Origin of the sequence: Pantoea phosphatilytica, assembly GCF_051025615.1 — a bacterium.
In the GTDB taxonomy this organism is placed as follows: Bacteria; Pseudomonadota; Gammaproteobacteria; order Enterobacterales; family Enterobacteriaceae; genus Pantoea.
This window is the reverse complement of the sequence record NZ_JBPFDF010000005.1, coordinates 56815-248086: the sequence shown is the minus strand read 5'-3', so window position 1 is coordinate 248086 and position 191272 is coordinate 56815. Positions and strand designations below refer to the sequence as shown.

General features: G+C 58.2%; 153 protein-coding genes, 1 tRNA gene and 2 pseudogenes (1 of these 156 cut by a window edge). 105 read left to right on the top strand and 51 right to left on the bottom strand.

Annotated features, from left to right (window positions below; all coding sequences use genetic code 11):
- The first annotated feature begins 326 nt into the window (after nucleotides 1-326).
- Nucleotides 327-1727 (top strand): multidrug transporter subunit MdtD, encoded by a 1401-nt coding sequence (mdtD, locus tag ACR6AS_RS17900; RefSeq protein ID WP_111140931.1) that lies wholly within the window; start codon nucleotides 327-329, stop codon nucleotides 1725-1727.
- Here the strand turns inward: mdtD and rbsR are convergent.
- The 7 genes from rbsR to ACR6AS_RS17865 form a co-directional block, all read right to left on the bottom strand.
- Nucleotides 1724-2707 (bottom strand): ribose operon transcriptional repressor RbsR, encoded by a 984-nt coding sequence (rbsR, locus tag ACR6AS_RS17895; RefSeq protein ID WP_111140932.1) that lies wholly within the window; start codon nucleotides 2705-2707, stop codon nucleotides 1724-1726. The genes mdtD and rbsR overlap by 4 nt on opposite strands.
- A gap of 13 nt (nucleotides 2708-2720) precedes the next feature.
- Nucleotides 2721-3650, bottom strand: a complete 930-nt coding sequence (rbsK, locus tag ACR6AS_RS17890; RefSeq protein WP_111140933.1) for a ribokinase — start codon at nucleotides 3648-3650, stop codon at nucleotides 2721-2723.
- Nucleotides 3651-3711: 61 nt separating this feature from the next.
- Nucleotides 3712-4587: a ribose ABC transporter substrate-binding protein RbsB gene (rbsB, locus tag ACR6AS_RS17885; protein WP_111140934.1), complete on the bottom strand. Its 876-nt coding sequence runs from the start codon at nucleotides 4585-4587 to the stop codon at nucleotides 3712-3714.
- 25 nt (nucleotides 4588-4612) lie between these two features.
- Nucleotides 4613-5584 (bottom strand): ribose ABC transporter permease, encoded by a 972-nt coding sequence (gene rbsC, locus ACR6AS_RS17880; RefSeq protein WP_111140935.1) that lies wholly within the window; start codon nucleotides 5582-5584, stop codon nucleotides 4613-4615.
- Entirely contained in the window at nucleotides 5581-7089 is a 1509-nt protein-coding gene (rbsA, locus tag ACR6AS_RS17875) for a ribose ABC transporter ATP-binding protein RbsA (RefSeq protein ID WP_111140936.1), read from the bottom strand. The genes rbsC and rbsA overlap by 4 nt, the downstream gene beginning before the upstream one ends.
- Before the next feature lie 7 nt (nucleotides 7090-7096).
- The gene (rbsD, locus tag ACR6AS_RS17870) at nucleotides 7097-7516 is read right to left on the bottom strand and encodes a D-ribose pyranase (RefSeq protein WP_111140937.1); all 420 of its coding nucleotides are present in this window, start codon (nucleotides 7514-7516) and stop codon (nucleotides 7097-7099) included.
- Nucleotides 7517-7742: 226 nt separating this feature from the next.
- Nucleotides 7743-8150, bottom strand: a complete 408-nt coding sequence (locus ACR6AS_RS17865; RefSeq protein ID WP_434163341.1) for a YgiW/YdeI family stress tolerance OB fold protein — start codon at nucleotides 8148-8150, stop codon at nucleotides 7743-7745.
- A 164-nt stretch (nucleotides 8151-8314) separates the two neighbouring features.
- Here ACR6AS_RS17865 and qseB point away from each other — a divergent pair, with 164 nt between their 5' ends.
- Together qseB and qseC are read left to right on the top strand one after the other, a co-directional pair.
- A complete protein-coding gene (gene qseB / locus ACR6AS_RS17860; RefSeq protein WP_434163338.1) occupies nucleotides 8315-8986 on the top strand; it encodes a quorum sensing response regulator transcription factor QseB in 672 nt (223 codons plus the stop codon).
- Complete coding sequence (qseC, locus tag ACR6AS_RS17855; RefSeq protein ID WP_434163335.1) at nucleotides 8974-10329, top strand: quorum sensing histidine kinase QseC; 1356 nt, start codon at nucleotides 8974-8976, stop codon at nucleotides 10327-10329. Before qseB ends, qseC begins: the two co-directional genes overlap by 13 nt.
- Nucleotides 10330-10344: 15 nt before the next feature.
- Here qseC and kup read toward each other — a convergent pair whose 3' ends face one another.
- Nucleotides 10345-12213, bottom strand: a complete 1869-nt coding sequence (gene kup / locus ACR6AS_RS17850; protein WP_434163332.1) for a low affinity potassium transporter Kup — start codon at nucleotides 12211-12213, stop codon at nucleotides 10345-10347.
- Between the two features lie 289 nt (nucleotides 12214-12502).
- On the opposite strand from kup, the gene ravA reads away from it, so the two are divergent.
- From ravA to ACR6AS_RS17730, 24 genes are all read left to right on the top strand, one after another.
- The gene (ravA, locus tag ACR6AS_RS17845) at nucleotides 12503-13999 is read left to right on the top strand and encodes an ATPase RavA (protein WP_111140952.1); all 1497 of its coding nucleotides are present in this window, start codon (nucleotides 12503-12505) and stop codon (nucleotides 13997-13999) included.
- Nucleotides 13996-15456: an ATPase RavA stimulator ViaA gene (viaA, locus tag ACR6AS_RS17840; RefSeq protein WP_434163330.1), complete on the top strand. Its 1461-nt coding sequence runs from the start codon at nucleotides 13996-13998 to the stop codon at nucleotides 15454-15456. Before ravA ends, viaA begins: the two co-directional genes overlap by 4 nt.
- Nucleotides 15457-15527: 71 nt before the next feature.
- Nucleotides 15528-17666: a 5-histidylcysteine sulfoxide synthase gene (gene ovoA, locus ACR6AS_RS17835; protein WP_434163327.1), complete on the top strand. Its 2139-nt coding sequence runs from the start codon at nucleotides 15528-15530 to the stop codon at nucleotides 17664-17666.
- A 102-nt stretch (nucleotides 17667-17768) separates the two neighbouring features.
- Nucleotides 17769-18230: a transcriptional regulator AsnC gene (gene asnC / locus ACR6AS_RS17830; RefSeq protein ID WP_111140944.1), complete on the top strand. Its 462-nt coding sequence runs from the start codon at nucleotides 17769-17771 to the stop codon at nucleotides 18228-18230.
- Between the two features lie 153 nt (nucleotides 18231-18383).
- Nucleotides 18384-18824, top strand: coding sequence for an FMN-binding protein MioC (gene mioC, locus ACR6AS_RS17825; protein WP_111140945.1), 441 nt, complete (start codon nucleotides 18384-18386; stop codon nucleotides 18822-18824).
- A 432-nt stretch (nucleotides 18825-19256) separates the two neighbouring features.
- Nucleotides 19257-21146, top strand: a complete 1890-nt coding sequence (gene mnmG, locus ACR6AS_RS17820) for a tRNA uridine-5-carboxymethylaminomethyl(34) synthesis enzyme MnmG (RefSeq protein WP_434163324.1) — start codon at nucleotides 19257-19259, stop codon at nucleotides 21144-21146.
- A gap of 47 nt (nucleotides 21147-21193) precedes the next feature.
- A complete protein-coding gene (gene rsmG, locus ACR6AS_RS17815; protein ID WP_434163322.1) occupies nucleotides 21194-21811 on the top strand; it encodes a 16S rRNA (guanine(527)-N(7))-methyltransferase RsmG in 618 nt (205 codons plus the stop codon).
- Nucleotides 21812-22520: 709 nt separating this feature from the next.
- On the top strand, nucleotides 22521-22901 hold the full coding sequence (gene atpI / locus ACR6AS_RS17810) for a F0F1 ATP synthase subunit I (RefSeq protein ID WP_111140948.1): 381 nt from the start codon (nucleotides 22521-22523) through the stop codon (nucleotides 22899-22901).
- 8 nt (nucleotides 22902-22909) lie between these two features.
- Nucleotides 22910-23728 carry a F0F1 ATP synthase subunit A gene (gene atpB / locus ACR6AS_RS17805; RefSeq protein ID WP_111140949.1) on the top strand — a complete coding sequence of 273 codons (819 nt, stop codon included), beginning with the start codon at nucleotides 22910-22912 and terminating at the stop codon, nucleotides 23726-23728.
- Between the two features lie 105 nt (nucleotides 23729-23833).
- Nucleotides 23834-24073, top strand: a complete 240-nt coding sequence (gene atpE / locus ACR6AS_RS17800) for a F0F1 ATP synthase subunit C (protein WP_003849523.1) — start codon at nucleotides 23834-23836, stop codon at nucleotides 24071-24073.
- Nucleotides 24074-24181: 108 nt separating this feature from the next.
- A complete protein-coding gene (gene atpF, locus ACR6AS_RS17795; protein ID WP_111140950.1) occupies nucleotides 24182-24652 on the top strand; it encodes a F0F1 ATP synthase subunit B in 471 nt (156 codons plus the stop codon).
- A gap of 14 nt (nucleotides 24653-24666) precedes the next feature.
- Entirely contained in the window at nucleotides 24667-25200 is a 534-nt protein-coding gene (gene atpH / locus ACR6AS_RS17790; protein ID WP_111140951.1) for a F0F1 ATP synthase subunit delta, read from the top strand.
- 14 nt (nucleotides 25201-25214) lie between these two features.
- Nucleotides 25215-26756: a F0F1 ATP synthase subunit alpha gene (atpA, locus tag ACR6AS_RS17785; RefSeq protein WP_003849532.1), complete on the top strand. Its 1542-nt coding sequence runs from the start codon at nucleotides 25215-25217 to the stop codon at nucleotides 26754-26756.
- A 52-nt stretch (nucleotides 26757-26808) separates the two neighbouring features.
- Nucleotides 26809-27675, top strand: coding sequence for a F0F1 ATP synthase subunit gamma (gene atpG / locus ACR6AS_RS17780; protein WP_128084224.1), 867 nt, complete (start codon nucleotides 26809-26811; stop codon nucleotides 27673-27675).
- 30 nt (nucleotides 27676-27705) lie between these two features.
- Complete coding sequence (gene atpD, locus ACR6AS_RS17775; protein ID WP_111141395.1) at nucleotides 27706-29103, top strand: F0F1 ATP synthase subunit beta; 1398 nt, start codon at nucleotides 27706-27708, stop codon at nucleotides 29101-29103.
- A gap of 24 nt (nucleotides 29104-29127) precedes the next feature.
- Nucleotides 29128-29547 (top strand): F0F1 ATP synthase subunit epsilon, encoded by a 420-nt coding sequence (locus tag ACR6AS_RS17770; RefSeq protein ID WP_008926374.1) that lies wholly within the window; start codon nucleotides 29128-29130, stop codon nucleotides 29545-29547.
- 160 nt (nucleotides 29548-29707) lie between these two features.
- On the top strand, nucleotides 29708-31078 hold the full coding sequence (gene glmU / locus ACR6AS_RS17765; protein WP_434163318.1) for a bifunctional UDP-N-acetylglucosamine diphosphorylase/glucosamine-1-phosphate N-acetyltransferase GlmU: 1371 nt from the start codon (nucleotides 29708-29710) through the stop codon (nucleotides 31076-31078).
- A gap of 153 nt (nucleotides 31079-31231) precedes the next feature.
- The gene (gene glmS / locus ACR6AS_RS17760) at nucleotides 31232-33061 is read left to right on the top strand and encodes a glutamine--fructose-6-phosphate transaminase (isomerizing) (protein WP_111141397.1); all 1830 of its coding nucleotides are present in this window, start codon (nucleotides 31232-31234) and stop codon (nucleotides 33059-33061) included.
- 166 nt (nucleotides 33062-33227) lie between these two features.
- A complete protein-coding gene (pstS, locus tag ACR6AS_RS17755) occupies nucleotides 33228-34271 on the top strand; it encodes a phosphate ABC transporter substrate-binding protein PstS (RefSeq protein ID WP_111141398.1) in 1044 nt (347 codons plus the stop codon).
- Between the two features lie 87 nt (nucleotides 34272-34358).
- Nucleotides 34359-35321, top strand: coding sequence for a phosphate ABC transporter permease PstC (gene pstC / locus ACR6AS_RS17750; protein WP_013359566.1), 963 nt, complete (start codon nucleotides 34359-34361; stop codon nucleotides 35319-35321).
- Entirely contained in the window at nucleotides 35318-36208 is an 891-nt protein-coding gene (pstA, locus tag ACR6AS_RS17745; RefSeq protein ID WP_111141399.1) for a phosphate ABC transporter permease PstA, read from the top strand. The genes pstC and pstA overlap by 4 nt, the downstream gene beginning before the upstream one ends.
- 44 nt (nucleotides 36209-36252) lie before the next feature.
- On the top strand, nucleotides 36253-37026 hold the full coding sequence (gene pstB / locus ACR6AS_RS17740; protein WP_111141400.1) for a phosphate ABC transporter ATP-binding protein PstB: 774 nt from the start codon (nucleotides 36253-36255) through the stop codon (nucleotides 37024-37026).
- Between the two features lie 17 nt (nucleotides 37027-37043).
- Complete coding sequence (gene phoU / locus ACR6AS_RS17735; protein WP_009088225.1) at nucleotides 37044-37778, top strand: phosphate signaling complex protein PhoU; 735 nt, start codon at nucleotides 37044-37046, stop codon at nucleotides 37776-37778.
- Nucleotides 37779-37882: 104 nt separating this feature from the next.
- Complete coding sequence (locus ACR6AS_RS17730; protein WP_434163313.1) at nucleotides 37883-39124, top strand: MFS transporter; 1242 nt, start codon at nucleotides 37883-37885, stop codon at nucleotides 39122-39124.
- Between the two features lie 116 nt (nucleotides 39125-39240).
- Here the strand turns inward: ACR6AS_RS17730 and xylB are convergent, their stop codons facing one another.
- Nucleotides 39241-40683, bottom strand: coding sequence for a xylulokinase (xylB, locus tag ACR6AS_RS17725; protein WP_434163311.1), 1443 nt, complete (start codon nucleotides 40681-40683; stop codon nucleotides 39241-39243).
- A 17-nt stretch (nucleotides 40684-40700) separates the two neighbouring features.
- On the bottom strand, nucleotides 40701-42023 hold the full coding sequence (gene xylA / locus ACR6AS_RS17720) for a xylose isomerase (RefSeq protein ID WP_111141403.1): 1323 nt from the start codon (nucleotides 42021-42023) through the stop codon (nucleotides 40701-40703).
- 343 nt (nucleotides 42024-42366) lie between these two features.
- Between xylA and xylF the strand changes: the two genes are divergently transcribed.
- The 4 genes from xylF to xylR all read left to right on the top strand — a co-directional run bounded on the left by xylF (nucleotide 42367) and on the right by xylR (nucleotide 47357).
- Nucleotides 42367-43359, top strand: a complete 993-nt coding sequence (gene xylF / locus ACR6AS_RS17715; RefSeq protein WP_111141404.1) for a D-xylose ABC transporter substrate-binding protein — start codon at nucleotides 42367-42369, stop codon at nucleotides 43357-43359.
- Between the two features lie 28 nt (nucleotides 43360-43387).
- Nucleotides 43388-44908 (top strand): xylose ABC transporter ATP-binding protein, encoded by a 1521-nt coding sequence (locus ACR6AS_RS17710; protein ID WP_418799406.1) that lies wholly within the window; start codon nucleotides 43388-43390, stop codon nucleotides 44906-44908.
- Nucleotides 44901-46085: a xylose ABC transporter permease XylH gene (xylH, locus tag ACR6AS_RS17705; protein ID WP_111141088.1), complete on the top strand. Its 1185-nt coding sequence runs from the start codon at nucleotides 44901-44903 to the stop codon at nucleotides 46083-46085. The genes ACR6AS_RS17710 and xylH overlap by 8 nt, the downstream gene beginning before the upstream one ends.
- A 93-nt stretch (nucleotides 46086-46178) precedes the next feature.
- A complete protein-coding gene (gene xylR, locus ACR6AS_RS17700; RefSeq protein WP_111141086.1) occupies nucleotides 46179-47357 on the top strand; it encodes a D-xylose utilization transcriptional activator XylR in 1179 nt (392 codons plus the stop codon).
- Nucleotides 47358-47409: 52 nt separating this feature from the next.
- Here xylR and ACR6AS_RS17695 read toward each other — a convergent pair whose 3' ends face one another.
- From ACR6AS_RS17695 to ACR6AS_RS17675, 5 genes are all read right to left on the bottom strand, one after another.
- Nucleotides 47410-48543 (bottom strand): ROK family protein, encoded by a 1134-nt coding sequence (locus tag ACR6AS_RS17695; protein ID WP_111141090.1) that lies wholly within the window; start codon nucleotides 48541-48543, stop codon nucleotides 47410-47412.
- A 256-nt stretch (nucleotides 48544-48799) separates the two neighbouring features.
- Complete coding sequence (dnaC, locus tag ACR6AS_RS17690; protein ID WP_111141084.1) at nucleotides 48800-49540, bottom strand: replicative helicase loader DnaC; 741 nt, start codon at nucleotides 49538-49540, stop codon at nucleotides 48800-48802.
- Nucleotides 49540-50076 carry a primosomal protein DnaT gene (gene dnaT / locus ACR6AS_RS17685; RefSeq protein WP_111141082.1) on the bottom strand — a complete coding sequence of 179 codons (537 nt, stop codon included), beginning with the start codon at nucleotides 50074-50076 and terminating at the stop codon, nucleotides 49540-49542. Before dnaT ends, dnaC begins: the two co-directional genes overlap by 1 nt.
- 107 nt (nucleotides 50077-50183) lie before the next feature.
- Nucleotides 50184-50864: a hypothetical protein gene (locus ACR6AS_RS17680; protein ID WP_418803842.1), complete on the bottom strand. Its 681-nt coding sequence runs from the start codon at nucleotides 50862-50864 to the stop codon at nucleotides 50184-50186.
- 75 nt (nucleotides 50865-50939) lie between these two features.
- Complete coding sequence (locus ACR6AS_RS17675) at nucleotides 50940-51626, bottom strand: autotransporter (protein WP_434163306.1); 687 nt, start codon at nucleotides 51624-51626, stop codon at nucleotides 50940-50942.
- A 153-nt stretch (nucleotides 51627-51779) separates the two neighbouring features.
- Between ACR6AS_RS17675 and ACR6AS_RS17670 the strand changes: the two genes are divergently transcribed.
- From ACR6AS_RS17670 to ACR6AS_RS17635, 8 genes are all read left to right on the top strand, one after another.
- Complete coding sequence (locus ACR6AS_RS17670) at nucleotides 51780-52346, top strand: DNA-3-methyladenine glycosylase I (protein ID WP_434163304.1); 567 nt, start codon at nucleotides 51780-51782, stop codon at nucleotides 52344-52346.
- Between the two features lie 110 nt (nucleotides 52347-52456).
- A complete protein-coding gene (locus ACR6AS_RS17665; RefSeq protein WP_111141074.1) occupies nucleotides 52457-53119 on the top strand; it encodes an OmpA family lipoprotein in 663 nt (220 codons plus the stop codon).
- Between the two features lie 361 nt (nucleotides 53120-53480).
- On the top strand, nucleotides 53481-54506 hold the full coding sequence (locus ACR6AS_RS17660) for a LacI family DNA-binding transcriptional regulator (RefSeq protein ID WP_111141072.1): 1026 nt from the start codon (nucleotides 53481-53483) through the stop codon (nucleotides 54504-54506).
- 139 nt (nucleotides 54507-54645) lie between these two features.
- Nucleotides 54646-55395, top strand: a complete 750-nt coding sequence (locus tag ACR6AS_RS17655; protein WP_111141070.1) for a sugar phosphate isomerase/epimerase family protein — start codon at nucleotides 54646-54648, stop codon at nucleotides 55393-55395.
- Nucleotides 55396-55404: 9 nt separating this feature from the next.
- On the top strand, nucleotides 55405-56370 hold the full coding sequence (locus tag ACR6AS_RS17650; protein WP_293773516.1) for a sugar kinase: 966 nt from the start codon (nucleotides 55405-55407) through the stop codon (nucleotides 56368-56370).
- A 33-nt stretch (nucleotides 56371-56403) separates the two neighbouring features.
- Entirely contained in the window at nucleotides 56404-57684 is a 1281-nt protein-coding gene (locus ACR6AS_RS17645; RefSeq protein WP_434163299.1) for an MFS transporter, read from the top strand.
- Between the two features lie 115 nt (nucleotides 57685-57799).
- A complete protein-coding gene (gene ghrB, locus ACR6AS_RS17640) occupies nucleotides 57800-58774 on the top strand; it encodes a glyoxylate/hydroxypyruvate reductase GhrB (protein ID WP_367395948.1) in 975 nt (324 codons plus the stop codon).
- 81 nt (nucleotides 58775-58855) lie between these two features.
- On the top strand, nucleotides 58856-60106 hold the full coding sequence (locus ACR6AS_RS17635) for a valine--pyruvate transaminase (RefSeq protein ID WP_111141062.1): 1251 nt from the start codon (nucleotides 58856-58858) through the stop codon (nucleotides 60104-60106).
- On the opposite strand, the gene ACR6AS_RS17630 is transcribed toward ACR6AS_RS17635, so the two are convergent.
- Nucleotides 60103-61554 carry an aminotransferase-like domain-containing protein gene (locus ACR6AS_RS17630; RefSeq protein ID WP_111141061.1) on the bottom strand — a complete coding sequence of 484 codons (1452 nt, stop codon included), beginning with the start codon at nucleotides 61552-61554 and terminating at the stop codon, nucleotides 60103-60105. The two genes, ACR6AS_RS17635 and ACR6AS_RS17630, sit on opposite strands and share 4 nt — an antisense overlap.
- A 157-nt stretch (nucleotides 61555-61711) precedes the next feature.
- Between ACR6AS_RS17630 and ACR6AS_RS17625 the strand changes: the two genes are divergently transcribed.
- The 6 genes from ACR6AS_RS17625 to ACR6AS_RS17600 are packed head-to-tail and all read left to right on the top strand — an operon-like array spanning nucleotide 61712 to nucleotide 67431.
- Complete coding sequence (locus ACR6AS_RS17625; protein ID WP_434163295.1) at nucleotides 61712-63178, top strand: hypothetical protein; 1467 nt, start codon at nucleotides 61712-61714, stop codon at nucleotides 63176-63178.
- Between the two features lie 17 nt (nucleotides 63179-63195).
- Nucleotides 63196-64470, top strand: coding sequence for an ATP-grasp domain-containing protein (locus ACR6AS_RS17620; RefSeq protein ID WP_293773509.1), 1275 nt, complete (start codon nucleotides 63196-63198; stop codon nucleotides 64468-64470).
- Nucleotides 64458-65165 (top strand): class II glutamine amidotransferase, encoded by a 708-nt coding sequence (locus ACR6AS_RS17615; protein ID WP_418799396.1) that lies wholly within the window; start codon nucleotides 64458-64460, stop codon nucleotides 65163-65165. Before ACR6AS_RS17620 ends, ACR6AS_RS17615 begins: the two co-directional genes overlap by 13 nt.
- Nucleotides 65166-65170: 5 nt before the next feature.
- Complete coding sequence (locus tag ACR6AS_RS17610; RefSeq protein WP_418799394.1) at nucleotides 65171-65971, top strand: 2OG-Fe(II)-dependent halogenase WelO5 family protein; 801 nt, start codon at nucleotides 65171-65173, stop codon at nucleotides 65969-65971.
- Between the two features lie 29 nt (nucleotides 65972-66000).
- The gene (locus ACR6AS_RS17605; protein ID WP_418799392.1) at nucleotides 66001-66501 is read left to right on the top strand and encodes a YbaK/EbsC family protein; all 501 of its coding nucleotides are present in this window, start codon (nucleotides 66001-66003) and stop codon (nucleotides 66499-66501) included.
- A gap of 21 nt (nucleotides 66502-66522) precedes the next feature.
- On the top strand, nucleotides 66523-67431 hold the full coding sequence (locus ACR6AS_RS17600) for an EamA family transporter (protein ID WP_111141051.1): 909 nt from the start codon (nucleotides 66523-66525) through the stop codon (nucleotides 67429-67431).
- A 120-nt stretch (nucleotides 67432-67551) separates the two neighbouring features.
- Here the strand turns inward: ACR6AS_RS17600 and ibpA are convergent, their stop codons facing one another.
- Entirely contained in the window at nucleotides 67552-67968 is a 417-nt protein-coding gene (gene ibpA / locus ACR6AS_RS17595; protein ID WP_009088277.1) for a small heat shock chaperone IbpA, read from the bottom strand.
- Between the two features lie 290 nt (nucleotides 67969-68258).
- Between ibpA and ACR6AS_RS17590 the strand changes: the two genes are divergently transcribed.
- A complete protein-coding gene (locus tag ACR6AS_RS17590) occupies nucleotides 68259-68627 on the top strand; it encodes a YceK/YidQ family lipoprotein (RefSeq protein WP_293773496.1) in 369 nt (122 codons plus the stop codon).
- Here the strand turns inward: ACR6AS_RS17590 and ACR6AS_RS17585 are convergent.
- From ACR6AS_RS17585 to dnaA, 7 genes are all read right to left on the bottom strand, one after another.
- Nucleotides 68602-69861, bottom strand: coding sequence for a YidR family protein (locus ACR6AS_RS17585; RefSeq protein ID WP_111141089.1), 1260 nt, complete (start codon nucleotides 69859-69861; stop codon nucleotides 68602-68604). The two genes, ACR6AS_RS17590 and ACR6AS_RS17585, sit on opposite strands and share 26 nt — an antisense overlap.
- A gap of 116 nt (nucleotides 69862-69977) precedes the next feature.
- A complete protein-coding gene (yidA, locus tag ACR6AS_RS17580; RefSeq protein WP_367395952.1) occupies nucleotides 69978-70787 on the bottom strand; it encodes a sugar-phosphatase in 810 nt (269 codons plus the stop codon).
- Between the two features lie 99 nt (nucleotides 70788-70886).
- Nucleotides 70887-71366 carry a NanQ anomerase/TabA/YiaL family protein gene (locus ACR6AS_RS17575; RefSeq protein WP_128086289.1) on the bottom strand — a complete coding sequence of 160 codons (480 nt, stop codon included), beginning with the start codon at nucleotides 71364-71366 and terminating at the stop codon, nucleotides 70887-70889.
- A gap of 193 nt (nucleotides 71367-71559) precedes the next feature.
- Entirely contained in the window at nucleotides 71560-73968 is a 2409-nt protein-coding gene (gyrB, locus tag ACR6AS_RS17570; protein ID WP_111141690.1) for a DNA topoisomerase (ATP-hydrolyzing) subunit B, read from the bottom strand.
- Nucleotides 73969-73986: 18 nt separating this feature from the next.
- Nucleotides 73987-75072 carry a DNA replication/repair protein RecF gene (gene recF / locus ACR6AS_RS17565; protein WP_434163289.1) on the bottom strand — a complete coding sequence of 362 codons (1086 nt, stop codon included), beginning with the start codon at nucleotides 75070-75072 and terminating at the stop codon, nucleotides 73987-73989.
- A gap of 234 nt (nucleotides 75073-75306) precedes the next feature.
- Nucleotides 75307-76407, bottom strand: coding sequence for a DNA polymerase III subunit beta (gene dnaN / locus ACR6AS_RS17560; protein WP_111141694.1), 1101 nt, complete (start codon nucleotides 76405-76407; stop codon nucleotides 75307-75309).
- A gap of 4 nt (nucleotides 76408-76411) precedes the next feature.
- Nucleotides 76412-77827 (bottom strand): chromosomal replication initiator protein DnaA, encoded by a 1416-nt coding sequence (dnaA, locus tag ACR6AS_RS17555; RefSeq protein ID WP_293773483.1) that lies wholly within the window; start codon nucleotides 77825-77827, stop codon nucleotides 76412-76414.
- A gap of 597 nt (nucleotides 77828-78424) precedes the next feature.
- Here dnaA and rpmH point away from each other — a divergent pair.
- The 6 genes from rpmH (at nucleotide 78425) to ACR6AS_RS17525 (ending at nucleotide 83094) form a co-directional block, all read left to right on the top strand.
- Nucleotides 78425-78565 (top strand): 50S ribosomal protein L34, encoded by a 141-nt coding sequence (rpmH, locus tag ACR6AS_RS17550; RefSeq protein ID WP_003849659.1) that lies wholly within the window; start codon nucleotides 78425-78427, stop codon nucleotides 78563-78565.
- Nucleotides 78566-78579: 14 nt separating this feature from the next.
- Nucleotides 78580-78939 carry a ribonuclease P protein component gene (gene rnpA, locus ACR6AS_RS17545; protein WP_111141698.1) on the top strand — a complete coding sequence of 120 codons (360 nt, stop codon included), beginning with the start codon at nucleotides 78580-78582 and terminating at the stop codon, nucleotides 78937-78939.
- Complete coding sequence (gene yidD / locus ACR6AS_RS17540) at nucleotides 78903-79160, top strand: membrane protein insertion efficiency factor YidD (protein ID WP_008926397.1); 258 nt, start codon at nucleotides 78903-78905, stop codon at nucleotides 79158-79160. Before rnpA ends, yidD begins: the two co-directional genes overlap by 37 nt.
- Before the next feature lie 2 nt (nucleotides 79161-79162).
- Nucleotides 79163-80809, top strand: coding sequence for a membrane protein insertase YidC (yidC, locus tag ACR6AS_RS17535; RefSeq protein WP_111141700.1), 1647 nt, complete (start codon nucleotides 79163-79165; stop codon nucleotides 80807-80809).
- 88 nt (nucleotides 80810-80897) lie between these two features.
- Nucleotides 80898-82262, top strand: coding sequence for a tRNA uridine-5-carboxymethylaminomethyl(34) synthesis GTPase MnmE (gene mnmE / locus ACR6AS_RS17530; RefSeq protein WP_111141702.1), 1365 nt, complete (start codon nucleotides 80898-80900; stop codon nucleotides 82260-82262).
- A 241-nt stretch (nucleotides 82263-82503) separates the two neighbouring features.
- Entirely contained in the window at nucleotides 82504-83094 is a 591-nt protein-coding gene (locus ACR6AS_RS17525) for a malonic semialdehyde reductase (RefSeq protein WP_418799381.1), read from the top strand.
- A 60-nt stretch (nucleotides 83095-83154) separates the two neighbouring features.
- Here ACR6AS_RS17525 and ACR6AS_RS17520 read toward each other — a convergent pair whose 3' ends face one another.
- Complete coding sequence (locus ACR6AS_RS17520) at nucleotides 83155-83622, bottom strand: 2TM domain-containing protein (RefSeq protein WP_418799380.1); 468 nt, start codon at nucleotides 83620-83622, stop codon at nucleotides 83155-83157.
- 310 nt (nucleotides 83623-83932) lie between these two features.
- Here ACR6AS_RS17520 and ACR6AS_RS17515 point away from each other — a divergent pair, with 310 nt between their 5' ends.
- Entirely contained in the window at nucleotides 83933-84682 is a 750-nt protein-coding gene (locus ACR6AS_RS17515; RefSeq protein WP_367395954.1) for a 4'-phosphopantetheinyl transferase family protein, read from the top strand.
- Nucleotides 84683-84719: 37 nt separating this feature from the next.
- Here the strand turns inward: ACR6AS_RS17515 and ACR6AS_RS17510 are convergent, their stop codons facing one another.
- Nucleotides 84720-86033, bottom strand: a complete 1314-nt coding sequence (locus tag ACR6AS_RS17510) for an NCS2 family permease (RefSeq protein WP_434163285.1) — start codon at nucleotides 86031-86033, stop codon at nucleotides 84720-84722.
- Between the two features lie 152 nt (nucleotides 86034-86185).
- Between ACR6AS_RS17510 and yieH the strand changes: the two genes are divergently transcribed.
- A complete protein-coding gene (gene yieH / locus ACR6AS_RS17505; RefSeq protein WP_111141591.1) occupies nucleotides 86186-86863 on the top strand; it encodes a 6-phosphogluconate phosphatase in 678 nt (225 codons plus the stop codon).
- Here yieH and ACR6AS_RS17500 read toward each other — a convergent pair.
- Nucleotides 86856-87851: an acyltransferase gene (locus tag ACR6AS_RS17500; protein ID WP_367395956.1), complete on the bottom strand. Its 996-nt coding sequence runs from the start codon at nucleotides 87849-87851 to the stop codon at nucleotides 86856-86858. The two genes, yieH and ACR6AS_RS17500, sit on opposite strands and share 8 nt — an antisense overlap.
- A gap of 218 nt (nucleotides 87852-88069) precedes the next feature.
- On the opposite strand from ACR6AS_RS17500, the gene glyQ reads away from it, so the two are divergent.
- The 5 genes from glyQ to ACR6AS_RS17475 all read left to right on the top strand — a co-directional run bounded on the left by glyQ (nucleotide 88070) and on the right by ACR6AS_RS17475 (nucleotide 103562).
- Complete coding sequence (gene glyQ / locus ACR6AS_RS17495; RefSeq protein WP_003849680.1) at nucleotides 88070-88981, top strand: glycine--tRNA ligase subunit alpha; 912 nt, start codon at nucleotides 88070-88072, stop codon at nucleotides 88979-88981.
- A 9-nt stretch (nucleotides 88982-88990) separates the two neighbouring features.
- Nucleotides 88991-91060 (top strand): glycine--tRNA ligase subunit beta, encoded by a 2070-nt coding sequence (gene glyS / locus ACR6AS_RS17490; RefSeq protein WP_111141587.1) that lies wholly within the window; start codon nucleotides 88991-88993, stop codon nucleotides 91058-91060.
- 366 nt (nucleotides 91061-91426) lie between these two features.
- Complete coding sequence (locus ACR6AS_RS17485; protein ID WP_434163283.1) at nucleotides 91427-93157, top strand: ShlB/FhaC/HecB family hemolysin secretion/activation protein; 1731 nt, start codon at nucleotides 91427-91429, stop codon at nucleotides 93155-93157.
- Nucleotides 93158-93213: 56 nt separating this feature from the next.
- Nucleotides 93214-103317 (top strand): hemagglutinin repeat-containing protein, encoded by a 10104-nt coding sequence (locus ACR6AS_RS17480; protein ID WP_434163281.1) that lies wholly within the window; start codon nucleotides 93214-93216, stop codon nucleotides 103315-103317.
- The gene (locus ACR6AS_RS17475) at nucleotides 103314-103562 is read left to right on the top strand and encodes a hypothetical protein (protein WP_288477248.1); all 249 of its coding nucleotides are present in this window, start codon (nucleotides 103314-103316) and stop codon (nucleotides 103560-103562) included. Before ACR6AS_RS17480 ends, ACR6AS_RS17475 begins: the two co-directional genes overlap by 4 nt.
- A 59-nt stretch (nucleotides 103563-103621) precedes the next feature.
- Here ACR6AS_RS17475 and ACR6AS_RS17470 read toward each other — a convergent pair.
- The 3 genes and pseudogenes from ACR6AS_RS17470 to ACR6AS_RS17460 form a co-directional block, all read right to left on the bottom strand.
- Nucleotides 103622-103967: pseudogene (locus ACR6AS_RS17470) on the bottom strand (SymE family type I addiction module toxin).
- Entirely contained in the window at nucleotides 103964-104188 is a 225-nt protein-coding gene (locus ACR6AS_RS17465; RefSeq protein WP_293770711.1) for a SymE family type I addiction module toxin, read from the bottom strand. The pseudogene ACR6AS_RS17470 and the gene ACR6AS_RS17465 overlap by 4 nt, the downstream one beginning before the upstream one ends.
- Before the next feature lie 27 nt (nucleotides 104189-104215).
- Nucleotides 104216-104455 carry a hypothetical protein gene (locus tag ACR6AS_RS17460; RefSeq protein WP_293770709.1) on the bottom strand — a complete coding sequence of 80 codons (240 nt, stop codon included), beginning with the start codon at nucleotides 104453-104455 and terminating at the stop codon, nucleotides 104216-104218.
- Between the two features lie 355 nt (nucleotides 104456-104810).
- On the opposite strand from ACR6AS_RS17460, the gene ACR6AS_RS17455 reads away from it, so the two are divergent.
- Nucleotides 104811-106073 carry a glycosyltransferase family 9 protein gene (locus ACR6AS_RS17455; RefSeq protein WP_434163276.1) on the top strand — a complete coding sequence of 421 codons (1263 nt, stop codon included), beginning with the start codon at nucleotides 104811-104813 and terminating at the stop codon, nucleotides 106071-106073.
- A gap of 134 nt (nucleotides 106074-106207) precedes the next feature.
- The gene (locus ACR6AS_RS17450; protein ID WP_375717936.1) at nucleotides 106208-106789 is read left to right on the top strand and encodes a hypothetical protein; all 582 of its coding nucleotides are present in this window, start codon (nucleotides 106208-106210) and stop codon (nucleotides 106787-106789) included.
- 231 nt (nucleotides 106790-107020) lie between these two features.
- Here the strand turns inward: ACR6AS_RS17450 and ACR6AS_RS17445 are convergent, their stop codons facing one another.
- The 5 genes from ACR6AS_RS17445 to fdnG are packed head-to-tail and all read right to left on the bottom strand — an operon-like array spanning nucleotide 107021 to nucleotide 113177.
- A complete protein-coding gene (locus tag ACR6AS_RS17445) occupies nucleotides 107021-107632 on the bottom strand; it encodes a glutathione S-transferase (protein ID WP_434163273.1) in 612 nt (203 codons plus the stop codon).
- Nucleotides 107633-107653: 21 nt separating this feature from the next.
- Entirely contained in the window at nucleotides 107654-108577 is a 924-nt protein-coding gene (gene fdhE, locus ACR6AS_RS17440) for a formate dehydrogenase accessory protein FdhE (RefSeq protein WP_111141320.1), read from the bottom strand.
- Entirely contained in the window at nucleotides 108577-109218 is a 642-nt protein-coding gene (fdoI, locus tag ACR6AS_RS17435; protein ID WP_111141319.1) for a formate dehydrogenase cytochrome b556 subunit, read from the bottom strand. The genes fdhE and fdoI overlap by 1 nt, the downstream gene beginning before the upstream one ends.
- Nucleotides 109218-110114 carry a formate dehydrogenase subunit beta gene (gene fdxH, locus ACR6AS_RS17430; RefSeq protein ID WP_111141318.1) on the bottom strand — a complete coding sequence of 299 codons (897 nt, stop codon included), beginning with the start codon at nucleotides 110112-110114 and terminating at the stop codon, nucleotides 109218-109220. Before fdxH ends, fdoI begins: the two co-directional genes overlap by 1 nt.
- 12 nt (nucleotides 110115-110126) lie before the next feature.
- The gene (fdnG, locus tag ACR6AS_RS17425) at nucleotides 110127-113177 is read right to left on the bottom strand and encodes a formate dehydrogenase-N subunit alpha (RefSeq protein ID WP_434163268.1); all 3051 of its coding nucleotides are present in this window, start codon (nucleotides 113175-113177) and stop codon (nucleotides 110127-110129) included.
- Nucleotides 113178-113615: 438 nt separating this feature from the next.
- Here fdnG and fdhD point away from each other — a divergent pair, with 438 nt between their 5' ends.
- Nucleotides 113616-114383 (top strand): formate dehydrogenase accessory sulfurtransferase FdhD, encoded by a 768-nt coding sequence (fdhD, locus tag ACR6AS_RS17420; protein ID WP_233499006.1) that lies wholly within the window; start codon nucleotides 113616-113618, stop codon nucleotides 114381-114383.
- Here fdhD and ACR6AS_RS17415 read toward each other — a convergent pair.
- Nucleotides 114380-115156, bottom strand: coding sequence for a DeoR/GlpR family DNA-binding transcription regulator (locus ACR6AS_RS17415; RefSeq protein ID WP_434163265.1), 777 nt, complete (start codon nucleotides 115154-115156; stop codon nucleotides 114380-114382). The genes fdhD and ACR6AS_RS17415 overlap by 4 nt on opposite strands.
- A gap of 206 nt (nucleotides 115157-115362) precedes the next feature.
- Between ACR6AS_RS17415 and ACR6AS_RS17410 the strand changes: the two genes are divergently transcribed.
- From ACR6AS_RS17410 to ACR6AS_RS17400, 3 genes are all read left to right on the top strand, one after another.
- Complete coding sequence (locus ACR6AS_RS17410; RefSeq protein WP_111141314.1) at nucleotides 115363-116703, top strand: aspartate aminotransferase family protein; 1341 nt, start codon at nucleotides 115363-115365, stop codon at nucleotides 116701-116703.
- Between the two features lie 261 nt (nucleotides 116704-116964).
- A complete protein-coding gene (sodA, locus tag ACR6AS_RS17405) occupies nucleotides 116965-117582 on the top strand; it encodes a superoxide dismutase [Mn] (protein WP_111141313.1) in 618 nt (205 codons plus the stop codon).
- Between the two features lie 194 nt (nucleotides 117583-117776).
- Entirely contained in the window at nucleotides 117777-118745 is a 969-nt protein-coding gene (locus ACR6AS_RS17400; protein WP_434163262.1) for a VirK/YbjX family protein, read from the top strand.
- A gap of 8 nt (nucleotides 118746-118753) precedes the next feature.
- Here the strand turns inward: ACR6AS_RS17400 and ACR6AS_RS17395 are convergent, their stop codons facing one another.
- The 6 genes from ACR6AS_RS17395 to ACR6AS_RS17370 form a co-directional block, all read right to left on the bottom strand.
- On the bottom strand, nucleotides 118754-119116 hold the full coding sequence (locus ACR6AS_RS17395) for a YibL family ribosome-associated protein (protein WP_111141311.1): 363 nt from the start codon (nucleotides 119114-119116) through the stop codon (nucleotides 118754-118756).
- A 104-nt stretch (nucleotides 119117-119220) separates the two neighbouring features.
- Nucleotides 119221-119766, bottom strand: a complete 546-nt coding sequence (gene mtlR, locus ACR6AS_RS17390; RefSeq protein ID WP_199560031.1) for a mannitol operon repressor MtlR — start codon at nucleotides 119764-119766, stop codon at nucleotides 119221-119223.
- Between the two features lie 64 nt (nucleotides 119767-119830).
- Nucleotides 119831-120979, bottom strand: a complete 1149-nt coding sequence (gene mtlD, locus ACR6AS_RS17385; protein WP_293770690.1) for a mannitol-1-phosphate 5-dehydrogenase — start codon at nucleotides 120977-120979, stop codon at nucleotides 119831-119833.
- A 93-nt stretch (nucleotides 120980-121072) separates the two neighbouring features.
- Entirely contained in the window at nucleotides 121073-123007 is a 1935-nt protein-coding gene (locus ACR6AS_RS17380; RefSeq protein ID WP_111141308.1) for a PTS mannitol transporter subunit IICBA, read from the bottom strand.
- A 430-nt stretch (nucleotides 123008-123437) separates the two neighbouring features.
- Nucleotides 123438-124157, bottom strand: coding sequence for a DUF3053 domain-containing protein (locus ACR6AS_RS17375; RefSeq protein ID WP_111141307.1), 720 nt, complete (start codon nucleotides 124155-124157; stop codon nucleotides 123438-123440).
- A 204-nt stretch (nucleotides 124158-124361) separates the two neighbouring features.
- Complete coding sequence (locus ACR6AS_RS17370) at nucleotides 124362-125960, bottom strand: gamma-glutamyltransferase family protein (RefSeq protein WP_367395964.1); 1599 nt, start codon at nucleotides 125958-125960, stop codon at nucleotides 124362-124364.
- Nucleotides 125961-126690: 730 nt separating this feature from the next.
- Between ACR6AS_RS17370 and ACR6AS_RS17365 the strand changes: the two genes are divergently transcribed.
- Nucleotides 126691-126987 carry an HTH-type transcriptional regulator gene (locus ACR6AS_RS17365; RefSeq protein ID WP_010257438.1) on the top strand — a complete coding sequence of 99 codons (297 nt, stop codon included), beginning with the start codon at nucleotides 126691-126693 and terminating at the stop codon, nucleotides 126985-126987.
- A gap of 47 nt (nucleotides 126988-127034) precedes the next feature.
- On the opposite strand, the gene ACR6AS_RS17360 is transcribed toward ACR6AS_RS17365, so the two are convergent.
- Nucleotides 127035-127622 (bottom strand): HD domain-containing protein, encoded by a 588-nt coding sequence (locus tag ACR6AS_RS17360; RefSeq protein WP_293770683.1) that lies wholly within the window; start codon nucleotides 127620-127622, stop codon nucleotides 127035-127037.
- Between the two features lie 62 nt (nucleotides 127623-127684).
- Between ACR6AS_RS17360 and ACR6AS_RS17355 the strand changes: the two genes are divergently transcribed.
- The 16 genes from ACR6AS_RS17355 to ACR6AS_RS17280 all read left to right on the top strand — a co-directional run bounded on the left by ACR6AS_RS17355 (nucleotide 127685) and on the right by ACR6AS_RS17280 (nucleotide 150155).
- Nucleotides 127685-128149 (top strand): MarR family winged helix-turn-helix transcriptional regulator, encoded by a 465-nt coding sequence (locus tag ACR6AS_RS17355; protein WP_111141304.1) that lies wholly within the window; start codon nucleotides 127685-127687, stop codon nucleotides 128147-128149.
- 95 nt (nucleotides 128150-128244) lie between these two features.
- Nucleotides 128245-128673, top strand: coding sequence for an organic hydroperoxide resistance protein (locus ACR6AS_RS17350; RefSeq protein ID WP_111141303.1), 429 nt, complete (start codon nucleotides 128245-128247; stop codon nucleotides 128671-128673).
- A 298-nt stretch (nucleotides 128674-128971) separates the two neighbouring features.
- Nucleotides 128972-130663 carry a kdo(2)-lipid A phosphoethanolamine 7''-transferase gene (eptB, locus tag ACR6AS_RS17345; RefSeq protein ID WP_434163256.1) on the top strand — a complete coding sequence of 564 codons (1692 nt, stop codon included), beginning with the start codon at nucleotides 128972-128974 and terminating at the stop codon, nucleotides 130661-130663.
- A 125-nt stretch (nucleotides 130664-130788) separates the two neighbouring features.
- Nucleotides 130789-130865: transfer RNA gene (locus tag ACR6AS_RS17340), tRNA-Pro, on the top strand.
- Nucleotides 130866-132126: 1261 nt separating this feature from the next.
- Nucleotides 132127-133737, top strand: a complete 1611-nt coding sequence (gene dppA, locus ACR6AS_RS17335) for a dipeptide ABC transporter periplasmic-binding protein DppA (RefSeq protein ID WP_111141301.1) — start codon at nucleotides 132127-132129, stop codon at nucleotides 133735-133737.
- A gap of 170 nt (nucleotides 133738-133907) precedes the next feature.
- The gene (dppB, locus tag ACR6AS_RS17330; protein WP_111141300.1) at nucleotides 133908-134927 is read left to right on the top strand and encodes a dipeptide ABC transporter permease DppB; all 1020 of its coding nucleotides are present in this window, start codon (nucleotides 133908-133910) and stop codon (nucleotides 134925-134927) included.
- A gap of 9 nt (nucleotides 134928-134936) precedes the next feature.
- Nucleotides 134937-135839, top strand: a complete 903-nt coding sequence (gene dppC, locus ACR6AS_RS17325; RefSeq protein WP_293770676.1) for a dipeptide ABC transporter permease DppC — start codon at nucleotides 134937-134939, stop codon at nucleotides 135837-135839.
- A gap of 12 nt (nucleotides 135840-135851) precedes the next feature.
- Nucleotides 135852-136838: a dipeptide ABC transporter ATP-binding protein gene (gene dppD / locus ACR6AS_RS17320; RefSeq protein WP_111142070.1), complete on the top strand. Its 987-nt coding sequence runs from the start codon at nucleotides 135852-135854 to the stop codon at nucleotides 136836-136838.
- The gene (gene dppF / locus ACR6AS_RS17315) at nucleotides 136828-137850 is read left to right on the top strand and encodes a dipeptide ABC transporter ATP-binding subunit DppF (RefSeq protein WP_111142069.1); all 1023 of its coding nucleotides are present in this window, start codon (nucleotides 136828-136830) and stop codon (nucleotides 137848-137850) included. The genes dppD and dppF overlap by 11 nt, the downstream gene beginning before the upstream one ends.
- Before the next feature lie 573 nt (nucleotides 137851-138423).
- Nucleotides 138424-139032 (top strand): cellulose biosynthesis protein BcsO, encoded by a 609-nt coding sequence (gene bcsO / locus ACR6AS_RS17310; RefSeq protein WP_434163253.1) that lies wholly within the window; start codon nucleotides 138424-138426, stop codon nucleotides 139030-139032.
- Nucleotides 139023-139826 (top strand): cellulose biosynthesis protein BcsQ, encoded by an 804-nt coding sequence (bcsQ, locus tag ACR6AS_RS17305; protein ID WP_111142067.1) that lies wholly within the window; start codon nucleotides 139023-139025, stop codon nucleotides 139824-139826. Before bcsO ends, bcsQ (ACR6AS_RS17305) begins: the two co-directional genes overlap by 10 nt.
- Nucleotides 139827-139875: 49 nt before the next feature.
- Complete coding sequence (gene bcsA, locus ACR6AS_RS17300) at nucleotides 139876-141987, top strand: UDP-forming cellulose synthase catalytic subunit (RefSeq protein WP_434163250.1); 2112 nt, start codon at nucleotides 139876-139878, stop codon at nucleotides 141985-141987.
- Nucleotides 141984-144881 (top strand): cellulose biosynthesis cyclic di-GMP-binding regulatory protein BcsB, encoded by a 2898-nt coding sequence (gene bcsB, locus ACR6AS_RS17295; RefSeq protein ID WP_434163249.1) that lies wholly within the window; start codon nucleotides 141984-141986, stop codon nucleotides 144879-144881. The genes bcsA (ACR6AS_RS17300) and bcsB (ACR6AS_RS17295) overlap by 4 nt, the downstream gene beginning before the upstream one ends.
- An 11-nt stretch (nucleotides 144882-144892) precedes the next feature.
- Nucleotides 144893-148696 carry a cellulose biosynthesis protein BcsC gene (locus tag ACR6AS_RS17290; RefSeq protein ID WP_111139432.1) on the top strand — a complete coding sequence of 1268 codons (3804 nt, stop codon included), beginning with the start codon at nucleotides 144893-144895 and terminating at the stop codon, nucleotides 148694-148696.
- Nucleotides 148696-149139 carry a cellulose biosynthesis protein BcsD gene (bcsD, locus tag ACR6AS_RS17285; RefSeq protein WP_111139433.1) on the top strand — a complete coding sequence of 148 codons (444 nt, stop codon included), beginning with the start codon at nucleotides 148696-148698 and terminating at the stop codon, nucleotides 149137-149139. The genes ACR6AS_RS17290 and bcsD overlap by 1 nt, the downstream gene beginning before the upstream one ends.
- Nucleotides 149140-149147: 8 nt before the next feature.
- Nucleotides 149148-150155 carry a family 8 glycosyl hydrolase gene (locus tag ACR6AS_RS17280; protein WP_111139434.1) on the top strand — a complete coding sequence of 336 codons (1008 nt, stop codon included), beginning with the start codon at nucleotides 149148-149150 and terminating at the stop codon, nucleotides 150153-150155.
- 47 nt (nucleotides 150156-150202) lie between these two features.
- Here ACR6AS_RS17280 and bcsG read toward each other — a convergent pair whose 3' ends face one another.
- The 3 genes from bcsG to bcsE are packed head-to-tail and all read right to left on the bottom strand — an operon-like array spanning nucleotide 150203 to nucleotide 153586.
- Complete coding sequence (gene bcsG, locus ACR6AS_RS17275) at nucleotides 150203-151864, bottom strand: cellulose biosynthesis protein BcsG (protein WP_111139435.1); 1662 nt, start codon at nucleotides 151862-151864, stop codon at nucleotides 150203-150205.
- Nucleotides 151854-152051, bottom strand: a complete 198-nt coding sequence (gene bcsF / locus ACR6AS_RS17270; protein ID WP_111139436.1) for a cellulose biosynthesis protein BcsF — start codon at nucleotides 152049-152051, stop codon at nucleotides 151854-151856. Before bcsF ends, bcsG begins: the two co-directional genes overlap by 11 nt.
- Entirely contained in the window at nucleotides 152048-153586 is a 1539-nt protein-coding gene (gene bcsE, locus ACR6AS_RS17265; RefSeq protein WP_111139437.1) for a cellulose biosynthesis protein BcsE, read from the bottom strand. Before bcsE ends, bcsF begins: the two co-directional genes overlap by 4 nt.
- 192 nt (nucleotides 153587-153778) lie before the next feature.
- Here bcsE and bcsR point away from each other — a divergent pair, with 192 nt between their 5' ends.
- From bcsR to ACR6AS_RS17225, 8 genes are all read left to right on the top strand, one after another.
- On the top strand, nucleotides 153779-153976 hold the full coding sequence (bcsR, locus tag ACR6AS_RS17260; RefSeq protein ID WP_111139438.1) for a cellulose biosynthesis protein BcsR: 198 nt from the start codon (nucleotides 153779-153781) through the stop codon (nucleotides 153974-153976).
- Nucleotides 153976-154695 carry a cellulose biosynthesis protein BcsQ gene (bcsQ, locus tag ACR6AS_RS17255; RefSeq protein ID WP_111139439.1) on the top strand — a complete coding sequence of 240 codons (720 nt, stop codon included), beginning with the start codon at nucleotides 153976-153978 and terminating at the stop codon, nucleotides 154693-154695. Before bcsR ends, bcsQ (ACR6AS_RS17255) begins: the two co-directional genes overlap by 1 nt.
- Nucleotides 154692-157274, top strand: coding sequence for a UDP-forming cellulose synthase catalytic subunit (bcsA, locus tag ACR6AS_RS17250; protein ID WP_111139440.1), 2583 nt, complete (start codon nucleotides 154692-154694; stop codon nucleotides 157272-157274). The genes bcsQ (ACR6AS_RS17255) and bcsA (ACR6AS_RS17250) overlap by 4 nt, the downstream gene beginning before the upstream one ends.
- Before the next feature lie 22 nt (nucleotides 157275-157296).
- Nucleotides 157297-159588, top strand: a complete 2292-nt coding sequence (gene bcsB, locus ACR6AS_RS17245; RefSeq protein ID WP_111139441.1) for a cellulose biosynthesis cyclic di-GMP-binding regulatory protein BcsB — start codon at nucleotides 157297-157299, stop codon at nucleotides 159586-159588.
- The gene (gene bcsC, locus ACR6AS_RS17240) at nucleotides 159581-163048 is read left to right on the top strand and encodes a cellulose synthase complex outer membrane protein BcsC (RefSeq protein ID WP_434163243.1); all 3468 of its coding nucleotides are present in this window, start codon (nucleotides 159581-159583) and stop codon (nucleotides 163046-163048) included. The genes bcsB (ACR6AS_RS17245) and bcsC overlap by 8 nt, the downstream gene beginning before the upstream one ends.
- A gap of 115 nt (nucleotides 163049-163163) precedes the next feature.
- Nucleotides 163164-165170: a biofilm formation regulator HmsP gene (gene hmsP, locus ACR6AS_RS17235; RefSeq protein ID WP_111139443.1), complete on the top strand. Its 2007-nt coding sequence runs from the start codon at nucleotides 163164-163166 to the stop codon at nucleotides 165168-165170.
- A 225-nt stretch (nucleotides 165171-165395) separates the two neighbouring features.
- Entirely contained in the window at nucleotides 165396-166685 is a 1290-nt protein-coding gene (locus ACR6AS_RS17230) for a dicarboxylate/amino acid:cation symporter (protein ID WP_128086317.1), read from the top strand.
- A gap of 245 nt (nucleotides 166686-166930) precedes the next feature.
- Nucleotides 166931-168424, top strand: coding sequence for a M16 family metallopeptidase (locus ACR6AS_RS17225; RefSeq protein ID WP_111139445.1), 1494 nt, complete (start codon nucleotides 166931-166933; stop codon nucleotides 168422-168424).
- Nucleotides 168425-168426: 2 nt separating this feature from the next.
- Here the strand turns inward: ACR6AS_RS17225 and ACR6AS_RS17220 are convergent, their stop codons facing one another.
- A complete protein-coding gene (locus tag ACR6AS_RS17220) occupies nucleotides 168427-169299 on the bottom strand; it encodes an alpha/beta hydrolase (protein WP_111139446.1) in 873 nt (290 codons plus the stop codon).
- A 488-nt stretch (nucleotides 169300-169787) separates the two neighbouring features.
- Here ACR6AS_RS17220 and msbA point away from each other — a divergent pair, with 488 nt between their 5' ends.
- Nucleotides 169788-171548, top strand: coding sequence for a lipid A ABC transporter ATP-binding protein/permease MsbA (msbA, locus tag ACR6AS_RS17215; RefSeq protein WP_434163349.1), 1761 nt, complete (start codon nucleotides 169788-169790; stop codon nucleotides 171546-171548).
- Nucleotides 171549-171671: 123 nt separating this feature from the next.
- On the opposite strand, the gene kdgK is transcribed toward msbA, so the two are convergent.
- Nucleotides 171672-172604, bottom strand: coding sequence for a 2-dehydro-3-deoxygluconokinase (gene kdgK, locus ACR6AS_RS17210; RefSeq protein WP_434163241.1), 933 nt, complete (start codon nucleotides 172602-172604; stop codon nucleotides 171672-171674).
- 280 nt (nucleotides 172605-172884) lie between these two features.
- Here kdgK and pdeH point away from each other — a divergent pair, with 280 nt between their 5' ends.
- Complete coding sequence (pdeH, locus tag ACR6AS_RS17205) at nucleotides 172885-173658, top strand: cyclic-guanylate-specific phosphodiesterase (RefSeq protein ID WP_111139449.1); 774 nt, start codon at nucleotides 172885-172887, stop codon at nucleotides 173656-173658.
- 63 nt (nucleotides 173659-173721) lie between these two features.
- The gene (locus ACR6AS_RS17200) at nucleotides 173722-175782 is read left to right on the top strand and encodes an AsmA family protein (protein WP_434163239.1); all 2061 of its coding nucleotides are present in this window, start codon (nucleotides 173722-173724) and stop codon (nucleotides 175780-175782) included.
- Here the strand turns inward: ACR6AS_RS17200 and ppiC are convergent, their stop codons facing one another.
- A complete protein-coding gene (gene ppiC, locus ACR6AS_RS17195; RefSeq protein ID WP_111139451.1) occupies nucleotides 175783-176064 on the bottom strand; it encodes a peptidylprolyl isomerase PpiC in 282 nt (93 codons plus the stop codon).
- A gap of 75 nt (nucleotides 176065-176139) precedes the next feature.
- Here ppiC and rep point away from each other — a divergent pair, with 75 nt between their 5' ends.
- Nucleotides 176140-178161 (top strand): DNA helicase Rep, encoded by a 2022-nt coding sequence (gene rep, locus ACR6AS_RS17190; protein ID WP_111139452.1) that lies wholly within the window; start codon nucleotides 176140-176142, stop codon nucleotides 178159-178161.
- A gap of 47 nt (nucleotides 178162-178208) precedes the next feature.
- Here the strand turns inward: rep and ppx are convergent, their stop codons facing one another.
- Nucleotides 178209-179693 carry an exopolyphosphatase gene (ppx, locus tag ACR6AS_RS17185; RefSeq protein WP_418799332.1) on the bottom strand — a complete coding sequence of 495 codons (1485 nt, stop codon included), beginning with the start codon at nucleotides 179691-179693 and terminating at the stop codon, nucleotides 178209-178211.
- 6 nt (nucleotides 179694-179699) lie between these two features.
- On the bottom strand, nucleotides 179700-180992 hold the full coding sequence (rhlB, locus tag ACR6AS_RS17180) for an ATP-dependent RNA helicase RhlB (RefSeq protein WP_293770634.1): 1293 nt from the start codon (nucleotides 180990-180992) through the stop codon (nucleotides 179700-179702).
- Between the two features lie 117 nt (nucleotides 180993-181109).
- Between rhlB and trxA the strand changes: the two genes are divergently transcribed.
- The 11 genes and pseudogenes from trxA to wecF form a co-directional block, all read left to right on the top strand.
- On the top strand, nucleotides 181110-181442 hold the full coding sequence (gene trxA / locus ACR6AS_RS17175) for a thioredoxin TrxA (protein WP_003851963.1): 333 nt from the start codon (nucleotides 181110-181112) through the stop codon (nucleotides 181440-181442).
- A 352-nt stretch (nucleotides 181443-181794) separates the two neighbouring features.
- A complete protein-coding gene (gene rho, locus ACR6AS_RS17170; RefSeq protein WP_003851960.1) occupies nucleotides 181795-183054 on the top strand; it encodes a transcription termination factor Rho in 1260 nt (419 codons plus the stop codon).
- Nucleotides 183055-183334: 280 nt separating this feature from the next.
- The gene (gene wecA / locus ACR6AS_RS17165; RefSeq protein ID WP_111139455.1) at nucleotides 183335-184414 is read left to right on the top strand and encodes a UDP-N-acetylglucosamine--undecaprenyl-phosphate N-acetylglucosaminephosphotransferase; all 1080 of its coding nucleotides are present in this window, start codon (nucleotides 183335-183337) and stop codon (nucleotides 184412-184414) included.
- Nucleotides 184415-184443: 29 nt separating this feature from the next.
- A complete protein-coding gene (wzzE, locus tag ACR6AS_RS17160) occupies nucleotides 184444-185493 on the top strand; it encodes an ECA polysaccharide chain length modulation protein (protein ID WP_293770630.1) in 1050 nt (349 codons plus the stop codon).
- 10 nt (nucleotides 185494-185503) lie between these two features.
- Nucleotides 185504-186634: a non-hydrolyzing UDP-N-acetylglucosamine 2-epimerase gene (wecB, locus tag ACR6AS_RS17155; RefSeq protein ID WP_111139463.1), complete on the top strand. Its 1131-nt coding sequence runs from the start codon at nucleotides 185504-185506 to the stop codon at nucleotides 186632-186634.
- A complete protein-coding gene (gene wecC, locus ACR6AS_RS17150) occupies nucleotides 186631-187890 on the top strand; it encodes a UDP-N-acetyl-D-mannosamine dehydrogenase (protein WP_111139456.1) in 1260 nt (419 codons plus the stop codon). The genes wecB and wecC overlap by 4 nt, the downstream gene beginning before the upstream one ends.
- A 102-nt stretch (nucleotides 187891-187992) precedes the next feature.
- Nucleotides 187993-188088: pseudogene (locus tag ACR6AS_RS17145) on the top strand (glucose-1-phosphate thymidylyltransferase 2 RmlA2); the annotation flags it as partial.
- Nucleotides 188057-188764: a dTDP-4-amino-4,6-dideoxy-D-galactose acyltransferase gene (gene rffC / locus ACR6AS_RS17140; protein ID WP_111139457.1), complete on the top strand. Its 708-nt coding sequence runs from the start codon at nucleotides 188057-188059 to the stop codon at nucleotides 188762-188764. The pseudogene ACR6AS_RS17145 and the gene rffC, both read left to right, overlap by 32 nt.
- Nucleotides 188751-189881 carry a dTDP-4-amino-4,6-dideoxygalactose transaminase gene (gene rffA, locus ACR6AS_RS17135; protein ID WP_111139458.1) on the top strand — a complete coding sequence of 377 codons (1131 nt, stop codon included), beginning with the start codon at nucleotides 188751-188753 and terminating at the stop codon, nucleotides 189879-189881. The genes rffC and rffA overlap by 14 nt, the downstream gene beginning before the upstream one ends.
- On the top strand, nucleotides 189881-191131 hold the full coding sequence (gene wzxE, locus ACR6AS_RS17130; RefSeq protein ID WP_111139459.1) for a lipid III flippase WzxE: 1251 nt from the start codon (nucleotides 189881-189883) through the stop codon (nucleotides 191129-191131). The genes rffA and wzxE overlap by 1 nt, the downstream gene beginning before the upstream one ends.
- Nucleotides 191128-191272, top strand: partial view of a TDP-N-acetylfucosamine:lipid II N-acetylfucosaminyltransferase gene (wecF, locus tag ACR6AS_RS17125; protein ID WP_434163232.1) — the start only. 923 nt of this gene lie beyond the right edge of the window; only the first 145 of its 1068 coding nucleotides appear in the window; its start codon is at nucleotides 191128-191130; its stop codon lies off the right edge, out of view. Before wzxE ends, wecF begins: the two co-directional genes overlap by 4 nt.

Genomic DNA, 191272 nt, shown 5'->3' with positions numbered 1-191272 from the left:
ATTACGCTTTCCTCCTTCAGAGTCAACCTCTTTTTTCAGAAGTTTTCTCCGGCGGCGCAGTCTCCTGTGCCTCTCAATCCGTTTCCCGTTGCCGGTGTGCCGTGTTGATGGAGGCGCATTATAGGGAGTTTCGCCGGGCTGACAAGCGTTTCTTCAAATTAATTTACTGAGCGCCTCTTTTTTAAACGAACGGCTTAAAAAGCGACATTTAATGGCCGAATAGCGCACAAATATCGCCATGAAACGTTGTAAAGAGACCTGATGTGGCTGAAGGCTGGTGCTATTATTTTGCTTCTTCTCGCAGGAAACCCCAGGAAGGATACTCAATGATCAGATCTGCGCGCAGCATGGCTGGTTTGCCATGGATAGCGGCGATGGCCTTTTTTATGCAGTCGCTTGATGCCACCATACTGAATACTGCCCTGCCCGCTATCGCCACCAGCCTCGACCGTTCTCCCCTCGCTATGCAATCTGCTGTTATCAGCTACACCCTGACCGTTGCGATGCTGATCCCGGTCAGCGGCTGGCTGGCCGATCGCTTCGGCACCCGCCGGGTGTTTATCATTGCGGTTTCCCTTTTTACCTTCGGATCACTGGCCTGCGCGCTGTCGCCAACGCTCCAGGTGCTGGTCATATCACGCGTCGTGCAGGGCATAGGGGGCGCCATGATGATGCCGGTCGCACGACTCGCGCTGCTGCGCGCCTACCCGCGCAGTGAACTGCTGCCGGTGCTCAACTTTGTGACCATGCCCGGATTAGTCGGTCCGATCCTGGGTCCGCTGCTGGGCGGCGTGCTGGTAACCTATGCGACGTGGCACTGGATCTTCCTGATTAATATTCCGATAGGCATCATGGGCATTGTCTACGCCCGTAAATATATGCCGGACTTCACTACCCCTAAACGCCGCTTCGACTTTTTCGGCTTTCTGCTGTTCGGAGCCGGACTGGTGATGATCTCGATCGGGATTGAGCTGTTTGGCGAACGCGTGGTTTCTGCCTGGCTGGCGGGCGGAATATTATTCAGCGGCATTGTGCTGTTGCTTCTTTATATCGTGCATGCCCGGCGTCACCCTTCGCCGCTGATTAATCTGCCGATGTTTAAAACCCGCACCTTCTCCGTCGGCATCGGCGGCAACATAGCATCCCGTCTCGGAACCGGCTGCGTGCCATTTTTAATGCCGCTCATGTTACAGGTGGGTTTTGGCTACTCTGCGATTATTGCCGGCTGCATGATGGCGCCTGTCGCCATCGGTTCAATACTGGCGAAGTCGACGGTGACCCAGCTGCTGCGCTGGCTGGGCTATCGTCGCCTGCTGGTCGGCATCACAACGATTATTGGTATTCTGATCGCCAGCTTCTCTCTGCAGTCTCCGGCAGAAAGCATCATCGTGCTGCTACTTCCGCTGTTTATTCTCGGCATGGCCATGTCAACGCAGTTCACCGCCATGAATACCATTACGCTGGCCGATCTGGATGACGATAACGCCAGTGGCGGTAACAGCGTGCTGGCCGTGACGCAGCAGCTGGCCATCAGTTTTGGTGTGGCGGTCAGTGCAGCCGTGCTCCGCTTCTATCAGGAGTTTGAAACGAGCACCATTTCCCAGTTTCACGCCACGTTCCTGACGATGGGGGTAGTGACGGTGCTGTCGGCGCTGACCTTTATGCTGCTGAAAAACGGAGATGGACGAAATCTGATTAGCGATCGCGATAAGAAGAAAAAGCGTTAGACGGAGCCTCGCATGACCAGTTCCGGCGTCAGCACCAGCGTCTGCTGGCTGGCGTCGGGATGGCTGAGCCGGTAAAGCAGGGTATCAATCGCCAGTTCACCCAGCGCATCTTTGGGCTGATGAATGGTGCTGAGGGGCGGAGTGAGATAGCGCGCCAGTTCGATATCATCATATCCCATCACCGCCATCTGCTGCGGAACCTGTATGTCAGCCTGATAAAGTGCATGATAGACACCAACCGCCATCGCGTCGTTGCTGGTAAACACCGCCTGCGGCGGCGTTTCCAGCGACAGCAGTTCAACCATGCCGTTGTAGCCGCCCTGAAATTCAAAGTCGCCACTCACCACATAGCCAGGCAAAATCTCCAGGCCACTCTTTGTCATGGCGTTGCGATAGCCCTCCAGCCGCATACGCGCCGGGGTTTTATCCTGCGGCCCGGCGATACAGGCGATGCGGGTATAACCGCTGTCGATAAGGTGCTGCGTCGCCAGCTCGCCACCCAGCAGCGCGTTATCCTGAATGATGTCACTCCGCCCTTCAAAGGGTGCCCAGTCCATCATGACGGCCGGAATGGCGGGATAGCGGTTCAGGATGTCGGCCGACGGCAGATGACTTTCGGTGCACATGATCAGCAGGCCATCCACGCGCTTCTGCATCAGCGTTTCCAGGCTGCGGTTCATCCGCTCCTCGTCGCCCGCCGTGTTGCAGAGGATCAGGCTGTAGCCACGCTGGTAGCAGCTCTCCTCCACGCCCCGCACCACTTCAGCATAAAACGGGTTGCTGCTGGTCGTCAGCAGCATACCGATCGTGTGCGTCTGATTGATTTTCAGACTGCGCGCCAGGGCGGAAGGGGCATAATTGAGATGGCGTATCGCCTGCTCAACCTTCTCCCGTACACCGTCACTCACAAAGCGGTTGTTATTAATAACGTGCGAGACGGTGGAGGTGGAGACGCCCGCCAGCCGGGCGACATCTTTCATGGTGCTCAAGCGCTTAGCCCTGCTGCTGCAAAAATTCATCGATCTCCGCGCGCCACGGCACGGAGGGCTGCGCACCCGGTCGGGTAACGGCGATCGCGGCGGCGGCATGAGCAAATCGCACCGCGTCATACATCGGTTTCTGCTCCAGTCGCGCCGTAATAAAGGCACCGTTAAAGGTATCGCCCGCCGCAATAGTGTCGATGGCCTTTACGCTGAAGCCGGCAATACGCTGGCCCTCTCCCTGCTCGCTCAGCCAGACGCCGCGACGTCCCAGGGTAATCAGGACCGTATGGATGCCTTTGGCATGCAGCACTGCCGCCGCGCGCGCCGCATCGTCGTCGCTGTTGACCGCAATACCGGTCAGACTCTCCGCTTCGGTTTCATTCGGTGTGATGATATCGATTAACGCCAGCAGCTCATCGGAGAGCGGGGTGGCGGGCGCCGGATTCAGGATCACCTGGGTCTGATGCTGTCGGGCGAGTCTGGCAGCAGCCAGTACGCTCTCCAGCGGGGACTCCAGCTGCATTAATAGCGCATCAGCATCGGCGATCACCTGCTGATGACGCGTGACGTACGCGGGTGTCAGCGCCGCATTCGCGCCGGAGTAGATGCCGATATTGTTCTCACCTTCGCCGTTGACGAAGATCATCGCCACGCCTGTCGACTCACCCTCAACGATCCCGACCGGCGTGGTATCAATGTTGTCCTGCGCCAGCTGCTGACGGATACGTTCGCCGATGTCGTCAGCGCCCACACAGGCGATAAAGGCGATATCGGCACCCGCACGTCCGGCTGCGACGGCCTGATTGGCACCTTTACCGCCAAACGCAATCTGATAACCCTGCCCGATCACCGTTTCACCGGGACGAGGGAAGTGCGCCAGATTAAGGATGTGGTCAGCATTAATGCTGCCAAGAACGGCCAGTTTTGCGTTTTTGCTCATAGGGGAGTCCGGAATAAGTGCGCCACCGGAAGGGTGGCGCGGTGCCCTGCTTTTCTTTGAGTTATTGAGTGACCAGCTTCAGGTCGACCGGGTTGATCGCCTTCACCTTTTCACCCTTCAGCACTTTATCAGCGGTATCCACGCCGATCATGCCAATTTTGTCTGGCATCTGTGCCACGGTCGCAGACAGTTTGCCACCTTCGACGGCTTTCACGCCATCCGCGGTGCCGTCAAAACCTACCACGATCACACCGGTTTTACCGGCGGTCTGCAGCGCACGCAGTGCACCCAGCGCCATTTCATCGTTCTGAGCGAAGACAGCCTGCACATCCGGATGGGCCTGCAGCAGGTTCTGCATGACGTTCAGACCCTTGGTGCGGTCGAAATCAGCAGGCTGGCTGGCGAGGATCTGGAATTTGTGTGCATCTGCGGCTTGTTTGAAGCCTTCGCCACGTTCGCGGGCGGCAGACGTTCCGGCAATGCCCTGCAGCTCAATAATTTTGGCGTTTTCGCCCACTTTCTTCGCGATGTAGTCACCCGCCATTTTACCGCCGAAACGGTTATCCGAGGCGACGTGGCTGACAACGGTGCCCTGTGCGGCCACGCGGTCCAGCGTAATCACCGGGATCTTCGCCTGGTTCGCCATCTTCACGGCATTGCCTACAGCATCAGAATCGGTAGGGTTGATCAGCAGCAGTTTGGTGCCGCGCACCGTCAGATCCTGCACGTTCGCCAGCTCTTTCGCCGGGTTGTTCTGAGAGTCCAGCACCACCAGGTTGTAGCCCAGCTTGTCCGCCTCTTTCTGAGCACCCTCTTTCAGCGAAACAAAGAACGGGTTGTTCAGGGTTGAGACCACCAGTGCGATGGTATCTTTTGCCATCGCGCCGGTGCTGAGCGTTGCGCCAAGGATCGCAGCCAGTATGGTTAACTTTTTCATCTTGTTATCCTGTGTAAGGTCAGAGTTATTTACTGCTTTTATTATCCACCAGCACCGCCAGCAGGATGACTACCGCTTTAACGATCATCTGGTAGTACGAAGAAACACCCATCAGGTTCAGGCCGTTATTCAGAAAGCCGAGGATCAGCGCGCCAATCAGGGTGCCGAAAATACGCCCTTTACCGCCCGCCAGGCTGGTTCCGCCCAGCACGACCGCCGCAATCGCATCCAGCTCATAGCCGGTGCCTGCAGTAGGCTGTGCCGAGGAGAGACGTGCCACTTCGATCGTGCCCGCCAGCGCCGCCAGCATGCCACTCAGTGAGTAGACGATGATTTTGACGCGATTGACGTTAATGCCGGAAAGACGCGTTGCCGCCTCATTTCCGCCAAGGGCATAGATGTAGCGGCCCAGACGGGTGTGCTGCAGCATGTACCAGGCGGCGATGAAGACCAGCGCCATCAGCCAGACCGGCGCAGGAACGCCCAGCGGACGACCGATACCAAACCAGCCCAGCAGATCGGCATTGGCGCTGAAACCGGTGTTAATCGGGCTGCCATCGGTGTAGACCATGGTGACACCGCGCAGCAGCAGCATCATAACCAGGGTGGCGATAAATGCCTGTACCTTGCCGCGTGCCACAATCGTGCCGGTCACGCCGCCGATAGCCGCCCCCAGCGCCAGCGATGCCGCCACCGCGACGAGGGCATTCACTTCCATACCGACCAGCGAGGCGCCCACCGCACCGGTCAGGGCCAGCAGCGACCCCACAGAAAGGTCGATACCGGAGGTCAGGATCACCAGCGTCATTCCCACCGCCATAATGGCGTTAACCGAGGTCTGCTGCAGGATGTTGAACAGGTTCGCTACGGTAAAGAAGTTCGGGCTCTGGCTGGCCACCACGGCGATCAGCACCAGCAGCGCAATCAGCGACTTCTGTTCAAGCAGCCAGCTTTTGCTAAACCAGCGACGGCTGGCAGGTAAAGTTTGGGTCGTCATACCACTAAATCCTCGCTGTGTTGCTTGCCTACGGCGGCGGCCATCAGGCTCTCCTGAGTGGCCTCTTCCCGGGTAAATTCGCCGCTGATACGGCCTTCATGCATCACCAGAATCCGGTCGCTCATGCCCAGCACTTCCGGCATCTCCGAGGAGACCAGGATGATGCTCAGCCCTTCGGCTTTAAACTGGTTAATCAGTTGATAGATCTCTTTCTTTGCGCCGACATCCACACCGCGCGTCGGCTCATCCAGAATCAGCACGTCCGGACGGGTCATCAGACCGCGGGCTATCGCCACTTTCTGCTGGTTTCCCCCCGACAGCAGGCCGATCGGCTGCTCCATAGAGGGGGTTTTGACGTTAAACAGCCGGATGAAGTCGCCCACCGCCAGCTGCTCCGCCGCATGTTTCAGGGTGCCGCCACCGTGACTGAAATAGCGAAGCGCCGTCAGCGACATGTTCTCTTTTACTGACATCCCCAGCACCAGACCATCGCGCTTACGATCTTCAGAGATGTAGACGATGCCGTTAGCCAGCCCATCCTGCGGTGAACGCGTGACCACATCCCGGCCATTGAGCCACAGGGATCCGGCCCGACGCGGCAGCGCGCCATAGAGGACTTTCATCAGTTCGGTCCGGCCCGCGCCCATCAGGCCAGAGATGCCCAGAATTTCACCTTTGCGCAGGCTGAAGCTGACATCCTCCACGCCCGGGCCGCTGACGTTCTCCACCCGGAGACGCACCTCGCCGGGTGCCTGGTCGATATGGGGGTATTGATCTTCCAGTTTGCGGCCGACCATCATCTCGATCAGGCTCTCTTCGGTCAGCGCGCTGACCGGACGTTCAGCGATAAACTGACCATCGCGGAACACCGTGACGTCATCGCAGATCTCAAAAATCTCTTTCATACGATGCGAGATATAGACGATGCCGCAGCCCTGCGCTTTCAGCTCGTTGATCACCCGAAAAAGCGACAGCGTTTCGGTATCGGTGAGCGCATCGGTCGGCTCATCCATGATGATCACTTTTGACTCAAAGCTCAGCACCTTGGCGATCTCAACCATTTGCTGATCGCCAATCGACAAATCGCCCACCAGCTTATGGCTGCTGAAGCGCAGATTGAGTCGCTTCAGCAGTGCATCGGCTTCGGCATACATCCGTGACCACTGGATACGGCCAAACGTCGTGACATATTCGCGACCGAGGAAAATATTCTCCGCCACGGTTAACTGCGGGATCAGGTTCAGCTCCTGATGGATAATGCCAATACCCGCTTCCTGCGAGGCCTTTGGCCCACTGAAACGGGTCTCTTTGCCCAGCCAGCGCAGCGTACCGGCATCATACTGATAGATCCCGGTCAGCACTTTCATCATGGTGGACTTGCCTGCGCCGTTTTCGCCCACCAGCGCCATGACGCGTCCGGCCCGGACATTCAGCGACGCGCCTTTCAGGGCTTTTACACCCGGAAAGGATTTTTCAATGCCGTCGAGTTGCAGTAAAGGTTGCATAGCCGCCTCAGAAGGTCACACCGGCGCTGAGGATGACATTCGCAAACGGAGAGCACTCTCCGCTGCGAATGACCGCCTGACTACGCTGCGTTTGTTGTTTGAATGTCTCATGACTGATGTAGCGGATGGTGATGGTATTTCCCTGGTGCTGTTGCAAGGCTTCGAGCACGGCGATCAGCGCGCCATGAAGTGACGGATTGTGCTGCTTAATCTCCTCGGCGATCAGGGCGCCCTCGACCTGCATCTCCAGTGCAACGGCATTCACCACCTGCATAAAATCGGGCGTACCCGGCGTGAGCGCCAGATCGATGCGCTGCGGTCCTGCCGGGATCGGCAAGCCTGCATCGGCAATCGTCAGCGTATCCGTGTGTCCCAGGCGGGCAATCACATGAGAGAGTTCAGCGTTTAACAGGCGACCTTTTTTCATCTTTTCACTCCACAGCGAAACGTTTCGCTTCCGGGAGTGTATGAAAAGCCGTCAACAACTCAATCAGCAGATCAGAAATCTGTGATCGCTATCGAAACGTTTCGCTTACGCGGAGGACAATTTGCGTTAAGGTGGGAAGGAGCCGGAAAAAAGGGGCCGCAGAGGCGGCCCGGCATGAACGGAGACTGTCGGTTGCGGTCGGTGAAATGAACCTGTACCGCGAGGGTTAAGGCAGCTTCTTAACCTGCTTTACATCCAGCTCAACGCTGTTGAAATCTTTATCCAGTTCACCCGTCAGCTCAACGTTGTCCTGCGGCGAAATGGTCTGCCCGTTCCAGTGCTTACGATCGATCTCCACCTCCATCGTCCCGGTCTGGTCACGGAACAGATAATCTTCATGGCCGATCTGCTTTTCCAGCTTGCCACGCACGGTGATCCAGCTGTCATCCTTCATCTCTTCCGCCTGCTTCACGGTCACGACGCTGGTGTGGTCGGCTTTGAATCCGCCCTGACCCTCTGCGGTCTGCGTCTGCGCGGCGGGTGCGCTGGGATCAACAAATCCGCCCTGCTGGGCAGCAAAAACCGGTGCGGAAGCCAGCATTACGACGGCCAGAATTGCAGCGTGCTTTTTCATGGTGTACCCCTTTTTTTAAGTCATGTTGCCGGTGTGAATGAGCCCAGTAGACCACAGGGTTCTTAACAGCTTCTTAAGCGTTAAAAATAAGCGCGCTGCGCCGGAATCCGCTGTACAAGCCGGGAGGGGCTTCGTATAAAACGCTATCAGCAGAGGGAGACGGGATGCGTATTTTACTGATTGAGGACGATCGCCTGATTGGCGACGGCATTAAGGCGGGGCTGAGTAAGCTGGGTTTCAGCGTGGACTGGTTCACGTCGGGTGAGGCGGGCTTTAACGCCCTGGCGGCAGCGCCCTGGGATGCGGTGATCCTGGATCTCTCGCTGCCTGAGCGTGACGGCCTTGATATCCTGCGGCAGTGGCGACAGCAGGGCAACGATGTGCCGGTGCTGATCCTCACCGCCCGCGATGCGCTCGACCAGCGGCTCGAAGGGCTGCAGCAGGGCGCTGACGACTATCTGTGCAAACCCTTCGCCCTGACCGAAGTGGCCGCTCGCTTGCAGGCGCTGATCCGTCGCCGTCACGGCCAGCTGCAGCCTGAACTGCGTCACGGCAATGTGGTGCTGATCCCGGGCAGCCACAGTGTGATGTGCGATGGCGAGCCGGTTGCGCTGAAAAGCCGCGAACTGGCGCTGCTGGAACTCTTTCTGCGCAACCCCGGCCGGGTGCTGACGCGCAGCCAGCTGGAAGAGAAGCTCTACAGCTGGGATGCCGATGTCTCCAGCAACGCCGTGGAAGTGCATATCCATCATCTGCGTAAGAAGCTGGGCAGCCACTTTATCCGAACGCTGCATGGCGTCGGTTACACCCTGGGAGCCACCGGATGCGATCAATGAGCCTGTTTCTGCGGCTCGGCCTCGGTTTTGTGCTGCTGCTGGCGATCTGCTGGGGCAGTGCCAGCCTCAGCGCCTGGCATCAGACCCGCGAAACCCTGGATGAGCTCTTTGATACCCAGCAGATGCTGCTGGCCAAGCGCCTGCTGACGCTGGATTTCGCCTCGCTCGACAACGTTACACTGCCCACCACCAAAGCGATGCTGCGCCACCATCGCGGCGATCAGGATGACGACGCCCTGGCGTTTGCGGTCTTCACGCGCGACGGCAGGCAGGTACTGAACGATGGTGATAATGGGCGCTATCTGCCGTTTGAGGCGGAGTATCAGGGATTTCACGAGGGGCAGCTCACCAACGATGACGATCGCTGGCGATTCGTCTGGCTGACCACCCCCGACAGGCAGTTCCGCGTGGTGGTGGGCCAGGAGGTGGAGTACCGGGATGACATGGCGCAGGATCTGATGCGCGCCAGCGTTCTGCCGTGGCTGCTGGCGCTGCCTTTTATGCTGATGTTGCTGATCGCGCTGGTCTGGTCTGAACTGCGCCCACTGAAGACGCTGGCGCGACAGCTGGCGCAGCGCGCGCCGGATGACGACACGCCGCTGCAGGCTGACCGCGTGCCGAAAGAGGTTCAGCCGCTGATAGTCGCGCTTAACGGGCTGTTCAGCCGCATCAGCGCCATGGTGCAGCGTGAACGGCGCTTTACCTCCGATGCCGCTCATGAACTGCGCAGTCCGCTGGCGGCGCTGCAGGTGCAAAGCGAGGTGATCCAGCTGACGGCAGATGATGAAGTGATGCGCACCCATGCGCTGCAGCAGCTGGATACCGGCATCATCCGTGCGACCCGGCTGGTGGACCAGCTGCTGACGCTCTCCCGGGTGGAAGCGGAGGATGCCCGCAGCGCCTTCGAACCGGTGGCGCTGAAACGCACTGTGCAGGAGACGCTGGCTGCCCAGCTGCCGCTGGCGGATAAAACGGGCGTCACCCTGCGACTGCATGCGGAGGCCGATCCGCAGCTTCAGGGGAATCCGCTGCTGCTGTCACTGCTGGTGCGCAATCTGCTGGATAACGCCATTCGTTATACGCCCGCGGGCAGTGAAGTCGATGTGCGGTTAGCGGCGAACAGCCTGTCGGTTGAGGATAATGGCGAGGGGATGCGTGACGCCGATCGGCAACGGCTCGGTGAGCGTTTCTGGCGACCGCCGGGTCAGGAGAAAAGTGGCAGCGGACTGGGATTATCAATCGTCCGTCAAATCGCGCAGCTGCATGAGATGGAGGTCGCCTTCAGCCAGCGACCCGGCAGCGGACTCTGCGTCACGCTGCGCTGGTCAGCGCCCACCCCGTAAGGCGGGCGCGGCCGATCAGATCTCGACCTGGGTTCCCAGCTCAATCACCCGGTTTGGCGGGATCTCAAACTGGTCTGGCGCACGGAGCGCATTGCGCTGCAGCGCCAGGAAGAGTTTGCCGCGCAGGCGCAGATACCACGGACGCTTGCCGATGATCAGCGACTCGTGCGACATAAAGAAGGAGGTCTCCATCATGCGACAGTTCAGCCCTTCCAGCCCGCATCGATGGAAAATCTCCTCGACGTTAGGCGTTTCGCGCCAGCCGTAGCTCGCCACCACCCGCCAGAAGGTGGGCGACAGCTGCTCAATGGTGACGCGCCGCACGTTGTGAACGTAAGGGGCATCTTCTGTCCGCAACGTCAGCAGCACGACCCGCTCATGCAACACCTTGTTGTGCTTGAGATTGTGCAGCATGGCAAACGGAATCACATTCAGGGCGCGCGACATATAGACCGCCGTGCCAGGCACCCGAACCGGCGGCGACTTCTCCAGTGAGGCGATCATCGCCTCCAGGGAGTTGCCGTGCTCATGCATACGGCGCAGCAGGCGGAAACGTTCGCTTTTCCACGTCGTCATAATGATAAACATCACCATGCCGAGACAGAGCGGCAGCCAGCCACCCGAAAAGATTTTCACCAGGTTCGCCGTAAACAGCGGCACGTCGATACAGAGCATCAGCACCAGGATGACGCCGACCGCCAGCTTATGCCAGTGCCAGTTTTTCACGGCCACGGTGCAGGAGAGGATCGCGGTCAGCACCATCGTGCCGGTTACGGCGATACCATAGGCCGCAGCCAGGTTGCTGGAGTGCTCGAAGCTGATGATCACAATCAGCACCGCAAAATAGAGCACCCAGTTGATGACCGGAATATAGATCTGGCCCGATTCCCGCTCAGAGGTGTGAATGATGCGCATCCCCGGCAGATACCCCAGGCGCACCGCCTGACGGGTCAGTGAGAAGACCCCGGAGATGACCGCCTGTGACGCGATAACCGTCGCCAGCGTTGCCAGAATCAGCATCGGGATCAGCGCCCAGTCCGGCGCCAGCAGAAAGAAGGGGTTCTTAATCGCTTTGGGATCGCTGAGTAACAGCGCACCCTGACCAAAGTAGTTCAGCACCAGCGAAGGCAGCACTACCGAGAACCATGCCAGCCGGATCGGCACTTTACCGAAGTGCCCCATATCGGCATAGAGTGCTTCAACCCCGGTTATCGCCAGCACCACCGCGCCCAGGGCGAAGAAGGAGACCGATTTATAGTGCAGGAAGAACTCCACGGCATACGCGGGATTCAGCGCGTGCAGCACCTCCGGATTCTTCATGATGCCAAGACCGCCAAGCACGGCCAGCACCAGGAACCACAACAGCATCACCGGAGCAAAGAGTTTTCCCACCATGCCGGTGCCATGTTTCTGGATCACGAACAGCAGCGTCAGGACCGCAATCGACATCGGCACAATAAAGGGATCCAGCGACGGTGCGGCAATCTCCAGGCCTTCAATAGCTGACATCACCGAAATAGCCGGCGTGATCACCACCTCGCCATAGAAGAAGCTGCCGCCAATCAGGCCCATGATCACCAGTATCGCCGTGGCGCGCCCCCCGGTATGCCGGCCCGCCAGCGACATCAGTGTCAGAATGCCGCCTTCACCGGCGTTGTCGGCGCGCATCACATAACTGATATATTTCAGTGAGACCACCAGCACCAGCAGCCAGAAAATCAGCGACAGAAAGCCAAATACCGCTTCCCGTTCAACACCGAAGCCAAACTGTCCGGAGAGACATTCACGCAGGGTGTACAGCGGACTGGTGCCGATATCCCCGTAAACAACACCAATCGCGGCCAGCGTTAATCCACGAAGTGACTGCTTATTATCCGAGCTCATAGAGTTATCTTTTGTTGGAGTCTAAGAGGCGCAACACCCCTCGCTCAGGCCATCAAAAAGCGCACAGTATGCACGTATTGCCGAAAATTCCTATACCCGCTTCGCCTCTCAGTCCGGCTCACAGGGCCGTTTCAGGCGGTAAAGTCTCATTTAACGCCACTTTTAACCACGCAAACCTTCTGAAACAAAAAAGCTGACAGCTATCAACGCTTTCGCGCATGATGATCTATAGAGTAAGGCGCTTGCTTAAGCGCGGCGGCCCGACGATCGTAAGGATATTGATGTGATTATGGCTCAACCCCACCTTTTGGCAGAAAGAATTTCTCGCCTCAGCAATGCGTTAGAAAAAGGATTGTATGAGCGTCATCACGCCATTCGCCTCTGCCTGCTGGCGGCGCTGAGCGGTGAGAGCGTATTCCTGCTGGGACCGCCCGGTATCGCCAAGAGTCTGATTGCCCGCCGCCTTAAATATGCCTTTCAGCACGCCCGCGCCTTTGAATATCTGATGACCCGCTTTTCTACGCCGGAAGAGGTGTTTGGCCCGCTCTCCATTCAGGCGCTCAAGGATGAAGGACGCTATCAGCGTCTGACAAAAGGCTATCTGCCCGACGCGGAAATTGTCTTTCTGGATGAGATCTGGAAAGCCGGTCCGGCGATCCTGAATACCCTGCTGACCGCCATTAACGAACGCCGCTTCCGCAATGGTGACAGCGAAGAGAAAATCCCGATGCGGCTGCTGGTTACCGCCTCCAACGAGCTACCGGAAGCCGACAGCGGCCTTGAGGCGCTCTATGACCGGATGCTGATCCGTCTGTGGCTGGATAACGTGCATGAGAAGCAGAACTTCCGCAGCCTGCTGACCCACCAGCAGGATGAGCACGCCAATCCGGTGGCGGAATCGCTGCGCATCAGCGATGAAGAGTATGCGCAGTGGCAGCTTGGCATCAGCCAGGTCTCTCTGCCCGATGCGGTGTTTGAGCTGATTTATCAGCTGCGCCAGCAGCTGGAGAGCCAGCCCGCCGCACCCTACATTTCCGACCGTCGCTGGAAGAAGGCCATTCATTTGCTGCAGGCGAGTGCCTTTTACAGCGGGCGCAACGCCATTGCCCCTGTCGACCTGATCCTGCTGAAGGATTGTCTCTGGCACGACGTCGCCTCCATGCAGCTGCTGGAACGCGAAATCGATCAGCTGATGACGTTACACGCCTGGCAGCAGCAGTCGATGCTGCTTAAACTGCAGCAGATCAACGCGCGCCGCCTGGCGCTGCAGCAACAGCAGAGTATCGCCCAGGCGATCACCCTGGAGAAGCACAGCGGTATGTTCAGCCGCAAACCCCATTACGATATGCCGGAAAATCTCACCGATGAGCAGCTGACGCTGATGCTGCAGAAGCCGCTGACGCTGCACGATATGCAGGTGACGCATCTGGTGATCGCCCGTGACGCCCTGAATCAGTGGCTGCAGAAAGGGGGCGAGGTACGCGGCAAGCTGAACGGCATTGGCTTTGCCCAGAGTCTGGATTTACAGGTGGATGCGCAGCACTGTCTGGCGGTCCGGGATGTCAGCCTGCAGTCGTCGCGTCTCACCCTGCCTGGCGTCAACACCCGCGAGCCGCTGCCGGGTGAGATCAGTGAGGCACTGGATGCGCTGGAGAGCGAGCTGCGTTCCCAGCGCCATCTCTTCAGTCAGCATCAGCGCTGCCTCTTTATCAGCGATGACTGGCTGGCGCGGGTGGAAACCAGCCTGCAGGATGTGGCGGAACAGCTGAAACAGGCGCGTAAATGATCTCCGTGGAGACGCTCAGCACCCTGCTCTCGGTGGGGGAGACTGAACTGATTGAAGAGCTGATTATTGCTCTGCTGGCGTCTCCCCAGCTGGCGCTGTTTTTTGAAAAATTTCCCGGACTGAAAAAAGCGCTGCTGCGCGACGTGCCGCGCTGGCGCGCAGAGATCAATGCAGAACTCAAAGCTACGCCCGTTCCGGCGACGCTGGCGGAGGAGTTTCAGCTGTTTCAGCGGGTACAGCTGTTCAGCGATCGTGAATTCAGCCACCAGCTGGATACCACCCTTCAGGCGCTTGAAAGCCTGCCATCCCCTTTCCTTGATGAAGCACACCGGCTGCTGCAGCACGCGGAGACCCGTCAGCTCAGCAGCGCACAGCATCAGCTTTTTTTGCAGCGCTGGCGACTGAGCCTGACCTTACAGACCCTGACGCTGAATCAGGATTTGCTGGAGCAGCAGCGCGAGCGCCTGATGGCGGAACTGCAGCAGCGCATGGCGCTGAGCGGCCAGCTGGCACCGGTTCTCGGTGACGATGATGAAGCAGCCGCTGGCCGGTTGTGGGACATGAGCAAAGCGTCACTGCAGCCCGGCGACTATCAGCTGATGCTGCAGTATGGCGATTTTCTGGCGCAGCAACCTGAGCTGATGACGCTGGCCCGGCAGCTGGGACGCAGCCGGGAGGCCAAATCGGTGCCGTCACAGGAGGCCCCTCTGGAGGCCTTCCACCAGCTGGTGCAGGAGCCTGACGCCGTGCCGGAGGAGGTCAGCGGCATTCATCAAAGCGATGATGTGCTGCGTCTGCTGCCACCGGAACTCGCGGCGCTGAGCATCAGCGAACTGGAGCTGGAGTTTTACCGGCGGCTGGTTGAGAAACGGCTGCTGACTTACAGGCTGCAGGGTGACGCCTGGCATGAGAAGGTGATGATGCGTCCGGCCAGCCATCAGCAGCATGAAGAGCAGCCGCGCGGTCCTTTTATCGTCTGCGTCGATACCTCCGGTTCGATGGGCGGCTTTAACGAGCGCTGCGCCAAAGCCTTCTGTCTGGCGCTGCTGAAGGTCGCGCTGGCCGATCGTCGTCGCTGCTACATCATGCTGTTCGCGCATGAGGTGATTGGCTATGAGCTGACCGGCGATGACGGGCTGGAACAGGCGATCCGCTTCCTGAGCCAGCGTTTTCGCGGCGGCACCGACCTGGCCGCCTGCCTCTCCTCGGTGGTAACCCGAATGGAGGGCAGCCTGTGGCAGGAAGCGGATGCGGTGATCGTCTCTGATTTTATCGCTCAGCGCCTGCCGGAAGAGGTGATCGGCGCAATTAAAAAACGCCAGCGACATAATCAGCAACGTTTTCACGCCGTGGCGATGTCGGCCCACGGAAAACCCGGCATTCTGCGCATCTTCGACCATATCTGGCGCTTCGATACCGGCATGAAAAGCCGTCTGCTGCGCCACTGGCGCCGTTAAGTCATCTGACCGAAAAGCTTCTTTGCTATAGTAAATTACCGTTTCACTTACTCAGCAATCTGGAGCTTCCTGTGACGCTTGCTCAACCCCACCGCGATTTGCCAGCCCCGACGCGGACGTTATTGCTCTCCGGCCAGAACATTGAACAAAAACGTGCCGAATTGCTGGCCTATTTTCTTCAGACCTGGGAACAGTATGAAAGCCTGTTCACCTGTCTGGCCGATTCAAAGGCCTGGTTCAACAAAGCCATTCCGCTGCGCCATCCGTTAATCTTCTATTTTGGTCATACCGCGACGTTCTACATTAATAAGCTGATGGCCGGACGCCTGATCGACGCCCGCCTGGACGATCGCATCGAAGCGATGATGGCGATCGGCGTGGATGAGATGAGCTGGGACGATCTCAACGACAGCCACTATGACTGGCCGACCATTGACGCCGTGCGCGAATACCGCGGGCGCGTGAAGGCGCTGGTCAGCGATCTGATCCAGACCATGCCTGTTACGCTGCCAATCACCTGGGAAAGCCCGGCCTGGGTGATCCTGATGGGTATCGAGCATGAACGTATTCATCTGGAAACCTCCAGCGTGCTGATACGCCAGTTACCGCTTGAGTGGGTCCGGCCGCAGGCCGCCTGGCCGGTCTGTCCGATGGCGCGCCACCAGCGCGAAACCGTGCCCGCTAACAGCCTGCTGCCGATGCCCGGCGGCACCGTCACCCTGGGAAAAACCGACGATACCTATGGCTGGGATAACGAATATGGCCGTCAGCAGATCACGCTGCAGCCGTTCCAGGCGAGCAGGATGCTGGTCAGCAACGCGGAATATTTTGCGTTCGTCGAGGCTGGCGGCTATCAGGATCGCCGCTGGTGGGATGACGAAGGCTGGGGCTGGTGTCAGTTTGCCGATGCGGTAATGCCGACCTTCTGGGTGGGCACGCCTGAGATGCCCGATCAGCTAAAACTGCGCCTGATGTGCGAAGAAGTCGCCATGCCGTGGGACTGGCCTGCCGAGGTCAATCAGCTGGAGGCGGCCGCGTTCTGTCGCTGGAAAGCGGCGCAGACCGGTATGGCCATTCAGCTGCCCTGCGAAGCCGAATGGGCGCAGCTGCGTGAGCAGGTGGCTGGCGATCAGCCGGACTGGGAGCGGGCGCCGGGCAATATCAATCTGGCGTACTGGGCTTCCTCATCTCCGGTCGATCTGTTCGCGCAGGGCAGTTTCTTCGATATCGTCGGGAACGTCTGGCAGTGGACAACCACGCCGATCAACGGCTTCGAAGGCTTTGAAGTCCATCCGCTTTACGACGATTTCTCTACCCCAACCTTTGATGGCAAACATTCGCTGATCAAAGGCGGCAGCTGGATCTCGACCGGCAACGAAGCACTGAAATCGGCTCGCTATGCGTTCCGTCGCCACTTCTTCCAGCATGCCGGTTTCCGCTATGTCGTCTCCACGCATCAGGAGACCATGGCGCTGAACCCCTATGAGTCGGATGCGATGGTGTCGCAGTATCTCGATTTCCAGTATGGTCCGCGCTATTTCGGTGTCGATAACTACGCCGAAAGCCTGGTCAGGCTGGCGCTGGAGCACACCCACGCGCGCGGCGAGGCGCTGGACATCGGCTGCGCCACCGGCCGCGCCAGCTTCGAACTGGCCCGCCATTTCGACCGGGTGACCGGCATGGACTATTCGGCACGCTTTATCGATGTGGCGCTGCAGCTGGCCAGCGGCGAAGATTTCCGTTATCTGCTGCCCCAGGAGGGCGATCTGGTCGAATATCGCCAGGTTCGCCTGAAAGATTTCGTCCAGGAGAGCGCACTGGCGCAGCGGATCCAGTTTGTGCAGGGTGACGCCTGCAACCTCAAGCCACAGCCCGATCGTTACGATCTGGTGCTCGCCTCTAACCTGATCGACCGTCTGCGACAGCCTGCGCGTTTCCTGCGCGACGTGACGCCGATGCTGCGGCAGGGCGGCATTCTGCTGCTTTCATCGCCCTATACCTGGCTGGAGGCGTTCACGCCGAAGGAGAACTGGCTGGGCGGCGTGCGCGAAAACGGCGAAGCGCTGACGACGCTACAGGCGCTGCAACGTCTGCTGGCGGCCGACTTCGAGCAGGTCGGCGAACCGCAGGATGTGCCCTTTGTGATCCGCGAAACGGCCCGCAAGTTCCAGCACACGCTGGCGCAGGTCACGCTCTGGCGTAAACGTTAAGTGAACCGGCAGCGGCGCCCGTCGCTGCCGGGAGTTGCCTGAATCGCTATTTTGCTGCACATTCACCCCTGTTACTCAAGCAGACCTATAACGAGGATGGCCATGGCCGAACACCTGCAGCTCGATAATCTGGATCGCGGCATTCTGAATGCCCTGCTGGAGAATGCGCGCACCGCTTACGCCGAGCTGGCAAAACAGTTTAACGTCAGCCCCGGCACCATTCATGTGCGCGTAGAGAAGATGAAACAGGCGGGGATTATTCTGGGCACCCGCGTGGATATCGATCCCCGCCAGCTGGGGTTCGATGTCTGCTGCTTTATCGGTATCATCCTGAAAAGCGCCCGCGACTATCCGGCGGCGCTGAGCAAGCTGAACGCGCTGGATGAGGTGGTTGAAGCTTGGTACACCACCGGCCACTACAGCATCTTTATTAAAGTGATGTGCCGCTCGATCGACGCTCTGCAACAGGTGTTGATCAACAAGATCCAGACCATCGATGAAATCCAGTCCACGGAAACCCTGATCTCGCTGCAAAACCCGATCATGCGCACCATCAAACCCTGATCCCTCTCGCCTGTGCATAATCTTATCCCTGACGAATGTGGCGGCTGACAACGGCTGCGTTCGCCTCTCCTGATCTATTAACCCTGTTGTCCACAGGTGGATCACCGCTTGATCACAGCGTACAATGCTCGCCTTAATGTCCGGGAGAGCAAGATGGCCGATATTACCTTAATCAGTGGCAGTACCCTGGGTAGCGCAGAGTACGTGGCTGAACATCTGGAAGAAAAATTACAGGATGCGGGCTTCTCAACGCAGATGCTGCACGGCCCGACGCTGGATGAGCTGCCGGCCAAGGGGATCTGGCTGGTGGTCAGCTCCACCCACGGTGCAGGCGATATTCCCGATAATCTGCTGCCGCTCTTTGAAGCCATTCGTGACACGCAGCCCGACCTCTCTCAGGTGCGGTTCGGTGCCGTCGGACTCGGCAACCATGAATATGATCTCTTTTGTGGTGCGATCCGCCAGATTGAAGCACAGCTGATTGCCCAGGGTGCGCACCGGATCGGCGATCGTCTGGAGATTGACGTGCTGGAGCATGAGATCCCCGAAGATCCGGCGGAGGCCTGGCTGGAAAGCTGGAAAAGCGCGATCTGAAGGCGGTCGGGGATCGCGAAATCGTCACGATCCCCAGTGGAAGATGCTGAATTTATCCTTTTTCACTCTTTTGTTTTGTGGATAACTACCCCTCAATCGTGCGTATAACCGGTAGTTATCCAAAGAACAACCCGAGAACGTTTTTTGAGCTGTGGATAAGCGGGCTTTTTGATCCCAGCTTATACGGATCAGGATCACCGATCATTCACAGCTAACGATCCTCTTTATCCTGTTGTTTCTGCTCCTATTCTGACAGATATCCACAGGGGGACGGGATCCTAATAAGAGATCTAACAGAAAGATCATATACAGATCTAAGATCCTTTCTTTTAAAACCTGACGATCCCGCGACTTTCACCCCAGCCGGAATTTGAGTAGAATCCACGCCCCAGGACGACGATCCTGCACGTTAATTAACCGAGGTACCACTTCATGTTTTATCAGGATCCTTTTGACGTCATCGTAATTGGTGGTGGTCATGCGGGCACCGAAGCCGCAATGGCGGCCGCCCGAATGGGTCAGCAAACCCTGTTACTCACCCATAACATTGATACGCTTGGACAAATGTCCTGTAACCCGGCGATCGGTGGCATTGGCAAAGGACATCTGGTGAAGGAAGTGGATGCCTTAGGGGGTCTGATGGCCCGTGCGATCGACCAGGCGGGTATCCAGTTCAGGATACTAAACGCGAGCAAAGGGCCGGCCGTCCGGGCGACCCGTGCGCAGGCGGATCGCGTGCTCTATCGTCAGGCCGTGCGCACGGCACTGGAGAATCAGCCTAACCTGATGATCTTCCAGCAGGCGGTCGACGATCTTATCGTGGAAAACGATCGCGTCGTGGGCGCGGTCACCCAGATGGGCCTGAAGTTCCGCGCAAAAACCGTAGTTCTGACCGTCGGCACCTTCCTTGATGGCAAAATTCATATCGGTCTGGACAACTACAGTGGTGGTCGCGCTGGCGATCCGCCGTCCATTCCGCTGGCAAAACGCCTGCGTGCGCTGCCGCTGCGGGTGAACCGCCTTAAGACAGGTACGCCGCCGCGCATCGATGCGCGCTCCATCGATTTTTCGGTGCTGACGCCGCAGCACGGTGACAACCCGATGCCGGTCTTCTCCTTCATGGGCAGTGCTGCTGAACATCCGCAGCAGGTGCCGTGCTGGATCACCCATACCAACGAGAAAACCCATGAGGTGATCCGCAGCAACCTGGATCGCAGCCCGATGTACGCCGGGATTATCGAAGGGATCGGCCCGCGCTATTGCCCGTCGATCGAAGATAAGGTGATGCGCTTTGCCGATCGCAACTCGCATCAGATCTTCCTGGAGCCGGAAGGGCTGACCAGCAACGAGATCTATCCGAACGGTATCTCTACCAGCCTGCCGTTTGACGTACAGATTCAGATCGTCCGCTCGATGCTGGGCATGGAGAACGCGAAGATCGTGCGCCCTGGCTATGCCATTGAGTATGACTTCTTCGATCCGCGCGATCTGAAACCGACGCTGGAGAGCAAATTTATTCACGGCCTGTTCTTCGCCGGCCAGATCAACGGCACCACCGGTTATGAAGAGGCGGCTGCGCAGGGGATGCTGGCCGGTCTGAATGCGGCCCGTCAGTCTGCTGACAAAGAGGGCTGGGCGCCGCGTCGTGACCAGGCTTATCTGGGCGTGCTGGTTGATGACCTCTGCACACTCGGCACCAAAGAGCCGTACCGCATGTTTACCTCGCGTGCTGAGTACCGTCTGATGCTGCGCGAAGATAATGCCGATCTGCGCCTGACCGAAACCGGTCGTGAGCTTGGCCTGGTGGATGATGCGCGCTGGGCACGTTTCAATCAGAAGCTGGAAGCGATCGAACAGGAGCGTCAGCGTCTGCGTGATATCTGGGTTCATCCGAAGTCCGATCATGTGACAGATGTGAACAGGGTGCTCAGTGCGCCGCTGACCAAAGAGGCCAGTGGTGAAGATCTGCTGCGCCGCCCGGAAATGACCTATCTGAAGCTGATGACCCTGGAGAGCTATGGTCCGGCACTGGCAGACGAGCAGGCCGCAGAGCAGGTTGAGATCCAGGTCAAATATGAAGGCTATATCGCGCGTCAGCAGGAAGAGATCGATCGCCAGTTGCGTAACGAGAATACGCTGCTGCCGGTGGAGCTCGACTATCGTCAGGTCAGTGGCCTCTCAAACGAGGTGATCGCCAAGCTGAACGATCATAAGCCGACGTCGATTGGTCAGGCGACCCGCATCTCGGGCATTACGCCGGCGGCCATCTCAATTCTGCTGATCTACTTGAAAAAACAGGGTCTGCTGCGCAAAAGCGCCTGATCTGAAACGGGGCGAGGTAACTCGCCCCCGCTGAATGGACTTATGCTGTGATCAACACACTCACATCGCTGCTGAAAGCAGCCGGTATTTCCCTCTCCGATCAACAAAAACAGCAGCTGGTTGCCTATGTCGGCCTGCTGGATAAGTGGAACAAAGCCTATAACCTGACCTCGGTGCGCGACCCGCAGCAGATGCTGGTCCGTCATATCCTCGACAGCATCGTAGTGGCGCCGCATCTCAGCGGGTCACGCTTTATCGATGTCGGTACCGGCCCGGGTCTGCCAGGCATTCCGCTGGCTATCGTGATGCCGGATGCGCACTTCACGCTGCTCGACAGCCTGGGCAAACGGGTCCGCTTCCTGCGCCAGGTTCAGCATGAGTTAGGACTTACTAACATTACTCCGGTTCAGAGCCGGGTTGAAGCGTTCCCCCCTGAGCCCCCTTTTGATGGCGTCATCAGCCGGGCGTTCGCCTCGCTGACCGACATGGTGAACTGGTGTCATCATCTGCCGGGTGGGGAAGGGCGCTTTTTCGCGCTTAAAGGCGTGCGTCCGGATGATGAAATTGCTGAGTTACCGGCGGGCTACGTTACTGATGCGGTTATTAAGCTGCAGGTTCCGCAGCTGGAAGGCGATCGTCATCTGGTGATCCTTCGTCGGCAGTAAGAGCCTGCTGGTCAGGAACTGCACACTTTTCTGCCACTTCCGCGATCGGCTTTGTGGCAAAAAAGGGCAGATGATGCGCCATCAATAAAAGATTTTGATTAAGACGTAACGGTGTGAGGGTTAAAAGGGTGACGGAAATTATCCGAAAAGCTCTGTTACATTTAACGATTAATTCACATTTAGTTATCAGAAATATCACCTGTATAGCGGTGTGACGGAATAGAGGTAGTCACGGATGAAAATATATCGAGGTAATAACTTCGCGTACGTAATATGAATTTCACGTTTATCAGGCAACGTTCGATGTCAATAGCGTATTTTCTGTGAAAATAGTTCCGGAAAGGCTTTTTTAAAATCCTAAGCCAATGATTTAAAAGGGTTAAAACTTTTTGCGGATTGTTCTTAAATAGCGTGAAGATAAAACTCTGGCTGGCACAAGTGCTTATTATGTGATCTAAAGCACGCTTTAAAAGCCCGACAGACGAGAATTTTTGGCCAGATGAGGGTGAATCGCCGCAGGGTAATCTTTGGAAAAATAGCCCTCCGGAAAGAAATTTAAATAATTGTTCACCTTTTCGCTACTTACCGATTGAAATCGCAGGTGCGGCCCGTATAATTTGCACGGCTTTTGCTGCTTGACTCAACTGCGCAAAGGCAGTCTTATACGACACGCGACATACCCCTAACGGGGCAGGAGAGTATCAGCGTCATGTCAGTGTCTCTTTACAGTGTAAAATTCGCCCGAACGGTGCTGATGATTCAGCTGGTGACAATAGTCATCATCGGCGCACTCTTTGCTGTGAAAGATGTCATCTGGGGTGTCTCTGCTCTGGCTGGCGGTGCGGCAGCCTGGCTGCCAAACGTATTGTTTTTGTTTTTAGCCTGGCGCCTGCAGGGGCAACCCCCCGCTTCGGGGCGAGTCGCGTGGAGCTTCGCTTTGGGTGAAATAGCCAAAGTGTTTGCGACCATCATTTTGCTCATTGTGGCGTTGGGTCTATTCGGAGCGGCTTTCTGGCCGGTCGGGATAACCTGGTTATCGGTGCTGGTGGTACAAATGCTGGCACCGGCGGTAATTAACAACAAAGGGTAAGAGGCATCATGGCTGCAGGAGAAATCTCTACTCCGCAAGAGTACATTGGTCACCACCTGACACATCTTCAGTTGGACCTGCGTACCTTCGAGTTAGTGAATCCGCACGACGCTCCCGCGACGTTCTGGGTATTAAATATCGATTCCATGTTTTTCTCTCTGGTGCTGGGAGTTATCTTCCTGGTGTTGTTCCGTAGCGTGGCGAAGTCTGTCACCAGCGGTGTGCCAGGGAAAATGCAGGCGGCTATCGAACTGGTTGTCGGTTTCGTTGATAGTAACGTGCGCGACATGTATCACGGTAAGAGCAAACTTATCGCCCCGCTGGCTCTGACAATTTTTGTCTGGGTCTTCCTGATGAACTTCATGGATCTGCTGCCAATCGACCTGCTGCCATATATTGGTGAGCATCTGTTGGGGTTACCGGCGCTGCGCGTCGTACCGTCTGCAGACGTGAACATCACGCTGTCTATGGCGTTGGGCGTATTTATTTTGATTCTGTTCTACAGCATCAAAATGAAAGGCATTGGCGGCTTCACGAAAGAGCTGACGCTGCAGCCTTTTAACCACCCGATCTTCATCCCGATCAACCTGATTCTGGAAGGTGTGAGCCTGCTGTCTAAGCCTGTGTCACTGGGTTTACGACTGTTCGGTAACATGTATGCGGGTGAACTGATCTTTATCCTTATTGCCGGTCTGTTGCCGTGGTGGTCGCAGTGGGTGCTGAATGTGCCGTGGGCCATTTTCCACATCCTGATCATTTCGCTACAGGCTTTCATTTTCATGGTCCTCACGATTGTCTATCTGTCGATGGCATCTGAAGAACATTGATTTTTTTCTCAACACTACTTTCCCTCTTGATTTCGGGCGGCAGCGCACGTCGCTGAAGCCCGGAAGATGAAGGGAGCATTTAACTGAAACAAACTGGAGACTGTCATGGAAAACCTGAATATGGATCTGCTGTACATGGCTGCCGCTGTGATGATGGGCCTGGCGGCAATCGGTGCTGCGATCGGTATCGGCATCCTCGGAGGAAAATTCCTGGAAGGCGCTGCTCGTCAGCCTGACCTGATTCCTCTGCTGCGTACGCAGTTCTTTGTTGTAATGGGTCTGGTGGATGCAATCCCGATGATCGCTGTTGGTCTGGGTCTGTACGTGATGTTTGCTGTCGCCTAAAGCCCTTGTGTTCACTCAACGCACAATGTGCAGGGGTGAACGGATTCTGCCGCTTATCACAGCGATAACGGCAGAAAAGTTAAATACTCAATCTAGAGGCATTGTGCTGTGAACATTAATGCAACAATCCTCGGCCAGGCTATCGCGTTCATCCTGTTTGTCGCGTTCTGCATGAAGTACGTATGGCCGCCGATTATGGCTGCCATCGAAAAGCGCCAGAAAGAAATTGCTGAAGGCCTTGCTTCTGCTGAACGTGCAAAGAAAGATTTGGATCTCGCGCAGGCTAATGCGACCGACCAGCTGAAAAAAGCCAAAGAAGACGCTCAGGTCATTATCGAGCAAGCGAACAAGCGTCGCGCGCAGATTCTGGACGAAGCCAAAACCGAAGCTGAAAACGAACGTAATCGCATCGTGACACAAGCGCAGGCTGAAATTGACGCCGAACGCAAACGTGCGCGTGAAGAACTGCGTAAGCAGGTTGCGTTGCTGGCTATGGCTGGTGCCGAGAAGATCATCGAACGTTCCGTGGATGAAGCTGCTAACAGCGACATCGTTGATAAACTGGTCGCTGAACTGTAAGGAGGGAGGGGCTGATGTCTGATCTGATTACTGTAGCTCGCCCCTACGCCAAAGCAGCTTTTGACTTTGCTGTTGAGCATCAAAGTATAGAACGCTGGCAACAGATGCTGGCGTTTGCCGCAGAAGTGGCTCGCAATGAACAGATGGCTGATCTTCTTTCCGGTGCATTAGCACCTGAAGCGTTGGCAGCGTCGTTTAACGCAGTATGTGGTGATCAACTGGATGAACCCGCGCAGAACCTGATTAAGGTGATGGCGGAAAACGGACGTTTGACAGCGCTTCCGGCTGTACTGGCTCTTTACATCGAACTGCGTGACGCTCACGAAGCTACCGCTGAAGTCGATGTTATCTCCGCCAGTACGCTGAGTGACGACCAGCTGAATAAAATCAGCGCCGCGATGGAAAAACGTCTGTCACGCAAAGTTAAGCTGAATTGCAAAATTGATAAGTCTGTGATGGCAGGCGTGATCATCCGTGCGGGTGATCTGGTTATTGATGGCAGCGTACGCGGCCGTCTTGACCGTCTGGCTGACGTCTTGCAGTCTTAAGGGGACTGGAGCATATGCAACTGAATTCCACCGAAATCAGCGAACTGATCAAGCAGCGCATTGCTCAGTTCAATGTCGTGAGTGAAGCTCACAACGAAGGTACGATTGTTTCTGTAAGTGACGGTATCATCCGCGTACACGGCCTGGCCGATGTAATGCAGGGTGAGATGATTGCCCTGCCGGGTAACCGTTACGCTATCGCCCTGAACCTCGAGCGTGACTCGGTTGGTGCAGTGGTGATGGGTCCTTACGCTGACCTCGCCGAAGGCATGAAGGTTAAGTGTACTGGCCGAATTCTTGAAGTACCGGTAGGCCGTGGCCTGCTGGGCCGCGTCGTGAACACCCTGGGTGCGCCTATCGACGGTAAAGGCGCCATCGACAACGATGGTTTCTCACCGGTTGAAGTGATCGCGCCAGGCGTTATCGATCGTCAGTCAGTCGACCAGCCGGTTCAGACCGGTTATAAGTCCGTCGATGCGATGATTCCAATCGGCCGTGGCCAGCGTGAGCTGATCATCGGTGACCGTCAGACCGGTAAAACCGCGATGGCAATCGATGCGATCATCAACCAGCGCGATTCAGGCATCAAGTGTGTCTACGTTGCGATTGGTCAGAAAGCCTCAACCATCTCCAACGTGGTTCGTAAGCTGGAAGAGCATGGCGCACTGCAGAACACCATCGTTGTTGTGGCGTCTGCGTCTGAATCTGCTGCGCTGCAGTATCTCTCTCCATACGCCGGCTGTGCGATGGGTGAATACTTCCGTGACCGCGGTGAAGATGCGCTGATCGTTTATGATGACCTCTCCAAGCAGGCTATCGCTTACCGTCAGATCTCGCTGCTGCTGCGTCGTCCACCAGGTCGTGAAGCTTTCCCTGGCGACGTGTTCTATCTCCACTCCCGTCTGCTGGAACGTGCATCACGCGTAAGCGCTGATTATGTAGAACGTTTCACCAATGGCGCTGTGACAGGTAAAACCGGTTCACTGACCGCGCTGCCGATCATCGAAACCCAGGCGGGCGACGTTTCTGCGTTCGTTCCGACCAACGTAATCTCGATTACCGATGGTCAGATCTTCCTGGAATCGAACCTGTTCAACTCCGGTATTCGTCCGGCGGTTAACCCAGGTATTTCGGTATCCCGTGTGGGTGGTGCTGCTCAGACCAAGATCATCAAAAAACTGTCCGGTGGTATCCGTACCGCGCTGGCACAGTATCGTGAACTGGCGGCGTTCTCGCAGTTCGCTTCCGATCTGGATGATGCAACCCGCAAACAGCTGAGCCACGGTCAGAAAGTGACCGAGCTGCTGAAGCAGAAACAGTATGCGCCGATGTCTGTCGCGCAGCAGGGTCTGGTTCTGTTCGCTGCAGAGCGTGGCTACCTGAACGACGTTGAACTGGCAAAAATTGGCAGCTTCGAAGCTGCGCTGCTGGCCTTCGCCGATCGCGACCACGCTGAGCTGATGGCTGAAATCAACCAGTCTGGCAACTTTAACAACGATATCGAAGCGAAGCTGAAAGGCCTCATCGATACGTTTAAAGCAACCCAGTCCTGGTAATGTCTGGCGGCTTGTCTGAAAAGGCAGGCCGCAAGGCTTTGAGGAGAAGCTAATGGCCGGCGCAAAAGAGATACGAAGCAAGATCGGAAGCGTGAAAAACACGCAGAAGATCACCAAAGCGATGGAAATGGTCGCCGCCTCCAAAATGCGTAAAACGCAGGAACGCATGGCGGCCAGCCGTCCGTATGCAGACACCATGCGCAAAGTGATTGGTCACCTTGCGTTGGGTAATCTGGAATACAAGCACCCTTACCTGGAAGAGCGCGACGTGAAGCGCGTCGGCTACCTGGTCGTTTCAACAGACCGCGGGCTTTGTGGTGGTTTGAACATTAACCTGTTCAAAAAATTACTGGCGGATATGAAGTCCTGGTCCGATAAAGGCGTGCAGAGCGATCTGTCGATTATCGGTTCGAAAGGGGCGTCATTCTTCAGTGCTGTCGGTGGCAATATTGTGGCACAGGTCAGCGGCATGGGCGATAAACCTGCCCTGTCAGATCTGATCGGCCCGGTAAAAGTGATGTTGCAGGCCTATGATGAAGGCCGCATCGACAAGCTGATGATCGTCAGTAACAAGTTCAATAACACCATGTCTCAGACTCCGACCATCACCCAACTGCTGCCGTTAGCGCCAGCGGAAGGTGAAGAAGAGATGAAGGCGAAGACCTGGGATTACCTGTACGAACCCGATCCGAAAGCGCTGCTGGATACCCTGCTGCGTCGTTATGTCGAATCGCAGGTTTATCAGGGTGTGGTGGAAAATCTGGCCAGTGAGCAGGCCGCACGTATGGTGGCGATGAAAGCCGCAACCGACAACGGCGGAAATCTGATCAAAGAGCTGCAGTTGATTTACAACAAAGCTCGTCAGGCCAGCATCACCCAGGAACTTACCGAGATCGTCTCGGGGGCCTCCGCGGTTTAACCAGGTTTGGAATTAGGTAGAGGATTCAAGATGGCAACTGGAAAGATTGTCCAGATTATCGGCGCCGTTGTTGACGTCGAATTCCCTCAGGACGCGGTACCGCAAGTGTACAGCGCCCTTGAGGTGATGAATGGTGATGCGCGTCTGGTGCTGGAAGTTCAGCAGCAGCTGGGCGGCGGCGTAGTACGTACCATTGCAATGGGTACGTCTGACGGCCTGAAGCGTGGTCTGAGCGTCAACGACCTGCAGAAACCGATTCAGGTACCCGTCGGTAAAGCGACACTGGGCCGTATCATGAACGTTCTCGGCGAGCCAATCGATATGAAAGGCGACCTGAAAGAAGAAGATGGCAGCGCAGTAGAGATCGCCTCTATTCACCGCGCAGCGCCTTCTTATGAAGAACAGTCTAACTCGCAGGAACTGCTGGAAACCGGCATCAAGGTTATCGACCTGATGTGTCCGTTTGCCAAAGGCGGTAAAGTGGGTCTGTTCGGTGGTGCGGGTGTAGGTAAAACCGTCAACATGATGGAACTGATCCGTAACATCGCGGCTGAGCACTCAGGTTACTCTGTGTTTGCCGGTGTGGGTGAGCGTACTCGTGAGGGTAACGACTTCTACCACGAAATGACCGACTCAAACGTTATCGATAAAGTTGCCCTGGTCTATGGCCAGATGAACGAGCCGCCGGGTAACCGTCTGCGCGTGGCACTGACCGGTCTGACCATGGCGGAAAAATTCCGTGATGAAGGCCGCGACGTTCTGCTGTTCATCGATAACATCTACCGTTACACCCTGGCCGGTACAGAAGTTTCTGCACTGCTGGGTCGTATGCCATCTGCGGTAGGTTACCAGCCAACGCTGGCCGAAGAGATGGGTGTGTTGCAGGAGCGTATTACCTCCACCAAGACCGGTTCAATCACCTCCGTACAGGCCGTTTACGTTCCTGCGGATGACCTGACTGACCCGTCACCAGCGACCACCTTTGCGCACTTAGACTCAACGGTAACGCTGAGCCGTCAGATCGCCTCTCTGGGTATCTACCCGGCCGTTGACCCGCTGGATTCCACCAGCCGTCAGCTGGATCCGCTGGTTGTGGGTCAGGAGCACTATGATGTTGCGCGTGGCGTTCAGTCACTGCTGCAGCGTTATCAGGAGCTGAAAGACATCATCGCCATCCTCGGTATGGATGAGCTGTCTGAAGAAGACAAACTGCTGGTGGCACGCGCGCGTAAGATCCAGCGTTTCCTGTCTCAGCCGTTCTTCGTTGCGGAAGTATTCACCGGTTCACCGGGCAAATACGTTACGCTGAAAGACACTATCCGTGGCTTTAAAGGCATCATGGAAGGTGAGTTTGACCACCTGCCAGAGCAGGCCTTCTACATGGTTGGTGCCATCGAAGAAGCCGTGGAAAAAGCGAAGAAACTGTAATAACGGTTTCCCGGGAGGAAGATTATGGCTATGACTTATCACCTGGATGTGGTCAGCGCAGAAGAACAGCTGTTCTCTGGTCTGGTACAGAAAATTCAGGTGTCAGGTAGCGAAGGTGAACTGGGGATTTTCCCTGGCCATGCGCCGCTGCTGACTGCCATTAAGCCTGGAATGATCCGTATCGTGAAACAGCACGGAGAAGAGGAGTATATCTACCTCTCTGGCGGCGTGCTGGAAGTGCAACCGGGCAGCAGCACCGTCCTGGCCGATACCGCGATTCGCGGTACCGATCTGGATGAAGCGCGTGCTCTGGAAGCAAAACGCAAAGCAGAAGAGCACATGAACAGCAGCCACGGCGACGTGGACTATGCTCAGGCCTCTGCCGAGCTGGCGAAAGCCATTGCTAAACTGCGCGTGATCGAACTGACCAAAAAAGCGATGTAATCCAGCTTTATGCGTCACGAAATGCCAGCCCTCGGGCTGGCATTTTTTTTGTCTGACACGCCCGATCGGCCTGTTCGCCTAATTTCGGCCTGAGAAAAATGTAGTAATCTCAACCCCAAACCGCTTTACTTTCACCCGTAAAAATTCACTCAGGATGGTTATGTCTAACAGTGCGATGAGTGTGGTGATCCTGGCCGCTGGCAAGGGCACCCGTATGTATTCTGATCTGCCTAAAGTGCTGCACAAACTGGCAGGCAAACCGATGGTTCAGCATGTGATTGATGCCGCGAAAGGGCTGGGTGCGCAGCATGTGCATCTGGTTTATGGTCACGGCGGCGACCATCTCAAAGCGACGCTGACCGACAGCACACTTAACTGGGTGCTGCAGGCGGAACAGCTCGGCACCGGCCATGCGATGCAGCAGGCGGCACCCGCGTTTGCCGATGATGAAGATATCATGATGCTCTACGGCGACGTGCCGCTGATCGCTGAGGCCACGCTGCAGCGTCTGCGTGAAGCAAAACCCGAGGGCGGCATCGGCTTACTCACCGTGGTGCTGGATGATCCCACCGGCTACGGCCGCATTGTGCGCGAAAACGACACCATTGTCGGGATTGTGGAACAGAAAGATGCCACTCCGGCACAGCTCCGCATTCATGAGATCAATACCGGCATCCTGATCGCCAACGGCGGCGATTTGAAACGCTGGCTGGCGCAGCTCACCAACAATAATGCGCAGGGCGAATATTACATCACCGACATCATCGCGCTGGCGCATCAGGAGGGGCGGGTGATTAACGCCGTCCATCCGACACGCATCAGCGAAACCGACGGCGTGAATAACCGGCTTCAGCTGGCGACATTAGAGCGCACCTTCCAGGCGGAACAGGCGGAAAAACTGCTGCTGGCGGGCGTGATGCTGCGCGACCCGGCGCGGTTCGATCTGCGCGGCACGCTGACGCATGGCCGGGATGTGGAGATCGATACTAACGTCATTATTGAAGGCCAGGTCACGCTGGGCGCGCGCGTAAAAATCGGCGCGGGCTGCATCATCAGAAACAGCGTGATCGGTGATGACTGCGAAATCAGTCCCTATTCGGTGATCGAGGATGCCAATCTCGCGACCGCCTGTACCGTTGGCCCCTTTGCCCGTCTGCGTCCCGGCAGCGAGCTGGCGGCCGCCGCCCACGTAGGCAACTTCGTTGAAATGAAGAAAGCGCGCCTGGGCAGGGGATCAAAAGCCGGTCACCTCTCCTATCTCGGTGATGCCGAGATTGGCGACAACGTGAACATCGGCGCGGGCACCATTACCTGTAACTATGATGGCGCCAATAAATCGAAAACCGTGATTGGCGATGATGTCTTTGTGGGATCCGACACGCAGCTGGTGGCACCGGTCAGCGTGGCGGCAGGCACCACCATTGCGGCAGGCACCACCATCATGAAGGATGTGACTGAGGCGGGTCTGGTCTATAACCGCAAAGCGCAGAACCACAAAGCGGACTGGCAGCGTCCGGTGAAGAAAAAATAAAATTTTAACGGCCCGCTTTACGCGGGCCGGTGCAGTGCAGTGCCAGAACTATAATCCCCACTCTCTACAAGGCTCGGGGAACCGGCAACGCCGGATATCAGGTCGCATGACAACAGAAGTGGCGAAAAGCCATGTAGTCAGGAAAACATCATTATGTGTGGAATTGTTGGTGCAGTAGCACAGCGCGATATCGCAGAGATTCTGCTGGAAGGTCTGCGTCGTCTTGAGTATCGCGGATATGATTCGGCCGGGCTGGCCGTGGTCGATCGTCAGGGGCACGTGACGCGCCTGCGTCGTTTGGGAAAAGTGCAGAAACTGGCGGAAGCGGCCGAACAGCAGCCGCTGATTGGGGGCACCGGTATCGCGCATACGCGCTGGGCCACCCACGGTGAGCCGTCTGAGGCGAACGCGCATCCGCACGTCTCAGAGCACATCATCATCGTGCATAACGGCATCATTGAGAACCATGAGCCGCTGCGCGCAGAGCTGATCGCACGCGGCTACGTCTTTGCCTCCGAAACCGACACCGAAGTGGTGGCGCATCTGATCCACTGGGAGCAGAAGCAGGGCGGTTCGCTGCGCGAAGTAGTATTGCGTGTGATCCCGCAGCTGCGCGGTGCCTACGGTATGGTGATCATGGACAGCCGCGATCCGTCACTGCTGGTGGCCGCCCGTTCAGGCAGTCCGCTGGTTATCGGCCGTGGCGTTGGCGAAAACTTTATCGCCTCGGATCAGCTGGCCCTGCTGCCGGTCACCCGCCGGTTCATCTATCTGGAAGAGGGCGACATCGCGGAGATCAGCCGTCGTGATGTCACCATCGTCGATCGTGACGGCAGCATCGTGACGCGCGCGGAGATCGAATCGAACCTGCAGTATGACGCCGGTGACAAGGGCATCTACCGTCACTATATGCAGAAAGAGATCTACGAACAGCCGATGGCGCTGAAAAGTACCCTGAGCGGCCGGTTCAGCCACGGGCAGGTTGACCTCAGCGAACTGGGCGCGGGCGCAGAGGCGCTGCTGAGCCAGGTCGAGCATATCCAGATTATCGCCTGCGGCACCTCCTACAACTCCGGCATGGTGTCCCGCTACTGGTTTGAGTCGCTGGCAAACATTCCCTGCGATGTTGAGATCGCCTCGGAGTTCCGCTACCGCAAATCCGCGGTGCGCAGGAACAGCCTGCTGATTACCCTGTCGCAGTCCGGTGAAACGGCCGATACGCTGGCGGCGCTGCGCCTCTCGAAAGAGCTGGGCTACCTGGGGTCGCTGGCGGTCTGCAACGTGGCCGGTTCATCCCTGGTGCGGGAATCGGACCTGGCGCTGATGACCAAAGCGGGCACCGAAATCGGCGTTGCCTCCACCAAAGCCTTTACCACTCAGCTCGCGGTGCTGCTGATGCTGGTGGCCAAACTGGGCCGTCTGAAAGGGATGTCTGCCGACACCGAGCATGAGATCGTGCATGCGCTGCAGGCGTTGCCGAGCCGCATCGAGCAGATGCTGGCGCAGGATAAGCTGATCGAAAATCTGGCCGAAGGCTTCTCCGACAAGCATCATGCGCTGTTCCTGGGCCGTGGCGACCAATATCCGATCGCGATGGAAGGGGCGCTGAAGCTCAAGGAGATCTCCTACATTCATGCGGAAGCCTATGCGGCCGGCGAGCTGAAACATGGCCCGCTGGCGCTGATCGATGCCGATATGCCGGTGATCGTGGTGGCGCCTAACAATGAACTGCTGGAGAAGCTCAAGTCCAACATCGAAGAGGTGCGCGCGCGTGGCGGCCTGCTCTACGTCTTTGCCGACCAGGATGCAGGCTTCAGCGACAGCGACGGAATGAAGATTATCCCGCTGCCGCACGTCGAAGAGGTGATAGCACCGATCTTCTACACCGTGCCGCTGCAGCTGCTCTCCTATCACGTCGCCCTGATCAAAGGCACCGACGTCGATCAGCCACGTAACCTGGCGAAATCCGTTACCGTGGAATAAAAAAAGTGGGCCCCGTCGCGGGCCCGCTTCATTTCAGCGCACTGTCATATAACTGTCACATTTCGTACATTTCACTGTCATCAAACTGTCCTATTTTCCCTCCTGCAGCAATCACTGACTCTTACTAAAACGGCCCCGAGCCTGACTTTTCTCCCCTGGAGGGAACATGACACTGATGCGTAGCACCGTAGCCCGACTCCTCGCCACCACTTTCGCTGTAAGCGCGGTATCTGCTTTTGCGGCAACCGATCTCACCGGCGCAGGCGGGACGTTCCCGGCGCCGGTTTATGCCAAGTGGGCAGCAGAATATCAGCAAGCCACCGGTAGCAAGATTAACTACCAGGGTATCGGTTCATCTGGCGGCGTGAAGCAGATCATCGCCAAAACCGTGGATTTCGGTGCGTCCGATGCGCCGATGAAAGAGGAAGACCTGCAGAAAAACGGCCTGTTCCAGTTCCCGACCGTGATCGGTGGCGTGGTGCTGGCGGTGAACCTGCCAGGGATCAAGTCAGGTCAGCTGACGCTGGATGGCAAAACCGTGGGTGACATCTACCTCGGCACCATCAAAAAGTGGAACGACCCGGCGATCGCTAAACTCAACCCCGGCGTGAAACTGCCGGAAACCAACATCAACGTGGTACGCCGCGCTGACGGTTCAGGCACCTCTTTCGTCTTCACCAGCTATCTGGCGAAAGTGAACGAAGAGTGGAACAGCAAAATTGGTAAAGGCAACACCGTTAACTGGCCGGTGGGTCTGGGTGGTAAGGGCAATGACGGCGTCGCTGCCTTTGTTCAGCGTCTGCCGGGCTCAATCGGCTATGTGGAATACGCCTACGCCAAACAGAACAACCTGACCTACACCAAACTGGTGGATGCCGATGGCAAAGCGGTCGCGCCGAGCGAAACCAGCTTCAGCAATGCGGCGAAAGGCGCAGACTGGAGCAAATCGTTCGCCCAGGATCTGACCTTCCAGAAGGGGGCGGATGCCTGGCCGATCTCCTCAACCACGTTCATCCTGATCTACAAAGACCAGGCGAATGCGGCCAAGGGTGCAGAAGTGCTGAAGTTCTTTGACTGGGCGTTCAAAAGCGGCAGTAAAACGGCCACCGCGCTGGATTACGCTGCGCTGCCGGATAGCGTGACCGAACAGATTCGCGCGGCCTGGAAAGCCAACATCAAAGACAGCTCTGGTAAGGCGCTTTATCAGTAATGGACCGATCCTGACCGGACACTGCGCCGGTCAGACCCAACGGGCGGCGTGATGCCGCCCTGATAACTTCTGAAGACCGAGACTTTTATGGCTGCAACGAAGCCGGCATTCAAAGCCCCAGGCAAACAGGGTGACAGAATTTTTGGCGCGCTGGTCAGGCTGGCGGCGCTGATTGTCCTGTTACTGATGGGCGGCATTATCGTCTCCCTGATCATCTCCTCGTGGCCCAGCATCCAGAAATTTGGTTTCGCCTTTTTGTGGACCAAAACCTGGGATGCGCCCAACGAACAGTTTGGCGCACTGGTACCGATTTACGGCACCCTTGTGACCTCCATTATCGCGCTGATCATCGCCGTGCCGGTGAGCTTTGGCATCGCGCTGTTCCTGACTGAACTCGCGCCAGGCTGGCTACGTCGCCCGCTGGGCACCGCCATCGAACTGCTGGCAGCAATTCCGAGTATTGTTTACGGCATGTGGGGCCTGTTTGTCTTTGCGCCGCTGTTTGCCGAATATTTTCAGACGCCGGTCAACGACGTGATGTCGGGCATTCCGATTGTCGGCGAGCTCTTCTCCGGCCCCGCGTTCGGGATCGGGATCCTGGCGGCGGGCGTGATTCTGGCGATCATGATCATCCCCTACATCGCCTCGGTGATGCGTGACGTTTTCGAGCAGACTCCGGTGATGATGAAAGAGTCTGCCTACGGCATCGGCTGTACCACCTGGGAAGTGATCTGGCGCATCGTGCTGCCGTTTACCAAAAACGGCGTGATTGGCGGTGTGATGCTGGGGCTGGGACGTGCGCTGGGTGAGACGATGGCGGTGACCTTTATTATCGGCAACACCTACCAGCTCGACAGCCCGTCGCTGTTTATGCCGGGCAACAGCATCACCTCGGCGCTGGCTAATGAGTTCGCGGAAGCGGAGTCGGGCGTGCACGTTGCGGCGCTGATGGAGCTGGGTCTGATCCTGTTTGTGATTACCTTTATCGTACTGGCGATTTCAAAACTGATGATTATGCGCCTGGCGAAAAGTGAAGGAGCGCGCTCATGACCACTATTGAAATTCAGGCGCGCGCCGAACTGGAAGCGTCACGCCGCAAAATGCAGGCCTGGCGCAGCACCAAAAATAAAATTGCGCTGACGCTGTCGATGCTGACGATGGCATTCGGGCTGTTCTGGCTGGTGTGGATCCTGTTCACCACCGTCACGCGCGGCGTGGATGGCCTCTCCTGGTCGCTGTTTACCGAATCGACTCCGCCGCCGAACACGGCAGGTGGCGGTCTGGCCAACGCCCTGGCGGGCAGTGGCTTACTGATTTTCTGGTCGACCTTCTTCGGTACGCCGCTGGGCATCATGGCCGGGATCTATCTGGCGGAATATGGGCGTAAATCCGCCCTGTCAGAGGTGATCCGCTTTATTAACGACATTCTGCTGTCGGCGCCTTCGATTGTGGTCGGCCTGTTTGTCTACACCCTCGTAGTGTCGCAGATGCAGCACTTCTCCGGCTGGGCCGGGGTGATTGCGCTGGCGCTGCTGCAGGTGCCGATTGTGATCCGCACTACTGAAAACATGCTGCGTCTGGTGCCGGACAGCATGCGTGAAGCGGCTTATGCGCTCGGCACGCCGAAGTGGAAGATGATCTCGGCCATCACCCTGAAAGCGTCGGTCTCCGGCATTATTACCGGCGTGCTGCTGGCGATCGCCCGCATCGCGGGTGAAACCGCCCCGCTGCTGTTCACGGCGCTGTCGAACCAGTTCTGGAGCACCGACATGATGCAGCCGCTGGCAAACCTGCCCGTCACCATCTTTAAGTTCGCCATGAGCCCCTTCGCCGAATGGCAGAGCCTGGCCTGGGCAGGCGTGCTGATTATTACCTTCTGCGTGCTGCTGCTGAATATTCTGGCGCGGGTCATTTTCGCCAAAGGTAAACACGGTTAATTTCCGGCGCGGCCCTGTGCGGCGCCGTATAAGAGAGATGAATTATGAGTATCGCGACAGCATCAGCCGGTAAGATCCAGGTCCGTAATCTGAACTTCTATTACGGCAGGTTTCATGCGCTGAAGAACATCAACCTGGATATCGCTAAGAATCAGGTAACTGCGTTTATCGGGCCCTCGGGCTGCGGTAAGTCGACCCTGCTGCGTACCTTCAATAAAATGTACTCACTCTATCCGGAGCAGCGGGCAGAAGGGGACATTCTGCTGGATGGCGAAAACATTCTGGCCACCCAGCAGGATATCGCGCTGCTGCGCGCCCGTGTGGGCATGGTCTTCCAGAAACCGACGCCGTTCCCGATGTCGATTTATGACAACATCGCCTTTGGCGTTCGCCTGTTTGAAAAGCTCTCGCGTGCCGATATGGATGAGCGCGTACAGTGGGCGCTGACCAAGGCAGCCCTGTGGAACGAAACCAAAGACAAGCTGCATCAGAGCGGTTACAGTCTCTCCGGCGGCCAGCAGCAGCGTCTCTGTATCGCCCGCGGCATCGCGATTCGGCCGGAAGTGTTGCTGCTGGATGAACCCTGCTCCGCGCTGGACCCCATCTCCACAGGCCGTATCGAGGAGCTGATCACCGAGCTGAAACAGGACTACACCGTGGTGATCGTGACGCACAACATGCAGCAGGCGGCCCGCTGCTCTGACCATACGGCTTTCATGTATCTGGGCGAACTGATTGAGTTCAGCGACACCGACACGCTGTTCACCAAGCCCGCACAGAAGCAAACCGAAGATTACATTACCGGCCGCTACGGCTGATCTGACAGGAGATCAACATGGATAATCTGAATCTGAATAAACACATCTCCGGTCAGTTTAATGCCGAGCTGGAGCATATCCGTACCCAGGTGATGATCATGGGCGGCATGGTTGAGCAGCAGCTGACCGATGCCATTACCGCGATGCATAACCTGGACGGCGAACTGGCGCAGCGGGTGATCGACGGCGACCAGAAGGTCAACATGATGGAGGTGGAGATTGATGAGGCGTGCGTGCGCATCATCGCCAAGCGTCAGCCCACCGCGATCGATTTGCGCCTGGTGATGGCGATCATCAAAACCATCTCCGAGCTGGAGCGCATCGGCGACGTGGCAGAAAAGATCAGCCGCACGGCGCTGGAGAAGTTTGGTCAGCAGCACCTGCCGCTGCTGGTGAGCCTGGAGTCGCTGGGGCGTCACACCGTGCAGATGCTGCATGACGTGCTGGATGCCTTTGCGCGCATGGATCTCAATGAGGCGATCACCATCTACCGCGAAGACAAGAAGGTAGATAAAGAGTACGAAGGGATTGTGCGCCAGCTCATGACCTACATGATGGAAGATCCACGCACCATTCCCAGCGTGCTGACGGCGCTGTTCTGTGCCCGTGCCATTGAGCGCATCGGCGATCGCTGCCAGAACATCTGTGAAATTATCTTCTATTTTGTCAAAGGTCAGGATTTCCGTCATGTCGGCGGCGACCGGCTCGACGAGCTGCTGTCGGGTGACGATGGCAGCAACCGCCCCTCCTGATAAAATCGATCCCTGCGCCTGAACGGCGCAGGGATAACCCTTTTCGATTGGTCACATCCTGAACTCTCTTTATAATTGCGACACTTTTCTTTCAGAGGTGCGCAATGATCTCCCCTTCTCCCCAATCTAAGCCGGGCGTGACGCCTGGCAAAGCGATGCTGGCTGCGGTCAGTGGTTATGCCATGGATGGATTTGACCTGCTGATACTCGGCTTTATGCTGCCGGCTATCAGCGTTTCGCTGGCGCTCAATCCATCACAGGCGGGATCGCTGGTGACCTGGACGCTGATTGGCGCGGTTATCGGTGGCATCGTCTTTGGCCATCTCAGCGATCGTTTTGGTCGCATCCGTATGCTGACCGTCACGATCCTGGTTTTCTCGATCTTTACCGGCCTGTGCGCAGTCGCGCAGGGCTACTGGGATCTGCTCGCCTGGCGGACGCTGGCAGGGGTCGGTCTGGGCGGCGAGTTTGGTATCGGCATGGCGCTGATTGCCGAAGCCTGGCCCGTGGAGAAGCGCAATCGCGCCTCAGCATGGGTCGGCATGGGCTGGCAGCTGGGCGTGCTGATGGCGGCCTTTATCACGCCCCCGCTGCTGGCGCTGATCGGCTGGCGCGGCATGTTCCTGGTGGGCGTTTTGCCTGCGCTGGTCTCCTTTGCCATCCGCCGTGGCATGGGTGAACCGGAAGCGTATCAGAAGCAGGTTAAGCATGTGCCGTCGCTCTCGTTTCCGGCGCGCCTGAAGCTGCTGGTGCGTGACCGCGCCACCGCCAAAGCCAGCTTCGGCATTTTTATCCTCTGCTCCGTGCAGAACTTTGGTTATTACGGACTGATGATCTGGATGCCGAGCTACCTCTCTTCCAGCTTTGGCTTCAGCCTGACAAAGTCGGGTCTCTGGACCGCCGTGACCGTCGTCGGCATGACCTTTGGCATCTGGCTGTTTGGCGTGCTGGCCGATCGCTTTGCGCGCTGGAAAATTTTCCTGCTCTATCAGTTTGGCGCGGTAGCGATGGTGGTGATTTATGCACAGCTCCGTGACCCGACCATGATGCTCTTTACCGGCGCCATCATGGGGATGTTCGTTAACGGCATGATTGGCGGCTACGGTGCGCTGATTTCCGATACCTTCCCGCCTCAGGTGCGCGCCACCGCGCAAAACGTTCTGTTTAATCTGGGGCGTGGCGTGGGCGGCTTTGGCCCGGTGGTGATCGGTCTGCTGGCGAGTCAGTTCTCGTTCACCGCAGCCATCACCCTGCTGGCGCTGATTTACCTGCTGGATATTGTGGCGACCCTGTTCCTGCTGCCGAAGAAGCAGGGGCAGGAAGACACGCTGGGCGCGATTGGCTGATGCAGTGATGAGAACGCGCTGGAAAACCGCTTTCCGGCGCTGCCATCCAGTCGGGCGCTGACAGAGAGAGCAGACTGCCAGGCTACCGTGCAGGCGGGCCTGGCAGCCCTGTGAGGTTAATGCATCAGCGGCAGGAGCTGCTGATAAAGGGCGGCAAAAGTCGCCCGGCGTGATGCGTAACCGGCCATCCTGGCCGGATCCGGCTGATGGCGCTGCACCCGCGCCGGTGTCGGCACGGTCACGCCGGGATCCAGCGCCTGCTGCGCCAGCCGTGCCGCACCCAGTGCGGGGCCAACTTCCCCGCCATGACAATAATCGAGAGTCTGACCGCTGATATCCGCCAGCATCTGACGCCACAGCGCACTGCGCGCGCCGCCGCCGATCAGCATAATGCTCTCAGGCTTAACGCCACACTCATGCACCACGTCGATCCCCTCCGCCAGCGCAAACCCGACTCCTTCCAGCACCGCACGGGCCAGCTCCGGCCGCCCGTGCTGGTGGGTGAAGCCGAAGAACGCGCCCCGGGCATTGGGGTTGTTATGCGGGGTACGTTCGCCGGAAAGATAGGGCAGAAACCACAGCGACGGCACATCATTGCGCGCGCGCTCAGCTTCAGCCAGCAGTTCAGGCACATCCCGGCAGCCGGTCAGCGTGGCTGCCCAGTCGAGGCAGGACGCCGCGCTGAGCATTACCGACATCAGGTGCCAGCGCTGCGGTAAGGCGTGACAGAAGCTGTGGACCGCACGCTGTGGGTTACTCAGGTAGCCGTCACTCACCACGAAATAGACGCCCGAGGTGCCCAGCGACAGCATCGCCTGACCCGGCTCCGTCATGCCGACGCCCACCGCGCCCGCCGCGTTGTCGCCGCCGCCCGCCGCCAGCGGCACCACCTTCATCTTCCAGCGGGTCGCCAGGTCCGCGTGCAGCGTGCCGGTCTGCGCATTGCCTTCACAGAGCTTCGGCATCTGATCGCGGCTGAGATCGCAGGCGCGCAGCATCACGTCGCTCCAGTCACGCTGAGCCACATCCAGCCACATCGTGCCGGCAGCATCGGACATATCGGTAGCAAAGTCGCCACTCATTCGCCAGCGCAGATAATCTTTGGGCAGCAGGACATGCGCAATCTGACTGAAAATAGCCGGTTCGTTCTGTTGTACCCACAGCAGCTTGGGCGCCGTGAAGCCGGGCATCATCAGGTTACCGGTGATCGTCCGCGAATCCGGCACTTTCTGCTCCAGCTCACGGCACTGCGCCTCACTGCGTCCATCATTCCAGAGCATGGCGGGACGCAATACCCGGTTTGTGCTGTCGAGCAGCGTCGCCCCGTGCATCTGCCCGCTCAGCCCAATGGCCTGCACGGCCTGCAGATCCTGCTGCGCACTCAGCGCCTGCATCGCCACATCCAGCGCCTGCCACCAGCTCTCGGGATCCTGTTCGCTCCACAAGGGCTGCGGACGTGAAACCTGCAGTGCCGCCGTTTCCGTGGCCACCACGTTGCCCTGTGCATCCATCAGCACCACTTTGACGCCGGAGGTGCCTAAATCGATCCCGATAAACATGCTCTGCTCCTGAAGGTTTAGAAATCAAACAGATAGTGATTCACCAGATTTTCCAGCTGCTCCTGGCGTCCGCTCTGATGCTGCGGATTAAGCTGCTGCTGCTGAGCATGCGCCGCCAGCGTCGCCAGTGAAAACTCCCCTTTCAGAATTTGCTGGCCGAACTCACCATTCCAGCCGCTGTAACGCTGCGCCACACGCTTATCCAGTTCGCCATCGCTGATCATGCGAGCCGCGACCTTCAGCGCCAGCGCCATGGTATCCATCGCGCCAATATGGCCGTAGAAGAGGTCATATTTGTCCGTGCTCTGACGGCGCACTTTGGCATCAAAGTTTAAGCCACCGGTGGTAAAGCCGCCCGCCTTGAGGATTTCGTACATCACCAGCGCATTCTCTTCCACGCTGACCGGGAACTGGTCGGTATCCCAGCCGCACTGCGCGTCGCCACGGTTGGCATCCACCGAACCAAAAATACCCAGCGCAATCGCAGTCGCAATTTCATGATGGAAAGAGTGACCGGCCAGGGTGGCATGATTCGCCTCAACGTTGACCTTGATCTCTTTCTCCAGCCCGAACTGTTTCAGGAAGCCATAGACGGTAGCGACATCGTAGTCATACTGATGCTTGGTCGGCTCCTGCGGTTTTGGCTCAATCAGCAGCGTTCCCTGGAAGCCCGTTTTATGTTTGTGCTCCACCACCATCTGCATAAAGCGGCCAATCTGCTCACGCTCCTGACGCAAATCGGTATTCAGCAGGGTTTCATACCCTTCACGACCGCCCCACAACACATAGTTTTCGCCACCCAGCGTTTTGGTGGCCTGCATGGCGCTGCAGACCTGGGTGGCGGCCCAGGCAAAGACCTCTGGATCGGGGTTGGTGGCGGCCCCGGCGCCGTAGCGCGGATGGGTAAAGCAGTTTGCCGTACCCCACAGCAGTTTCACGCCGGTCTCCTGCTGTTTTTCCAGCAGTTTATCGGTCATCGCGGCCAGGTTCTCTTTGTAGCTGCGCAGCGAATCCCCTTCCGGCGAAACGTCAACATCGTGGAAGCAGTACCAGGGGACATTCAGCTTATAAAAAAACTCAAAAGCGACATCGGCTTTGAGTCTTGCCTGCTGCAGTGCATCGCCGCTTTTGTGCCAGGGGCGATCAAAGGCACCGACGCCAAACATATCCGCGCCGTTCCAGCAGAAGGTGTGCCAGTAACAGGCGGCAAAGCGCAGGTGCTCCGCCATGGTCTTACCGAGGATCAGCTCGTCGGGATTGTAGTGACGGAAAGCGAGAGGATGAGTCGACTGGGTGCCTTCATAACGAACCCGATCGATCTGATCGAAATAAGCGTGCATGGTTTGCTCCTTAGCATCAGTACCCGAATGGTCTGCGTTGAAGCCCTATTTGACAGAGGCGACTGTCCCGGCTCAATTACGATATTTCACTCCGGGTTTCAGATAATTATTATTTGTGCGCTGAGTCGCAAATTATCCTTCTCTGATAACCGGGTTTTTAGATTTCTCACCTGTCCGAAAAAGGTGAAACCTCGATCGCGCTCATAAAAAAAGAAATAAACCAAAAAACGTAATAGCCGGATAAAAATCAGTAATTGCTGTAACCGGAAAAGAAGGGCAACAATTCATCCGCCTGGTTTATCGGCCTGAAACGACAATAGCCTCAACCTACAGGATAACCCTAATGAAGATGAAACATGCACTGTTAGCCGCCTGCGCGGCGCTGGCGCTGTTCAGCCAGACCAGCGTGGCAAAAGAAGTGAAGATCGGCATGGCGATTGATGATTTGCGACTCGAACGCTGGCAGAAGGATCGTGACATTTTCGTGAAACAGGCTGAAACGCTGGGCGCTAAAGTGTTTGTTCAGTCAGCCAACGGTAATGAAGAGACCCAGATGTCGCAGATTGAAAATATGATCAACCGCGGTGTCGATGTGCTGGTCATTATTCCCTATAACGGTCAGGTATTGAGTAACGTTGTCGCCGAAGCGAAACGGGAAGGCATTAAAGTTCTGGCCTATGACCGGATGATAAATAACGCCGATATCGACTTCTATATCTCTTTCGATAATGAAAAAGTGGGTGAGCTGCAGGCTGAAAGCATTGTGAAACAGGTGCCTCAGGGCAACTATTTTCTGATGGGTGGTTCACCGGTGGATAATAACGCCCGTCTGTTTCGTGCCGGACAGATGAAAGTGTTAAAACCTTATATTGATAAAGGCGCAATTAAAATTGTCGGCGATCAGTGGGTCGATGCCTGGCTGCCGGAAAATGCCCTGAAAATCATGGAAAACGCCCTGACCGCTAACGGAAACCATATCGATGCGGTGGTGGCTTCTAACGATGCCACCGCTGGCGGTGCAATTCAGGCGCTGAGTGCGCAGGGGCTGGCAGGAAAAGTGGCGATTTCCGGTCAGGATGCGGATCTTGCGGCGATTAAGCGCATCAAAGCGGGCACTCAGACCATGACGGTTTACAAACCGATTACCGAGCTGGCTACCGAAGCGGCGAAAATCGCCGTCGAGCTGGGCGACGGTAAAACACCTGCCAGCAACAGCAAGCTGAATAATGGCCTCAAAGATGTGCCGTCACGGCTGCTGAAGCCGATCCCGGTTAATAAAGACAATATCGAAAGCACCGTGGTGAAAGACGGCTTCCACAAACAGAGCGAACTCTGACCGCGCAGAGCGTGAGGGAGGACCATCTATGCTGCTGGAAATGAAAAACATCACCAAGCGTTTCGGGGCCGTAAAGGCGCTGAATGACATCAGCCTGCAGCTGGAGGCGGGCGAGGTGATGTCGCTGTGCGGGGAGAATGGTTCAGGAAAATCGACGCTGATGAAGATCCTGTGCGGACTCTATCCGCACGGCGATTTTGAGGGGCAGATTCACTTCTCTGGCGACGAAATTCAGGCGCAGACCATTCGCGATACCGAGCGTAAGGGCATCGTGATTATTCATCAGGAGCTGGCGCTGGTGCGGCAGCTGACGGTGATGGAGAACATCTTCCTGGGGGCCGAACTCAGTCGTTTCGGCATGGTGGATGACGAAACCATGACGCTGCGCTGTCAGCAACTGCTGGCGCGGGTCGGGCTGAATGTCTCACCCGCCACCCGGGTCGGTGAGTTAGGCCTGGGCCAGCAGCAACTGGTGGAGATCGCCCGCGCGCTGAACAAGCAGGTCCGGCTGCTGATTCTCGATGAGCCGACCTCCTCCCTGACGGAGCAGGAGACGGATGTGCTGCTCGGCATCATCCGTAACCTGCGCGAACACGGCATCGCCTGCATCTACATCTCCCACAAGCTGAATGAGGTAAAGGCGATCTCCGATGTCATCTGCGTGATCCGCGACGGCCAGCATATCGCCACCCGACCGGCGGCGGGCCTGAGCGAAGATGACATCATCACGATGATGGTCGGCCGTGAGCTGACCACCCTCTATCCCCATTCGCCGCATCAGATTGGCGAACAGATACTGAAAGTCGAAAACCTCACCGCCTGGCATCCGGTCAATCGCCATATCCGGCGCGTCAACAATGTCTCGTTCACGCTCAGGCGCGGTGAAATCCTCGGCCTCGCCGGGCTGATGGGCGCGGGCAGGACCGAAACGGTGCAGTGTCTGTCTGGCGTCTGGCCAGGGCGCTGGCAGGGCGATATCTGGATCAATGGCCGTCAGGTGAACATCACTGATTGCCGCGCCGCCATTGCGCACGGCATCGCGATGGTGCCGGAAGATCGCAAAAAAGATGGCATCGTGCCACTGATGGCGGTGGGCAAAAATATCACCCTGGCGGCGCTGGATCAGTTCAGTCACCGGCTCTCCACGCTGAATGAAGCGCAGGAGCAGCAGGCGATTAACGAGGCCATCAGGCGGCTGCGGGTAAAAACCTCCTCTTCAGAACTGCCGATTGGCCGGCTAAGCGGAGGCAATCAGCAGAAAGCGATTCTGGCGAAGTGTCTGCTGCTGAATCCGCAAATCCTGATCCTCGATGAACCTACACGCGGCATTGACGTGGGCGCGCGTCAGGAGATCTATCTGCTGATTAATGCGCTGGTTCAGCAGGGTATCGCGGTGATTGTGATTTCTTCTGAACTGCCGGAAGTGCTGGGTCTGAGCGACCGGATTCTGGTGATGCATGAAGGGCAGATCAAAGCCGATCTGATTAACGACAATCTGACTCAGGAGCAGGTGATGGAAGCCGCCCTGCGGAGTGAACATTATGCTTAAAAGTGAAAGTACTCCTGGCCGCCTCTCCGGTACGCCGGGCAAGCCGTCACCGGGCCGATTCACGCTGCCCAATCTGCAGGTTCTGGTGATGCTGGGCGCGATCGTGCTGATTGCGCTGTTCTTTACCTGGACCACCGATGGCGCCTGGCTCAGCGCGCGTAACGTCTCTAACCTGCTGCGTCAGACCGCCATCACCGGCATTCTGGCGGTCGGCATGGTCTTTGTGATTATCTCAGCCGAGATCGATCTCTCCGTGGGTTCGATGATGGGGCTGCTGGGCGGCGCGGCGGCCATTTTTGACGTCTGGCTCGGCTGGCCGCTGCCCCTGACCATCGTGGTGACGCTGGTGATGGGGCTGCTGCTGGGCACCTGGAATGGCTGGTGGGTGGCCTACCGCAAGGTGCCCTCGTTTATCGTGACGCTGGCGGGGATGCTCGCCTTCCGTGGTGTGCTGGTCGGCATCACCGATGGCACCACCGTGGCGCCCATCACGCCGGGCATGTCGCAGATCGGTCAGAGCTATCTGCCAGGCGGCGTCGGTTTCGGCTTTGGCATCGCCGGTCTGGCGCTGTTTATGCTCTGGCAGTGGCGGCTGCGGCTGCGTCGTCAGCAGCTCGGGCTGCCACAGGGTGCAGCCAGCGGCACCGTGGGACGTCAGGCGATCACCGCCATCCTGGTGCTGGGTGCTATCTGGCTGCTCAATGACTATCGCGGCGTGCCTACGCCGGTGTTACTGCTGGCCGTGCTGCTGCTGGCGGGCATGTTTATGGCAACCCGTACCGCCTTTGGCCGTCGCATCTACGCCATCGGCGGCAACATCGACGCCGCGCGCCTGTCGGGCATTAACGTCGCGCGTACCAAGCTGGCGGTGTTTGCCATTAATGGGGTGATGGTGGCGATTGCCGGGCTGATCCTCAGTTCGCGACTGGGCGCTGGCTCACCCTCGGCGGGGAACATCGCCGAACTGGATGCTATCGCCGCCTGCGTCATCGGCGGCACCAGCCTGGCGGGTGGGGTCGGATCGGTGGCGGGGGCCGTTATGGGGGCTTTTATTATGGCCTCGCTCGACAATGGCATGAGCATGATGGATGTGCCGACCTTCTGGCAGTACATCGTGAAGGGCGCGATCCTGCTGCTGGCGGTGTGGATGGATACCGCCACGCGACGTCGGGTGTAATCGCGCGGGCGATCACATTGTGGCGCAAACAATTTTTTTGCCCCTTTCAGGCGTGTTATGCAATGCGCTGAGGATTTAAGGGAACGCGCCACCATGCATGATAAACGTTATCGCATTACGCTGCTGTTTAATGCCAACAAGGTGTATGACCGTCAGGTTGTTGAGGGCGTCGGGGAGTATCTGCAGGCGTCTCAGACTGACTGGGATATCTTCATCGAAGAAGATTTTCGCTGTCGCATCGACAACATCCGCGAGTGGCTGGGCGATGGGGTGATCGCTGACTATGACGATCGCTCCATCGAAACCCTGCTGTCGAACGTCTCTGTTCCGATCGTCGGCGTCGGCGGCTCTTACCATCGCCAGGAAGATTATCCGCCGGTGCACTATATCGCCACAGACAACGCCGCGCTGGTCGAAAAAGCCTTTCTGCATCTGAAAGAGAAGGGGATTAACCGCTTCGCCTTCTACGGTTTACCGGCGTCCAGCGGCAAGCGCTGGGCGCAGGAGCGGGAACAGGCGTTCCGTAAACTGGTGGGACGCGAGCGCTATCAGGGTGTGGTTTATCAGGGGATGGAAACCGCGCCGGATAACTGGCAGCACGCCCAGAACCGGCTGGCAGACTGGCTGCAGACGCTGCCGCCGCAGACCGGGATCATCGCCGTCACGGATGCGCGGGCGCGTCATCTGCTGCAGGCGTGTGAGCTTCTGAAGATTCCGGTGCCGGAGAAGCTTACGGTGATCGGGATTGATAATGAGGAGCTGACCCGCTATCTGTCGCGGGTGGCGCTCTCTTCGGTCGCGCAGGGCTCACGGCAGATGGGCTATCAGGCGGCCAAACTGCTGCACCGGCTGCTGGATAAACAGCCGCTGCCGCTTCAGCGCATTCTGGTGCCGCCGGTGAAGGTCATCGCCCGGCGCTCAACGGATTTCCGCTCGCTGCGCGATCCGGCGGTGATTCAGGCGATGCACTATATCCGCTTCAACGCCTGCAAGGGGATTAAAGTGGAGCAGGTGCTGGATGCCGTCGGGCTGTCGCGTTCCAACCTGGAGAAGCGTTTTCGGGATGAAACCGGCGACACCATTCATGCGATGATCCACCGCGAAAAACTGGAAAAAGCGCGCGAACTGCTGGCTTCTTCCTCACTCAATATCAATGAGATCTCGCAGATGTGCGGCTATCCTTCACTGCAGTATTTCTACTCGGTGTTCCGCAAAAGCTACGACACCACGCCGAAAGAGTATCGCCAGCATCACGGGGAGAATGTGCTGTAGCAGAGCGCGCCGGGTGTGAAGCGAGGCCTGTAAATCGGTGCGGCCCGCGCCACTAGATCAGCCGCTGCTCACTCTCCTCGATCACCGCCAGCGCCAGGCCGTTGGCCGGATCTATCCGGTTTTCGGGAAAGTGCAGCTGCGTGTGGGAAGCGGTAAAGGCCAGCGTGTTGCTCTGGGCCGTTTTGCGCACCGCCTGACAGAATGTCTCACTGACGTTCCACGGGCAATCGATGATGATGGTGGCCGGGTTGAGCAGCAGCATGATCTGACCCAGCGCGGCACCCAGAAAGCCACCAGCCTGCGTCATCACCTCATCCACTACCCGCGTCGCACTGTCCCGGCTCTGCCAGCTCAGGCCTGGCTGGCGCTGCGCCAGCTGCTGATTGACGGCAGGTTTGCTGATCAGCGCTTCCAGACAGCCGCGGCGACCGCAGCTGCAACGCGGTCCGCCGGGCTGAACTATCAGATGTCCCGCCTCTCCGGCGGTCCAGCTGTGCCCGGTAAAGACGTCCCCGTGCTGGATCAGTGCACCGCCAATCCCTTCAGACACGCGCAGATAGAAGTGGCCGCTCTCTGTGGGTAATCCACACTGCTCCACCGCCAGCAGCGCCGCCGCTTTGACATTGTTCATAATGCGAATGGGCAGCTGAATCTGCCTGCGCAGCGAGGTCAGCAGGTCAACATCCTGCCATTCCAGCGGCAACGAGATATGCATCCAGCCGCGCCGGGGATCGACGATGCCCGGAAAGCCCAGGCCAATGCCGAGCAGATGGGGGTAACGTTCGGTGAGCTGGCGGCAGAGCGTGGCCAGCTCGGCCAGTAACCGGTTCGGGTTACTGGTGTCGGTTCGCAGCGTCTGTTCAGCCAGTACCTGAGAAAAGTAGTCACAGACCCGCCAGTGGATGACGTTGCGTTCCACCATCACGCCTGCGCTCTGCAGTTTTTCCGGCCGCAGCCGGATGCCGATCTTGGGCCGCCCGGCGGCCGCCACGCTGACCGGCCCCAGCTCCTCTATCAGCGCCTGCTCCAGCAGATCGTCAATGATTAACGACACGGTATTCTTGCTGAGCGCCAGCGCCTCCGCCAGCTCCTGACGCGACGTGACTCGCTGTTTACGCAACCGGGCCATCACGCGTTTCTGATTATTCAGTCGCAGTAGTGCAGGGCCTTTGCCGTTCGTTTTCATCACGGGTTCACCCAACAGAGGAGTAAACATTGAGTTTATCAGCCCCTGCGCGTTCTATACCCCACACTTTTGCGGCCTGTTTCACACAACAGAAGCGCCCCTGGCCGGGAGCGTGACCGCGATCGGATTGCCGGGTCAGCCTGCGGTTCCGGCAGATCCGGCACGCGGTCGCCGCAAGCCAGCCGCGTTATCCGGCGACGCGAAGCGCGCGCGGTCGGGAGGCTACAGCCTGCAACATACCGGGCTTCGGCGGGGATTAATATTCGTCGCCGCGCACCCGACTGCGATAGCTTTCCCAGTCAAAGCGAACCCACAGGCTGTTGCCCAGGCGCATACGGTCCATCACGCGTTCACCCAGCAGGGCATTCATGCCCGCATGATCGAGGTTGGAGAGCATACCGGTCGGCCGTTTCGACGAGGAGCGGCGGTCGACGATCTGGTTGATAATCACCTTCTCGTAGCGCGATTCGCTCTGCATACCAATCTCATCGATGACCAGCAGATCAACACTGCTGAGATCCTGAATCAGACGCTCTTCGGTGATGCCGCTGCTGCCGCTGAAGGTGCCCTTCATGCTCGACATCAGGTCGGCGACCGTCACGATCAGCACACTTTTTCCGCGCAGGATCAGGTCGTTGCCGATCGCGGCGGCCAGATGGTTTTTACCCGTACCCGGGCGGCCTGAAAAGACAAAGCTGGCGATGCTGCCATCAAATTCAGCGGCGTACTGACGCGCCAGCTCCAGGGCTTTGCGCTGTCCCTCGTTTTCGACCCGGTAATTGTCGAAGGAGCAGTTGATATGCAGTTCCCGAATGCCGGAACGGCCCATCACGCGCTGCATTTTCATTGCGCGGTTCTCACGCACAATCGCCTCTGAACGCAGGCGACCCTGCTCCTGGTTCCACGCCAGCAGCTCTTCACCATTGGCGAATTTCGGCCGGGTACCGGCGGGCATCATTTTTTTCAGACGGTTAAAGAGATCGTCGGGCGTTTTCATTATTCACCTCGGAAACCATCGGGAATAGTACGGTCAGGATCGGGCAACTGCGTGATATCACGCTTCGGCTGCCCGCCGCTGGCGACGCGATTCATCTGGATGCTGCGTGCCAGCTTCTGCTGCCACTGCACATGGTGGAACATCCGGCCTTCCGCCTGCCAGTAGGCGACAAAGGCCGCCAGCTCGGCGGGCGTCACCGGTTCACTCAGCGCCACGCCCCAGATGGCGGCCTGACGCGTAAAGTCGGCATCCGGCTGCCAGCCCGGATACATGGCGAACTTCCCGGCCGGTGTGTGGAGTGGGGCGGGCGTATCGTCATACAGGCTGTCATCCAGCGCCACATCGTTTGGCTGCCGGGCGGCGGCTTCCAGCGCCAGCAGCTCCGCCAGACGCGCCGGGGTGATGGCATACATCACCGGCGCGTAGTTATCTAACACCGCCAGCGTGCCCTTTTCCGCCTGCTGAAGGGCAGTCAGCGGATCCTGTCGGAAGGCATCCAGGCCAATGAGCGTTGAAGTTAAGATTTTAGCTGACATGAAAAGACCTGAGGTTAACAAACACCTTGCGCCGGGAAACGGTCGCCAGCGCAGAAGGGGATATTGTACCTTTTTTAACGAGGGGGATCGCTTAAAAAGGGCCGTGATCAGTGCGAGGTGGCCGGAGACGCAGCGTGGCGGGCCGGTGCGGATTCAGCGGCATGCAGGCTGACGGCTGTGGCGGCGGGACGGGTTTGCCATAAATAGCGAACCGAAGCGAGCCAGCAGAGGCTGTATCCCAGCAGTTCGGTGCCCTCTTCGGCCATGTTTTTCACTGCGCGGTTGTAATCGCCCGGCATCAGGTGCTGCCACAGCGCATGAATCCCAAACAGCCGTGAGAAGACCAGGACCACCAGAAAGCCGGAGGCCATCACCGGCCAGCTGCGATGCTGCACCAGCGCCGCCAGTCCCTTTATGGTCTGTTTCGGCGTGCGCAGCGCCACGGCCAGTGAACCTGCCGTCATGGCCAGCGCAAACCAGACCCAGCTGCCGTGCTGAATAGTGTCAAAGACGAAATCGAGTTCGCGGATCAGCATGCAGCTGTAAAAGCCAGCCACTAAGGTCAGCCCCCCACGCTGGCCAGCGCGGCCGCGGGCCGCAATGAAAAACAGCGCGGCGATGATCGCCAGCATCAGTTCCTGCGTGGTTTCGGTAAAAGAGGTTTCGTGCAGGGCATCGTTCATCCAGGCGACATCAACGTAGACAGGAATGATAGTCAGGGCGAGAACCAGAGCGGCCAGCAGGAAGACCACAATTTCGCGGCCAATAATTGTCAAATCGTTGCGCATAATGTTACCGGTATAATGATTAGCAGCCTCATTATATTTTAATCATCCGGTCGCCTTTCTCTTTTTATGCCCCGCTCAGAAGCTGGCACTGAAGCCAAAGCTGTAGAGTTGCTGCTCCTCGTTATTCAGCGCTTCGCTCTGTGAAAAGGAGGCAAATGCCGCCAGATTATCATTCAGAGGCAGCTGCGCCCCGATACTCAGGTCGATGCCATTGCTCTGATCTGAGCCGCTGGTGATGTCGCGCCCGACACTCTGCGGCGTATCGGCCAGAAAATAGTGATAACTTACCTGCGCCCAGGGCGCTATCCATCCCTGCTGCGAATCGATGCGCCAGCCAACGCTGGCGCTCTGCTCACGGCTCTGCGGATCGCTGTAGTCGCATTGCAGGCAGTTCGTCTGCTGCGGGTCAACTGCATACTGCGCCACCGGCCCGGTGGTGAAGGAGGAGGAAAGGGGCAGATTAATGCCAGCCCGGTAGCGTTTTCCCAGCGGTGTGGTGCCTGCGCTGCCGGTTTCGCTGTGCAACGCGATCGGTGAAGCCGTGGGGGAGTTGATGGCGGCCTCAAACAGGGCGCGGCTGTCATCGCTGAAGGCGAGGGGCGTCAGGGCAATTTTTTCGGCCAGAATCGTGTCGTAGTCGGGCAGCAGATCGGGGTGCTGAGGCGCGGGAGCGCCTCCGCGGGCAAACGTCGGTTGCGATAAGATTAATAGCCCTACAGCACAGCAGGTCCGCAGACCTTTTCCACCGCTTTCTGGCAACATCTTTTCTCCAGGCAGAGCTGAAGTGGTTATCCAACGTTCTGATCAAATTCCGAGCTGTCTCTGTTATTTACCCGGTGTTCGTTTAACTATCAACCGATTAATTCTAAGATCAAGCGGACCGCTAAAATATTCTCGTCATAAAGGAAAAAAGCGATGCAACGATGTGGTTGGGTAACGCAGGATCCCCTCTATCTGGCTTATCACGACAGGGAATGGGGTGTGGCACAGAGAGACAAACATGCGCTGTTTGAGATGCTCTGTCTGGAGGGGCAGCAGGCGGGATTATCCTGGATTACTGTGCTGAAAAAGCGCGAAAACTACCGGATGGCGTTTCATCAGTTTGATCCCGCGGCCATTGCGCAGATGGATGCCGCAGCGATCGACGCGCTGATGCATAACAGCGGCATTATTCGCCATGCGGGTAAAATTGCGGCCATTATTGTCAACGCCCGGGCTTTTCTTGAGATGGAAGCCAAAGGCGAGGATTTCGGCCACTTCGTGTGGCAATTTGTCGATAACGTGCAAATCGTTCACCATCATCCCGATTACCGCCAGGCGCCCGCGACCTCAGAGCAGGCCATAGCGCTCTCGAAAGCGCTGAAGCAGCGTGGTTTTAAATTCATCGGCCCGACAATTTGCTACTCCTTTATGCAGGCCTGCGGGCTGATAAACGATCATCAGAGCAACTGTTTCCGCCATCCTGACAACCAGAAAGGCTGATTCCTGACAAATCAGGATTTTTCCGCACTACATTGCCTGGTCACAGGCGGCATAATCGTGCCACTTATGGGAAAGGTTTTTCCCGGTTTCTCGAATGTAAGGGAACAGAAATGCAGAAGAAATTAATCGCCATCACCTTGTTATTAAGCGGCAGTCTGGCCCTGCCAGGTTGTACTACTAATCCCTACACCGGCGAATCTCAGGCGGGCAAGTCAGGCGTGGGCGCAGGTCTGGGGGCGTTAGTGGGTGCCGGTGTCGGCGTGCTCTCTTCGTCGAAAAAAGATCGCGGTAAGGGTGCTCTGATCGGTGCCGCAAGTGGTGCCGCGCTGGGCGGTGGCGTCGGTTACTACATGGATGTGCAGGAAGCCAAACTGCGCGACAAGATGCGTGGCACCGGCGTCAGCGTGACCCGTAACGGCGATAACATCATCCTGAATATGCCAAACAATGTGACGTTCGACTCCAGCAGCAGCAACCTGAAACCGGCTGGCGCGAACACGCTGACCGGTGTGGCGTTAGTGCTGAAAGAGTATCCGAAAACCGCGGTAAACGTCGTGGGTTACACCGACAGCACCGGCAGCCGTGCACTGAACATGCGCCTGTCACAGCAGCGTGCTGAAAGCGTGGCCAGCTCACTGATCACGCAGGGCGTTGCCAGCGACCGCCTGCGCACTCAGGGTGCAGGCCCGGATAATCCGGTTGCCACCAACAGCACCGAAGCCGGTAAAGCGCAAAACCGTCGCGTTGAGATCACCCTCAGCCCGCTGGGCTAATCGCGGTCGCCCCCGTCCGGGGGCGCTCGCTGTTCTGCGAAACTCACTCTCAGCGTCTGTCTCGTTTCTGTAAACAGGGCCAGCTGAAACCTGAGCGTAAACCGTTCTGAACGACACAGCCCTTTTTACCGCCTTTCTGCACTTCCCCTTTCGCGATCAAAGCCAGCCACGCACGGCTATCCCCCATCCTCTCCTGCCTCTTCATCTGGCTGAACAGGTGCTGGAAAATCTGCGGCGGCTGATGACCGGCCTGCCGTCGAAAAAGTAAACACGCCGGGCAGCAATTTCCGGCGCAGCACTTTTTGCACCGGGCCTGGCTTGTGCTAGTCTCTGCCTGGTTTCTTATTTCGCAGGATATCTCATGAAAATCAGGCCGCCTCGCGCCACCATCAGCGATGTTGCTCGCGCGGCACGAACCGGAAAAACCAGCGTTTCGCGCTATCTGAATGGCGAACTGCATCTGCTCTCTGCGGATTTAAAAGCGCGGATCGAGCAGGCTATTGCCGATCTCAGCTATCGCCCCAGTCAGATGGCACGCGGCCTGAAGCGCGGTCGTACCCGGCTGATCGGTCTGATTATTGCCGATATTACCAACCCCTATTCTGTGGATGTGATGAGCGGGATTGAAGCCGCCTGCCGCGAGCAGGGCTTCACGCTGCTGATGTGTAACACCAACAATGAAGTGGATCTGGAACAGCACTATCTGCAACTGCTGAGCAGCTATCAGGTGGAGGGCATTGTGGTCAACGCGGTCGGCATGCGCGAAGAGGTGCTCAATCACCTGCAACAGTCGCTGCTGCCGATGGTCCTGATTGACCGCAAAATCCCCGATTTTCCCTGCGATGTGGTGGGCCTGAATAATGCCGAAGCCGCCGAAACCGCCACGCGCCATCTGGTGGAGAATGGCTACGAGGCGCTGCTGTTTCTCAGTGAGCCGCTGGGCAGCGTCAACACCCGCCGCGAGCGCCTGCAGGCTTTTCGTCAGCTGCTGGGCTCGCATCCACAGGTTGCGCATGAAAATGCGGAGGTCCCGCTGCATCAGCCTGCCGCGCTGGACCAGGCGCTGCTGACATTCCGGCAGCGTCACGCCGGCAAACGCTGTGCGGTGATGGTCGCCAACGGCGCACTGACGCTGCAGGTAGCGCGATCGCTGCAACGGCTCAATCTGCACTGGGGTCGCGATATCGGGCTCCTCGGGTTCGACGAACTGGAGTGGGCGGCACTGGCGGGTGTCGGGATCACCACGCTGAAACAGCCTACCTGGCAGATTGGCTTCAGTGCGCTGGAACGGCTGATAGCGCGCATAGAGGGCAGCGATTTGCCGGTTGCCGAACAGGTTTTCTCTGGCGAACTGATCGTTCGCGGCTCCAGCCAGCCTCTGGGCTGAAATTCAGATTTAACCTTTCCTTTACGTGCTCGCTTCGTGAGCACGATCATAATTTCACAGTTTGCTCCTTTGCTTTGGAACCGGTTCCATTTAGGGTTTTTCTATTCGTTATGGGCAGCCATCTGCCATGGAGTAGAACATGAAACCTGACATCATCGTGGTGACCGCCGCCTATGGCCATGCTCAGATCGCCGCGCTCGGCGGTCAGCGTGCGCTGCTACCGATTATTCAGCAGGCGGGCGCTGACGGCGTCGAAATTCGCCGCGAGTTGCTTGATGACGCGGCACTGGCGACGCTGCCGTCGCTGGCCCAGGCGGTGGCGCAGCATCAGCTCCACGCCAGCTATTCGGTGCCCGATACCCTGTTTTGTGACGGCGGCGAAATCAATCCGCGCATAACTCACTACGTTGAAGAAGCGCGCCAGTTAAACGCGCAGCGACTGAAGCTGGCGCTGGGCGACTTTACCGGTGCGCTGCCACGCGACACGCTGCAGGCGCTGCTGGCCTCGCTGCCGTTTCAGCTGACGATAGAAAACGATCAGACCGAACAGGGCCGGCTGGCCCCGACGGTGGCGTTTTTTACGGCGGTCAGGGAAGCCGGGCTGGCCATTAACATGACCTTTGATATGGGCAACTGGTGCTGGACCGGTGAGGATGCCGGTCAGGCGGCAGCATTGCTGGCCGCGCAGGTGGGCTATGTGCATGTCAAAGCCGCAGTGCCGCATCAGGAGAGCTTCCGGGCGATTGCGCTGGATGATGCTGACGACTGCTGGCTCGCCCTGCTGCAACAGCTACCGGCTACCGCGCCGCGCGGCATTGAATTTCCGCTCGAAGGCGACGATCTGACTGCGGTGACACGCCACTATGTGTCGCTGCTGCGTAACGTGTAAGGAGTAAAGATGATGACGCATCACACTATGCATCATAACGGTCCGCTTGATGTTGTCACGATTGGTGAGGCGATGGCGATGTTCGTCGCCCGTGAAACCGGCGACCTGGCCGCAGCAGAGACCTTTGTGAAACGTGCCGCGGGCGCAGAGCTGAATGTCGCAACCGGCCTTGCCCGTCTTGGTCTGAAAGTGGGCTGGGTCAGCCGCATCGGCGATGACGCCTTTGGCCGGTTTATCTGTCAGCAGCTGGAAAAAGAGGGGATCGACCACGCCCGGGTAACGGTCGATTCGCGCTATCCCACAGGTTTTCAGCTGAAGTCCAAAGTCGATGATGGTTCCGACCCGCTGGTGGAGTATTTCCGTAAAGGTTCGGCGGCCAGCCATCTGTCGGTTGACGATTTCGACGCGGACTATTTCGGCTCGGCGCGTCATCTGCACCTGAGCGGTGTCGCGGCGGCGCTGTCAGAGAGCTCGCTGGAACTGCTGAAACACACTGCGAAAGAGATGCGGTCGCGCGGTAAAACGATTTCGTTTGATCCTAACCTGCGGCCGGTGCTGTGGCGCAGCGAAGAGGAGATGCGTAAGCAGCTCAACCTGCTGGCAGAGTACGCCGACTGGGTGCTGCCAGGCGAAAAAGAGGGACTGATCCTCACCGGCTATCGTCAGCCGGAGGCGATCGCGGATTTCTATCTCGACAAGGGCGTGAAAGCCGTCGTGATAAAAACCGGGTGTGACGGTGCCTGGTATAAAACGGCCCAGGGTGAACAGGGCCAGGTGGCGGCGGTCAGGGTTGAAAACGTGGTGGATACCGTCGGGGCGGGTGATGGCTTTGCGGTAGGGGTGATCAGCGCCCTGCTGGAAGGTCAGTCGCTGCCGCAGGCGATCCGTCGCGGAAACAAAATTGGTTCGATGGCGATTCAGGTTATTGGTGACAGCGAAGGTCTGCCGACGCGTCAGCAACTGGGCGATGTGTAGTCAACGCCCCCTCTACAGACACAGGAGTTCCCGATGAAAAAGCAGACAATCGCGCCAAAACGGTGGTGGTTCATCATGCCCATCGTGTTTATCACCTACAGCCTGGCCTATCTCGACCGGGCCAACTTCAGCTTCGCTTCTGCTGCCGGGATTAATGATGATCTTGGCATCACCAAAGGCATGTCCTCGCTGCTGGGGGCGCTGTTCTTCCTGGGATACTTCTTCTTCCAGATCCCGGGGGCGATTTATGCCGAACGCCGCAGCGTGAAGAAACTGATTTTCTGGTGCCTGATCCTGTGGGGCGGCTGTGCCTCCCTGACCGGGGTGGTCAGCAACATTCCGATGCTGGCGGCAATCCGCTTTATCCTGGGGGTGGTCGAAGCGGCCGTGATGCCGGCGATGCTGATCTACATCAGCAACTGGTTTACCAAATCGGAACGCTCCCGCGCCAACACCTTTCTGATCCTGGGGAACCCGGTGACGGTGCTGTGGATGTCTGTGGTTTCCGGCTATCTGATCGAATCTTTTGGCTGGCGCGAGATGTTCATCATCGAAGGGATTCCGGCGGTGATCTGGGCGGTGGCCTGGTGGTTCCTGGTGCAGGATAAACCTTCGCAGGCACGCTGGATGAGCGATGCCGAGAAAGCGGCGCTGCAGGCTGAACTGCAGAAAGAGCAGGAGAACATCAAAGCGGTGCGCAACTACGGCGAAGCGTTCCGCAACCGCAACGTGATCATTCTCTGCCTGCAATACTTTGCCTGGAGCATCGGCGTCTATGGCTTCGTACTGTGGCTGCCGTCGATTCTGCGTAACGGTACGCAGATGGGTATGGTGGAAGCGGGCTGGCTCTCTGCGGTGCCTTATCTGGCCGCGACTATCGCGATGGTGGCGGTCTCCTGGGCGTCGGACAGAACCCAGAACCGTAAGCTGTTTGTCTGGCCGCTGCTGCTGGTCGGGGCGCTGGCGTTCCTCGGCTCCTGGCTGGTGGGATCGAACAATTTCTGGATGTCCTACACCCTGTTAGTGATCGCCGGTGCCGCGATGTATGCGCCTTACGGCCCGTTCTTCGCCATTATTCCTGAGATGCTGCCGCGCAACGTCTCCGGTGGCGCGATGGCGCTGATCAACAGCATGGGTGCGCTGGGGTCGTTTATCGGTTCGTGGATTGTCGGCTATCTTAATGGGGCTACCGGCAGCCCGGCGGCCTCCTACATCTTTATGGGATCGGCCCTGCTGGTGGCGGTGTGGCTGACGCTGATTGTGAAACCGGCGCAGAACACAGCGCCGCCGCTGCAGAGTGCAAAACCGGCCTGAAAGCGTAAGCGCTGAAGGGGGCTGACCCGGCGTCAGCCCACCGGCGCAACAATGCGTCTCTGTTTCTCCGGGCGGCCTGCAGGCCGCCCGCTACTTATTGATCGGGAGCGACCGAATGAAACCCGCTGTAATTCTCTACAAAAAACTGCCTGACGATCTCTATGCCCGCCTGGCTGAACAGTGTGACGTGACGGAAATCAGTGACCTCTCGCCAGAAAATCAGCAGCAACACGCTGAGGCGTTCCGGCAGGCCGAGGGGCTGCTGGGATCGGGCGGTAAAGTGAACGGGGACCTGCTGGCAAAAATGCCGAATCTGCGCGTCTGCTCCAGCGTCTCGGTAGGCTATGACAATTTTGATGTCGAGGCGCTCAACCAGCGTAACGTGGTGCTGATGCACACCCCGACCGTTCTGACCGAAACCGTTGCGGATACCATGATGGCGCTGGTGCTGAGCACGGCGCGCCGCGTGCCGGAGCTGGATGCCTGGGTCAAAGCGGGCCACTGGCAGAAGAGCATCGGCCCGGCGCAGTTCGGCATCGACGTGCATCATAAAACCCTGGGTATTCTCGGCATGGGCCGTATCGGCATGGCGCTGGCGCAGCGCGCCCACTTTGGCTTCGGCATGAACATCCTCTACAACGCACGCCGTGAACATGAAGAGGCGCAGACGCGCTTTGGCGCACGGCGCTGTGACCTGGAGACGCTGCTGAAAGAGAGTGATTTCGTCTGCATCAGCCTGCCGCTGACGCGCGAAACGCACCATCTGATCGGTGCCGCTGAACTGGCGCTGATGAAGCCGGATGCGGTGCTGATTAACGCCGGTCGCGGGCCGGTGGTGGATGAACAGGCGCTGATCGCCGCACTGCAGGCGGGCAAGCTGCACGCCGCCGGACTGGATGTGTTTGAGCAGGAGCCGGTCGCTGCCGACTCTCCGCTGCTGTCGCTGCCCAACGTGGTCACCCTGCCGCACATCGGTTCTGCCACGCATGAAACCCGTTACGGCATGATGCAGGATGCGGTGGAAAACCTCATCGCTGCGCTCGGCGGAAGCGTCGATAAAAACTGCGTTAACCCGCAGGCGCTGAAGTAATCCTCACGCCTTTCCATTGCGCCCGCCGATGGCGGGCGTTATGGTGGACCCCCGATTCGCTATCACAAATATTTAACCGCTATGTCCTTTTCTCAGTTCGGCGACAAATTTACTCAACATTCCGGCATCTCACGTCTGATGGAAGATATGGGCGCGGGCCTGCGTACGCCTGGCACTATCATGCTGGGCGGCGGTAATCCGGCGCAGATCCCGGCCATGAACGACTACTTTCAGCAGCTGCTGCTGCAGATGCATGAGGAAGGCAAACTCAGCGAGGCGCTCTGTAACTATGACGGCCCGCGTGGTAAGGCGACGCTGCTGGCGTCGCTGGCAGCACTGCTGAGCGAGCAGCTTGGCTGGCCGATCACTGCGCAGAACATCGCCCTGACCAACGGCAGCCAGAGCGCCTTCTTCTATCTGTTTAATCTGTTTGCCGGTCGCCGGGCCGATGGCAGCAAAAAGCGGGTGCTGTTCCCGCTGGCGCCGGAATATCTGGGCTATGCGGATGCCGGTCTGGAAGAGGGGCTGTTTGTCTCGGCGAAGCCGAACATTGAGCTGCTGCCGGAAGGGCAGTTTAAATATCATGTCGATTTCGAACATCTGCCGATGAACGATGAGGTCGGGCTGATCTGCGTCTCGCGTCCCACGAACCCCACCGGCAACGTCATCACTGACGATGAGCTGATGCAGCTCGATGCGCTGGCGCAGCAGCATGATGTGCCGCTGCTGATCGACAACGCCTATGGCGTGCCGTTCCCCGGCATTATTTTCAGCGAGGTCCGTCCGCTGTGGAATCCCAATATCATCCTCTGCATGAGCCTGTCAAAACTCGGCCTGCCGGGCGCGCGCTGCGGCATCATCATCGCTGACGAGAAGACCATCTCGGCGCTGAGTAACATGAACGGCATCATCAGCCTGGCGCCAGGCAGTATCGGCCCGGCTATCGCCCACGAGATGATCGGTCGCGGCGATCTGCTGCGTCTCTCTGAAGAGGTGATTAAGCCGTTTTATCAGCAGAAGGTGCAGCAGACCCTTGCAATCCTGCGACGCTATCTGCCGGAAGATCGCTGCCTGATCCACAAGCCGGAAGGGGCGATTTTCCTCTGGCTCTGGTTCCGCGATCTGCCGATCACGACAGAACTGCTTTATCAGCGCCTTAAGGCGCGTGGCGTGCTGATGGTGCCGGGCCACTTCTTCTTCCCCGGCCTGGAGCAGGCGTGGCCGCACACCCATCAGTGTATGCGGATGAATTATGTGCCGGACGCGGAGAACATTGAGCGGGCGGTGCAGATTCTGGCGGAAGAGGTCGAAATCGCCTGGCGCGACAGCTAATCCAGCGGCGTGCTTAACGACAGCTGGCACCACTGTGCCAGCTGCTGAATCGCCTGTTCCACCTCCCGGTTCCAGCCGAACCCGGCATTGAGCCGGAAGCAGTGATCGTAACGCGGGTCGGTGGCGAAAATGTGTCCCGGCGCAATGCCGATCCCCGCGTTGCGCGCTTTCAGAAACAGCTCGCGGACGTTCAGCGCCTGTCGGGGCATCTCCACCCACAGCACGTATCCCCCTTCCGGATCGGACACCCGGGTTCCCGCCGGAAACTCCCGCAGCACCGACTGGCGCATTTCATGGATCTGCCGCGCCAGCTCGCGCCGCAGCTTGCGCAGGTGAGCGTCATAGCCGCCGCTGCGCAGCAGCTCCGCCACCGCCGCCTGCGACAGCACCGAGGTGCCCATGGTCGAGGTATATTTCAGCGAGGCGATTTTACGCATGTAGTTGACGCTGTGAACCCAGCCGATACGGATGCCGGGCGCCACGGTTTTCGAGAAGCCGCTGCAGAGAATGGCGTTGGGGCTGAAGGCGCGCATCGGAAAGGGACGCCGCTCGCCAAAGGCGGTATCGCCGAAGATATCATCCTCAATGATCACCACATCGTTTTCATCAGCCTGGCGGGCAATATAGGCTTTCTGCTCGTTGGGAATGCTCTTGCCCAGCGGGTTGTTGACGTTACAGAGGGTAAGAAAGACCCGCACCGCCCGGCGCTGAAACAGCCCGGTCAGCTTCGCGACATTGATATATCCCTCCGGGCCGGCTTCCACCTCGATCACCCGCAGATTGAGGTTATGCAGCATCTGCAGCAGCACGAAATAGCAGGGTGACTCCACCGCCACCACATCTCCCGGCTGGGTGGTGGCCCGCAGCGACAGGGAGATTGCCTCAATGCAGCCGTTGGTGATCAGGATATCGTCGGCGCTGATATTGCAGCCGTAATCGACCGCGCGGCGGGCAATTTCCGTTTTCAGCGGCGCATAGCCGGTGCCCTTGACCGTATTGCCGAGCAGGGCCGGTTTGCTGTAGCCCATCTGACGCATCAGCAGGCCGAGGCGCCTGACCGGATAGAGCGCGCTGTCGCCGTTAGCCAGGTCGAGCCGCACCCGGCAGTCTGAGCCGAGCATCGCCAGGTGCAGTTCGGTCTGCTCATCGAGCGGGGCAATGGCGCGCGGCTGTTCGCTGACGGCGGGCAGCTGGCGCGCCAGGGGCCGCTCCGGCGCAACGAAAAAGCCCGATTTCGGGCGGGCGACGGCGTAGCGTTCATCCTCCAGCGTGCGCAGGGTTTTCAGCGCCGTGGTCAGGCTGACATTGTACTGGGTCGCCAGCGTGCGCACCGACGGCAGACGGCTGTCGGGCGCCAGCGAACCGGCATGAATGGCCTGCTTGATCTGTTCGGCTATCTGGCGGTAACGACTGCGCTGACTCTCCTGCTCACCGACAACATCGGCCATCTGTTCCACCCCATATCGCGCTGATCTGTGCATATTCAACAGAGTACATTCAAAGTACTTTAGGCTGCATCTCTTAATTATTCATGACGCTAAACAGCCCGGCGGTGCCGGGTTCAGGCCACCGCGTGGTGCCGTTCACCTGAAGGAAATGTGAGAAATGAATAATCTGCCCGCCATGATGAAAGAGATTGAGACGTATCTGTCACCCGCCATTATTGCGTCGGCGCAGCGTTGTGCGGCCCGTCTGCTGGCGGTGTTACCCCGGACGCGGCAGCCTGAGGAGAACCGGGTGCTACTCGCCTATGGCGGGGGAAAAGACAGCAGCTATATGGTGGCCTGGGTGCGTTACATCCAGGGGCTGATCTGGCAGCAGCAGGGCCGCACCTTCTCGCTGCGGGTCAGCACCAACCGCCATGCGGGGATGAATCAGAGCGTGATGGAGAATATCGACCGCGTTTATCAGGCGCTGGCCATGCACGACGATGAGCGGGTGGAGTGTCTGGTGGTGGATGGCCTGCTGATCCGGCCTTTCAGCCGGGACCTGCCGATGCCGGAGAGTGTGCGGCAGCAGAATCGCAACGATGTGCTGATGAATGGCCACCGGTTTCGTGCCGATGCCCGCTCGACCTTCTGCAACGCCTGCAACCTCAGCATGGTGAACTCCTTTGGCCTGGCGGCGGACTACAACGGCGGCGTGGATCTGATTATCACCGGTGACTCGCCGCAGGAGCAGGCCGCCTATCTGGCCTGGGCGCGCCATCTTTCACGCCTGTTTGATGCGCCGGTGGCGGACAAAAGCCGGGGCTTCAGCGGGTTTCTGCAGACGCTGGACGGCGTGGCCGGCCGCTACTTCAGCGAGGTGTATGGTGCCGATCAGCTGACGCCTGCGCACCGCATCACCCATCAGCTGGCGCGCGATCCGCTGTTTTTCAATATCTATCAGGACACCGCCTATGAGGCGGGCGCGCACTGGGCGCTGCTCAGCGATTTTATGGGCTTCCGGTTTGATGCGCTGATGTTCAGTTTTTCTGAATCCGACTGCGGTAATCCGACGCTGATGGCGCACCTGCGCGGTCTGCGGGCCGAAACGCTGCTGCAGCGCAGCTATGGTGAAGGGATCCGGGAATATGTGCGTTTTGCGCTGGCGCTGATGGTGAAGAAAGAGTTTCCACCCGTGCTCATCGACGAGATGGCGGCGCGCTATCAGGATGAGGCCGCCATCCAGCGGCAGCGGCAGCGCGCTAGCACGTTTGCGCGGGAGGCGTTTGATCTGCGCGACGAACAGCTGATCTGCCTGATCTACTCCCCCTTCCTGGGACAGGGCGCGCAGCTCGGTCAGTGGCTGGCGCAGCAGCAGATTCCGCTCGATGAGGCGGCTATCCGCGACCTGCTCGATCAGCGCAGCGACGATCTGGCGCTGGCCCGGCAGCTGATGCAGCGCTCCGGCATGACGCTGACGCAGATGCGGCACTGCTGGCAGAGCAGGCCGGTCAACTCGCTGCTGGAGGGAAAAAGTGACGATCCGCTGTCGCGCGTCCTGCGCTTTGATCCCCACAAGGCGGTGATTCAGGTCAGTAACGGTGTGCTGAACGACATCGTGACGGAAATCATTTCCGGGCGTTAACCCGGTAAGGCAAGGCGATGAAGAAGATTTTCCTGCAAATTGGCGCCACCCGCGACGGACTTAACCCCTGGTGTGCGGTGGCGAAGCGCGACGGGTACGTTACCGTGCTGGCGGAGATGGGCGACTTTATTGATTACCAGTCGATTAGCCTGGCGCTGCCGTTTGATCTGATCATTCGCCTCGACCGCCCTGAAAACCCGTGGGAGGTGATGCAGGCCTGTCTGCACGCCGGTTTACTGGTGCATCCGACGGTGGTGCTGGCGGGCTTTGAAGCCTATAACACCAGTGCCGGACGGCTGCGTGAGATGCTGGCCGGGCCGGACGCGCCCGCCGCCTTTATCCCGCTGGATAAATATGCGCAACGTATGGCGCTGAAAAAAGCCTGGCCGCGCTTCCCGCAGCCGGAGTTCCGCTTTTTCGCCTCGCCGCTCAGCATTCTGGAGGCCGGGCAGGCGCTGATCTATCCCTGCGTGGTGAAACCGGTGGATGGCGGCGGGGGGCTGGGTATCTGGCTGATCGAGCACGCGGGCCAGCTGCACAGCGTGGTGCAGAAGCTGGTGCAGACCATGAACTACGGCGGGCGCGGCTTCAGCGGCTTTATCGTGGAAAGCGCGCTGACGGGCACGGAGTTTTCGCTGCAGGGCGTGGTGCATCAGGGCGCGCCTCAGGCGCTGACCTGCTGTCAGAAAGTGATTGAGCAGCCGCGGGATGTGGAGGGCTGCGTCAGCTTCTGTGAGTCGGGGCATGTGGCGATGGCGGCCACGGCCCTGCCTGCGTCGTTCATCAGCCTGATGCGCTTCTGCTGTGAAACCTTTGGCTACCGTCAGGGCGCGTTTCACATCGATTTTATCGTGGTCAACGGCGTACCCCATTTTCTGGAGATGGGGTTCCGGCTCTCTGGCATGGGGGTGGCCGCGCTGGTGCAGGCGGTGACGGGCGTCAACTGGGCGGAGATCGCTTTCCGGCTGGAGGCGGGCGGCACGTTGCCCCGCTTTGCGTTTGCCGGCTCCGGCGCGGTCGGTCAGCTGCGGTTACGGCAACCGGCGCAGCTGCAGGCGGCCGAACGCTGGATCGACGACCATCAGCAGGGCGCGCTGCTGCCCGTCCTCAGATTGCCTGCGTTGCAGGTTTCGCCCCGTTCATCGCTCTATGCCGATCTGACCCGCCATGCGGGCATTCTGGCAACGTTCAGCCTCTCCGCAACCTCGCGGGAACCCATTATGACCACGTTTCAGCAGATCGTTGACGCTCAGCCCGTCAGCGCAGGGAGAGACAAAGTATGTGCAGGATGATTATGGCGCACGGCCGGTTCGACAGCGCGCAGATTCTGGAGGCGGCGCGCGCCATGAGCTGTGGCGAAAGTGCCGATCACGATGGCCCGATAAAGTCGCACCCCAACGGCTGGGGCTGCCTGTGGCTCGACGCGGGGGAGATCCGCACCCTGCACGGCACCGGCCCGTTCGCCGACGCGCTGCCGGGGATTGATGTGGATCGCCTGCGCAGCCGGTTTCTGGCGGTGCATGTCCGCCACGCCACGCTGAGTAAAAATCAGGGAATGGCGTTTTCTCATCCGCTGTGGCGCAACAGCGGCGGACATCAGTGGTACATGATGCATAACGGTTTTCTGCCGACGATCTATCGCCACCTCGGCCTGGCGGCGTCGCGCTTCGATTCGGAAGAGTATCTGCATTATCTGGTGGACGCGATCACGCCCGCCGATTTCACCCGCGACTATCTGCGCGCAAAGATGGCGCAGGTTGAGCCGGGCGGCAGCGCGGGCAATGCCATTTTCGTTACCCGCGACAAAGCCTGGGCGTGGCAGTGGTATCCGCACGACACGCCCTGGCCCGACTATTTTACGATGCACTTTCAGCAGCAGGAGGATTGCACGCTGATCGCCTCTGAACCCGTAGTGATACCTGGCAGCGTCGGTAACTGGCGGCGAATGAACAATCATGAACTCTATGAGATACCGTTTAGGGAGTGATAAAGATGGCAATTTTCAATCAGTTCCGCGTGATTAATCCCAACATGTTTGTGGAATCAACCTGGCTGGATGACATCGTGACCGCCAGGGTGCCGCTGCTGGTGCTGCGCAATTTTCTGACCCCTGCGGTGCGTGAGGCGGTGGTGGCTGACCTGCAGCAGTGCCGGGAGAAGATCCGGGTTTCCCACTATCCCAACGGCGCGCTGACCACGCTTGGCCCCTTTCTGGCACGCCACACCGCCGCCCCCGATAACTACTTTACCGAACTGCGCGATATCCGGCCGTCACTGCCCGCCTCGCTGGAGACGCTGCGTGAGCAAATCTACCGCTGGGTTGAGCATGCGCTGCGGCTGGAAAGCCTGCGCGTCGCCCATGAGCCGGGGAAAGGGGACTACGCCGGTTCTATCGTCCGTTTTCACGCCGATGGCGTCGCGAACCCGCTGCATAACGACAATATCGTGCGCGATGCGGCCGCCACCTCGCTGGCGGTGACGAACATCCTGCATCAGCTCAGCTGCGTGGTCTGCCTGCAGGAATGCAGTGCGGGCGGAGCGCTGCGCATCTTCAACAAAAAGTGGGCGCCGGAGGATGAGCAGTTCAAGACGGCCGGTGAGCTGGGGTATCGCCGCGGGGTGATCGAAAACAGCGAAATTTGCGAATTTTCGCCGCGCAATGGCGATATTTATCTGTTTAATCCCGCTTTTTATCATGAGATCGATCGGGTCGACGGGGACACCCGCATCACGATGGGGTTCTTTTTCGGGCTGACCGACAAAAAGATGAAACACGCTATCGCCTGGAGCTAAGCCGGGCTGTGCCAGAAGAGGAGAAGGGAATGACGACGTTTGAAAAAATTACTGCGCTGCTGGATCAGCATCAGGCCAGCTACCGGGTGGTAGAACATGCGGCGGTCGGGCAGACCGACCAGATCAGCGCGATACGCGGCAATGCGCTAAGCCAGGCGGCCAAGGCGATGGTGCTGGAGGTCGTGATGCCCGACGGTGCGCCATCGCGTCCGTTGCTGGCGATTGTGCCGGGCGACTGCCGGATCAATTTTAAAAGCGCGGCGCGCGCCATCGGCGGTAAAAAATCCTCTTTTGCCGATCCGGCAGAGGCGCAGGTGCTGACCGGCTGTGTGATGGGGGCGGTGCCGCCCTTTAGTTTTGATGACCGGCTGGCGCTGCGGGTGGATACGCGGCTGCAGCAGGCCGGTACGCTGTGGTTTAACGCGGGCGAGCTGGAGAGATCGATCGCGCTGGCGGTGGATGACTATTTTCGCATCGTGGGGGAGGCGTGCTGCGCTGATATCGCCACCCCGATCGCGATTACTGCCTGAGGGCGGAACAAGGAGTTTATGATGTCGGTTAAAGATATGTTGTTAGCGCTGTGCGTGGTGGTGGCGTGGGGCGTGAATTTTGTGGTGATCAAGCTGGGGCTGCAGGGCATGCCACCTTTCCTGCTGGCCGGATTGCGTTTCACTCTGGTCGCGTTTCCCGCCATTTTCTTTGTGCGCCGTCCGCCGATCCCGCTGCGCTGGCTGGTGGTTTACGGGATGACCATCAGTTTTGGTCAGTTTGCCTTTCTGTTTCTGGCGATTCAGCTCGGCATGCCCGCCGGGCTGGCCTCGCTGGTGCTGCAGGCGCAGGCCTTTTTTACGCTGCTGCTGGGGGCGCTGCTGCTGGCGGAGAAACTGCGCTGGAATCACATCACCGGCATTATCATCGCCACGCTGGGGATGTTTATGCTGGCAACGTCAGGCATGGCCGGGCGGGTCAGCGCCGGGATTACGCTGACCACGATGATGCTGACGCTGTCGGCGGCGCTCTCCTGGGGGCTGGGCAACATCACCAATAAGATCATTATGCGGAACCGCAGCGTGCCGATCATGTCGCTGGTGGTCTGGAGCGCGCTGGTGCCGATCCTGCCTTTCTTTGCCTGCTCGCTGCTGTTTGATGGTCAGGCCGCGATCGTGGATAGCCTGCTGCATATCGACCTGCAGACCGTGCTGGCGCTCTGCTATCTGGCGTTTATTGCGACCGTGGTGGGCTACGCCATCTGGGGAAACCTACTGAGTCGCTACGAAACCTGGCGCGTTGCGCCGCTGTCGCTACTGGTGCCGGTGGTGGGGATCGTTACCGCGGCGCTGGTGCTGGATGAGCACCTCTCCGGGCAGCAGATGCTGGGGGCGCTGGTGATTATTCTGGGGCTGCTGATCAACGTATTTGGTGGCGTGCTGGGGCAGCGTCTGGCGATGCGAACGCAGTAGTCAGTTAACTATCGCCGCGGCGTCAACCCTCTGGGGCATGGCGTACAGGCCCCGCGCCCGCTGACATAAAAAAAACGCCGCTAACGCGGCGTTTTTCATCGTGCTCTCTGACTCACACGATTACTTCAGAATCTCAATACGGCGTGGTTTCGCCTCTTCCGGCACCAGACGTTCAAGGTCGATGCTCAGCAGACCATTTTCGAGACGGGCGTCGCGGACCACGATGTGGTCGGCGAGCTGGAATTTGCGCTCGAAGTTGCGTTCGGCAATGCCCTGATACAGGTATTTGCGCTCGGCCTGCTCTTCAGGATGAGCACCCCGCACCGTCAGCACGTTATCGTGCGCCGTGATATCCAGTTCGCTCTGAGAAAAACCGGCCACCGCAATCGTGATGCGATAGTGGTTTTCATCGACCAGTTCTACGTTATAAGGAGGATAGCCGCCGTTGCTCTGATTCTGGTTAGATTCGAGCAGGTTAAACAGGCGATCAAAACCGATAGCAGAGCGATAAAGTGGGGTGAGATCAAAATTACGCATATTAAGACTCCTGAAATTCAGCAAGTTTTGGCAACCTTCCACTATTGGACAGGCTGGATACGGCACCTCATCCTCCCTTACGGCAACGATGAGTGCGTCCGTACACTAAAAATGGGTATCAGAAGGGGATTTTCAAGAGGGCAAAACGCAATTTTTTTCGCCAATCTGAGGAAATGACATACACTCAGGATTACTTTTGCCAGACCCGAACGGACTTCGCCCCAGAGTGTTGACGTTGTCTGGCAGGCCAACTCAGCCAGGCTTCTGCCATGACTGAAGGGATGATGATAATGAAATTGTTGAAGACCTTACCTCTGGCTGGAATGATTTGCTGCACAATGGCGACAACCGGCTGCTCCAGCATGATGTCTCACACCGGTGCCAGTCAGGGCTACTATCCGGGCACCCGCGCCAGCGCCGGTATGCTGACTGACGATCAGACCAGCTGGGCGCTGAAGCCGCTGGCGTTAATCGATCTGCCTTTCTCTGCCGTGCTGGATACGCTGCTGCTGCCGTGGGACTACTATCGCAGCGACAGAGATAAAACGCTCGACTCGCCGCGGGAACGCATCCTGCAGAGTGAAAGGCTGGCGCACACTCAGGAGAGCCTGGCGCAGGCGCAGCCGATGCCCGCTATGGCGTCTCAGCCGCAACCGTAAAGAGCTGACGCCAGCCCGCAACCTCGCGCATAAAGGCAATCTGACAGCCGTCCGGTGACCAGACCACCGCGTCCCCTGACGGCGCATCCTCCGTGCGGGGTGTCAGCCGCTGACACGCGCCGCTCTCCACATCACATCGCATGACACTGTTATCACAGATAAAGGCGATCGCCTCTCCGTCTGGATGCCAGCTGAAAGCGGACTGGATGCTGTGGCTGAGACGGGTGATCTGTCGCGGCTCGCCGCCCTGGGGTGACACCGTCCAGAGCTGAATAGTCTGCCCGGCATCCGCCATCAGAAACGCAATCTGGCGACCATCGGGCGCAGAACGCAGCCAGTGGCGCGGCTGCAACGCGACGCCTCTGCTGTGCGTCAGACGGCGCTGCTGAACACCGGCCGGTGGCGCAGGCAACTGCTGGCTGCTGCCCTCCAGCGGCTGCTCGCCGGGACGGGCGTAATCCTCCAGCGCCTCAGGCAGATCGACAATAAAGATTTCAGGGCACTTTTCGCCCTGCGCCGTCAGCGTGTCGCCAATAAAGGCGATGGCCCAGCGCTGCCAGCTGCCATCCGCTTTCTGATAGCCCCGTTCGCCGATCCAGCACTCTTCATAGGCCCGGTTAATCTGATCGCTGCCGGGTTCCGGGTCCGCCTGCGTCTGGCTGACCAGCAGGCAGAAATAGCTGCCGTCATATTCGCGCGGATGCTGTTTTTCGGGCCTCACGGCGCGCAGCGGCACGGCGATGCCAACGTTGCGCAGATCGAGACGACGGTCCCGCTCATGCATCACATGGTCATTGTAGGTAAAGCTCAGGCGCGAACCGTCCGGGCTGAAGACGTGGACATGCGAGCCGCCGCGCAAGGCGCCGGGCGTGAAGGGTGGCGTGATATCGCAGGCATCCAGATTGATCGCCGCGCCGTTCTGCACGATGACGCCACGCCGGTGGTGGAAGTCATACTGCCAGCTGGCATCGGGATGTTCGGGGCCGTGAATGCAGACGTAGCGCGGCGGCAGATCCGGGCTGACGGTCACCACCCCGACGTGGGCTCCGTGCTGCGCCCGGTAGAGCACCTCCACCTCCCCGGTCATCACATTGACGCGCTCGATGGTCTGGCTGGTAAATGACGCGCCAGAGGGACGCACGTCAAAGGCCAGCCACTGGCTGTCGGCTGTCCAGACATTGATATTGGTGAGCTGGTGCTGACGGGCAGCAAAGGTGATCTGTTTTTCTGACATGATGAAACCCGCGGAGAAAGAGTTGCCCGACAAATTACGCGATTCTGTTTTGCGGTGCAGCTTTTTTACCGGATTCAAAAGGCCGGGCGCGCGTGGCCCGGCAGAGCGCAGGGGCGTTAGAGCACCAGCTCTTCAATGGCATGCGCAACGCCATCTTCCATATTGGTTCGGGTAATAAACTGGGCGATCTGTTTGACCGAATCGATGGCATTGCCCATTGCGACGCCCGTTCCGGCGTACTCGATCATCGCCAGGTCATTCTCCTGATCGCCAATCGCCATCACCTCTTCCTGCTTCAGGCCGAGTTTTTCTGCCAGCATTCTGACGCCCTGACCTTTGTTCACCCGACGGTCGAGGATTTCGAGGTAATAGGGGGCGCTCTTCAGGATGGTGTAGGTCTGCTTAGCCTGTTCAGGCAGGCGGGCAATCGCCGCATCGAGCAGGGCAGGTCGATCGATCATCATTAATTTCGGGAAGCGCATGGCCCGATCCATCTCCTCCACGGCGCGATAGCGCACCGGAATACCGGTCAGGCTCGCCTCGTGGATGGTGAATTCACTGATGTCTTTGTTGGGGGTGTAGAGATGGGATTTATCGAACGCCTGAAAATGGACGCCAAGTTCACGCGCCAGCTTCTCAACGTAGAGATAGTCGTCAAAGGTCAGGGTCACTTCCGCCACGCAGTCGCCATTTTCAGCCTGATGAACCAGCGCACCGTTGTTGCTGATCGCGTACTGGCCGGGCACCTGCATATCCAGCTCCATCAGATAGCGCTGGATGCCGACAAACGGCCGGCCCGTGGTCAGCACAATCGCCACCCCCTTCTCACGGGCGCGATCCAGGGCAGATTTCACCCCTGGCGTGATCTCATGTTGCGGATTGAGCAGGGTGCCATCCATGTCGATAGCGATCAATTTAATAGCCATAGAGTCCTCGTTGCGTCTGGGTTTTACTCAATGCTAGCGCGATTCAGCGCACATTGACCAGTTTCATGGCAGGCGGGAACGGCACCCTGGTCGCCAGGGTCAGGCGGTAAAGAGATCGCGATGGATTTTAATCACCGCTTTTCGGATAGTTGCCGGTTCGCCAGGCGCGCAGCAGGGGCGGTGAATGTCGTGCGGGAAGAAGAGGGCGAACATGCCGGGCATCAGCGTAATCACCGACTCGTTCAGCGTCTTCTGGTAAAACACCACGTCGCGCTGCCGGGCAAAATCTTCGGTGATCTGTTGATCGGGGTGGGCGCGGGCTACCCCGATGTTCTCGGTGCCTGCCAGCAGATACTGGATATCGATGTAGTTAAAGTGCGACTCCGCACGGCGCGCGCTGGCCGGTTCGGTCATCATCTCCTGCACCAGACAGAACATTTTGTCGTCGGGCAGGATCGCATATTTCCCGGTTTCCAGCTGGCTGAAATCTGTGCCGGCAATCCAGCTTATCGCCTGATCAACGACCGGATGAAAGGCGTGACGTTCTCTGTCCCAGTCGTGACGATCGCAAACAATCATGGTGTAACTCCCTGTTATGAAGTGTGCGCCGGAAGAGCGCAAAGAGAGGCAAGAGTAAGGGAGCTGACCAGGTTAAAACGTGATCGGGATCGCAGCGCGCAGGCGGCGGGGCGGGCGCATCCGGGTTTCCGCCCGTATGGCACAAAAAAAAGGCCATCACCAGAGTGATGGCCTGTGCGACAGGGGCTGTCGGTTAAATGTCGATGTTGGCCGCTTTCAGCGCATTCTCTTCGATGAAGGCGCGGCGCGGTTCAACCGCATCGCCCATCAGGGTCGTGAAGAGCTGGTCGGCACCGATCGCATCTTTAATGGTGACGCGCAGCATACGGCGGCTGTCGGGATCCATGGTGGTTTCCCACAGCTGATCCGGGTTCATCTCGCCCAGACCTTTATAGCGCTGAACGGAGAGACCGCGACGCGACTCTTTAACCAGCCACTCGATCGCCTGTTCGAAGCTCGCCACCGGCTGACGACGTTCGCCACGCTCAATGTACGCATCTTCTTCCAGCAGACCGCGCAGTTTGCTGCCCAGAGCGCAGATTTTGCGGTATTCCGGGCCCTGGATGAACTCGGCGTCCAGCGGATAGTCGGTATCCACGCCGTGAGTACGCACGCGCAGTACCGGCTCAAACAGGTTCTGTTCGCGGTTTTCACGCACCTGGGCCAGCCAGGTGCTGCCGTGGGCTTCGCGCTCGGTCAGATAGCTCACCAGACCGTTCAGCCAGGTGGTGACTTCCGCTTCGTTGCCCAGATCGCCCAGCGTGTCGTGATAAATCAGCGCACGCAGCATCGCTACCGGATAACGGCGTTCCATCCGCTTGATCATCTTCTGGGTGCTGTTGAATTCAGACACCAGCGACTCCAGCGGCTCGCCGCCCAGGGCTGGCGCGCTGGCATTGGTGTGCAGCGTCGCCCCATCCAGCGCGATAGCGATCTGATACTGATCCATCGCCTCATCATCTTTGATGTACTGCTCCTGCTTGCCTTTCTTCACTTTGTAGAGCGGCGGCTGAGCGATATAGACGTGGCCACGCTCGATGATCTCCGGCATCTGACGATAGAAGAAGGTCAGCAGCAGGGTACGGATGTGTGAACCATCGACGTCGGCATCGGTCATGATGATGATGCTGTGATAGCGCAGCTTGTCCGGGTTGTACTCGTCGCGACCGATGCCGCAACCCAGTGCGGTGATCAGCGTAGCGACTTCCTGTGACGCGAGCATCTTGTCGAAACGCGCTTTCTCGACGTTCAGGATCTTACCTTTCAGCGGCAGAATCGCCTGGTTCTTACGGTTACGGCCCTGTTTGGCCGAGCCGCCTGCGGAGTCACCCTCCACCAGGTAGATTTCAGAGAGCGCCGGGTCGCGCTCCTGGCAATCCGCCAGCTTGCCTGGCAGACCGGCCAGATCCAGCGCGCCCTTACGGCGGGTCATTTCACGGGCGCGACGCGCCGCTTCACGGGCACGGGCGGCGTCGATGATTTTGCCGACCACAATCTTGGCGTCTGCCGGATTTTCCAGCAGGTATTCGGCCAGCAGTTCGTTCATCTGCTGTTCAACGGCCGATTTCACCTCGGACGAGACCAGCTTATCTTTGGTCTGTGAGGAGAATTTCGGATCCGGCACTTTCACCGAAACCACGGCGATCAGACCTTCACGGGCGTCGTCGCCGGTGGCGCTGACTTTGGCTTTCTTGCTGTATCCCTCTTTATCCATGTAGGCATTCAGGGTACGGGTCATCGCCGCACGGAAACCGGCCAGGTGCGTACCGCCGTCGCGCTGTGGAATGTTGTTGGTGAAGCAGTAGATATTTTCCTGGAAGCCGTCGTTCCACTGCAGCGCCACTTCCACGCCGATGCCATCTTTCTCGTTAGAGAAATAGAACACGGTCGGGTGGATCGGGGTTTTGTTCTTGTTGAGATACTCAACGAACGCCTTGATGCCGCCTTCGTAGTGGAAGTGATCGCTTTTGCCATCACGCTTATCTTCCAGACGGATCGACACGCCCGAGTTCAGGAACGAGAGTTCACGCAGGCGTTTTGCCAGAATGTCATACTCGAAGTCGCGGACGTTGGTAAAGGTTTCGTAGCTTGGCCAGAAACGCACGCGGGTACCGGTTAAATCGGTATCACCGGTGATCGCCAGCGGGGCCTCAGGGACGCCGTGGACGTAGATCTGCTGGTGCACTTTGCCTTCGCGACGGATAGTCAGCTCCAGCTTCTGCGACAGGGCGTTAACGACGGAGACACCCACGCCGTGCAGGCCGCCGGACACTTTATAGGAGTTGTCGTCGAACTTACCGCCCGCATGCAGCACGGTCATGATCACTTCCGCGGCGGAAACGCCCTCTTCTTCGTGAATGCCGGTAGGAATGCCGCGTCCATCATCCTGCACCGAAACGGAGTTATCCGCATGGATGGTGACCACAATGTCACTACAGTGACCAGCGAGCGCTTCGTCGATTGCGTTATCCACGACCTCGAATACCATGTGATGCAGACCGGTACCGTCATCGGTATCGCCGATATACATGCCCGGGCGTTTGCGTACCGCATCAAGCCCTTTCAGGACTTTAATACTTGAGGAGTCATAAGAATTCGACATCAACGTTTCTCGCTCATTTTAATCTTCAGGTTGAACCGCTATTTTACCCTGTTCCACGCGGAACATCTTGCCCTTTTCGTCGCTCATGTCGATTACATGTCCGGCCGAAATGGCGCTGACAAAGACCTGAGCCCGGGTGGCTTTTAACCGCTCCGCCAGCAGGCGTCGGCGGCTTTCATCCAGCTCAGAAGCAAAGTCATCAATGAGGTAAATACAGCGGCGTCCGCTCTGGCTTGTCAGGAACTCGCCCTGTGCCAGACGCAATGCACACATGAGCAGTTTTAACTGCCCGCGTGAGAGTAAATCTTCTACCGGCGTCCCTTCAGCCCGGATACGGAAATCGGCCTTATGCGGGCCGCTGGCGGTATAGGTCAGCGCGCGATCGCGCTCGAAGTTACGTTCCAGCAGTTCGCCATAGTCGCTCTCCTTATCCCAGCCGCGCTGGAAAGAGAAGCGCAGCTCAAATTCCGGCAGGAACTGGCTGCAGGTGGCAGTGATCTCCGCCGAAATGGCCGCGCTGTATTCTGCGCGCCACTGGCTGATCAGTTCCGCCAGCGGAACCAGCTCCTGATCCCAGGGGCGGATCTGACTGTAGCGTGAGACCTGGCGCAGCGCGGCGTTTCGCTGCTTGAGCAGACGACGCAGATTGTTCCAGGCGTTAAAAAAACCGGGCGTGTTGTGAAAACAGCCCCAGTCGACATAGGCTCTGCGGTATTTGGGGCCGCCATTGAGCAGACTGAAGCCTTCCGGCGTAATCAGCTGCATCGGCAGCAGCTGCGCCAGCTCCGCGACCTTGTGACCATCGCTGCCATCAATGCGCACCTTGCTGTCACCGGCGCGGTTTTTGGTCAGCCCGACTGAAATCTCCCGCTCTTTGCTCTCCAGCCGTCCGTGCAGCACGAACGCCGCCTCGTCGTGACGAATGACGCGGCCCGCCTGCAGGCTGCGAAACGACCGGCCATGCCCCAGCGTATGAATGGCTTCTAACACACTGGTTTTACCGCTGCCGTTGACCCCAACCAGAAAGTTAAAGCCCGGCGCCAGCTGCAGGTCAGCCTGCTCGATATTACGAAAATCTTTGATAAGAAGGCGGGTTAAAGCCATGAATCAGTCCAGCGTGAAGGGCAGTGATCGGGATGAAATGAGCTTTGCCTTGTCACATTCCAGGACGTCGATGCCGGGGCAGGGTTTGCCCGGTATCGACGTCACCAGGTCGACAGCGTCGCCGTGATGTTGCGCCCCGCCAGCACACCGCCACCGGCGCGTACTGACGTACGTGAGGATGACGAACACTGCCGGGGCACAACACAGGAAGTAAGCCAGGCCGACAGATACCACCTACAGGCGCATGGGCATCACGACATAGGCTGCGGCGGGACTCGCCACATCCTCAATCTGCACGCTCGACACGGAGTCGGTCAGCAGCAGACGGACGTTTTCGCACTTCAGCGCGTTCAGCACATCCAGCACGTAACTGACGTTAAAGCCGATTTCCAGTTCGGTGCCGTTGTAGCTGACATCCAGCATCTCTTCCGCTTCTTCCTGTTCAGGGTTATTTGCGGTGATCTTCAGCTGATTTTCGGTGATATAGAGGCGAACGCCACGGAACTTCTCGTTGGAGAGGATCGCAGCACGCGCAAAAGCCTGCTTAAGCAGATCGCAGCCCGCTTCCAGCGCTTTGTCCGGATTTTTCGGCAATACGCGGCGATAATCGGGGAAGCGGCCATCTACCAGTTTGGAGGTAAAGATATAGTCGCCGACGTGCGCCCGGATATTGCTGCCGCCAATCTGCACCTGCAGCGGCGTCTCGCCGCCATCCAGCAGTCGCAGCAGTTCAATCACCCCTTTGCGCGGCACAATGACGGAGTGGCTCGGCAGCGCCTGGCCAATCGGCATTGAGCAGACGGCCAGACGGTGACCGTCGGTCGCCACGGTACGCAGCTCTTCCCCTTCGGTTTCAAACATCATGCCGTTGAGGTAGTAACGCACATCCTGATGCGCCATTGAGAACTGGGTCGCTTCGATCAGCCGTTTCAGCGTTGCCTGTGGCAGGGTAAATTCCACCTCGCTCTGCCAGTCGTCCAGATTCGGGAAGTCACTGGCGGGCAGCGTCGACAGGGAAAAACGGCTGCGGCCAGAACGCACCAGCATACGATCGCCTTCCAGCGCCAGCGTAATTTCTGCGCCATCCGGCAATCCGCGACAGATATCCAGGAATTTCCGGGCCGGAACGGTGGTGGCACCCGGTTCGTGCGCCTGGGTCAGCGCCACGCGCGCGACCATTTCCATTTCCAGATCGGTACCGGTCAGCAACAGCGAACCTTCAGTGACCTGCAGCAGCAGGTTGCCGAGGATTGGCAGCGTCGGTCGACCACCCAGTGGGCCACTTACTTGTTGCAGCGGCTTCAGCAGCTGCTCACGTTCAACAATAAATTTCATAGCGTCAGGAAGATAATGTTCTGATGAGATTAGAGAAATCTTCTTTGATATCGTGGCTCTCTTCACGCAGCTGCTCAATTTTGCGGCAGGCATGAAGCACCGTTGTGTGGTCGCGACCCCCAAAAGCATCGCCAATTTCTGGCAGGCTGTGGTTCGTCAACTCTTTCGCCATCGCCATCGCCATCTGGCGCGGACGTGCTACCGAGCGCGAACGGCGCTTGGAGAGCAGATCCGCCACCTTGATTTTGTAATACTCGGCGACCGTCTTCTGAATATTATCAATGGTGACCAGCTTTTCCTGCAGCGCCAGCAGATCGCGCAGCGCCTCACGCACGAAGTCGATGGTGATTGCCCGGCCGGTAAAGTTGGCATTGGCAATCACGCGATTCAGCGCCCCTTCCAGTTCACGCACGTTAGAGCGCAGACGTTTGGCAATAAAGAAGGCGACTTCGCCCGGCAGACGGATGTCATTCTCATCCGCTTTTTTCATCAGGATTGCGACACGGGTTTCCAGCTCAGGCGGCTCAATCGCCACCGTTAATCCCCAGCCGAAACGCGATTTAAGGCGATCTTCGACGCCGTTGATCTCTTTAGGATAGCGATCCGATGTCAGGATGATCTGCTGGTTGCCCTCTAATAAGGCATTAAAGGTGTGGAAGAACTCTTCCTGCGAACGCTCTTTATTCGCAAAGAACTGAATATCATCGATCAGCAGCGCATCCACAGAGCGGTAGTAGCGTTTAAACTCTTCGATCGCATTGTTCTGCAGGGCTTTGACCATATCCTGCACAAAACGCTCGGAGTGCATATACACCACTTTGGCGTTGGGTTTGCGGGCAATAATGCCGTTGCCCACTGCATGGAGCAGGTGCGTTTTACCGAGACCGGTGCCGCCATAAAGGAACAGCGGGTTGTAAGCGCCGCCGGGATTATCCGCCACCTGACGTGCCGCCGCGCGCGCCAGCTGGTTGGATTTACCCTCGACGAAGTTATCGAAGTTATGACGGTTATTCACATTTGAGCGATACGTGACGTCGGCCGGAGCCGGAACGTTATCCCAGCTGGGACGCACGATCTGCGCCGGAGCCGGACGAACGTGGCTCTGCACCGGCATGACGGGCGTGCTGACGTTCGCCATGACCGGCTGGCTCACCGCAGCCGCAGGTTGCTGAACCGGACGTGTGCCGACTTCAAAACGCAGCGTCGGCACATTAGGCCCACAGAATTCATTCAGCAGGGCATTGATGCTGTTAAGGTATTTGTCCCGAACCCAGTCGAGTACGAAGCGATTTGGAGCATACAAGGCAAGCGTATTGTCGTTTAACTCAGCCTGGAGTGGACGGATCCACATGCTGAATTCGGTGGCAGGAAGCTCATCCTGCAAACGGGCAAGACACTGTTGCCAAAGCGTAAGTGACACGGCGGACTCCACTCGTACAAATTCGAAAAGAATAGTAGGCGTTACTCTAAGAAACGTTCATTTTTGACACAGACACTAAGAAAGCGCCTGCGACCGCTATCAGCGGTTTTCCATCCTGCAATCTCGGGAGGATCGTCAGCGGAAGGGCGGATCATAGCGCAAAGCGAGGCAGAGATCTTCCCTTTCTACACAGTTTTGATCGTTTTTATCCACAGGCCGGAAGCACGCAGGGAAGTTTACGCCAGTTGCGGGAAAAACCCCCAGGGATCTGGCGCAATCCGTGAAAAATTCGGGCGGCGTCTCATTTTATCCCCAGGATCCCCGCAGACGATCGCAATAAGATCCCGTGCGATCCTTGCGCTTTAGTGCGGACCCCGTATAATTCTCCACCCGACATTGCGCCCTGCGGTGAAATGTTGGAACTCAGCGGGCTGTAAGCGGGTTTTCAGGTACCGTTGCACGCGAAGTAAATTGACTCGGGACTGTACAATTATTACAATCCCGCCTCTTTATTAAAGACACATTGAGGCGTCGGTCGATTTACTGGCCCGAAACGCGTCACCCAGTGAAAATTTTCAAGTTTAGGTAGAAACCGCCATGAAACGCACTTTTCAACCGTCCGTACTGAAGCGCAACCGTTCACACGGTTTCCGTGCTCGTATGGCAACAAAAAATGGTCGTCAGGTTCTGGCACGTCGTCGTGCTAAAGGCCGCTCTCGTCTGACCGTTTCTAAGTAATAAAGCAAGCCCTGATGGGTAAGCTCGCATTTCCCAGGGAGTTACGTTTGTTAACTCCCACTCATTTCACTTTCGTCTTCCAGCAGCCACAACGGGCTGGCACGCCGCAAATCACTATTCTCGGCCGCCTTAACGCGCTGGGGCATCCCCGCATCGGTCTCACCGTCGCTAAAAAACATGTTAAACGCGCGCATGAACGCAACCGGATCAAGCGATTGACCCGCGAAAGCTTTCGCCTGCGTCAGCATGAACTGCCGTCGATGGACTTCGTGGTCGTCGCGAAGAAGGGGGTTGCCGATCTGGATAACCGTATGCTGACGGAAGCGTTGGAGAAATTATGGCGTCGTCACTGTCGCCTGGCGCGCGGCTCCTGATCGTCCTGATACGCGTCTATCAACGCGGTATCAGTCCATTACTGGGACCACACTGTCGGTTTCATCCTACCTGCTCTCATTATGGAATTGAGGCGTTACGCAGGTTTGGCCTGATAAAAGGCAGTTGGTTGACATTAAAACGCGTATTAAAATGCCACCCCTTGAACCCGGGTGGTGACGATCCTGTGCCGCCAAAAACCTTTGATACCAGAGAACATTAACGATGGATTCGCAACGCAATCTCTTTCTCATCGCTTTTCTGTTCGTGTCCTTTATGATCTGGCAAGCCTGGCAGACGGACCACGCTCCGCAGCCACAGCAGACGCAGACCACACAAGGCACCAACAGCGTAGCGGGTGATACCGCCAGTCAGGGTGTACCGGCCAGCGGTCAGGGCCAGACGATCACCGTTAAGACTGATGTCCTGTCATTGAATATCAACACCCGCGGCGGTGATGTTGAGCAGGCTCAACTGCTGACGTTCCCGGACAAACTGGGTTCTGATCAGCCGTTCCAGCTGCTTGAAACGACGCCAGCGTTTGTTTACCAGGCACAGAGCGGATTAACCGGTCGTAACGGCCCGGATAACCCGAACAACGGCGCGCGTCCGCTGTTCACTGCCGCGCAGGATCATTTCGAGATGGCCGATGGCCAGTCCGAACTGCGTGTGCCGATGACCTTTACCGCTGAAAATGGCGTGGTTTACACCAAAACCTTCATCTTCAAGCGTGGCGAATATGCCGTTAATGTCGATTATCATGTCAACAACACCACTCAGCAGCCGCTGGAAGTGTCCCTGTTTGGCCAGCTGAAGCAGACCATCGATCTGCCTAAGCATCGCGATACCGGCAGCAACAACTTTGCTCTGCACACCTTCCGTGGCGCGGCTTACTCCACCAGCGATTCGAAATATGAGAAGTACAAATTCGACACCATCGCGGATAACGAGAACCTGAGCGCGACGACCAGCAATGGCTGGGTAGCGATGCTGCAGCAGTACTTTGCCACGGCCTGGGTGCCGCGTACCGACGGCACTAACACGCTTTACACCAGCAACCTGGGTAATGGCGTTGCGGCGATTGGCTACAAATCTGCACCGGTCACCATTGCCGCAGGCGCACAGCAGAATCTGGGTGCAACGCTGTGGGTTGGCCCGGAAATTCAGGATAAGATGGCCGCGATTGCGCCACACCTTGACCTGACCGTCGATTACGGCTGGTTGTGGTTTATCTCTCAGCCGCTGTTCAAGCTGCTGAAATTTATCCACAGCTTCATCGGTAACTGGGGCTTCTCCATTATCGTCATCACCTTCATCGTGCGTGGCATCATGTACCCGCTGACCAAAGCGCAGTACACCTCGATGGCCAAGATGCGTATGCTGCAGCCAAAAATTCAGGCTATGCGTGAGCGTCTGGGGGATGACAAGCAGAAGCAGAGCCAGGAAATGATGGCCCTGTATAAAGCAGAGAAAGTGAATCCGCTGGGTGGCTGTCTGCCGCTGGTGATTCAGATGCCCATCTTCCTGGCGCTCTACTATATGCTGTCAGGCTCGGTTGAACTGCGTCATGCGCCATTTGTTCTCTGGATCCATGACCTGTCAGCGCAGGACCCGTACTACATCCTGCCGATTCTGATGGGTATCACCATGTTCTTCATTCAGAAGATGTCACCGACCACCGTGACCGATCCGATGCAGCAGAAGATCATGACCTACATGCCGGTGATCTTTACCGTCTTCTTCCTGTGGTTCCCGTCAGGTCTGGTGCTGTACTACATCGTCAGCAACCTGGTGACCATTCTCCAGCAGCAGCTGATCTACCGCGGCCTGGAAAAACGTGGTCTGCACAGCCGCGACAAGAAGAAAGCGTAAGCCCTCGCGGGCACTGTCCCGCGCGGAAAAAGTCTAATCTCAGGCGGTCAAAGCGACCGCCTGTGTTTTTTGTAGCGAGAGAAAATTTATGAGCCACAGCGATACTATTGTTGCCCAGGCAACGCCGCCCGGACGTGGCGGCGTAGGCATTCTGCGCGTTTCCGGCGCGCAGGCGGCAGAGGTCGCCCGTCAGCTGCTGGGCAAGCTGCCGAAGCCGCGATATGCCGACTATCTGCCTTTTACTGACAGCGACGGCAGCGTGCTGGATCAGGGCATCGCGCTGTGGTTCCCCGGTCCGAACTCCTTTACCGGCGAAGATGTGCTGGAGCTGCAGGGCCACGGCGGCCCGGTGATCCTCGATCTGCTGCTGAAGCGCATCGTGGCGCTGCCGGGCGTACGTATCGCCCAGCCGGGTGAGTTTTCGGAGCGGGCGTTTCTGAATGACAAGCTCGACCTGGCGCAGGCCGAGGCGATTGCCGATCTGATCGATGCCAGTTCTGAGCAGGCGGCCCGTTCGGCGGTGAACTCGCTGCAGGGCGTCTTCTCCACGCGGGTTAACGCCCTCGTGGAGGCGCTGACTCATCTGCGGATCTATGTCGAAGCGGCCATCGACTTCCCCGATGAGGAGATCGACTTCCTCTCTGACGGCAAAATCGAAGCGCAGCTGAACAGCGTAATCGACGACCTGGATGCCGTCCGTGCCGAAGCGCGTCAGGGCAGCCTGCTGCGTGAAGGGATGAAGGTGGTGATAGCGGGGCGGCCTAACGCGGGCAAATCGAGCCTGCTGAATGCGCTGGCAGGCCGTGACGCCGCGATCGTCACAGACATTGCGGGCACCACCCGTGACGTCCTGCGCGAGCATATTCATATCGACGGTATGCCGCTGCACATCATCGACACCGCCGGTCTGCGCGAAGCCAGCGACGAAGTGGAGCGTATCGGGATTGAGCGCGCCTGGCAGGAGATCGAACAGGCGGACCGCGTGCTGTTTATGGTGGACGGCACGACGACCGACGCCACCGAAGCGGCGGCTATCTGGCCCGATTTCATCTCCCGCCTGCCGCCGGCACTGCCGGTGACCGTGGTTCGCAACAAGGCGGATGTCACCGGTGAGCCTCTCGGCCTGACCGAAATCAACGGCCACGCGCTGATTCGCCTCTCGGCGCGCACCAGCGAGGGTGTTGAGGCGTTGCGTGATCACCTCAAGCAGAGCATGGGCTTCGCCGGTAACATGGAAGGGGGCTTCCTGGCGCGCCGTCGTCATCTGCAGGCACTGGAACTGGCGGCGACGCACCTGGATCAGGGCAGAGCGCAGCTGCTGGGTGCCCGGGCCGGTGAGCTGCTGGCGGAAGAGCTGCGCGTGGCGCAGCAGGCGCTGAGCGAGATCACCGGCGAGTTCACCTCCGACGATCTGCTGGGCCGCATCTTCTCCAGCTTCTGTATCGGTAAATAATCCCCTGGCCTGACGGCGTCCGCCGTCAGGCCCGTTGCTGTCCCGGTTATTCCCGCTTCTGCCCCATTCTTGCTGATATGTTATTTGGCGGCGGCTCTGCGTTGTCGTATAACGGTAGAGGCGCCGATCTGCGGGGCGGCCAGAGCGTGCCGCGCGTTGTCCCGTTCCGCATCCGGCCGGAAGCAGACCCACTATGTGAACATTCCTGGCCGAACCTTTTGCCAGAAGAAAGGAGAGTTGCATGAGTACACCGCTCGACAATGCCGCACTGGATACCCTGTTCCACGACGCCCGCACCCACAGTTACTGGCAGGACAAGCCGGTCGACCACGCGCTGCTGGAACAGCTTTACGATCTGACGGTGCTGGGCCCGACCTCGGCGAACTGCCTGCCCGCGCGTTTTGTTTTTGTGACCTCGGCGGAGGGCAAAGAGAAGCTGAAACCGGCCCTCTCTTCCGGCAATCTGGATAAGACCCTGAGCGCGCCCGTGACGGTGATTGTGGCCTGGGACCGCGAATTCTATGAGCAGCTGCCCGCGCTCTTCCCGCATGCGGATGCGCGCAGCTGGTTTACCGGCAGCCCGGAAGCGGCGAAAGAGACCGCCTTCCGCAACAGCAGCCTGCAGGCGGGTTACCTGATCCTCGCAGCCCGTTCGCTGGGTCTGGATGCCGGTCCGATGTCCGGTTTCAACCCGGAAAAAATCAACGAGGCGTTTTTCCCGGATGGCCAGTATCAGGTTAACCTGCTGATTAACCTGGGCTACGGCGAGGCGTCGAAACTGCATCCGCGCCTGCCGCGCCTGAGCTTCGAACAGGCAAGCCGCTTCGCCTGATGCTGATCGCGTCGCGATTCAGTCGCGACGCAAATGGCCTGCCTGAACCGATCGTGGTGCTCAGCGGCGCAGCATCTTCTGCAGGCGTTTTTGCTGCCAGCGCTGCATCGCGTCATGAAAAACAAAGGTCCGTATCGCCCGGACGACCAGCAGCGCCCCCCAGATCGCCGCCACCCAGAGTGACCAGTGCGTTGCCGGTGCTGTCATCCGGTTCAGAACGAACAGCAGCCCGCACACCACTACCGCCACGATCAGCGAACGGTAAAAGCGCGCTTCATCGGCGATCCTGCTGCGAGCTTCAGTAATCCGCTGGTCCAGCGCCTGATCCTCGCCGTTCTGTGGCCCGGTCAGATCACCGGCGCTCACCTCAAAGACGGCCGCCAGCGCACTCAGCGTTTCCAGACCTGGCTTTTCGCCATTCTCTATCCGCTGGACGGTGCGGGTACTCAGCCCCGCCATTTCTGCCAGCTGTTCCTGCGACCATGCCCGGGCCAGACGGTGTGCTTTAAATCTGTTGATGCTGCTCATGCGCGTTCTCCGTAATAACAGACAGGCAGAAAGTGTGCGGCAAAGTGCCCGGCAGCAACACGACCCGCACCCGACAGCGACCCGACAGCCGCATGACAGCAGGGCCCGCTGGCGGTCGGGCGGGTCAGTCTGGAAGAGGCAGCAATCCCGATTCTGCGGGCGGGTTGAATAAATGTACGCTCATGACCCCTTTCTGTCCCGCTCATCCTATTCCGAATTTATGCTTATCTGTATGTTGCCGGGTGCAATGCGTTAAGAAAATTCTTACAATGTCGCTGATGATTATCTGACCATTTTCACGGAGCGACAGATGGCTGGTCATTTTGTACGCTGGACGGGCGACCCCGCTTTTCCGGCTCATGATTTACGCATCCCCCAGGCAGTTACGGACACGGCTCAGCAGTTTGCTGACAAGCGGCGTGGGCGGTTTCTTGCCGCGCGAACCCTGCTGGCACAGCTGATGCTGCGGGTGTATGGCATTCAGGAGCTGCCGCGCCTGATTATCCAGAGCAACGGACGCCCGGTGTTTGCCGACAGCGATCTGCCCGATTTCAGCATCGCCTATACCGGTAATACGGTGGGGGTGCTGCTGGCGGAAGAGGGCGGACGGGCCGGTCTGGATATGGAGATTGTGCATGCGCGCAGCCGGCAGACGCAGGCGCAGCTGATTCAGGCATTAACCTCCGGCGAGCTGGCCTGGATCAACGCCCAGCAGGATGTCATGGAAGCGGTGACGCAGATCTGGACACTGCGGCAGAGCATTCTCAAGCTGACGGGTGAGGTGGATCGGGGGCTGGATTCGCTGCGCCTGCTGCCGGGTGCGGGGCGGCTGCGTTCGTCGCTCTATCCCGATATTCAGGTGGTATGTGATGCGGAGCCGATGCTGGTCTGGTCCTGTGCCCTGTCGTCGGCGACCCAGCGTCTGCATCTGTGGGAGATGGAGAGTGACTTTCAGTGGCGCGCCTTACGCGAAATTGAGATGGGAAAACCCAATATCGGGCCACATGCCCTGCGGCTGACCAGCCTGCCTGGTGAACGTAAGCTGCATCCTGAAATCTGAGCAGGCCACCACCCGCAGGTGGCGGCCATCCACAGCCTTAGTGCGCGTCGATAAAGACAATCTTCAGCACAAACAGCAGGGCGACGATCACCACGCAGGGGCTGATTTCACGCCAGCGCCCGGTGCCGACCTTCATGACGCAGTAAGCGATGAACCCCAGCGCGATGCCTTCGGTGATCGAAAAACTGAACGGCATCATGGCGGCGGTCACAAAGGCCGGAACGGCTTCCGTTAAGTCATCCCAGCGCACGCGTGACAGGCTGGCGGTCATCAATACCCCAACGTAGATCAGCGCGCCTGCTGCTGCGTAGCCCGGCACCATCGCGGCCAGCGGTGACAGGAAGGTCACCAGCAGAAACAGCAGGCCGGTCACTACCGCCATCAGGCCGGTACGTCCCCCGATCGCCACACCCGAAGAGCTTTCGATATAGGCGGTCACGGAGGAGGTACCAGCCAGCGCGCCACTTACCGAGCTGATGCTGTCGACATAAAGCGCCTGCTGCATCCGTGGAAAGGTGCCATTCTCGTCGGTCAGGCCCGCTTTGTCGGTGACGCCAATCAGCGTGCCGGAGGAGTCGAACAGGTTAACCAGCATAAAGGAGAAGATGACGCCCGCCATGCCGATGTTAAACGCGCCTTTGATATCCACCTGGCCGACCACGGAGGAGACAGAGGGCGGCGCGGAGAAGAGGCCAGCGAACTTCACGTCGCCCAGCATCCAGCCAATCGCGGTGGTGATCACCATTGAGATCAGCACCGCCGCGTGGATATTGCGCGACGCCAGAATAGCGATAATAAAGAAGCCCAGCGCACCCAGCAGCACGCTGTGGGAGGTCAGATTCCCCACCGCCACCAGAGTATCGGGGTTCGGGACGATGATACCGGCATTCTTCAGCCCCATCATGGCGATAAACAGGCCAATACCGGCGGTAATGCCGACGCGCAGGCTCAGCGGAATATTGGCGATCATCCAGTAGCGGATCCGCAGCAGCGTCAGGATCAGCAGGCCAACCGCACCCCAGAAGATCGCGCCCATGCCGACCTGCCACGAATAGCCCATCGCCCCGACCACCACAAAGGCGAAAAAGGCGTTCAGCCCCATCGCAGGTGCCAGCGCCACCGGCAGATTGGCAAATAGTCCCATCAGGATGCTGCCGAAGGCGGCAATCAGACAGGTGGTCACAAACACGGCCTGCGTATCCATACCGGCGACGCCGAGGATCTGCGGATTGACGAAGACGATATAGACCATCGTCAGAAAGGTGGTGATACCCGCGATCACTTCGGTACGCACCGTGGTGCCATGTTCCTGCAGCCTGAAGATGCGCTGCAAAACGCCTTGCTTGCTCATGCCATTCATCCGGAAGAAAAATTCATCGGCGCGTATCCTGGCGATTTTACCGGGGCAATACAATGATTTTTCGCAACCGATTGCCAGTCTCGCAATCTGCGCTGAGTGCGGTAGAGTGTGGAGCACACCCCTGAATCAAAGGATAGAGTCTGATGTCAGTAGAATGCGTCTTTTTCGATTGCGATGGCACGCTGGTGGACAGTGAGTTGCTCTGCACCCAGGCCTACGTCAACACCTTTGCCCGTTACGGTCTGGCGCTGTCGCTGCAGCAGATGTTTGAAAAGTACAAAGGCGTCAAACTCTACGACATCATTCGTGACGTCGGCGACGCGCATCAGATCACGCTGCCGATGGAGGAGGTGGAAACCGCCTACCGGGCGGAAGTGGCGCGGCTCTTCGATCAGCATCTGCAACCGATCGCTGGCGCGAAGGCGCTGGTTGAGCAGATTACCGTGCCGATGTGCGTGGTCTCAAATGGAACCGTCAAAAAGATGCAGCATTCGCTGGGCTTAACCGGGATGCTGTCGCTGTTTGAGGATCGGCTTTATAGCGGCTATGACATTCTGCACTGGAAACCCGATCCGGAACTGATGTACCACGCCGCGGAGCAGATGCAGGTGCCGATCGAGCGCTGCATCCTGGTGGATGACTCCGAAGCGGGCGCCCGCGCCGGTATCGCCGCCGGGATCCCGGTCTACTACTACTGTGCCGATCCGCACAATCCTGATCTGGACCATCCGCTGGTCACGCGCTTTGACGATATGGCGCAGCTGCCTGCGCTGTGGCGTGCCCGCGGCTGGGATCTGGTGTCACGCGGCGCGGTCAGCTGACCAGGTGACGGGTATCGAGGCGTTTCAGTGCCATCCCCAGCAGCAGGCTGCCGCCCAGCGTCAGCCCGAACACCCACGGCAGGTCGAGCCACGGCCGCGACATATCGTCGTAGTGATGCGTGCGCAGATAGTGAATAAACAGTGCATGAAAGCCGTAGATCGGCAGTGAATAGCGCGCAATCACGGTAAATCCGGGCAGCGTGCGCTGATTCTGGCTGTTTTTGAAGACGACCAGCAGGCTGATGGCGGCAATAAACACCAGCGGACCACAGTAGAGATACCACGTATCGTTAAAGGCGCCGTTCACGATCAGCGCCTTTTTCGTGCCCAGCGTAATGCCAGTCACACAGGCGATAAACAGCCCGGCCGCCAGCGGCGTCAGGCCGCGCCGCTGTGTCTCCATGCTGCCGATAGCCCGTCCCAGCAGCGCATAAAGCAGGTAGTAAATGCTGTCGCCGCTGACATAGAGGTTGACCGGCAGGAAATGGAACGGCCCCAGCGACTGGCTGACCGTATTAGGGTTGGCGAGCACCGCCAGCACCAGCACCAGCAGCGCCACGTAACGCGCCTGCACGTTTTTGACCTGAATCAGCGGCGACAGCAGATAGATGCCGATCAGCGCAAAGAAAAACCACAGGTGATAAAAGACCGGTTTCTGCAGCATCTTCAGGATCGACCGTCCCTCGCTGATGGGCGTCAGCCAGGTGATATAGGCCAGGGAGACCGCGCTGTAGAAGAGCAGGCAGAGCACCAGCCGCAGCATATGGCGCGGCTGGGCGCTGCGTTCGCCGAAGAACAGGTAGCCGGAGATCATAAAGAACAGCGGCACACAGACGCGCGAGGCGGAATTGAGCAGGTTTGCCACATCCCAGGTCGTGCCGGTTACCGCCATCGGCCCGGTGATATACCAGGTGGTGGTGTGAATCACGATCACCATCAGGCAGGCGACCGCGCGTAAATTGTCGATCCAGTATATCTTCTGCGGCATGGCGTCCTCTTGCGCATAGCGTCCGTGCGGAAAAGGGTAGCCAAATGCGACCCGGTCAACAACTGCCGTCAGCACGATTCGGAGCCCTCTGTATGGCCGCCCACCCGCCTGTCTGCACGGCCCGGCAGCGGCAGGGATTTACGGCTGCACATCGCGCGGTCAAAGGGTATACTGTCGGCCTCTTTTTTTAATCTAACCGAAGCGCGTGCACACTCAACATGCAAAAGTTTGATACCAAAACCTTTCAGGGGCTGATCCTGACCTTGCAGGATTACTGGGCGCGTCAGGGCTGCACCATTGTCCAACCGCTGGACATGGAAGTGGGCGCTGGCACTTCACATCCTATGACCTGCCTGCGCGCACTCGGCCCGGAGCCGATCGCCGCCGCTTACGTGCAGCCATCGCGCCGTCCGACCGATGGCCGTTACGGTGAAAACCCGAACCGTCTGCAGCACTATTACCAGTTCCAGGTGATCATCAAACCTTCACCGGACAACATTCAGGAGCTCTACCTGGGCTCGCTGAAAGAGCTGGGTATGGATCCGACGGTGCATGACATTCGCTTCGTGGAAGATAACTGGGAAAACCCGACGCTGGGTGCCTGGGGACTCGGCTGGGAAGTCTGGCTCAACGGCATGGAAGTGACGCAGTTCACCTACTTCCAGCAGGTGGGTGGCCTGGAGTGTAAGCCGGTGACCGGTGAGATCACCTACGGCCTGGAGCGTCTGGCGATGTACATCCAGGGCGTCGACAGCGTGTACGATCTGGTCTGGAGCGACGGCCCGCTGGGGAAAACCACCTACGGCGACGTGTTCCATCAGAACGAAGTGGAGCAGTCCACCTATAACTTCGAATACGCCGATGTTGATTTCCTCTTTACCTGCTTCGAGCAGTACGAGAAAGAGGCGCAGCATCTGCTGGCGCTGGAAAAACCGCTGCCACTGCCCGCTTATGAACGCATTCTGAAAGCGGCGCACAGCTTCAACCTGCTGGATGCCCGTAAAGCGATCTCGGTGACGGAGCGTCAGCGCTACATTCTGCGCATTCGTACCCTGACTAAAGCCGTGGCTGAAGCTTACTACGCCTCTCGCGAGGCGATGGGCTTCCCGATGTGCAATAACAAAAAGTAAGAGGCAGCCATGACTGAACAAACCTTCCTGGTGGAGATCGGCACCGAAGAGCTGCCACCAAAAGCCCTGCGCAGCCTGGCAGAAGCCTTTGCCGCACAGGTGACCGCTGAACTGGATGCAGCCAACCTGAGCCACGGCGAGGTCAGCTGGTTTGCTGCACCGCGTCGTCTGGCGCTGAAAGTCGCAAACCTGAGCGCCGCACAGCCCGATCGGGAAGTGGAGAAGCGCGGCCCGGCCGTCGCGGCTGCCTTTGACGCCGACGGTAACGCTACCAAAGCGGCCGAAGGCTGGGCACGCGGAAACGGCATCACTGTTGATCAGGCCGAACGCCTCGCCACCGATAAAGGCGAATGGCTGGTTTATCGCGCTCAGGTCAAAGGCGAAGCGGCTCAGGCGCTGCTGCCGGCAATGATCGCGACCGCACTCAGCAAGCTGCCGGTGCCAAAACTGATGCGCTGGGGCGACAGCGATGTGCAGTTTGTCCGTCCGGTGCATACCGTCGTGATGCTGCTGGGTGATGCGCTGATCCCGGGCACCATTCTGGGCATTGAGTCCGGACGTCACATTCGCGGTCACCGCTTTATGGGCGAAAACGACATCATCCTTGAACACGCCGATCACTATCCTGACGTGCTGGAAAAACGCGGTAAAGTGATCGCCGATTATCAGACCCGTAAAGCGATGATCAAAGCCGATGCTGAAGCTGCGGCGCGTCGTCTGGGTGGCAACGCCGACATCAGCGACAGCCTGCTGGAAGAGGTGACATCGCTGGTGGAGTGGCCGGTCGTCCTGACCGCGACCTTTGAAGAGAAATTCCTCAAGGTGCCTGCGGAAGCGTTGGTCTACACCATGAAAGGCGACCAGAAATATTTCCCGGTGTATGACAATGACGGCAACCTGCTGCCGAATTTCATTTTCGTCACCAATATCGAGTCCAGCGATCCGCGCCAGATTATTTCTGGCAACGAGAAAGTGGTGCGTCCCCGCCTGGCCGATGCCGAGTTCTTCTTTAATACCGACCGCAAAAAGCGCCTGGAAGATCATCTGCCCCGTCTGGAGACGGTGCTGTTCCAGAAAGAGCTGGGCACGCTGCGCGATAAAACCGATCGCATTCAGGCTCTGGCGGGCTGGATTGCCGGTGAGATTGGCGCAGATGTGAATCACGCTACCCGCGCGGGCCTGCTGTCGAAGTGTGACCTGATGACCAACATGGTCTTCGAGTTCACCGACACCCAGGGTGTGATGGGCATGCACTACGCGCGCCACGACGGCGAAGCCGAAGATGTGGCGGTGGCGCTGAACGAGCAGTATCAGCCGCGCTTTGCGGGTGACGATCTGCCCTCTAGCCCGGTCGCCTGTGCGCTGGCGATTGCCGATAAAATGGATACGCTTGCCGGTATTTTCGGCATCGGCCAGCATCCAAAAGGCGACAAAGATCCGTTTGCACTGCGTCGTGCGGCGCTGGGCGTCCTGCGCATCATCGTTGAGAAGAACCTGCCGCTCGACCTGCAGACGCTGACTGAACAGGCGGTGCGTCTCTATGGCAGCAAGCTGAGCAATGCCCGCGTCGTCGACGATGTGATCGACTTTATGCTGGGCCGCTTCCGCGCCTGGTATCAGGAAGAGGGACACAGCATCGATACGCTGCAGGCCGTGCTGGCGCGTCGTCCGACTCGTCCGGCGGACTTTGATGCCCGTATGAAAGCGGTGTCACACTTCCGTACGCTGGAGGCTGCGGCCGCACTGGCGGCAGCGAACAAGCGCGTCTCTAACATCCTGGCGAAATCGACCGAAACGCTGAACGACAGCGTGCAGGCGTCGCTGCTGAAAGAGAACGAAGAGATCCAGCTGGCGACCTTTGTGACCGCGCTGAGCAGCAAGCTGCAGCCCTACTTCGCGGAAGGCCGCTATCAGGATGCGCTGGTCGAACTGGCCCAGTTGCGGACTGCGGTAGACAACTTCTTCGATAAGGTGATGGTCAACGCCGACGATCAGGCGGTGCGGGTCAATCGCCTGACGCTGCTGTCTAAACTGCGTGAGCTGTTCCTGCAGGTCGCAGATATCTCGCTGCTGCAGTAATGTGATTAGCCGTGCGAAAAAGGGACGAGAAATCGTCCCTTTTTTTGTGGATTTCAATCACATGTTTCAATCCGGGCGATAAACATTCTCGCCAGCCTCTCTGCGTTCAGGGCAAAAATCCGCTCAGTCGCTTTGCGCGCGGCTGAAAATGGTTAAATCAGCAACTTAACTGAATCTTATGGCGCTTTTAGCCTGAAAATTCAGTTTGCTGCTTCATCTCCTTTGCCCGTCTTCATGCCATTTTTACCCGCTATTCGCAGGTTAAGAAACCGCCTGAAAAGTAGTCTTGCCCCTTGTTTTTCCTCTCTCCAGAGCGATAATCCGCCAAAAGTTACACTCGGTTACATTTAGTGAAATGGAATTTTCATGAAAAGGATTTTTTTACTGCGCAGGCCTGCGTCACTACGTTTGCCCGGCATGATGGCAGGGGCGATATCCTGCACTGCTTTACCGCTGATGGCTGCGCCACCTGTTAATCTCCCCCATGAAGAAGGTCTGACGATTGATAGCCGCGAGCAACTGCGCCAGCAGTTGCGCGAGCGCCTGCTGCAACAGCAGAATGCACCGCAGGTGGATGAACATCTTTCGCGTCCGGATCGTCCTCTGCCAGGTTATCCGGTCAGTGAACATCCCTGCTTTGCCATTAATCAGATCGCCCTGACGGGCGAAGCAGCCAGCCGTTTTCAGTGGGCACTTGATGCTGCCGCCGACGCTAAAGGCCGCTGTCTGGGCGGGCAGGGCATCACGCTGATCATCAACAAAGTGCAGAATGCGATTCTTGCCAGAGGCTATGTCACGACCCGTGTAATGGCGCAGGAACAGGATCTGACCAAAGGAGTATTAACGCTGACGCTGCAGCCTGGCCGCATCGGACAGATTCGCTTCGAAGAACCTGTTTCCTGGCGCGGACGGCTGTGGAATGCCGTTCCGGCGTCATCGGGCGATATTTTGAATCTGCGTGATATTGAGCAGGGTCTGGAGAACTTTAAGCGGGTGCCCAGCGCCAGTGCCGACATTAAGATCGTGCCGGGCGAGCAGGAAGCGACCAGCGATCTGCAGGTCAACTGGCATGAAGGCAGACCGGTGCGGCTCAATCTGGGGCTGGATGATAGCGGCTCTGAAAGTACCGGACGCTACCTCGGTTCCGCCACGCTGGCGGTGGATGCGCCTTTTGCGCAAAACGACCTTTTTTACGCCAGCGTCGGCAAAAATCTGTTTGAGCATGGGCCGTTCGGCAACCGCTCGCACACCCTGAATTACGTTTTCCCGATCGGGTACTGGGCCGTCTCCGGCAACTATAACGACTACACCTATCACCAGAACATCCCTAATGCCAATGAGGTGCTGCGCTACAGCGGTAAGAGCGACAACGCCCAGCTCACGGTCTCCCGCTTGCTCTATCGCGACCAGTCCAATAAAACCACGCTGAATATGCGCGGCTACCGCAAACACTCCACCAACGCCGTCAACAATATCGACATAGAGCAGCAAAAGCGGCGCACCGCGGGCTGGGAGCTGGGCCTGAATCAGCACAGCTATTTTGGCAGCAGCACGCTGGACGCGAATATTGCCTGGCGGCGTGGCACCGGAGCGTTTAATGCACTGCCTGCGCCGGAAGAGTCGCGTCATCAGGGCAGCGCGCGTACCGGCATACTGCTGGGCGACCTCGGCATCAACCATCCTTTCGCCCTGGGCGAGCAGCCCTGGCGGATTTACAGCAGCGTGCGTGGCCAGTGGAGTCCGAATGCCCTGACGCCACAGGAGCGCATGGCGATTGCCGGGCGTTATACGGTGCGCGGCTTCGACGGTGAACAGATGCTGTCAGGCGAAAAGGGTCTGCTGTGGCGCAACGAAATGGGCTGGAATCTTTTCTCACGCGGACATGAGCTCTATCTGGCGGCTGATTATGGCCGGGTAAGCGGGCCTGGAGCCCGGGATCTGGTCGGGCATCAGCTGGCAGGCAGTGCCATCGGCGTACGCGGCTCGCTCTGGGGCCGGTTCAGCTACGACCTGTTTGCGGGCGTGCCGCTCTATAAACCGGCGGGTTTTCATACATCAGGCGCGACGGCGGGTTTCAGCGTTAACCTGGAAATCTGACCAATAAAGCGGGTGATCCCGCTGGCTGAATTTCTGACTTTCACACGGATGTGACCATGAATAAACATTGCTATCGCATTATCTTCAGCCGGACCCATGGTGAGCTCCGGGTGGTGTCAGAACTTGCCCGCAGTTGCAGCATGGAACCCGGCCAGAGCCGTGGCAACGGCGCGCCGCGTCTCTGGGTCACGTTACGCCGCACGACGTGGCTGCTTGAACTGGCGCTGTTTGCCGGGCCAGCACTGGCAAACGGCATTGTGGCGGACAATAGTGCGATGCCCGGTCAGCGACCAGACGTCATCGCTACGCAGAACGGGCTGCCGCAGGTCAATATTACTGCGCCTAATCAGGCTGGTATCTCGCATAACCAGTATCAGCAGTTCGATGTCGCGCAGAACGGTGCCATCCTGAATAACTCCGCAGTGATGACCTCCACGCAGCTGGCCGGAATGATTCAGGGCAACCCCAACCTCAAGCCCGGCGCAGCACCGGCGCGGGTGATCCTCAACGAAGTGAACAGCAATAATCCCAGCCAGCTTCGCGGTTATATGGAAGTGGCGGGCGGACGGGCGCAGGTGATTGTCGCTAACCCGGCGGGGATCGTCTGCAACGGATGCGGCACGATCAATGCCGGGCGCATGACGCTGACCACCGGCAAACCGCAGCTCAACGCTGACGGCAGCCTGGCGGGTTATCAGGTTGAACGTGGTGTGGTGCGCATTGAAGGCGGCGGACTCAACGGCGATCCCCGCCATGATACTGAGTATGTTGACGTCCTGGCCCGCGCGGTGGAGATCAATGCGGGCGTCTGGGCCAAAAAGGAGCTGGCGGTGGTGGCCGGTCGCAACCGCGTAAGCGCAGACGCGCAAACGGTCACACCGCTGGCTGACGACGGCAGCGCCAGACCTGAACTGGCGATCGACATGGGCCAGATGGGCGGCATGTACAGCGGCCAGATCCGCATGATTGGCACCGAAGCGGGCGTTGGCGTGCGGAATCAGAACGCTCAGGTGCAGGCGGGTAAAACGCTGGTAGTGAGCAGCGAAGGTAAACTCGTCTGGCAATCGGCAGCACAGGATGGCGTCACGCAGGCCGGAGGCGACATCAGCCTGGCGGCCAGAGACAGCGTTGATTATCAGGGCAAACTCCACAGTGGCGGTCAGCTGACGGTTCAGAGTCGGGAAGGCGGGATTACCCAGTCCGGCACCCTGGCGGCGGCAGGTGATGTGCAACTGAAGGCGGCCCGCAGCATTCAGAGCAGTGGACACCTGCTGGCAGGCAGCGACGCCAGCAGCCAGATTGTGCAGGAAGCCAGTCTGCAACTGGAGAGCCAGGATACTATTCGCGCCAGCGGCAGCCTGTTGAGCAAAAAAGAGGTCAGCGCGCGCGGACGCCGGGTCGATCTCAGTGGCGCTCAGGTTGCCGCCAGCCGCGCCTCTCTGATTGCTCAGGAAGAGGGTGTTGCTGTACGGCAGTCGGTCATCAACAGTGATGAACTGACGATTAATACCGCAGGTGATATCGACGCGCAGCAGGCACAAATCAGCGCCGGACGCTGGCAGATCGATGGACGCAGCCTGTTCAGCCAGCAGGCGGGATGGTCGCAGACTGGAAGTGGCGAAAGCCGCTTTACGTTGTCTGGCGGGCTCGACAACAGCGACGGCTCGATTGAGAGCCAGCAGCTCAATCTGCAGAGCATCTCGCTGAACAACCAGCGTGGCCGGATGGTTGCACTGGATAACGCGGCGCAACACTGGCGGGTTGAAGGACTGCTCGACAACACCTCGGGTGAACTGGGCAGCAACGGCGATTTGGCGCTTGAGGCAGGCAGCCTGAATAACCAGAGCGGCATCGTCAAAACACAGGCGTCGCTGGCGATCACTGCCCGTGACGCGGTTAATAACAGTCAGGGTAATCTGCTGGCCGGTAATGCGCTGACGCTCAGCGCAGGCGGCGATCTGGATAATTACGCGGGCACCCTGAACGGCGGCCAGCTGTCGCTGAACGCGCAGCATCTGAACAATGTGCAGGGCGAGATCATCAGCCAGCGCGATCTGAGCCTGACAGCAAGCGGACTGGACAACACAGAGGGCAAACTGATTGCGCTGCAGGATCTGAGCCTGACGACGACACAGGGCCTGGACAACCGCGGCGGCTGGGTCGAAGCGGGTCATTATCTTTTGCTCTACAGCGGCGGATTCTGGCAAAACAGCGGTGGGACGGCGCAGGGTGGTGAGCGGGTCACGGCAACGGCAGATCAACTCAATAACGCCAGCGGCCGTTTGCAGTCTGGCGGCGATCTGGTCCTGACCAGCCGCGGCGATATCCTCAACCAGGGTGGCAAACTCACGGCGCAAAACGCCCTCGCGGTCCATGGCTCCTCCGCGACACTGTTTGATAACGATGGCGGGTCGCTGCAAAGTGGCGGCGATCTGCTGCTTCAGGGTGGTGCGCTGAGCAATCGCCAGTCAGGACAGGTGCTTAGCCAGCAGGCGCTGACGCTCAACCTGGCGGGTGACTGGGACAATCAGGGCGGCACCCTGACCGGTAATGGCCGCACGCAGGCAAGCGCTGTGAATCTGTTTAATGCTCAGGGTGCCATCAATGCGCTGGACACCCTGGATATGCAGTTCACCGGTCATCTGGATAACAGCAACGGCCGCATCTTCAGCCGCTTAAGCCAGACGCTTCAGGCGCAGGAGATCGGGAATGCGCAGGGATGGATGGGCAGCCAGGCGCGCTGGACTGCCACGACTGCTGGTTTCGATAACACGGCCGGCAGCGTGCAAAGTCAGCAGCAGACTGAACTCTCAGCAAACTGGCTCAGTAACGCCAGCGGTGTATTGCAGTCGGCTTCTGGCATGGCGTTACGCGTTGCGCAGACTATCAACAACCTGGCGGGTAAAGTTTCTGCTCAGCAGCAACTAACCGTTCAGGGTCAGACCGAAGGCAGCCGTACCGGTAACATAAACAATGCGGGCGGCCAGTGGCTGGCCGGTGAGGGGCTGGCCATCACCGCTGCGCGTCTCGATAACACCCAGGGCGGTCTGCTCTACAGTCAGCGGCAGTCGCGGCTGAATCTGGCCGGGGATCTGGATAACCGGGCCGGTAAAGTGCAGAGCGGCAATGCGCTTCAGCTGGATGCGCAGACGCTGAACAATGCAGGCGGCAGCATCGACAGCCAGCAACAGCTCACGCTAAACCTGCAGGGTTCGTTAGATAACAGCGGCGGCGCGGTACGCAGCAATGGTGGACAGCAGGTTAATGCCGCGACGATCAATAACCGTCAGGGCGTGTTCAGCAGCCGCGAGACGCTAAACCTGACCAGCGGACAGCTGGACAATACCGGCGGCACGCTGATCAGCCAGGGCGCGGGTCTCTACACCATCAATCTGCTCAACAACCAGCAGGGCAAAGTCCACAGCGGCGCTGCGCTGACGCTGGCGGCCGCGCAGCTGAGTAACCAGGGCGGACAACTGGTTGCCACCCAGGATTTAGTGCTGAACGCGACGACGATCGATAACAGCGCGCAGGGGGTGATGAGCAGCCAGGCGGCGGTGTCCTTGCAGGCAGATCGGCTGAGCAACCGCGACGCGGGTCTGATCCTCGGTACTACTCACACCGCCCTGACTGCCCGTGACATTGATAACAGCACCGGACGATTGCAAAGCGCCGGAACGCTTCTGCTGCGGGGCATTGCCCGGCTGGATAACCGACAGGGGCAGATGCTGGCCAATGGCGATCTCGACATCAATGGTGATCTGCCGGCCACCGATTCCCCGCTTGTCCTGCTGAATCAGGGTGGACGGCTGGAGAGTGCGGGCGCATTAAACATCCATGCACAGACCCTCGACAATCGGGGCGGTACGCTGCTGGGCCTGCAGGCTCTGACGCTGACCGCGCAACAGGACTATACCCACCAGGCAGGCGAAACCCTCAGCAGTAATGGCACGGTGACCTTCTCGCTGAGCGGAGCGTTCACGAACCTGGCCGACTGGCTGCTGCCAGGTAATCTGATACTGAATGCCACGGCTATCACTAACCCAGCAATGCTGGTAGGCAAAACGGTGCAGCTCACGGCCGGTGCGCTGCTGAACAGCGGGCGTCTTGAAGCGGACGCCCTGACGCTGAATGTCGACTCGCTGGATAACAGCGCGACCGTGATGGGCGATGAGGTCACCGTGCTGGGTCGGGTTATCGATAACCATGGCCAGCCGGCAGTCATCGCGGCCACCGAAAGCCTGACGCTGGAAGCCCGCGAGCGGCTGAGCAACAAAGATGGCGCCTTGCTTTACAGCGGCGATCGTCTGTCGCTACTCAGCAATGACCTGATTGAGAACCGGGCGAGTTTTATCGAAGCCGACGGTGATATGACACTGGAGGCGCGACGGCTCGATAATCTGCGCGAAGGACTGGTGATTGAGCGCGACGCTGAGACTAATGACTACAAGTGGCATCGATATAACTATTACTGGCGCTCTTACGGCGGAGAGACCAATACGGAACTCAGCACCATGGCGTCAACCACTCAGCAGCTGACCTTCCAGGATGAGGCGGCCGCGCAGAGTAATCCTTACGGCACGCTGCTGGCGATTGACGCTGCAGGCAAACGCGCCCAGGTCCGTGTCATGAACAATCAGGGCGTGTTGACCGATCTGTGGGTTAACTATCTGGCGCTCAACCCCAATGCCGACGGCACCTATGCCATGACGTTCTATGAAACCCGTGGGTTGCGGCAAAAGCACGTCCCAACCCCTTACCAGAACACGGTTTGGCGCGAAGCAAACAGTGGACGTATTGAGCAGTGGGATCCTGAAAAGCATATCGACATCGACAATGCGCCGTTCGTCACTGATTACAACAATTTTCGTGAACGAACTGTAACCGGCACTGTAACGCGTGATCGGCTGGTCAGTGAAGGCATCGGCGCCCGTATCCTGGCGGGTGGCAACATGATCCTGCGCATCACCGGCGCGTTACTCAATGATGCCAGCGTGATCACGGCCAACGGCAATCTGACCGTGGATGGCGGTGGCAGCGTTGATAACCGGGGCTACTCGGTCAATGAGCGCCGTCAGGAACTAATTGTCGATCATTATGACCAGAATACCCATCACTGGTATCCGACCTTCCATTCTGACCAGACCACTGCCCTGGCTACCGTTGACGGCATCATCACCGGCAACGGTAACGTCAGTATCAGCGGAGCGAACATCAGTAACACCACCGTTAATCAGGCGCAGGTTAGCCAGCTTGAGGCAGCGCTGCAGGCGGTCGACGCCGAGCGCGCGGAGTATGAACGCAACCCGCTGGCTTTCACTATGGACGGTGTCGCTCACCATGACGGCGATACAGAGCTTGAGGCGGGTGACGATGCTCGCCCGCTGTTACCGGCTGAGCTGGCGCTGACGGCGCTGCAACAGCTGGAGAAAGTCGCCACGACTATCCCCAATAACGGCCTGTTCAGCCAGCATACCGCGGCGGGCAGTCCGTTCCTGGTGGTCACTGATGAGCGTTTTACGCGTCGTGATAAATTCATCAGCAGTGATTATCTGCTCGAACGGGTGGGCTATGACCCGTCGCAGGTGCATAAACGACTGGGCGATGGTTTTTATGAGCAGCGGCTGGTGCGTGAGCAGGTCCTGAAACTGACCGGCAGGGCCTCTGTTAACGGCTTTGATGCGATGGCGCAGTACCAGGCGTTGATGAACAACGGCTCAAAAGTGGCGCAGGATTTCCATCTGGTGCCGGGCGTGGCGCTGACGCCGCAACAGATTGCAGCACTGCAGCAGGATATCGTCTGGCTGGTCAGCGAAACGGTTGATACGGCGAACGGCCCGCAGACCGTGTGGGTGCCAAAAGTTTATCTGGCACCGGCCAAACTGCGCGTGACGGGCGCGGGCGCAGTAATTGGCGGCGGTAATCTGCAGCTCTCAGCGGGCAGCGTGACCAACGCAGGGAATCTCTTTGCGGACAAGGCGCTTTCCGTTGACAGCGGGCAGTTCCTGCACCTGGGCGGCGACATCAAAGCGGGCAGCATTGATGTGAAAGCGGAGACGCTGACGATCAGCACCGATCTGCAGAATGCCCTGCGGCAGGCGACGATGAGCGCTGACGATATCAGCCTCAGCGGCACCGATATCCGGCTACAGGGTGCGAAGCTCAATGCGACCGATAATCTTAGCCTGAGCGCACGCAACAACCTTGAGATCGGTACCGCGAAAAGCAGCCATAGCGGCAGCCTGAACGTTATCGCCGGGGCGATGGGCAATCGTACCAGCCGCGGCATGGAAGAGGCGGGCAAGCGCATGGCGCAGGTCAGCGGCGAGTGGCAGCAGGCGCAGGGCAGTGAGCTTAGCGCCGGTGGTAACATCCTGCTCTCTGCCGGGCGTGATCTGACGCTGACCGGCAGCCAGGCCAGCGCCTCCGGCTCAGCCCGGGTTGAGGCTGGCGGCGACATTCGCATCGGCGCTGAAACCACCACCAACACCACCCATCTTGAGGCCAATAGCCGGACTTCATCGGTCAGCAACAGCCGTCAGGAAGATCGTCTGCTGCTCAGCACCCTGAGCGGTGACCAGGGCGTGGCGGTGGTGGCGGGCAATAACCTGCAGGCCGAAGGCGCGCAGGTTGACAGTTCACAGGGCCAAATTGGCGTCAGTGCGAAGAACGTGACCATTAAGGATGCGCGTGCCAGCGTGCTTGATCAGGACAGCGAGAATAAGCGCGAGGGCAAGACCCGCAGCCATCGCGAGGAGGAAAACTCTCGTGAGAGCAGCACCGGCAGTACCTTCAGCGGGCAGCAGGGCGTAACGGTGATCGGGCGCGAGGGCGACGTTACGGTGACCGGCAGTACACTGCACAGTGAACAGGGCGCGGTCGGGCTGCAGGCGAAGCAGGACATTGTGCTGAATACTGCCACCGAACGGGAGTCGTTCTACAGCGAGGAGCGCTCAGAGAATAAAGGTCTGCTGAACAAAAGCAGCGGCCACAGCGTAACGCAGGACATTACTACCCGTGAGAACGGCAGCCTGCTGAGCGGTGAAAGCGTCACGGTCATCGCCGGGCGCGACCTGACGGTGACCGGCTCGGCGGTTGCCGCCGAGCGGGACGTGAACCTGCGTGCCGGGCGCGACGTGGAGATCGGCGCAGCCACCGAGACCGACAGCCACTATCAGCTGGAGGAAAAGAAAAAGAGCGGTCTGCTGAGCAGCGGCGGCATCGGCTTTACAGTCGGGAAGCAGTTGACCCGCCATGAAATCGATGAGAAAGGTACCACCCAGAGCCAGAGCGTCAGCACCGTCGGCAGCAGCCAGGGCAGCGTAAACATCACGGCGGGCAACCGGCTCCACGTCGGCGGCGCGGACCTGGTGGCGGGGAAAGACCTGAACCTGACGGGCGACAGCGTGAGCATCGACCCGGGCTATGACCAGCGGACGCGCACCGAGAAGACCGAGACGAAGCAGAGCGGACTGACGCTTGCCCTGTCGGGTGCGGCGGGCAGTGCGCTCAACACGGCGGTGAGTACTGCGCAGCAGGCCAGGAAGTCGGGTGACGGGCGGGTCAGCGCGCTGCAGAATACCCAGGCGGCGCTGAACGGGGTGCAGGCGGCGCAGGCGGTTCAGATGGACGGGCTGAACACGGCCTCGGCGGATGCACACAATGCCGCCGCAGGCCGGAGTCCGGGCGATAAAGACTATGAGACGGGCGCGACCAATACCATCGGCGTCAGCGCCTCATACGGCAGCCAGTCGTCGAAAAGCGAGACGCGAACTGAGAGCAGCCGGTCGCAGGGCAGCACGCTGACGGCGGGCCGTAACCTTAACGTCACGGCAACCGGCAAAAACGGCACGGCGCAGAGCGGCGATATCAGCATTACCGGCAGCCAGCTGAAGGCGGGCGGTGATATGAGCCTGGCGGCGTCGCGGGACATCCTGCTGCAGTCGGCGCAGAACACGCAGAGCACCGACAGCAAAAACAGCAGCAGGGGCGGCAGCGTCGGGGTCGGCATCGGCGTGGGTTCAGGCGGCTACGGCATCAGCGTGTCGGCGAGCGTCAATGCGGCAAAGGGCAGCGAAAAGGGCAACGGGCTGACGCACAGCGAAACCACGCTGGACGCGGGCAGCCAGCTCAGCCTGACCAGCGGGCGCGACACCACGCTCACGGGCGCGCAGGCAAATGGTGAAAGTGTGAAGGTGGACGCGGGCCGCAACCTGACGCTGACCTCAGAGCAGGACAGCGACCGCTACGACAGTAAGCAGCAGAGCGCCAGCGCGGGCGGCAGCTTTACCTTCGGCTCGATGACCGGGTCGGCGAACGTGAACGTGAGCCGGGATAAGATGCACAGCAACTGGCAGAGCGTGGCGGAGCAGACCGGGATTTTTGCGGGCAGGGGCGGCTTTGACGTGACGGCTGGTGAACACACGCAGCTGAACGGTGCGGTTATCGCGAGTACGGCAGATGCCAGCCTGAACAGGCTCGACACCGGCACGCTGGGCTTCAGTGACATAGAGAACCACGCGGACTACAAAACCGAACACCAGAGCGCGGGGATGAGCACCGGCGGCAGCATCGGCAGCCAGTTCGGGGGTAACATGGCGAACGGCCTGCTGGCGGGGCTGAGCGGCAGCGGCAGCGCGGAGAGCACCACGAGGTCGGCGGTGAGCGAGGGCACTATTGTTATCCGCGACTCATCGAAGCAGAAGCAGGACGTTGCAGATTTAAGCCATGACGTGGCGAACGCGAACCCGGGTCTGGAGGTTATCTTTGATAAAGAGAAGGAGCAGAACCGGCTGAAGGCGGCGCAGCTCATCGGGAAAATCGGCGCGCAGGCGGGGGATATCGCCCGGACGCAGGGCGAGATAATCGCGACGAAGGCCGCAAACGATAAGATGTCCGGGACCACGCAGGCCGACCGCGACAGGGCGCTGGCAGAGCTGAAAGCGAAGGATCCGACGAAGCAGTACAGCGAAAGTGACGTTAATAACCAGGTATACAGCAACCTTTATAAGCAGGCGTTTGCGGAGACCGGGTTCGGAACGGGCGGTAAGGTGCAGCGTGCCATCAGCGCGGTGACGGCGGCGGTACAGGGGCTGTCGGGCGGTAGCGTGGCGCAGGCCATAAGCGGCGCGGCCGCGCCATACCTGGCGACGGAGATACACAGGCTGACGGAAGGCAACCCGGAAGCAAACCTGATGGCCCATGCGGTTGTTGGTGCAGTAGTGGCGCAGGCATCAGGTAACTCAGCACTAACCGGAGCGGCAGGTGCAGCAACCGCGTCCGTCGCAACTTCCGTAATAGCGAAAACGTTGTATGGCACGGATGATTACAGCAGGCTGAATGAAACGCAGAAGCAGACCATATCAGCTCTGAGCACGCTGGCAGGCGGGCTGGCAGTCGGACTTACCGCAGATAGTGCGGCTTCAGCCGTGGCAGGTGCGCAGGCAGGAAAGAACACGTCCGAGAATAACGACATGTTCAGTCTGCCGTCAGGGCTGAACAGCTACGGTGGCGCAGCCTCAACGCTGGGAATGTCAATGGCAGAAGCAGGAGCGATAACAGAAGAGATCAACGCTGCACTGAGTAAGAATGCGAAAGGTGATCTGCCAGAAGGCGCAAATATCACCAAAGTCATCGTTGACGGTTATAAAGATGGTGTGTTGATTGCCGGTGCAGGTTATATAGGGCCAGCAGCGAGCATTGGGAAGGTTGTGGCGGGCGCAACGATAGCGGAAATAGCAAATGGCACCTATCAGTGGATTGATATAAACAGTGAAAAGAATCAGAGCCTGCCTGAAAATCAGCAAAAGACATGGGATTACTGGGGAAGTGCTTCTGCGGCTGTAACTGGTGCGTTAGCACCAGGCCGTAACGTCTGGCAGAATGTTGGGATAGCGGCAGGTGGTGCAGTGTTTACTGATGGAGCTGATACTGGATCGATTGGTATCGCAGCAGGTGGCGCTGGACTGGGCTGGGGATTTGGTGAATATGCACCAGGGGTAGTTAGTTCAATAACAGGAAAGGAAGCTCCTGGATTCATATTTGATGCTATCGGCTCACTTGGGACAGAATTTTTAGGTGGATATACAAAAGATCTCTTGAATACACCGGCTCCGCAAAAGTCCTCTGAATCTGAAAAAGGAAATGAGGGTGGAAAATGATCGCCTATATCAAGCTTGTAATTTATTCTTGTGTTTTTTGTATACTGGTCTGTTTTATTTTAGGAGCTGGTGCATCGTTCATTGTATATATTAAGAATGGATATTTCTTGATACCTGATGGACAGATTAAGAGAGCTATTATTTTTGGTTGTATTGCAGGAACAGCGATTACATTAGCCTCAATAGTTTTTAATCTGATAGATAAGTACAAATCGCGTAAAACTCCCCCATCAGATCCTGAATAATCTTCTGAAGTCCCGGCCGTTGCGCCGGGATTTTTGCTTTAAGCCCTGAATCCTCTCGCTTACCTCCGCTGCAACCGAATCACGCCGGGCGCAGCGGTAATCTCGAGCTGTCCCGCCTCAGTAATACTGAAACCGGTCAGCCAGCTGCCGCCGATAATCACCCCGCCGTTCTCCCGCACCCAGTCCGCACCCAGTCCGCATCCAGTCCGCGCCCAAATCCTGCCACTGCTGGCTGGCTTCGCAGAGTTCTTTCCACTCCGCTTCATCGGTCACGGTGGTCACTGTCAGCGCGTTATCCCGCAGCATCAGCCGGATTGGTGTGTCGGTGGTAAATCCGGGTGCCGCCAGCTTGCCGCCAGCGATAGTCAGTTCCGGGATGGGTTCCTGAATAAAAGTGATGTTCATACGTTCTCCTCCATGATGTGCATGATGCGGATAATCAGCTGACCCTGTTTGGCAATGATGCTGACCGGCTGTCCTTTAATAAATCCCCACTGTTCCAGCCATCGCCCTTTGATGGTCAGTTGAGGCAAGGGATTTGGTCTGCCGCCGTTGGGGCGATATCCGACGATGCTTTTGCGTGCTTGGGATGTGACGGGTTCTGACGTAGAATCTGTTCCAGCCATAATTAACTCCTATCCAGTTAGTTGTGGTCAGCGGGCTGCTGGTGTTCCACCACCTTCAGCCCGCGCTAATAATCTCTCGTTACGCGCTTCCTTTACTGTTTTCTCCTGTTCAAATATACACCGTCTGCTTTGCAAACTCGCTGAAAGCTTCGGAATAGATTGCGAGGCATCTCTGAAAAACGGATTTTTTTCGATGGATAATACTATCTCCAAAAGCGTTTTTCCCGCTGCTATGAACGAAATAAGCATGCAGTTAATAAAGATCATGGTTTCCCAATTTTTTAATTAATTCTCTTTAATTAAATAATTAATCACAATTCAGCATTGGTTATCTGTAAGTGAAATTCTTATATATGGCAACCTGAATTGCCATATCGTAACGTATGATGCAGTAAAGTGTATTTGGTTAAAAGTTGATAGGTATCTATATCAAAATCCCAACCAGCGATGTTAGATGAATGATAATTCTATGAAATAAATAAGGGTTATTATATGGTCTAAGCGTTTTCGGGTGTTGTAGAATTACACGCTTATTGTAAATTTTATATATACATAAATAGCTGCTCATTTATGATGTTTGGGTATCATGAAAATGATGTACTCAGGAAGCAGGAGGGGCGAAATGAATAAGGATGTGAGGATCACGGTATCAACGGGATCATTCAAAAAAATACGCGAGTGGAACCGAAGAAAAAATTACTATCTCAAAAAGGTGAAGCTCGAAGCAAGAATCTCAATTGCAAAGCTTCTGTGGGATAAACGTGCAAAAGTATCCTTTAATCCTGACTCTGTGAAAACCATATTGCTTGTTCGCAATGAAGGCAAAGTGGGTGATATCATCGTTTCGACCCCACTCATCAGGTCGCTTCATCAGGCTGGCTATGCAGTTGATTTGCTGGTAACTGAAGCCTGTTACGACGTAATAAAATACAACCCTTTTATCAGGCATATTTATAAAGCGAGAAATTGCACTTATAACCATTACCTGAAGTCTTTGAATCATACCGTTTCAAAGGCAACGATAAAGATGCTAAATAGAAATAAATATGATCTGATTATCGACCCTTCTTTATCCGAAATGCCGGTGCATCGGATGAAACTGTTTAATGATATCAATGCGAGGTTCGTTATTGGGTTAAATAAAAAACCTGATATCGGCCATTACACCGTTTCAGTTCGTTTTAAAAATAAAAAGCAGCACGTTACAGAATTACTGTCTTTGTTCAGCAAAATTATTGGTGTTAAAGATAAAGGCAGCGCCGATTATAGTTTGTATTTTCCTGATGGTGTGCTTGATGAGGTAAAATTTTTTCTTGATCCTTGGAAAAACAAAAAAAAGATTATTGTTAATGCCTTTGCAGGTACGCCAGAAAGGAATTTCTCACAACAGCAATTGCTGGAGCTTGTTCATCTCGTTAATAATAAAGGCAAACAAATAAAGTTAATTATTCTGGATCATCGTAACGAATTACTGGTACCGCTTCCTGATGGTGTTGTAAAAAACCCCTTTTGTACGTTGCATCATGTGATGGCATTAATTAAAGAATCGGATGTGGTCATAACACCTGATACTTCGATAGTACATATCTCTGCTGCGTGGAAAAAACCACTCATCGCCGTTTATAAAAATTTACCTGATAATAATATGTGGGCACCAGGGTATGAAAACGCAAGCCGCATTATTGTTCATGATGATAAAACATGCGAGGCTGATAATGTTCCTGAGCGTATTGTTAACGAGATTGCCCGCAGGAATTTATTAAGCAGGCATGAGATGAAATCACCGGAATCCGTATCGGTGATCGCGTTGAAAGAACCTGTTTGTTCGCACGGTTATCAGGCTCCCGACCACTGTATCGGTTCCTGCGATCAGCTCTGTTGCTGACCAGCAGATAAAGCGTCCTACTGTGCCAGACACCATTACCCCATTATAAAAGTTAGTTGCTTAAAATAAATTTTATTTAAAAATTTTTAACTAAAAAATAATTTAACAGTCCGATTGTCAAAGGAAGGATCAAAATGCATGGAAGCGGTTTTGTTTCAGCTTATGAAAAGGGAAAGATTAAGCGCTATTTATTCCTCGCCGTTTTTTTTACCATATTTGCAGCATGGCTATGGTATCTGATGTGGGCAGATGGCGTCGCAAGACGTGTTGTATTAATGAAAAGTGTTCCTGAGTGGACAACATATGTTACTGTTGCATCAATTTTGGGTCTTATCTTTTCGGGGCGGGCTGTTTATTTCAGACCAGTTGGTGAATCAGCGACCTATGTACTGAAAGCTTTTGGGTGTGGGTTTTCTGTTGGTTTTATTTGCATTCTGAATTGTTACAGTGTCTATGTTTATATCGCGCCTGGTAAGATTATTCAGTACGAGTCTGAATATGAGGTTACGTTTCCAGGTCCGGCAGTTGGTAAATATAGCCATTGTGAGGCTGGCTTGTGGATTGAAGATGCTCATACGAAAAGATGGCTTCAACTTTGTACAAATCGTACAAATTTATACAATGACAGGAAGCAAGGTATGACTAAAGTGTGGGTGACTGCTCATACTAATAAATTAGGGTCTTATATTATAAATTATCAATTTACTTATGATTAGTTTTTAATAAAATTTATACATATTAATTATTTTTTATAATTCCGGGTGGCCGGAGGGATAGTTGAAATTTTTGAGGGGAAATCCAGGTGCAGGAATGAATGTAATCAATTAAATATAATTTTTACTTATCTATAACCTGGCACTAGACCTCCGCTGACCTTAATTAACACATGACCCTAACATGCAGCCAGACACCATTGTCCCTTTTAATGGTTCTGGCTCTGGACACCCTCACGCCGCAGGCGGCGTCGTCCGCGCAAAACTCTCGCGCTGAAACAGCGTTTCCGCCAGCTTCACCAGCGCTGGTCGCCCGACGCACCAGTTCGGCACCACGCGGCGGAAATTGAGGTAGCCGATCATGCAGCCGGTAGCGATATCCGCCAGATTGAGCTGGCCGTTATTGAGCCATTTTCCCTCTGCCACCTTCGCCTCCAGCATGTCCAGACTGCGCTGAATCTTTTCCCGATGACGCAGCAGCACCTCTTCTGACTGACGATCGCCCGGACGCAACTGCTCGCGGACGATTACCAGCGCGGCATCGCAGATGCCATCCGCCAGCTTCTCCATCTGGCGGATGTTAAGTGACGCCAGCGGATCGGCTGGCAGCAGATGCGGTTCCGCGCCGCGCTGCTCCAGAAATTCCGCGATGATGCCGGAATCGAACCAGATTTGCTTATCATCAGCGACCAGCGCCGGGACTTTGCCCAGCGGATTGTAGTGCTGCACATGGCTGTCATCGCTGTAAGGCGATGCGTTAACGAATTCAAACGTAATGCCTTTTTCCAGCATGATGACCGAAATCTTTCGCACAAACGGACTGGTATAGCTGCCAATAAGTTTCATCGGGTTCTCCGGAGTCAGTGACTATTCGCCAGGAAACATAAAGGGATTGAGACTGCTGCGCGCGAAGCCTTCCTGCTCCATTCTGGCATCCAGTATCAGCGACGCCAGGTCATCCGCCACCGGTTCAATGGCCGGATCTTTCTCCTGATAGAGCATCTTCAGATAGGTGCCACAGTCGCCGCAGCTCTCGGCCTTCACGGCCGCCTGTTCGCTTTCAAGCGACCAGTAGTGCAGATCCCGGGACTGTTCGCACTGGGTGCATTTGCTGCGTACCACATGCCACTCACTCTCGCACAGATTGCAGTGCAGATAGCGCGCGCCTTCGTGGCTGCCCATGTGCACCACGCTGGCGACCGGCATACTGGCGCAGACCGGGCAGAACTGGCGTTGCTCGCCCATCTCCGCCCGCGCTTTGCCGGGGATCAGCGCGGCCATCTGTGCCCAGTAGAGCGAGAGGGCTGCCCAGATAAAGGGCGCTTTATCGCTGCTGACCTGCGCATACTCGCCGGTAAACAGGGCGCTGGCCAGTGTCTCCAGCTCCGTGGCAGAGGCCTTTTCCAGATTCTCCAGCACCGCCAGCGCCTGGCCGCTCATCTCCGGCTTCAGCTCGGCAATCAGCGAATGGAGCAGCCGCTGCCAGTGCGGATCGCGCGGCAGGGTGTGAATATTGAGCGGCGGCTTGCCCTCGCGGGCGCTCTGCGTCAGCCGGGCATGAAGATCCATGTGCAGCGGATGGTCATACAGCACAATCTCCTGCGCTTCCGCGATCGTCGCCGCGAAGCGCAGATAGTCGCCGAGTGGATTTTTCGCCGCCAGGTCGCGCAATCGCGCGGCACGGCGGCTGTATAAATTTTTCAGCCGTGGAAAAAGTAACGGCGGAATCATCTCCGCCGTTGTTTTTTCGCCTTTCTCCAGCTGGTCCTGCGGGATTATGCGAATACTCATCAGGGGCGTTTTTCCTGTTTTATTGGCCGGTTACGCTGCTCACGGTACCACCGGGGATGATGCTGTCTGGCCCATTCGGCGCTGACCCAGCCTTCCACCATCGCGGTCAGGGTCCCTTTGACCCACAATGCAGCATAAATGTGCACCATAATGACGATGATCAGCGCCACCGCAGAGACCGAATGCACAATCAGCGCCAGACGAATCAGGGGAATGGCAAAGGCATCCGCAAAGTAAGGCCGCCAGATCACAATACCGCTTACAAGCAGCAACACTAAGCTGATGATAGCAGCCCAGAACACACACTTCTGACCAAAGTTATATTTACCGGTATCGCCCACCTCTTCATTCAGCGCAATCCGATGAATGTTTCTGGCCCAGTAAAGGTCATCGCGGGTGATCAGATTATGTTTCCAGTAACGCAAAAACATCAGCATAAACGCCGCAAACATCACTACGCCGGTGAAAGGATGCAGGATACGCGCCAGTTGTGGCGTGCCGAATATCTGCATCAGCCAGTTAAAAGAGGGGAAGAAAAACCCTAACCCGCTTAACGCGGCCATGACAAAGCAAATCGCGACAATCCAGTGATTGATGCGTTCGGGTGCGCGGTAACGCACCAGATGATCGGGCTTTTTCATTATTGATGCTCCTCAGGCTGATCGCTGTTGTCGTCATGCTCCGTGACGCGATTCGGGCCCACGCCAACATAGTGGAAAATTGATGCGGCAAACGTCGCGGCAAAACCCACTGCCGCCAGCGGTTTCCAGATCCCTTTCCAGAAGGTCACGGTCGGGCTGATGCCCGGATTCGCCGGCAGCCCGTGATAGAGCTGAGGCCTGTCAGCGTGATGCAGCACATACATGACGTGGGTGCCGCCCACGCCTTCCGGGTTATAGAGACCGGCATTTTTAAATCCGCGTGACTTCAGCTCCGTGATGCGCGCTTCCGCCAGCGTCAGCATGTCGCTTTTGCTGCCGAAATGAATGGCTCCGGTCGGACAGGTTTTCACGCAGGCGGGTTCCTGGCCGACGCTGACGCGATCCACGCACAGGGTGCACTTATAGGCGCGGTTATCCTCTTTGTTGAGCCGTGGCACGTTGAACGGACAGCCCGCGATGCAGTAGCCGCAGCCGATGCACTGCTCAGACTGGAAGTCGACGATGCCGTTGGCGTACTGGATGATGGCGCCTGCCGACGGGCAGGCTTTCAGGCAGCCGGGATCGGCGCAGTGCATGCAGCCCTCTTTGCGGATCAGCCAGGCCAGCCGGCCATCCTCCTCAACTTCCGAGAAGCGCATCACCGTCCAGGATTTGGCGCTGAGGTCGACAGGATTGTCATAGACCCCGATGTTATGCCCGACCTCATCGCGGATGTCGTTCCACTCCGAGCAGGCCACCTGGCAGCCTTTGCAGCCGATACAGGTGGTGACGTCGATCAGTTTTGCCACCTGACGCTGGTGATCGCGCGCCTGCGGCGGTGGGGTAAAGCCATTGGTCGCCGAGCGACGGATAATATCTTGTGATTGATAAGCCATTGTCATCCACCGTTACGCTTTTTCGACTTTTACTAAGAATCCCTTGTACTCCGGGGTCTGCGAGTTGGCATCGCCGACCGACGGCGTCAGCGTATTGGCCAGGAAGCCCTTCCGCGTGGTGCCTTCAAAGCCCCAGTGACAGGGAATGCCCACGGTGTCGACCGGTCTGCCATCAATCGTCAGACGCTGCAGACGACGGGTGACCACCGCTTTAGCGTTGATATAGCCACGCTGCGACGTGACTTTGACGCTGTCACCGGCGCGGATCCCTTTCTCCTCGGCCAGTTCGGTGCCGATCTCAACAAACTGCTCCGGCTGCGCAATCGCATTCAGCAGGGCATGTTTGGTCCAGTGACGGAACAGTTCGGTGATGGAGTAGGTGGTGGCGACACAGGGGTAGTCAGCGGCCTTGCCCAGCCGGGCGGCGTCGCTGCTGAACAGTCGGACGACCGGACTGTGGCGCTGCTGCGGATGCAGAGGGTTATCGGCGAGCGGGCTTTCCATCGGCTCATAATGTTCCGGGAACGGGCCGTCGGCCATTTTATCGAGCGCAAACAGATGACCCATGCCATCGGGCTGCATAATAAAGGGACCGGCCTGCTTCTGTGGCGACAGGGTGACCGGATAATCCGGCACGTCGATACCCTGCCAGCGCGCGCCATCCCACTCGATCAGGCGACGGGCGGGATCCCAGGCTTTGCCCTGCGCATCCGCAGAGGCGCGGTTGTAGAGAATGCGGCGGTTAGCAGGCCAGGCCCAGGCCCAGCCGGAGACCGCACCCAGCCCCGACGGATCGGCGTTGTCGCGCCGTGCCATCTGATTGCCCTCCTGCGTCCAGCTGCCACTGTAAATCCAGCAGGCGCTGGCGGTGGTGCCGTCGTTACGCAGTTCAGCGAACCCGTTGAGCTGCTGGCCTTTTTTCAGCAGCAGCTTGCCGCTGGCGTCATAAATATCGGTCAGCGCCTGGCCGTTGCTCTCCTGCGCGACCTCTTCCGGCTCAGGATTGTAGGGATCGCGGTAATCCCAGCGCATTGCCATCAGCGGTTCCGGCGCGGCGCCGCCCTCCAGACGATAGAGCGCGCGCAGCCGCATAAAGAGGTTGCCGAGAATTTTACCGTCGTGCAGCGCCTCCGCCGGTGGCTCGGCGGCCGCCCAGTGCCACTGCAGCCAGCGCGATGAGTTCGCCACCGATCCCGACTCTTCCGCGAAGCAGGAGGAGGGCAGGCGGAACACTTCGGTCTGAATGGTCGACGGGTCGACATCGTTAAACGCGTCGTGATGCTGCCAGAAGCTGGCCGTCTCCGTGCGCAGCGGATCGATCACCACCATATATTTCAGGCGAGAAAGTGCGCGGACCGCTTTGTTTTTATCCGGGAAGGCCGCCAGCATGTTGAAGCCCTGAATCAGACAGCCGTTCAGCGCCCCCTGCTCCATCATCTCCGCCTGCGCCATGCAGTCGTAGCTTTTATCCCACTTCGGCAGCCAGTCGTAGCCCCACTGATTCTCTGCCGTGGCCTTATCGCCATAGAAGCTCTTCATCAGGCTGACGAAGAATTTATCGGTGTTCTGCCAGTAGTTGACCTGTTCCGGCAGGGCCGCAGCCGGTGTGGCCTGCTGCAGGTAGGTCGTCAGGGTGGTCATCTTCTCGGAGGGCAGTGGCAGATAACCCGGCAGACTCTGCGTCAGCAGACCGAGATCGGTAAAGCCCTGCACGTTGGAGTGCCCGCGCAGTGCATTGATCCCGCCGCCTGGCATCCCGATGTTGCCCAGCAGCAGCTGGATCATCGCCGCCGTGCGGATAATCTGTGAGCCATTAGTATGATGGGTCCAGCCCAGCGCATAAAGAATCGTCGCAGTGCGATTAGGAACGGAGGTGGAGGCAAGCTGTTCACACACCGTCATAAAGGCATCCTGCGAGGTCCCGCACAGGCGCGTCACCATGTCCGGGGTGTAACGGCTGGCATGGGCTTTCAGCAGGTTCAGGACGCAGCGCGGATGCGTGAGGCTCTCATCGCGGCGGGCAAAGCCCCTGTCATCCAGCTCATAGTGCCAGCTCTGGCGGTCGTACTGACGGGACGCGGCATCGTAGCCGCTGAACAGGCCGTCGCTGAAGCTGAAGTCCTCTTTGACAATCAGGGCGGCATTGGTAAAGGCGCGCACATACTCCTGCTGGATCTGATTGTGCTGCAGGAGATAGTTGACGATGCCCATCAGGAAAACCACGTCGCTGCCCGCCCGCAGTGGCGCATAGTGATCGGCTACCGCCGCTGAACGGTTAAAGCGCGGATCGACCACGATAACCTGGGCGTTGTTATGGATTTTCGCTTCGATGACCCACTTAAACCCCACCGGATGTGCTTCGGCGGGGTTGCCGCCCATAATCATCACTACGTTGGCATTTTTAATGTCATTCCAGTTGTTGGTCATCGCTCCGCGACCAAAGCTCGGCGCGAGTGCGGCGACAGTCGGGCCGTGACAGAGGCGCGCCTGATTTTCCAGCGCCAGAATCCCCAGCGCCCGGGCAAATTTCTGATCGAGCAGGCCGGTTTCATTGCTGGCGGCGGAAGAGCAGAGCATAGAGGTGGTCGGCCAGCGGTTGACCGTCACGCCCGCCGCATTGGTGGTCTGGAAATGGGCATCGCGGTCCTGCTTCATCAGCCGGGCGATGCGATCAAAGGCTTCTTCCCAGCTGATGCGCTGCCATTTATCGGAACCGGGCGCACGATATTCCGGATATTTCAGTCGCTGCTCGCTGTGAATAAAGTCGAGCACGCCCGCCCCTTTCGGGCAGAGCGATCCCCGGCTGACCGGATGATCAGGATCGCCTTCGATGTGATAAATCGAGGCGCTGGCATTCTTCGCCCCATCGCCCAGGCTGTAAATCAGCATGCCGCAGCCGACCGAGCAGTAGGTACAGTTATTGCGGGTTTCTCTGGCGCGGATGAGTTTGAATTCTCTGACGCTGGCTAAGGCTGTGGTGGGGGCAAAACCGAGTAGCGCAGCACTGGTTCCCGCCAGGCCGCCTGCACAGATTTTAAAAAAACTCCGTCTGTTTATTTGCATTTTCGTTCTTCTGTATCGGCTCCATTGCGAAGCCCTGCAAAATAACAGTCTTATCTGCGTCTAAGTTGACCAGGGTCAACAGGTTAGTCATTAGTAATTCATTTCCTACATTTTGTTAAAAACCCTCGACAGTGAAGGGAAGTTGCAAGCAGATTTTCAGCGGCCGCCACGGATTACTGTTGTTATATGCTTACTGATGTTATGCCTGAAAAATGACCCTTCTCATTTTCTGCACCAGCGGGCGCGCCAGCCCGCTGCGACGGTAAAACCGCATGAATTGCCCCGCGGTTTATTTGCGCAACCCGGGGCTTAGAGGCAGAATCAGGACGCGGCGGAATACGACGCTGAATTTCATCATTTATTAACAACAGGTCATATTTTTTGAAAGCTATCCAGCCTGACTCAGGCGAAGATTTAACAACTCAGGCCGGTGTCAGCATGACGCAGGTGTGGCAGCGTGACGATCTGACGGCCGCCCGTTCAGACTGGCTGGCGGACGAAGTGCCGGTGGCGCTGGTCTATAACGGCATCTCTCACGTCGTGATGATGACCACGCCAAAAGATCTGGAGGCGTTTGCGCTGGGCTTTTCGCTCTCGGAGGGCATTATCGATGCGCCCGGCGACATTTTTGGTATGGATATCGTGCCGGGCTGCGACGGTATAGAGGTGCAGATTGAGCTTTCCAGCCGCCGTTTTATGGCCCTCAAAGCGCAGCGCCGCGCCCTGGCAGGGCGGACGGGCTGTGGCGTCTGTGGCGTTGAACAGCTGGAACAGATCGGCAAGCCGCTCTCGCCGCTGCCCTTTACCCAGACTTTTGCGCTGGACAGGCTGGATCGGGCGCTGGGCGAGCTGAAAGCGTATCAGCCGGTCGGCCAGCTTACCGGCTGTACCCATGCGGCCGCATGGATCCAGCCCGACGGTCAGCTGGCCGGGGGCTGCGAAGATGTGGGGCGCCATGTGGCGCTGGACAAGCTGCTGGGCTATCGCAGCCAGGCCGACTGGGGGCCGGGCGCGGTTCTGGTCTCCAGCCGCGCCAGCTATGAAATGGTGCAGAAGTCCGCCATGTGCGGCGTGGAAATCCTGTTTGCCGTCTCGGCGGCGACCCGCCTGGCGGTGGAGGTCGCTGAGCGCTGCAACCTGACGCTGGCCGGCTTCAGCAAACCGGGCCGGGCCACCATCTACAGCCACCCTCAGCGGCTGCGTTAAACCACCATCACTTCCGGCAGTTGCTGCTGCAACGCCGCAAGGGCGGCACCGTCGCCGCCGCCACCGTCGGTAATCAGCAGAGAGATCGCCTGCGGTGGCGCATAGACCGTGCGGCTGACCACGCCCAGCTTGCTGTGATCGGCCAGCAGATAGCAGGATGCAGACTGCTGCACCATCGCACGCGCAATCGCCGCTTCGTGCGGATGAAAGCTGGTGGCCCCGCTATCCGCCTCCACGCCCACCGGCGACAGCAGCGCAATATCGGCACGGTAGCGCATAATTTCGCCGACGGTGATTTCGCCGCGTGTCTGCTGTGCGCCCGCTGACATGCTCCCGCCCAGCAAAATAATCTGATTGTTCAGCGTCTGATCTTCTTCTCCGGCGCTCAGGGCCAGCGCCGCCTGCAGGCTGTTGGTGAGGATCGTCAGGCCGGAAAGGGCGTGCAGCTCCTCTGCCAGAAACGTAGTGGTGCTGCCCGCGTCCAGGAACAGCGTCTGTCCGGGCTGCAGCAGCTGCGCAGCTGCGCGGGCGATAGCGCGCTTCTCACGGGTCTGCTGGCTGCGGCGCTCAGTCAGTGGCGGTTCGGCTGGGGTTTCCAGCGCCACCAGCCCGCCATGCACCCGGCGCGCCAGCCCCAGCGCTTCCAGCTCAATCATGTCCCGGCGCGCGGTTTCGCGAGACACCTCCAGCTCCCTGACAATGCGTTCAGTACTCACCTGGTTAAGCCGGGTCAGTAAGGCACGGATACGGTGAAGACGCATTTCCTGCAGCATAGTGGTTTCCTTATAAAGCGCGAAGAGCACGGATAATACGCCAGTCGGGCGCTGGCGTCCGTCTGAATCGGGGGCCAGCTTAGCGCGACTCCTTGCCGCCGTCATGTGTATTTTATTGCATTTGTGTATTTTGTTGCATTTTTAGCGCAGGCAGGCATGATAAGGGCATCCGCTCTTCCCCTTTATCCCTGAAACCGGAGTCAATTATGGCCACGCGTTCCACCATTATGGATACCAACAGTTTTCGTGCCGAACATGCCGCTGCGCTGGACAGCGAGACGCGCAAGCTGACCGATAAACGCAGCAAGGTGCTTGGTGAATCCTATCGCCTGTTCTATCGCAAGCCGGTTCATCTGGTGCGGGGAGAGGGGCAGTATCTGTGGGATGCGGCAGGCGATAAATATCTCGACGTCTACAACAATGTGGCCAGCATTGGTCACTGTCATCCGGCCGTGACTGACGCGGTGACGCAGCAGATGAAAAGGCTGAACACCCACACCCGTTATCTGCATGAAAATATTCTCGACTACAGCGAAGCACTGCTGGCGACGACACCTGCGGCGATCGATCGCGCCATGTATATGTGTACCGGCTCGGAAGCCAACGATCTGGCGATCCGCGTAGCGCGCGCCTTCAGCGGCGGCACCGGGATTATCGTCACCAAAGAGGCCTATCACGGCACCAGCGAGCTGACCTCCGGGGCCTCTCCGGCGCTGGGCAGCGGGCAACCGCTGGCGCCGACCACCCGGCTGGTGATGCCGCCGGATGCTTATCGCGTGGATGCCCCGGATCTGGGCGACTGGTTCGCCAGCCAGATTCAGCAGCAGATTGATGATATGGCCGCGCACGGCATTAAGTTTGCCGGATTCCTGGCGGATTCGATCTTCTCGTCGGACGGCGTCCTGCCCGACCCGCGCGGCTTCCTGAAAAAAGCCGTCGAGGTGGTGCATGCCAACGGCGGTATCTTTATTGCCGATGAAGTTCAGCCAGGCTTTGGCCGCACCGGCGACGCGTTCTGGGGCTTTGGCCGTCACGATGTGGTGCCCGATCTGATCACCACCGGCAAGCCGATGGGCAACGGCATCCCGGTCTCCGGACTGCTGGCAAAAAGCGAGGTGCTGGCCGCCTTCAGCGACTCGATTCCTTACTTCAATACCTTTGGCGGCAACCCGGTCGCGATGGCGGCGGCGCAGGCGGTGCTGAAAGTGATCACCGAAGAGGGATTACAGGAACACAGCCGCGTGGTCGGTGCGAAGCTGCTGGCTGAGCTGCGTACGCTGATGGATCGCTTTGAGTGCGTGGGGGATGTGCGCGGTGCCGGGCTGTTTATCGGCTTTGAACTGGTCACCGATCGTCACAGCAAAACGCCGGATAAGACGCTGGCGCTGGATCTGATTGAGAAGCTGCGTGAACATCGTGTGCTGACCTCGGTCGCCGGCCCCTATGGGAATGTACTGAAACTGCGCCCGCCTCTGGCTTTCCAGGAAAGCGACATCGACTGGCTGGTGGGGGCGCTCGACAGCGCACTGCGCGAGCTGGGTCGCTAAGGCAAAGGGCAGGGCAGGCGCGGCATCCGGGCAGATGGCGCGCCTGCATAACCGTCGGCGCGATCCGATCTCTGTAAGCAGAGCGTGCAGCTGCCCGCTGTAAAAACAACGGGTTGCTTTTGCCGGGTTTCGCAAATCCTTATGGTTATTAGGGCATTGATTACCCTTTTACGCTACATGAATTTAACTATAATGATTCGACTGCTTACGCGGCACGTCCCGAATCTGTCGTGCTGCTCATATTAAATGGAGAGGAAGAACATGAGTTATTCACTGCCATCCCTGCCTTACGCATACGACGCACTGGAACCGCATTTCGACAAGCAGACGATGGAAATCCATCACACTAAACATCACCAGACCTATGTGAACAACGCCAACGCGGCGCTGGAAGGCACTGAATTTGCCGATCTGCCGGTCGACGAGCTGATCACCAAACTGGATCAGCTGCCAGCAGACAAAAAAGGTCCGCTGCGCAACAACGCAGGCGGTCACGCGAACCACAGCCTGTTCTGGAAAGGCCTGAAAACCGGCACCACCCTGCAGGGCGACCTGAAAGCGGCTATCGAGAAAGATTTCGGCAGCGTGGAAAAATTCCAGGAAGAGTTCGAGAAAGCCGCAGCGACCCGTTTCGGTTCAGGCTGGGCGTGGCTGGTTAAGAAAGGCGACAAGCTGGCCGTGGTCTCAACCGCAAACCAGGATAACCCGCTGATGGGTGAAGCGGTTGCCGGCGTATCTGGCTTCCCGATCATCGGTCTGGATGTGTGGGAACACGCTTACTACCTGAAGTATCAGAACAAGCGTCCTGACTACATCAAAGCGTTCTGGAACGTGGTTAACTGGGACGAAGCGGCAGCCCGCTTCGCTGCAGCGCAGTAAGTTAATCCGGCGTTAACCGCTCAACCGGTGAAATCTATTTCGCCGGTTTTTTTTTGCTTTATATTGCGCATTCTCAGATGGAACCAGAAATCGTCATAAATCAGTTTTAATGTTATTCCGCATTAACCTGCCGTTGATATTGGCTATGTTATTTTCAGTGACAATCCTGCTTAACCCACTGTGTGTCGCTGACTATGTCCATTATAACTACTCACGAAACTACGACAGATTCCTCTGCTTCGCTTTTTTTTCAGTTAATTAGTGGTAAATATGTTCCGGATAAACTCTGGATAAGTAAACGGTTCCGGATGAAATTTGTCTTAAGGACCTTAATATCACCACTGACGACGCTGCATTATCTGGATGCCCTGTCGCGTCTGCCGCAATTGCCTCTGCTGATGAGCACCCAGGGTCTGCTGCCCGCCAAGCTGCACCGGCCTTATCTGCGTTCAGGACTGAGTATTGCTGCGCGTGCGCAGGCGATTCTCGATCATTATACCCTGATGAATAACCTGGAAAATCCTGCGCTGCGTCAGCTGCTGCAGAGCGCCACCGATAATCCGCTGGCGGCGCTGACCGGTAAAAACGGCGAAGCCTTCTTACTCTCCTGTAGTTCAGGCTATTTTGACCGCGAAGGCGAAGTAACGCTGGTGTTGCGTTATAACGACGAAATTATCGCGTCGCTTTCATTTTCTATTCTTAATGAGAATAACCAGCGCACCTTATTAATTGGCGGATTACAGGGGCCGCGGAAACATATCAATAATGAGGTCATCCGTGAAGCGACAAAAGCCGCGCAGGGTCTCTTCCCGAAACGCTTGTTAATGGAAGCGGTGTTTATTGTTGCGAAACGGTGTGGCGTTGAGAAGATTCTGGCGGTGGGTGATGAGACACACGTCTTCCGCAGTCTGCGCTATCGCCACAGCAAAGGGGATAAGTTCTTTGCCAGCTACAGTGAATTCTGGCTGTCGCTGAGTGGAGAGGCACGCAGTGACGGGATGTTTACCCTGCCGCTGAGCCTGCCGCGTAAAACGCTGGAGGAGATCGCCAGCAAGAAGCGCGCAGAGTACCGCCGTCGCTATGAACTGCTGGATGCGCTGGCAGAACAGGTCTGTGCCGCCGCTGGCGAACGCAAAGCCGATGTCGATCAGGCTGCGGCCTGATCGACGCTTCAGAAGGCGGTTCTGGCGAAGCCGGTCATCACTTTCAGGCCCATTTCACGTCCCAGCGCGGTCATTGGATGCACCACTACCAGGCCGCGCACGCTTTTCTTCAGCGCACCCAGATTAGCCTGCTCTTTTTTGGTAATTTCGCGGCTGAAGCCCATTTTCTGCAGCTTCTGCGCTTCGGCACTCAGCTTTTCAACCCGCTGATTGCGCAGACGCTCGATCTCCGTGACCAGCGTTTCTTTCTCTTTCAGCAGTGCGCCCAGTTTCTCGGTGTCACCCGACTCCAGTAACTGCGGCTCTTTGCGGTTCAGTGCGTCCAGCTTATCGCTGAGAAGTTTGATTTCGTTCTTTTCTTGCTCTTTCATGACAACAACTCGTTGAGGAAAACAGGCTAAGGATACACCAAATCGGATGCGGGTTCCCGCTCAGCGTAAGACAAAAAAGGCGCCGCAGAGGGCGCCTGACGGGATTAGCTGCCGGGCTTTTTAAACGCCTGCCTGGTGCTGATGCGGGCGATCAGTTCGGTGAGTGACAGGACCATGGTGGATCGCACCATCTGCAGATAGCGCTGCTGCTGCATACTGCGCAGCTCCGCATCGTCGGTGTGAAACACTGGGGCAGGCGGCCAGGCGGTGACACAGTGCAGCTCACCAAACGGGCCGAGGATTTCATCGTCGGTGAAACGGTAGTCGGCGGTATCGTGGTTCAGCTCTTCGCGCAGCGCCAGCAGCAGTTCGCCATCTTCATATTCGTGCCGGCTGATAACGCCCAGGCCATAAATCAGTTTCAGGCGAACTGAGAGTTCGCCCAGCGGACCATCGCCCAGCAGCAGTGGCTCCACGGCATACTTCACCGCATAGTCATCTTTGCGGAACACCTGCAGCACCAGCAGATTGACTGCTTCAGCCAATAGCTCAACGGCGGCGATAAGAAAGCTTCTCACCGAACGACCGGCGTTCAGGCGCTCAAGCACCCGGTTCTCAAAAGCTTGCTTCTCTTCCATTATTGCCTGCATGGGTTCAATACCGCCGTTGGGCGCAGGCGAACTGCGCCCGGCTTGCGTCACTAACACGCGCGCATTATGCCATAGCGTGCCAGGCGCTCACCACAGCAGCCACCACTTCGCTGTCGGCATCCAGGCCGGAAATCTCAGCCAGGGTCGCCTGTGGACCTTTTTCTGCCAGCAGCGCGGCCAGCTCCTGCGCCTGCGGGTCCTGATCGCTGTGATAGTGCATTGCAGCAGCAATACCCTGCACCAGGCTGGCGTGTGGCAGACCATACTCCAGCGTCCCCAGAGTTGGCTTAATCAGGCGATCGCCCGCACTCAGTTTACGCAGCGGCTGACGGCCTACGCGCTCAACATCATCTTTCAGATAAGGGTTTTCAAAACGGCCCAGGATTTTGCGGATGTAGGCCGCATGTTTCTCCGCGTCGAAACCGTAACGCTGGATCAGCACCGCGCCGCTCTCCTCCATCGCACCTTTCACCACGGCCCGGATTTTTTCGTCCAGAATGGCGTCACGAATGGTCTGGTGACCGGCCAGCTGGCCAAGATAGGCGGTAATCGCGTGGCCGGTGTTCAGGGTGAAGAGTTTGCGCTCAACAAAGGCCATCAGGTTGTCGGTCAGCTCCATGCCCGGAATGGTGGGCAGGTCGCCTTTAAACTGGGTTTTGTCGACGATCCACTCGCTGAAGGTTTCAACGGTCACTTCCAGCGGATCGCTGCTGCCCGCTTCCGTGGGCGGCACGATGCGGTCGACGGCGGAATCAACAAAGCCGACATGCTGCTCCAGCCAGGCGTGATACTGCTCAGGCAGCGCCTTCAGAACATGCTGTTTCAGCTGACTGGTGCCGCGCACCATATTCTCACAGGCGATGATATTCAGCGGACGGGTCGTGCCGTCATCGCTGCGTTTAGCCAGCCCTTTCGCCACGCTGCCGGCAATGCGCTCCAGGATCTGCGGACCTACGGCGGTGGTCACCAGGTCGACCTCAGACACCAGAGTGACGATCGCCTCGCTGGTGCTGTTAACGGCGCTGACGCCGGTCACGATTTCTGTTCTGGCCTGTTCGCCAACCACATGAACGGGGTACTCATGACGCGCGTTCAGTGCATCCAGCACCGTCTGATTCACATCAGCAAAAACCAGTTCGATACCGGCATCAGCCAGTAATTTGCCGATAAAGCCGCGACCGATGTTTCCTGCTCCGAAATGTAACGCTTTCATAATTTTTGACCCATATCAAATGACGATGGGGCGGGCAAACCCGCCCCGGAAAATCGGGACGGGCATGACCGCCCCAGGGAAAATATCACCACATTATGCGATGGCAGGCTTGCCTGACAGCAGATCCAGCACTTCCTGCACGCTGCTGGTGTTGGCCAGCTTCTCGATCACGCTGTCATCATCCAGCGCATTGGTCAGGCTGGTGATCACCTGGATGTGCTCGTTATTGCGGGCCGCAATCCCGATCACCAGACGCGCCACATCCTCCGGCTCTTCGCCGAACAGGACGCCTGCCGGATACTGGCAGAACACCACGCCGGTTTTCAGCACGCGATCTTTGGCTTCCACCGTGCCGTGCGGCACCGCGATTGACTCACCGAGATAGGTCGGGGTCAGTTTTTCACGCGCCAGCATCGCTTCCACATACTCCGGCTCGACGTAGCCGCCTTTCACCAGCTGTTCACCGGCAAAGCGAATCGCCTGCTCTTTGTTGCTGGCGGTCAGGCCAAGGAAGACGTTATCCGCGCCCAGCTTAAACAGATGCGCGTTACCTTCATCGTAGCTATCGGCCAGCGTCGTCTTCACGGTTTCGCGATGCGCGTCACTGCGGTTAGCCGCCACCAGACGTTCGGTCAGAGTGCTGTAGAGCGCGCTGTCGAGGAAGTTATTCAGCGAGATATGCTGCGCGTGCGGCGCCTGGCGGATTGCGCGTTCGGTCAGGTCACGATGCGTAATCACCAGATCGACATCACCCGGCAGGGCGTTAATCGCAGTATTGGTCACCGAGACATTGCGCAGACCGGCATCCTGCACTTTCTTACGCAGCACGCCTGCGCCCATGGCGCTGGAGCCCATACCGGCATCACAGGCAACGATGATTTTACGCACATGATGCAGGTCCACGCTCATGGCGTCGCTGGCAATGGCGGCACCGGGTGCGCTCTGGCCTTTGGACTGCGCTTTCATCTCATGCATGCGCTGGGTCGCGGCTTCGATGTCGTCATCTTCTTTCACTTTGCTGGTTTTCAGCAGGATAGCGGAAACCACAAAGGAGACAGCAAAGGCGGCCGCGATAGCAGCGACGTTAGCGAAGTAGGCGCCTTTTGGCGTCATCGCCAGCACCGCCAGGATAGAACCCGGTGAAGCAGGAGAGACCAGGCCGCCATTCAGGACGGTCAGCGTGAAGACGCCGGTCATCCCGCCCAGGATCACGGCCAGCAGCAGACGAGGCGCCATCAGCACGTAAGGGAAGTAGATCTCATGGATGCCGCCCAGGAAGTGGATAATGGCGGCACCGCCCGCAGACTGCTTTGCACTGCCACGACCAAAGAACATGTAGGCCATCAGCACGCCCATCCCCGGACCCGGGTTCGCTTCGATCAGGAAGAAGATCGATTTACCCGCTTCACTCGCCTGCTGGATGCCGAGCGGTGAGAAGATACCGTGGTTGATGGCGTTGTTCAGGAACAGGATTTTCGCCGGTTCTACGAAGATGGAGGTCAGCGGCAGCAGGTTGTTCTGCACCATCAGGTTCACGCCCGCCGCGAGAATATGCGACAGACCTTCTACCAGCGGGCCAATGGCCAGGAATGCCAGCAGGGCCAGCACCATCCCGATAATACCGGCCGAGAAGTTGTTGACCAGCATCTCGAAGCCGCTTTTGATTTTGCCGTCAATGGCCCGGTCAAACGACTTAATGGCCCAGCCACCCAGCGGACCGGCAATCATCGCCCCCAGGAACATCGGCATATCTGCACCGACAATCACACCCATGGTGGTGATGGCACCGACTACGCCGCCGCGATCCCCGCCCACCAGACGTCCGCCGGTGAAACCGATCAGCAGCGGCAGCAGGTAAGTAATCATCGGGCCGACCAGTTTGGCCAGCGTTTCGTTAGGGATCCAGCCAGTTGGAATAAACAGCGCGGTGATGATACCCCAGGCGATAAACGCCCCGATGTTTGGCATCACCATATTACTCAGAAAGCGACCAAAGCTCTGTACTTTGACCTTCACTGATGAGGACATAAACCCACCCCTTATTGAGACGCGCTGCAATAGGAGAGCGCGTTTGTTTTTGTTTAGCCACCCCGACCTGAAGCCGGTGGTATTACTGTATGCACGCGGACTCTATCACGCGAATCTGGCACTGCGTAGGGCATGACATTAGTGTGATCTGTGTCACTGATTAAGGGGGGCTGCAGGGGTCATTAGCGTGACTCTGATCACATTTAGTGGCGTGAATGCCGCTGTATTGGGCGATTTTTAGTCAGATTTGCCGGTTATCTGTGAGATGTATCACATCCTGAGAAAGGCGCTTTGTTATAGATATGTGATGAAAGTCACAAAATATTTTTGGTCGAAAATGCGCCAGATCACACTTCATTTTGCGGGTCCTGGCGGCAAAGAGAAAGAGTGGGGAGAGGGGCAGAGAGATCACCTCTGCCCGGAAAGCGGTTTACTGCTGAATGCCACCCTGAACGGCCGCCTGGGCCTGAGGCAGGGCCTGAGCGTTGGCAGAGAGCGTGCTCATCAGCGCATTATATTGCGTAGCCTGATCCTGGGTCGGGAACTGTACGCCGCCATCATTGAAGCTGACCCGGGAGCCCTGCAGTTGCAGGAAGTCGCCGGTCTGCACCGCACCCTGGCTCAGCGCCTGCAGTTTAGGCAGCAGCGGGATCAGCTGATTGGCGGGCACCGTTACCACTTTGTTGTAGGCGGTGTCGTAGACCTTTTTCAGATCATCCGACTGCTTCAGGGCCGCTTTGCTGCTGTCCGCCTGCATTTTGGCGCTTTCAATCTGCTGGGTGACAATCACAAGGGCGCTGTTGGCCTGACGCAGTGAGTCGCGACGGCTGAGATAATCCTGCGGAACGCGAATCGCGGAAAGCTCATCCACCACCGGACGCATTCCCTGTTCGACCGCTTTGTTCGCCTGCTGCGAGAAGCCATACAGAATGGCGTAATCGCTGGCGAAGTTGCCAAAGCTCTGCTTCTGGTTTTCGCTGAGGCTGGGAAGATGCTCGCCGCTGCGCATCACGGTATTCTGGAGAAAGTCGATAAATGCTTTACGCTGCTCGCCCTCTTTGTCACCACATGCGGTGAGCTGCAGCACGATCAGCGCGCCAGCGAGCATAATGCCGCCGCGTGCCATGAGGCGTGTAAATCCTGAAGCCATAGGGTCAACTCCTGTCGGTGATACTGTCTGATGTCCAGGTAGGAATGGCCTAAAGAATAGAACAAACCCGCGCCACGGCACAATGTGAAACCGCCGCTAAAACAGGTGCTTTCTGAAATGGCGGTAACAGAGCAGGATCTGCGGCGCGCCCTGCGCGGCTTGCAGGCGTCCCGCTCTCCGGGCGGCGTTTTTCTGGCGGCGGCCCTAAAAGACCACGGCCTGACCATCTTTCCGGCTTTCACTGGCTGCAATATAGAACCCCTGAGGATCGCGCACTATCGCCTGTGCGCCGCCGAAGTTGTAGTTGCTCAGCGGATCTTCCAGCAGCACGTTGTGGCCCATGCGGCGCAGGGTACTCAGAGTATTGCGATCGAGGGTGGATTCGAAGACCACCTCGCGCCCCTGAACCACCCGCCAGCGCGGCGCATCAATCGCGGCCTGGGGATTCTGCCGGTGCAGCATGATGCGCAGCGCCAGCTGAACGTGCCCCTGGGCCTGCATCGGGCCACCCATCACGCCAAACGCCATCAGCGGCTGGCCCTGCTGATCCCGCGCAAAGGCGGGGATGATGGTGTGGAAAGGGCGCTTACCGCCCGCCACGACGTTGGGATGGGCCGGGTCGCATGAGAAGCCCGCGCCGCGATTCTGCAGGCTGATGCCGGTGCCGGGGACGACCACGCCGGAGCCAAAACCCATATAGTTGGACTGAATGAACGAAACCATCATGCCCTGGCTGTCACCGGCGGCCACATAGACAGTGCCGCTTTGCTGCGGCGAGCCGAAGCGGAAATCGCCTGCTCTGTCAGGATCGATTAGTGCGGCCCGCTGGCGAAGATAGTCCCGGCTCAGCAGCAGCGCCGCCGGAAATTCCAGGTGATCTTCATCGGTGACATAGCGTTCGAGATCGACCAGTGCCAGTTTCATCGCCTCAATCGAGAGGTGCAGCCACTGCGGCGAATCGGGTGCGTGACGGTTGATCTCCCACTCTTCCAGAATCCCCAGCGCGATCAGCGTCGCGATGCCCTGACCGTTAGGCGGCAGCTCCTGGACCGATCCACCGGCAAACGGATGCGACAGCAGCGTAACCCAGTCAGCCCGATGGTTTTTCAGATCCTCCAGCGTCAGGGCGGCGCCATGCTCGCGGGCGAAGGCCGCTATCTTCTGCGCCAGCGCGCCGCGATAGAAGCTTTCGCCCTGGGTTTCGGCGATCTCCTGCAGGGTGGCGGCCTGCGCCGGATTGCGGAACAGTTCCCCAGCCTGCGGCGGGCGGCCCTGGGGCGCAAAGCAGTCGCTGAAGCCCGGCTGATCCCGTAGTTTGTCGTAGCCGCGCTGCCACAGCTGGCTAATCAGCGGTGAGACCGGAAAACCATCGCGCGCATAATCGATCGCCGGTTGCGCCAGGGTGGTCAGCGGCAGAGTGCCGAAGCGCTGCGCCAGTGAGACCCATGCCGACACCGCGCCAGGAATGGTGACTGACTCCCAGCCGGTTTCCGGCATGGCGTCAAAGGCGGCAAAACGTCCGGGGTGCCAGGCGGCCGGAGCACGGCCTGACGCGTTGAGCCCATGCAGCTCACTGCCATCCCAGACGATCGCAAATGCATCGCTGCCAATGCCGTTTCCGGTCGGCTCCAGTACGGTTAAGGCGATAGCCGTGGCGATCGCCGCATCCACCGCGTTGCCCCCCTGCTGCAGCATACGCAAGCCTGCCTGCGCCGCCAGCGGTTGTGATGTCGCCACCGCATTACGCCCCATCATCGGGACGCGATGAGAGGGGTAAGCGACATTAAAATCTGTTTCACGCATCGCTCTTCCTTGCCGGGATCGGGAGTGTGGGCCGCCGTCTGCGCAACAGTCAGGGAGCGCACTTTTGTCGCGCATAACGCCAGGCGCAGACGGCATAAACGCACCGGAATGGGGCGTCCGCCGTTTCTTCAGGTCCACTGTTGATTAATCTGCTAAAAAAACAGCGTTCAGATTAGCGGATTTTCCTGTCCGGCACCGTGAGCCGACGCGCGGCAACGCTGAAGGGCATGCCAGGATTATTCTTATTTTCATTAGAGCGATGAATATATGTGTTCAGGAAGTAAACCATTGGCGTATATTTTGCACTCATCACTGCAGAGGTGCAGCGCCTCACAGAAATGAGAAGATGCCAGTAAAAAGCATGATGGCTTCCACATAAATCGCAAACACCGATTGATTTTTTTGCCCGCTATGGAGGCGCAAAAATCAACTGCCTCAGCACGTTAGAGGCGCTGGAATTTTTCCGGCAAACCATAGTTAAAAAAATAATTACAAATTGCGCGGCAAATCGTCAGGTCTCTATCCATACTTAGTCTCCCGGCATTTGTTGCATTGACCTGACAACTTTTAAAGCAGTGCACCGCAGGCTGTGTCCCGTAATGGTTTCTCTCATAACAAAAACAAACCCTTGCGGGATCCAGCCTGGAACAGGCCCGGTTTCAGAGTCCTGACTTCAGGCTCGTACCTCTCTACTTTCACGTGCTTCATAGTGAGTTTTAAGGAGTTCTCTATGGAATTAAAAGACCCGATGTTTGAATTGCTCAGCAGCCTTGAGCAGATTGTTTTGACACGTGATGATCGCGCCGCCGAGTTACTTATTCAGCGTCAGCAACCCGCCCAGCCAGAGCCGCAGCGTCTGCGTGAAATGACCGGCATGCAGGTTGATGAGTTTGCGAAAGTAATGGGCGTGAGCGTTTCTTCCGTGAAAAGCTGGGAAGCCCGCCGTACCCGTCCATCTGCGACGGCGCAGAAACTGATGAAGTTATTACATGCCAACCCCTATCTGGGGCGGCAGTTGCTTGAGTGATCAGGCAGCACGAAGGAACCCGCCGCTGGCGGGTTTTTTTATGGATGTCAGAGGCTGTATTTCGCCGCCTGCTTTGCAAACCAGCTCTCCGGCACGCTGTAGGGCGGCTCCCGCAGCTGGGCCAGCCCGCTTTCGATAATCGTCGAAGCCTGCTGCCATAGCTGCGCATCGCCCTGTTTCAGCAAGGCGATCTGGATCTGTTTTTCTACCAGGTAAATCCGTGCAAAATCGGGATCAAATCGGACGATCGCGCGGGTATTGTCGATGATGTCTGCCAGTTTGATGGTCTGCGCTTCAGGACTGGCACTGGCCGTGTGGCGGAAGTGCGCTACTTTGCGGGCGGCGCGATTCTTTGCCGTGGCGGGGGCGCTGTCGGTCAGCATCTCCACCAGGCTGGCCACACGCTGACCAAAATGCGCTTCGATATCCTGTTGCGTCGTGGCGGTATCTTCCACCGTGTCGTGCAGCCAGGCCGCCGCTAAGAGCGCCTCGTCGTGACTGACGCTGCGCACCAGCTCTGCGACCGCAGCCGGATGAACGATGTATGGCTCATCGGTATATTTGCGGCGCTGACCGGCCCCGGCATGTGCCTCGGTGGCAAAGCGACGAGCCTGTTCTTCCAGTGAATCCTGCATGCTTTTCCCCCTGGCCAAAAGTTTGCTTGCAATTATCTAGCGCACTATCTATATTCATCAGTATGAACAGTGATCAAGATGACAAAAAAGTGAAACCGATGCCACTGTTGGTCGATCAGCAGCTCTGCTTTGCGCTTTATTCTGCCAACCTGGCGATGAGCAAAGTCTATCGCCAGCTGCTGAGCCAGCTCGATATTACCTATCCGCAATATCTGGTGATGCTGGTGCTGTGGCAAAAAGATGATGTCACGGTCTCGGAGATTGGCGAGCAGCTCTTTTTAGACTCGGCCACCTTAACGCCTTTGCTGAAGCGGCTGGAGAGCGCAGGTCTGATTAACCGGCAGCGCACCCGTCAGGATGAGCGGCAGGTTGCGGTGACGCTGACGGAGACTGGCCGGGCGCTGCGCGCCAGGGCTGAGACCATCCCTGACGCCGTTAAATGTGCCACGGCCTGTGAAGATGAGGCCCTGCTGGCCCTGAAATTACAGCTGGATGGGTTGCGCGACAACCTGAACCAGTCCCGATAAAGATTGCGGTTGGGTGCGCCGCACCCACTGAACCTCACCGCCCGGTTACGGTTAAATAAGTAGCGGGCGATTAAATAGCGTAACGGAGAAATGTCATGTCTTTAGAACAAGTGGTTTACCGCGCCAAAGCCAAAGCAACCGGTGGTCGCGATGGTCGTGCAACCTCTTCTGACGGTGTGCTGGACGTGAAACTGGGCGTGCCAAAAGAGATGGGTGGTGCAGGCGGTGAAGTCACCAACCCTGAGCAGCTGTTTGCTGCGGGTTACTCTGCCTGCTTCATCGGCGCGATGAAGTTTGTTGCTGGCCGTGACAAAATCGCTATGCCAAAAGATGCATGGATCGAAGGTGAAGTGGGCATCGGTCCTATTCCCAACGGTTTTGGTATTGAAGCGACGCTGAACATTCATCTGCCTGGCATGGATGAAGCAGAAGCGCAGAAGCTGGTGGATGCGGCACATATCGTCTGCCCTTACTCAAACGCGACCCGCAACAACATCGACGTCACGCTGAATATCCTCTGCTAAGCGTGCTGCGGGCCTGATACGCAGGCCCGCTTCTTTTCTGCTGCGCACTGCGGCAATGTCCTCCCACGAATCCTCTCATTGTGTAAAAAAAGGCGCTAATCGGGTCATCAGTGATTATTTTCTGGCCTGACAAGAGCGGCCATGCTTTACTGAGCCACCTCGCGTTACAGCCTGTTAGCCCGTTCAGAATTTTCCTTCATCTTTGTCCGGTCCGCTTATTCGGCGAACTCTGTCGCGTTTCGGTAGTCACATAACAAGATTTGGTCAAGCGCTTCACTCCGGAGAAACACCTTTTTTCATGAATTATATTAAAACCCTGTCTCAGCAAAAGTTATCGCTCTTGCTGGCGCTCTATCTCGGTATCTTACTGAATTTACCGATTTTCTATCGCCGTTTTGATGGTTTTCTCAGGCATTCTACGATAACGAACTGGCTGACTGCCGTCACCGAGGTGGTCGCCATTGTGCTGCTGACGTTCTTCCTGATGCGCCTGCTGTCGCTGGGAGGAAAGTGGTTTTATCGCGTGCTGGCCACGCTGATCGTGCTGATTTCTGTCGCCGCGGCCTATTACATGGCGTTTTTTAACGTTGTGATTGGTTACGGTATTGTGGCGTCAGTGATGACGACCGACACCGATCTCTCTAAAGAGGTCGTGGGTTATCATTTCATCCTGTGGATGGTGCTGGTCAGCGCGTTGCCGCTGCTGATGATCTGGCGCAACCGGCTGAGCATGACGCTGAATGAGCAGTTGCGGACGCCGGGGCAGCGCCTGAAACCGACCCTGGTTATGCTGCTCTGTGTCGCGCTGGTCTGGCTGCCCATCCGCTTTTTCGACAAGCTGCAGAAGCACAACGAAGAGATCACCAATATCGATCTGCCGAGCTACGGCGGGGTGGTAGCGCACTCCTATCTGCCGTCTAACTGGCTGGCGGCGGTCGGACTGTTTGCGTGGACCCGCGTGGATGAGTCTCTGAAAAACGAGGAGCTGCTCGATCCGGCGAAGAAGTTTACCTATGTTGCGCCTGCCGGGCTGGACGATACCTATGTGGTGTTTGTGATTGGCGAGACCACGCGCTGGGATCACATGGGGATGCTGGGCTATGAGCGTGATACCACGCCGAAGCTGTCCAAAGAGAAGAACCTGGTGGCCTTCCGGGGTGAGTCCTGTGATACCGCGACCAAACTGTCGCTGCGCTGCATGTTCGTGCGCGAGGGCGGCACCATGGATAATCCGGGGCGTACGCTGAAAGAGCAGAACGTGTTTGCGGTGATGAAAGAGCTGGGCTTTACCTCGGAACTGTTTGCGATGCAGAGCGAGGTCTGGTTCTACGATAACGTAAATGCCAATAACTTTGCTTTCCGCGAGCAGATTGGTTCAGAGAAGCGCAATCAGGGTAAAGCGGTCGATGACATGCTGCTGGTGCCGGAGATGAAAGCGTCACTGGATCGTTTCCCGAAAGGCAAGCATCTGGTGGTGCTGCACACCAAAGGGTCGCACTATCTCTATTCACAGCGTTATCCGCGCAGCTTCGCGAAATATCAGCCGGAATGCATGGGCGTGGATGAGACCTGTAGTAAAGCGCAGTTGATTAATGCTTATGATAACTCGGTGCTCTATGTCGATAGCATGCTGGACAGCGTGCTGGACCAGCTGCGCGACAAGAAGGCGATCGTCTTCTATGCAGCCGATCACGGTGAGTCGATCAGCGAGAATATGCATCTGCATGGCACGCCGCGTGAGATGGCCCCCCCTGAGCAGTTCCGGGTGCCCATGATGGTCTGGGCGTCTGATAAATACCTGGAAGACAGCCAGAACCGCAGCAACTTTGAGCGTCTGCAGGCGCAGCAGCGTGTGGGGCGTACTCATCGGCATGTTGAGCTGTTCGATACCATTCTGGGTTGTCTGGGGTATACCTCGCCAGATGGAGGCATTAATCCGGCCAATAACTGGTGTCAGGCACCGGCTAAGAGTGAGGCTAAGTCGCTGTAGCAGAGAATGAAAAGGCAGCGGCAGGCGGCTGAAGCCCGTTAACCGTGTGCTTTCCAGGCGATCGGCGGCAAAAGCTCAAAAAGCGGTTGACGCTGTTCGGGGGTAGCAGTAACATGCGCCCCCATCGGCGAGTAGCGCAGCTTGGTAGCGCAACTGGTTTGGGACCAGTGGGTCGGAGGTTCGAATCCTCTCTCGCCGACCATATTCAAGAAACCTGTCTGAAAAGACAGGTTTTTTTTCGTCTGCAGAAAAGAGGATTACGGGCAGGCGCCTGGTACTGAGCGGGCTTCAGGAAGCCTGCGCCTTCCGCAAAGACGCAAAACCGCCATCCCTGGCGGGCTCAGCGTGGGCCATCCCTGGCCCGCTATGCTTTGCTACAGGCGCGGGCTCCCTTCGCTTTACGTCCGGCAGAGGCATCAGGTGCCAATACAGACACTTCAGACTAAATCCGTGAGCCTCTTACCGCAGCGCATAATCTAAGGCGCAGGGAACAGGGGCAGAAGAGAAAAGCGTCCAGGGAAGGTTTAAGCGCCTTTCCGATCTGACCGTGTTTCCGGCGCATTCCCGATCCGACAGCCATGCAGGCTCCCTTCGCTTTACATCCGGCAGAGGCATCAGGTGCCAATACGGACACTTCAGACTAAATCCGTGAGCCGCTTACCGCAGTGCATTCCCGAGCTGGCAGCTAGGCAGGATCCCCTGGTGTTATAGTTGACAGAGGTGGCAGGCAATGAAAAAAAGATAACATAATCAATATTTTATCATCCCGCAGCTCACAGGTGTCGTCGGACAAAGGGTCCCGGATTTTCCTGCGTTATCAGGCGGCGGATGTCAACCCCACAACGCCTCTGCCTTTTCCTGAAAGTTCCAGTAAAACCCGTTCGTCACCCGTTTCGCTGATTGACCGCTGTTATGGCCGTTTTCGCGCTGACAGCCCTTGCCACATCAGAGATGCCAGCATAATTCGCGACACGTTCTTCTTATGACCGAAAGCGTCAACATGCTGATTTCTTATACTTACTTACCAGCATATTCCGCTGGATGAACGTCATAACGCACGGTGAATCGTTCAGTTATTCAGCATTTATCGGTGAAATTTTTAAGTTTTTTAGCGGTGAGAATCACTAGCGACAGAGTCGCCGTCCAGCACAATGCACGGAAACCAGGCCTTCTGCGCTGTGCATTGTATGGCTTTCAAGGCAAAACGGTTTTTATTACCGTTGCATGCTATTCCTCACACTCTGTGTAAATAAGTAACCGTTGTATTGACGTTCTTTGCAACTGTTGACAAATTGATGCGTCAATAAACGTGCAGTTACGGAATTTTCTGAATGCCCGGTCGGCATAAGAAAAACAAACAGTATCGTGCGTTTACGCCACCCGTTCGGTGGTCCGCCTGAACCGCATAAAAAAATCAGAGGTCGGGCAATACACACAACATCACATCACAATGGAGCAAAAGCATGATCAACTCCCTGGCTAAATCCGGGATGCTGAAGGTCGGTCTGAGCCTGATTGCTATGACTGTCGCCGCCGGTGTTCAGGCAAAAACCCTGGTTTACTGTTCTGAAGGTTCGCCGGAAGGCTTTAACCCGCAGTTGTTCACCTCGGGCACCACCTACGATGCCAGCTCACGTCAGATCTACAACCGACTGGTTGAGTTCACTATCGGCACCACCGAACTGCACGCGGCGCTGGCAGAGAAATGGGATGTCAGCGAAGACGGTAAAACCTACACCTTCCACCTGCGTAAAGGCGTGAAGTGGCAGACCACTAAAGATTTTAAACCGACGCGCGAATTTAACGCAGATGATGTGGTGTTCACCTTCGAGCGCCAGCTGGACAAAAATAACGCCTACCACGGCGTTTCCGGCGGCAGCTACGAATATTTCGAAGGCATGGATATGCCGAAGCTGATCAGCAAAGTCGAAAAAGTGGACGACCACACCGTACGCTTCGTGCTGACGCGTCCTGAAGCGCCGTTCCTGGCCGATCTCGGTATGGACTTCGCCTCAATTCTGTCGAAAGAGTACGCCGACAACATGCTGAAAGCGGGCACTCCGCAGAACGTCGACTTGAATCCGGTGGGTACAGGGCCGTTCCAGCTGCTGCAGTACCAGAAAGATTCCCGCATCCTGTATAAAGCGAACCCGGATTACTGGGGCACCAAGCCTAAAATCGATCGCCTGGTCTTCTCGATCACCCCGGATGCGTCCGTGCGTTACGCCAAGCTGCAGAAGGGCGAATGCCAGGTGATGCCGTACCCGAACCCGGCTGACATCGCCCGTATGAAGCAGGACAAAAACATCAATCTGTATGAGCAGGCTGGCCTGAACGTCGGTTATCTGTCGTACAACGTTGAGAAAAAACCGCTGGATAACCTGAAAGTGCGCCAGGCACTGACCATGGCGGTCAACAAAAAGGCAATCATCGACGCCGTTTATCAGGGTGCAGGCCAGCCGGCTAAAAACCTGATCCCACCAACAATGTGGGGCTACAACGATGCGGTGAAAGATTACGCGTACGATCCTGAGAAAGCCAAAGCGCTGCTGAAAGAAGCGGGCATGGCGGACGGTTTCTCCATCGACCTGTGGGCGATGCCGGTTCAGCGTCCTTACAACCCGAACGCACGCCGCATGGCGGAGATGATCCAGAGCGACTGGGCGAAGATTGGCGTGAAAGCCAAAATCGTCACCTACGAGTGGGGCGAATATCTGAAGCGTGCTAAAGCGGGCGAGCACCAGACCGTCATGATGGGCTGGACCGGCGACAACGGTGACCCGGATAACTTCCTGGCAACGCTGTTCAGCTGTTCAGCGGCCAAAGATGGCTCTAACTACTCGCGCTGGTGTGATAAATCCTTCGAGGATCAGATCCAGCCAGCCCGCGCCACCGCCGATCAGGCGAAGCGCATCGAGTACTACAAGCAGGCTCAGGTTGTAATGCATGACCAGGCACCGGCGCTGATGATCGCGCACTCAACGGTCTATGAACCGGTCAGCAAGAAAGTCTCCGGCTACAAAGTCGATCCGCTGGGCGGACACTACTTTGCTCAGGTAGACATTAAAGAATAATTGTCGCATTTCCGGGGCGGCTGCGCGTCGCCCCGGCTCTATCTCCCTGTTTTACTGGAAACGGTAGAGGCGCAGCCTGTCTGCGTCGCGGTCGGGCCTACCCGATCGTCAGATGTAAGCAATAACCCCCCTCGCGGCGACGGTCGCGCGGACAAGAGAGAAACCGGATTATGCTGCAGTTCATACTCCGACGTCTGGGCCTTGTCATCCCAACGTTTATTGGCATTACACTACTTACTTTCGCGTTTGTTCATATGATCCCCGGCGATCCGGTGCTGATCATGGCGGGTGAACGCGGTATTTCACCTGAACGTCATGCACAGTTAATGGCGCTGCTGGGTCTGGATCAGCCACTGTGGAAACAGTATCTGAACTACATCAACGGCGTGTTACATGGCGACCTCGGCATTTCACTCAAGAGCCGTATCCCGGTCTGGGATGAGTTCGTGCCGCGCTTTAAAGCGACGCTGGAACTCGGCATCTGCGCCATGATCTTCGCCGTCGCTATCGGCATCCCGGTGGGGGTTCTGGCGGCCGTGAAACGTGGCTCGATTTTCGACCATACGGCGGTAGGCATCTCACTGACCGGCTACTCCATGCCGATTTTCTGGTGGGGCATCATGCTGATCATGCTGGTCTCGGTGCAGTTCAACCTGACGCCGGTGTCCGGGCGGGTGGGCGACAGCGTCTTCCTGGACGACACCCTGCCGCTGACCGGCTTCATGCTGATCGATACCTTCTTCTGGGGCGAGCCGGGTGATTTCCACGATGCGGTCATGCACATGATTCTGCCCGCCATCGTCCTTGGCACCATCCCGCTGGCAGTGATTGTGCGTATGACGCGCTCGGCCATGCTCGAAGTCCTGGGTGAAGATTACATCCGTACGGCGCGCGCCAAGGGCCTGACGCGGATGCGCGTTATCGTGGTGCATGCGCTGCGCAACGCCATGCTGCCGGTGGTGACGGTGATTGGTCTGCAGGTCGGCACGCTGCTGGCCGGGGCGATTCTGACCGAAACCATCTTCTCCTGGCCGGGTCTGGGCCGCTGGCTGATTGAAGCGTTGCAGCGCCGCGACTACCCGGTGGTGCAGGGCGGGGTGCTGCTGACCGCCGTTCTGATTATTCTGGTCAACCTGCTGGTTGATCTGCTGTATGGCGTGGTGAACCCGCGCATACGTCACAAGAAATAAGGGGGCATCATGTCTGTTGTTGAACCCGGCAGCGTTAACGTTGCACCCAAGCCGATGACCCCATTTCAGGAATTCTGGCACTACTTTAAACGTAACAAAGGCGCGGTCATCGGCCTGGTGTACATCATCATTGTGCTGCTGTGCGCCATCTTTGCCGATGTGCTGGCCCCGCACTCTCCTGCGGAGCAGTTCCGCGATGCGCTGCTGCATCCGCCGGTCTGGCAGGAGGGTGGAAGCTGGAGCTACATTCTGGGCACCGACGATGTCGGCCGTGACGTGCTGTCGCGCCTGATGTTTGGTGCGCGCCTGTCGCTGCTGGTGGGCTGTCTGGTGGTGGTGCTGTCGCTGATTTTCGGCGTGATATTCGGCCTGCTGGCGGGCTATCTCGGCGGCGTGGTCGATGCCACCATCATGCGTCTGGTCGATATCATGCTGGCGCTGCCCAGCCTGCTGCTGGCCCTGGTGCTGGTCGCTATTTTCGGCCCGTCCATCGTTAACGCCTCCATCGCACTGACGTTTGTGGCGCTGCCGCACTATATCCGTCTTACGCGTGCGGCGGTGCTGGTGGAAGTCAACCGCGACTACGTGACCGCCTCCGGCGTCGCGGGCGCCGGTATGCTGCGCCAGATGTTCGTGAATATTCTGCCTAACTGCCTGGCACCGCTGATTGTGCAGGCTTCATTAGGCTTCTCCAACGCCATTCTTGACATGGCGGCGTTGGGCTTTCTCGGTATGGGTGCGCAACCGCCAACGCCGGAGTGGGGCACCATGCTCTCCGACGTTCTGCAGTATGCGCAAAGTGCCTGGTGGGTGGTGACCTTCCCCGGACTGGTCATTCTGCTGACCGTGCTGGCATTTAACCTGATGGGCGATGGTTTGCGTGATGCACTCGACCCGAAACTCAAGCAGTAAAGAGGCACCGAGATGGCGTTATTAAATGTAGACAAACTGTCGGTGCATTTCGGTGACGAAAAAGCACCTTTCCGCGCGGTTGACCGCATCAGTTATCAGGTTGAGCAGGGCCAGGTCGTGGGCATTGTGGGCGAGTCCGGCTCCGGCAAATCGGTCAGCTCACTGGCGATCATGGGGCTGATCGATTTCCCTGGCAAGGTGATGGCGGAGAAGCTGGAGTTCAACCAGCGCGACCTGAAACGCATCTCCGAAAAAGAGCGCCGCCAGTTAGTGGGCGCAGAAGTGGCGATGATTTTCCAGGACCCGATGACCAGCCTCAACCCCTGCTACACCGTGGGCTACCAGATTATGGAAGCGATCAAGGTGCATCAGGGCGGCAACAAACGCACCCGCCGTCAGCGGGCGATCGACCTGCTCAATCAGGTCGGTATTCCCGATCCGGCGTCGCGGCTTGATGTCTACCCGCATCAGCTGTCGGGCGGGATGAGTCAGCGTGTGATGATCGCCATGGCAATCGCCTGTCGGCCTAAGCTGTTAATCGCCGATGAGCCGACCACGGCGCTCGACGTGACTATTCAGGCGCAGATCATTGAGCTGCTGCTGGAGTTACAGCGTCAGGAGAACATGGCGCTGATCCTGATTACGCACGATCTGGCGCTGGTGGCCGAAGCGGCGCACCACATTATCGTGATGTATGCCGGTCAGGTGGTGGAGAGCGGCAAAGCCGGCGATATCTTTAAAGCACCGCGCCATCCCTATACGCAGGCGCTGCTGCGTGCGCTGCCGGAGTTTGCGGCAGACAAAGCGCGTCTGGCCTCACTGCCGGGCGTGGTGCCGGGCAAGTATGATCGCCCGATTGGCTGTCTGCTGAATCCACGCTGCCCCTATGCGACTGACCGCTGTCGTCAGGAAGAACCTGAACTGCGCACCATTCCAGGACGCCAGTCCAAGTGTCACTATCCGCTGGACGATGCCGGGAGACCAACCTATGAGTCATGAAACCAATAAAGATCAGTTCCTGCTGCAGGCCATCGATCTGAAGAAACACTACCCGGTGAAGAAGGGGCTGTTTGGTCAGGAGCGCCTGGTTAAAGCACTGGATGGCGTCTCATTTAATCTGGAGCGGGGCAAAACCCTGGCGGTGGTAGGGGAGTCCGGCTGTGGCAAATCGACCCTGGGCCGCCTGCTGACCATGATCGAAACGCCAACCGAAGGGCAGCTCTACTGGCACGGTCAGGATCTGCTGAAGCACGATCCGCAGGCGCAGAAGCTGCGTCGACAGAAAATCCAGATCGTGTTCCAGAACCCGTACGGCTCGCTCAATCCGCGTAAGAAAGTAAGCCAGATTCTGGAAGAGCCGCTGGTGATCAACACGCAGCTGACCAAAGCGGAACGCCGCGAGAAGACGCTGGAGATGATGGCGAAAGTGGGCCTGAAGACCGAGCATTACGATCGCTATCCGCACATGTTCTCCGGCGGTCAGCGTCAGCGTATTGCTATCGCGCGCGGGCTGATGCTTGACCCGGATGTCCTGATCGCCGATGAGCCGGTTTCCGCGCTTGATGTCTCGGTACGTGCTCAGGTGCTTAACCTGATGATGGATCTGCAACAGGATATGGGGCTCTCTTACGTCTTCATTTCGCACGATCTGTCGGTGGTGGAGCACATTGCCGATGAGGTGATGGTGATGTATCTCGGCCGCTGCGTCGAGAAGGGGAGTAAAGAGGCGATCTTCTCTAATCCCCGCCATCCTTACACCCAGGCCCTGCTCTCCGCGACACCGCGCCTGAACCCGGACGACCGCCGTGAGCGTATCAAGCTGACCGGCGAACTGCCCAGCCCGCTCAATCCGCCGCCGGGCTGCGCTTTCAATGCGCGCTGTCATCGTCGTTTTGGCACCTGCGTCCAGCTGCAGCCGAAGCTGAAAAACTATGGCGGACAGGAGATTGCCTGCTTTGCTGTGGATCAGGATGAGAATCAGCCAGTGGGTGTGGCAGAGAAGGTCAGCTAAAGGTGTGCGGCCTGTGCGCAGAACGCTTTTAGCGCACAGGCCAGCGGCGATACTGACGCGGTTCCCCCGGCCTGAGGCTCCATTCTGGAGCCTTTTTTTATCTCAACTCAGCGGCAGGCCGCATCACAGGCGGATCGGCGGTGGCGCTGTAACGATGCCGCTCACTCTTTTCTTTAACACGGCTCACCTGATTTTTTTTCGGCTGAGGCTTAACCAGAAAAAAGATAAATACTTTCAATCCCTCAGCAACATGCTTCGCTTTAATTGCGGCCTGCCGCAGGCTTATTTCTTTTTCTGAAGAGATTTCTGTCGGTCTGTCTGGCTGTGCCAGCCGTTAACAGAACAGACAATTCTTAAAAATTATTAAAATAGTACTGACAGATTTAACTTAAGAAATAATTGTTAATTATCAGGATTAATATGCCGATAATGGCTATGTCTGGTTGAATAAGAATCTTTATGATTAAACAATTTTATTGAATTTGTTTTTTTTGTAATCAGATTTTTCTGACCATTATTAAACGGATATGCTATATTCCGGGAAAATTTCCCCTTTGTGGCAGGCCATGACTCATGAAGAATAATTACGATGATTTGCAGCGTTTTAAAGAGAAAACGCAGACGCTCGACATCGATTTTAAAGATATGTCTGGCCAGGCGCAGGAAGCGGCAGAACACAGCAAGTGGGCGCTGATTCGTCAGCTGGCGAAAGAGGAAAATCAGACCCCTTTTAGCGGCGGCCAGCGTATTGACCTGCCGCAACCTCAACCGCTGCGCGGTGATGAGTTTACGGCACCGCCACCGGAGGCGCCGCCTCGCCACGCCTCGCTCAGCGCGCAACCGGCCCTGGCGGCTGGCACGTCGATCCTTGAGAGCCTTTCAGGCAGCGCGATGCCCGCGCCCGCCAGAGCGGAAAATCACGCGGCGTCGCTCTTTCCGCCGCCGCCGCCGTCACACCCTGTGGCTCCGCCGCAGGAGGCAGCGCGCGTTGCGCCGGTCCGTGCCGCCACGCTCATCGCGCCTCAGCCCGCGACGGTCGCTGCAGCGCAGCCCGCACTGCCACCGGCCGCATCCGCTTCTGATCCGGGGCGCTTTGGTGCGCTGTTCCGCCCGCGTGAGACTCAGTTGCCAAAAGAAACCTTACTCAAACCGCTACTGGAGAAGATTGCGCTATGCCGTTAGTTTGTGTGTGCTCGCCGAAGGGAGGCGTGGGAAAAACGACGCTGGCGGCGAATCTGGCCTGGAGCCTGGCGCGATCCGGTAGCAAAGTGCTGGCCATCGATTTTGATGTGCAGAATGCACTGCGTCTTCACTTTGGTGTGCCGCTTAATGATGGCCGCGGCTTTGTGGCGCGTTCAGAAGAGCAGGCGGACTGGAGTCAGTCGATTCTCACCACCGGCGGCAATATCTTTGTTCTGCCTTATGGCGACGTCACGGAGCCGCAGCGCGAACGGTTTGAAGAGAACCTGATGAAAGATCCCCACTTCATTAAGCGCGGCCTGGACACGGTGCTGAACTATCCGGGTCTGGTGATTGTGGCCGATTTTCCGCCTGGCCCGGGTCCCGCCCTTAAAGCGATGACGGCGCTTGCCGATATGCATTTAGTGGTGATGTTAGCGGATACCGCCTCTGTGTCGTTATTACCGCAGATTGAAGAGAACCGGATGATTGGTAAACCGCTTAATAATAAGCAGGGGCACCACTTTATTCTGAATCAGTGCGATAACCGGCGGAATATTAACCGCGATGTCACCGCATTTATGCAGCAGCGGCTGGGCGATAATTTACTGGGCGTGGTTCACCGTGATGAAAGTGTGGGTGAAGCCAATGCCTCTCAGCAGTCGGTTTATGATTTCAGCCCCGCGTCGGCGGCCGCATTTGATATTGAACTGATCGCCAGACGCGTCAGCAGCATTCTGAATATCACCGTCGGTAATGGTGAAGTGCAGGCCTCTATCCGCACCAGCCACTATTAACCGGCTTCGGCCAGGTGGCTGACTTACACAGCTCTTCTCAGGGTGACTCATGAGTAAAATCGGGTTTTACCTGCTGCTGCTGGTGCTTGCACCTGTCGCTGCGGTGATCATCATTACGCCAATGGACAGCCAGAAACAGTATATTTTTGGCCTGATCAGTATTGGCATGATGTTTTTATTGGGCTTCAGCAAGAGCCGAAAAATAACGGTGGTGATGGTTATTCTCTCCGCCTTAATGTCCAGCCGCTATATCTGGTGGCGGACAACGGAGACGCTGCATTTTAATTCCGAGGTCGAAGCACTCCTGGGAATCGGCTTATATCTGGCGGAACTTTACGTCTGGCTGATCTTAATTCTCGGCTTCCTGCAGACCACCTGGCCATTAAAACGCACCATCGAACCCTTACCCGATGACACCACGCTGTGGCCGACGGTCGATATTTATGTGCCCTCTTATAACGAAAGTCTGGATGTGGTACGCGACACCGTGCTGGCGGCGCAGTGTATTGATTATCCGCGTGACAAACTGAAAGTCTATCTGCTGGATGATGGCAAGCGCAGCGAATTTGCCCGCTTCGCGGCGGATGTCGGGGTCGGCTACATCACCCGCGACGATAATAAACACGCCAAGGCCGGCAACCTCAACCATGCGATGAAGATCACCAAAGGTGAGCTGATCTGCATCTTTGACTGCGACCACGTCGCGACCCGTACTTTCCTGCAGGCGACGGTGGGCCCGTTCCTGAAAGATCCGAAGCTGGCGCTGCTGCAGACGCCGCACTACTTCTATTCGCCTGATCCCTTTGAGCGCAACCTGCGCGCGGCGCGCAGCATTCCGAATGAGGGCGCGCTGTTCTATGGTCCGGTACAGCAGGGCAATGATAACTGGAACGCCACCTTCTTCTGTGGCTCCTGTGCGGTCATCCGCCGTTCGGCGCTGGAAGAGATTGGCGGCTTTGCGGTCGAAACCGTCACCGAAGATGCGCACACCGCCCTGAAAATGCAGCGCCTGGGCTGGGGCTCCGCCTTTTTATCGATCCCACTGGCGGCCGGTCTGGCGACCGAGCGTCTCGGCCTGCATATCATCCAGCGTACCCGCTGGGCGCGCGGCATGACGCAGATTTTCCGCGTCGATAACCCGCTGTTTGGCCGGGGTCTGAAGTGGCAGCAGCGTCTCTGCTATCTCAACGCCATGCTGCATTTTCAGTTCGGCCTGCCTCGCGTCGCCTTCCTGACGGCGCCGCTGGCTTATCTGCTGTTTAACCTGAATATTATTCACTCCTCGGCGTCGCTGATCTTTGCCTATGTGCTGCCGCACCTGGTGATGTCGCTCTACGTGAACTCCCGTATGAATGGCCGTTTCCGTTACACCTTCTGGGGGGAGATCTATGAGACGGTGATGTGCTTCCATCTGGTGATCCCGACTCTGCTGACCCTGCTGTCGCCGAAACATGGCAAGTTCAACGTGACGGACAAAGGCGGCGTGCTGGACCAGGGCTTCTTCGATTTCCACATCGTGCGTCCGCACGTCATTGTGGCGCTGCTGCTGAGCATCGGGATCGTGGCGGGCATCGTCCGTGCCACGATGCATGACTATTTTGGCGTCGATCCTTATGTTATTGCGCTCAACGTCGGCTGGGCGATCTTCAGCCTGATTATCCTGATGGCGGCCATTGCCGTGGCCCGTGAAACCAAGCAGGTGCGTAAAACCATCCGCGTAGAGGTGCAGATCCCGGCGATTATCCATTACGCCAGCGGCATCTCATCACGCACCCTGACCAGCAACCTTTCGATGGGGGGCGCGCAGCTCGATGCACCGGACAGCCGCCATGAGTCGGACGAGATTGAAGAGATTGATCTGCTGCTGAAATCTGGCGCGATCACCATTCCGGTCAGCAAGATCTCCGGCGACAGGGAGAGCATCCGCCTGCGCTTTGAGGCGATGCCGCTGACGCGCCGTCGTGAACTGGTGCGGGTGGTGCTGGCGCGCGCCGATGCCTGGATCCAGCCGGAGTATAAGCAGGATAACCCGCTGATTTCGCTGGGCACCATCGTCCGTACCGTATTTGAGCTGTTCTGGCTGACCTGGAAGGGGCGCCACGATAAACGTAAAAAAGTCGACCCGGTTGCCGCGGCGGCGAAAGAGGATGGCGCGGCATGAAGATCCTGACGCAAACTTTACTGGCGAGTTCGCTGAGCGCCGCGCTGTGGCTGACGCCTGCGGTCGCGGAGACGCCGGTTGCCGGTGAGAGCAGCAGCGCCGCACCGGTAAACAGCCCGGCCCCGATGCCCCCGGATAGCACCGCCACAGCGCACGCTGACAGTGCAGCCGCCCGCGAGCCGGTCAACAGCCCGGCACCGCTGCCGTCCGGGGCCGCGGCCACCACGCCGCCAGCCGATACCGCCGTCAGTGCGCCCGCAGAAAATCAGGCACCGGCCAGTGCGACGCCTGCGTTGACGCCGGTTAACAGTGCGGCCACATTGGCCGCAGATCCAGCGCAGGCCGCGCCGACGGTCAGCGGTGGCAGGACGGCCGCGCCGTCACTCTCTTCAGCAGCCCCGGCTGCGCAGGCTGCAGAATCTGCACCAGCTTCAGCGCCACAGCGTGCCGTGGCGGAAACCACGCCGGCATCGTCAAATCCAGCTTATGCCCCGGCGGGTGAGGCGACCTCCACGCCGCAGGTCAGCGGTGAGGCGGCGTCTGTCGCTGCGCCGGAGGAGAGCAGCGGATCCGTCACTCAGGACAGCAGTGCGCTGTCCGACGTACCGCCGCCGCAGGGACTGAGCGGTGCCGATCCGGCGCTGGCGGCTGCCGCCAGCGCGGTGCCCTATGCGCCTGGCCAGACAACCGCCCCGGTAGCGGTGCCGCAGCCGGTGATCGCGGCGGCGATCAATCAGCCCATCAGCAGCACCCTCTCGGTGGCCCAGATGGGCCAGACGCGCGGCATCACGCTGACCGGAGGGCAGTTACAGTCGGGGATCACCTTTACCCTGCCCAGCGATGAGGTGATCACCAATGCGCGGCTGAATCTGACGCTGCGCGTGTCCGCCGCGCTGGCCGCCCGTAATACGTCACTGCAGCTGATGCTGAATGGTCAGCCGCTGGGGACGCTGCCGCTGGGCGCCACGGACAGCGACGTCAGTGACTATGAGCTGGATATTCCGGCAGCGATGGTGGTGTCGTCCAATAACCTCAGTTTTAAGATCAACGATGCGGACAAACTGCTGTGCGAAAAAGAGAGCGCGCAGCAGTATCAGGTCACGATTCTGCCGAAGACCGCGCTGCACCTTGAGGGACAGCAGCTCAATATCGGTACCAGCCTGCGCAATTTCCCGCGTCCCTTCCTGGATCCGCAGCGGATGACGGCCTCCGTAGTGACGATGGGCTTCGCCCGTCAGGTCTCGCCGGATGCCGTCAGCGCAGCGGCGCTGGTGGCCTCCTGGCTCGGCATTCAGAGTGACTATCGCGGCATCCGTTTCCCGGTGGTGCGTGGCGAACTGCCGGAAAATAACGGCATCCTGTTTGGTCATCCCGGCGATCGCATCGGCACTCTGACGCTTCCGGCCAGTAACGGCCCGATGCTGCAGCTGGTCGATAACCCCAACAATCCGGTTTACAAGTTACTGCTGGTCGTGGGCAATAACGACGATCAGTTGCGTCAGGCGGCCAACCGGCTGACGACGCAGCCGCTGAATACCGATGAGAACCATCTGCTGGTTTCCCCGCAGACCCTCGGAAACCGCAAGCCGTACGATGCGCCGCGCTGGATCAACACCGACCGCCCGGTGCGCCTGAGCGAGCTGCTGCGCAAAGATCAGAACCTGACCAGCAGCGGCATCTGGCATGATGCGCTGCGCGTGAACTTCCGCGCCGCGCCGGATCTGTTTCTGTGGGATGGCAACACGGTGCCGGTTAATCTGCACTATCGCTTCCCCTCCGAAAGCTGGATCGACGAGGACAATTCGTTCCTGAACGTCATGCTGAACGGCACCTTCCTGCGCAACCTGACGGTGAACAAGGTCGGCCTGCTGGAGAGCGCCTGGCATCGCCTGGGCGGAGATGCGCGTCAGGAGCAGTATCAGCTTAACCTCGAACCCTATCTGATCTATGGCGACAACCAGCTGGCGCTCTACTTCAATATTAAGCCGCGGGCGGATGCGCCCTGCGGTGTGCTGCTGAACAACAATATCAAGAGCCGGATTGAGGAGGATTCATGGATCGATCTGAGCCATACGCGTCACTTCAGCATGCTGCCAAACCTCTCCTACTTTGTGGGGGCGTCATTCCCGTTCTCGCGGCTGGCTGACTTTGGCCAGACCACGCTGCTGCTGCCGGAAACGCCCAGCGATGCGGAGCTGTCCACTCTGCTGGACCTGGCCGCGCGGGCGGGTAACGCCACCGGCGTCGCGCTGACGCAGAATCAGGTGCTGTTTGGTCTGCCCGCTGGCGGCACCCATCTGGCGCGCCTGGCGCAGAGCGATCTGCTGGCGGTCAGCACCACCGGCAACAGCGCCTTTAATCAGGCGATGCTGGCGGCCTCACCTTACGACGCCACGGGCAACACCTTCGGTGTGAAAGAGCCGGACGCGCTGGAAAAAGTGCGTGGCTGGCTGACCGGCGACTGGAGTCGTCAGCAACTGGATGCCGATCGTTACTTCTCCTCCAACGAGGCGTGGCGCGGCTTCCTTAGCTATCGCTCGCCGTGGAATCGCGATCGGCTGGTGGTGATGACGGTGGCGACCAGCGACGAACAGCTGCTGCGTCTGCACAACGATTTGAGTTCCGCGCAGATCAACGCCGCGGTGCGGGGCGATACGGCGATTATCACCGATGAAAACGGCATCCGCAGTTTCCGTGTCGGCGCGCAGTTCCCCAGCGGGGAGATGCCCTGGTACATGATGGTGGTGTGGTATGCCAACCAGCACTCGGTGCTGCTGGCGCTGGCGGCGCTGCTGGTTTCCGCTCTGGTGGGCAGTGGTGCCTGGGTGATGCTGAAGCGACATGCGTCGCGGCGTCTGAACCCCGGTCAGAACCGTGATTCCGGCAGGAAGTAAGGATAATAACAATGAAAAAAAATCTGTTAAGTGCCGGTATCCGCCATGCGCTGCTACTCGGCAGCTCGCTGGCCCTGTCGCAGCCGCTGCTGGCAGCGGAGAGCACCAACCCGGCGTTGCAGGCGCTGTTTGATCAGGCTTCCTACTGGCATCAGAAAGCGCACGACGATCTGGCGAAAGCCTCGCTGCAGAAAGTGCTGATGGTGGAGCCAGGCAACACCCAGGCGCTCTACCTGCTGGCGCTCTATTCACAGCAGGGCGGCGACAATGCGGCGGCGGCGCAGTATCGCGCCCGTCTGAGCCAGGTTTCCCCCAACGATCCGCATCTCAGCGAGCTGGATAACGCGCGTCAGCTGCAGACCATTCCGCAGGCGCAGCTTTCGCTGGCGCGTCAGCAGGCGCGCAGCGGCAACATTCCGGCGGCGTTGCAGACCTGGCGCAACACCTTCAGCGGCAATGAGCCGCCCGCCAGCGTCGCGGCGGAATATTATCTGACCATGGCGGGCGATCGCACGCTGCTGCCGCAGGCGGTTGAGGCGCTGCGCCAGTTCGCGGCCCAGCATCCGCAGGATACCGGCGCGCAGCTGGCGCTGGGTAAGGCGTTGACCTATCAGGAGTCGACCCGCCGCCAGGGCATTGAGGTGCTGAGTTCGCTGGCGAGCGGCAATCAGGATGCCGACCGCTCGCTGCGGCAGGCGCTGCTGTGGCTCGGCCCGCAGCCGTCCGATGCGGCGCTCTACCAGACCTGGCAGCAGCGTCACCCGCAGGATTCCGCCGTTATCGACTACTACCGTAAAAACGTTGGCGGCGCAGAGAAAGGCGCGGGCTTCAGCGCACTGAACAGCGGTGATGTCGGTGGAGCGCAGGCCAGTTTTGAAAAAGTACTGGGGGCCAACCCTCAGGATGCGGATGCCCTGGCGGGCATGGGCTATGTGGCTCAGCGCGCCGGACGCTATCAGGAGGCGGCGGACTATCTGCAGCGTGCGGCTCAGCTCGGCGGCGACCAGGGGTCATCACGTCAGCAGCAGGCGGACGATGCCCGCTTCTATGCGCGGCTGGCGAGTGCCCAGCAGGCGCTGAAGAGCGGTGACAGCGCCCAGGCGCTGACGTTAAGCGAACCGCTGATCCAGGCGGAAGGCGAAAAGGGGCTGGCCGCCAGGCTATTCCGCGCTGACGTGCTGCGTCGCACTAATCAGCCAGAGCAGGCGGAGCAGCTCTATCGCACCATTCTGCAAAGTGATGCGGATAACCGCAGCGCAAAAGAGGGACTGTTCTACGTGCTGCGTCAGCAGAACCGCACGGCAGAGGCCAATAGCCTGCTGGGCGCCCTGCCGGAGAGCGTGCGGCAGAGCGTCACGCCGCGTGCTAACGAAGCCGATGTTCTGCGTCAGCAGGCGAAACGTCAGCTGGCGGCCGGTAACAGCGCGGCGGCCATCACAACGCTGCAGCAGGGCGTGCAGCGCTATCCCACCGATGGCTGGCTGCGGCTCGATCTGGCGCGGCTCTATCGTCAGCAGGGCGACACGCTGCTGGCCGCCAACGTGATGCAGCCGGTGATGCGCAACGGAGCCAGCATCAGCGAACGCTACGCGGGCGCGCTTAACGCCAGTGAAAGCGGCGGCTGGCAGCAGGCCAGCGCGCTGCTGGCGCGGATCCCTGCGCAGTCGCAGACGGCGGCGATGCGTGAGCTGGCGCAGCGGGTGAATTTCAATCTGCAGATGAGCAGCGCCGATCACTATCTGGCGCAGGGCGCCACGACGGCGGCGGCCAACACCCTGAAAGCACTGGCGACCAGCCCACCGGCTAACCCGGTGGATGCCGGTAATCTGGCGCAGAAACTGGCACAGGCGGGCGATCTCACCAGCGCCGTGTCGGTGGTACGTACCAACCTGCAGCGTGGCGTGCAGGGCAATGCGGGTGACTATGCTGCGCAGATGGCGGTGCTGAATCAGGCCGGGCTCGGCAGCGAGGCGCAGCGTTTCCTCAGCAATCCGGAGCTGCAGGCCCGCAGCACCCCGACGCAGCTGGCGGGTATCCGCAACGGCTATCTGATCAACGAGGTGGATCGCCTGCGGCAGCAGCGGCAGTACGCCGCAGCCTACGATAAGCTGATTGGTGCGCTGCAGCAGGATCCGCAGAACCGCGACCTGATGTTCGCCATGGCGCGACTCTATCAGGACGGCAAAATGAACCGCGACGCGGGCGTGGTGTATGACTACCTGATGACGCAGGATACGCCGACCCAGGATGCGCGCGTCGGCGCCATTAACGTCGCGCTGGCGCAGAACAATGTGCCACGCGCCAATGAGCTGACCCGTGGCCTGAACAGTACGACCCGGTCGCCGGATCGTCTGCTGCTGCTGGCGCGGGTGGCGGAAGCCAACGGCGAACATTCGCAGGCGATGGCCTATCTGCGTTCGGCTCGCGGACAGCTGATTGGCCTGCAGGGTGCGCAGCCCGGCAGCGTGCCGACGGTCGGCGGACTGGCGCTGGCGGATAATCCGTTTATCAACCGCAACACCTCGCCGGTGGGACGTTCACCTTCGGCGTACGGCACCGTCCTGCCGTGGCAGGCGGCACCGGCGGAGGCGGCACCCCAGGGCGAACCAGCCGCAGGCAGCGAAATCGTGGCCCAGCGCGCGCAGACTCTGCACGATGTCGACACCATGATGGATTCTCTGCAGGAGAAAACCGGCACCTGGAGTCAGGGCATGGTGCAGGTGCGCGGACGCGATGGCGAGTCGGGCCTGAGCAAGCTGACGGAAGCCAAAGCGCCGCTGACCTTCTCGACCGTGCCATTTGAAAAGGCCCGCCTGGACTTTACCGCCACGCCGGTCTCCCTGACGGCTGGCAGTGGCGCAGCAGATGCCTGGCGTCGTTTCGGCACCAATGCCCTGAGTCAGGGCAACGTGGTGGCTGCAGGCGGTGCGACGGTGAATGACCTGCCGAACGCCACCACCGATTCGCAGACCGCCTCTGGCGTCGAGCTGAATCTGGCGCTGAAGGGCGACAGCTACAAGGTGGATCTCGGCAGTACGCCGCTGGGCCAGGATCTCAGCACTCTGGTAGGCGGTGTGCAGTGGTCACCGAAACTCACTGACTTCCTGACGCTGATCCTGACCGGTGAGCGCCGCGCGATTACCGACAGCCTGCTCTCTTACGTCGGCGCAGAGGATAAAACCAGCGGTAAACGCTGGGGCCGCGTGACTAAAAACGGGGCCAATGCGCTGCTGAGCTACGACAATGGCGATGCCGGATTCTATGCCGGTGCAGGCGCTTACAGCTACCTGGGTGAGAATGTCGCCAGCAACAATAACCTGCAGGCGACGGCCGGGGCCTATGTCCGTCCGTTCCACACCGACGATCGCGAGCTGAAGGTGGGCATGAGCCTGTCGTGGATGGACTTCTCTAAAAACCTCAGCTATTTCAGCTACGGACAGGGGGGCTACTTCAGTCCGCAGAACTACGCGTCGGTTTCGTTCCCGATCGAGTTCTCCCGCAAGTTTGACGATCTGAAAGTGAACATCGGCGGGTCCGCTGGTTATCAGTCCTACAGTCAGGATAAGAGCGCTTACTTCCCGGCCGATGGCCGTCTGCAGTCAGAACTGGAATCCCTTGCCGCCCGCGGCAGCGTGAAAGAGGCTTACTACTCCGGCAACAGCAAAAACGGGATCGGCTACAACCTGCACGCCGGGGCGGACTACAAACTCAACAAAGATGTGACGATTGGCGGCCAGCTGGGCTATGACACCTTTGGTGACTATAACGAAAGCAGTGCGCAGCTCTATGTCCGCTATCTGTTCGGAGAGAAGTAATGAGTGAACATGCAGGGGTATCGCATCCTTATCAGCCGGGCTGGTTTGACCTGGTCAGCGTGCTGATCGACGGGATGATGGCCAATGGCGGTCAGCAGGAGGCGGAAGCCTTTCTTTATCAGATGGGTGAATCGCTGGCGACCCGCTATCCTTTGCCACAGGCGCGCACCGTGCAGGATCTGGAGCGCGAGTGTAATCTGCAGCTGGCACGGTTTAACTGGGGCTTTGTGCAGTTGCAGCCGGAAGAGACGGCGCTGCAGATTGCGTATCATGCTTTACCGGCAGGCGACAGCCTCCATTCAGCGGCGGAGTGGCAGGCCGCCTTTGGGGCGGTGATGGCCGGCCTTCTTTCGGGCTGGTTGCAGGGGCAGGGCGGCAGTAAGCGCGTGCCGGTGACACCTGAACGCAACGACGGCACGACGCTGCACTACCGATATCAATAGGACGGGATATGAAACGTAAGCCATTCTGGCTGGGCTGGATTTGCTCTGTATTACTGCTGGCCTGTAGCGCACAGGCAAGTGCCAGCGGCTGGGAGACCTTTAAAAGTCGCTTTGTCACGGCTGAAGGGCGGATCACTGATACCGCCAATAACAATGTCAGTCACACCGAAGGGCAGGGCTACGGCATGCTGCTGGCGGTAGCTAATGACGACCGCGCCACCTTTGATCGACTGTGGCAGTGGACCCGCAGCCAGCTGCGTAACCCGCAGACCGAACTGTTCTACTGGCGCTATGTGCCGGGCAGTGACGATCCGGTTGCCGACAAAAACAACGCCGCAGATGGCGATGTGCTGCTGGCCTGGGCCCTGCAGCGGGCCGCACAGAAATGGCAGGTGCCGGACTATCAGCAGGCGTCTGACCGGATCCAGCGCGCCATCATTAAACTCGATGTGATCCGTTTTGGCGGCCACACCGTGTTACTGCCGGGCGCGCAGGGTTTTAATAAGACCAGCTATGTGGTGCTCAATCCCTCCTATTTCCTGTTTCAGGCCTGGCGGGAGTTTGGCGAGCACAGCCATCTTCAGGTCTGGGATGCGCTGATCAATGATGGCTTTGACCTGCTGGGTAAGCTGAGCTTTGGCAAAACCGGTCTGCCACTGGACTGGGTCGCGCTGAATGCCGATGGCTCGGTGGCCCCGGCGGTCGGCTACTCTAACCGTTTCAGTTATGATGCGATTCGCGTGCCGCTGAACATCTGGTGGTACGACCCGCACAGCCTGGCGCTGGTGCCGTTCCAGCGAGTCTGGCAGGGTTACAGCCGGATGCTGACTCCCGCCTGGTTCGACGTGCTGGCCAATACTCCGGCGCCTTATCATCTGGAGGGAGGACTGCTGGCGGTTCGTGATCTGACCCTGAATGAGACCGGCTATCTCAGCGATCGGCTGGCGCCGGATCAGAACTACTTTTCGGCCAGTCTGCAGCTGCTGACCTGGCAGGCGTTTCAGGAGAAACGCTGACAGCAGGGCGGGTCAGGGCTTAACAGCGCTGACCCGCCGCTGACGGCTTACTCCGGATAGGGCACCCAGTCGCCACCGTTAAGCCGGATCCAGGGCTTACCCTGATACATCATCACCACCGCACCGTCGTTTTCCGACACCACCGGCGTCTGTGGCAGCTTATCCGCCAGCACTGACATATTCACATTTGGCGCATTAAAGACCTGCCCATCTACCACGCGCGACACCAGTTCCGAGATCGCCAGCAGGCTGGTCGGGGTATCAATGTTGAGCGGCTGTCCCTGATGAGGCGCCTTCATACCGACAAACTTAATCCCCACCGGCACATGCGTAATGCCAGGGCTGGGAATATCGCGCAGGCCTGACATCTGCATTTTATCGCCCTGCAGTGCTGCGCCATGCTCCGGCACCACCAGAACCATCACCCGACGGCCGGACTTCTCCAGCTGGGTGAGGAAGGTATCGATCTGATCAAACAGCTGTTGCGCACGCGGCTTCCACGGAGCGGTTTTGGTGCTGCCGAGGTCGCGGGTGCCGTCATGCAACGGGATCAGGTTGTAGAAGGTGGCGCTGCGCGCATCGCTGCTCTTATTACGATCGTCGAGCCAGCGCTGCATCAGCTGAGCATCATTAAACACCGGTGAGCTGTCGAAGGAGGTCAGCTCTGGCGCGATGCCCGCCTGCGACATTAGCGGAGCCTGAATGTCGCCCGATTCGCGCAGCTCCTTGAGATAGTTACCAAACACGCCGGTGTGGTCCATCATCAGCTGCTCTTTGAAGCCCAGCTTCGCCAGGTTGTCGAACAGATAGCAGCGCGCATCGGCCGGTTTGTAGAGATCGCTGTGCGAGGTCTGACCGCAGCTGGCGCGCAGCAGGCGAATCCCCGCCGGGCCGCTGTAGCTGGTGGCCGAGTTGTAGTTGGTCAGCATGATGTCGAAGTGCTGCCACAGTGGATGATTGCGCAGCTGGACCGCATCCATATCGGACCAGGCGAGCGAACAGATGTTGATCACCAGGATGTCGAACGGCTGTGAATCCGCTGGCAGGCTCTCCGGGAAGTGGGTGACGCGCTTGCGCTCACTCTCATAAAAACGGCTGAGCCAGGCGGTCAGGCTGGCGCTGGTGGGCGCGGCCGACTGATCGAGCCCATCCGGTACGGCTGCTGCCGGGGTTGCGGCGGGCGTCTGATTCAGGACAACCTGCGGCGTGGCAGCGCGTGTCGGCAGCAGCGACATCGCCGGACCCGCGATAGTCAGCACGTTGAGCCAGATCAGCATCAGTGACACCAGCACGGTAAGGCGGATCCACGGAGAGATAAACAGGTAGAGCACCAGCAGCACAAACAGCGCCCCCAGCATCTGCCAGTTAATGAAACGGTCAGCCAGATCGAGCAGATAATCAACGGAGAATCCCATCAGTTGATCGCCCTGACTGAGAATGCTGTTGATGCCGGGCAGCCAGGTATCATGCCAGAACAGCCCGAAACCCATCGGAATGGAAACCCAGTGACGCAGGCGATGCAGACGCACCGACGGCAGCGGGAAAAGCAGCCAGGCCAGAAACACGAGGTTGCTCAGGGCGTGAAAATTGAGATAGCCGTACCACAGCAGAGCGAACTTGACTAAAAAGTAGAAGTTCCAGCCGCCTAATCCACGCCAGCCGGACCACAACCGGGCGGCATGACCCGCAGTGGGTTGATCATTTTTCATTAACTTTTGCATCCGTTTTTGAAGAGTGACGCTGCCAGTGCCCTTCAGACTTCAGCGCACGAGCAGGTAACAGGCGATTCAGCAGACCATACCAGCGACGCGGCAGCCACTGCTGCCACACCGGTTTCAGAAGCAACACGATCCCTGTCGCCAGCAGGGCAATCTGTACCCAGTCCATCAGGTTCATCGGGGCTCATTCTCCGGCAGTAAAGTAATGGGCTGCGGTGTCGCGCGTTCAGGCTTTTCTGCGGGCCGTGGGAGGGCGTCGCGCGCCGGCCCGGTCTCCGCTGACAGCGCCTGCAGCGCCACCGGTCTCCTTTTTTTGATATTGCCGATCTCGGCCTGAATCTGGTTATCCTCAAACCAGATAATCCGGTTGGCAAAGAGTTCGTCGTGCGGCAGTGAAAAGATAAATGTCAGGGCTTTATCCAGGTCGTTATAGCGGCAGGAGGAGAGAAACAGGATAACGCGATCCTCCAGCACCGTGACCAGGTCCCCAAAGCGACGCGGCTTGCAGAGCGTCAGGATTTGCTGCGGGCTAAGCTGCGGCACCGGGCGCAGGGCGACCAGCAGACCTTTGTCATTTTCCGGCAGCAGCGGATTACTGATAAGCTGGCCGACCGCCTGACAGAATGCCTCAGGAGGCAGATAGCCCTTTTCATGCAGCGGCTGCAGCGAGGCGATCAGCGCGTCCAGACTGGCGGGCACCAGACGGCTGAACCGCTGCCCCTGAATCCCTTCCAGCAGAGTAAGGAACTGCGACATCGCGGCCGTTGTAGGCACGATGCTGTTCACACCGCACGCCTGCAGCAGACGCTCATCGCTGTAACGCAGGCTGACGCCCATCTCACGCACCACGATCTTCAGCCCGTTGCCCCGGGCGCGGCGCAGACTGTGCACCATTTTTGCCAGTTCGCGGATCTGTTCGCTGTGCGTCAGACTGAAAATAACGGTGGCGGCATTAGCCTGCTGTGCCTCTTCCCATACCTGCTGATTATCTTCAAACAGCCGCCACTGACGTGAAAGCGGTGGTGCGCCTTCAAGCACGCTTTTATCGGCCAGATAATGCTGTTCATCATTCAGGCTCAGTGGTTCCAGCGTTTCTTTTAACGCAAAGAAATGTTCATCTTCACAGCCCAGACGCAGCGTGCGATCGGCCAGCAGTCGTTCACCGGCGTACCACCAGCTTATTTGATATTGCCAGCCACCCTGCTGAAAGGTTAAATAAGCCAAGCCGTCCATATAACGAAAATAACGCTGCAGATTGTTACTCTGATTAAATTGCGTGATTCCGGACGTGACAATGAGAAGCGTCATTTTTCTTTTATGCAGCAGCCTGCGCATGCGCATTATCCAGTCGCTTAATTCCGCTGCATTTAACTTATCCCACTGCGCAGCCGAGCTGCTAAAGATTATCAGCCCATTTTTACTGCCCAGCGTGCGGGCAAAATCCCGCTCCAGCTGCAGCAGGCTTTTTTTATTTTCGGGTAATGAAAACAGCGGGATACGATCGGGACCACCCACAGGATCCGGCGTCAGCAGCGCCTGAGGCGGCTGGCCGGCACTAATGAGTGTGACAGACTGCTGATGCGATATAACCTGACGAATAAAAGTATGGGCGTCCTGCGGGCGTGTGCAGCTTACCCAGTAACAGCCAGGCGTTTGCAATGCCGACACTTCGGGCTGAACCTGTTGCAGCCCCAGCGAAAAAGAATTTTTCATATTGAATTCGTTATTTTTCCAGCCCCGGCTAGTTTATTATAGACAGCATAGGTTGTAACCTGACTAATTAAAAATAACTGATTACCGATCATTTACCCTTTCCGGCCATCGTACCGATTCTGGAAACCACTTTCCAGATTGAGGGCAAATGTAACTGTCCTGTTGCAGACATTTTATTCGTGGCGAGAAATAATGAAAAACCCAAATGTTTATACGCTGGCCGCCGCTCAGCATGAACCTCAGGATGATATCAGCGCGCTGCGCGACGCTTTTTCTCTGCATGCGTTTCGTTATGTCGATATTGCGCGTGAAGAGCGGCTGAAAGAGATTGTGGCTCGCTGGCCGCTTTTATCGGAAACCCTGTCTGCGCTGCCGGGGGCCACCCGCTGATGCCGCAGATTGCGCTTCAGGGCATCCGGGGCGGCGTCGGCACCACCTCGCTCTGCGCGGCTCTCGGCTGGGCGCTGACCGCGCTGGGCGAGCGGGTTCTGCTGATTGATGGTTCGCCGGTCAGTCAGCTGGGTGCGCACTTTAATCTGCCCGTACAGGTTACGCAGGGCTGGATGCAGGCGCTGTGTGACGGCGGTGACTGGCAGCAGTGTGCGCAGCGCTACCCGCAGGGACCAGACCTGCTGCCGTATGGTCTGCTTTCCTCCTCTGACCCGGCACAGGACAGGGCTGTCGCCGCGCCGCTTCTCGACGCGCTCCCGGCGCTGCGCAGGCGTTACGGCTGGATTCTTTTCGACCTGCCTGCCGACAGCGCGCCGTGGCACGAGGGACTTCTCCCGCAGCTGGATGGTCTGCTCTGCATTACCACGCCGGACGCCAACTGCCATCTGCGTCTGAGCCAGCGACGGTTTCCTGCAATGACCCGGTTTCTGATTAATCAGTTTAATGCCAACAGCCGCCTGCAGCAGGATCTGCATCAGCTCTGGATGGCATCGCTGAATCCGCTGATCCCGCTGCTGATCCACCGCGATGAGGCGCTGGCCGAAGCCCTGATGATGAAGCAGCCGGTCGGGGAATATCGGCCACATGCGCTGGTCAGCGAAGAGATCTCCACCCTGGCTAACTGGCTGCTGCTGCATCTGAAGGGGAACCACGCGTGAACCCGTTACGCTGGCTGCTGACCGCCCCGGCCTGGCAGGGGGTACAACGGCGCTATGCGGACGCACGTCGTCATGGCGCCTCGCGCTTCGCCAGCGCCTTTAATCTGTTCTGGTGCGGGCTGGTGGTGATGCTGTTCCGCGTCGAAACACCCGGCTGGCAGCGCATTCTCCGGCAGCGCCGCCGTCTCTATCCGCATATTTCGCCAGAGCGCCCCCGGCCGCTCGATTTTCTGCGCTATCTGATTCAGACGCTCTGGCTGGTGATTGTCCTGCCAGCAGAGGCGCCCCGCCGCCGGGCAAATGGCTTCGCTGCGCTGATTCGCTGGCGGCAGCAGGTCTACCGCTGGCTGGAACGGCGCGCAAAACGAGCCGAATCGAACCCGCTCGGTGCGCGCGCCGAACAGCGGCTGAAGCGTCTGCCGCCGCTGCTGCGTTATGCGCTTTTTATCGGGATGGGGCTCTTCGCCTCGCTGCTGGCGCTGCTCTGCATCAGCCAGCCCTTCGATCTGACGACGCAGTTTATCTTTGTGCTGCTGCTCTGGGCGCTGGCGATGGGCATAAGGCGGGTACCCGGCCGTTTATCCACCATGATGCTGATTGTGCTGTCGCTGACCGTATCCTGCCGTTATCTCTGGTGGCGCTATACCTCGACGCTGAACTGGGACGATCCGGTGAGCCTGGTACTGGGCCTGCTGCTGATTGCCGCAGAAACCTACGCCTGGGTGGTGCTGGTGCTGGGCTATTTCCAGACCCTGTGGCCGCTTAACCGGCAGCCGGTGTCGATGCCAGACGACCGCGCGACATGGCCCTCGGTGGACCTGCTGGTGCCCACCTACAACGAACCGCTGAGCGTGGTCAGGCCGACGCTCTACGCCGCGCTGGGTGTCGACTGGCCGAAAGATCGCCTGAACATCTATCTGCTCGACGACGGTAAGCGCCCGGAATTTCGTGAGTTTGCCGAAAGCATTGGCATTCACTATGTGGTCCGGCCGGATAATGCACACGCCAAGGCGGGCAACATCAATCACGCGCTGAAAACGCACTGCCGCAGCGACTTCGTGGCGATCTTTGACTGCGACCATGTGCCGACGCGCGCCTTTCTGCAGATGACGATGGGCTGGTTTATCAAAGATCCCCGACTGGCGATGCTGCAGACGCCGCATCACTTTTTCTCACCCGATCCGTTTGAGCGCAACCTGGGGCGTTTTCGCCGCACGCCAAATGAGGGCTCGCTGTTTTACGGGCTGGTTCAGGATGGCAACGACACCTGGGATGCCACCTTTTTCTGCGGCTCCTGCGCCATTCTGCGCCGTGACGCGCTGGAGAAGATTGGCGGTATCGCCGTTGAGACCGTGACAGAAGATGCGCATACCTCGCTGCGCCTGCATCGCCTCGGTTACACCTCCGCCTACATCCGCATTCCCCAGGCGGCCGGGCTGGCGACAGAGAGCCTGTCAGCCCATATCGGCCAGCGTATCCGCTGGGCGCGCGGCATGGTGCAGATTTTCCGTCTTGATAATCCACTGTTCGGCAAAGGGCTGAAGTGGGTGCAGCGCCTCTGTTATGCCAATGCCATGCTCCACTTTCTTTCCGGGATCCCGCGGCTGGTGTTCCTGCTGGCGCCGCTGGCATTTCTGCTCTGTCATGCCTACATCATCTATGCGCCCGCGCTGGCGATCGCCGTCTATGTGCTGCCGCATATGCTGCACACCAGCCTGACCAACTCGCGCATTCAGGGACGCTGGCGACACTCGTTCTGGAGCGAAGTCTACGAGACGGTGCTGGCGTGGTATATCGCCCTGCCGACAACCGTCGCGCTGATTAACCCGCACAAGGGCAAATTCAACGTGACCGCCAAGGGCGGACTGGTCGAGAAGCGGCATCTGGACTGGGTGATCACCCGCCCTTATATGATGCTGGTTCTGCTCAATCTGGCGGGCGTGGTGATGGCCTTCTGGCGGCTGCAGCACGGCCCGGCCAATGAAGTGTTAACGGTGTGGGTCAGCCTGGTCTGGGTGATCTACAACATGGTGATTCTGGGGGGCGCGGTGGCGGTGTCGGTAGAAGCCCGGCAGATCCGCGAAGCGCATCGGGTAGAGATTGCAATGCCTGCGGCGATTTCGCGCGAAAACGGCCACATGCTGCCCTGCACGCTGCGTGACTATTCGGATGGCGGGGTCGGCCTGGAACTGCGTGAGCCGGATGCGCTGCTGGAGGATGAGAAGGTCTGGCTGCTGCTGCGTCGCGGGCAGCAGGAGTTCAGTTTCCCCTGCAGAGTGCAGCGCGTCTTTGGCCTGCGGGCAGGCGTGCGTCTCGACGCCCTGACTACCCGCCAGCATATCGATTTTATCCAGTGCACCTTCGCCCGCGCCGATACCTGGGCGCTGTGGCAGGACGGTTTTCCTGAGGATAAACCGGTGCAGAGCCTGGCCGATATTACGATCCTCGGCTTCAAAGGGTATCTGCGCCTGGCGGAATATGGTCCGCCGCAGTTACGTCGGTTGTTTAACCTGCTTACCGCTGGGGTAAGCTGGCTGGCTTCGCTGTTGCCGCAGGGCATCGGTCGCGCGCCTGCTTAAAATTCTGCATTGAGTTGATGATATGACGACAACGAAAGTAAACAGGTGGGTCGCTGCGCTGCTGCTGGGCTCCGCAACACTAAGCTGCGCACTGGCGCAGGAGACGGCGCCGGTCACTGCCGCTGCGGAACCCGCGCAGCAAACGATGCCGCCGGAGGCGGGTGCGCCGCTGCGCAGCAGTCAGCTGAATTTTGTGACGCTGGCGCCGCCGCCAGGCAGCATGACGCTGAGCGGGACGCGCAGCACTGGCCAGATCGAATTCGGGGTGCGCAGTGATGAGGTGGTGACGCGTGCGCTGCTCAACCTCAGCTTCCGCCCGTCGCCCGCGCTGCTGCCCACGCTGTCGCAGCTGAAAGTCTACCTCAATGATGAGCTGGTGAGCCTGATTACCCTGACGCCGGAGCAGATGGGCAAAGAGAATCAGATGCAGCTGGCGATCGATCCCCGGTTTATCAGCGACTTTAACCGCCTGCGCTTTGAGCTGGTGGGGCACTACGCAAACATCTGCGAAAATCCGGCTAACAGCACCATCTGGCTCGATATCGGCAAAGAGAGCGGGCTGGATCTGACGCTGCAGAAGCTGCCGCTGAAAAACGATCTCTCCCACTTCCCCGAGCCTTTCTTTGACGCGCGTGATAAGCGGCCATTGATGCTGCCGATGGTGTTTGCCGCCGAACCGGACATTAAGCAGCAGCGTGCCGCCGCCATCCTTGCCTCCTGGTTCGGCAGCAAGGCCGCCTGGCGTGGACAGCGTTTTCCGGTGCTCTACGATCAGTTGCCTCAGCAGCAACATGCGGTGGTCTTTGCCACCAACGATGCCCGCCCGACGTTCCTGAAAGATCTGCCTCCGGTGATGAAACCGACCGTAGAGATAATCAGTCAGCCTGACAATCCCTATGAGAAGATGCTGCTGATCCTGGGACGCAATGACGATGACCTGCTGACGGCGGTGCAGGGGATTGCACAGGGTGAGTTGCTGTTGCGCGGTGATACCTCCACCATCGATCAGGTTACGCAACTGGCCCCGCGTCAGCCCTACGATGCGCCCAACTGGGTGCGCACCGATCGCCGCACTACCTTTGCCGAGCTGTCGCAGTATGAGAACCAGCTGCAGTCTGACGGTCTGCAGCCCAATCCGATCAGCCTGACGCTGAATCTGCCGCCCGATCTCTTCCTGGTGCGGGCGCGCGGAATTGATATGGATCTGAGCTATCGCTACACCTCGCCGCCCCAGCAGGATGGTTCGCGGCTGGCCGTGAACCTGAATAACCAGTTTATTCAGGACTACCCGCTGATGCCTAAAAATACTGCCGGGCAGCAGCTGCTGCATATTCCGCTGATTCAGGGCATGCTGGATAAGAATCGTGAACTGCGCATCCCCGCGTTACGTCTGGGTGTGGTCAATCAGCTGCGCTTCGATTTTGACTATGCCAACACCTTTGTCGGCGGCACGGCTGACGGCCGCTGTGAAACCGTCACACCGGTCGGCCATCATGTGGTGCTGGATGAGAGTTCCAGCATCGACTTCTCCGGCTATCGCCACTACATCGAAATGCCGTCGCTGCAGACCTGGGCCAATGCCGGTTTCCCCTTCAGCCGCCTGGCCGATCTCTCTCAGACGCTGGTGCTGGTTCAGCCCGATCCGGATGCACAGCAGGTCAGCACGCTGCTGAACGCGCTGGGTAATATCGGCGCGCAGACCGGCTATCCGGCGCTGCGCGTGCAGCTCACCGATGACTGGAGCAGCGCGAAAAAACAGGATGCGGATCTGCTGATGATCGGCGGCATCCCTGCCGATCTTCAGGATGACCAGCGGATCAGCGCGCTGGTGAAGGCTACCGCCAGCTGGCTGAAAAAACCGGTGCGCCAGACCGCTCAGCAGACGCAGCCGCTCAGCGCGGCGGAACGAACGGCAGAAAGCCGTACCGCGATAGGTTCCCGAGGGCCGCTGGCGACCGTAATCGGTTTCCAGTCTCCTTTCTACGATCAGCGCAGTGTGGTGGCGCTGCTGGCCGATGGCAGTCCGCGAAGCTGGCAGCTGCTGGATGAAGCTCTGGAAGACAGCGGCAAGCGCAGCGCGATCTCCGGCTCCACCGCAATTATCCGCGAATCGGGCGTCAACAGCCTTCGCGTGGGAGAGACCTACTTTGTGGGCCATCTGCCGTGGTGGGAACGGCTCTGGGCCACGCTTGCGAACCATCCGTTCTGGCTGGCGCTGTGCGCCGTGCTGGTTGTGGTGCTGTTCGCCCTGCTGGTCTGGCGTCTGATGCGTCTTGTCGCGCACCGCCGCCTGCTTGACGATGAAGATGAATAAGGCGCCTCTGCTGCGGGCAGGTGTCCTGATCGGCGTGCTGGGTGCGCTGTCGGGACAGGCTGCGCCGGTCGCCGGGCCGCAGGTTTCACCGGTCGACTGGCTGCTGACCCAGGTACGTATTGGTGAATCAACCAATAAATATGAGCTGGTGCAGCAGTCGCTCTACCGTCTGGAGAAGATAGACCCGGATAACCCTCAGGTGCTGGCGGCGCGTCTGCGGCTGGCGCTGCATCAGGGCGATCTCACGGCGGCGCAGACGCTGCTGGATCAGCTCAACCGGCAGGCGCCCGGCTCGGCGGCAGCGCGTGAGTCGGCAGCAGGACTGCGCATGATGTCTCCTGACGGACGGCAGCAGTTGCAGCAGGCACGACTGCTGGCCACCTCGGGCCGTCTGGCGGAGGCGAAAGATGCCTATGATGCGCTGTTCAGCGGGGTATTCCCCGACCCGAACATCGCGCTGGAGTACTGGCGGCTGCTGGCGCGACTGCCCGGACAGCAGGATCGGGCCTGGCAGCAGCTGCAGCAGCTGGAGCAGCGTTATCCCGGCAATGTCGGGGTCGGATTGCAGATTGCCCGCATGGCATTTGATCGCCAGCAGCCGGAGCTGGCTACCGCGCAGCTGAAGCGGCTGGCGGAGAGCAGCGGCGGCCGCGATGCCGCGGCTGACCTCTGGCTGCAGCACATCAACGATCAGACGATCAGTGACAGCAGCGTGGCGCAGCTGAAAGCGTATCTGGCGGTGTTCACCGATGGCGATGCGCATCAGCAGGGCATGGAGGCGCTGAGCAGGCAGCAGAAGACCCTGGCCGATCCCGCCTACCGTGAACGGATGCGGGCGCTGGCGCTGGTGGAAGCAGGCAACGTGAATCAGGCGATGAGCACCCTGAATCGCGCGCTGAAGGCAAATCCTGATGATGCCGAACTGATGGGCGCGATGGGGCAGACGCAGGCCCGCGCGGGCCATCGCGCTGTCGCCATTCTGTGGCTGGAGCGTGCCATTAAAGCGGGTCAGCAGAGTACGCTGGTCGGCAAATGGCAGTCGCTGCTGCAGACCAACCGCTACTGGCTGGCGATAGAGCAGGGCGATAAGGCGCTGGCGCAGCACGATATTAAGAGTGCCGAGCAGCACTATCGCACGGCTCAGACGTTCGACAGCAGCGACAGCTATGCCCTGATTGGGCTGGGTGATGTGGCGATGGCGCGCAACAACAGCGCCGGTGCTGAGCAGCTCTGGCAGCGTGCGCGCCAGCTGGACGGCTCGAACATTACCGCGGTACGTCGGCTGGCGGCACTCTATCAGGCCGTTTCACCCGCCCGCGAAATGGCGTTTATCAATTCACTACCGGCCGCGCAGCAGCGGGCTCTGGCCGACACGCTGCGCGCACTGCGCAGCGACAGCCTGCGCGCGGAGGCCGACACCCTGGCGCAGCAGGCCCGCTGGCCGCAGGCGGCGAAAAAATATCGCGAGGCGCTGGCGCTGGCACCGGATGATGTCTGGCTCAGCTATCGGCTGGCTGGCGCGCTGCGCAATCGCGGTGACGTGCAGCAGGCAAATGCGGTCATGCGCGCCGTGGCACAGCAGCATCCGCAGGACCCCACTGCGCTTTACGCCACCGCACTCTGGTTCTCAGGCAACGACGATGAGCGCACGGCACTGGCTACGCTCCAGCGCCTGCCCGGGTCGCAGTGGAGCGGTGATATGCGCCAGCTCGCTGAACGCCTGAAGCAGAACCAGATCTTTGCCCAGGCCGACAGGCTGCGGGCCGCAGGCAATGAACAGGCGGCCATCGCGCTGCTTGAACAGCAGCCGGTTTCCGGCCGACGCGATCTGACGCTGGCCGACTGGGCGCTGGCGCGCGGTGACGCACAACAGGCGCTGACGGGCTATCAGCAGGTGCTGTCGCGCCAGCCGGAGGATGGTGATGCGGCGCTGGGACGCATCGAGGCGCTGGTTGCCCTGCAGCGCAACGCTGAGGCACGCCAGGCGCTGGCGCAGCTGCGGCCGACAGCGCCGGGGCTGAATGTGGCGCGCCGCGTTGCGCTGGCGTGGCAGGCAGTGGGCGAGACCGCGCGGGCCGCTGAGCTGTTCGCCGGGCTGAAACAGCGTGCCGCGTCGCTGCCACCTTCCCAGGCTAAGGCGCTGCTGTTCCGGGATGCGGCCCGGCTGGAACGCGCTCTGCAGCAGCCCGAACAGGCGCTGGCAGATTATCGTGAGGCGATGACGGCCAGCGGTATTAATAGTGGGGGCAACCTCAGTCGCGCCACGCGCAACGATCCCCGGGATACGTGGCTGGAGCGCGGCCTTCGCAGCGACACCGCCGATCTCTATCGTCAGCAGCAGACCACGCTGACGCTGCAGCAGGACTACTCACGCAACAGCGGCACCGGCGGCATCTCAGATTTCACGGCACACACCACGATGCTGCAGGCAGAGCGCCCGCTGGCCGACGGGCGCGGCTTTCTGCGCGTGGATCGGGTGGACCTCTCTGCCGGCACTTTTGCCACCCGCAACGGCAGCATCGATGAACGCTTTGGCAGCTGCGACGACGCCAGTTCGGGTGGATGTCGTGGTCCGACGCACCAGCGCGACAGCGGCACGGCGCTGGGCGCAGGCTGGCACAATGGTGTCTGGTCGGCCGACCTGGGCACCACGCCGCTGGGTTTTGAGGTCACGAACTGGACCGGCGGCCTGAGCTGGAAAACGGATATCCGCGATCTCGGTGTGACGCTGACTGCCTCACGCCGGCCCATCACCAGCTCACTGCTGGCCTATGCCGGCACGCGCGATCTGGCCGCCAGCGGCGGCAAACGCTGGGGCGGCGTGGTGGCCACCGGCGGCAGTATCGGACTGAGTTACGATCAGGGCGGCGCGCACGGCGTCTGGGGTGACATCAGCGCGCATCAGATCAGCGGCAAAAACGTCGCCGATAACAGCCGCGAGCGCCTGATGGGGGGCTACTACTACAAACTGATCAACAGCGATAACCGCCGCGCCACCGTCGGACTGAACACGATGCTCTGGCACTATCAGAAGGATCTCAGCGACTACACGTTCGGTCAGGGCGGCTACTACAGCCCGCAGCAGTATCTCTCGTTTTCTGTGCCGGTGACCTGGCGGCAGCGAACGGAGAACTGGTCGTTTGATCTTGGCGGCTCACTCTCCTGGTCGCATTCCGCCACCCATGCGCAGCAGCGTTATCCGGTCAATCCGGGCTTCGCTCTGGCCAGCAATCCCTCGTCCGCCAGCAGCACCGGCGGCGGTGTGGGCTACACGCTGCAGGCGGTCGTGGAGCGGCGGCTGACGTCAGACTGGTTTATCGGCGCGGGTGTCGACATCCAGCAGGCGAAGGATTACACGCCGAGCCACGGCCTGATCTATGTGCGCTACGCGGCTGGAGGCTGGGAAGGGGATCTTGATATGCCGCCGCAGCCCCTGATCCCTTACGCGGATTTTAAATAATCCCGGCCGGGAAAAAGCCGGACTTTTCAGACGGTAAAAAAGTCAGTTTATGGGATATACTGACCCGCATTCACCTGTCTGCTATCTGGGCTTTTTCATCCTCGGGAGAGAATTTTTGCGCGTAAGCCGGTCACTTACGATAAAGCAGATGGCGACAGTTTCGCTGGTTGCGGTTATTGCCATCAGTATTTTTATCGTCATCCAACTGTTTCATTTTGTGCAGCAGCGCAGGATTGACTACGCCCAGCAGATGGAGAACATCGCCCATACTGTTCGTCAGCCGCTGTCGGAAGCGGTGCTGCGCGCGGATATCCCGCAGGCCGAACGCATTCTTCACTCCCTGAAACCGGCCGGGATTTTATCGCGTGCCGATGTGGTGCTGCCGAATGCGTTTCAGGCGCTGCACGCCGACTTCGAGACGGAAAAACCGGTGCCGCGGCTGGTGGCCCGGCTGTTTGAACTGCCGGTGCAGATCACCCTGCCGCTCTACTCGGTAGAGAATACCGGCATGCCGAAACCGCTGGCTTACCTGGTGCTGCAGGCGAACTCCACGCGCGTCTACCAGTTTATCCTCAGTACGCTCTCGACCATGATTATCACCTATCTGCTGCTGGCGCTGATCCTGTCGGTGTCGATCAGCTGGTGTATCAATCGCCTGGTGGTGCATCCGCTGCGTAATCTCGCGCGCGAGCTGCAGGAGCTGCCCCCGCAGTCGATTCTGACGCATAAACTCGCCCTGCCGCCGAGCCACCGCGATGACGAAATCGGCATGCTGATCCGCAGTTACAACCGCAATCAGCAGGTGCTGGAGTCGATACACGATGAGATGAGCCGGCTGACCACCCATTTTGCCGTCACCGATCTGCCCAACCGCACGCTGTTTCTGGCGCTGGTCGAGCAGTTTATGTGCAATCCTGAACGGTCGCTGGGCCTGATGGTGATCCGCATCGAAACCCTGCAGGAAGCCAACGGCGTCCTGAGCGACGAGCAGCGCGATACCCTGATGCTGACGCTGGTGGAGAAGATCCGCCATACGCTGGATGACCATACCCTGCTGGCGCAGACCGGCGTCAGCGATTTTGTCCTGTTGATGAAGCGCGCCAGTAATCCGTTCCGTGCGCTGCGTCTGGCCCGCAATCTGATGATCCGCCTGAATCAGCCGGTCAATCTGCATCAGCTGCAGCTGCGTCCCAACGTCAGCATCGGCCTGGCGCTGCGCGACGATCAGCCGCTGAGCGCGAATGAGCTGCTCGATCGCGCCACCTCGGCGATGATGTCGGCCCGCCATCAGGGCAAAAATCAGATCCTGTTCTTCGACGCTGCGCTGACCGAACGCGCGCAGAAGCGCCTGACCCAGGAGCATGACATTCTGCAGGGGCTGCACGATGAGCAGTTCGCCCTCTATCTGCAGCCTCAGGTTGATATGCGTACCGGCACCTTAACCGGCGCGGAGGCGCTGCTGCGGATGCGCCAGCCGGATGGCAGCTACGGCCTGAGCGAAGAGTTTATCGCCAGCGCCGAAGAGATTGGGGTGATCAGCGCGATTGGCCGCTGGGTGTTTGAAGAGGCGTGCCGCATTCTGGCAGGCTGGCAGCGACAGGGCATCATGCTGCCGCTGAGCGTCAATATCTCTGCGGTGCAGCTGCGGGACACCGCTGTAGTCTCTCATCTGCAGTCGCTACTGGCGCGTCACCGTATTGCTCCCGGCACGCTGGTCCTGGAAGTGACAGAAACGGCGCAGCTGGAAGATGCGCAGCAGTCGATGTCGATGCTGCGTATGCTGCAGCAGACCGGGGTAGCGGTAGCCCTGGACGATTTCGGTATGGGCTATTCCAACCTTAACTATCTGCATCAGCTGAAAGCGTTGCCTGTTAATAAGCTGAAGATGGACCGCAGCTTCGTGGCGGCGCTGCCGGATGATGACACGATGGTCTGCATCGTAGCGGCCATTGCCGAGATTATTCATCTTGAGGTCATTGCCGAAGGCGTGGAAACCGCCGAGCAGCGTGACTGGCTGCTGGCACGCGGTATCGCCATCGGACAGGGCTATTTTTACGCGGAAGCCCTGCCGGTCAGCCGCTTTAACGCGCTCTGGATTGAAAAATCCTCACCGGCGCAATAACGGCCTGATTCATTGATTTTGCGAGAATTTTAGTTACAAAACCCCTTGCTGAAGCGTTTCAGTTCAGAAATACGACCCCAGGGTTTCCTGGGGCTTTGTCACCCTGTATTAATCACGTAAACAGAGTGTTATTTTCGGGTTACTGTCAGGCGCCACCTCTGTTGCCCGGCAGTCACAATAACAAATCCGACAACATCACCTCATGGCGTTAGTGGACACCTGTTTATGAAAACCTCACTTTTTAAAAGCCTTTATTTCCAGGTGCTGATGGCGATTGGCATCGGCGTTTTGTTAGGCCATTTTTACCCGGAGTTAGGGACCCAGATGAAGCCTCTGGGAGATGGCTTTGTTAAATTAATCAAGATGATTATCGCCCCGGTTATTTTCTGTACCGTGGTGACCGGCATCGCGGGCATGGAAAGCATGAAAGCGGTTGGCCGGACCGGCGCGGTTGCGCTGCTCTATTTTGAAATCGTCAGTACCATTGCGCTGATTATCGGCCTGATTGTGGTTAACGTGGTGCAGCCGGGTGCCGGGATGAACGTCGATCCGGCCACGCTGGATGCCAAAGCCGTGGCGGTTTACGCGCAGCAGGCCGAGCAGCAGGGCATCGTCGCTTTCCTGCTGGATGTGATCCCTAACAGCGTGATTGGTGCCTTTGCCAGCGGCAACATTCTGCAGGTATTGCTGTTCGCCATTCTGTTTGGTTTTGCCCTGCATCGTCTGGGTAACACCGGCACGCTGATTTTCAACGTGATCGAAAGCTTCTCTAAGGTGATTTTCGGCATCATCAACATGATCATGCGTCTGGCACCGATAGGGGCATTCGGTGCGATGGCCTTTACCATCGGCAAATATGGCGTGGGATCGCTGGTGCAGCTCGGTCAGCTGATTATCTGCTTCTATATCACCTGTGTGCTGTTTGTCGTGATTGTGCTGGGGCTGATTGCCCGCCTGTTCGCCGGCTTCAGCATCTTTAAGTTCATCGCCTATATCAAAGAAGAGCTGCTGATCGTGCTGGGCACCTCCTCGTCGGAGTCTGCGCTGCCGCGCATGCTGGATAAGATGGAAAGGCTGGGCTGTAAGAAGTCGGTGGTGGGGCTGGTTATTCCTACGGGTTACTCTTTTAACCTGGATGGCACCTCAATCTACCTGACCATGGCCGCAGTGTTTATCGCGCAGGCCACCAACGCGCACATGGACATCTTCCATCAGATTACGCTGCTGGTGGTGCTGCTGCTCTCCTCCAAAGGGGCAGCCGGGGTGACCGGAAGCGGCTTTATCGTGCTGGCGGCGACGCTCTCGGCGGTAGGCCATCTGCCGGTGGCGGGTCTGGCGCTGATCCTGGGGATTGACCGCTTTATGTCGGAAGCGCGTGCCCTGACGAACTTGATCGGTAACGGTGTGGCGACAGTGGTAGTGGCGAAGTGGGTCGATCAGCTGGACCACAAACAGCTCGACGACACCCTGGCAGGGCGGAATAAGGAGAATAAAGCGTCTGAATCTTCAATTTAATCATTGAATTTCATTTAAATCTCCACAAATGCCCGCTGTCGCTTGCCCTGACAGCGGGCATTTGCATAATGAACCCCACTTGTTTTTTTGACGTTTTTCACTTCGCTGCGCGACATCCTGAATTTCCTGTGGTCAAACACATTGTTATTGGATAACAGCGCGATTCGGCGCCCGCCGATTCGTTAATAACAGCGGCACTACGCGCCAGTGATAACAATATTTGAATTATTTGAGTAGGGGTTCACATGCAGGGCACCAGAATTCGGCTTTTGGTTGGTGGATTAATGCTGGCTGCGACCAGCTATGGTCTCCAGGCAGAAACGCTGCAACCGGATCCGGCCTGGCAGGAAGGCAAGCTGGATAATGGATTTAACTGGCAGTTACTGGCCACACCGCAACGCCCCAGCGATCGCATCGAACTGCGGCTGGTGGTGAACACCGGGTCGCTGGTGGAAAGTGCGCAACAGACCGGCTTCAGCCATCTGCTGCCGCGTCTGGCGATGGTGCACAACACCGCGCTCGATACGCAGCAGCAGCGCGCGCTATGGCAACAGGCGATGGATCCTCAGCATCCGCTGCCACCCGCGATCGCCTCCTATGATTACACGCAATATAACCTGAGCCTGCCCAACAACCGTCCCGAACTGCTGAAAGAGGCCCTCAACTGGCTGGCGGCCACGGCGGGCAATATGGCTATCACTGATGCCGTCGTTAACACCGCGCTCAGCGCCTCCGATCCGGTCGTCACCTGGCCGAAAGATCCGCAGGATGTCTGGTGGCGTTATCGCCTGAAAGGCTCTGCGCTGCTGGCCCACGATCCCGCCGCACAACCGCGTGCGCCGGTGGATTTAACGCAGCTCAACGAATTTTATCATCAGTGGTACACCCCGGATGCGATGACGCTCTATGTGGTTGGCAATGTTGACAGCCGTAGCCTCTCTGAGCAGATCAATAAAACCTTCTCGCCATTAACCGGCAAACGTGAAACGCCTGCGCCTCTGCCCACCCTGTCGCCGCTGCCGCACGAGCCAGTGAATCTGGTCAGCGGCAACATGACGCAGGATCGCCTCTCGCTGGTATGGGATACGCCGTGGCAGCCGATCCGCGACTCCCAGAATCTGCAGCGTTACTGGCAGGGCGATCTGGCCCGTGAAGCCCTGTTCTGGCACGTCCAGCGTGCTCTCAGTGACAGCAAGGCCCAGGGCATTCAGGTAGGCTTCGACTGTCGCGTGCTGTATCAGCGTGCGCAGTGCTCTATCAACATGGATGGTCGCAACGAGAGTCTGGCGCAGAATATGAGTCTGGTGGCGCGTGAGCTGGCAAACGTGCGCGATAAGGGCTTACCGCAGGAGGAGTTTGATGCGCTGATGGCGCAGAAGCTGCTGGAGCTGAACAAGCTGTTTACCACCTACGCCCGCACCGACACCGATGTGCTGATGAGCCAGCGCCTGCGTTCCCAGCAGAACGCCGTGGTCGATATCGCCCCTGAGCAGTATCAGAAGCTGCGTCAGACGTTCCTGGCCGGCCTGACCCGCGAGCAGTTAAACCAGGAGCTGCGCCAGCAGCTGACGCAGGAACTGATGATGGTGCTGATCCAGCCGGAAGGCGAAGCGGAAACTAACGTGAAGAGCCTGCAGAACAGCTGGGATAAAGTGATGGCGCCGTCAGCAGCACCGGCGACCGGCAATGAAGCCAGTTCGCCGGATAGTAACGTCAAAGACGTTCCGCCTGCCGCGTAACGTCAGGTCTTAGCCCTGAGCCACTCGGTCACTAACATTGGCCAGCTGGCGAGGGGCAAATCGGCCACGCCACGGATTCCGAAGCCGTGTCCGCCTTTCTGATAAAAATGCACCTCTGCCGGCACCTTGTGTTCACGCAGTGCGCCAAAAAACGCCATGCTGTGGTTCACCGACACGGCTTCATCGTCGGCAGCGTGAATAAGCAGCGTCGGCGGCACCAGTGGATGAACGCGGGTTTCCAGTGAGTAGGCTTCAATCGTCTTCTGATCGGGCCACGCACCCAGCAGACGGGTTCGCGCACCTTCATGCGCGATGCCGTCACGCATACTGATCACCGGATAGACCAGGATCATGGCATCCGGGCGCGGCGAGAAGTTTTCTGCCCCATCCTGTACCGGATAGAGTTTCTCCGCAAAGCGCGTACCCAGACTGGCGGCTACATGCCCGCCCGCTGAAAAGCCCATCATAACGATATATTTGCCATTAAGACCGCGCTGCGCCCGTTCACGCAGGACGCGCACGGCGCGCTGTGCATCCGCCAGCGGCGCATCCGGGCCTTCATGATGACCATCGTAGGGCAGGCGATAGGTCATGACCGCCAGGGTGTAACCCATCGAAGTAAAGAAGGTTGCCAGGGCGCTGCCTTCACGATCGATCATTACCCGCTGATAGCCCCCGCCCGGTGCGACCAGCAGGGTGATACCATTGGATTCGACCGGATGCCAGAGTGCGATCTCGGGGCAGCGCACGCCAGTGGCCGCGCGATCGTAAGGTTCATACTCTTTTGCCATATCGACAATCTGCGGCTGTGCGCGTGAATCGCTGGCGCCAGGTGCATCACCGTGTGGCCAGATATTAATGATTTCTGTGTGCATAAATAGATCCTGATGCGGAGAGTCTTTTAATTGTTGTTCGCGGCCGGAGAGAAAAGCGTCCTGCTGTCTTTTGATTAAAAGATGGTCTTTTTTCAGGCAGTCGTCCATCCGAAAAGGGCGAAACGGACCAGATTCGGACTATGCCTGGTGGCGGATTTATTCGGTTAACTTATTAATATTAATGGATAAATTATAAGAGGGGTTTAAGCAGTTGTGCGCACAGAAGCCGATTTAAATCACAATTTTTCTGCCTAATCTAAATGGCTGGCAGAGGTTGCTTTATTAGCCGAAATTAACCAGATATCACACTGCCAGCGATGAAGGCGAGGTTATGATTCCGGCAGCAGCGTCATCTGGATCACGCTGCAGAGGCTAACGTACCAGTCTCATTTGGGACTGATTGGCCTCATTTACCCCCCGTGCAGTTTCCTGTTGGTTGATACGGTTTAACATAAGATCGTCCGTTCATTCACAACGGTAAGATACATATCATGTCTGATAGCGATCTCTCTACCCGACAAACCTTTTGTCGCCTGTGGCCGACGATTTCTCCTTTCAAAGCCGGACTGCTGGTCGCGGGTGTTGCCCTGATTATCAACGCCGCCATCGATCCGTTTATGCTGACTTTACTGAAGACGCTGCTGGACGACGTGATTGGCAAAAATAACCACACCGTTCTGCTCTGGATGCCGCTGGTGATTATCGGGCTTATCCTGATCCGCGGTGTCAGCGGTTATATCTCCAGTTACTGTATTGCCTGGGTGTCGGGCAAAGTGGTGATGACGCTGCGTCGCCGCCTCTTCAGCCATATGATGGGAATGCCGGTCTCCTTTTTTGATCAGCAGTCGACCGGTACGCTGCTTTCCCGCATCAGCTACGATTGCGAACAGGTTGCCTCTTCATCGTCCAGCTCGCTGGTGACGGTGGTGCGTGAAGGCGCTTCAATCATCGGCCTGTTTGTGATGATGTTCTACTATAGCTGGCAGCTTTCACTGATCCTGCTGGTGCTGGCACCTGTCGTGTCGCTGGCGATCCGCATCGTCTCCAGGCGTTTTCGTCGCATCAGCAAAAACATGCAGAACACGATGGGGCAGGTGACCACCCATGCCGAGCAGATGCTGAAAGGGCATAAAGAGGTGCTGATGTTTGGCGGTCAGCAGGCTGAAACCGCCCGCTTCGAACAGGTCAGCAACACCATGCGTCGTCAGGGAATGAAGATGGTGTCAGCGACTTCGCTCTCCGATCCCATTATTCAGCTGCTCGCCTCGTCGGCGCTCGCCTTTGTGCTCTATGCAGCCAGTTTTCCGTCGGTGATGGCCACGCTGACGGCGGGCACCATCAGCGCAGTCTTTTCCGCCATGCTGATGCTGATGCGGCCGTTAAAGTCGCTGACCAACGTTAACGCTCAGTTTCAGCGTGGCATGGCCGCCTGTCAGACCCTGTTCACCATTCTGGATACTGAACAGGAGAAAGATGAGGGCCGCCGGGTCGTTAAACGCACCAGCGGCTCGATTGAATTCAGGGATGTCACCTTTACCTACCCAGGCGCGGAAAGAGCGGCGCTGCGGCATATTAATCTGACGCTGCCTGCCGGTAAAACCGTGGCGCTGGTGGGGCGATCCGGTTCGGGTAAATCCACGCTTGCCAGCCTGCTGACGCGGTTTTACGACATCGACAGCGGCGCGATTCTACTGGATGGCCACGATCTGCGTGAGTACACTCTGGCTTCGCTGCGTGAGCAGGTGGCGCTGGTCTCTCAGCATGTTCACCTGTTTAATGACACCGTCGCCAACAATATCGCCTACGCCCGCACGGACGTCTTCAGCCGTGAGGCGATTGAGAAAGCGGCGCAGATGGCACATGCTCTTGAGTTCATCAATAAAATGGAGAACGGACTGGATACCGTGATCGGGGAAAATGGTGTCCTGCTGTCGGGTGGGCAGCGTCAGCGTATTGCCATTGCCCGTGCGCTGCTGCGCGACAGTCCGATTCTGATCCTCGATGAGGCGACCTCCGCTCTGGATACCGAATCTGAACGCGCGATCCAGTCAGCACTGGAGACGCTGCAGCAGAACCGGACCACGCTGATTATCGCTCACCGGCTTTCCACCATCGAAAAGGCCGACGAGATCCTGCTGGTTGAAGAGGGCGAGATCGTTGAGCGTGGCTCGCATCAGCAGCTACTGCAGAAGAACGGCGCGTATGCGCGGCTCTATCAGATGCAGTTCAGTCAGCCGCGCTGTGCGTAAAACCTCTCTGTGCCTTAACCGATTCTGACAGCCCGTCAGTCAGCCCGAAAATGCGCCCGGAGGCGCATCTTTCTGGCATAGCGGCTGTCCCAGCCTCGTGCAACAACGCTGGCTGCCCGCCTGTCAGTCAGGCATCGCCTCCGCCGGGATAATCGCCCCGCGATGCTGGATCACGGTGCTGGCAAGCTGGTGTCCGCGCTGCGCGGCGGCGTCTGCGGCGGCACCGGTCAGACGGCGCGCCAGATAACCGGCGCTGAACGAATCACCGGCTGCGGTGGTGTCGATTACCTTCTCCTTCGCCAGGCGGAGCGCAGGAACTTCGATCAGCGGCGCATCATCAAGCGCCACCAGGCAGGCGTCTGCGCCCCGCTTAATCACGATCTCGCGGACACCCGCCTGGCGCGTCCGGGCGATAACCTCATCCAGCGGCTGTTCGCCCCACAGCAGATGTTCATCATCCAGCGTCAGGAAGGCGATATCGGTGTGACTGAGCATTGCGCGATAGGCGGCCTGTGCGCTAAGCCGATCGGTCCAGAGCCGCGGGCGGTAGTTGTTATCGAAAATCACCTGACCGCCGTTTGCCCGGCAGCGCGCCAGCAGCGCCATCAGCCGGTCACGACTCGCTGACGGTAGAATCGCCAGGCTGATGCCGCTGAGATAGAGGTAATCGTAGTGGGTAAGCTGTTCGGCGATCGCCGCCGACTGCGGGCTGTCGAGCCAGTAACGCGCTGCCGCATCGCTGCGCCAGTACCAAAATGTGCGTTCACCGTCGGCATCCGTTTCAATGACATAGAGTCCCGGCATTTTGTTGCTGAGACGCTGGATCAGGTCGGTGTTGATCTGCTCCTGCTGCCAGGCGGCGATCATCTGGTCGCTGAACGAATCGGTTCCCAGTGCGGTAACATAATCGACCCGCAGCTGCTGCGTATCAACCTGGCGGGCGAGGTAGACGGCGGTGTTAAGCGTATCGCCGCCGAAACCGCGTTTAATGTTCTCACCCTTTTCAGACAACTCAATCATGCATTCGCCGATGATGGCGATTTTCTTTTGCGTCATGGCTCGGAACCCCCAGTGAAATATCACGCTAGTCTCGCGTCTGGTATGGCAGACGTCAACGTTTTTAAAACAGCGTTTTAATTTAGCTTAAGGTGCTGAATAGTGCCGATCTGGCAGATAAGCGCGGCTAATTCCGGCCTGTTTTGCCGATTATCTTAACGAAATGGCTGATAAACTCCCGGCTTAATGTGGCCGGGCTGTTCATCGCATTATCACAGGCAACCCCGATAATCGCGGCAGCGTCACCCGTTTTGGGGACCAGTTACCCACCAGGAAAAAAATGGTAATGGAGAGTATTCTTCAGAGGCTGCCGTCTTCAACTGACCTCAATCACTGCCCCGGAAGCCCGCTCTTCTGGCAACAATGTCAGCGGCACTATCGCTTTCAGCCTATCTACCGGGTAAGCGGCCGGTTGCTCGCCATTGAGCTGCTGACCGCCGTGGCTCATCCCGCCGCGCCGGACCAGCCGCTCTCTCCCGAAGCCTGGTTTGCCGGGCTCGATGTCGCGCAGCGCCTGAACGTGGTGCATGAGCAGCTGGATCTGCTCACGCAGTGGTCATCCTTTTTTGAGCGCCATGCGGTGATGGCTTCGGTCAACATCGACGGGCCTTCTCTGCTCGCCATTCAGCACCGACCCGCGATTCGCCGCCTGATCGCCCGCCTGCCCTGGCTCCGTTTTGAGCTGACCGAGCATCAGGCGCTGCCGCAGCCGGAGAAAGTCGCAAAGATAACGGAACTGGGCCCTCTGTGGCTGGATGATTTTGGCTCGGGGATGGCCAATTTTTCGGCGCTGACGGAGCTGCAGTATGATTACATTAAGTTATCGCGCGACCTGTTTATGCTGCTGGACAGCAGTGATGAAGGGCGGGGCATGTATCCGATGCTGCTGGCGCTGATCAATCGCTACTGCAATGGCGTCATCGTGGAGGGTGTCGAAACTGAAGCGCAGTGGCAGCAGGTTAAAGCCTCGTCAGCGATTGCGGCGCAGGGCTACTACTTTTCGCGGCCGGTTCCGTTTCCCGAACTGAATCACCTTACTCTCCAGCTTCCCTGATGCCGTTAGCCGTGGTCTCGACTATCTTTAACCCAGACCGTGAATGTGCAAGGAGAAAGCGTAATGTCGCGTACCGGGAAAATAGTCAGCTGGGTTGTGGGAATTCTGGTGCTGTTGATTGTGGTGATCATCGTCATCATCGCCACCTTTGACTGGAATCGCCTGAAACCCACCATCAACCAGAAAGTCTCGACCGAGTTAAACCGGCCCTTTGCGATTCGGGGGGATCTGGGTGTCGACTGGGTGCGTCATCGTGACGAGTCAGGCTGGCGGCGTTGGGTGCCGTGGCCGCAGCTGCATGCGGAAGATATCATGCTGGGCAATCCGCCCGGCATTCCTGACGTGACCATGGTGCATCTGCAGCGGGCCGATGCGACGCTCTCCCCGCTCTCGCTGCTGCATAAAGAGCTGTTTATCCCCTGGATTAAACTGCAGCGGCCTGATGCCCGGCTGATCCAGACGGCCGATAAGAAGAACAACTGGACGTTCGACCTCGCCAGCAGTGACAGCGATGAGAAGGCGAAAACGCCCTCCGCCTGGTCATTCCGCCTGGATAACATTCTGTTTGACCAGGGGCAGATTCGCTATCGCGATGCAGTTAACCGCGCGGACGTCACCGTTCAGATCAATCCGCTGGGTAAACCGGTGCCTTACGCGCAGATCGCCGGCGGCGACGACCAGCAGAAGGGCGCGGGCGACTTCGTCTTTGGCTGGAAGGCCAGTGGCAGCTACAACAACGAGAAGCTCAGTGGCGAAGGGAAGACCGGCGGCATGCTGTCGCTGCGCAGCCAGAACACCCCGTTCCCGATTCAGGCCGATGTCCGCAATGGCACCACCCGCGTTCAGGTGACCGGTGGCCTGCAGGATCCGATGAACCTCGGCGGCCTGAACGTGCGGCTGCGTTTCTCTGGCGATACGCTGGCGAACCTGTACGGTCTGACCGGCGTGCTGTTGCCGGACACCCCGCCGTATGAAACCGATGGTCATCTGATCGCAAAATTCAACGGCAAAAAGGGCGCGGTCTACCGTTATGAAAAATTCAACGGCCACATTGGTGACAGCGATATTCACGGTTCGCTGGTCTACAGTCAGGTCAAACCCCGCCCGACCCTCAGTGGCGAGCTGACCTCTGAGCAGCTGCGGATAGCCGATCTGGGGCCGTTGATTGGTGTGGACTCTGGCAAAGGCAGCGAGAAAACGGCGCAGGCGAAGGCCCGGCGCGGTGAGAAATCGAATCAGCCTGCCGACCGCGTACTGCCGCACGATAAGTTTGAGACCAAAAGCTGGGACGTGATGGATGCCGACGTGAAGTTCAGCGGCAAACGTATCGAACACAGCAATTCGCTGCCGTTAAGCGATCTTTATACCCATCTGCAGATGAAAAACGGTGACCTGCTGCTGGATCCGCTGCGCTTTGGTGTAGCAGGCGGCAACCTGAACAGCACTATCCGTCTTGAGGGCAGTCGCTCACCGATGCGCGGGCGCGTGGATCTGCATGCGCGTAAGCTGCGCCTGCGTCAGATGTTCCCGGATGTGCAGGCGATGCAGAACAGCCTCGGCCAGCTCAACGGCGATGCCAGCTTTACCGGCACAGGGAACTCGGTAGCCGACCTGCTGGCGACCAGCAACGGCCAGCTTAAGCTGCTGATGAACGATGGCCTGATCAGCCGCAGCCTGATGGAGATCGCTGGCCTGAACGTCGGTAACTATCTGGTGGGCAAACTGTTTGGCGATGATCAGGTGCGGATCAACTGCGCCGCCACGGATATCCGGCTGCAGAACGGTCTGGCGACGCCCAGCCTGTTTGTGTTCGATACCGAGAACGCGATCATCAACGTGTCAGGCAACGCGAACTTTGCCAGTGAGCGGCTGGATCTCTCGGTCAATCCCGAGAGTAAAGGCATCCGTATCGTGACGCTGCGTTCGCCGCTCTATGTGCGCGGCACGTTTAAAAATCCTGACGCGGGCGTTAAAACGGGGCCGCTGCTGGCGCGCGGTGCCGCAGCCGTGGCGCTGGGCGCGGTAGTCGGCCCGGCCGCCGCGCTGCTGGCACTGATCTCCCCCAGCGACAATGAAGATAACCAGTGCAGCACCGTACTGCAGCAGATGAAGCAGAAGAAGTGATCAGTTGCGGTAGAGCACTTTGATAATGTGGTAACCAAAGCTGGTTTTTACCGGCCCGTAAGGCGTCAGCAGCGGGCAGGTAAAGACCGCTTTATCAAAGGCCGGTACCATCTGTCCCTGACGGAACTCCCCCAGATCCCCCCCCTTCCGGCCGGAAGGGCAGGTTGAGTGTTTCTTTGCCAGCTGCTGGAAATTGCCGCCTTTCGCCAGTTTCGCCAGAATCTCTTTTGCCAGCGCTTCCTCTTTGACCAGGATGTGTAAAGCCGCCGCGGTTTTCGCCATGTTGGTATCTCGGTTGTGTATAATTGCCGCCCAGTATAAACCCCTTTCTTTTGATTCAATCAGGCGATTTCTTCTATGCGTTTAAACCCCAGCCAACAACGTGCCGTCGAATTTGTTACCGGTCCCTGTCTGGTGCTGGCGGGCGCGGGATCGGGTAAAACCCGCGTGATTACCAATAAAATTGCCCATCTGATTCGTGAGTGCGGCTATCAGGCGCGCCATATCGCGGCGGTGACCTTTACCAACAAGGCGTCGCGCGAAATGAAAGAGCGTGTGGCGCAGACCCTGGGCCGCAAAGAGGCGCGCGGCCTGCTGATCTCGACGTTCCATACGCTGGGTCTTGAGATCATCAAGCGCGAAACGGCGGCGCTGGGCATGAAGTCCAACTTCTCGCTGTTCGACGATCAGGATCAGCTCGCGCTGCTGAAAGAGCTGACGAAAGAGTGGCTGGAAGAGGATAAGACGCTGTTGCAGCAGCTGATCTCTGCCATCTCAAACTGGAAGAACGATCTGGTCGATCCGCCAACCGCCACCGCGCAGGCGCGATCGCAGCAGGATCATATCTTTGCCCACTGTTACGCCCTCTACAGCCAGCATCTCAAATCGTGCAACGTGCTGGACTTTGACGACCTGATTCTGCTGCCAACGCTGCTGCTGCAGCGTAATCCGGAGGTGCGTGAACGCTGGCAGCAGCGTATCCGTTACCTGCTGGTGGATGAGTATCAGGATACCAACACCAGCCAGTATGAGCTGGTAAAGCTGCTGGTCGGCGCGCGGGCCCGCTTCACGGTGGTGGGCGACGATGACCAGTCGATCTACTCCTGGCGCGGCGCACGGCCGCAGAATCTGGTGCTGCTGAGTCAGGATTTCCCGGCGCTGGAGGTGGTGAAGCTGGAGCAGAACTACCGCTCATCGCAGCGCATTCTGAAAGCGGCAAACATCCTGATCGCCAATAATCCGCACGTCTTTGAAAAGCGTCTCTTTTCGGAGCTGGGGCAGGGCAGCGAACTCAAGGTGCTGACCGCCAACAGCGAGGAGCACGAAGCCGAACGGGTGACCGGCGAACTGATCGCGCACCACTTTATCAACCGGACGCAGTATAAAGATTACGCGATCCTTTACCGGGGCAATCATCAGTCGCGAACCTTTGAAAAGTTCCTGATGCAGAACCGCATCCCCTATCGCATCTCGGGCGGTACCTCGTTCTTCTCACGACCGGAGATCAAAGATCTGCTCGCCTATCTGCGCGTGCTGACCAATCCCGAGGATGACAGCGCGTTTCTGCGCATCGTGAACACGCCGCGCCGCGAGATTGGCCCGGCCACGCTGCAGAAGCTCGGTGAGTGGGCCAGCCTGCGCAGTAAAAGCCTGTTTAACGCCAGCTTTGATGTCGGGCTGGGGCAGACGCTTACCGGGCGCGGTCTGGAGCACCTGCAGCGGTTTACCCACTGGCTGAATGAGATTATCCAGCTGGCCGAACGTGAACCGGTCAACGCCGTCCGCGATCTGATCCGCGGCATCGACTATGAGAGCTGGCTGTTCGAAACCTCTGGCAGCCCGAAAGCCGCCGAGATGCGGATGAAGAACGTCAATACGCTGTTTCAGTGGATGACCGAAATGCTTGAAGGCAGCGATATCGACGAGCCGATGACCCTGGCGCAGGTTGTCACCCGCTTTACCCTGCGCGACATGATGGAGCGCGGCGAAAGCGATGAGGAGCTGGATCAGGTGCAGCTGATGACGCTGCACGCCTCAAAAGGGCTGGAGTTCCCCTATGTCTTCCTCGTCGGGATGGAAGAGGGACTGCTGCCGCATCAGAGCAGCATCGATGAGCACAATATCGAAGAGGAGCGCCGTCTGGCTTACGTCGGTATCACCCGGGCGCAGAAAGAGCTGACCTTTACCCTGTGCCGCGAACGCCGGCAGTATGGCGAGCTGGTCCGGCCTGAACCGAGTCGTTTTCTGCTGGAGCTGCCGCAGGACGATCTGCAGTGGGAGACCGAGCGCAAGGTGGTCAGTGCCGAGGAGCGGATGAAAACCGGTCAGAGCCGGGTTGCCGGGCTGAGAGCGATGCTGGATAAGGCGAAGAAGGGTTAAGACAGGAAAACGGAGAGGCGATGGACATTCGCCTCTCCGGGCCGGGCTTACGACAGCGTTAACAGCCAGTGGACGTAAGACTGATAATGGCTTTCCTGCTCAAGCAGTTCACTGCGCAGCGGATGCGCCTCCAGCCAGCCCGCGGGCAGGGTCAGATGCAGGGCATCATCGTCCGCCTGAAGCCGGACCGCAGGCAGGGTGTCATCGCGACGACGGGTGGAGAAGATGATCGCCAGCCGCAGCAGACGGCACATCCGTTCCGCCAGGCGCGGCGGCAGGGCATTCTGCTGGGTCAGCAGCGCCAGATCGATGCTGCCGCTCTGATTCTGCAGTAAACAGGCCAGCAGCTTCTTCTGCGCCGGGGTGAAGCCGGGCAGGTCGAGATGACGCACCAGGTAGGCCGCATGCTGTGGTGCATGGCGGAAATCGACGCTCAGGCCGATTTCGTGGATCGTGCAGGCGCTGATCAGCAGCTCACGACAGCGTTGATCCAGCTTCCACGGCGTGGAAACCTGGCGGAAAAAGCTCTCTGCCAGCTGACGCACGCGATCGGCCTGTTCAACATCAATGCTGAAACGGCGCTGGACGTTGTGCAGGGTGCGGGTGCGAATATCGCGATCGATGGGCAGATGCAGCATGCCGTAGACCAGCCCTTCGCGCAGGGCGCCGCCCGCCAGCGTCATGCTGTCGATACTCAGCTCCTGGAAGATGGCGATCAGAATCGACAGACCGCTGGGGAACACCAGTGCCCGCTCCAGCGTCAGCCCTTCGATTTCCAGCTCTTCCAGTTTGCCGCACTGAATGGCGCGCTGTTTCAGCTGCTGAAGTTTATTCAGCGTGATGCGCTCATCCATGCCCTGAGCGACCATGATCTCCTGCAGCGCCTGAACCGTGCCGGAGGCACCGACGCACGCCTGCCAGCCCTGCTCACGCAATTGGGCGGCAATGGGCTGGATCATCGCCCGTGCGGCGCGCTCTGCCTGATCAAAGTTCTCTTTTGCCAGATGGCGGTCGCTGAAGAAGCGTTCCAGCCAGGTGACGCAGCCCATCGGCAGACTGAACAGCACCGAAGCATGGGAGCCGTCGCCGGTCGCCAGCTCGGTGCTGCCGCCGCCGATGTCGACCACTAAACGCTGATCGGAACCGCCAGTGGTGTGGGCCACACCCTGATAAATCAGGCGCGCCTCTTCCTCACCGCTGATGACGTTGATGGGGCAGCCGAGGATCTGCTGAGCCGTGTCGAGGAACGTCTGCGCGTTGGCCGCCAGACGCAGCGTGGCGGTCGCCACCACGCGAATCTGATCGAGGGGAATATCCTGCAGTTGTTCAGAGAAGAGTCTCAGGCACTGCCAGCCGCGCGACATCGCCTCGGCTGACAACAGGTTATTTTTATCCAGTCCGGCGGCAAGGCGAACCTTGCGCTTAATTTTCGCAACGGTCTGGATACTGCCAGAGACCTCGCGCACCACCAACATATGAAAGCTGTTAGATCCTAAATCAATCGCTGCATAGAGTGACGACGCGCTTAGCATGATGGCCTAACCTGAACGTTTACGGTTGTTGTTGCGTGGTGCACCGCGACGATTGCCGTTGTTGCCCCCGCGACGCGGGCCATTACCGGAACGGCTGCGTTGCAGACGTTTAGGCGGCGGTAAATCGGTTAACAGCGCTTCGCTGCTGTACTTGCTGACCGGAATACTGTGACCGATATACTCTTCGATCGACGGCAGATTCAGCGCGTACTCTTCACAGGCCAGGCTAATTGAGTGTCCGCTGGCACCGGCACGACCCGTACGGCCAATGCGGTGAACGTAATCTTCACAGTCGTCAGGCAGGTCGTAGTTAAAGACGTGCGTCACCGCCGGAATGTGCAGACCACGGGCAGCCACGTCGGTGGCAACCAGAATATCCACATCACCTTTGGTGAAGTCATCCAGAATGCGCAGACGCTTCTTCTGAGCCACGTCGCCGGTCAGCAGGCCAACACGGTGTCCATCGGCGGCCAGATGGCCCCAGATATCTTCACAGCGGTGTTTGGTGTTAGCAAAAACAATGGCACGGTCGGGCCACTCTTCTTCGAGCAGCGTCTGCAGCAGGCGCATTTTCTCTTCGTTAGACGGATAGAAAAGCTCTTCCTGAATGCGATGACCGGTTTTTTGCTCCGGTTCCACTTCCACATATTCCGCACTGTTCATGTGCTCGAATGCCAGCTCACGGACGCGATAAGAGAGCGTAGCTGAGAAGAGCATGCTCAGACGCTGAGTGGCCGGCGGCATGCGACGGAACAGCCAGCGGATATCTTTGATAAAGCCGAGATCGAACATGCGGTCGGCTTCATCCAGCACCATGACCTGAATGGCGCTGAGATTGACGTGATTCTGCTTCGCATAATCGATCAGGCGACCGGTGGTGGCGACCAGAATATCAACGCCCTGTTCCAGCACTTTCAGCTGTTTGTCGTAACCGTCTCCGCCATAGGCGAGACCCAGTTTCAGGCCGGTTGAGGCGGTGAGGGGTTCGGCATCCGCATGAATCTGCACAGCAAGTTCACGCGTCGGCGCAAGAATTAATGCCCGTGGCTGGTTTACCTGCCGGCCTTCAGCCGCAGGATGAGAAAGAAGATGATGAAACGTTGACGTCAGAAACGCCATCGTTTTGCCGGTACCGGTTTGCGCCTGGCCTGCGACATCACGCCCTGAAAGCGTAAAAGGCAGAGCTAACGCCTGAATCGGCGTGCAGTACTGAAAGCCTTTACTATCAAGGGCTTCCACCACTTTCGGGTGCAGGGCGAAGTCGGAAAACTTCTGTTCAGTTAAGTGTGTTTTGCTCATAGTGTGGTAGAATATCAGCTTACTATCGCTTTACGAAAGCGTATCCGATGAAATAAAGTCAACCTACATTGGTATATATTACGCCAATTCGCCAGGCATAATCTTGTGGAGTAAAACATGAGCAGCGATAAAATCGTTCATCTGACCGATGACAGTTTCGACACCGACGTGCTGAAAGCCGACGGCGTTACACTGGTAGATTTCTGGGCTGAATGGTGTGGTCCTTGCAAAATGATCGCGCCAATCCTTGATGAAGTTGCAGAAGAGTATGATGGCAAGCTGACCATCGCTAAGCTGAATATTGACGATAACCCAGGCACGGCACCGAAGTATGGCATTCGTGGTATCCCGACGCTGCTGCTGTTCAAAAATGGCGAAGTTGCCGCGACCAAAGTGGGCGCGCTGTCTAAAGGCCAGCTGAAAGAGTTCCTGAACGCTAATCTGGCGTAATTCAGGGCTGAACGTCTGGCAGTGGTGAATTTATCTCCTGCTGCTGGACGTTCGCTTTCAGGCGTGCTAATTTACCCATACTGCATTACGCACTTACCCTGTAGTTAGCATCTAAAAGTTTTCCCTTGTTGAACCCTGTCGCACTGTACCTTTTAAAGAGAGAACGGTTCAGCAATCTTACGGTTAGCTCCAACTCTGGCATCACATTCGGACATCTTTCTGCATACCGATCGCCATTTCATACGATGATCGTCGGGAAGCGCCGAAAAGAGCCATTAACGGCATGGATTAATTGCCATACCATTCACGACAAACATTCCGAGTATTACCCCGAGTTTAAGAACCCATCACTATGAATCTTACCGAATTAAAGAATACGCCGGTTGCTGAGCTGATTACTCTCGGCGAAAATATGGGGCTGGAAAATCAGGCTCGCATGCGCAAGCAGGACATTATCTTTTCAATCCTGAAGCAGCACGCGAAAAGCGGCGAAGACATCTTCGGTGATGGCGTGCTGGAGATCCTTCAGGATGGATTTGGATTCCTCCGTTCAGGAGACAGCTCCTACCTCGCCGGCCCTGATGATATCTACGTTTCCCCCAGCCAAATCCGCCGCTTCAACCTCCGCACTGGTGACACCATCTCTGGCAAAATCCGTCCACCGAAAGAAGGTGAGCGTTATTTTGCACTGCTGAAAGTTAACGAAGTTAACTATGACAAGCCGGAGAATGCGCGTAATAAGATTCTGTTCGAAAACCTCACACCGCTGCACGCCAACAAGCGTCTGCGTATGGAGCGGGGTAATGGCTCAACGGAAGATTTAACCGCCCGCGTACTGGATCTGGCTTCGCCAATCGGTCGTGGTCAGCGCGGTCTGATCGTGGCACCGCCGAAAGCCGGTAAAACCATGCTGCTGCAGAACATTGCGCAGAGCCTGGCGTACAACTACCCGGACTGCGTGCTGATGGTGCTGCTGATTGACGAACGTCCGGAAGAAGTGACCGAGATGCAGCGTCTGGTTAAAGGCGAAGTCATCGCCTCGACCTTCGATGAGCCAGCTTCACGCCACGTTCAGGTTGCTGAAATGGTGATCGAGAAGGCCAAGCGTCTGGTTGAGCACAAGAAAGACGTTATCATCCTGCTTGACTCCATTACCCGTCTGGCGCGCGCCTACAACACCGTCGTACCGGCTTCAGGTAAGGTTCTGACAGGTGGTGTGGATGCCAACGCCCTGCATCGTCCAAAGCGCTTCTTTGGTGCGGCACGTAACGTGGAAGAGGGCGGCAGCCTGACCATCATTGCAACGGCGCTGGTTGATACCGGTTCGAAGATGGATGAAGTGATTTACGAAGAGTTTAAAGGTACAGGTAACATGGAACTGCACCTTGCGCGTAAAATTGCTGAAAAACGTGTCTTCCCGGCGATCGATTACAACCGTTCCGGTACACGTAAAGAAGAGCTGCTGACTTCTCAGGAAGAGCTGCAGAAGATGTGGATCCTGCGCAAGATTATTCACCCGATGGGCGAAATCGACGCGATGGAGTTCCTCATCAACAAGCTGGCGATGACCAAAACCAACGATGAATTCTTCGACATGATGAAGCGTTCTTAATCCGAAACTGCCAGGCCGAACCTTTGATTCGGCTTTTTTAGTCCGGATGCGCAGAAAATCGACCTGACGCCACGTCTCAACGTGGCGTTTTTCATTTATGAGCTATAGGATTGAACACTGGCAGGAGCATTTATAATGACTGTGGTAGCGATGGCGAAGGTTTAATCGTTCGTCTGTCTCTTTACGCAGAATTCGGAATCCGACACAGCGACAGGCGAGCTTTTTCGCGTATTGTTGTGCGGGATGTTAGCTGAGAGCGTTTAACGTGAATTTACTCACTATGAGTACTGAGCTTGGATTAATTTTTCTCTTTTCTTTGGCTTTCCTCTTTTTTGCTCGAAAAGCAGCTAAAAAAATTGGTTTAGTGGATAAGCCTAACTCACGTAAACGCCACCATGGCGCGATTCCGTTGGTCGGCGGCATTTCTGTGTTCGCAGGTATCTGCTTCACGTTCGCCATTACCAACTACTATCTGCCCCACGCGCTGCTCTATCTGGGCTGTGCCGGTGTGCTGGTGCTGGTCGGGGCGCTGGATGACCGTTTCGACATCAGCGTTAAAATCCGTGCGGTCGTGCAGGCCATTGTCGCGCTGGTGATGATGTTTGGTGCCAAGCTCTACCTGCTCAGCCTGGGATTTATCGTTGGGCCAATCGAGCTGATCGTCGGGCCCTTCGGCTATGTGCTGACGCTGTTTGCCGTCTGGGCCGCAATTAACGCCTTTAACATGGTAGACGGCATTGACGGTCTGCTGGGCGGACTCTCGTCGGTGACATTTGCCGCGATGGGGATCATCCTCTACTTCGACGGCCAGACCAGCCTCGCGATGTGGTGTTTTGCGATGATCGCCGCCACGCTGCCCTATATCCTGCTGAATCTCGGCTTCCTGGGACGCCGCTTCAAGGTCTTTATGGGCGATGCCGGCAGCACCATGATCGGTTTCACCATTATCTGGATTCTGCTGGAAACCACCCAGGGTCTGAGCCATCCCATTACCCCTGTGACCGCGCTGTGGCTGATTGCCATTCCCCTGATGGACATGGTGGCGATTATGTATCGTCGCCTGCGTAAAGGCATGAGTCCGTTTTCGGCTGACCGTCAGCACATTCATCATCTGATTATGCGAGCCGGTTTCAGCTCGCGTCAGGCCTTTGTACTGATTACCGTGGCAGCGGCGATCCTGGCCGGTATCGGTGTGCTGGGTGAATATCTGGCGTTCATCCCGGAATGGGTAATGCTGCTGCTGTTCCTGGGCGCTTTTATGGTTTACGGCTACTGCCTGAAACATGCGTGGCGTGTGGCGCGACGTGTGCGGCGCATCAAGCGTCGTCTGAGCCATTATCGCGAAGCCAAAAACAAATGAACCCGATGCTGATAAAGGATAATGCTGGCATGCCTTCTGACGTTGTGGACAACGAACTGGATATACGCAGCTTTGGCTGCCGTTTATGGCGCGGTAAGCGCTGGATTGTCGGGCTGGCGCTGCTGTTTGCGCTGGTCGCCTGGCTCGCCACGCTGCTGATGAGACAGGTCTGGAGCACCACGGCGATCACCGATCGACCCACGGTCAACATGCTGGGATCGTACTATGCGCAACAGCAGTTCCTGACCAACCTGGATGCGCGCAACAACGCCTTGACCCTGGCGGCGCCGTCACCGACCGTGATGGATGAGGTCTATCAGGAGTTCACGATGCAGCTCGCCTCCTGGGATACGCGTCGTGAGTTCTGGCAGCAGACCGACTACTACAAAAGCCGGAAAACGGGCAATGCGCACAACGATGCCGCCCTGCTCGACGATATGATCGGCAATATTCTCTTCACCCCCGCCGACGCGGCGCATAATCTGCCCGACAACGTCAGACTTAAAGCCGAAACTGCGGGCGACGCCAATAATCTGCTGCGTCAGTACATCGCCTACGCCAGTGAGCGCGCCGCGCGTCACCTGAACGATGAGCTGAAAGGGGCCTGGCAGGCACGCACGAATCAGCTGCAGGCGCAGGTAAAACGTCAGGAAGATGTGGCGAATGCCGTCTTCCAGCGCCAGCAGCATCGGCTTGAGCAGGCGCTGAAGATCGCCAGCCAGCAGGGCATCAGTCAGAAACAGACGCGCGAAGCGGGTGAAAACCTGGCGGACAGCGATCTCTTCCTGCTGGGGCAGCCGGTTTTACAGGGGCAACTGGATACCCTGCGCGCGACCGGCCCGGCGTTTGATATCAGCTATGATCAAAACAGGGCAATGCTGGCAACGCTGCAGGCCGGGCCAAAACTGAACAGCCAGTTCCAGACCTACCGTTATCTGCGTACGCCGGAAGAGCCGGTTTCCCGTGACAGCCCGCGACGTCTGTTCATGATGATTCTGTGGGGTGCGGTTGGCGCATTAACAGGCGCCGGTGTGGCGCTGGCACGTCGTCCGCGTCTGATGTCAGACACGCATGATTGAGAGAAACAGTGTGAAAGTTCTGACCGTATTTGGTACTCGTCCGGAAGCCATTAAAATGGCCCCGCTGGTTCAGGCGCTGGCGCAGGATCCTGCGTTTGAGTCGCGGCTCTGCGTCACGGCGCAGCATCGCGAAATGCTTGACCAGGTGCTGCGCCTGTTCAGGCTGCAGCCGGACTACGACCTCAATATCATGCGTCCCGAGCAGGGACTGACTGAGATCACCTGCCGTATTCTGGAGGGGATGAAAACCGTCCTGCTCGACTTTAAGCCGGACATCGTGCTGGTACATGGTGATACCACCACCACGCTGGCGGCGAGCCTGGCGGCTTTTTATCAGCAGATCCCTGTCGGCCATGTGGAGGCGGGGCTGCGCACCGGCGATCTCGCGTCGCCGTGGCCGGAAGAGGGGAACCGCAAACTCACCGGCCATCTTGCCCGTCTGCACTTCACGCCTACTGCCCGATCGCGTCAGAATCTGCTGCAGGAGAATCTGCCGGATGCGCGAATTATCGTGACCGGCAACACGGTCATTGATGCGCTGCTGTGGGTGCGCGATCGGGTGCTGGATGACACCAGCCTGAATGCGGAGCTGGCAGCGCGCTATCCGTTCCTCGATCCCGCTAAGAAACTGGTGCTGGTCACGGGCCATCGGCGTGAAAGTTTTGGCGGCGGTTTTGAACGTATCTGCAGCGCGCTGGCGCAGATCGCCCGTCAGCATCCGCAGGCGCAGATCGTCTATCCGGTGCATCTCAATCCCAATGTCAGCGAGCCGGTGAACCGCATCCTCAGCGGCATTGAGAATATCATCCTGATCGAACCCCAGGAGTATCTGCCGTTTGTCTGGCTGATGAACCGTGCCTGGCTGATCCTCACTGACTCCGGCGGTATCCAGGAGGAGGCGCCTTCGCTGGGTAAACCGGTCCTGGTGATGCGTGATACCACCGAACGCCCCGAAGCGGTCGACGCGGGGACGGTCAGACTGGTGGGAACCGATATCGCCAGAATCGTGGCGAGTGTCGGTGAATTACTGCGCGACGACGAGGCCTGGCAGGCGATGAGCCACGCTCATAATCCCTATGGCGATGGCAAAGCCTGTGGTCGTATTTTACAAGCCTTAAAAGATAACCGAGCCGAATTATGAGTTTTGAAACCATCTCCGTGATTGGACTGGGATACATTGGGCTGCCGACGGCAGCCGTTTTTGCTTCAAAGGGAAAAAAAGTGGTGGGGGTGGATATCAACGCCCGTGCCGTAGAAACCATCAACCGTGGCGCGATCCACATCGTGGAGCCCGATCTGGATCAGGTCGTCCATGCCGCCGTCACACGCGGCGATCTGCGTGCCACCACTCAGCCGGAAGCCGCCGACGCCTTTCTGATTGCCGTACCGACACCCTTTAAAGATGGATATCAGCCCGACCTGCGCTTTGTGAAAGCGGCGGCAGAGTCGATTGCGCCCGTACTGAAAAAAGGCGATCTGGTGATTCTGGAATCGACGTCGCCGGTTGGCAGTACCGAACAGATGGCCGACTGGCTGGCTGCGGCACGGCCCGATCTGTGCTTTCCTCAACAGGGCGAAGCGCCTGACGTATTTGTTGCCTACTGCCCGGAGCGGGTGCTGCCGGGTCAGGTTATGGTTGAGCTGATTAACAACGACCGGGTTATCGGCGGCATGACGCCCGCCTGTTCCGCCCGTGCCAGCGAACTCTACCGGCTGTTTTTAAAAGGCGAATGCGTGGAGACCAACGCCCGCACCGCCGAGATGTGCAAACTGACTGAAAACAGCTTCCGTGACGTGAATATCGCCTTTGCCAATGAGCTATCGCTGATTTGCGCCGATCAGGGCATTAACGTCTGGGAGCTGATTGCGCTGGCGAATCGCCATCCGCGCGTTAACATTCTGCAGCCGGGGCCGGGCGTCGGCGGCCACTGTATCGCGGTCGATCCCTGGTTTATCGTGGCGCAGAATCCTGAACTGGCCCGTCTGATCCGCACCGCGCGTGAGGTCAATGACGCCAAGCCGCAGTGGGTGCTGGACCAGGTAAAAACGGCGCTGGCAGACTGCCTGACGCAGACCGGCAAGCGCGCCAGCGATATCACCATCGCCTGTTTTGGCCTGGCCTTTAAACCCAATATTGACGACCTGCGCGAAAGCCCGGCTATTGGCGTGGCGCAGAACATCGCCGAGTGGCACAGTGGCACAACCTGGGTGGTTGAACCCCACATTGCGCAGCTGACAGACGCACTCGCCGGTCATGCGGAACTGGTGTCGGCTGAGCAGGCGCTGGCGCAGGCCGATATTCTGGTGATGCTGGTCGACCATCGCGCCTTCCGCGCCATCGACGCCGCCAGCGTGCAGCAGAACTGGATTGTCGACACCAAAGGTGTCTGGCGATGAAGTGCTTTCTGATCACCGGCGGTGCCGGTTTTATCGGTTCGGCACGGGTGCGCTTCTCCGCTTAAAGGGCGGCTATATAGGGCTGCCTGGCGTCATCACTGACTACGCGCCGCAGGCGAAGCGCTGACAAAAACCGGCTACGGCCAATATCTGCTGGATTTATTACATGCCCGTCCACGTCAATATTCATCCCCTTAGCTGGGAGAGCGCGTTCTTCGGTGTTGAGACCGTGCGGCTGGAAGCGGAAGGTGAGATCCCTCTGGAAGAGGCGCTGCGTCATCCCTGTGCGCTGATGCAGATGAAAGTGGCGGCCAGCGAAACCGCGCTGATCGACACGCTGCAGCAGCATCAGTTTCAGCTGGCAGAAGGGGAGGCGGATCTGACGCTGGCGGTCACGCAGACGGAACGACAGCCGGGCATTCGTATTGCCCGCGAGTCGCAGATCCCGCTGTTGCGTGAGGCGGCGTCTGCGCTGTTCAGCCAGAGCCGTTTCCGTGCGCCCTGGTACGCGCCGGACGCCAGCGGTCGCTTTTACGCGCAGTGGATTGAAAATGCGGTGCGCGGCTCGTTTGACGATCAGTGCCTGGTGGCGAGCGATGCCGCAGGGCAGCTTCAGGGCTTTGTTTCGCTCCGCGCGGTCGACGGCGATGCCCGAGTGGGCCTGCTGGGCGTGCTGCCTGCTGCGCAGGGCCAGGGGCTGGGTCAGCGGCTGCTGCTGGCGGCGGCTGACTGGGCGCGGGTACGGCAGCTGAATCAGCTGCGGATTGCCACCCAGCTCAGCAATCTCACGGCAATGCGCCTCTATTTACGCAGCGGTGCCCGGCTCGACAGCACCGCCTACTGGTTTTACAGGAAAGGTCATGATTCCATTTAATGCGCCTCCGGTTGTGGGCACCGAAATCGAGTATATGCAGTCGGCAATGAACAGCGGCAAGCTCTGCGGCGACGGCGGATTTACCCGTCGCTGCCAGCAGTGGATGGAGCAGCGTTTTGACAGCAAAAAAGTGCTGCTTACGCCTTCCTGCACCGCATCACTGGAGATGGCGGCGCTGCTGATCGATGTGCAGCCTGGCGATGAAGTGATCATGCCGAGCTACACCTTCGTCTCTACCGCCAACGCGTTTGTGCTGCGCGGTGCGCGGATTGTGTTTGTCGATGTGCGCCCGGACACCATGAACATCGATGAAACGCTGATCGAAGCGGCCATCACGGAAAAAACCCGCGCCATTGTGCCGGTGCATTATGCGGGCGTGGCCTGTGAGATGGACACCATCATGGCGCTGGCGGCAAAACATAAGCTGTTTGTGATTGAAGATGCGGCGCAGGGCGTGATGTCACGCTACAAAGGCCGCGCGCTGGGCACCATCGGCCATATCGGCTGCTTCAGCTTCCATGAAACGAAAAATTACACCGCCGGTGGCGAGGGGGGGGCGACGCTGATCAACGACGCCAGCCTGATTGAGCGCGCCGAAATCGTGCGCGAAAAAGGCACCAACCGCAGCCAGTTCTTTCGCGGACAGGTCGATAAATATACCTGGCGCGATATGGGCTCAAGCTACCTGATGTCCGACCTGCAGGCCGCCTGGCTCTGGGCGCAGCTGGAGGCCGCTGAGCGAATTAATCAGCAGCGGTTGCGTGTCTGGCAGCGCTATTACGACGCCCTCCAGCCGCTGGCGGCTCAGGGCCGCATCAGCCTGCCGGTGATCCCGGCCAGCTGTGAGCACAATGCGCATATGTTCTATATCAAACTGCGCGATCAGGACGATCGTCAGGCGCTGATCAACTGGATGAAAGAGGCCGAGATTCTGACGGTATTCCACTATATTCCGCTGCACAGTTCGCCTGCCGGTGCGCGATTCTCGCACTTTGCCGGCGACGATCGCTTCACCACCCGCGAAAGTGAACGCCTGCTGCGCCTGCCGCTGTTCTATAACCTGTCAGATAACAACCAGAGCACTGTCATCAGCTCGCTGCTGAGCTTCTTCTCCTGATGTCACTTGCCAGAGCCTCAGTGTGGACCGCGTCGTCCACGCTGGTAAAAATTGTGGCCGGTCTGCTGGTCGTTAAACTGCTGGCGGTCAGCTTCGGACCGGAGGGCGTCGGCCAGGCGGGGAATTTCCGTCAGCTGATTACCGTACTGGGCGTGCTGGCGGGCGCGGGTATCTTCAACGGCGTCACCACCTATGTCGCGCAGTATCAGCAGCAGCCCGACCGGCTGCGGGCGATGGTGGGAACGGCATCGACCCTGGTGATGGGCTTTTCCGGGGTGCTGGCGCTGCTGTTTCTGCTGGCGGCGGGCCCCATCAGCACCGCGCTGTTTGGTCACGACCGCTATCAGGGGGTCATCCGCGTGGTGGCCTTTCTGCAGCTCGGCATCGCCTGGGCCAACTTTACCCTGGCGCTGCTGAAGGGGTATCGCGATGCGCGCGGCAATGCGCTGGCGCTGATCTTCGGCAGTCTGATCGGTGTGGCAGGCTATCTGGTCTGCTGGTGGGCCGGTGGCTATCAGGGCGCACTGATCGGGCTGGCGCTGGTTCCGGCCTTACTGCTGCTGCCGGCGCTGATGATGCTGAAACGCCGCGTGCCGCTGCCGCTGAGCTGGCTGCGTCCGCAATGGCATCCTGAACTGGCGGGGAATCTGGCAAAATATACGCTGATGGCGCTGATCACGGCCGTCACCCTGCCTGTCGCCTGGGTGTTGATGCGTAATCTGCTGGCGCAGCAGCAGGGCTGGGCGCAGGTCGGATTATGGCAGGGCGTCACCAGCATTTCCGATGCCTATCTGCAGTTTATCACCGCCACCTTCAGCGTCTGGCTGCTGCCGACGCTGGCGCGGCTCGACAACAAACGCGATATCGCGCGTGAGATTGGTCGTGCGCTGCGCTTTGTCCTGCCTGCCGTCGCGGTTGCCAGCTTTGGCGTCTGGGTGCTGCGCGATTTTGCTATCAGCCTGCTGTTCTCTGAGGCGTTTCGCGGGATGCGCGATCTCTTTGTCTGGCAACTGTGCGGCGATGTTTTTAAAGTTGGCGCCTATGTTTTCGGATATCTGGTGATCGCCAAAGCCTCGCTGCGCTTTTATGTTCTGACTGAGATCAGTCAGTTTCTGCTGCTGACCCTGTTATCGCGCTGGCTGATCCCGCTCTATGGCGCAACGGGGGCAGCACAGGCTTATATGCTGACCTATATGATTTACTTTGCCCTGTGCTGTGGCGCTTTTATTGTTTACTGCCGGAAAAAATGACTTTAATTCACGTTTTGGGATCGGACATTCCCCACCACAATCAGACGGTGCTGCGCTTTTTCAACGACGTCCTCAGCGTTGAGCAGCCTGTGGCTTCGCCACGCCATTTTATGGTGGTGACGCAGCAGCCCGAAAGCCTGG

What these genes read in the sequence shown, in the direction of transcription:
- mdtD (WP_111140931.1), top strand. Translation starts at nt 327, where the DNA reads ATGATCAGATCTGCGCGCAGCATGGCTGGTTTGCCATGGATAGCGGCG.
- rbsR (WP_111140932.1), bottom strand. Translation starts at nt 2,707, where the DNA reads ATGAAAGATGTCGCCCGGCTGGCGGGCGTCTCCACCTCCACCGTCTCG.
- rbsK (WP_111140933.1), bottom strand. Translation starts at nt 3,650, where the DNA reads ATGAGCAAAAACGCAAAACTGGCCGTTCTTGGCAGCATTAATGCTGAC.
- rbsB (WP_111140934.1), bottom strand. Translation starts at nt 4,587, where the DNA reads ATGAAAAAGTTAACCATACTGGCTGCGATCCTTGGCGCAACGCTCAGC.
- rbsC (WP_111140935.1), bottom strand. Translation starts at nt 5,584, where the DNA reads ATGACGACCCAAACTTTACCTGCCAGCCGTCGCTGGTTTAGCAAAAGC.
- rbsA (WP_111140936.1), bottom strand. Translation starts at nt 7,089, where the DNA reads ATGCAACCTTTACTGCAACTCGACGGCATTGAAAAATCCTTTCCGGGT.
- rbsD (WP_111140937.1), bottom strand. Translation starts at nt 7,516, where the DNA reads ATGAAAAAAGGTCGCCTGTTAAACGCTGAACTCTCTCATGTGATTGCC.
- ACR6AS_RS17865 (WP_434163341.1), bottom strand. Translation starts at nt 8,150, where the DNA reads ATGAAAAAGCACGCTGCAATTCTGGCCGTCGTAATGCTGGCTTCCGCA.
- qseB (WP_434163338.1), top strand. Translation starts at nt 8,315, where the DNA reads ATGCGTATTTTACTGATTGAGGACGATCGCCTGATTGGCGACGGCATT.
- qseC (WP_434163335.1), top strand. Translation starts at nt 8,974, where the DNA reads ATGCGATCAATGAGCCTGTTTCTGCGGCTCGGCCTCGGTTTTGTGCTG.
- kup (WP_434163332.1), bottom strand. Translation starts at nt 12,213, where the DNA reads ATGAGCTCGGATAATAAGCAGTCACTTCGTGGATTAACGCTGGCCGCG.
- ravA (WP_111140952.1), top strand. Translation starts at nt 12,503, where the DNA reads ATGGCTCAACCCCACCTTTTGGCAGAAAGAATTTCTCGCCTCAGCAAT.
- viaA (WP_434163330.1), top strand. Translation starts at nt 13,996, where the DNA reads ATGATCTCCGTGGAGACGCTCAGCACCCTGCTCTCGGTGGGGGAGACT.
- asnC (WP_111140944.1), top strand. Translation starts at nt 17,769, where the DNA reads ATGGCCGAACACCTGCAGCTCGATAATCTGGATCGCGGCATTCTGAAT.
- mioC (WP_111140945.1), top strand. Translation starts at nt 18,384, where the DNA reads ATGGCCGATATTACCTTAATCAGTGGCAGTACCCTGGGTAGCGCAGAG.
- mnmG (WP_434163324.1), top strand. Translation starts at nt 19,257, where the DNA reads ATGTTTTATCAGGATCCTTTTGACGTCATCGTAATTGGTGGTGGTCAT.
- atpI (WP_111140948.1), top strand. Translation starts at nt 22,521, where the DNA reads ATGTCAGTGTCTCTTTACAGTGTAAAATTCGCCCGAACGGTGCTGATG.
- atpB (WP_111140949.1), top strand. Translation starts at nt 22,910, where the DNA reads ATGGCTGCAGGAGAAATCTCTACTCCGCAAGAGTACATTGGTCACCAC.
- atpE (WP_003849523.1), top strand. Translation starts at nt 23,834, where the DNA reads ATGGAAAACCTGAATATGGATCTGCTGTACATGGCTGCCGCTGTGATG.
- atpH (WP_111140951.1), top strand. Translation starts at nt 24,667, where the DNA reads ATGTCTGATCTGATTACTGTAGCTCGCCCCTACGCCAAAGCAGCTTTT.
- atpA (WP_003849532.1), top strand. Translation starts at nt 25,215, where the DNA reads ATGCAACTGAATTCCACCGAAATCAGCGAACTGATCAAGCAGCGCATT.
- atpG (WP_128084224.1), top strand. Translation starts at nt 26,809, where the DNA reads ATGGCCGGCGCAAAAGAGATACGAAGCAAGATCGGAAGCGTGAAAAAC.
- atpD (WP_111141395.1), top strand. Translation starts at nt 27,706, where the DNA reads ATGGCAACTGGAAAGATTGTCCAGATTATCGGCGCCGTTGTTGACGTC.
- ACR6AS_RS17770 (WP_008926374.1), top strand. Translation starts at nt 29,128, where the DNA reads ATGGCTATGACTTATCACCTGGATGTGGTCAGCGCAGAAGAACAGCTG.
- glmU (WP_434163318.1), top strand. Translation starts at nt 29,708, where the DNA reads ATGTCTAACAGTGCGATGAGTGTGGTGATCCTGGCCGCTGGCAAGGGC.
- glmS (WP_111141397.1), top strand. Translation starts at nt 31,232, where the DNA reads ATGTGTGGAATTGTTGGTGCAGTAGCACAGCGCGATATCGCAGAGATT.
- pstS (WP_111141398.1), top strand. Translation starts at nt 33,228, where the DNA reads ATGACACTGATGCGTAGCACCGTAGCCCGACTCCTCGCCACCACTTTC.
- pstC (WP_013359566.1), top strand. Translation starts at nt 34,359, where the DNA reads ATGGCTGCAACGAAGCCGGCATTCAAAGCCCCAGGCAAACAGGGTGAC.
- pstA (WP_111141399.1), top strand. Translation starts at nt 35,318, where the DNA reads ATGACCACTATTGAAATTCAGGCGCGCGCCGAACTGGAAGCGTCACGC.
- pstB (WP_111141400.1), top strand. Translation starts at nt 36,253, where the DNA reads ATGAGTATCGCGACAGCATCAGCCGGTAAGATCCAGGTCCGTAATCTG.
- phoU (WP_009088225.1), top strand. Translation starts at nt 37,044, where the DNA reads ATGGATAATCTGAATCTGAATAAACACATCTCCGGTCAGTTTAATGCC.
- ACR6AS_RS17730 (WP_434163313.1), top strand. Translation starts at nt 37,883, where the DNA reads ATGATCTCCCCTTCTCCCCAATCTAAGCCGGGCGTGACGCCTGGCAAA.
- xylB (WP_434163311.1), bottom strand. Translation starts at nt 40,683, where the DNA reads ATGTTTATCGGGATCGATTTAGGCACCTCCGGCGTCAAAGTGGTGCTG.
- xylA (WP_111141403.1), bottom strand. Translation starts at nt 42,023, where the DNA reads ATGCACGCTTATTTCGATCAGATCGATCGGGTTCGTTATGAAGGCACC.
- xylF (WP_111141404.1), top strand. Translation starts at nt 42,367, where the DNA reads ATGAAGATGAAACATGCACTGTTAGCCGCCTGCGCGGCGCTGGCGCTG.
- ACR6AS_RS17710 (WP_418799406.1), top strand. Translation starts at nt 43,388, where the DNA reads ATGCTGCTGGAAATGAAAAACATCACCAAGCGTTTCGGGGCCGTAAAG.
- xylH (WP_111141088.1), top strand. Translation starts at nt 44,901, where the DNA reads ATGCTTAAAAGTGAAAGTACTCCTGGCCGCCTCTCCGGTACGCCGGGC.
- xylR (WP_111141086.1), top strand. Translation starts at nt 46,179, where the DNA reads ATGCATGATAAACGTTATCGCATTACGCTGCTGTTTAATGCCAACAAG.
- ACR6AS_RS17695 (WP_111141090.1), bottom strand. Translation starts at nt 48,543, where the DNA reads ATGAAAACGAACGGCAAAGGCCCTGCACTACTGCGACTGAATAATCAG.
- dnaC (WP_111141084.1), bottom strand. Translation starts at nt 49,540, where the DNA reads ATGAAAACGCCCGACGATCTCTTTAACCGTCTGAAAAAAATGATGCCC.
- dnaT (WP_111141082.1), bottom strand. Translation starts at nt 50,076, where the DNA reads ATGTCAGCTAAAATCTTAACTTCAACGCTCATTGGCCTGGATGCCTTC.
- ACR6AS_RS17680 (WP_418803842.1), bottom strand. Translation starts at nt 50,864, where the DNA reads ATGCGCAACGATTTGACAATTATTGGCCGCGAAATTGTGGTCTTCCTG.
- ACR6AS_RS17675 (WP_434163306.1), bottom strand. Translation starts at nt 51,626, where the DNA reads ATGTTGCCAGAAAGCGGTGGAAAAGGTCTGCGGACCTGCTGTGCTGTA.
- ACR6AS_RS17670 (WP_434163304.1), top strand. Translation starts at nt 51,780, where the DNA reads ATGCAACGATGTGGTTGGGTAACGCAGGATCCCCTCTATCTGGCTTAT.
- ACR6AS_RS17665 (WP_111141074.1), top strand. Translation starts at nt 52,457, where the DNA reads ATGCAGAAGAAATTAATCGCCATCACCTTGTTATTAAGCGGCAGTCTG.
- ACR6AS_RS17660 (WP_111141072.1), top strand. Translation starts at nt 53,481, where the DNA reads ATGAAAATCAGGCCGCCTCGCGCCACCATCAGCGATGTTGCTCGCGCG.
- ACR6AS_RS17655 (WP_111141070.1), top strand. Translation starts at nt 54,646, where the DNA reads ATGAAACCTGACATCATCGTGGTGACCGCCGCCTATGGCCATGCTCAG.
- ACR6AS_RS17650 (WP_293773516.1), top strand. Translation starts at nt 55,405, where the DNA reads ATGATGACGCATCACACTATGCATCATAACGGTCCGCTTGATGTTGTC.
- ACR6AS_RS17645 (WP_434163299.1), top strand. Translation starts at nt 56,404, where the DNA reads ATGAAAAAGCAGACAATCGCGCCAAAACGGTGGTGGTTCATCATGCCC.
- ghrB (WP_367395948.1), top strand. Translation starts at nt 57,800, where the DNA reads ATGAAACCCGCTGTAATTCTCTACAAAAAACTGCCTGACGATCTCTAT.
- ACR6AS_RS17635 (WP_111141062.1), top strand. Translation starts at nt 58,856, where the DNA reads ATGTCCTTTTCTCAGTTCGGCGACAAATTTACTCAACATTCCGGCATC.
- ACR6AS_RS17630 (WP_111141061.1), bottom strand. Translation starts at nt 61,554, where the DNA reads ATGGCCGATGTTGTCGGTGAGCAGGAGAGTCAGCGCAGTCGTTACCGC.
- ACR6AS_RS17625 (WP_434163295.1), top strand. Translation starts at nt 61,712, where the DNA reads ATGAATAATCTGCCCGCCATGATGAAAGAGATTGAGACGTATCTGTCA.
- ACR6AS_RS17620 (WP_293773509.1), top strand. Translation starts at nt 63,196, where the DNA reads ATGAAGAAGATTTTCCTGCAAATTGGCGCCACCCGCGACGGACTTAAC.
- ACR6AS_RS17615 (WP_418799396.1), top strand. Translation starts at nt 64,458, where the DNA reads ATGTGCAGGATGATTATGGCGCACGGCCGGTTCGACAGCGCGCAGATT.
- ACR6AS_RS17610 (WP_418799394.1), top strand. Translation starts at nt 65,171, where the DNA reads ATGGCAATTTTCAATCAGTTCCGCGTGATTAATCCCAACATGTTTGTG.
- ACR6AS_RS17605 (WP_418799392.1), top strand. Translation starts at nt 66,001, where the DNA reads ATGACGACGTTTGAAAAAATTACTGCGCTGCTGGATCAGCATCAGGCC.
- ACR6AS_RS17600 (WP_111141051.1), top strand. Translation starts at nt 66,523, where the DNA reads ATGTCGGTTAAAGATATGTTGTTAGCGCTGTGCGTGGTGGTGGCGTGG.
- ibpA (WP_009088277.1), bottom strand. Translation starts at nt 67,968, where the DNA reads ATGCGTAATTTTGATCTCACCCCACTTTATCGCTCTGCTATCGGTTTT.
- ACR6AS_RS17590 (WP_293773496.1), top strand. Translation starts at nt 68,259, where the DNA reads ATGAAATTGTTGAAGACCTTACCTCTGGCTGGAATGATTTGCTGCACA.
- ACR6AS_RS17585 (WP_111141089.1), bottom strand. Translation starts at nt 69,861, where the DNA reads ATGTCAGAAAAACAGATCACCTTTGCTGCCCGTCAGCACCAGCTCACC.
- yidA (WP_367395952.1), bottom strand. Translation starts at nt 70,787, where the DNA reads ATGGCTATTAAATTGATCGCTATCGACATGGATGGCACCCTGCTCAAT.
- ACR6AS_RS17575 (WP_128086289.1), bottom strand. Translation starts at nt 71,366, where the DNA reads ATGATTGTTTGCGATCGTCACGACTGGGACAGAGAACGTCACGCCTTT.
- gyrB (WP_111141690.1), bottom strand. Translation starts at nt 73,968, where the DNA reads ATGTCGAATTCTTATGACTCCTCAAGTATTAAAGTCCTGAAAGGGCTT.
- recF (WP_434163289.1), bottom strand. Translation starts at nt 75,072, where the DNA reads ATGGCTTTAACCCGCCTTCTTATCAAAGATTTTCGTAATATCGAGCAG.
- dnaN (WP_111141694.1), bottom strand. Translation starts at nt 76,407, where the DNA reads ATGAAATTTATTGTTGAACGTGAGCAGCTGCTGAAGCCGCTGCAACAA.
- rpmH (WP_003849659.1), top strand. Translation starts at nt 78,425, where the DNA reads ATGAAACGCACTTTTCAACCGTCCGTACTGAAGCGCAACCGTTCACAC.
- rnpA (WP_111141698.1), top strand. Translation starts at nt 78,580, where the DNA reads ATGGGTAAGCTCGCATTTCCCAGGGAGTTACGTTTGTTAACTCCCACT.
- yidD (WP_008926397.1), top strand. Translation starts at nt 78,903, where the DNA reads ATGGCGTCGTCACTGTCGCCTGGCGCGCGGCTCCTGATCGTCCTGATA.
- yidC (WP_111141700.1), top strand. Translation starts at nt 79,163, where the DNA reads ATGGATTCGCAACGCAATCTCTTTCTCATCGCTTTTCTGTTCGTGTCC.
- mnmE (WP_111141702.1), top strand. Translation starts at nt 80,898, where the DNA reads ATGAGCCACAGCGATACTATTGTTGCCCAGGCAACGCCGCCCGGACGT.
- ACR6AS_RS17525 (WP_418799381.1), top strand. Translation starts at nt 82,504, where the DNA reads ATGAGTACACCGCTCGACAATGCCGCACTGGATACCCTGTTCCACGAC.
- ACR6AS_RS17520 (WP_418799380.1), bottom strand. Translation starts at nt 83,622, where the DNA reads ATGAGCAGCATCAACAGATTTAAAGCACACCGTCTGGCCCGGGCATGG.
- ACR6AS_RS17515 (WP_367395954.1), top strand. Translation starts at nt 83,933, where the DNA reads ATGGCTGGTCATTTTGTACGCTGGACGGGCGACCCCGCTTTTCCGGCT.
- ACR6AS_RS17510 (WP_434163285.1), bottom strand. Translation starts at nt 86,033, where the DNA reads ATGAGCAAGCAAGGCGTTTTGCAGCGCATCTTCAGGCTGCAGGAACAT.
- yieH (WP_111141591.1), top strand. Translation starts at nt 86,186, where the DNA reads ATGTCAGTAGAATGCGTCTTTTTCGATTGCGATGGCACGCTGGTGGAC.
- ACR6AS_RS17500 (WP_367395956.1), bottom strand. Translation starts at nt 87,851, where the DNA reads ATGCCGCAGAAGATATACTGGATCGACAATTTACGCGCGGTCGCCTGC.
- glyQ (WP_003849680.1), top strand. Translation starts at nt 88,070, where the DNA reads ATGCAAAAGTTTGATACCAAAACCTTTCAGGGGCTGATCCTGACCTTG.
- glyS (WP_111141587.1), top strand. Translation starts at nt 88,991, where the DNA reads ATGACTGAACAAACCTTCCTGGTGGAGATCGGCACCGAAGAGCTGCCA.
- ACR6AS_RS17485 (WP_434163283.1), top strand. Translation starts at nt 91,427, where the DNA reads ATGAAAAGGATTTTTTTACTGCGCAGGCCTGCGTCACTACGTTTGCCC.
- ACR6AS_RS17480 (WP_434163281.1), top strand. Translation starts at nt 93,214, where the DNA reads ATGAATAAACATTGCTATCGCATTATCTTCAGCCGGACCCATGGTGAG.
- ACR6AS_RS17475 (WP_288477248.1), top strand. Translation starts at nt 103,314, where the DNA reads ATGATCGCCTATATCAAGCTTGTAATTTATTCTTGTGTTTTTTGTATA.
- ACR6AS_RS17465 (WP_293770711.1), bottom strand. Translation starts at nt 104,188, where the DNA reads ATGGCTGGAACAGATTCTACGTCAGAACCCGTCACATCCCAAGCACGC.
- ACR6AS_RS17460 (WP_293770709.1), bottom strand. Translation starts at nt 104,455, where the DNA reads ATGATCTTTATTAACTGCATGCTTATTTCGTTCATAGCAGCGGGAAAA.
- ACR6AS_RS17455 (WP_434163276.1), top strand. Translation starts at nt 104,811, where the DNA reads ATGAATAAGGATGTGAGGATCACGGTATCAACGGGATCATTCAAAAAA.
- ACR6AS_RS17450 (WP_375717936.1), top strand. Translation starts at nt 106,208, where the DNA reads ATGCATGGAAGCGGTTTTGTTTCAGCTTATGAAAAGGGAAAGATTAAG.
- ACR6AS_RS17445 (WP_434163273.1), bottom strand. Translation starts at nt 107,632, where the DNA reads ATGAAACTTATTGGCAGCTATACCAGTCCGTTTGTGCGAAAGATTTCG.
- fdhE (WP_111141320.1), bottom strand. Translation starts at nt 108,577, where the DNA reads ATGAGTATTCGCATAATCCCGCAGGACCAGCTGGAGAAAGGCGAAAAA.
- fdoI (WP_111141319.1), bottom strand. Translation starts at nt 109,218, where the DNA reads ATGAAAAAGCCCGATCATCTGGTGCGTTACCGCGCACCCGAACGCATC.
- fdxH (WP_111141318.1), bottom strand. Translation starts at nt 110,114, where the DNA reads ATGGCTTATCAATCACAAGATATTATCCGTCGCTCGGCGACCAATGGC.
- fdnG (WP_434163268.1), bottom strand. Translation starts at nt 113,177, where the DNA reads ATGCAAATAAACAGACGGAGTTTTTTTAAAATCTGTGCAGGCGGCCTG.
- fdhD (WP_233499006.1), top strand. Translation starts at nt 113,616, where the DNA reads ATGACGCAGGTGTGGCAGCGTGACGATCTGACGGCCGCCCGTTCAGAC.
- ACR6AS_RS17415 (WP_434163265.1), bottom strand. Translation starts at nt 115,156, where the DNA reads ATGCTGCAGGAAATGCGTCTTCACCGTATCCGTGCCTTACTGACCCGG.
- ACR6AS_RS17410 (WP_111141314.1), top strand. Translation starts at nt 115,363, where the DNA reads ATGGCCACGCGTTCCACCATTATGGATACCAACAGTTTTCGTGCCGAA.
- sodA (WP_111141313.1), top strand. Translation starts at nt 116,965, where the DNA reads ATGAGTTATTCACTGCCATCCCTGCCTTACGCATACGACGCACTGGAA.
- ACR6AS_RS17400 (WP_434163262.1), top strand. Translation starts at nt 117,777, where the DNA reads ATGTCCATTATAACTACTCACGAAACTACGACAGATTCCTCTGCTTCG.
- ACR6AS_RS17395 (WP_111141311.1), bottom strand. Translation starts at nt 119,116, where the DNA reads ATGAAAGAGCAAGAAAAGAACGAAATCAAACTTCTCAGCGATAAGCTG.
- mtlR (WP_199560031.1), bottom strand. Translation starts at nt 119,766, where the DNA reads ATGCAGGCAATAATGGAAGAGAAGCAAGCTTTTGAGAACCGGGTGCTT.
- mtlD (WP_293770690.1), bottom strand. Translation starts at nt 120,979, where the DNA reads ATGAAAGCGTTACATTTCGGAGCAGGAAACATCGGTCGCGGCTTTATC.
- ACR6AS_RS17380 (WP_111141308.1), bottom strand. Translation starts at nt 123,007, where the DNA reads ATGTCCTCATCAGTGAAGGTCAAAGTACAGAGCTTTGGTCGCTTTCTG.
- ACR6AS_RS17375 (WP_111141307.1), bottom strand. Translation starts at nt 124,157, where the DNA reads ATGGCTTCAGGATTTACACGCCTCATGGCACGCGGCGGCATTATGCTC.
- ACR6AS_RS17370 (WP_367395964.1), bottom strand. Translation starts at nt 125,960, where the DNA reads ATGCGTGAAACAGATTTTAATGTCGCTTACCCCTCTCATCGCGTCCCG.
- ACR6AS_RS17365 (WP_010257438.1), top strand. Translation starts at nt 126,691, where the DNA reads ATGGAATTAAAAGACCCGATGTTTGAATTGCTCAGCAGCCTTGAGCAG.
- ACR6AS_RS17360 (WP_293770683.1), bottom strand. Translation starts at nt 127,622, where the DNA reads ATGCAGGATTCACTGGAAGAACAGGCTCGTCGCTTTGCCACCGAGGCA.
- ACR6AS_RS17355 (WP_111141304.1), top strand. Translation starts at nt 127,685, where the DNA reads ATGAACAGTGATCAAGATGACAAAAAAGTGAAACCGATGCCACTGTTG.
- ACR6AS_RS17350 (WP_111141303.1), top strand. Translation starts at nt 128,245, where the DNA reads ATGTCTTTAGAACAAGTGGTTTACCGCGCCAAAGCCAAAGCAACCGGT.
- eptB (WP_434163256.1), top strand. Translation starts at nt 128,972, where the DNA reads ATGAATTATATTAAAACCCTGTCTCAGCAAAAGTTATCGCTCTTGCTG.
- dppA (WP_111141301.1), top strand. Translation starts at nt 132,127, where the DNA reads ATGATCAACTCCCTGGCTAAATCCGGGATGCTGAAGGTCGGTCTGAGC.
- dppB (WP_111141300.1), top strand. Translation starts at nt 133,908, where the DNA reads ATGCTGCAGTTCATACTCCGACGTCTGGGCCTTGTCATCCCAACGTTT.
- dppC (WP_293770676.1), top strand. Translation starts at nt 134,937, where the DNA reads ATGTCTGTTGTTGAACCCGGCAGCGTTAACGTTGCACCCAAGCCGATG.
- dppD (WP_111142070.1), top strand. Translation starts at nt 135,852, where the DNA reads ATGGCGTTATTAAATGTAGACAAACTGTCGGTGCATTTCGGTGACGAA.
- dppF (WP_111142069.1), top strand. Translation starts at nt 136,828, where the DNA reads ATGAGTCATGAAACCAATAAAGATCAGTTCCTGCTGCAGGCCATCGAT.
- bcsO (WP_434163253.1), top strand. Translation starts at nt 138,424, where the DNA reads ATGAAGAATAATTACGATGATTTGCAGCGTTTTAAAGAGAAAACGCAG.
- bcsQ (WP_111142067.1), top strand. Translation starts at nt 139,023, where the DNA reads ATGCCGTTAGTTTGTGTGTGCTCGCCGAAGGGAGGCGTGGGAAAAACG.
- bcsA (WP_434163250.1), top strand. Translation starts at nt 139,876, where the DNA reads ATGAGTAAAATCGGGTTTTACCTGCTGCTGCTGGTGCTTGCACCTGTC.
- bcsB (WP_434163249.1), top strand. Translation starts at nt 141,984, where the DNA reads ATGAAGATCCTGACGCAAACTTTACTGGCGAGTTCGCTGAGCGCCGCG.
- ACR6AS_RS17290 (WP_111139432.1), top strand. Translation starts at nt 144,893, where the DNA reads ATGAAAAAAAATCTGTTAAGTGCCGGTATCCGCCATGCGCTGCTACTC.
- bcsD (WP_111139433.1), top strand. Translation starts at nt 148,696, where the DNA reads ATGAGTGAACATGCAGGGGTATCGCATCCTTATCAGCCGGGCTGGTTT.
- ACR6AS_RS17280 (WP_111139434.1), top strand. Translation starts at nt 149,148, where the DNA reads ATGAAACGTAAGCCATTCTGGCTGGGCTGGATTTGCTCTGTATTACTG.
- bcsG (WP_111139435.1), bottom strand. Translation starts at nt 151,864, where the DNA reads ATGAAAAATGATCAACCCACTGCGGGTCATGCCGCCCGGTTGTGGTCC.
- bcsF (WP_111139436.1), bottom strand. Translation starts at nt 152,051, where the DNA reads ATGAACCTGATGGACTGGGTACAGATTGCCCTGCTGGCGACAGGGATC.
- bcsE (WP_111139437.1), bottom strand. Translation starts at nt 153,586, where the DNA reads ATGAAAAATTCTTTTTCGCTGGGGCTGCAACAGGTTCAGCCCGAAGTG.
- bcsR (WP_111139438.1), top strand. Translation starts at nt 153,779, where the DNA reads ATGAAAAACCCAAATGTTTATACGCTGGCCGCCGCTCAGCATGAACCT.
- bcsQ (WP_111139439.1), top strand. Translation starts at nt 153,976, where the DNA reads ATGCCGCAGATTGCGCTTCAGGGCATCCGGGGCGGCGTCGGCACCACC.
- bcsB (WP_111139441.1), top strand. Translation starts at nt 157,297, where the DNA reads ATGACGACAACGAAAGTAAACAGGTGGGTCGCTGCGCTGCTGCTGGGC.
- bcsC (WP_434163243.1), top strand. Translation starts at nt 159,581, where the DNA reads ATGAATAAGGCGCCTCTGCTGCGGGCAGGTGTCCTGATCGGCGTGCTG.
- ACR6AS_RS17230 (WP_128086317.1), top strand. Translation starts at nt 165,396, where the DNA reads ATGAAAACCTCACTTTTTAAAAGCCTTTATTTCCAGGTGCTGATGGCG.
- ACR6AS_RS17225 (WP_111139445.1), top strand. Translation starts at nt 166,931, where the DNA reads ATGCAGGGCACCAGAATTCGGCTTTTGGTTGGTGGATTAATGCTGGCT.
- ACR6AS_RS17220 (WP_111139446.1), bottom strand. Translation starts at nt 169,299, where the DNA reads ATGCACACAGAAATCATTAATATCTGGCCACACGGTGATGCACCTGGC.
- kdgK (WP_434163241.1), bottom strand. Translation starts at nt 172,604, where the DNA reads ATGACGCAAAAGAAAATCGCCATCATCGGCGAATGCATGATTGAGTTG.
- pdeH (WP_111139449.1), top strand. Translation starts at nt 172,885, where the DNA reads ATGGTAATGGAGAGTATTCTTCAGAGGCTGCCGTCTTCAACTGACCTC.
- ACR6AS_RS17200 (WP_434163239.1), top strand. Translation starts at nt 173,722, where the DNA reads ATGTCGCGTACCGGGAAAATAGTCAGCTGGGTTGTGGGAATTCTGGTG.
- ppiC (WP_111139451.1), bottom strand. Translation starts at nt 176,064, where the DNA reads ATGGCGAAAACCGCGGCGGCTTTACACATCCTGGTCAAAGAGGAAGCG.
- rep (WP_111139452.1), top strand. Translation starts at nt 176,140, where the DNA reads ATGCGTTTAAACCCCAGCCAACAACGTGCCGTCGAATTTGTTACCGGT.
- ppx (WP_418799332.1), bottom strand. Translation starts at nt 179,693, where the DNA reads ATGCTAAGCGCGTCGTCACTCTATGCAGCGATTGATTTAGGATCTAAC.
- rhlB (WP_293770634.1), bottom strand. Translation starts at nt 180,992, where the DNA reads ATGAGCAAAACACACTTAACTGAACAGAAGTTTTCCGACTTCGCCCTG.
- trxA (WP_003851963.1), top strand. Translation starts at nt 181,110, where the DNA reads ATGAGCAGCGATAAAATCGTTCATCTGACCGATGACAGTTTCGACACC.
- rho (WP_003851960.1), top strand. Translation starts at nt 181,795, where the DNA reads ATGAATCTTACCGAATTAAAGAATACGCCGGTTGCTGAGCTGATTACT.
- wecA (WP_111139455.1), top strand. Translation starts at nt 183,335, where the DNA reads ATGAGTACTGAGCTTGGATTAATTTTTCTCTTTTCTTTGGCTTTCCTC.
- wzzE (WP_293770630.1), top strand. Translation starts at nt 184,444, where the DNA reads ATGCCTTCTGACGTTGTGGACAACGAACTGGATATACGCAGCTTTGGC.
- wecC (WP_111139456.1), top strand. Translation starts at nt 186,631, where the DNA reads ATGAGTTTTGAAACCATCTCCGTGATTGGACTGGGATACATTGGGCTG.
- rffC (WP_111139457.1), top strand. Translation starts at nt 188,057, where the DNA reads ATGCCCGTCCACGTCAATATTCATCCCCTTAGCTGGGAGAGCGCGTTC.
- rffA (WP_111139458.1), top strand. Translation starts at nt 188,751, where the DNA reads ATGATTCCATTTAATGCGCCTCCGGTTGTGGGCACCGAAATCGAGTAT.
- wzxE (WP_111139459.1), top strand. Translation starts at nt 189,881, where the DNA reads ATGTCACTTGCCAGAGCCTCAGTGTGGACCGCGTCGTCCACGCTGGTA.